The sequence below is a fragment of the Aeribacillus sp. FSL K6-8210 genome (assembly GCF_037963925.1).
Taxonomy (GTDB): domain Bacteria; phylum Bacillota; class Bacilli; order Bacillales; family Aeribacillaceae; genus Aeribacillus; species Aeribacillus composti.
Map to the genome: position 1 here is coordinate 395,001 of NZ_CP150172.1, position 230,686 is coordinate 625,686.

Annotated in this window: 221 protein-coding genes, 1 tRNA gene and 8 pseudogenes (2 of these 230 only partly in view); 166 read left to right on the plus strand and 64 right to left on the minus strand. The window is 37.8% G+C overall.

Annotated features, from left to right (window positions below; all coding sequences use genetic code 11):
• The 5 genes in view from thiL to tsaD are tightly spaced (each overlapping or abutting the next) and all read left to right on the plus strand, a layout consistent with a single transcriptional unit that may run on beyond the window.
• A protein-coding gene (thiL, locus tag NSQ41_RS02025; protein WP_144598519.1) for a thiamine-phosphate kinase crosses the window boundary here: on the plus strand, positions 1-940 show its 3' portion. 68 nt of this gene lie to the left of the window's left edge; 940 of the gene's 1,008 nt are visible here — the last part of the coding sequence; its start codon lies off the left edge, out of view; its stop codon occupies positions 938-940.
• Positions 927-1,403, plus strand: a complete 477-nt coding sequence (gene tsaE, locus NSQ41_RS02030; protein WP_130158243.1) for a tRNA (adenosine(37)-N6)-threonylcarbamoyltransferase complex ATPase subunit type 1 TsaE — start codon at positions 927-929, stop codon at positions 1,401-1,403. Before thiL ends, tsaE begins: the two co-directional genes overlap by 14 nt.
• On the plus strand, positions 1,384-2,079 hold the full coding sequence (tsaB, locus tag NSQ41_RS02035) for a tRNA (adenosine(37)-N6)-threonylcarbamoyltransferase complex dimerization subunit type 1 TsaB (protein ID WP_066248096.1): 696 nt from the start codon (positions 1,384-1,386) through the stop codon (positions 2,077-2,079). Before tsaE ends, tsaB begins: the two co-directional genes overlap by 20 nt.
• Positions 2,049-2,528 (plus strand): ribosomal protein S18-alanine N-acetyltransferase, encoded by a 480-nt coding sequence (gene rimI / locus NSQ41_RS02040; protein WP_063388681.1) that lies wholly within the window; start codon positions 2,049-2,051, stop codon positions 2,526-2,528. The genes tsaB and rimI overlap by 31 nt, the downstream gene beginning before the upstream one ends.
• Positions 2,528-3,547 carry a tRNA (adenosine(37)-N6)-threonylcarbamoyltransferase complex transferase subunit TsaD gene (gene tsaD / locus NSQ41_RS02045; RefSeq protein WP_130158245.1) on the plus strand — a complete coding sequence of 340 codons (1,020 nt, stop codon included), beginning with the start codon at positions 2,528-2,530 and terminating at the stop codon, positions 3,545-3,547. Before rimI ends, tsaD begins: the two co-directional genes overlap by 1 nt.
• Before the next feature lie 274 nt (positions 3,548-3,821).
• On the opposite strand, the gene NSQ41_RS02050 is transcribed toward tsaD, so the two are convergent.
• Entirely contained in the window at positions 3,822-5,744 is a 1,923-nt protein-coding gene (locus NSQ41_RS02050; RefSeq protein ID WP_144598516.1) for an ABC-F family ATP-binding cassette domain-containing protein, read from the minus strand.
• Positions 5,745-6,055: 311 nt separating this feature from the next.
• Here NSQ41_RS02050 and NSQ41_RS02055 point away from each other — a divergent pair, with 311 nt between their 5' ends.
• From NSQ41_RS02055 to tatC, 3 genes are read left to right on the plus strand one after another with little or no spacing between them, the layout of a single operon-like run.
• Complete coding sequence (locus NSQ41_RS02055) at positions 6,056-6,697, plus strand: redox-sensing transcriptional repressor Rex (protein WP_063388684.1); 642 nt, start codon at positions 6,056-6,058, stop codon at positions 6,695-6,697.
• 14 nt (positions 6,698-6,711) lie between these two features.
• Positions 6,712-6,885: a twin-arginine translocase TatA/TatE family subunit gene (locus tag NSQ41_RS02060; protein WP_063388685.1), complete on the plus strand. Its 174-nt coding sequence runs from the start codon at positions 6,712-6,714 to the stop codon at positions 6,883-6,885.
• 22 nt (positions 6,886-6,907) lie between these two features.
• Positions 6,908-7,654 (plus strand): twin-arginine translocase subunit TatC, encoded by a 747-nt coding sequence (gene tatC / locus NSQ41_RS02065; RefSeq protein WP_130158248.1) that lies wholly within the window; start codon positions 6,908-6,910, stop codon positions 7,652-7,654.
• A gap of 92 nt (positions 7,655-7,746) precedes the next feature.
• Here tatC and NSQ41_RS02070 read toward each other — a convergent pair whose 3' ends face one another.
• Both NSQ41_RS02070 and NSQ41_RS02075 read right to left on the minus strand, forming a co-directional pair.
• Entirely contained in the window at positions 7,747-7,950 is a 204-nt protein-coding gene (locus NSQ41_RS02070; RefSeq protein ID WP_063388687.1) for a YdiK family protein, read from the minus strand.
• A 4-nt stretch (positions 7,951-7,954) separates the two neighbouring features.
• On the minus strand, positions 7,955-8,686 hold the full coding sequence (locus NSQ41_RS02075) for a type II CAAX endopeptidase family protein (RefSeq protein ID WP_339198474.1): 732 nt from the start codon (positions 8,684-8,686) through the stop codon (positions 7,955-7,957).
• A gap of 248 nt (positions 8,687-8,934) precedes the next feature.
• Between NSQ41_RS02075 and groES the strand changes: the two genes are divergently transcribed.
• The 8 genes from groES (at position 8,935) to NSQ41_RS02115 (ending at position 13,592) form a co-directional block, all read left to right on the plus strand.
• Positions 8,935-9,219 (plus strand): co-chaperone GroES, encoded by a 285-nt coding sequence (groES, locus tag NSQ41_RS02080; protein ID WP_063388689.1) that lies wholly within the window; start codon positions 8,935-8,937, stop codon positions 9,217-9,219.
• A 53-nt stretch (positions 9,220-9,272) separates the two neighbouring features.
• The gene (gene groL, locus NSQ41_RS02085) at positions 9,273-10,895 is read left to right on the plus strand and encodes a chaperonin GroEL (RefSeq protein ID WP_063388690.1); all 1,623 of its coding nucleotides are present in this window, start codon (positions 9,273-9,275) and stop codon (positions 10,893-10,895) included.
• Positions 10,896-11,084: 189 nt separating this feature from the next.
• Positions 11,085-11,384 carry a hypothetical protein gene (locus NSQ41_RS02090; RefSeq protein WP_339194060.1) on the plus strand — a complete coding sequence of 100 codons (300 nt, stop codon included), beginning with the start codon at positions 11,085-11,087 and terminating at the stop codon, positions 11,382-11,384.
• Positions 11,385-11,405: 21 nt separating this feature from the next.
• Positions 11,406-11,693, plus strand: coding sequence for a hypothetical protein (locus NSQ41_RS02095; RefSeq protein WP_339198477.1), 288 nt, complete (start codon positions 11,406-11,408; stop codon positions 11,691-11,693).
• Positions 11,694-11,994: 301 nt separating this feature from the next.
• Positions 11,995-12,069, plus strand: a tRNA-OTHER gene (locus NSQ41_RS02100).
• 96 nt (positions 12,070-12,165) lie between these two features.
• Positions 12,166-12,333: a hypothetical protein gene (locus NSQ41_RS02105; protein WP_339194063.1), complete on the plus strand. Its 168-nt coding sequence runs from the start codon at positions 12,166-12,168 to the stop codon at positions 12,331-12,333.
• 40 nt (positions 12,334-12,373) lie between these two features.
• Positions 12,374-12,709, plus strand: a complete 336-nt coding sequence (locus NSQ41_RS02110; RefSeq protein ID WP_327864133.1) for a type II toxin-antitoxin system PemK/MazF family toxin — start codon at positions 12,374-12,376, stop codon at positions 12,707-12,709.
• A gap of 460 nt (positions 12,710-13,169) precedes the next feature.
• The gene (locus NSQ41_RS02115; protein ID WP_339198480.1) at positions 13,170-13,592 is read left to right on the plus strand and encodes a hypothetical protein; all 423 of its coding nucleotides are present in this window, start codon (positions 13,170-13,172) and stop codon (positions 13,590-13,592) included.
• Positions 13,593-13,636: 44 nt separating this feature from the next.
• Here the strand turns inward: NSQ41_RS02115 and NSQ41_RS02120 are convergent, their stop codons facing one another.
• The 4 genes from NSQ41_RS02120 to NSQ41_RS02135 form a co-directional block, all read right to left on the minus strand.
• Entirely contained in the window at positions 13,637-15,214 is a 1,578-nt protein-coding gene (locus NSQ41_RS02120) for an IS66 family transposase (protein ID WP_274856739.1), read from the minus strand.
• 61 nt (positions 15,215-15,275) lie between these two features.
• Positions 15,276-15,632 carry an IS66 family insertion sequence element accessory protein TnpB gene (tnpB, locus tag NSQ41_RS02125; protein ID WP_003352857.1) on the minus strand — a complete coding sequence of 119 codons (357 nt, stop codon included), beginning with the start codon at positions 15,630-15,632 and terminating at the stop codon, positions 15,276-15,278.
• Positions 15,626-15,946 carry a hypothetical protein gene (locus NSQ41_RS02130; RefSeq protein ID WP_003352856.1) on the minus strand — a complete coding sequence of 107 codons (321 nt, stop codon included), beginning with the start codon at positions 15,944-15,946 and terminating at the stop codon, positions 15,626-15,628. Before NSQ41_RS02130 ends, tnpB begins: the two co-directional genes overlap by 7 nt.
• 80 nt (positions 15,947-16,026) lie before the next feature.
• A complete protein-coding gene (locus tag NSQ41_RS02135) occupies positions 16,027-16,287 on the minus strand; it encodes a hypothetical protein (RefSeq protein ID WP_339198482.1) in 261 nt (86 codons plus the stop codon).
• 517 nt (positions 16,288-16,804) lie between these two features.
• On the opposite strand from NSQ41_RS02135, the gene NSQ41_RS02140 reads away from it, so the two are divergent.
• Together NSQ41_RS02140 and NSQ41_RS02145 are read left to right on the plus strand one after the other, a co-directional pair.
• Positions 16,805-17,116, plus strand: a complete 312-nt coding sequence (locus NSQ41_RS02140; protein WP_339194083.1) for a transposase — start codon at positions 16,805-16,807, stop codon at positions 17,114-17,116.
• A 95-nt stretch (positions 17,117-17,211) separates the two neighbouring features.
• On the plus strand, positions 17,212-17,343 hold the full coding sequence (locus tag NSQ41_RS02145) for a hypothetical protein (RefSeq protein WP_257790163.1): 132 nt from the start codon (positions 17,212-17,214) through the stop codon (positions 17,341-17,343).
• A gap of 1,038 nt (positions 17,344-18,381) precedes the next feature.
• Here NSQ41_RS02145 and NSQ41_RS02150 read toward each other — a convergent pair.
• Complete coding sequence (locus NSQ41_RS02150; RefSeq protein WP_094245009.1) at positions 18,382-19,209, minus strand: sugar phosphate isomerase/epimerase family protein; 828 nt, start codon at positions 19,207-19,209, stop codon at positions 18,382-18,384.
• Between the two features lie 791 nt (positions 19,210-20,000).
• Between NSQ41_RS02150 and NSQ41_RS02155 the strand changes: the two genes are divergently transcribed.
• The 8 genes from NSQ41_RS02155 to NSQ41_RS02190 all read left to right on the plus strand — a co-directional run bounded on the left by NSQ41_RS02155 (position 20,001) and on the right by NSQ41_RS02190 (position 28,746).
• A complete protein-coding gene (locus tag NSQ41_RS02155) occupies positions 20,001-21,098 on the plus strand; it encodes a hypothetical protein (RefSeq protein ID WP_339198485.1) in 1,098 nt (365 codons plus the stop codon).
• Positions 21,010-22,179: an ISL3 family transposase gene (locus NSQ41_RS02160; RefSeq protein ID WP_021292746.1), complete on the plus strand. Its 1,170-nt coding sequence runs from the start codon at positions 21,010-21,012 to the stop codon at positions 22,177-22,179. The genes NSQ41_RS02155 and NSQ41_RS02160 overlap by 89 nt, the downstream gene beginning before the upstream one ends.
• A gap of 40 nt (positions 22,180-22,219) precedes the next feature.
• Positions 22,220-22,930: a M48 family metallopeptidase gene (locus tag NSQ41_RS02165; RefSeq protein ID WP_339198488.1), complete on the plus strand. Its 711-nt coding sequence runs from the start codon at positions 22,220-22,222 to the stop codon at positions 22,928-22,930.
• 1,093 nt (positions 22,931-24,023) lie between these two features.
• A complete protein-coding gene (locus NSQ41_RS02170; RefSeq protein ID WP_232515647.1) occupies positions 24,024-24,155 on the plus strand; it encodes a hypothetical protein in 132 nt (43 codons plus the stop codon).
• 125 nt (positions 24,156-24,280) lie between these two features.
• Complete coding sequence (locus NSQ41_RS02175; RefSeq protein ID WP_339198491.1) at positions 24,281-25,957, plus strand: hypothetical protein; 1,677 nt, start codon at positions 24,281-24,283, stop codon at positions 25,955-25,957.
• A complete protein-coding gene (locus NSQ41_RS02180) occupies positions 25,950-26,675 on the plus strand; it encodes an ABC transporter ATP-binding protein (protein WP_339210892.1) in 726 nt (241 codons plus the stop codon). The genes NSQ41_RS02175 and NSQ41_RS02180 overlap by 8 nt, the downstream gene beginning before the upstream one ends.
• Positions 26,676-26,784: 109 nt before the next feature.
• Positions 26,785-27,225: a stage II sporulation protein M gene (locus NSQ41_RS02185; RefSeq protein WP_339210893.1), complete on the plus strand. Its 441-nt coding sequence runs from the start codon at positions 26,785-26,787 to the stop codon at positions 27,223-27,225.
• An 870-nt stretch (positions 27,226-28,095) separates the two neighbouring features.
• The gene (locus NSQ41_RS02190) at positions 28,096-28,746 is read left to right on the plus strand and encodes a cupin domain-containing protein (protein ID WP_063387638.1); all 651 of its coding nucleotides are present in this window, start codon (positions 28,096-28,098) and stop codon (positions 28,744-28,746) included.
• 445 nt (positions 28,747-29,191) lie between these two features.
• Here the strand turns inward: NSQ41_RS02190 and NSQ41_RS02195 are convergent, their stop codons facing one another.
• A complete protein-coding gene (locus NSQ41_RS02195; protein WP_339198498.1) occupies positions 29,192-29,332 on the minus strand; it encodes a hypothetical protein in 141 nt (46 codons plus the stop codon).
• A gap of 230 nt (positions 29,333-29,562) precedes the next feature.
• Entirely contained in the window at positions 29,563-30,327 is a 765-nt protein-coding gene (locus NSQ41_RS02200; protein ID WP_063387636.1) for a DeoR/GlpR family DNA-binding transcription regulator, read from the minus strand.
• A 311-nt stretch (positions 30,328-30,638) separates the two neighbouring features.
• On the opposite strand from NSQ41_RS02200, the gene iolA reads away from it, so the two are divergent.
• The 14 genes from iolA (at position 30,639) to NSQ41_RS02270 (ending at position 46,816) form a co-directional block, all read left to right on the plus strand.
• Positions 30,639-32,102, plus strand: a complete 1,464-nt coding sequence (iolA, locus tag NSQ41_RS02205; RefSeq protein WP_327856897.1) for a methylmalonate-semialdehyde dehydrogenase — start codon at positions 30,639-30,641, stop codon at positions 32,100-32,102.
• Positions 32,103-32,281: 179 nt separating this feature from the next.
• Positions 32,282-33,097: a 5-deoxy-glucuronate isomerase gene (iolB, locus tag NSQ41_RS02210; RefSeq protein ID WP_144598227.1), complete on the plus strand. Its 816-nt coding sequence runs from the start codon at positions 32,282-32,284 to the stop codon at positions 33,095-33,097.
• A 26-nt stretch (positions 33,098-33,123) separates the two neighbouring features.
• Positions 33,124-34,101: a 5-dehydro-2-deoxygluconokinase gene (iolC, locus tag NSQ41_RS02215; protein ID WP_063387633.1), complete on the plus strand. Its 978-nt coding sequence runs from the start codon at positions 33,124-33,126 to the stop codon at positions 34,099-34,101.
• 25 nt (positions 34,102-34,126) lie between these two features.
• Positions 34,127-36,037, plus strand: a complete 1,911-nt coding sequence (gene iolD / locus NSQ41_RS02220; protein WP_144598228.1) for a 3D-(3,5/4)-trihydroxycyclohexane-1,2-dione acylhydrolase (decyclizing) — start codon at positions 34,127-34,129, stop codon at positions 36,035-36,037.
• Between the two features lie 15 nt (positions 36,038-36,052).
• Positions 36,053-36,946 carry a myo-inosose-2 dehydratase gene (gene iolE / locus NSQ41_RS02225; protein ID WP_063387631.1) on the plus strand — a complete coding sequence of 298 codons (894 nt, stop codon included), beginning with the start codon at positions 36,053-36,055 and terminating at the stop codon, positions 36,944-36,946.
• Positions 36,947-37,103: 157 nt separating this feature from the next.
• On the plus strand, positions 37,104-38,102 hold the full coding sequence (locus tag NSQ41_RS02230) for a Gfo/Idh/MocA family oxidoreductase (RefSeq protein WP_339198506.1): 999 nt from the start codon (positions 37,104-37,106) through the stop codon (positions 38,100-38,102).
• A 13-nt stretch (positions 38,103-38,115) separates the two neighbouring features.
• Positions 38,116-39,135 (plus strand): inositol 2-dehydrogenase, encoded by a 1,020-nt coding sequence (gene iolG / locus NSQ41_RS02235; RefSeq protein WP_066248131.1) that lies wholly within the window; start codon positions 38,116-38,118, stop codon positions 39,133-39,135.
• 102 nt (positions 39,136-39,237) lie between these two features.
• Positions 39,238-40,722 carry a sugar ABC transporter ATP-binding protein gene (locus NSQ41_RS02240; protein WP_063387651.1) on the plus strand — a complete coding sequence of 495 codons (1,485 nt, stop codon included), beginning with the start codon at positions 39,238-39,240 and terminating at the stop codon, positions 40,720-40,722.
• Positions 40,722-41,714 carry an ABC transporter permease gene (locus NSQ41_RS02245; protein ID WP_063387628.1) on the plus strand — a complete coding sequence of 331 codons (993 nt, stop codon included), beginning with the start codon at positions 40,722-40,724 and terminating at the stop codon, positions 41,712-41,714. Before NSQ41_RS02240 ends, NSQ41_RS02245 begins: the two co-directional genes overlap by 1 nt.
• Before the next feature lie 60 nt (positions 41,715-41,774).
• Complete coding sequence (locus NSQ41_RS02250) at positions 41,775-42,761, plus strand: sugar ABC transporter substrate-binding protein (RefSeq protein ID WP_063387627.1); 987 nt, start codon at positions 41,775-41,777, stop codon at positions 42,759-42,761.
• 210 nt (positions 42,762-42,971) lie between these two features.
• Complete coding sequence (gene iolG, locus NSQ41_RS02255; RefSeq protein WP_063387650.1) at positions 42,972-43,970, plus strand: inositol 2-dehydrogenase; 999 nt, start codon at positions 42,972-42,974, stop codon at positions 43,968-43,970.
• A 117-nt stretch (positions 43,971-44,087) separates the two neighbouring features.
• Positions 44,088-44,954, plus strand: a complete 867-nt coding sequence (locus NSQ41_RS02260) for a class II fructose-bisphosphate aldolase (RefSeq protein WP_063387626.1) — start codon at positions 44,088-44,090, stop codon at positions 44,952-44,954.
• Positions 44,955-45,731: 777 nt separating this feature from the next.
• A complete protein-coding gene (locus NSQ41_RS02265) occupies positions 45,732-46,244 on the plus strand; it encodes a DUF3231 family protein (RefSeq protein WP_311066814.1) in 513 nt (170 codons plus the stop codon).
• Between the two features lie 329 nt (positions 46,245-46,573).
• Positions 46,574-46,816, plus strand: a complete 243-nt coding sequence (locus NSQ41_RS02270; RefSeq protein WP_339210894.1) for a WGxxGxxG family protein — start codon at positions 46,574-46,576, stop codon at positions 46,814-46,816.
• A gap of 18 nt (positions 46,817-46,834) precedes the next feature.
• Here NSQ41_RS02270 and NSQ41_RS02275 read toward each other — a convergent pair whose 3' ends face one another.
• Positions 46,835-48,196: a transposase gene (locus tag NSQ41_RS02275; RefSeq protein WP_087960047.1), complete on the minus strand. Its 1,362-nt coding sequence runs from the start codon at positions 48,194-48,196 to the stop codon at positions 46,835-46,837.
• A 1,176-nt stretch (positions 48,197-49,372) separates the two neighbouring features.
• Here NSQ41_RS02275 and NSQ41_RS02280 point away from each other — a divergent pair.
• Positions 49,373-49,534 (plus strand): annotated as a pseudogene (locus tag NSQ41_RS02280) (ATP-binding protein); the annotation flags it as partial.
• Positions 49,535-49,714: 180 nt separating this feature from the next.
• Here NSQ41_RS02280 and NSQ41_RS02285 read toward each other — a convergent pair.
• From NSQ41_RS02285 to NSQ41_RS02295, 3 genes are all read right to left on the minus strand, one after another.
• Positions 49,715-50,113 (minus strand): DUF4064 domain-containing protein, encoded by a 399-nt coding sequence (locus NSQ41_RS02285; RefSeq protein ID WP_339198518.1) that lies wholly within the window; start codon positions 50,111-50,113, stop codon positions 49,715-49,717.
• A 159-nt stretch (positions 50,114-50,272) separates the two neighbouring features.
• Positions 50,273-51,220 carry an ABC transporter permease subunit gene (locus tag NSQ41_RS02290; RefSeq protein ID WP_339198521.1) on the minus strand — a complete coding sequence of 316 codons (948 nt, stop codon included), beginning with the start codon at positions 51,218-51,220 and terminating at the stop codon, positions 50,273-50,275.
• Positions 51,221-51,234: 14 nt separating this feature from the next.
• Entirely contained in the window at positions 51,235-52,158 is a 924-nt protein-coding gene (locus NSQ41_RS02295; protein ID WP_339198525.1) for an ABC transporter ATP-binding protein, read from the minus strand.
• A 1,556-nt stretch (positions 52,159-53,714) separates the two neighbouring features.
• Here NSQ41_RS02295 and NSQ41_RS02300 point away from each other — a divergent pair.
• On the plus strand, positions 53,715-53,849 hold the full coding sequence (locus NSQ41_RS02300) for an aureocin A53 family class IId bacteriocin (protein ID WP_339210895.1): 135 nt from the start codon (positions 53,715-53,717) through the stop codon (positions 53,847-53,849).
• A gap of 287 nt (positions 53,850-54,136) precedes the next feature.
• On the opposite strand, the gene NSQ41_RS02305 is transcribed toward NSQ41_RS02300, so the two are convergent.
• The 3 genes from NSQ41_RS02305 to NSQ41_RS02315 all read right to left on the minus strand — a co-directional run bounded on the left by NSQ41_RS02305 (position 54,137) and on the right by NSQ41_RS02315 (position 55,136).
• Positions 54,137-54,421 carry a hypothetical protein gene (locus NSQ41_RS02305; RefSeq protein WP_339198529.1) on the minus strand — a complete coding sequence of 95 codons (285 nt, stop codon included), beginning with the start codon at positions 54,419-54,421 and terminating at the stop codon, positions 54,137-54,139.
• 2 nt (positions 54,422-54,423) lie between these two features.
• Complete coding sequence (locus NSQ41_RS02310; protein WP_339210897.1) at positions 54,424-54,726, minus strand: DUF2089 family protein; 303 nt, start codon at positions 54,724-54,726, stop codon at positions 54,424-54,426.
• Positions 54,727-54,956: 230 nt separating this feature from the next.
• Complete coding sequence (locus tag NSQ41_RS02315; protein ID WP_339198533.1) at positions 54,957-55,136, minus strand: zinc ribbon domain-containing protein; 180 nt, start codon at positions 55,134-55,136, stop codon at positions 54,957-54,959.
• A gap of 155 nt (positions 55,137-55,291) precedes the next feature.
• Between NSQ41_RS02315 and NSQ41_RS02320 the strand changes: the two genes are divergently transcribed.
• The gene (locus NSQ41_RS02320; protein WP_339210898.1) at positions 55,292-56,653 is read left to right on the plus strand and encodes a transposase; all 1,362 of its coding nucleotides are present in this window, start codon (positions 55,292-55,294) and stop codon (positions 56,651-56,653) included.
• Between the two features lie 680 nt (positions 56,654-57,333).
• On the opposite strand, the gene NSQ41_RS02325 is transcribed toward NSQ41_RS02320, so the two are convergent.
• The 3 genes from NSQ41_RS02325 to NSQ41_RS02335 are packed head-to-tail and all read right to left on the minus strand — an operon-like array spanning position 57,334 to position 60,781.
• Positions 57,334-58,638, minus strand: a complete 1,305-nt coding sequence (locus tag NSQ41_RS02325) for a (Fe-S)-binding protein (protein WP_066248135.1) — start codon at positions 58,636-58,638, stop codon at positions 57,334-57,336.
• 1 nt (position 58,639) lies between these two features.
• Complete coding sequence (locus NSQ41_RS02330; RefSeq protein WP_327856899.1) at positions 58,640-60,049, minus strand: FAD-linked oxidase C-terminal domain-containing protein; 1,410 nt, start codon at positions 60,047-60,049, stop codon at positions 58,640-58,642.
• A 24-nt stretch (positions 60,050-60,073) separates the two neighbouring features.
• Positions 60,074-60,781 (minus strand): FadR/GntR family transcriptional regulator, encoded by a 708-nt coding sequence (locus tag NSQ41_RS02335; protein ID WP_063387623.1) that lies wholly within the window; start codon positions 60,779-60,781, stop codon positions 60,074-60,076.
• Between the two features lie 464 nt (positions 60,782-61,245).
• Between NSQ41_RS02335 and NSQ41_RS02340 the strand changes: the two genes are divergently transcribed.
• Entirely contained in the window at positions 61,246-62,568 is a 1,323-nt protein-coding gene (locus NSQ41_RS02340) for an MFS transporter (protein ID WP_339210900.1), read from the plus strand.
• Positions 62,569-62,887: 319 nt separating this feature from the next.
• Positions 62,888-63,067, plus strand: a pseudogene (locus NSQ41_RS02345) (aldehyde dehydrogenase family protein); the annotation flags it as partial.
• Between the two features lie 370 nt (positions 63,068-63,437).
• Here NSQ41_RS02345 and hypF read toward each other — a convergent pair.
• The 17 genes from hypF to NSQ41_RS02430 all read right to left on the minus strand — a co-directional run bounded on the left by hypF (position 63,438) and on the right by NSQ41_RS02430 (position 79,001).
• Positions 63,438-65,699 carry a carbamoyltransferase HypF gene (gene hypF / locus NSQ41_RS02350; protein ID WP_339210902.1) on the minus strand — a complete coding sequence of 754 codons (2,262 nt, stop codon included), beginning with the start codon at positions 65,697-65,699 and terminating at the stop codon, positions 63,438-63,440.
• Between the two features lie 260 nt (positions 65,700-65,959).
• Positions 65,960-66,217 carry a Uxx-star family glutaredoxin-like (seleno)protein gene (locus tag NSQ41_RS02355; RefSeq protein WP_242513756.1) on the minus strand — a complete coding sequence of 86 codons (258 nt, stop codon included), beginning with the start codon at positions 66,215-66,217 and terminating at the stop codon, positions 65,960-65,962.
• Positions 66,218-66,266: 49 nt separating this feature from the next.
• Entirely contained in the window at positions 66,267-67,301 is a 1,035-nt protein-coding gene (gene hypE, locus NSQ41_RS02360) for a hydrogenase expression/formation protein HypE (protein ID WP_339210903.1), read from the minus strand.
• A 170-nt stretch (positions 67,302-67,471) separates the two neighbouring features.
• Positions 67,472-68,593, minus strand: coding sequence for a hydrogenase formation protein HypD (gene hypD / locus NSQ41_RS02365; protein WP_327856903.1), 1,122 nt, complete (start codon positions 68,591-68,593; stop codon positions 67,472-67,474).
• A gap of 131 nt (positions 68,594-68,724) precedes the next feature.
• Entirely contained in the window at positions 68,725-69,006 is a 282-nt protein-coding gene (locus NSQ41_RS02370; RefSeq protein WP_063387617.1) for a HypC/HybG/HupF family hydrogenase formation chaperone, read from the minus strand.
• A gap of 127 nt (positions 69,007-69,133) precedes the next feature.
• Positions 69,134-69,376: a hypothetical protein gene (locus NSQ41_RS02375; RefSeq protein WP_339210905.1), complete on the minus strand. Its 243-nt coding sequence runs from the start codon at positions 69,374-69,376 to the stop codon at positions 69,134-69,136.
• Between the two features lie 239 nt (positions 69,377-69,615).
• A complete protein-coding gene (locus NSQ41_RS02380; protein ID WP_339210906.1) occupies positions 69,616-70,233 on the minus strand; it encodes a hypothetical protein in 618 nt (205 codons plus the stop codon).
• A complete protein-coding gene (locus NSQ41_RS02385; RefSeq protein WP_063387615.1) occupies positions 70,215-71,066 on the minus strand; it encodes a NifU family protein in 852 nt (283 codons plus the stop codon). The genes NSQ41_RS02380 and NSQ41_RS02385 overlap by 19 nt, the downstream gene beginning before the upstream one ends.
• A 2-nt stretch (positions 71,067-71,068) precedes the next feature.
• Complete coding sequence (locus NSQ41_RS02390) at positions 71,069-71,446, minus strand: hypothetical protein (RefSeq protein WP_063387614.1); 378 nt, start codon at positions 71,444-71,446, stop codon at positions 71,069-71,071.
• Positions 71,447-71,472: 26 nt separating this feature from the next.
• Positions 71,473-72,828, minus strand: a complete 1,356-nt coding sequence (locus NSQ41_RS02395; protein WP_339210908.1) for a tetratricopeptide repeat protein — start codon at positions 72,826-72,828, stop codon at positions 71,473-71,475.
• Positions 72,829-72,910: 82 nt separating this feature from the next.
• Positions 72,911-73,213, minus strand: coding sequence for a hydrogenase maturation protease (locus tag NSQ41_RS02400; protein ID WP_327856906.1), 303 nt, complete (start codon positions 73,211-73,213; stop codon positions 72,911-72,913).
• Entirely contained in the window at positions 73,203-73,673 is a 471-nt protein-coding gene (locus NSQ41_RS02405) for a hydrogenase maturation protease (protein ID WP_339210911.1), read from the minus strand. The genes NSQ41_RS02400 and NSQ41_RS02405 overlap by 11 nt, the downstream gene beginning before the upstream one ends.
• A gap of 150 nt (positions 73,674-73,823) precedes the next feature.
• The gene (locus tag NSQ41_RS02410; RefSeq protein ID WP_130156518.1) at positions 73,824-75,458 is read right to left on the minus strand and encodes a nickel-dependent hydrogenase large subunit; all 1,635 of its coding nucleotides are present in this window, start codon (positions 75,456-75,458) and stop codon (positions 73,824-73,826) included.
• Between the two features lie 776 nt (positions 75,459-76,234).
• Positions 76,235-77,206, minus strand: a complete 972-nt coding sequence (locus tag NSQ41_RS02415) for a hydrogenase (RefSeq protein WP_117017259.1) — start codon at positions 77,204-77,206, stop codon at positions 76,235-76,237.
• A gap of 230 nt (positions 77,207-77,436) precedes the next feature.
• Positions 77,437-78,132, minus strand: a complete 696-nt coding sequence (gene hypB / locus NSQ41_RS02420; protein ID WP_063387610.1) for a hydrogenase nickel incorporation protein HypB — start codon at positions 78,130-78,132, stop codon at positions 77,437-77,439.
• The gene (gene hypA / locus NSQ41_RS02425) at positions 78,125-78,481 is read right to left on the minus strand and encodes a hydrogenase maturation nickel metallochaperone HypA (protein WP_063387609.1); all 357 of its coding nucleotides are present in this window, start codon (positions 78,479-78,481) and stop codon (positions 78,125-78,127) included. The genes hypB and hypA overlap by 8 nt, the downstream gene beginning before the upstream one ends.
• Positions 78,474-79,001: a DUF1641 domain-containing protein gene (locus NSQ41_RS02430; RefSeq protein ID WP_063387608.1), complete on the minus strand. Its 528-nt coding sequence runs from the start codon at positions 78,999-79,001 to the stop codon at positions 78,474-78,476. Before NSQ41_RS02430 ends, hypA begins: the two co-directional genes overlap by 8 nt.
• A 497-nt stretch (positions 79,002-79,498) precedes the next feature.
• Here NSQ41_RS02430 and NSQ41_RS02435 point away from each other — a divergent pair.
• The 23 genes and pseudogenes from NSQ41_RS02435 to NSQ41_RS02545 all read left to right on the plus strand — a co-directional run.
• Positions 79,499-79,559 (plus strand): annotated as a pseudogene (locus NSQ41_RS02435) (ArsR family transcriptional regulator); the annotation flags it as partial.
• A 213-nt stretch (positions 79,560-79,772) separates the two neighbouring features.
• Positions 79,773-80,492 (plus strand): GntR family transcriptional regulator, encoded by a 720-nt coding sequence (locus tag NSQ41_RS02440; RefSeq protein ID WP_339210912.1) that lies wholly within the window; start codon positions 79,773-79,775, stop codon positions 80,490-80,492.
• Positions 80,493-80,590: 98 nt separating this feature from the next.
• The gene (locus NSQ41_RS02445) at positions 80,591-81,772 is read left to right on the plus strand and encodes an IS701 family transposase (RefSeq protein ID WP_339197155.1); all 1,182 of its coding nucleotides are present in this window, start codon (positions 80,591-80,593) and stop codon (positions 81,770-81,772) included.
• Positions 81,773-82,129: 357 nt separating this feature from the next.
• Positions 82,130-82,552: a phosphonate C-P lyase system protein PhnG gene (phnG, locus tag NSQ41_RS02450; protein ID WP_144598232.1), complete on the plus strand. Its 423-nt coding sequence runs from the start codon at positions 82,130-82,132 to the stop codon at positions 82,550-82,552.
• Between the two features lie 16 nt (positions 82,553-82,568).
• On the plus strand, positions 82,569-83,168 hold the full coding sequence (gene phnH / locus NSQ41_RS02455) for a phosphonate C-P lyase system protein PhnH (RefSeq protein ID WP_327847871.1): 600 nt from the start codon (positions 82,569-82,571) through the stop codon (positions 83,166-83,168).
• Positions 83,168-84,274, plus strand: coding sequence for a carbon-phosphorus lyase complex subunit PhnI (locus NSQ41_RS02460; RefSeq protein WP_063387916.1), 1,107 nt, complete (start codon positions 83,168-83,170; stop codon positions 84,272-84,274). The genes phnH and NSQ41_RS02460 overlap by 1 nt, the downstream gene beginning before the upstream one ends.
• Positions 84,275-84,289: 15 nt before the next feature.
• The gene (locus NSQ41_RS02465) at positions 84,290-85,153 is read left to right on the plus strand and encodes an alpha-D-ribose 1-methylphosphonate 5-phosphate C-P-lyase PhnJ (protein WP_339210914.1); all 864 of its coding nucleotides are present in this window, start codon (positions 84,290-84,292) and stop codon (positions 85,151-85,153) included.
• Positions 85,146-85,991 carry an ATP-binding cassette domain-containing protein gene (locus NSQ41_RS02470; RefSeq protein WP_327847870.1) on the plus strand — a complete coding sequence of 282 codons (846 nt, stop codon included), beginning with the start codon at positions 85,146-85,148 and terminating at the stop codon, positions 85,989-85,991. The genes NSQ41_RS02465 and NSQ41_RS02470 overlap by 8 nt, the downstream gene beginning before the upstream one ends.
• A gap of 36 nt (positions 85,992-86,027) precedes the next feature.
• Positions 86,028-87,206 carry a phosphonate metabolism protein PhnM gene (phnM, locus tag NSQ41_RS02475; RefSeq protein ID WP_339210916.1) on the plus strand — a complete coding sequence of 393 codons (1,179 nt, stop codon included), beginning with the start codon at positions 86,028-86,030 and terminating at the stop codon, positions 87,204-87,206.
• 22 nt (positions 87,207-87,228) lie between these two features.
• Positions 87,229-87,879 (plus strand): DapH/DapD/GlmU-related protein, encoded by a 651-nt coding sequence (locus NSQ41_RS02480; protein ID WP_339210918.1) that lies wholly within the window; start codon positions 87,229-87,231, stop codon positions 87,877-87,879.
• Positions 87,857-88,585 carry an ATP-binding cassette domain-containing protein gene (locus tag NSQ41_RS02485; protein ID WP_130156530.1) on the plus strand — a complete coding sequence of 243 codons (729 nt, stop codon included), beginning with the start codon at positions 87,857-87,859 and terminating at the stop codon, positions 88,583-88,585. The genes NSQ41_RS02480 and NSQ41_RS02485 overlap by 23 nt, the downstream gene beginning before the upstream one ends.
• A gap of 111 nt (positions 88,586-88,696) precedes the next feature.
• Positions 88,697-89,752, plus strand: a complete 1,056-nt coding sequence (gene phnD, locus NSQ41_RS02490; RefSeq protein WP_339210919.1) for a phosphate/phosphite/phosphonate ABC transporter substrate-binding protein — start codon at positions 88,697-88,699, stop codon at positions 89,750-89,752.
• Positions 89,753-89,773: 21 nt separating this feature from the next.
• The gene (gene phnC / locus NSQ41_RS02495; protein WP_339210920.1) at positions 89,774-90,538 is read left to right on the plus strand and encodes a phosphonate ABC transporter ATP-binding protein; all 765 of its coding nucleotides are present in this window, start codon (positions 89,774-89,776) and stop codon (positions 90,536-90,538) included.
• 14 nt (positions 90,539-90,552) lie between these two features.
• The gene (locus NSQ41_RS02500) at positions 90,553-91,338 is read left to right on the plus strand and encodes a phosphate/phosphonate ABC transporter permease (protein ID WP_339210921.1); all 786 of its coding nucleotides are present in this window, start codon (positions 90,553-90,555) and stop codon (positions 91,336-91,338) included.
• A 54-nt stretch (positions 91,339-91,392) separates the two neighbouring features.
• Positions 91,393-92,244 carry an ABC transporter permease subunit gene (locus NSQ41_RS02505; protein ID WP_117017264.1) on the plus strand — a complete coding sequence of 284 codons (852 nt, stop codon included), beginning with the start codon at positions 91,393-91,395 and terminating at the stop codon, positions 92,242-92,244.
• Positions 92,245-92,282: 38 nt separating this feature from the next.
• Entirely contained in the window at positions 92,283-93,149 is an 867-nt protein-coding gene (locus tag NSQ41_RS02510; protein ID WP_327873431.1) for a PHP domain-containing protein, read from the plus strand.
• A 903-nt stretch (positions 93,150-94,052) separates the two neighbouring features.
• Positions 94,053-95,678, plus strand: coding sequence for a hypothetical protein (locus NSQ41_RS02515; RefSeq protein WP_339210924.1), 1,626 nt, complete (start codon positions 94,053-94,055; stop codon positions 95,676-95,678).
• The gene (locus tag NSQ41_RS02520) at positions 95,675-96,379 is read left to right on the plus strand and encodes an ABC transporter ATP-binding protein (protein WP_063387905.1); all 705 of its coding nucleotides are present in this window, start codon (positions 95,675-95,677) and stop codon (positions 96,377-96,379) included. The genes NSQ41_RS02515 and NSQ41_RS02520 overlap by 4 nt, the downstream gene beginning before the upstream one ends.
• The gene (locus tag NSQ41_RS02525; protein WP_117017242.1) at positions 96,380-96,904 is read left to right on the plus strand and encodes a stage II sporulation protein M; all 525 of its coding nucleotides are present in this window, start codon (positions 96,380-96,382) and stop codon (positions 96,902-96,904) included.
• A 15-nt stretch (positions 96,905-96,919) separates the two neighbouring features.
• Positions 96,920-97,216 carry a hypothetical protein gene (locus tag NSQ41_RS02530; protein WP_063387903.1) on the plus strand — a complete coding sequence of 99 codons (297 nt, stop codon included), beginning with the start codon at positions 96,920-96,922 and terminating at the stop codon, positions 97,214-97,216.
• Positions 97,217-97,658: 442 nt separating this feature from the next.
• On the plus strand, positions 97,659-98,033 hold the full coding sequence (locus NSQ41_RS02535; RefSeq protein WP_339210927.1) for an ATP-binding cassette domain-containing protein: 375 nt from the start codon (positions 97,659-97,661) through the stop codon (positions 98,031-98,033).
• A gap of 52 nt (positions 98,034-98,085) precedes the next feature.
• Positions 98,086-98,247, plus strand: a complete 162-nt coding sequence (locus tag NSQ41_RS02540) for a hypothetical protein (protein ID WP_201108600.1) — start codon at positions 98,086-98,088, stop codon at positions 98,245-98,247.
• Between the two features lie 243 nt (positions 98,248-98,490).
• The gene (locus tag NSQ41_RS02545) at positions 98,491-98,799 is read left to right on the plus strand and encodes a hypothetical protein (protein WP_339210928.1); all 309 of its coding nucleotides are present in this window, start codon (positions 98,491-98,493) and stop codon (positions 98,797-98,799) included.
• A 496-nt stretch (positions 98,800-99,295) separates the two neighbouring features.
• Here the strand turns inward: NSQ41_RS02545 and NSQ41_RS02550 are convergent, their stop codons facing one another.
• Positions 99,296-100,231: an EamA family transporter gene (locus NSQ41_RS02550; RefSeq protein WP_066246979.1), complete on the minus strand. Its 936-nt coding sequence runs from the start codon at positions 100,229-100,231 to the stop codon at positions 99,296-99,298.
• A gap of 125 nt (positions 100,232-100,356) precedes the next feature.
• Here NSQ41_RS02550 and NSQ41_RS02555 point away from each other — a divergent pair, with 125 nt between their 5' ends.
• Positions 100,357-101,811 (plus strand): PLP-dependent aminotransferase family protein, encoded by a 1,455-nt coding sequence (locus NSQ41_RS02555; protein WP_063387890.1) that lies wholly within the window; start codon positions 100,357-100,359, stop codon positions 101,809-101,811.
• 55 nt (positions 101,812-101,866) lie between these two features.
• Here NSQ41_RS02555 and NSQ41_RS02560 read toward each other — a convergent pair whose 3' ends face one another.
• Positions 101,867-102,769 carry an AEC family transporter gene (locus NSQ41_RS02560; protein WP_063387889.1) on the minus strand — a complete coding sequence of 301 codons (903 nt, stop codon included), beginning with the start codon at positions 102,767-102,769 and terminating at the stop codon, positions 101,867-101,869.
• A gap of 639 nt (positions 102,770-103,408) precedes the next feature.
• Here NSQ41_RS02560 and NSQ41_RS02565 point away from each other — a divergent pair.
• Positions 103,409-103,891 (plus strand): XdhC family protein, encoded by a 483-nt coding sequence (locus NSQ41_RS02565; RefSeq protein WP_339211592.1) that lies wholly within the window; start codon positions 103,409-103,411, stop codon positions 103,889-103,891.
• A 156-nt stretch (positions 103,892-104,047) separates the two neighbouring features.
• Positions 104,048-105,094 carry a molybdopterin cofactor-binding domain-containing protein gene (locus tag NSQ41_RS02570; protein WP_339198617.1) on the plus strand — a complete coding sequence of 349 codons (1,047 nt, stop codon included), beginning with the start codon at positions 104,048-104,050 and terminating at the stop codon, positions 105,092-105,094.
• On the opposite strand, the gene NSQ41_RS02575 is transcribed toward NSQ41_RS02570, so the two are convergent.
• The 8 genes and pseudogenes from NSQ41_RS02575 to NSQ41_RS02610 form a co-directional block, all read right to left on the minus strand.
• Positions 105,082-105,222 (minus strand): hypothetical protein, encoded by a 141-nt coding sequence (locus NSQ41_RS02575; protein WP_212967284.1) that lies wholly within the window; start codon positions 105,220-105,222, stop codon positions 105,082-105,084. The genes NSQ41_RS02570 and NSQ41_RS02575 overlap by 13 nt on opposite strands.
• 38 nt (positions 105,223-105,260) lie before the next feature.
• Positions 105,261-105,741, minus strand: a pseudogene (locus NSQ41_RS02580) (ISL3 family transposase); the annotation flags it as partial.
• Positions 105,742-105,763: 22 nt separating this feature from the next.
• Positions 105,764-106,633 carry a VanY-A/VanY-F/VanY-M family D-Ala-D-Ala carboxypeptidase gene (vanY, locus tag NSQ41_RS02585; RefSeq protein WP_339198620.1) on the minus strand — a complete coding sequence of 290 codons (870 nt, stop codon included), beginning with the start codon at positions 106,631-106,633 and terminating at the stop codon, positions 105,764-105,766.
• A gap of 89 nt (positions 106,634-106,722) precedes the next feature.
• Positions 106,723-107,859: a HAMP domain-containing sensor histidine kinase gene (locus NSQ41_RS02590; protein ID WP_306068156.1), complete on the minus strand. Its 1,137-nt coding sequence runs from the start codon at positions 107,857-107,859 to the stop codon at positions 106,723-106,725.
• Complete coding sequence (gene vanR, locus NSQ41_RS02595) at positions 107,852-108,547, minus strand: vancomycin resistance response regulator transcription factor, VanR-F/VanR-M family (RefSeq protein WP_212967287.1); 696 nt, start codon at positions 108,545-108,547, stop codon at positions 107,852-107,854. Before vanR ends, NSQ41_RS02590 begins: the two co-directional genes overlap by 8 nt.
• Positions 108,548-108,801: 254 nt before the next feature.
• The gene (locus NSQ41_RS02600) at positions 108,802-109,563 is read right to left on the minus strand and encodes a metallophosphoesterase (protein ID WP_339198627.1); all 762 of its coding nucleotides are present in this window, start codon (positions 109,561-109,563) and stop codon (positions 108,802-108,804) included.
• A gap of 266 nt (positions 109,564-109,829) precedes the next feature.
• Entirely contained in the window at positions 109,830-110,993 is a 1,164-nt protein-coding gene (locus tag NSQ41_RS02605; RefSeq protein ID WP_339198630.1) for an MFS transporter, read from the minus strand.
• 94 nt (positions 110,994-111,087) lie between these two features.
• On the minus strand, positions 111,088-111,390 hold the full coding sequence (locus NSQ41_RS02610; RefSeq protein WP_339199948.1) for a metalloregulator ArsR/SmtB family transcription factor: 303 nt from the start codon (positions 111,388-111,390) through the stop codon (positions 111,088-111,090).
• A gap of 241 nt (positions 111,391-111,631) precedes the next feature.
• Between NSQ41_RS02610 and NSQ41_RS02615 the strand changes: the two genes are divergently transcribed.
• From NSQ41_RS02615 to NSQ41_RS02705, 19 genes are all read left to right on the plus strand, one after another.
• Entirely contained in the window at positions 111,632-113,101 is a 1,470-nt protein-coding gene (locus NSQ41_RS02615) for a molybdopterin cofactor-binding domain-containing protein (RefSeq protein WP_339210931.1), read from the plus strand.
• Positions 113,088-113,900 (plus strand): N-acyl homoserine lactonase family protein, encoded by an 813-nt coding sequence (locus NSQ41_RS02620; protein ID WP_339210933.1) that lies wholly within the window; start codon positions 113,088-113,090, stop codon positions 113,898-113,900. The genes NSQ41_RS02615 and NSQ41_RS02620 overlap by 14 nt, the downstream gene beginning before the upstream one ends.
• The gene (locus NSQ41_RS02625) at positions 113,890-114,276 is read left to right on the plus strand and encodes a VOC family protein (RefSeq protein ID WP_339198640.1); all 387 of its coding nucleotides are present in this window, start codon (positions 113,890-113,892) and stop codon (positions 114,274-114,276) included. Before NSQ41_RS02620 ends, NSQ41_RS02625 begins: the two co-directional genes overlap by 11 nt.
• 20 nt (positions 114,277-114,296) lie before the next feature.
• Positions 114,297-115,238 carry a xanthine dehydrogenase family protein subunit M gene (locus NSQ41_RS02630; RefSeq protein WP_327873641.1) on the plus strand — a complete coding sequence of 314 codons (942 nt, stop codon included), beginning with the start codon at positions 114,297-114,299 and terminating at the stop codon, positions 115,236-115,238.
• A gap of 608 nt (positions 115,239-115,846) precedes the next feature.
• On the plus strand, positions 115,847-116,347 hold the full coding sequence (locus NSQ41_RS02635) for a (2Fe-2S)-binding protein (protein WP_063386354.1): 501 nt from the start codon (positions 115,847-115,849) through the stop codon (positions 116,345-116,347).
• A gap of 480 nt (positions 116,348-116,827) precedes the next feature.
• Positions 116,828-117,826, plus strand: a complete 999-nt coding sequence (locus NSQ41_RS02640) for a thiamine pyrophosphate-dependent dehydrogenase E1 component subunit alpha (RefSeq protein WP_339210935.1) — start codon at positions 116,828-116,830, stop codon at positions 117,824-117,826.
• Positions 117,816-118,817 carry an alpha-ketoacid dehydrogenase subunit beta gene (locus NSQ41_RS02645; protein WP_339210936.1) on the plus strand — a complete coding sequence of 334 codons (1,002 nt, stop codon included), beginning with the start codon at positions 117,816-117,818 and terminating at the stop codon, positions 118,815-118,817. Before NSQ41_RS02640 ends, NSQ41_RS02645 begins: the two co-directional genes overlap by 11 nt.
• A gap of 191 nt (positions 118,818-119,008) precedes the next feature.
• Positions 119,009-120,124, plus strand: a complete 1,116-nt coding sequence (locus NSQ41_RS02650) for an IS4 family transposase (protein ID WP_339210938.1) — start codon at positions 119,009-119,011, stop codon at positions 120,122-120,124.
• Between the two features lie 205 nt (positions 120,125-120,329).
• On the plus strand, positions 120,330-121,541 hold the full coding sequence (locus NSQ41_RS02655; RefSeq protein ID WP_339210939.1) for a dihydrolipoamide acetyltransferase family protein: 1,212 nt from the start codon (positions 120,330-120,332) through the stop codon (positions 121,539-121,541).
• Positions 121,542-122,084: 543 nt separating this feature from the next.
• Positions 122,085-123,098 carry a GTP 3',8-cyclase MoaA gene (moaA, locus tag NSQ41_RS02660; RefSeq protein ID WP_094246421.1) on the plus strand — a complete coding sequence of 338 codons (1,014 nt, stop codon included), beginning with the start codon at positions 122,085-122,087 and terminating at the stop codon, positions 123,096-123,098.
• A gap of 146 nt (positions 123,099-123,244) precedes the next feature.
• Positions 123,245-124,510, plus strand: coding sequence for a gephyrin-like molybdotransferase Glp (gene glp / locus NSQ41_RS02665; protein WP_339210940.1), 1,266 nt, complete (start codon positions 123,245-123,247; stop codon positions 124,508-124,510).
• A gap of 24 nt (positions 124,511-124,534) precedes the next feature.
• Positions 124,535-125,158, plus strand: a complete 624-nt coding sequence (locus NSQ41_RS02670; protein WP_339210941.1) for a nucleotidyltransferase family protein — start codon at positions 124,535-124,537, stop codon at positions 125,156-125,158.
• Positions 125,159-126,080: 922 nt separating this feature from the next.
• On the plus strand, positions 126,081-127,025 hold the full coding sequence (locus NSQ41_RS02675) for a zinc ABC transporter substrate-binding protein (protein WP_339198650.1): 945 nt from the start codon (positions 126,081-126,083) through the stop codon (positions 127,023-127,025).
• A gap of 1 nt (position 127,026) precedes the next feature.
• Complete coding sequence (locus tag NSQ41_RS02680; RefSeq protein ID WP_063386349.1) at positions 127,027-127,788, plus strand: metal ABC transporter ATP-binding protein; 762 nt, start codon at positions 127,027-127,029, stop codon at positions 127,786-127,788.
• Positions 127,766-128,686: an iron chelate uptake ABC transporter family permease subunit gene (locus NSQ41_RS02685; protein ID WP_066246943.1), complete on the plus strand. Its 921-nt coding sequence runs from the start codon at positions 127,766-127,768 to the stop codon at positions 128,684-128,686. Before NSQ41_RS02680 ends, NSQ41_RS02685 begins: the two co-directional genes overlap by 23 nt.
• A 2-nt stretch (positions 128,687-128,688) precedes the next feature.
• Positions 128,689-129,576: a metal ABC transporter permease gene (locus tag NSQ41_RS02690; protein WP_066246941.1), complete on the plus strand. Its 888-nt coding sequence runs from the start codon at positions 128,689-128,691 to the stop codon at positions 129,574-129,576.
• A gap of 112 nt (positions 129,577-129,688) precedes the next feature.
• Positions 129,689-130,126 (plus strand): transcriptional regulator MntR, encoded by a 438-nt coding sequence (mntR, locus tag NSQ41_RS02695; protein WP_063386346.1) that lies wholly within the window; start codon positions 129,689-129,691, stop codon positions 130,124-130,126.
• Positions 130,127-130,358: 232 nt separating this feature from the next.
• The gene (locus tag NSQ41_RS02700; protein WP_339198653.1) at positions 130,359-131,768 is read left to right on the plus strand and encodes a processed acidic surface protein; all 1,410 of its coding nucleotides are present in this window, start codon (positions 130,359-130,361) and stop codon (positions 131,766-131,768) included.
• Between the two features lies 1 nt (position 131,769).
• Complete coding sequence (locus tag NSQ41_RS02705; protein ID WP_063386345.1) at positions 131,770-132,411, plus strand: class D sortase; 642 nt, start codon at positions 131,770-131,772, stop codon at positions 132,409-132,411.
• Between the two features lie 338 nt (positions 132,412-132,749).
• Here NSQ41_RS02705 and NSQ41_RS02710 read toward each other — a convergent pair whose 3' ends face one another.
• Positions 132,750-134,126: an amino acid permease gene (locus NSQ41_RS02710; RefSeq protein ID WP_339211593.1), complete on the minus strand. Its 1,377-nt coding sequence runs from the start codon at positions 134,124-134,126 to the stop codon at positions 132,750-132,752.
• A 536-nt stretch (positions 134,127-134,662) separates the two neighbouring features.
• Here NSQ41_RS02710 and NSQ41_RS02715 point away from each other — a divergent pair.
• The 5 genes from NSQ41_RS02715 to NSQ41_RS02735 all read left to right on the plus strand — a co-directional run bounded on the left by NSQ41_RS02715 (position 134,663) and on the right by NSQ41_RS02735 (position 140,335).
• A complete protein-coding gene (locus NSQ41_RS02715; RefSeq protein ID WP_339198656.1) occupies positions 134,663-137,092 on the plus strand; it encodes a PBP1A family penicillin-binding protein in 2,430 nt (809 codons plus the stop codon).
• A gap of 426 nt (positions 137,093-137,518) precedes the next feature.
• Positions 137,519-138,103 carry a CalY family protein gene (locus NSQ41_RS02720; protein ID WP_339210942.1) on the plus strand — a complete coding sequence of 195 codons (585 nt, stop codon included), beginning with the start codon at positions 137,519-137,521 and terminating at the stop codon, positions 138,101-138,103.
• Positions 138,104-138,169: 66 nt separating this feature from the next.
• Positions 138,170-139,039, plus strand: a complete 870-nt coding sequence (gene tapA / locus NSQ41_RS02725) for an amyloid fiber anchoring/assembly protein TapA (RefSeq protein WP_144597196.1) — start codon at positions 138,170-138,172, stop codon at positions 139,037-139,039.
• A 63-nt stretch (positions 139,040-139,102) separates the two neighbouring features.
• On the plus strand, positions 139,103-139,690 hold the full coding sequence (locus tag NSQ41_RS02730) for a signal peptidase I (RefSeq protein WP_094245061.1): 588 nt from the start codon (positions 139,103-139,105) through the stop codon (positions 139,688-139,690).
• Positions 139,691-139,702: 12 nt separating this feature from the next.
• On the plus strand, positions 139,703-140,335 hold the full coding sequence (locus NSQ41_RS02735) for an LPXTG cell wall anchor domain-containing protein (protein WP_094245062.1): 633 nt from the start codon (positions 139,703-139,705) through the stop codon (positions 140,333-140,335).
• A gap of 229 nt (positions 140,336-140,564) precedes the next feature.
• Here NSQ41_RS02735 and NSQ41_RS02740 read toward each other — a convergent pair whose 3' ends face one another.
• The 4 genes and pseudogenes from NSQ41_RS02740 to NSQ41_RS02755 all read right to left on the minus strand — a co-directional run bounded on the left by NSQ41_RS02740 (position 140,565) and on the right by NSQ41_RS02755 (position 143,052).
• On the minus strand, positions 140,565-140,912 hold the full coding sequence (locus NSQ41_RS02740; RefSeq protein ID WP_094246424.1) for a helix-turn-helix domain-containing protein: 348 nt from the start codon (positions 140,910-140,912) through the stop codon (positions 140,565-140,567).
• Between the two features lie 87 nt (positions 140,913-140,999).
• Positions 141,000-141,113 (minus strand): annotated as a pseudogene (locus tag NSQ41_RS02745) (transposase); the annotation flags it as partial.
• Between the two features lie 244 nt (positions 141,114-141,357).
• Entirely contained in the window at positions 141,358-141,597 is a 240-nt protein-coding gene (locus NSQ41_RS02750; protein WP_158640164.1) for a transposase, read from the minus strand.
• Between the two features lie 1,107 nt (positions 141,598-142,704).
• Complete coding sequence (locus NSQ41_RS02755; RefSeq protein WP_063386339.1) at positions 142,705-143,052, minus strand: hypothetical protein; 348 nt, start codon at positions 143,050-143,052, stop codon at positions 142,705-142,707.
• 335 nt (positions 143,053-143,387) lie between these two features.
• On the opposite strand from NSQ41_RS02755, the gene NSQ41_RS02760 reads away from it, so the two are divergent.
• The 18 genes from NSQ41_RS02760 (at position 143,388) to NSQ41_RS02845 (ending at position 160,425) form a co-directional block, all read left to right on the plus strand.
• Positions 143,388-144,635, plus strand: coding sequence for an SAF domain-containing protein (locus NSQ41_RS02760; RefSeq protein ID WP_144597202.1), 1,248 nt, complete (start codon positions 143,388-143,390; stop codon positions 144,633-144,635).
• Between the two features lie 37 nt (positions 144,636-144,672).
• A complete protein-coding gene (locus NSQ41_RS02765; RefSeq protein WP_339198660.1) occupies positions 144,673-145,098 on the plus strand; it encodes a transcriptional regulator GutM in 426 nt (141 codons plus the stop codon).
• A gap of 25 nt (positions 145,099-145,123) precedes the next feature.
• Positions 145,124-145,651: a PTS glucitol/sorbitol transporter subunit IIC gene (locus NSQ41_RS02770; RefSeq protein WP_066246929.1), complete on the plus strand. Its 528-nt coding sequence runs from the start codon at positions 145,124-145,126 to the stop codon at positions 145,649-145,651.
• Between the two features lie 51 nt (positions 145,652-145,702).
• Positions 145,703-146,737 (plus strand): PTS glucitol/sorbitol transporter subunit IIB, encoded by a 1,035-nt coding sequence (locus tag NSQ41_RS02775; RefSeq protein WP_327848374.1) that lies wholly within the window; start codon positions 145,703-145,705, stop codon positions 146,735-146,737.
• Positions 146,738-146,765: 28 nt separating this feature from the next.
• Positions 146,766-147,125: a PTS glucitol/sorbitol transporter subunit IIA gene (locus tag NSQ41_RS02780; RefSeq protein ID WP_063386335.1), complete on the plus strand. Its 360-nt coding sequence runs from the start codon at positions 146,766-146,768 to the stop codon at positions 147,123-147,125.
• Between the two features lie 89 nt (positions 147,126-147,214).
• On the plus strand, positions 147,215-148,117 hold the full coding sequence (locus NSQ41_RS02785) for a sugar-binding transcriptional regulator (protein WP_339210943.1): 903 nt from the start codon (positions 147,215-147,217) through the stop codon (positions 148,115-148,117).
• Between the two features lie 355 nt (positions 148,118-148,472).
• Positions 148,473-149,453 carry a pyruvate dehydrogenase (acetyl-transferring) E1 component subunit alpha gene (gene pdhA / locus NSQ41_RS02790; RefSeq protein ID WP_339210944.1) on the plus strand — a complete coding sequence of 327 codons (981 nt, stop codon included), beginning with the start codon at positions 148,473-148,475 and terminating at the stop codon, positions 149,451-149,453.
• 20 nt (positions 149,454-149,473) lie between these two features.
• Entirely contained in the window at positions 149,474-150,457 is a 984-nt protein-coding gene (locus NSQ41_RS02795; protein ID WP_063386333.1) for an alpha-ketoacid dehydrogenase subunit beta, read from the plus strand.
• A 16-nt stretch (positions 150,458-150,473) separates the two neighbouring features.
• Entirely contained in the window at positions 150,474-151,805 is a 1,332-nt protein-coding gene (locus NSQ41_RS02800; RefSeq protein ID WP_339210946.1) for a dihydrolipoamide acetyltransferase family protein, read from the plus strand.
• 14 nt (positions 151,806-151,819) lie between these two features.
• A complete protein-coding gene (lpdA, locus tag NSQ41_RS02805; RefSeq protein WP_339210948.1) occupies positions 151,820-153,202 on the plus strand; it encodes a dihydrolipoyl dehydrogenase in 1,383 nt (460 codons plus the stop codon).
• A gap of 230 nt (positions 153,203-153,432) precedes the next feature.
• Entirely contained in the window at positions 153,433-153,900 is a 468-nt protein-coding gene (locus NSQ41_RS02810) for a PTS sugar transporter subunit IIA (RefSeq protein WP_066246921.1), read from the plus strand.
• A gap of 54 nt (positions 153,901-153,954) precedes the next feature.
• The gene (locus NSQ41_RS02815; protein WP_339210951.1) at positions 153,955-155,340 is read left to right on the plus strand and encodes a PTS transporter subunit IIC; all 1,386 of its coding nucleotides are present in this window, start codon (positions 153,955-153,957) and stop codon (positions 155,338-155,340) included.
• Positions 155,341-155,365: 25 nt separating this feature from the next.
• Positions 155,366-155,650: a PTS sugar transporter subunit IIB gene (locus NSQ41_RS02820; protein ID WP_066246917.1), complete on the plus strand. Its 285-nt coding sequence runs from the start codon at positions 155,366-155,368 to the stop codon at positions 155,648-155,650.
• A gap of 76 nt (positions 155,651-155,726) precedes the next feature.
• Positions 155,727-156,155 carry a hypothetical protein gene (locus NSQ41_RS02825; protein ID WP_130157757.1) on the plus strand — a complete coding sequence of 143 codons (429 nt, stop codon included), beginning with the start codon at positions 155,727-155,729 and terminating at the stop codon, positions 156,153-156,155.
• 14 nt (positions 156,156-156,169) lie between these two features.
• Positions 156,170-157,195, plus strand: coding sequence for a zinc-dependent dehydrogenase (locus tag NSQ41_RS02830; RefSeq protein WP_130157758.1), 1,026 nt, complete (start codon positions 156,170-156,172; stop codon positions 157,193-157,195).
• Positions 157,196-157,216: 21 nt separating this feature from the next.
• Positions 157,217-157,912, plus strand: a complete 696-nt coding sequence (locus tag NSQ41_RS02835) for an SDR family oxidoreductase (protein WP_165381940.1) — start codon at positions 157,217-157,219, stop codon at positions 157,910-157,912.
• Entirely contained in the window at positions 157,909-158,661 is a 753-nt protein-coding gene (locus NSQ41_RS02840) for an SDR family oxidoreductase (protein WP_066246911.1), read from the plus strand. Before NSQ41_RS02835 ends, NSQ41_RS02840 begins: the two co-directional genes overlap by 4 nt.
• 816 nt (positions 158,662-159,477) lie before the next feature.
• Positions 159,478-160,425, plus strand: a complete 948-nt coding sequence (locus NSQ41_RS02845) for a sugar-binding transcriptional regulator (RefSeq protein WP_066246910.1) — start codon at positions 159,478-159,480, stop codon at positions 160,423-160,425.
• 612 nt (positions 160,426-161,037) lie between these two features.
• On the opposite strand, the gene NSQ41_RS02850 is transcribed toward NSQ41_RS02845, so the two are convergent.
• Entirely contained in the window at positions 161,038-161,688 is a 651-nt protein-coding gene (locus NSQ41_RS02850) for a response regulator (protein WP_339211594.1), read from the minus strand.
• Positions 161,689-161,751: 63 nt separating this feature from the next.
• A complete protein-coding gene (locus NSQ41_RS02855) occupies positions 161,752-163,329 on the minus strand; it encodes a sensor histidine kinase (protein WP_063386326.1) in 1,578 nt (525 codons plus the stop codon).
• 133 nt (positions 163,330-163,462) lie between these two features.
• Here NSQ41_RS02855 and NSQ41_RS02860 point away from each other — a divergent pair, with 133 nt between their 5' ends.
• The 3 genes from NSQ41_RS02860 to manA all read left to right on the plus strand — a co-directional run bounded on the left by NSQ41_RS02860 (position 163,463) and on the right by manA (position 167,639).
• The gene (locus NSQ41_RS02860; protein WP_339198676.1) at positions 163,463-164,512 is read left to right on the plus strand and encodes a DctP family TRAP transporter solute-binding subunit; all 1,050 of its coding nucleotides are present in this window, start codon (positions 163,463-163,465) and stop codon (positions 164,510-164,512) included.
• A 704-nt stretch (positions 164,513-165,216) separates the two neighbouring features.
• On the plus strand, positions 165,217-166,503 hold the full coding sequence (locus tag NSQ41_RS02865; protein WP_063386324.1) for a dicarboxylate/amino acid:cation symporter: 1,287 nt from the start codon (positions 165,217-165,219) through the stop codon (positions 166,501-166,503).
• A gap of 185 nt (positions 166,504-166,688) precedes the next feature.
• Positions 166,689-167,639: a mannose-6-phosphate isomerase, class I gene (gene manA / locus NSQ41_RS02870; RefSeq protein ID WP_066247027.1), complete on the plus strand. Its 951-nt coding sequence runs from the start codon at positions 166,689-166,691 to the stop codon at positions 167,637-167,639.
• 101 nt (positions 167,640-167,740) lie between these two features.
• On the opposite strand, the gene NSQ41_RS02875 is transcribed toward manA, so the two are convergent.
• Positions 167,741-168,601 (minus strand): alpha/beta hydrolase, encoded by an 861-nt coding sequence (locus tag NSQ41_RS02875; RefSeq protein WP_339198678.1) that lies wholly within the window; start codon positions 168,599-168,601, stop codon positions 167,741-167,743.
• A 197-nt stretch (positions 168,602-168,798) separates the two neighbouring features.
• On the opposite strand from NSQ41_RS02875, the gene NSQ41_RS02880 reads away from it, so the two are divergent.
• Positions 168,799-169,329 carry a competence protein ComK gene (locus NSQ41_RS02880; RefSeq protein WP_339198680.1) on the plus strand — a complete coding sequence of 177 codons (531 nt, stop codon included), beginning with the start codon at positions 168,799-168,801 and terminating at the stop codon, positions 169,327-169,329.
• A gap of 95 nt (positions 169,330-169,424) precedes the next feature.
• On the opposite strand, the gene NSQ41_RS02885 is transcribed toward NSQ41_RS02880, so the two are convergent.
• Entirely contained in the window at positions 169,425-170,375 is a 951-nt protein-coding gene (locus tag NSQ41_RS02885; RefSeq protein ID WP_144597217.1) for a LytR family transcriptional regulator, read from the minus strand.
• Positions 170,376-170,568: 193 nt separating this feature from the next.
• Here NSQ41_RS02885 and NSQ41_RS02890 point away from each other — a divergent pair, with 193 nt between their 5' ends.
• The 15 genes from NSQ41_RS02890 to NSQ41_RS02960 all read left to right on the plus strand — a co-directional run bounded on the left by NSQ41_RS02890 (position 170,569) and on the right by NSQ41_RS02960 (position 189,655).
• The gene (locus NSQ41_RS02890) at positions 170,569-171,360 is read left to right on the plus strand and encodes an SGNH/GDSL hydrolase family protein (RefSeq protein WP_339198682.1); all 792 of its coding nucleotides are present in this window, start codon (positions 170,569-170,571) and stop codon (positions 171,358-171,360) included.
• A gap of 721 nt (positions 171,361-172,081) precedes the next feature.
• Complete coding sequence (wecB, locus tag NSQ41_RS02895) at positions 172,082-173,236, plus strand: UDP-N-acetylglucosamine 2-epimerase (non-hydrolyzing) (protein ID WP_339198684.1); 1,155 nt, start codon at positions 172,082-172,084, stop codon at positions 173,234-173,236.
• A 172-nt stretch (positions 173,237-173,408) separates the two neighbouring features.
• Positions 173,409-174,692: a nucleotide sugar dehydrogenase gene (locus NSQ41_RS02900; RefSeq protein ID WP_094245076.1), complete on the plus strand. Its 1,284-nt coding sequence runs from the start codon at positions 173,409-173,411 to the stop codon at positions 174,690-174,692.
• A 10-nt stretch (positions 174,693-174,702) separates the two neighbouring features.
• On the plus strand, positions 174,703-175,410 hold the full coding sequence (locus tag NSQ41_RS02905; protein WP_094245077.1) for a WecB/TagA/CpsF family glycosyltransferase: 708 nt from the start codon (positions 174,703-174,705) through the stop codon (positions 175,408-175,410).
• A gap of 149 nt (positions 175,411-175,559) precedes the next feature.
• Positions 175,560-176,936 (plus strand): O-antigen ligase family protein, encoded by a 1,377-nt coding sequence (locus NSQ41_RS02910; RefSeq protein ID WP_339198687.1) that lies wholly within the window; start codon positions 175,560-175,562, stop codon positions 176,934-176,936.
• A gap of 171 nt (positions 176,937-177,107) precedes the next feature.
• Entirely contained in the window at positions 177,108-177,794 is a 687-nt protein-coding gene (locus tag NSQ41_RS02915) for a glycosyltransferase family 2 protein (protein WP_094245079.1), read from the plus strand.
• An 11-nt stretch (positions 177,795-177,805) separates the two neighbouring features.
• Positions 177,806-178,168 carry a DUF2304 domain-containing protein gene (locus tag NSQ41_RS02920; protein WP_094245080.1) on the plus strand — a complete coding sequence of 121 codons (363 nt, stop codon included), beginning with the start codon at positions 177,806-177,808 and terminating at the stop codon, positions 178,166-178,168.
• Positions 178,165-178,536 (plus strand): EamA family transporter, encoded by a 372-nt coding sequence (locus NSQ41_RS02925; protein WP_094245081.1) that lies wholly within the window; start codon positions 178,165-178,167, stop codon positions 178,534-178,536. Before NSQ41_RS02920 ends, NSQ41_RS02925 begins: the two co-directional genes overlap by 4 nt.
• 18 nt (positions 178,537-178,554) lie before the next feature.
• Entirely contained in the window at positions 178,555-179,829 is a 1,275-nt protein-coding gene (locus tag NSQ41_RS02930; protein ID WP_339198690.1) for a glycosyltransferase family 39 protein, read from the plus strand.
• A gap of 87 nt (positions 179,830-179,916) precedes the next feature.
• Positions 179,917-183,186 (plus strand): N-acetylglucosaminidase, encoded by a 3,270-nt coding sequence (locus tag NSQ41_RS02935; protein WP_339198692.1) that lies wholly within the window; start codon positions 179,917-179,919, stop codon positions 183,184-183,186.
• A gap of 475 nt (positions 183,187-183,661) precedes the next feature.
• Positions 183,662-185,173 carry a murein biosynthesis integral membrane protein MurJ gene (gene murJ, locus NSQ41_RS02940; protein WP_339198695.1) on the plus strand — a complete coding sequence of 504 codons (1,512 nt, stop codon included), beginning with the start codon at positions 183,662-183,664 and terminating at the stop codon, positions 185,171-185,173.
• A 132-nt stretch (positions 185,174-185,305) separates the two neighbouring features.
• Positions 185,306-186,391, plus strand: coding sequence for an MraY family glycosyltransferase (locus NSQ41_RS02945; protein WP_339198698.1), 1,086 nt, complete (start codon positions 185,306-185,308; stop codon positions 186,389-186,391).
• A gap of 56 nt (positions 186,392-186,447) precedes the next feature.
• Positions 186,448-187,575, plus strand: a complete 1,128-nt coding sequence (locus tag NSQ41_RS02950; RefSeq protein ID WP_339198701.1) for a glycosyltransferase family 4 protein — start codon at positions 186,448-186,450, stop codon at positions 187,573-187,575.
• Positions 187,562-188,446 (plus strand): UTP--glucose-1-phosphate uridylyltransferase GalU, encoded by an 885-nt coding sequence (galU, locus tag NSQ41_RS02955; protein WP_339198703.1) that lies wholly within the window; start codon positions 187,562-187,564, stop codon positions 188,444-188,446. Before NSQ41_RS02950 ends, galU begins: the two co-directional genes overlap by 14 nt.
• 96 nt (positions 188,447-188,542) lie before the next feature.
• A complete protein-coding gene (locus tag NSQ41_RS02960) occupies positions 188,543-189,655 on the plus strand; it encodes an MraY family glycosyltransferase (RefSeq protein ID WP_339198706.1) in 1,113 nt (370 codons plus the stop codon).
• A gap of 122 nt (positions 189,656-189,777) precedes the next feature.
• Here the strand turns inward: NSQ41_RS02960 and NSQ41_RS02965 are convergent, their stop codons facing one another.
• Positions 189,778-190,761 (minus strand): LCP family protein, encoded by a 984-nt coding sequence (locus NSQ41_RS02965; RefSeq protein ID WP_339198709.1) that lies wholly within the window; start codon positions 190,759-190,761, stop codon positions 189,778-189,780.
• Positions 190,762-190,784: 23 nt separating this feature from the next.
• Complete coding sequence (locus NSQ41_RS02970; RefSeq protein WP_339198711.1) at positions 190,785-191,423, minus strand: YigZ family protein; 639 nt, start codon at positions 191,421-191,423, stop codon at positions 190,785-190,787.
• Positions 191,424-191,592: 169 nt separating this feature from the next.
• Here NSQ41_RS02970 and NSQ41_RS02975 point away from each other — a divergent pair, with 169 nt between their 5' ends.
• The 27 genes and pseudogenes from NSQ41_RS02975 to pseC all read left to right on the plus strand — a co-directional run bounded on the left by NSQ41_RS02975 (position 191,593) and on the right by pseC (position 217,102).
• Positions 191,593-192,750 carry a histidine kinase gene (locus NSQ41_RS02975; RefSeq protein ID WP_339210953.1) on the plus strand — a complete coding sequence of 386 codons (1,158 nt, stop codon included), beginning with the start codon at positions 191,593-191,595 and terminating at the stop codon, positions 192,748-192,750.
• A gap of 68 nt (positions 192,751-192,818) precedes the next feature.
• Positions 192,819-193,496: a response regulator transcription factor gene (locus NSQ41_RS02980; protein ID WP_063386301.1), complete on the plus strand. Its 678-nt coding sequence runs from the start codon at positions 192,819-192,821 to the stop codon at positions 193,494-193,496.
• A gap of 695 nt (positions 193,497-194,191) precedes the next feature.
• A complete protein-coding gene (locus tag NSQ41_RS02985) occupies positions 194,192-195,031 on the plus strand; it encodes a DegV family protein (RefSeq protein ID WP_066247016.1) in 840 nt (279 codons plus the stop codon).
• A 301-nt stretch (positions 195,032-195,332) separates the two neighbouring features.
• Positions 195,333-196,709, plus strand: coding sequence for a DEAD/DEAH box helicase (locus NSQ41_RS02990; RefSeq protein ID WP_339210955.1), 1,377 nt, complete (start codon positions 195,333-195,335; stop codon positions 196,707-196,709).
• Positions 196,710-196,847: 138 nt separating this feature from the next.
• Entirely contained in the window at positions 196,848-197,123 is a 276-nt protein-coding gene (locus NSQ41_RS02995; protein ID WP_063386299.1) for a competence protein ComFB, read from the plus strand.
• Between the two features lie 8 nt (positions 197,124-197,131).
• Complete coding sequence (locus tag NSQ41_RS03000) at positions 197,132-197,821, plus strand: ComF family protein (protein WP_339211596.1); 690 nt, start codon at positions 197,132-197,134, stop codon at positions 197,819-197,821.
• Positions 197,822-197,892: 71 nt separating this feature from the next.
• Positions 197,893-198,315 carry a TIGR03826 family flagellar region protein gene (locus NSQ41_RS03005; protein WP_063386298.1) on the plus strand — a complete coding sequence of 141 codons (423 nt, stop codon included), beginning with the start codon at positions 197,893-197,895 and terminating at the stop codon, positions 198,313-198,315.
• Between the two features lie 90 nt (positions 198,316-198,405).
• Entirely contained in the window at positions 198,406-198,675 is a 270-nt protein-coding gene (flgM, locus tag NSQ41_RS03010; protein ID WP_339210956.1) for a flagellar biosynthesis anti-sigma factor FlgM, read from the plus strand.
• A 240-nt stretch (positions 198,676-198,915) separates the two neighbouring features.
• Positions 198,916-199,395 carry a flagellar protein FlgN gene (locus NSQ41_RS03015; protein WP_339210957.1) on the plus strand — a complete coding sequence of 160 codons (480 nt, stop codon included), beginning with the start codon at positions 198,916-198,918 and terminating at the stop codon, positions 199,393-199,395.
• 14 nt (positions 199,396-199,409) lie between these two features.
• Positions 199,410-200,915, plus strand: a complete 1,506-nt coding sequence (gene flgK, locus NSQ41_RS03020) for a flagellar hook-associated protein FlgK (RefSeq protein ID WP_339210959.1) — start codon at positions 199,410-199,412, stop codon at positions 200,913-200,915.
• Positions 200,916-201,085: 170 nt separating this feature from the next.
• Positions 201,086-201,958, plus strand: a complete 873-nt coding sequence (gene flgL, locus NSQ41_RS03025; RefSeq protein WP_339210960.1) for a flagellar hook-associated protein FlgL — start codon at positions 201,086-201,088, stop codon at positions 201,956-201,958.
• 297 nt (positions 201,959-202,255) lie between these two features.
• The gene (locus tag NSQ41_RS03030; RefSeq protein ID WP_339210963.1) at positions 202,256-202,846 is read left to right on the plus strand and encodes a DUF6470 family protein; all 591 of its coding nucleotides are present in this window, start codon (positions 202,256-202,258) and stop codon (positions 202,844-202,846) included.
• 13 nt (positions 202,847-202,859) lie between these two features.
• On the plus strand, positions 202,860-203,294 hold the full coding sequence (gene fliW, locus NSQ41_RS03035) for a flagellar assembly protein FliW (RefSeq protein ID WP_339210965.1): 435 nt from the start codon (positions 202,860-202,862) through the stop codon (positions 203,292-203,294).
• Positions 203,295-203,298: 4 nt separating this feature from the next.
• On the plus strand, positions 203,299-203,541 hold the full coding sequence (gene csrA / locus NSQ41_RS03040) for a carbon storage regulator CsrA (RefSeq protein WP_339198730.1): 243 nt from the start codon (positions 203,299-203,301) through the stop codon (positions 203,539-203,541).
• Positions 203,542-203,736: 195 nt separating this feature from the next.
• A complete protein-coding gene (locus NSQ41_RS03045) occupies positions 203,737-204,453 on the plus strand; it encodes a flagellin (protein ID WP_339210966.1) in 717 nt (238 codons plus the stop codon).
• 354 nt (positions 204,454-204,807) lie between these two features.
• Positions 204,808-204,921 (plus strand): annotated as a pseudogene (locus NSQ41_RS03050) (flagellin); the annotation flags it as partial.
• Between the two features lie 83 nt (positions 204,922-205,004).
• Positions 205,005-205,523: a hypothetical protein gene (locus tag NSQ41_RS03055; RefSeq protein WP_339210968.1), complete on the plus strand. Its 519-nt coding sequence runs from the start codon at positions 205,005-205,007 to the stop codon at positions 205,521-205,523.
• 2 nt (positions 205,524-205,525) lie between these two features.
• Complete coding sequence (locus NSQ41_RS03060) at positions 205,526-207,214, plus strand: 6-hydroxymethylpterin diphosphokinase MptE-like protein (protein ID WP_339210969.1); 1,689 nt, start codon at positions 205,526-205,528, stop codon at positions 207,212-207,214.
• A gap of 617 nt (positions 207,215-207,831) precedes the next feature.
• Positions 207,832-208,800 carry a UDP-N-acetylglucosamine 4,6-dehydratase (inverting) gene (gene pseB, locus NSQ41_RS03065; RefSeq protein WP_339210971.1) on the plus strand — a complete coding sequence of 323 codons (969 nt, stop codon included), beginning with the start codon at positions 207,832-207,834 and terminating at the stop codon, positions 208,798-208,800.
• Between the two features lie 11 nt (positions 208,801-208,811).
• Positions 208,812-209,570 carry a TylF/MycF/NovP-related O-methyltransferase gene (locus NSQ41_RS03070; RefSeq protein ID WP_339210973.1) on the plus strand — a complete coding sequence of 253 codons (759 nt, stop codon included), beginning with the start codon at positions 208,812-208,814 and terminating at the stop codon, positions 209,568-209,570.
• A gap of 107 nt (positions 209,571-209,677) precedes the next feature.
• Entirely contained in the window at positions 209,678-210,775 is a 1,098-nt protein-coding gene (locus tag NSQ41_RS03075; protein ID WP_339210975.1) for an ATP-grasp domain-containing protein, read from the plus strand.
• A gap of 12 nt (positions 210,776-210,787) precedes the next feature.
• Complete coding sequence (locus NSQ41_RS03080) at positions 210,788-211,669, plus strand: class I SAM-dependent methyltransferase (protein WP_339210976.1); 882 nt, start codon at positions 210,788-210,790, stop codon at positions 211,667-211,669.
• 12 nt (positions 211,670-211,681) lie between these two features.
• Entirely contained in the window at positions 211,682-212,356 is a 675-nt protein-coding gene (locus NSQ41_RS03085) for an HAD family hydrolase (RefSeq protein ID WP_339210977.1), read from the plus strand.
• Between the two features lie 763 nt (positions 212,357-213,119).
• Positions 213,120-213,842: a glycosyltransferase family protein gene (locus tag NSQ41_RS03090; RefSeq protein ID WP_339210978.1), complete on the plus strand. Its 723-nt coding sequence runs from the start codon at positions 213,120-213,122 to the stop codon at positions 213,840-213,842.
• Between the two features lie 8 nt (positions 213,843-213,850).
• Positions 213,851-214,891, plus strand: a complete 1,041-nt coding sequence (pseG, locus tag NSQ41_RS03095) for a UDP-2,4-diacetamido-2,4,6-trideoxy-beta-L-altropyranose hydrolase (protein ID WP_339210980.1) — start codon at positions 213,851-213,853, stop codon at positions 214,889-214,891.
• 4 nt (positions 214,892-214,895) lie between these two features.
• Complete coding sequence (gene pseI, locus NSQ41_RS03100) at positions 214,896-215,942, plus strand: pseudaminic acid synthase (protein ID WP_339210981.1); 1,047 nt, start codon at positions 214,896-214,898, stop codon at positions 215,940-215,942.
• Between the two features lie 14 nt (positions 215,943-215,956).
• Positions 215,957-217,102 carry a UDP-4-amino-4,6-dideoxy-N-acetyl-beta-L-altrosamine transaminase gene (gene pseC / locus NSQ41_RS03105; RefSeq protein ID WP_339210983.1) on the plus strand — a complete coding sequence of 382 codons (1,146 nt, stop codon included), beginning with the start codon at positions 215,957-215,959 and terminating at the stop codon, positions 217,100-217,102.
• 358 nt (positions 217,103-217,460) lie between these two features.
• On the opposite strand, the pseudogene NSQ41_RS03110 reads toward pseC, so the two are convergent.
• Positions 217,461-218,616, minus strand: a pseudogene (locus NSQ41_RS03110) (IS256 family transposase).
• A 183-nt stretch (positions 218,617-218,799) separates the two neighbouring features.
• Here NSQ41_RS03110 and NSQ41_RS03115 point away from each other — a divergent pair.
• The gene (locus NSQ41_RS03115) at positions 218,800-219,651 is read left to right on the plus strand and encodes a DUF2920 family protein (protein ID WP_339210985.1); all 852 of its coding nucleotides are present in this window, start codon (positions 218,800-218,802) and stop codon (positions 219,649-219,651) included.
• Positions 219,652-219,988: 337 nt separating this feature from the next.
• Here NSQ41_RS03115 and NSQ41_RS03120 read toward each other — a convergent pair whose 3' ends face one another.
• Complete coding sequence (locus NSQ41_RS03120) at positions 219,989-220,240, minus strand: hypothetical protein (protein WP_311066867.1); 252 nt, start codon at positions 220,238-220,240, stop codon at positions 219,989-219,991.
• A 141-nt stretch (positions 220,241-220,381) separates the two neighbouring features.
• On the opposite strand from NSQ41_RS03120, the gene NSQ41_RS03125 reads away from it, so the two are divergent.
• Positions 220,382-220,573: a YjfB family protein gene (locus tag NSQ41_RS03125; protein WP_311066868.1), complete on the plus strand. Its 192-nt coding sequence runs from the start codon at positions 220,382-220,384 to the stop codon at positions 220,571-220,573.
• Positions 220,574-221,377: 804 nt separating this feature from the next.
• Positions 221,378-222,469: an NAD(P)-dependent alcohol dehydrogenase gene (locus NSQ41_RS03130; RefSeq protein ID WP_027725901.1), complete on the plus strand. Its 1,092-nt coding sequence runs from the start codon at positions 221,378-221,380 to the stop codon at positions 222,467-222,469.
• A gap of 260 nt (positions 222,470-222,729) precedes the next feature.
• On the opposite strand, the pseudogene NSQ41_RS03135 reads toward NSQ41_RS03130, so the two are convergent.
• Positions 222,730-223,930 (minus strand): annotated as a pseudogene (locus NSQ41_RS03135) (transposase).
• Positions 223,931-224,244: 314 nt separating this feature from the next.
• On the minus strand, positions 224,245-225,237 hold the full coding sequence (locus tag NSQ41_RS03140; RefSeq protein ID WP_339210987.1) for an acryloyl-CoA reductase: 993 nt from the start codon (positions 225,235-225,237) through the stop codon (positions 224,245-224,247).
• 131 nt (positions 225,238-225,368) lie between these two features.
• Between NSQ41_RS03140 and NSQ41_RS03145 the strand changes: the two genes are divergently transcribed.
• From NSQ41_RS03145 to NSQ41_RS03160, 4 genes are all read left to right on the plus strand, one after another.
• Positions 225,369-225,956, plus strand: a complete 588-nt coding sequence (locus NSQ41_RS03145) for a TetR/AcrR family transcriptional regulator (RefSeq protein WP_063389282.1) — start codon at positions 225,369-225,371, stop codon at positions 225,954-225,956.
• Between the two features lie 255 nt (positions 225,957-226,211).
• Positions 226,212-226,958 carry a YkgJ family cysteine cluster protein gene (locus NSQ41_RS03150; protein WP_339210989.1) on the plus strand — a complete coding sequence of 249 codons (747 nt, stop codon included), beginning with the start codon at positions 226,212-226,214 and terminating at the stop codon, positions 226,956-226,958.
• Between the two features lie 314 nt (positions 226,959-227,272).
• On the plus strand, positions 227,273-227,878 hold the full coding sequence (locus NSQ41_RS03155) for a TetR family transcriptional regulator (RefSeq protein WP_082830392.1): 606 nt from the start codon (positions 227,273-227,275) through the stop codon (positions 227,876-227,878).
• A 627-nt stretch (positions 227,879-228,505) separates the two neighbouring features.
• A complete protein-coding gene (locus NSQ41_RS03160; RefSeq protein ID WP_066246834.1) occupies positions 228,506-229,387 on the plus strand; it encodes a LysM peptidoglycan-binding domain-containing protein in 882 nt (293 codons plus the stop codon).
• A 150-nt stretch (positions 229,388-229,537) separates the two neighbouring features.
• On the opposite strand, the gene NSQ41_RS03165 is transcribed toward NSQ41_RS03160, so the two are convergent.
• Positions 229,538-229,885 (minus strand): hypothetical protein, encoded by a 348-nt coding sequence (locus tag NSQ41_RS03165; protein ID WP_327856578.1) that lies wholly within the window; start codon positions 229,883-229,885, stop codon positions 229,538-229,540.
• Positions 229,886-230,303: 418 nt separating this feature from the next.
• A protein-coding gene (locus NSQ41_RS03170) for a Bax inhibitor-1/YccA family protein (protein ID WP_063389276.1) crosses the window boundary here: on the minus strand, positions 230,304-230,686 show its 3' portion. 256 nt of this gene lie beyond the right edge of the window; 383 of the gene's 639 nt are visible here — the last part of the coding sequence; its start codon lies beyond the right edge, outside the window — the gene reads right to left on this strand; its stop codon occupies positions 230,304-230,306.

The window sequence follows — 230,686 nt, forward strand, 5'->3', positions numbered from 1 at the left end:
TGTTGTCGGAATAGGTGACGATGCCGCAGTTTACACACCGAATAAAGGTTTTCAGCAAATAGTCTGCACAGACACAATGGTCGAAGGGGTTCATTTTTTACGTAAAACAATGGAGCCTTTTGATATCGGCTTTAAATGTTTGGCAGTGAACATTAGTGATATTGCCGCAATGGGCGGGATTCCAAAGTATTTTTTAGTTTCCATTGCGATTCCCTCTCGATGGCACGAGAAAGACTTACAATCTATATACAAAGGAATGGCAGATGCCGCAGAAAAATATAAAGTGGATTTAATCGGTGGAGATACTGTTTCTATTGCTGATCACCTCGTCATCACCGTCACCTTGATTGGAGAAGTTGAACGCGGGAAAGCCCAATTGAGAAGCTCAGCAAGACCGGGGGATGTGGTTTTTGTTACGGGTACTCTGGGGGATTCAGCTGCTGGATTGCACCTTCTATTAAACGATGAGTTCAATTTGCCGGAGGAAGATTATCAATATTTAGTATCTCGCCATAGACGTCCGAAGCCGCAAGTAAAAGCGGGCAGGATTATTTCTGAAGTGGATCGGGCGAGCCTTAATGATATTAGTGACGGTATTGCAAGCGAATTGAATGAGATAGCTGACATGAGCAACGTACAAATCGTCGTACATAAAGATCTTCTTCCATTAAGTGATTCAATACAATTATTGCCGTTAGAAAAGCAATTTGAGTGGGCTATCACTGGAGGAGAAGATTTTGAACTGGTAGGAACGACTTCTAAACATTCCTTTGAAGTATTGAAAAAAAAATGCGAGCAAGAAGGAATACGCATAACGAAGATCGGAGAAGTATTTGAAGGCAGCCCATCGGTTTATTTGCAAGAAAAAAATATTCGCAAACGGCTATTAAGCAAAGGCTACAATCATTTTAAAAAAGGTGATTCATTTGGATCAATTTGAAATAAAAACAACAAATCCTGAAGAGACAGGGAATATGGCGATGAAGCTGGCTCAGCACTTACAAGCGGGCGATGTGATTACGCTTGAAGGAGATCTTGGAGCAGGCAAAACTACATTTGTGAAAGGACTGGCAAAAGGTTTGGGCATTGGCAGAACAGTGAGCAGTCCTACTTTTACAATCATGAAGGAGTATACAGACGGCAGACTGCCGCTTTATCATATGGACGTTTATCGGATTGAAAATAGCGATGAGGATTTAGGGTTTGATGAGTTTTTTGATGGAGACGGTGTAACAGTTGTAGAGTGGGCGCATTATATAGAAGATCAACTGCCGGAGGAAAGACTGGATGTATTCATCCGTTACATTCAGGACAATACAAGATCTCTAATTTTTAGGCCGAAGGGAAAAAGATATATTAAGCTGTGTAAGGAGTTTTTTACTGATGACGGTATTAGCGATTGATACATCAAACGACTGTTTAGGCATTGCGTTAGTAGACGAAACTAAAATTATTGGCGAATATATGACGAACTTGAAAAAAAACCATTCTGTTCGTGCAATGCCGGCAGTTGATTATCTTTTGAAAGAGTGCCACGTTCAGCCCAGCGACTTAACAAAGATTGTGGTTGCCCAAGGTCCTGGCTCTTATACTGGTGTGCGAATCGGTGTAACAATTGCTAAGACGCTTGCATGGGCTAGAAACATTCCTTTAACGGGCGTTTCCAGTCTTGAAGTGCTTGCGCTGAACGGGCGTTTTTTTGACGGATTGATTTGCCCTTTATTTGATGCAAGAAGAGGACGAGTTTATACCGGGCTGTATGAATTTAAAGAAAACATACTTTGTGTGAAAGAAGACAGAAATATTCTGCTAGAAGATTGGTTGAATGAAATAAAACAGCTCAAAAAGCGGGTGCTCTTTTTAGGGAATGATGTTTCTCTTCATTTAGATCTGATCAAAGAAATAATGGGTGAGTTGGCAGTCATCGGGGATCCGTCATTGCACCAGCCGCGTCCGGGATTGCTAGGTTTGCTGGGAATGACTAGAGAAGCAGTCAATGTTCATCAGTTTGTGCCAAATTATTTAAGGTTAGCAGAGGCGGAAGCGAAATGGATCGAGCAGCAAAAAACGTCAACATGATTAATAATCAAGTAAATGTTCGAAAAATGACAGTTGAAGATATACATCGTGTTTATGAAATCGAACAGCTGTCATTTTCGGTTCCTTGGACAAAGGAATCATTTTATCGGGAATTGGTCCATAACCATTTTGCTACTTATTTAGTAATAGAATATGAAGGAAAAGTTGTAGGTTATTGCGGTTTATGGGTGATTGTTGATGATGGGCAGATTACCAATATTGCTATTTCTCCAGCGTATCGGGGAAAAAAGCTGGGAGAGACCCTGCTTAGAAGCGTTTTAAACGTAGCAAAAGAAAAAGGAGCCAAAACCGTTACATTAGAAGTCCGAGTTTCGAATACTGTTGCGCAATCATTATATAAGAAATTGAATTTTGAACCAATCGGAATCCGGGAAAACTATTATACGGATAACCAAGAAGATGCGATATTAATGCAGGTGAATTTATAATGAAAGATCGATTAATTTTAGGAATTGAAACAAGCTGTGATGAAACAGCAGCTGCCATTGTGAAAAACGGAAAAGAAATTGTTGCACAAGTCGTTGCTTCCCAAATTGAAAGCCATAAACGTTTTGGCGGAGTCGTTCCAGAAATCGCTTCACGCCATCATGTCGAGCAAATTACTCTCGTATTAGAAGAAACGTTAAAACAGGCGAATCTTTCGTATCACGATTTGAACGCCATAGCCGTGACAGAAGGACCGGGGCTGGTTGGTGCATTATTGATTGGAGTCAATGCCGCAAAGGCTTTAGCTTTTGCGTATGATCTTCCACTAATCGGAGTACATCATATTGCAGGACACATTTATGCGAACCGTCTTGTGAAAGAATTTTCTTTCCCGCTGATTGCATTAGTTGTTTCCGGCGGCCATACAGAGCTTGTCTATATGAAGGAGCACGGTTGTTTTGAGGTGATTGGGGAAACACTTGATGATGCAGCAGGAGAGGCTTATGATAAAGTAGCGCGAACATTAAACCTGCCTTATCCGGGCGGGCCTCATATCGACAGGCTAGCACATGAAGGAACTGCTTCCATTGATTTGCCGCGAGCATGGCTTGAAGAAGGCTCGTTTCATTTTAGTTTCAGCGGGCTGAAGTCAGCGGTGATTAACACTCTTCATAACGCGGCGCAAAGAGGGATCACGATAGATCCGAAAGATATGGCTGCAAGTTTTCAGCAAAGTGTTGTAGAAGTTTTAGTGGAAAAAACTGTTCGTGCCAGTGAGAAGTATCAAGCTAAGCAAGTTCTTTTATCAGGCGGAGTAGCGGCGAATAAAGGATTAAGAACTGCTATGGAGGAAGCATTCAAAAAGAAAAAAGGGATCGACCTCGTCATTCCACCATTGTCCTTATGCACAGATAATGCGGCCATGATTGCAGCTTTCGCTGATGTACTTTATGAAAAAGGAATTTTCGGTGATTATCGTATGAATGCTCATCCTGGATTGGAATTAACGTCATATATATAGAGGCAAAATAGGGTCGAATGAACAGCGGCCCTATTTTTTTGTTTTAACCACAGGTTATCCACAAAGAAAAGCTTCATTTTGGATAAATAAGACGAAACATTGAAATAGAAGAAGAAAAAACAAGGTGAAACATGTGGATAACTAAAGGGGTTTGTTGTGGATAATGTGAACAAATAAGAAAAATATTATAAGGTAAGGAACTAATGATGTGGATAACTGTTTGAGAGAAACATGCTGAAGGAAACAAAATAAATAAAAAACCGGCATGAGCCGGTTATTCAGAAAGAAGTGATTCCCATTCCTCCATCAGTTGATCTAGTTGTTCCGTTAACATGACATTTTGATCATGAAGTTTTTGAGCTTTTTCATGATCTTGGTATATATTTGGATCGCAAAGCATTTCATTGTTTTCAGCGATCGCTTCTTCAATTTCTGCTATTTTGTTTTCAAGTTCTTCAATGCGGCGCTGTCTTTGCCGTTCCTTTTTTTTCAATATTTTTTCTTGTTCATAAGATAATTTTCCTTGTTTTTGCTCTTTGGTTTCGATAGTTGGTTCTTTCAACTGTTCAAGCTCGATCATCTCCGCTTTTTTTGCAATGTAATAATCATAGTCCCCGATATATTCGGCAATGCCTTCTGTGGATAATTCAAAAATTTTGGTCGCGATTTTGTTGATAAAATAACGATCATGCGAAACAAACAAGATTGTTCCAGGAAAATTTATCAGAGCGTTTTCCAATACTTCTTTGCTGTCGAGATCCAGATGATTCGTAGGTTCATCCATGATGAGAAAGTTAGCTTTTTTTAGCATTAATTTCGCTAAAGCGAGCCGAGCTTTTTCTCCTCCGCTTAAAGACGAGACGGTTTTCAGCACTTCATCTCCGGAAAAAAGAAAATTCCCTAAAACCGTTCGGATTTCTTTTTCTGTTTTTTCGGGATAGTCATCCCACAATTCATCTAAAACCCGTTTAGATGAAGACAAATCCGCTTGTTCCTGGTCATAATATCCGATTTGGACATTAGATCCAAACTGAATTTTTCCGCTCAGCGGCTTTAAGCGGTTGATGATCGTTTTTAATAAGGTAGATTTTCCAACTCCGTTTGGCCCTATTAAGGCAATTGAGTCCTTCCTGTTGATCGAAAAGTTAATATTTTTCACGATCGGAGTTTTTTGATCGTAGGAAAGGGACAAATCAATGGCTTTTAACACGTCATTGCCGCTTTGCTTTTCGATTTCGAAGGAAAAGCTGGCTGACTTCTCGTCCCCAGCGGGTCTGTCCAGTATTTCCATTTTCTCAAGCATTTTCCTTCTGCTTTGCGCACGTTTCGTTGTCGATGCTCTTGCTAAGTTTCGTTGAATAAAATCTTTCATCCGCGCGATTTCTTCTTGCTGTTTTTCAAATTGTTTTAATTCCCTTTCGTACGCTTCCGCTTTTTGTTTTAAATAAGCGCTGTAATTCCCAACATACTTCGTACAAACTGTTCGTGATATTTCATAAACAGTGTTGACAACGCGATCTAAAAAGTACCGGTCGTGGGAAACAATTAGAACCGCTCCATTATAATGCTGTAAATATTGTTCGAGCCAGTTTAATGTTTCCATGTCAAGATGGTTTGTCGGCTCGTCGAGTATGAGCAGATCCGGTTTTTTCAACAGGAGCTTTCCGAGTGCTAACCGGGTTTTTTGTCCTCCGCTCAAAACCGAAATTTTAGTTGAATAGTCGTAATCAGCAAACCCTAATCCATGCAGCACAGAACGGATATCCGCCTCATATTGATATCCGCCATTTTCTTTATATAAATGTTGGAGTGAATCATATTCCTTCATTAAGCTTTGCAAAGCATGAGAATCTCCAGCTGAGGAGATAGCTGCCATTTTTTGTTCAATATTTCGCAGCTCAGCTTCGATGTTCCGCAGCTCTTCAAAAACGGTTAGCATTTCATCCCATATCGACTTAGTTGATTCTAATCCTGTGTTTTGTGCCAGATAGCCGATTGTTAAATCTTTTGGCTTCACAATTTCACCAGAATCAAAGGGCATTTCACCGGCAATGATTTTCAATAATGTTGATTTTCCGGCTCCATTGCGGCCTACAACGGCGATTTTATCTCCTGTTTGGATTTCCAGCTTAATATTCGATAAAATAAGGTCAGCACCATAATATTTTGTGATTTTGTTTAACTGCAATAAAATCATCCATAGTTCACCTCAATCTTTGCTAGAATAAGTGTAGCCTATATATTTGACTGCAGGCAACTGACCTGATGAACAAAAGGACAAGAAATTGTAACAATCGTTCAAAAGACACGAATAAAAAAATAGTGTATAGTTTTTATATAAGGAGAGTTTGGAGAAAAAACAAATAAAAAGAAATGTAGACGGAGAAGAAGATCAGGATGGAAGCGTTATCAGTCTGATATTGTTTCATACAGGCGAGCAGCCGCTTGCTAGAAAACATAGCTAAAAACAAAATTAGTCAGGTTGTTTTGGATTGCGAGGGATGAGCATTGAATCAAGATCAATCTAAGATACCGCAAGCAACTGCAAAAAGATTACCTCTATATTATCGGTTTTTGCAAAATTTACATGCCTCGGGAAAACAACGTGTTTCCTCTCAAGAACTGAGTGAAGCAGTCAAAGTAGATTCTGCGACAATTAGAAGGGACTTTTCATATTTCGGAGCGCTGGGCAAAAAAGGTTATGGATATAATGTCAATTATTTGTTATCATTTTTTAGAAAGACGCTTGACCAAGATGAGTTGACCAAAGTTGCCCTCATTGGCGTCGGAAATTTGGGAACAGCTTTTTTAAATTACAATTTTACAAAAAATAACAACACGCAAATTGTTATTGCATTTGACATTAATAAACGAAAAGTAGGAATGAAAATTGGTGGAGTTCCAATTTATCATTTGGATCAGCTAGAAAGTGAATTGCCTGATGATGTGCCTGTTGCGATATTAACGGTCCCGGCAACCGCCGCTCAAGGAATAACGGATCGGTTAGTGGAAAAAGGCATAAAAGGCATTTTAAATTTTACGCCGGCTCGCTTAAATGTTCCGGATAAAATTCGGATTCATCATATCGATCTATCTGTTGAACTTCAGGCTCTTGCATATTTTTTAAAACATTATTCGAATGAAGATTGAAGGAGCGATATTAAATGCCAACAATTGGAATTGGAAGCTTGCTGTTGATTGTATTTGCAGCTCTGCTTGTTTTCGGGCCGAAAAAACTTCCTGAGCTTGGAAAAGCTATAGGAGAATCATTAAAGGAGTTTAAAAGTGCCACGAAGGGCTTAGCAGACGATGATGAAGAAAACAAGAAAAATGAATAGCAAGAAGAATGGATGAATAATGATGAGCGAAAAAAAAATGTCCGTGTTGGAGCATATAGCGGAGCTTAGAAAACGGCTGATTATTGTAGTCGTTTTCTTTTTCGTTGCTATGATTACTGGCTTTTTCATAGCGAAGCCAATTATTGTTTTTTTACAGCAAACTGATGAAGCAAAGCAATTCGCCTTAAATGCTTTTCGTCCTGCAGATCCATTGATCGTTTATATGCAGTTTACATTTATTATTGCTTTAATTCTAACTTTCCCTGTTTTATTGTACCAGCTTTGGGCGTTTATCAGCCCAGGACTGTATGAAAAAGAAAGGCGGGTCACATTAAGCTATATACCGTTGTCGGTTGCTTTATTTCTTTTAGGTATAAGCTTCTCTTATTTTATTTTGTTTCCTTTTGTCATCGATTTTATGGGGCGGCTTTCCAATGATTTAAACATTCAACAAATGATAGGAATAAATGAATACTTTCGTTTCCTGCTGCAGTTAACATTGCCTTTCGGACTGTTGTTTCAGCTTCCCGTTGTCATTATGTTTTTAACAAGACTCGGGATCATCAATCCGGCGTTTTTGGTAAAGGTTAGAAAATATGCGTATTTTGTATTGCTTGTTATCGCAGCGATCATTACGCCGCCTGAAATTGTGTCGCATTTAATGGTCACGATTCCGCTATTCATTTTGTATGAAATAAGTATCATTGTTTCAAGATTTGCTTACAAAAAAGCACAGTCTTCTCAAATAAAAGAATCAGATCAAAAGTAAAACCGATGGGCTGTTATAAACATATCCCTGTCAAGTAGACAGTATAGGCTTTTTTCCTACTGTCTACACAAGAGGGATAATATCATTACACCTCATCGGTTGTTTTTTGCTTTCCGAATTTTATATGAGAAAGTGAACATGCGGATGGAAACAGCAAAATCAAACGTGGCTAAAATCATTAAAATCATATTTGTAGCTGTCCACATACCATTTTCAGCATGATGAATTGCTAAATATGTAAATAGAACTCCCATGATAAAATAGAAGAGTCCCATGGAAACGGGATGAAAATTCATAATCTTAGCTGCCTCCAATAATGATTTGTATTTGTTCCATTTGCTTCATCATGTTTTCAATCTCATCATGATAAATTGTTTGAATGATGACTACGATTGTATTCATCATTGTATGGGCAAAAATAGGGACTAATATGCGTTTTGTTTTATAATATAAAAAAGCGAACGTAAATCCCATTGCTGTATAACGCAATAAAAGTTCAGGCTCCCCATGCACGATGCCGAATAATAGCGAACTGACAAGCGCGCCGATCCAAAAATTCGTTTTTTGATAAATCACCCCGAAAATAATTTTTCGGAAGATAATTTCTTCAAGAATCGGTCCTATTATTGATGTGACAATAATCAAATAAGGCGTTGCTTCAATTAAATCCATAATAACTTGAGTATTTTCCGACATCGGATTAACTTTAAGTACATATATTTCAATATTGCCAACGATTGTTTGAATGAAAAAAGCTAAAAAAACTCCGAAAACAGCCCATATGGCAGATTCGCCGAAAGAAGCTTTTTCAATCCGGACATTATTTTTTCGTTCATGACGAAGGAGAAATAAAATAATGACAAACGCAGCAGTAAAACTTGTAATCGACCAATATGCTTGCGCTTGAAAAAGTCCTGCATTGAGATTTCCATCGACGCCAACACCCAGTTCATAAAAAAGGGGAACTCCAATATAGGATGAGAGCTGCATAATGATGTACGTAATGATGATCCACCAATATTGCTTTTTCACGAATAGTTCTCCTTTATAAAAGATTCATATGACTATTTTAACACACAATGGTTTTAAGAAAGAAAAACAATTTTGACAAGGTAAGCACTTAATGGAGGATGTTAAAATTTTTTTAAAAGAGACTTGAAAAATAGAGGAGGTTTCTTTAATATAATAATTGGTGTTAGCACTCGATAGCAATGAGTGCTAATAATGAATAAGGAATAAATTTTGAAAATCTCAAAAGATATTTGAGGAGGTTGTTTCCCTTGTTAAAGCCATTAGGTGATCGCGTTGTAATTGAACTTGTTGAAACAGAAGAAAAAACAGCAAGCGGCATCGTATTGCCTGACACAGCTAAAGAAAAACCTCAAGAAGGTAAAGTAGTAGCAGTTGGTACTGGTCGTGTATTAGACAGCGGTGAACGTGTTGCAGTTGAAGTTGCTGTTGGCGATCGCATTATCTTCTCAAAATACGCCGGCACAGAAGTAAAATATGACGGCAAAGAATACTTAATTTTGCGTGAAAGCGACATTTTGGCTGTGATCGGCTAATAGAGACAGCCCAATATCATAGACAATTTAAATTTTGAGGAGGTTTTCGCAACATGGCAAAAGAAATTAAATTCAGTGAAGAAGCACGTCGTGCAATGCTGCGTGGTGTGGATAAATTAGCAGATGCGGTTAAAGTTACTTTAGGACCAAAAGGCCGTAACGTTGTTCTTGAGAAAAAATTCGGTTCTCCGTTAATTACAAACGATGGCGTTACGATTGCAAAAGAAATTGAATTAGAAGATCCATTTGAAAACATGGGTGCAAAATTAGTTGCAGAAGTTGCTAGCAAAACAAACGATGTTGCTGGGGACGGTACAACTACTGCAACAGTTTTAGCTCAAGCAATGATCCGCGAAGGACTTAAAAACGTAACAGCTGGCGCAAACCCAATGGGTGTGCGTAAAGGAATTGAAAAAGCAGTTGCTACAGCTGTTGAAGAATTAAAAGCAATTTCTAAACCAATTGAAGGAAAAGAATCAATTGCTCAAGTTGCTGCTATTTCTGCTGCGGATGATGAAGTAGGTAAATTAATTGCTGAAGCAATGGAACGTGTTGGTAACGATGGCGTTATCACTATTGAAGAATCTAAAGGTTTCACTACTGAGCTTGACGTTGTAGAAGGAATGCAGTTTGACCGCGGATATGCTTCTCCATACATGGTAACAGATTCTGATAAAATGGAAGCTGTTCTTGAAAATCCATACATTTTAATTACTGACAAGAAAATCTCTAACATCCAAGAAATCTTGCCAGTTCTTGAGCAAGTTGTACAACAAGGCAAACCTTTATTAATCATTGCTGAAGATGTTGAAGGCGAAGCTTTAGCAACATTAGTTGTGAACAAACTTCGCGGTACATTTAATGCTGTAGCTGTAAAAGCTCCTGGATTCGGTGACCGCCGCAAAGCAATGTTAGAAGATATCGCCATTTTAACAGATGGTGAAGTTATTACAGAAGATTTAGGTTTAGATCTTAAGAGCGCTACTATTTCTCAATTAGGCCGCGCTGCAAAAGTTGTTGTAACGAAAGAAACAACTACAATTGTTGAAGGCGCAGGCGCAAGCGACAAAATTGCAGCTCGCGTAAATCAAATTAAAGCTCAATTGGAAGAAACAACTTCTGAATTTGATAAAGAAAAACTTCAAGAGCGCTTAGCAAAATTAGCTGGCGGCGTAGCAGTTATCAAAGTTGGTGCCGCTACTGAAACAGAATTGAAAGAACGTAAACTTCGCATCGAAGACGCTCTTAACTCCACTCGTGCAGCAGTGGAAGAAGGAATTGTCTCCGGTGGTGGTACAGCTCTAGTTAACGTTTACAAAAAAGTTGCTGAAATTGAAGCAGAAGGCGACGTTCAAACTGGTGTAAACATCGTTCTTCGCGCTTTAGAAGAGCCAGTTCGCCAAATCGCTCACAACGCTGGTTTAGAAGGCTCTGTTATCGTTGAACGCTTGAAAAAAGAAGAAGTTGGAATCGGCTTTAACGCTGCTACAGGCGAATGGGTGAACATGATCGAAGCTGGTATCGTTGACCCAACAAAAGTAACTCGTTCTGCTCTTCAAAACGCAGCATCCGTTGCCGCTATGTTCTTAACAACTGAAGCAGTTGTTGCTGACAAACCAGAAGAAAACAAAGGTAACGGCAACCCAGGCATGCCTGACATGGGCGGAATGATGTAATAATTGCAGTGAACTAGTCACAGAAACAAATATATTCAATCGTAAGGACTACTTCCTATAAAAAGGAGGTAGTCCTTTTTTGTTGCTCAAATTTGCATATCAAGATTTTTTAGAAGATCGGAAATTCAAAAACACAACAAAAGCGAACATAAGAAATTATGAAACGCTTCTAGGTGAATTTATCAACTATTGATTGATGGTCAATATGCTTATAAGGAAGAAGAACTTTTTAAGCCGAATGAGGATATTTTAAAGAAATTTAATTATGATGAAAAAGCTGCACATGCCTACATAGACGAACAATGGAAAAAGAATGTGATTGAGTTTTTTAATGATAAACCTGAATATGCGGAAATGTATATGCATTACATAATTAATTTTAGGCAGTATAAAGAAGTTCCTTTTGATGATGATTTTTACCGTTATTGTACTTTGAAGTTGTTGCAGCAAGGCGATTGGATAGAGTTTGAGATTAAGAAGGTAATATAATCAATTAGAAAGGTGAATTGAATGAAAAAAATTGAAATTCCTAGTTTATTTAAATGTACTAAATGTGGTTTAAAAATCCCGTATGAGAAAGCTGGAGAAATGGAATGTGGACAGTGTTCGTTTGAGGATTGGGAGAATGGCTTTAAGGATAAACATGCTGTTTTTAGTGATTATTGTGATGCCGGGCAAGAAATATTTGATACATACGAGGAAGCAAAGGCAGAATTTGAACGAAGAAAAAATGATGAAAACGAAAATGGTGTAGATGTTTGCTTATGCAAGGTAATTGAAGAATATCATGCTAAGTGAAAGGGAATAAATCAAATGTTTAAAATGATAGATCACAAAAAGTTATCACAGCTATTATTTCTTTGATGTGGTGTACTGTATTTGCGGCTTTAGCGTGTGGAATTGCTTGGTTGATTGAAACGCTATTTAAAGTAAATGTTAATTATTATGTAGCTGGTGGAATTGGCGTGTTTATTTATGTGTTATTGTTTTTGATTGCGTTGAACCAATATTTGTTTATGAAGAAATTTAGTAATGAGATTGAAAAGAATTGGTGATGAAAACTACATTCTGGGAATGTGGTTTTTTATTTTTTCTTTTTGGACTCGTAGCTCAACGGTTAGAGCAGCCAGTTTGAATACTGTGCGGTTTGCAGGTTCGAATCCTGCCGAGTTCACCGTAAAATGTGTTTTCTCTTGTCGAAGTTACTAGGAAATTCCTCCTATCATTCTCGAAATATGGTAAAATATAGAGAAGATTGGAGGATGATAGAATGAGTATTGAAGAAAAAATGTCAAAACTTGTTAAGGAAGTTCAAGATCTAAAACCAAAAATGAAAGAAGAATACTTTCCTAAAGCAGAGGGGATTATAAAAAATATACCTATTGAATGCTCATTACATGAATTAGCAATTCAAAATCAAAAAAAAAAGAAATGCTAATCCTAATAAAATTCATCCTATTCAAGTTAAACGAGGTCAAATTTACAATGCTCTAATTGGAGAGAATATAGGTAGCGAACTCTGTGAAAATCATTTGGTCTTAATATTACAAAACGACACCGGAAATATGTTTGCTGATACCGTTAATGTATTAACGATTAAAGGTGATGGAAATAATATTAACGAAACGTTTCATGTCAAACTCACTAATAATGATATGTATTATGGCAAACTAGATAAAGATCCATCTAGAATAAATGTTACAGAAATACTAACAATTGATAAAGCTCGATTAGATAAAAGAGTAGGTAAGATAAAAAATGAATTATTCAAAGAAATAAATAAAAAAGTAAAAAATCAATTAGGTTTAAAATAAATCTATTGACAAACCCTTATATAATACTTTAAAATGGACTCATAAAATTTATTTAGCCTTAAACAAGGCAAATGGCTCAATCTTTTGAGTTTTGTTAGGGGGAGAAATTGTCTTCCCCAATTTCATTTAATAATCATATTTTTGTCAACAGTGCATAAAATATTTACACCATTTCAAAAAATTATTTAGTCACTTTAGTGACAATAGGCTTCCAAATGGAAGTTTTGTGTATCTTTGAAATGGGGCAGGAGTTTTGTCTCCTGCTTTTATCAGTCATTAAAGACCTCCTCAATAACCATATGGAGGTCTTTTTCGTTGTAAATTTTTTAAAAAAGAAGGAATTTTGTAATGCCCTATTGAATTATGCTAACGTATAATTCAATAGTTAATCAAAAAATTAATAAAAATTGTGTATAAGCATCCTTTTTTCAGGGTGCTTTTTTTATTTGGAGGGAAGAAGATGATAAAAGCCAGTGATTTGTTTGAAATAAAGACGGAAACAGTAAGTGAATCTGATTATAGTGTAACATTTGCTCATTATATAAAGCTAAAAGGAACAGATGAATGGCAGTACATTGGAGCAGTACAGTATTTTGCCAATGGCGATATTGATTTAGTGGTGATGCAATTTATCAGGAGGGAAGAAAATGAACGAAATAAAAATAAAGTAAGAAAATGTTACTTGAAATACTTTCTTAAATTAAATGAGAATCATTTGTTAATATTAAGAGTTCTTCGTGATATTTGTATTGCTAATGATTATAACCTTCGTCAAATTGTATCAGTACATGAAGATTATCGAAATAATAAAAAAGAATATGATTACCTTCATAAGAAGGGTTATATCGACCTTTATTGTGATACTGTGAATGAATCAAAGTAAGCGTAAAATAATCCCCACCTTTTAATGATAGGGATTAAATACTATTATTGTGATAAGTTATTAAAAACCCGACAATTCAAAGGAATTGTTTTGGACCAAGGAAGTAGTTGATCAAGCTCATCCATATTGCTTATATCCATATTGGGAAGCCTTTCAAATAAGTAGCGAAGATAATAAAATGGATTTAATTTATTCTCTTTTGCTGTCTCCACAATACTGTAAATGATTGAGCTGGCCTTAGCTCCTTTCGGAGTATTGCTAAAAATCCAGTTCTTCCTTCCGATCACAAATGGTTTAATGGATCGTTCACTTCGATTATTATCGATTTCTAATCGTCCATCCTCTAAAAATGCCACGAGTTTTTCCCATTGGTTGAGGCAGTATGTAATGGCTTGACCTAATAGACTCTTTGGTAAAACATTGCTTTTCTCTGTTTTTAGCCATGCTGAAAAAGCCTCCAACAATGGTTGGCTGTGTTTAAGTCGTTTTTTATATCGTTCTTCTGGTGTACATTCTTTCAAATCACGCTCGATGGCAAATAGCTGATTACAGAAATTGAGTCCTTCCCGAGCTGTGACTGCTGAATGACGTTTGGATTCAGGAAGTACGTTTAAAGCCTCATCGAACTTTCTGCGGGCATGAGCCCAACATCCAACTAATGTTACGCCGGATACCTTATGGTATCCTGCATATCCATCGACATGCAGGTATCCTTTAAACCCTTTTAGGAATTCTTTGGCATGTTCTCCTGCTCTAGTTTCCTGATAGTCATAAAGGACAAGTGGTGGATCCTCTCTTCCAGTCCGATAAAGCCACATGTAAGATTTCGATGTGCTTGACCTTCCAGGTTCATGTAAAACCTGAACAGTTGTTTCATCCGCATGTAGAATGTCTTTAGAGAGGAGATGCTCTTTCATTCGTTGATAAATTGGCGCAAGCCATTTTTCGGCACCATAAAGCATCCAATTGGCCATGGTTTGCCTGGATAAGATCACACCTAATCGTTTGAACTGTTGTTCTTGGCGATATAGAGGTAGCCCCTCTACATATTTTTGATTCATAATATATGCCATGCTTGACGGTGAAGCTAAACTTTTTGGATACACAGATTTTGGGGCAGGTGCTGTAACGATTGGTGTCTCTATTTCATTACGCTCACAATGACGGCATCCATAGACATATCGAACGTGTTTTAAAACTTTGACTTGAGCCGGAATAATCACTAATTCTTGTCGTACTTCTGTGCTCATTTCGTGTGTTTTTTCACCGCAACACGAACAGACCTGCTCTTCTTCGGGTAAACGATATTCAATCGTTTCCATAGGCAGGTTTTCAAACGTAGCTTGACGTTGACCACGTTTCTTTTTACGACGATATGTAATTGTTTCAACAGTTGGCTCTTCGGCTTTTACATTAGACTCTACCTCTGCTTCATTGAATAAAGGTAGTTCTAATTGATTAGGATTTGTTTTTTCGCTTGAAGAGCCAAATTTTCGTTTTTGACTAAGACGATACTGTTCTTCATACCATTGTAATTTCGCCGTCAATTCAACGATTTGCTGTTGAAGTTTTTCAATTAATTCAAATGGGTTTTGGGTAGGATTCTTTAAATTTTTCATCATGTAGTAATAATTCGACGGTTTTAGCTATTTTCCTCCAAGGTTTTTGTTAAAAGTAAAAAATTCATATAACTGTTCTAGCCTTTACTTCTGGGTGTGCTTTCTTTTGCTCCATTGCAAGACCATCCAATAACCAGCGTAATTGCCGATAACTAATTTGTATCGTTCCAGTGTCATTTTCATTTGGCCATTGAAATTTTCCTTTTTCCAATCGACGATAATAAAGCCAAAAACCATTATAGTCCCAGTGAAGAATTTTTAATTTATCTCGCTTTCGATTACAGAACACAAAATAGCTTGATGAAAAGGGATCTAAATCAAATCCCTCTTTCACCAAAGCAGCTAATCCATCAATGGATTTTCTCAAATCAGTACTTCCTTTTGCCAAGTAAACTCGTTCAGCTCTTGTACCAACTAACATGTTGATTTCAACGTCCTAACCACTTCTGAAAGAAAGGCCGGATCGAAACCAGGTTTTACTTCAATTGAAATCCCACTAATTTCAATCCGTAATGAATTTTCAACTGTTTGTGAATGATCTTCTAGGGTAACGGATGCCCATTTTGTAGACTTTCCTTGATTTTTTATTGGATTTTCAATTTTTCTTAACCAGTATTTAAACTGGTGAATACTCCATTGATTTTCCTTGCACCAGTTTACTTGAGTTTGACCGCTTTTACGATAGTCAGCGATTCGTTGTTCCCAAACCTTTCGTAATTCAGGATTCTTAGGCATAAAAAAACCTCCTTCAATTTCATCTTGAGGAGATTATCTCATGAAATTAGCACATCAAGAAGGTGTGCAAGATTTGACGCTTACTTTTCTGCAAACTTTTCTATAAGTTTGAAAAGCTTTGCTTTGTTTTTTAGTACAGCTCTAATAGCATCTTTGACAGGATTTTCAATGAGTAATTGAATCTTTGATGGTTGATTATCTATAGTATAAACAACAGATGAAGCTATTCCAGTGGGATTGGTATCATTTTCTTTAGTTTGAGGTGACTGGACAAAAGAAGTAGAGGCAGGGGCTAAAGAAGCAGTTACTATGAATCCTTTAGCTAGTCTATTGATGCTCATTTCCTCCCCTAATTAGTCGTATAATTAGTAGCAAACCAATGACCATGTATTTAGGTTACAACCTGTAATTGTTTGCTTTAGTATAAATTCCCACCTCCTCCTTGTTATCATTCTATCAACAGGAAAAATATAGGTGAATAGGAAAAAGGAACAATATTTATTTACATAATTTACACTCTTAAAAAAGTTCAAAAAGTGTAATTGCGGATAATAATGTATTTGTCATATCGGAGAAGTTTTAAGTATTAATAACAGAAACCATGTAAAAAACATAAAGATAACTTTTTAGAAAAAGTTTTCTAAGTGAAAAAACAATTACAGTAGAGGGAAAGATGGTAAAAGCCTTTTGCATCAATAAAATTATCTTTTTAAGGGTAAAACAGATAACAAAAAGGTAGCTAAATCCTTCTCTTAGCAGATAAGGAGAATTTACAATACCTATTTAGCCCCTAAATGAACTTGGACAATAAGAGTAAAAAATAATATACTGCTTAATGTACCAAGGAGGCTAAACAACATGACACGAACCAAACACTCCAAGGAGTTTAAATTACAAGTCATCAAAGAGGCACAGGAGACAGGCAATAACAGCCTTGTTGCCCGCCGTTATGAACTGAATTCCAACATGGTATCCCGTTGGGTGCGGGAATATAAAGATGGCAAATATGGTGATGTTGATGTCACTGTTTTGCCGGGCCTTGACCCGAAAGAAATATCCAAGGAAAATGAAAAGCTCAAAATATTGCTTGGTGAAAAAGACCTTGAAATCGCGATCTTACGCGACATGATAAAAAAGAAAAACCCTCACTTGCTGAAAAAATTGAAGTAGCCGACAACTGGATCCAAAAAGGCTATTCCATTTCCAAGGTGCTAAAGATTATAGGGATTGCTCGTTCCACCTACTATTATCAAAAGAGCTACCGCGTGGAAGAGAAAAAAGTGAGTGAGGGGCGTCCGGCACCAGGTTATTCCTTCACAGAAGACGGGCGAAAAGTATCAGACGAACAAATCAAAGAATTCCTGCTGGAGGAAATTGCAGGCGATGGCTTCAACTAGCAGGCATAATGCTTCTTTTTCGCGATATCCATGCCAACGACGAGCGTTTGATCGGTGACTTGATTAATCTTCTTGTTTGAGATAGAATTCATGTATAGTCCTCCTTGGTATCCAAATTAGGGGTCAATTCATCCGATTGACACCCCCGAATCATACCAAGAGGGCTTTTTTTATTCAAGTCCCCGAAAAAACTTCTAACAGGAATGCTCCTTTTATAGATTTATAAATAATCTTTACTTCGCTATTTCTTACTAATACGCAATAAATATGCATTAACTATTGTCATTATATGCCTTTATCGTAATCATCACAATATCTGTGCCAGAATACCTTAACCGTTTGACTTCTTCCTCTAACTCTTATATATGCTTGTTTTTAGCAACGATAAGGACATCTTTGCTTGCATCTGTCATTTCCCGTTTTAACTTGCATTCAGTATTGATATTTACTTATGTAAAAAAATAATAGATAGAGCATACACAAAATACCATGTAGCCTATCTATTATCATAGTTTAGATAAGAAATTCTGGATCGTTTTTTGATAATTTAGTTTTTTCAGAAGAAAGTTTGTTTAATAGTGATATGGAAGATTACAAAATACTTAAAAATACAGAAATTTGAATCAAATTTCAAAACGTATTGATTTATGTGGCTGCTTAAGCGGAGTGAATAACCAAATGGCGCTTTCGACGAAATCCATTGCTTTTAGTTAGCCCGCAAACGCTGTTCATTTGATTCCTATAAACTTGGTATGGAGTCCGTTTGAAAAACAAAAACATCCCCTTCCTGTATAACATTCATTTCTATATTCAGGCATGAGCTTTTGCAAAGAGGGGCAGGTGATAGGACTTTGCACGGCATACAGACCAGTCTATCACCACACCCGCCCCACAGGTTGAATATGATGCCACTGTACAAGGCTTTGATTGTATAAAAACTCAATGATTCACAAGTGATTTCAAAAGGTCTAAACAGGGATTAAAATGTTTTTGAAATCATATCAATCGAAATAAAACGACTTCTGTCAGGAGATTTCTTTATACTTGAACTTTCATTTCATCCCATTGTTTTAGTTGTCTTAAAGATTCTTTATAGTAATTGACCACCACATCTAAATAGTTTCCATGCTTAATCGGCGTAAATGGATTGGGTCCTTCTGCGACCATTTCCATTATAATCGGTCCTTTGAAACCAATTTCATCTAAAGCTTTTATTTGACCTCTAATATCAGAGTGTCCGTTACCTATAGCTTGCCTATTGGAATCAGCGACATGATAAACACCCAGCTTATTCCCTGCGTCCTTGATTGCCTGAATTGGACAAGCCTCCTCAATATTCATATGATATGCATCTAATAATATATAAAGGTTGTCGCTTTTTACTTCATTAATTAATGAAATCGCTTCCTTTGCTGTTAAGATTTGATGGTTCTCATACCGATTGAGTACTTCAAATACAACTTGAAGGCCAACTTCCTCCGCTTTATTTACAATCTCCTTCGTACTAGCTACAAGCAAATCCCAGTCTTTTGTTAAATCTCCGCATCCATGTATTTTCCCAACATCACCATGTAAGCAGATTCTGTTGGCGCCTAAATTTTTCGCCCAACTGATTAGGTCTAAAAAATATTGTACGGCACTAGCTCGAATATTTTCATCAGAACTGGAAATGTCTACATTTTCAGGTGTTACGGACAATACCTTCAAGTCATATTTTTTTAAAATCGCTGCTAACTCTTCCGGAGATTGTGACAAATCCCCTTGGACCTCCACTCCGTCAACACCAATCTCCTTGGATATTTTACATTTCTCTTCAAAATCTATATCTCCAAACGTCCATAAACAAAGACCATAATCTCTTTTCATATTATTTTCCCTCCGGCAAGTAGTAATTTATACAATTCTATTATTTATAGATTGTATCAAAATCTGAAATATTCTGAATACTATAAGTTGTAAGATTTTGAATCTGTTAAGCTTTCACAGATTCAATACTAGTTATTGCAATTTTGTTGAAACGGATCTAGTCCTATTATCTTAATTTTTCTTAGTTTTACAGTTGGCGGATCAAATATAATAGTAATTTCCGATTCAGAATCTATAACTTTAATTCCTTCTTCCATTCATTGTTTTGCAGCTTCAAACAGGTAAGTCCTCAGCTTGTTCTTTCTTCATTTACAAGATAGTCTAATTCTTCTTATATCAGATTTTCTGCTTCTTCCGGCCTATTATTTCATCTTTCTTTCCAATAGTTCATATTTCCTGTTTTACATGTAATAAAATTTACAATTAACCCTATATATGGTAATTGATAAATAAAGGGCATGTAAAAAAATTGTCGTCTCTTCATCATTTTCTGTAAACAATATCTTTTGCCACACTTGTTTTAATTACAGGAGAAGTATTTGAACCGGTAGGACTGCGGGTTCTGGTTCCAAATCTAGATCATGATGTGGCTGTTGCTCTTCTTAATCAAGTTGAGCCTTTTTTAATATGGCAGTTTGTTTTATTGTATTTTGGTGTTAAAGCATTATTGAAATCTGAAAGACGGGTTGCTCCTTTACTTATTGTAAGTATTATCTTTGTAGCAAACTTGACATTAAAAACAATTCCATCGATTATGACAAGTTTCCTATAAATTAAGGAGAGTAGTTATTATGAAAAAAAGAATGCTCATATTTTTATTGGTCACGGCGTTTTTTACAGTTTCGGTTATTATGGTTGAGTTAAGTATCCGTTCAGCTGTTTTATCGCCATTTATTCTTCTCGATTCAAAAAAAAATGTAGGAGTCCAGAAGCTTTTAACTGGCTATTCCATATACCAAGGGGACTATCTTTTAAATATTGAAAATACTGAAGAAGACTCTACCAATCGTCCGCTCGCTTTTCATATTGGACCTATTGATTATCAATTTATCAAAGTCAATACAGAAAACATTATCTTACCTGCTGGAGAAGAGCTGACTGTTATGACGAGAAGAGGGGTTGAACCGTCTTTTAGTAAGGAAGTGACGATTCAGTCTAGTAAGAGGAAATTTTTTTTTAATGAATATACAATACGTGCTGCAAAAAATGATGGATCATTCTCCATCCAATTGAAGACGGAGTTTAGTAAAACTCTTACTTTTTTGATATATGGTTGTTCATTTTTATTGCCTTTTCTTTTGGCATTGTTTATTAACAAGGTTCTTCCATGGCGCAATCTTTTTACATTGTTTGTTCCGTTTATCTTAGCTGGAATCCTTCCATTGATATTAAACTATCATTTTTCGATGGGTTACGCACTACTTTTAACAAAATCATACATTTGGAGCATTTTGTTATGTATCTTTCTCCCGACGTTTTTATCAGTTTCATTGACAACTGCTATATACCAATGGACGATAAAAAGTGATGAGGATATTGAAGGAGAGTCTGAAATGGAGGAATCAGATTTCCTTGAATTTTCAAAAAGGGAAAAAGTTATAATTTTTGTACTCACCATAGGAAGTCTTGCTTACTTTTTCTCATTTTTCCTTTTTCCACTATCCCTATATGTAAAAATTGTGGCTCTTCACCACAAAATGTACTTGACAATCAGGTTGTTTTCTGATCAAGGGTACAAAAAATGCGAAATTTCCTGTATGGTAAAGGTGACCAAACCATCAACCATGGAGGAAATTTCGCATGCAATCTCAGTTTATCAAAGATTTGATCACTTTACCAGGCTTTCTTATTCATGGAGAACGAAAAGAGGGAGAACGATGGATTTTTGAACTTTCCCTCCCTCCTCATTGTCCGATCTGCCCGACTTGCTTCGGACGGACAACCAAAATATCATCGAAACGAAAACAATGGATTCATGGCTATACCAATACGGTCGGTTTATTTTGGATTGAACTTCCCATAGAAAGACGGCGTTGCCAAGCCTGTTTTCTGACGTTCACCGTTTCTTATCCGGGACTTCCGTCTCACAGTATCGCGACGGAATCGTTTCAACATTGGGTCGCCCAGTTATGCATCGGAAAAACGATTCAAGAAGTCGCTCGCTTGTTACAACTCGCCTATACGACAGTAGAACGCTGGTTTTATCAATATGCCCCGGCTCTTTTACCAACATCGAATCCTACAGTAGTATGTGTGGATGAATTCGCTTTCCGAAAGGGACATGATTACGGAGTAGCGGTGATGGATACACAGACTCGGAATGTCCTTTCCATTGCTTCTGGAAAAAATGAAGAAGCCATTGTGGAGGCGCTTCAACCCGTCGCCTCCAAAGTGAAGTATGTTGTCAGCGACTTGGCTCCTGCCATGAGAAAAGCCATTGAAAAGGTATGTCCAAAAGCCATCCATGTTCTTGACCACTTCCATGTGATTCAGTTATTCACCGATGCACTGGAACGTTGTCGCAAATACCTTGCCAAAGGCGGAACCAAACATGGAAGCGTTCGCCGCGTGTGCCGATTGTTAAGCCAACGTCCAGAAAAATTAACAGAAGAAGAGAGACAGGAAGTTCGACAATGGTGCCAAGAAAGTGCTTATTTACGTGATGTCTATCAAGCACTTCAACATTTCCGTTACGTATCCAAAAGCCAAACAAGAAAGCAAGCCGAAACTCGTTTGACCCAATGGTTTGACCGGTACCTTTTTAGCGACTGTGCCGCCGTACGCAGTATTGCCAAGGCACTCATCACCCGAAGAGACGCAGTGCTTTCTTGCATCGTTTTTTCTTACTCAAATGGTCCAATGGAAGGAATCAACAACAAAATAAAATTGATCAAAAGGCGAGGATATGGGTATCGAAATATCCAGCGTTTTACTTTGCGTGTCCGTCTAGAGACCTCTATCACATTTTAACGTAAAAATCAAGTACATCTTTTGGTGATGAACCAAAATTGTGGACAAATGGTATTTATTTGCTGCTTGGTATTTATCGTTAACCCTTATTATAATGCTAGTTTATACTGTAATACATCGTTTCATGGGGAACTATGAAAATGTGGGATTCACCGAGCAATTTTACTCTTTGAAAAAAACGATAGAAGCTGCATGTAGTATAAACGTTAACCTATTTACGAAGAAAGAGTCCGAGAATGAGACGAATGCTTGGGTGTATAGTACTCCTTTTGCATCTAAAAAAAGCATTAACATTTACATGACAGAAGGTTTGATAAAAAAATTTACTTTAGATGAGGTAAAGGCAGTGTTATTTCACGAAATTGGACATATCAAACGAAAGCATGGTCGTTGGATACTGTTTATTACTTTTGGAGTAGCGACGCTTATTAGTTTGCTGATGTTCTTTACTAGAAAAATTATGCTAGGATTTGGATGGGGACAGTATATCCTTATTTTTCCAGTTGGTATAATCGCTTTAATAGGGCTCACAGAATGGCTTCCGAATAAAATTAGTAAAATGTTTGAACACCAAGCAGATGAATTTGCTGTAAGGCAATTGGGGAATAAGGAGTTATATATTCAAACATTAATGAAGTTAGAGCGAATCAGTGAAAAAGAGAATGACGAGTTTGACTTCAAAAGGAAAGAGTGGAAAGAAACTCATCCATCCTTCCAAAAAAGAATTAACTTTATCAAGGACTTGGTATGAACGTGAAAAATATATTTCGACTTAAGGCGTTTGGTATGGCATTTTTGGAAAGAAATCGAGATGTTTTTTTACTTTCACTTTTAATTGTTTTAATAAGTTTTTTGGACCAATGATTTATTTGCAGTTAACTGATGTAAGAGAAGCAACAGACATGGAACAGGAGGCTGTAGTAATAGTTTCAGAAAACCTCGATGATGAGGAGCTTACGTGGCAGTCTATATTTTTTCATAATTTCATGATTTTATTGCCAGCATGTATTGGTGTGTTTTCATTTGGTTTCGTTTCTTTTTGGTATATCCTTTTACAAGGATATTTATTAAGTACTAGTAGGGGCTGTCTTTGAAAGTCAAATCGCCATTGAAAACAAAAAATCATAAACACCGATATATTAACGTTTCTAAAGCATTAATGGGGGCGTCATAAGCCGTAAAAACGACTTATTAAACACCCCCATTCTCTTTTTGGTTTGTATTTAAATATACAATTTTTCATGGTGTTTTTGAAATCCTAGCAATTATACTTGTTGGGGCATTCGCACTAAAGCCTGCAGTAGTGACTTTTAAGTGCATTATATTAAAAAAGCCCTTTTTCCAAAAAAGAGATTTTAAAGATATGTCTATACTGTTTGTGCTCTATGTATTTTTTCTTTTCTTGGCAGCGTTAAATTGAAGGTCTTATAACAACAAGGCTTTGAGATGGGGACTTATATGAAAAAAATTTGGCTTATATGGAACAATCGGACACGGTTAACTATTAATAAAATTGTGTACCAGGATGAAAGCATGATAATAGTTAGTAGTTCCTATTTTACAAGTGTTATATGGAATTTAATTTACAATCAACCCTATATATGGTAATCTAGGGGGTTGAAGGGATTTGTATAAAATTGCTAATTTAGGAGATAGTAACAATGAAGCAATGTGTAGACCTGAAAAAAATTGTGATTTTAGGATTACTTGCTAGTCTTTTAACTTTTGCATTAGGTTAAATGGCAGCTCAAGTTACTACTGAAATAGGAACTGTAAATTCATCTTTCGCATGATTAGCTACTAAACTCGGAATTAAACAGGCTACAGCAGGGCTTATTATTGATTTGGTTTCTGGAGGTTCAACTCTTTGGTCGATTGTTGCGGCAGTAGCTGGACTTAGCGGCGCAATTGGAGGTATTACTGCAATTAAAGCCGTTATTCAAAATTCAGGAAGAAAATATGCTATTGCTTGGTAATTAAAGCTGAAAGAGTACAAGCACAAGCTGCGGAAATCCGGCAAAACTTGTATTCGCAGCTAATACTAAAATTAACAAGCCCCCTCTTTTTTCTGTTTACCTAGTCAGGAGGTGCCAGTTAAATAATGTTTACTAGTAATTCTGTCTTTTCTTTTTTAGATAAAATGATCAATATAATAAAATATAACAGAAAATCTGCTCTGCGAAAATTTTTAGCAGACTGGCAGCTGGATAAAATTGATCTTAGAAAGATATATAGATGGATTACACTCATTATGATTTTTATTATGAGTGCTTTGTTTTTTTTCACAGTATTTTTAACTGGTTATATCATCAAAGATCTAGATGCAAATACATGGTTAAATGTCTTTTTGAGCTTTGTAATATTTCTTGCTTTCTTCAACTCATTAAGTTTCTTTAATAAAAAATCTTCTGTTTTTTATTATGACACGACAAAAATGTTGTCTCAATTAAAAAGTTATAGAGTGTTGCAAGTCATTGCTTCTATTTATGGTGACTCATTGAAAAATACAGTGATAATGTGGTTCGTTTTGTTAATGCCTGTAGTTTTAGGGATACATATAAATTACCCAAGTTTTGAGCTGAAATTTTTGATTTACTATTTTCCGCTATTTAGTCTATTAAGTTTAATAATGACTATGTTTTTTTCATACTTCCGCTTTTTGTTTGCCCATTTTTTTTATATACAATCACTGCGTTTATTAAATCGCTTTTTTCTATTTATAGTCGTTGGGCTCTTATTTTTTTTATTACCCTTCACGATCGCTTCACTGTTATTCAATTCACAAAAATTTGGAATTAAATTAGCAAATATTGTGATAAAATATCAGTCTTTTTTAATGGAACTCGGTCTGCCTAAGGACATATATAATCTCGAGTTTCATAAACTTTTCATCGTTTTTCTTTTCATGCTATTCATAGCTGGTGTATTCACTTTGATATGGATCAAAACATTAAATCATTTAGATTTAATACCTTATTACCAAATTCGTACCCGTAAAAGCTCTATATCTGATAAAGATAAGTTCATAAATACGAATAAATATTTTTTTGTAAAAGACATACTTCATATTAAGCGTGTTAGTTCATGGTTTATTGGGCATATAGGAAAAACTATATTAGGCTTGCTAGTATTTATCGGAATCGCCTTGCCAGTCGTACAACATTTTATTGATTCAACATCACCGTTGTTTTTTTTATCCATTATAACAGTATTTGCTTTTGCCATATTTCAAATTGTTGGCGACTCACTAAAAATGATATTAGCGATTGATACAGAGGCCAAGAATATACACTTGCTTGTTTATACCAAATATACAATGTGGGATATTGTCAAAGAAAAATGGTATATATATTTTATTTTTACATTTCTAGTCACTTTTTTCGTCGTCTTATTATCTTCTGTTTTTATAAATGTAAATATTTTTCTGTATGCTTTATCAATCACTATTATGCTCACCTATGGTGGACTGAGTGGTTTATTTCAAATATTCTCAACAGCGTTATACCCACGGATAAATTGGGAGCATCCCTATGAAATTGGTGAATCCCATAAAGCTAATTTTATAGAAAGCATTTTAAATAATGGTCTAACTTATCTATACACGGTTTTCATAGGAGGATTACTGATCGCAGATCAATTTTTCGGATTAAAATTAAACACTGTGGTTGCATGTATTCTTATATTAATTCTCGTTGCTTTTTTCTTTTGCGCTTATGCCATCGTTGCTGCGTATACTAAACAAATTTCAGTCAGGGAGGTTTTCTTAAAAAATGATTAAGGTGAAAAATTTATCTAAAAGATATGATGAAAATATCGTTTTAGATAACCTTAATTTCCAAGTGGATACGGGTTGTATCTATGGGATTGTTGGTACGAATGGTGTTGGGAAAACTACCTTTCTACGTATCCTTGCAGGTTTATCCAAACCAGATCATGGTGAAATATACATTGATAACATAAAACGTGTTGGTAATAATAGTAATAAAAAAATAAGTTTTGTTCCTGATTCCGCTTCTTTATATGAATATTTAAGCGGGGAAGAATATCTTTTGTTCTTTGCATCTATTTTAGATGTTCCGAAAGAGTTGCGAAAAGATAAAGTTTCTTATTTACTTGACCTCTTCAATTTAACATCAGCAAAAGATGAATTGATTAAGACATATAGCCACGGAATGAAACAAAAGGTATCTATTGCATCAGCATTATTGAACGATCCAGATATATTATTATTAGATGAACCTTTGACAGGAATCGATTTAATCAATTCACATATTATAAGACAGTATATAAAAAAGTTTGTAAAAGCAGATAAAACAGTCATTCTAACGACACATTTACTTGAATTGGCACATTCTCTATGCGATAAAATAGGGATTTTACATAAAGGTAAAATTGTCGAGGAATTTTCAACCAATAAATTAAGTCTCGATTCAATAGAAAAGCGTATTACATCAGTTTACTTAGGTAAAAATTCTGGAGAAATGATGAGCAAATGAATTTTCAGGGAAGGGGTATAAAAGATGTTGTTCGTAAGCTTGTATCGAATAACAAAATATTGTTTGTCATTTCTTTACTTTTATTTTTTGGGGGATGGCAGGGGGGTATTTGTTTAGAATAGATGCAGTAAGAGGAGACTTAAACTATATACAGGCTTCTGATGTAGAAAACTTACTTTTTAATAATATAAAGGCATCACTAGTTATTGCTTCAGGATTACTTTCTCTTGGTATTTCTACTGTTATATTTTTGATAACCAATGGGTTAATAGTCGGTTCCTCTATTCAGCAGCAATTGGAGCTTGGATTGTCTATTTCAAGTATTTTTGTAAAGCTAATCCCGCATGGAATATTTGAGATACCTGCGATATTAATAAGTGGAATCATTGGATTAAAAGGCGTATCAATTATTATTGAATATTTCCGTACTTCTTTAAGTGCAAAACAGCTAATAAAACAGACGTTATTTGAAATAGCCCTATTAACCAGTATAATATTAATTTTCCTTACATTGGCAGCAATAATAGAATGGTATATAACCCCATTATAATATTGGAGGTCATGTCATGAGTGCAAAATTTGCAAATTTTCTATCAACTGCCCTTTTTTTCTTAGCATTGATCGTTATAGTACTAACTAAAAATCTATATTTAGGTTTATTCCCCTTAATTTTGTCTATGTTTATTCTTACTTGGCAATTAGAAGGAAAGATAAACAATAAAATGTTAAAATTCCTTTTTTTGGGCTTTGAATTACTGTTTCTTTTTATACTCTCATTTTTTTTAATTTATCATCTTCTTACGAGGGGGATATAAATGAATATTATTCATAAACCAAGTATCAAGTTGGTATGGTTTGGAATATTGGTAAATTAGTTATTGTTTAACATTTTATTTTTTACAATTAGGAAGTACTCTTCTTTCAAACAGAATGCTGAATTTATAACCATTGACCAAGGAAGGCTTAGGCAGTATGTGATTTGCTTATCCCAAAAAGTATAGTCTTACATTGGTCAGTTGTGCAACTATTTTCGAATTAAAACAAAGTCATTATTGTTTTCAAAAATGATTTTGACTGAAAAATAACTGGCCAAATCACAAAATAGAGATGACGTTGATATTGAGCTGCCTGATGTTTTTGCAACGATAAAAGTTCAACTATTTCGCTCCGATTAATGTGTACGTCTTCATGATCCTGCATAGATAGCGAATCGGTCAGGGGGAAAATTGCCTTTGGCTGCGAGAAAGCTCAAGGAAGTTTCGGCATATTACCCTTTCTGGAAAAGATTATCCCTAATTTTTTATATCGCCCATATTTTAGGTACAGGGAGATCTTTGGCTTTTTTATTTAGGTACTTGCACTACTAATACGTGTCTGCATAGATTATGGTGAAATATTTAAACACAAAGGATGAGTGCACATGGTTGCATATTTGGATTACACATCACCTAAAACGCAATTCACCTTCGATGTCAACAAGAGTAGATCGTTCACAAAGGATAAACACAACTTTATAAATATCTTGGGAATTAAACAGTTAAACACATTAGAAAACATATCTTTATTGGATATTTTTTTAAGCAAAAATAATGTTATAGAACCTCACTATCATCAAAATGCAGCTGAGCTGGTCTATTGTATTTCCGGTGCTGCCACTGTCTCGATGTTGAACCCATTTACAAAACAAATTCATAACTATCCAATTAAGCCGGGGCAGGTGGTAAATATTCCGCAAGCATGGTGGCATTACGAAGTAGCAACCAAGGATAATACACACCTTCTGGCAATATTTGATGCCCCGACTCCTGAGGTGATTTTAGGTTCAGATATCTTAAAGCTTACTCCGTCAAATATCATGGCGCATACTTATTGCCTGAATGAACAGGAATGGAAGAAAACTATAGCTCCTATTCAACCGAACACATTTATCGGCCCACATAAAAACTGTAAACGTAAGAAATATGAAAATGATCAAACTAGATCGACCCGCCAAAATCCAAATTATATCCATCATTATCATCATTACCCTTATAATTACCCATTCGCATCTTATAGTCCCAGCCTTTCCTAAGGCAGAACCTTTAAAGGAGGTATTTTTCCTTTGATAGGTTTTGTTTTGAGAATTTACTGAAAATTCCAGTCGTATGATACAGTTCCTGATTATAGAAATCTTATGGCAATTCTCTTTTTTTGTTGAAACCATCTCTTAGATAAGGAAAAGGTGGTTGGAAACATTGCTTCGTAAGCTGTTAGGGTATAATCACTGGAAGAATGTTTCAGGAAGAACTATGCTAAGCAAATATGCGGCGGTGAGCGACATGTGGTGTAACTCCTCAACTCATGAATTCGTTTCGCAAATATTCTTAAACCCTTGGGCAATCCAGTAAAGTAAAAGGATTTGTCCAAGGGTTTTATGTTTGCCGAAGGAGGTTTTCATGATTTGCCTTAAAAATCTTTATACATACTTTGCAACAGTTAGTTCCCAAAACGAAAAAAAGGCGGGGGTTTTTGCATAACTAAGTTGATTTTTGATCAAGCGGTGTTGAAGGGAGGGCTTCTCTGTTTGCAAATTGTCCAATTGTAACCGCAGGTTTAAATCCTTTTTGCCAATTGGTTCGACCAGCAGCTTGAAAATAGAATAATCGAATGGCTTTCACTCTGTTGTGTCCGTTAAAATAAAAACATTTACACTTATCTACTGAATGAATCAATTACTTCCTGTTCCATAGAACAGCAGGAACGATTTCGAAAATCTATTAAAATATGTCTCCATCGTTAAAAGGTGAACAAGCTTGAGGAAGTCATGATGAGAACAAGGATTCAGTCACCTCAAAAACAATTTGACAAAAGAAAAAGCTGCTAGCCGCTTGTCAACGATGTTTTATGTTTAATTTTCATTATCAGCAATGACAAGCTGGATATTGTGTTTTTTGGCAAATTCCTGGTATTGCTCGCTCGGAGCAGTGTCCGTAATAATATAATCAACCTCATCAAGACGGCAATAAGTCATTAAAGCGTATTTATCAAATTTATCATGATCTACCAATAAATAAACTTGTTCACTTCTTTTTACAATTGTTTGTTTTATTTCGCTTTCAAGCGGGGAAGAGTTCGTTACGCCATTTGAAATGGAGATGCCGGTTGATGCCATGAAAGCTTTATTAATATTGTAGCTTTGTAATATATCCATATTTTTGAGACTGACGAACGATTTCGTTTTACGTTCAAATACTCCACCTGTTGTCAGAACGTTTAAGTTTGGATAAGGGTACGAATTTATAATAAAGTCCAAATTGTTTGTGATGATCGTAACCTGTTTTGTTTGCAAATATTCCACCATTTCCAATGTTGTTGTTCCCGAATCAATATAAATAATATCGCCGTCCTCAACATATTTTGCGGCTGCTTTGGCAACGGCTTTTTTCTGCTTTTGATTGCGGGTTTGTCTGACCGTAAATGATTCTAATGTTGTATGATTAACAGCAACTCCTCCGTACACCTTTTTGATCGTTCCCCGTTCAACTAATTGTTGAACATCGCGCCGGATGGTGTTTTTCGACACATTGAATTCCTTAACAAGTTCGTCCAACGAAACGGTTTGATGTTCAAAAACATATTTTTCTATTTGTTCTATTCGTTTAGATTTTAACATGTGGATCCCTCTTGCTTTCTTTAGTTTTCACTGGCTAATATTTGAAACAAATTATAAAGTTAACCAAAACTTAACCATCAACGTTAATTATATCTATATTACCCTATAAGTTCAATAATAATGAAGATTTAGCCGATTAGTAGCAGAAATATTTTAAAATTTTTGTTGACTGAAAACGCTTTTAATATTATCATAAAAATCGAGATATAACCAAAATATAACTAATATATAACAATAATATCATCAATTTTTTAAAAAACATACCAACTATTTATGATCAACTAGTGTTGATGAATTAAGGGGGACAGAAAATGTCTAACGCATTAAAATTAAAAAATTACATTAATGGCGAATGGGTTGAAAGTAAAGCAACAAAATATGAAGATGTTTACAATCCTGCTACTAAAGAAGTAATTGGCCAAGTTCCTCTTTCTACAAAAGAGGAAGTGGATGAAGCTGTAGAAGTTGCCAAAAAAGCTTTTGAGGAATGGAAAAACGTCCCTGTTCCTCGCCGTGCAAGAATTCTATTTAATTTTCAGCAGCTGTTAATAAAGCATAGGGAAGAATTAGCGCGGATCATTACGATTGAAAATGGAAAAAGTTATTCTGAAGCATTAGGAGAAGTTCAGCGCGGAATAGAAAATGTAGAGTTTGCGGCAGGAGCGCCTACTTTAATGATGGGGGATTCCTTATCAACGATTGCGACTGATATTGAGGCGACCAATTACCGCTATCCGATCGGCGTGGTCGGCGGGATTACTCCGTTTAACTTCCCGATGATGGTGCCTTGCTGGATGTTCCCAATGGCAATAGCGCTTGGCAATACTTTTATATTAAAACCATCTGAAAGAACACCGCTCTTAATCGAAAAATTAGTCAACTTGTTTACAGAAGCGGGTCTTCCAAAAGGTGTATTAAATGTGGTAAATGGAGCGCATGATGTTGTCAACGGAATTTTGGATCATCCGGATATCAAAGCGATTTCGTTCGTTGGCTCCAAGCCGGTTGGCGAATACGTTTATAAACGGGCTAGTGAAAATTTAAAACGTGTTCAGGCGTTGACTGGAGCGAAAAACCATACGATTGTGTTAAAGGATGCCAACTTGGATGATGCTGTTACCAATATTATTTCTTCAGCATTCGGATCAGCAGGAGAACGATGCATGGCATGTTCAGTTGTGACGGTGGAAGAAGAAATTGCTGATCAATTTATCGCCAAGTTAAAAGAAGAAACAGAAAATATTAAAATGGGCAACGGCCTTGATGACGGTGTCTTGCTAGGACCGGTCATCCGAGAAGAAAATAAAAAACGCACGATCCGTTATATTGAAAAGGGTGTAGAAGAAGGCGCGACCTTGGTATGTGACGGACGCAATCGTGCAACAGACGACGGGTTTTTTATCGGACCAACGATTTTTGACCATGTTACAACTGATATGACCATTTGGAAGGACGAAATTTTTGCACCTGTCTTATCGATCATTCGGGTGAAACATTTAAAAGAAGCGATCGAAATTGCAAATAGATCTGAGTTTGCCAACGGCGCATGTATTTTTACAACGAACGCCCAAGCCATTCGCTATTTCCGCGAAAATATTGATGCAGGTATGCTAGGCGTTAACTTAGGAGTGCCGGCTCCAATGGCGTTCTTCCCGTTCTCCGGATGGAAGTCTTCGTTCTTTGGAACATTGCACGCCAACGGAAAAGACAGCGTTGATTTTTATACGCGCAAAAAGGTTGTCACAGCGCGCTATAAAACGCCAAGTTTTGAATAATAGATTGGTAATGTGATAGAAGATTCATCCTTCAGGCTCATTATTCAGCTTCATGAGCCTGAAAATGAATCGGAAAAGAGAGCGCGACGGCTTTGTCAAAAGCTTTAAGAAAACAATTGTTTTTTCGGTTTTCTTTCCTTTAAGAAAAAGAAAACCGCCGCCATGTGAGGGAGGTATATATGAGTCATTTGCTGCGAAAACCGAACAATAAAGAAATCGAAAAGGGAGTAATAGTTGTTCATGAAGTAACATCAGAAAACTCTCCTTTGGAATATGTGGGATTTAAAGTCATTGATTTAGATCCGAACGCAAAATATTCGGAATTATTAGGAAACCAAGAATGCTGCATCGTCGCCTTAACGGGAAAAATTAATGTTTCAGTCGGTGATGAAAATTTCAAAAATTTAGGCACGCGGGAAAGTGTTTTTGAAAAGATCCCGACGGACAGCGTATATGTTTCCAATCAGCGCCATTTTGAGGTTGAAGGAGTAACAAAAGCGCGCGTTGCCTTATGCTATTCCCCGTCTGAACGTCAGCTGCCTACGAAATGGATTAAAGCAGAAAATGTAGGAATCGAGCATAGGGGGATACTTAACAATAAACGTTTTGTCCACAATATTTTGCCTGATTCAGATCCAAGTGCGAATAGTCTTTTAGTGGTGGAAGTGTTTACGGAAAGCGGCAATTGGTCAAGCTATCCTCCGCATAAGCATGACCGTGATAACTTACCAAATGAGTCGCTATTGGAAGAGACCTATTATCATGAAATGGATCCGCCTCAAGGATTCGTTTTTCAGCGAGTTTATACGGACGATCGTTCACTAGATGAAACGATGACAGTTGAAAACGGTGATGTTGTCATCGTGCCGAAAGGATATCATCCGGTCGGCGTACCAGACGGTTATACCTCTTATTATTTAAATGTTATGGCAGGCCCGAAACGGATTTGGAAATTTTACAATGACCCTGATCATGAATGGATATTGAAACGTTAAAAAATACAAGGAGCTGTTTATCAAAGATGAGATATGATTTCAATACCGACAGAGAATTTGACATCATTGCAATTGGCCGTGCATGCATTGATTTAAACGCTGTGGAATACAACCGTCCGATGGAAGAAACGATGACTTTTACAAAATATGTTGGAGGCTCTCCGGCTAATATTGCCATTGGCTGTTCAAAATTAGGGCTGAAGGCTGGATTCATCGGAAAAATTTCAGACGATCAGCATGGCCGTTTTATTGAGCAGTATATGCGCAATGTTGGGGTTGACACATCCCATATGGTCGTTGATCAGGAGGGGCATAAAACCGGATTGGCTTTTACAGAAATTAAAAGTCCGGAAGACTGCAGCATCTTAATGTATCGTGAAAATGTAGCAGACCTCTATTTGAAACCGTCCGAGGTAGATGAGGAATATATCAAAAGATCCAAAATTTTGCTTGTTTCCGGTACGGCGCTATCTAAAAGCCCTTCGAGAGAAGCTGTTTTGAAAGCGATCTCTCTGGCGAAAAAACATGATGTGAAAGTCATATTTGAATTGGATTATCGCCCGTACACTTGGATATCTACTGATGAAACTTCTGTTTATTATTCATTGGTGGCGGAAAAGGCAGACGTTGTGATCGGCACCCGCGACGAATACGATATCATGGAAGGAACAAAAGACGGGAAAAACGAAGAGACCGTTCGCTATTTGTTTCAGCATTCGCCGGACCTGATTATCATTAAGCATGGCGTTGAAGGCTCTTATGCGTATGCGAAATCAGGTGAAACATTTCAAGCGAATGCTTATCGGACAAAAGTATTAAAAACGTTCGGTGCAGGGGATGCATACGCTTCAGCCTTCTTGTATGCGCTAATTACAGGCAAGGACATTGAGACGGCTTTAAAATACGGGAGCGCCTCAGCAGCTATTGTCGTCAGCAGACACAGCTCTTCTGATGCAATGCCGAAAGCAGAAGAAATCGAACAACTCATTGCCGAAAGATCTTAATTGAATACGATCAGGGGTGAAAAAGATGGGAACTATCCGGCTGACAACAGCTCAAGCTTTAATCAAATTTTTAAACCAACAATACATTCACGTTGACGGTAAAGAATTTCCCTTTGTGGAAGGAATCTTCAATGTGTTCGGACATGGCAATGTTTTAGGAATTGGTCAGGCGCTTGAGCAAGATCCCGGCCATTTAAAAGTAATTCAAGGGAAAAATGAACAAGGAATGGCGCATGCAGCCATTGCTTACAGCAAACAAATGCTTCGGCAAAAAATATTTGCCGTCACCACGTCGGTTGGACCGGGGTCGGCCAACTTGGTCGCGGCAGCGGGTACAGCTCTTTCCAATAATATTCCCGTCCTTCTGCTCCCTGCAGATACCTTTGCAACCCGCCAGCCTGATCCTGTTTTGCAGCAAGTGGAACATGAATATAGTACGGCGGTGACAACCAATGATGCGCTCAAGCCCGTATCAAGATATTGGGATCGGATCACACGCCCTGAACAGTTGATGTCAAGTTTAATCAGAGCATTTGAAGTGATGACAGATCCGGCCAAAGCGGGTCCTGCGACCATCTGCATTTCGCAAGATGCCGAAGGGGAAGCGTTTGATTTTGATGAGAAATTTTTTGAAAAACGGGTGCACTATCTTGACCGCAAATTGCCGACCGATCGAGAGCTAAAGGGAGCTGCAGAATTAATAAAATCAAGCAAAAAACCACTTATCATTGTGGGCGGCGGTGCAAAATATTCCCAAGCGAGGGATATTTTAATCAAGCTTTCCGAGAAGCATGATATTCCGCTTGTCGAAACGCAAGCCGGAAAATCGACAGTCGAATCAACATTTAAAAATAATTTGGGCGGAATCGGAGTAACCGGAACATTAGCTGCCAATAAAGCGGCTAAAGAAGCGGATTTGATTATTGGAGTGGGAACAAGATATACAGATTTTACGACTTCGTCGAAAACAGCGTTCAATTTTGAACAGGCAAAGTTTTTGAACATTAATGTCAGCCGTTTGCAGGCCTATAAAATGGATGGTTTTCAAGTAGTCGCAGATGCCAAAACAACTTTGGAGCTGTTATTCCCGCTGTTGGACGGGTATAAAAGCGAATTCGGAGATCAAATTGTCGAATTAAAAGAGGAGTGGCTGAGAGAGCGCGACCGTTTAAGCAAGATAGTGTTTGACAGGGAAAACTTTACACCGGAAATAAAAGATCAGTTTTCCCAAGAAGTGCTGAATGAATATGCAGATGCGTTAAATACAGAATTGGCGCAGACCACCGCATTATTGGCGATTAATGAAGCGGTTTCGCCTGACAGTATCATCATCGGTTCAGCTGGTTCATTGCCTGGAGATCTTCAACGCTTATGGCATTCAACAGAACCTAACACATACCATATGGAATACGGGTATTCGTGTATGGGATATGAAGTGTCGGGTGCTTTAGGAATCAAGCTTGCGCAGCCTAACAAAGAAGTTTATGCCATGGTCGGCGACGGCAGCTTCCTCATGCTGCATTCTGAATTGGTTACAGCCATTCAATATAATCATAAAATTAATATTTTGCTGTTTGACAACTCAGGATTTGGCTGTATTAGCAACCTGCAAATGGGCAATGGAATGGGAAGCTATTATTGCGAATTCCGAACACATGACAATCAAATCATGAACATTGATTATGCAAAAGTGGCTGAAGGCTACGGAGCCAAAACTTACCGTGCCAATACAGTCGAAGAATTGAAAGCAGCATTAGAAGATGCCAAGAAACAAAATGTATCTACTTTAATAGAAATGAAAGTGCTTCCAAAGACCATGACAAATGGCTATGAAAGCTGGTGGCATGTCGGGGTTGCGGAAGTCTCTGAAAAGGAAAGTGTGCAAAAAGCATTTAAAGAAAAACAAGAAAATTTAAAAACTGCCAAACAATATTAAAGAAGGAGACAAACAATGGGAGAGCAAGACATCTTATGGGGAATTTCGCCGATTGGCTGGAGAAATGATGATATACCGGAAATCGGAGCTGAAAATACGTTGCAGCACCTTTTAAGCGACATTGTTGTCGCAGGTTTTGAAGGCACCGAAGTCGGCGGCTTTTTCCCTGAGCCGAAAGTGTTAAACAAGGAATTGAAGCTGCGAAACTTAAAAATAGCAGGACGGTGGTTTAGCAGTTTTATTATCCGCGACGGCATAGAAGAAGCTAAACGGGCTTTCCATCAGCATTGTCAATACTTGTATGAAGTTCATGCAGATGTGGCAGTAGTTTCTGAGCAGACTTACAGCATTCAAGGTACCGATAAAAATGTTTTTTCCGAAAAGCCGCACTTTACAGATGCCGAGTGGACCCAATTATGCGAAGGCCTGAACGAACTGGGAAAAATCGCTGTGCAGTACGGTTTGAAATTAGTTTATCACCATCATATGGGAACGGGGGTTCAAACCCTTCCGGAGATTGATCGGTTAATGGAAAACACTGATGCAAACTACGTGCACCTGCTCTATGACACAGGCCACATCTATGTTTCCGATGAAGATTGCCAGCAGCTATTAAACAAGCATATTGACCGCATAAAACACGTGCACTTTAAAGATGTAAGAAAAAAGATAATGGAGGAGTGCAAAAAAGAAGGAAAATCATTCATGAATTCCTTCTTAAGCGGAATCTTTACGGTACCAGGGGACGGCTGCATTGATTTTACCGTACTTTATCAAAAACTATTGGACCATCAATACAAAGGATGGATTATCGTTGAAGCCGAACAAGATCCGTCAATAGCCCATCCATTGGAATACGCTTTAATTGCTCGTAAGTATATAAATGAAAAATTATTAAACAACTCTTAAGCAGGGCATGGGGGATGAAACAAACAACAGTTTCGCTCTTTAAAAAAATGTCACCCGTTAATCGAAACAATCGATTCGTAACTTTGATTGTAATGGGATGCTGGGCGGTCATGATTTTACCTTTGCCGTTCAGAAAATTTTGTGAAAGGTGATCAAAATGGAAAAAGTAAAGTGGGGAATTATGAGTGCAGCTAATATTGCTTACGAGCAGCTTCTTCCTGCCCTGAGACAATCCTCTCGTTCCGAAGTTGTAGCGATTGCGAGCAGAAGCAAAGAAAAAGTCGCCCGATTCAATATTCCAAAGGTTTATAGTGATTACGATCAATTGTTAGAAGATGAATCGATAGATGTAGTTTATATTCCTCTTCCAAATGCCCTGCACGCCGAATGGGCAATAAAAGCTGCACAGAAGGGAAAGCATATTTTAGTAGAAAAGCCTGCAGCTGTTAGTACGAAAGAATTATTGAAGGTAAAGGAAGCTGTAGAGCAAAACAACGTAATTTTTATGGAAGCCTTTATGTATCAATTCCATAAACAACATGCACGTGTAAAGGATTTATTGGCTTCGGGGATGATCGGAAGCATATTGCATGTAAAATCACATTTTTCTTGGAGTTTGCAAGACCGGGATGATATTCGTTTAAACCCCGCATTAGGCGGAGGAGCTATGTGGGATGTCGGGTGTTACGGAGTTCATGCGATGAGCCAGATCATCGGAATAAAACCAGAGAAAGTTGTTATGTTGGGGGAAGTTGACCCTGAACATAAAGTGGATATGTTATCAACTTGTATCTTTGTAGATGAGTTTGGAAGAACAGCCGAAATTACCGCCAGCATGAAGCTGCCATTTATTAATCGGTATGAAATTATAGGAGAGCGCGGAACCATTTTAGTAGATTCCTCTTTTCGGCCTGATGTGTCATCAGATCAAAAGGGCAAAGTAATTGTAAAAGATGACAATAACGAAATAATACTGTTTGAAACATATAAAGATAATCAGTATTTCAATCAAGTGGAGCATGTAAATGATTGCATTATCAACGGAAAACAACCAGTTTATGGAATCCGAAATTCTATTCAAGTTATTCATTATATAGAAAAAGGTTATGAATCTTTGCGCAATCAATCCGTAGTAGCAAGTCTAAATAAATTTTAGGAAGGTAATGAAAATGAACAGAAAAATTCGCTGTGCAGTGATCGGGCTAGGACGTCTTGGATATTGGCATGCCGTAAACGTTAAGACAAAAATCCAATCCGCCGAACTAGTATACATTTGTGATAGAAATGAAGAGCTTGCCAAAAAAGTTTCCATAGAATTAGATGTTCCTAACTTCACTACAAATCCAAGTGATATTTTTTCCAATGATCGGATTGAGGCTGTTATCATTGCTTCTCCTACGAGTACGCATTTTGAACTGTTGAAGGAAGCAGCTTTTAGCAATAAAGCAGTTTTTGTTGAAAAACCGCTTGTCAGCAATTTAGACGAAGCGAAAGAAATTTTTGAAATAATGAAGCGGCATAACACAATTTGTCAGGTCGGCTTTATGAGACGGTTCGATCCAGCGTACGCTGAAGCCAAAAAAAGAATTTTAAGAGGAGATATCGGAAAACCAATTTATTTTCGGGGAATTTCCCGCGATCCAGCATCGCCTCCTGAAGAATTTATAAAAAATAGCGGCGGTATATTTATTGATATGGCCATTCATGATTTTGACATTGCAAGGTATTTAATGGAATCAGACGTTGAAGCAGTATCAGCTCACGGCAAAGTTTTAAAATATCCGTTTATGTCCAAATATCAAGATGTGGATCAATCTCTCTGTTATTTAGAATTTGAATCGGGAGCCGTTGGTGACGTTGAATCCAGCAGAAATGCCCATTATGGCTATGATATACGTGCGGAAGTAATAGGTACGGAAGGAACTATTTTTATTGGCGGCTTGCGTCAACATAACATTCAAGTTTTGACCAGTTCTGGCGCAGTTCATGATATTGTTCAAGATTTTCCGACTAGATTTAAAGACGCCTATTATCTCGAGCTGGAAGACTTTTTCAATGCTTTACTAGAGGGGTATCAACCTAAAGTAACTGTTGAAGATGGAGTAAAAGCTCAAGAAATTGCTGTTGCGGCACAAGAATCGTTTTTTAAGCAAGAAAAAGTTTCCTTGAAAACATCTAAAATATTATGATTTTGTCTTCAGAATAGCTGTTGATTCTCTTAATAGATTAGTTCCTATACGCAGAGAAAGGAGGAAAAAACATTGGCTAGTGCTGAAGGAAGCTTACTGGTGATGAAGGGCATTAAAAAAAGCTTTTCAAATAATCATGTTTTGAAGGGCATTGATTTTGAAGTGAAACCTGGGGAAGTTCATGTGCTGTTAGGTGAAAATGGGGCTGGTAAATCAACGTTGATTAAAATTTTGACGGGAGCCTATCAAAAAGATGAAGGAGAAATTTATTGGGAAGGCCAGCCGGTTCAAATCAGCTCACCTTTGGATGCCATGCAGCTTGGAATAGCAACGATATACCAAGAACTAAACGTGATTCCAGAGCTGAAAGTCTATGAAAATATATTTTTAGGCCGGGAAATTAAAGGGAATGGAAAATTTTCATTTATCAACCACAAACAAATGAAAGAAAGCGCGAAGCAATTTTTGCAGATGCTTGGACAAGATCCAGCTATTGCAGAGCAGCCGCTCGGTTACTTAGGAATAGGTCAGCAGCAGCTAGTCGAAATTGCGAAAGCTCTTACTTTAGATGCGAAATTAATTATCATGGACGAACCAACAGCGAGTTTGAGCCAGTCGGAGGTAGAACAGTTATATAAAACGGTCGAACAATTAAAAGAAAAAGGAATTGCTATCATATTTATTTCTCATAGACTTGAAGAAATTAAACGAATTGGCGATCGAATCACTATTTTAAGAGACGGCTTTAAAATCGATACACTTCCAGTAAAGACAACGAGCACGGATCATTGGATTGAACTGATGGTAGGTAGAACTCTTGAAGAAAAATATCCAAAACAAACCTTTACGTTAGGGGAAGAAGGCTTTAGAGTCGAAGATTTAAAAGTTAGCGGCTTTAAAGAACCTGTCAGCTTTAGTATTCGCCGCGGCGAAATTGTCGGTATTTCCGGACTTGTTGGTGCCGGCAGAACGGAGCTGGCAAGAGCCATTTTTGGTGCAGATAAAAAGGAAAAAGGGAAGATCTATGTTGACGGAAAATTAGTCGACATTAAATCACCTAGGGACGCCATCTCTGCCGGAATAGCCTTTATTACAGAGGATAGAAAAAGTGAAGGTTTGCTGCTGGATCAGCCGTTATACATGAACATTGTCCTTGCTAATATGGATAACTTTAGAAAAAAGAGCAAATTAATAGATTTGAAAAAAATCAAGCAGGGAGCCATGGACTATGTAAAAGAATTGAAAATCCGCCCGGGAAATATTGAACTGAATGCAAGAAAGCTGAGCGGAGGAAACCAGCAAAAAGTCGTTATAGCCAAATGGCTTTGTACAAAAGCGAAAGTCTTTATATTTGATGAACCGACACGTGGTATCGACGTTGGCGCTAAAGTGGAAGTATATCGGTTGATGAATCAATTAGTTGAAAATGGAGCCATCGTTTTAATGATTTCATCTGATTTGCCAGAAATTTTAGGAATGTGCGATCGCGTACTGGTGATGTCTGAAGGAAAAATAACAGCAGACTTTCCTATAAATGAAGCTTCGCAAGAGAAGATTATGAAAGCGGCTACAGGAGGGAGTAATTGATGAGAGAGTTAGCGGTGAACAGCTCGGAAACGAATGTTGAAAAGAAATCTGTCAAGCATTACCTTAGTAAGTTTGGCGCTCTGATCGGGCTTATCATTTTATGTACAGTTCTCACGATTCTATCGGATAAGTTTTTAACCATCAATAACATCATGAATATCGCCAGACAGTCATCCATTAATGCATTGTTGGCTTTAGGAATGCTCTTGCCGATTTTGACTGCAGGTATCGACTTATCGGTCGGATCCATTTTAGCTATTTCAATCATGTTAATGGGGATTGTTTCCGTTAATATGGGCATGCATCCCATTTTAGGAATTCTTGTTTGCTTATTAGTAGGATGTTTTTTTGGGTGGCTAAACGGAATATTGCTGACAAAGCTTAAATTGCCTCATCCGTTTATTTCTACTCTTGGAACAATGAACATAGCACGTGGTTTAGCGTTGATTGTAACAGCAGCTGCACCTATTGCCGGCTTCCCATATTTAATTCAATTTTTGGGGAGAGAATTTGTCGGTCCAATTCCTGTGAGTTTTTTGCTAGTTATCGTGATGTATATCATTTTCCATATATTTTTAACTAGAACAAAAACCGGAAGATATATTTATGCAATTGGAGGAAATAAAGAAGCAGCTCATTTATCCGGAATCAATGTTGATCGTGTTCTTGTCATTGTTTATACGATCAGTGGTTTTATGGCATCGCTGGCAGGATTAGTTATGGTAGGAAGAGTAAATTCTGCCTTCCCGCTAGCAGGTTTATCATATGAATTGGATGCTATTGCAGCGGTAATTATTGGCGGAGCAAGCTTTTTTGGTGGAGTTGGAACAGTTTGGGGAACTCTGATAGGAGCTTTAATTATTGCTGTGTTGAGAAATGGCCTTAACTTATTGAATGTTTCAGCCGATTTTCAAATGGCAGTCATAGGATTTGTTATTATAGCGGCTGTTTATGTAGATGTGATTAGACAGAGAAAAAGCAAGAAAGACTAACTTTTTCAAAAATAGTGTTAATATTTAAAATTTATTTATAAATTCAAGGGGGATGATTTTATGAAAAAATGGGTGAAATCTTTAGGTGTTGTAGCAATGGCTGCTAGCATGATTATTGCATCCGGATGTGGGGGTGAAAAATCTTCAGGGGGAAGTAGTGAGAAAGAAGGCAACGATTTAGAAGGAAAAACAATATCAGTCGTTTTAAAAACGTTAAGCAGCCCATATTGGAAATATGTAGAGGCTGGTGCGAAAGCAGCTGGAAAAGAATTGGGTGTTGAAGTAAATGTTGTAGGACCAGCTTCAGAGTCTCAAGTGATCGAACAAGTAAATATGATTGAGGACCAAATCAATCAATCGCCGGGGGCATTAGTTGTTTCGCCAACTCAGCCTTCAACTGTTGTTCCTTCACTAGAACAGGCTACACAACAGGGCATTCCTGTATTGCTCATTGATACAGACGCAGAACTGAAAGATAAAACAACATTTATTGGAACAGAAAACTTCACAGCTGGTCAGGAAGCTGGAAAATTGCTTGCATCAATGTTGAATAAAGGGGATGAAGTAGCTCTTATTAGCGGTGCTCTTGGGAACACTGCAACAGATGAGCGTATAAAAGGAGCCAAAAAAGCTTTAGAAGATGCTGGGATGAAAGTAGTAGCTGAACAACCGGCAGATAGTGATAAATCAAAAGCGATGTCAGTAATGGAGAATATATTACAGAACAATAAAAATATTAAAGGTGTATTTGCTGCAAACGATGATATGGCACTTGGAGTGCTCCGGGCAGTTGAAGCTAAAGGAATGAAAATCCCGGTCATTGGCACAGACGGTACAGTTGAAGCTGTTGAATCGATTATAGCCGGAAAATTAGCCGGAACAATTGCTCAAAGCCCTTATGACATGGGATATTTAGGAGTTGAAAATGCAATTAAAGCTATAAAAGGTGAAAAAGTTGAAAAAAGAATTGACAGCGGCATTGATGTCATCACAAAAGAAAATGCGCAAGAAAAATTAGAATTCTTGAAAAGCATTACGAAAGAATAAATTTTTGTTAACTGATGAAAAGATGGTTGTTCGCAACAACAAGTCTGTCGGACACGTAAAAGCATTAAATAGCTCGAGCTTCTTTAGCTCGAGCTCATTAATATAATGATCCTTTATTTACTTAAATAAAAAACTTTTAATGATGAGCAAGCAGATTTCATCATGCCAAATGATGGTCATTTTCTTGGTGAAAATGGAGGAGATCGGAACATGATAAACATTGGAATTATTGGAGCAGGGAGAATCGGGCGGCTGCATGCAGAAAACATGCAGCATATACCAAATGTAAAGATTAAAGGAATATCGGATGTAATGATTGCTCAAATGGAAGATTGGGCAAAAGAAAAGAACATTTCAATAGTTACGGATAATTATGAGGATCTTTTACGTGATCCGGAAATCCATGCCATTTTTGTTTGCTCTCCAACTACTACGCATGCCGAAATTATTAAAAAGGCTGCGGCGGCCGGTAAGCATATCTTTTGTGAAAAACCGGTTAGTTTTTCAGTTGAAGAAACAGTAGAGGTAATTAATGAAGTTGAAAAGGCTGGCGTCAAATTTCAAGTAGGATTTAACAGACGCTTTGATCCGAATTTTAAAAGGCTACACGATCTTGTTCAACAAGGACAAATTGGAACACCTCATATTTTAAAAATTACTTCAAGGGATCCAAAACCGCCAACCATTGATTACGTGCGGACTTCAGGCGGTTTATTTATGGATATGATGATCCACGATTTCGATATGGCTCGTTATATTGTAAACAGTGAAGTAGTTGAAGTTTTTGCTCAAGGAGCCGTTTTAATAGATTCAGAAATTGGCAAAGCCGGTGATATCGACACGGCAGTTGTAACACTAAAATTTGAAAATGGTGCATTAGGTGTCATTGATAATAGCAGACAGGCCGTTTATGGATATGATCAGAGAGTAGAAATTTTTGGAGATAAAGGGGCGGCAACTGCTGATAATTGCCGGCCGACAACAGTTGAATTATCAACATCTGACCATGTTGTGAAGGATAAACCGCTCTATTTCTTTCTTGAACGTTATTCTGAAGCCTATATTGAAGAAGTTAAGCAATTTGTTCATGCTTGCATGGATAATGAATCTGTTTTGTGCAGTGGATTTGATGGTTTGCAAGCACAAAGAATTGCCAAAGCTGCGCAAGAGTCATTTGAAAAAGGAGTACCGGTGAAAGTCGAGTTTTAACAAACCATTTAAGAAAAAAATTCGTTGTTTTTCATTGAAGATCTTGTATAGAAAACGTAATAGCAAGTACAGATTTTCCCCAGAAAATAGTCGGTATAGGAAAAGGATGATGAATAAATGCCTTTAGTGACAATGCGAGAGATATTCGCAAGTGCGGAAGAGGACAATTTTGGAATCGGCGCATTTAGTGTTGCAAATATGGAAATGGTTATGGGGGCGATCCAAGCGGCAGAGGAATTACGATCGCCCATTATATTGCAAATTGCCGAAGTTCGTTTGAAGCATTCTCCGCTTCATTTAATCGGCCCATTAATGGTTGAAGCTGCGAAACAATCTGTTGTCCCAGTAGCAGTTCATTTTGATCACGGTTTAACTTATGAAAAAATCAAGCAGGCACTTGATATCGGCTTTACATCTGTCATGTATGATGGATCACATTTACCTTTAAAAGAAAATATAGAAAAGACAAAAGAAATTGTTAAACTGGCGAACTTCTACGGTGCAACCGTTGAAGCTGAGATTGGAAGAGTCGGAGGAAGCGAAGATGGGTCAGAAGATATCGAAATAACTATTACAGGGGTTGAAGAAGCTGAGAAATTTGCGGAAGAAACAAAAGTAGATGCATTAGCAATTGCAATCGGGAACGCCCACGGCGTATATAAAGGTGAACCAAATTTGCGGTTTGACCGTTTGAAGGAAATTGATGAGCGAGTTGAAATACCGCTTGTATTGCACGGTGGATCGGGAATCGAAGAGAATGATTTTAAAGAATGCATTAAGTTAGGAATTAGAAAAATTAATGTTGCTACTTCAACCTTCAACAATGTTATCAATCATATAAATAAAAATGTCCAATCTTCTTGCTATACAGATTATTTTGTGTTTCATCAAGATGTTATCCGTGCCGCATATGAAAATGTCAAATACCATATTGAGATTTTCGGAAGCTCCAATCGAATAGAAAAATTGATGCAAAAAATATAGTTTTCTGTACGCTTATTCCCAAAAGATTTATTCCTGCCGGGGAATCGAAAAGCTCATCCAAGAAAATATGGAGAAACTGGCAAATTTTCTTTACCCATGCTGAAAACAGTCACAGGATATGGCGGTGAAGAAAACTATATGCAGTTGGTGTTGAGAAAGAGCCTCGATTTGATTTTCTGATTTCTTATGGCACCTACGTACAAGAACAACACACAAATACAAAAAGACATCAAAATTGCGAAAAACTGGACGTATTGTGAGCAAGATAATTGTTTTATCTGCCCAAATGGAAGAAGAGTTGCGTTTAAAAAATACCAAAACAAAAAGGACCCGTCTGGTTATGAGCAAAGCTTCAAAATCTTGAATGTGAAGACTGTAGTCATTGCCCTCTAAAATCAAAATGCACGAAAGTGAAAGGGAACTGTAAAATTATTACAATAAAAGGATATGTAGGGTGCATGTAATAAAATTTGACCACTTTTTTGAGAACTGGTCTATAGAATAAGTGAGGACTACTTCCTTACTAAGAAGAAAGGAGGTAGTCCTTTTTTGTAGTCAAATTTCCTATCGAGAAGTACTGTTAGAAGGATTGAAAATTTAACTAAATTTGATGATCTAATCAATGCATTACACAAACTTCTTTGTTCATCCTTCGTACAAAATTCCAATAACATAATAAGTTTTTTTAAAACTTCACTTTCCTTTGCATAATTGTATTTCAATCAATCCATATTATCTAAAGAATGGTGATATATGAATTTTGTTAGGAGGTTTATTATGGGAATTTTAAGCGGTAATCCAAAAGAAGAGCCAATGCACTACGGAGAAATATTTGGCGTATGGTCGTATTTACAAACGGCTAAAGGATTTGTTGCAGGATATCAAACATTGCTCAACCACACAGGCGATAAGGATTTAAAACGTTTTATAGAGGATAGCATCGAAAACGTTTTAAAACCGGAAATACAAGAAATAGAAAACTTGTTAAAAGAAAATGGAATAGCACTTCCGCCATCACCCCCAGAACGGCCAAAAGCATGTTTGGAAGATATTCCAGTTGGTGCGAGATTTGCCGACCCGGAAATAGCTGCAATGCTTAGCAAAGATATTTCTGCTGGTTTAGTGGCATGCAGTACAATTATAGGAGAGTGCATCAGGGAAGATATTGCTTTAATGTTTGGTCAATTTCACGTAAAAAAAGCGCAATATGGTGCTAAATTGCTTAGAATAAACAAAGAAAAAGGCTGGCTAGTTCCACCGCCGCTCAACGTGAAAAGTTCGGATTGCTAAATATGGAAAAGCTTGCGATGCCGCAAGCTTTTACTTTTTAAAAATCGTCTTTTGTATGCCAACCATTCATCACGTTTGTGGAATAACAGTAAATCCCCAATCCCTGCCTTAAAACATTTGATAATAGCTCCCCTTCTTTTATAGAAGATATATACCTTGTAATTGCATTCATTTCTCTTTTTTTACCATCTATTTTTTCTTTAACGCACTCGTTTATTGAATTGAATAGGTTTAAAAATGACGCCCTAAACGGCTTCTATATCTAAAGAATAATTGTTCTTTTGATGGACATATTAAATGTTAACAATTATTAAAAGGAGGTGAAAACCATGTTAAAAAAAATTCTCCATTCATTTTGCGCTCTATCAGTTGCGTTGATGCTTTTTGGGATAGTTGTCTACGCTGAAAATGACAGCATAGACGTCAATAACAACACAAACAAAATTACTCAAATGGCTCAAAATACAGATGTTGATAATAGTGATGATAATGAAGATACAGATTGGGGATGGATTGGTTTAGTTGGTCTTGCAGGACTGTTAGGGTTAAGAAGAAATGACAGAAGAGATTAGACCCAATATATTTATTACTCAACTTTCGCACACAGAAATATTTAAGCATTGCTTGATATAATTAGGTATAGTGGCCAACCATTTATTCATTTGATTTTTAAAGATGTCCATGTTCAAAGAAACCTCGGCTTCCGCCAAAGTTTGGAAAAGGTCAATAAGTGATTGAAGGGCAGTAATAAAATCTATGTCTTTTACATCTTCGCAAAGGATGTAAAAAAGGTTGCCAATCGTCTTAGGATCCTCCTCTTTTCGCATTTGCCAAGCAATGAGAATATATCGTGTAAAAACAATGGTTGTATGGCTAATTAACATGTCGTAGGAACGTCCCTGGAATTCTTTCTCTAAATTTAAAAGGGATTTATTGCATTTGAAGAAGACTTCAATGTCCCAACGCATGCCGTAAATACGAATGATCTCTTCATTTTCTAATGTTGTATCTGTGCTGAGAATGGCAAGCCATTCGCTCCGTTTATTACGGTTTCGTACAAATAGAATTTTTACTGGAATTCCATTGTCTAAAGTAGCATAAACGGATCCGCGAATGTCTTTTTTACCCATGTGAGGTTTTGCCAATTTGTAAAGTTGATTCAGTGTGAAACGTTCACCATTGTAAACGTATCGCTGCTTTAATTGCTTCACCAAGCCAATGACAAATAACCCTTTGTTCGTAATCTTCTCAATTAAAGGCGCTTGTGTAAACCAGGAATCCATGAGAACATAGTCAGCTATAATCCCTTTTTCAAGCGCATGATCAAGTAAAGCTGAAGCCACGTCCGGTTTTGATTTCAGAGCTTCCTGGCGACGCTTATAGCCAGATGTTCGTTTATCAATATTGGTATTGATTTCTTGCAGGCGATTTTCCTTTTTCGGTGAACTTAGAAGAGCAAAATCAACGGGAATAAAAGTAAAACTATCGGTCCAGCCAAGGGTAAGCATTTGAAACCCTTTCAAGTACTGATGGGTAGAGTGATCAAAAACCTTAGCCAACAGTTCAACCGACTTACTACGGTTTCTTGAAAAGACAGAATCATCAATCACAAAAGCTGTGACACGATCTTTTGAAGTTAATGGTTGAAGCAGACGGATCATTTCACTGCTTAATGAAAGCAGAAACTTTCTCCAATGATAGGTTGGTGTATTTAAAAAGCGATAGACTGTATCCTTTCCGGGCAGATCCTGAGATCGTTTACTCATAAAAGCACGAAACCAGTTCTTATATTGGAAGACTAAAAGAAAAATCAGTTTGAAAACAGTAAGACAAGAATACCCGGAAAGTTTCGTAATATTCGCTTTTCTTAAATGATATCCAATATTTAATTCGGAAAATCCTTGTTTAATTTCTTTTGGTAATTGCGCAAAGTAGTCTTTATTCGTTATCATAGTGGTGACACCTTTCTTTTGGATTTGGTTTCGTCACCAATATTTTACCAAAAGAATAGGTGTCTTTCTTTATGTTTTAAAAAATGTCAAATGATAATTTTGTACTTCCCAAAACCATTTACATCAAGCATTTAAACAAGATTTTGGACTGCGAAAGCTGAGTATTTAATAAATGTTATTTCATTTCTTATTTTTTTGATTTTTTTTATATTTCTTGATAGTAACCATTACTTATTCTTCTATGTATGGATTTTTTTCGGGCAATGAATTTAATATTTTCGTTAATAAATTTTTACTAAATTCCAATTACGAGGAATATAACATTCCCTTAAAAAATAAGAAAAGACCAAATAGCTAAAAAAACCAATTGATCTTTTGTGTATAAATTTTACAAAACAAAGAAGAAGTAAACACAAGAAAGCGCAAAAGACATAGGGGAACAATGTCAGAAGGATCTAAGGTGTTATGATTTATCCTGACACTATTTATCAGTAAATCCCTTCTTTTTAAAAAGAAATTTGTTAACTATTTCTAGTCAATCTGGTTTTCTTTGATTCATATATGAATCCATTATACTTATAATTAATAATCGTTATTAATTATTTTTACAAGTGCATTATCATTAGTAGATACAAGACCTATAATTTGAAATAGATCCGTTTATTTCCATTCTCGTCTATGAAGACAATATTAAAATTCCTTTCCCTTCTTTCCTTAAGTTCCTTCCTTATAAAATTTAGAGGTATAAACCAACTCACAGAGCCGTAGAAATAAATAAAACTGTAGTTCCCCCATAAATCAGGTTGTCGGTGAACAAATAAATTAACAATCCAGCGAATGGACCAGTTATGTTAAACAAAGTAAGAGCTATCATATTCCAAATTCTATCGTTTTGATTTTTTGCCAAGATTACAACATGATCGTATAGAAATAAGTAGAATCGGTGAAATAAAACGCCACTGCTAATAAACACTGCAGCAAATGATAAAAAATAGGAAGCTGGGGTAAATTTTAAGGTAATATAATTGATTGGATAAAACATTACGGAACAAATAAAACAAAAAATAATTGACCACACCACATAAACAGTACAGAAATAAAGCGTTTATTTGAATTAATTTTTTCTTGTACATTTACTGAATTGTATTCTTCTGCATTTTGCAATTTGAATCACCTCTCTTTATTACATCTAACTTAGAATTTAGTCAATGGAACCGGATCTTTACAGATTCTCGATTAACAGCAGCGTTAGTGGACAGGCTAATTCATCACGCCCATATCATCTCTTTTCATGGCGAGAGCTATAGACTGTCCCACGCATTGTCGAAAAGGAATTAAATGGGTGGCAAACCTCTGCATTTTTAATTGCATTTCTCTGCACTTTTCTATTGCAAAATACATTATATGACTCTAAATTATTAATATTTTTATTATAATTTTGTCATTTCTTCAATAACAAAGAGTAGAAATAGTCAGTATAATGAAATTAGAGAGGGGAATATGTATGTTTAAAGCTACTCATCCTGTCACTTGAGGAGGCTTTCGAACAAAACACATAAGTCCAGCAATGAAATAAAAGATACCAGGAATAATACCAATCCCCGCTGTAATAATTGCAACCAAGACAGCTGTCACAATGAAGATAGTACCAGCTCCTTTTGGGCGTTTATTCCCTTTAATCGTGAAAATTGCTATAATACCTAATATGATCGCAAGAATGGATGCGATTATAAACATTGTTCCCCCTGTGCTCATTATCTTAACCACTGTTTCCAAATCATCCGCCCCATTGCTTGAAAATTCTTTAAGAAATTCTTCGTTATTTCGTAGAAAGAACATAAGCCCACCTAAAGCTATCACTAGTCCGTACGACAAAATCCCTAAAATAGCCAATATTACCTCTACTATTCTTTTCATTGATACTTTATCTCCCTTACTATTTACAAAATGTTATCCAACAAGTTACTAAAAATGCTACTCAACACTACAATAGAATATGTTATATAAAATACGTGAAGATCATGAATACAAGCATTGACATCATATCAAGGTTTACCGATTTGAACCTAAATTATTTTATATGCTAATATCCCTTTTTTGAAAAAAGGTAAATGTTATCAACAAGAATATAGTGTAGTACACCGCCAAAATGATTAAGGACATTGGCAATGTTACGTCTTGGAGTATTTTTTCTTGTAGAGCATAAACTGTTAGATCCAAGTGTGGAAAGATTAAAAATTTTGCCCAGGTATATTTTTCTGCTAATAACACAATCATACCGCCAATAGTTGAGGATAGGAACAAAACAAATATTCCGATACCCACGGCCAATGCTTGGCTTTTAAACAAGGTAGATAACATGAAAGCAATCGTTATGATAATCAATAGACTTGGAATATAATACATGACCTTTAAAAAGAATTGTGTCCCCACAACAGCTAACTTTTGTTGGCCATCAAGAGTGGTTTCAAAGATTTTTGCGTTAAAATCCCCGCTCCCGAAAAGAATCAAGCCTACAATATATCCTGATATAATAAGAACAATCAATAACACTATAGAATAGAGTAATACTGAGATATACTTAGACAGAAGGATGACCCATCTTTGATGGGGTCTAATTAATAGCTGTTTGATTGTCCCTTCGGCAAATTCTGATGATACACTTGCACTGCCTACAATAACTGCAAACAGAGTGACCAACATTGTCATGCCTATCACAGTTCCATTCATAAAATGCCAATTACTTACTGCATTTGGATTTATATTTTCATCAAGATAGCGTTGCTTTTGCTCTATTTGCTCCATAATCCATTCCTTATCTTCATTTGGAGCAGCTTCCAAATCCTTTTTTAATTGGTTCAATTCGGTTTGAGTTTCCTCGCGCCAATTATCGCTCGGTTCCCCATATATTTTTTGTTGAATGATGCCTCCAATGACTACAGCTAAAATCAGAATCAAGATGTATATCCAACTAGCCTTTTTCGCAAAAATCTTCACCATCTCATTTTTAATTAGAGAAAACACTAGTCTTTACCCTCCTACTTACCTTTGCCGGTTAATTCTAAGAAACGATCCTCAAGCGTTGTAGTTACTAGATTGATTCTATATACATTGACATTATTCTTCACTAATAGCTGATTAACTACTGCAATTGTCTCTTTGTCTATGTTAATTGAAAACTGTTGGTCACCTACTATTTTTAATTCATCGGTCAACTTATTTTCTTGGAGAAGCTGAACTGCTGTTTCTACATCACTAACCTCAAACACCACATTTTGTAATGATTGATCTTGTTCATTATGTAAGTCCATAGAAGAAACATGAATTAGTTTTCCTTGTTTAATAATGGCAAATCGGTCACACATTAATTGCATTTCTGATAATAAATGAGAGGATACGATAACAGAGATTCCCTCTTTCGTTAAAGAGCGCAAATAATCCCTGAATTCTCTAATCCCCTGAGGATCAAGTCCATTTGTTGGTTCATCCAGTATTAATAAAGATGGATTATGCAATAAAGCTTGTGCTAATCCTAATCGTTGCCGCATTCCAAGTGAATATGTCTTTACCTTTTGGTGAATAACTTGTTCAAGACCTACTACCCTTATTACTTCTTGAATACGTTCCTCAGTGACTTTGTGTCTTGCCATGTTTGCATAGTGCTTTAGATTTTTATATCCGTTCATATATTTATAGAATTCTGGATTCTCTACAATCGCTCCAATTTCACTCATTGCTTCTTTAAATTGCTCATCTAAATTGTAGCCATTCACATACACACTGCCCTTCGTGCGCCCTATCAAGCCCACGATCATCCGTATAATCGTCGTTTTTCCGGCACCATTAGGGCCAAGCAACCCAAATATTTCACCTTTTTCAACGGCGAAACTAACATCATCGACAATCACTTTATTTTTTACTTTTTTCGTTAAAGATCGAACTTCTAGGGCTTTTACTGCCATGTACTCTCTCCCTCTTTCTGCAAATTCCATACTATCAGTCACGATTTTTGACTCTAAAAGGTTACTTACTATTAAATTCTGAAGCATTCATGTTTCACATATCTTCCAATAATTTAAAAGAAGGTTTTAACAAAAGGAGCTACTTTAGATGTTTAAATAGCCTAGAGAAGCAAGCTCATTCCTTTTCTTTAGCTTCACGCATCTTACTAAGTAATAAAAGTAATAAAGGTAATAAAGGTACAACGATAAGTCTAATCATAAACACTTGCGTTTCTCCATGTCTCAAATCGGAGAAATACCCCCACACAATGGATATAATTAGTCCAAAATTATCGGCGGTAGTGCCGATTTCAAAAATACCCTCTCCTTTCCTAATGATTTACCAGTTCTCTAACTAGAGGTAGTACCCATAACGGAGTGACATCTCTTTCCATATCCCCCTTACTAAATTATATTAAACTAAAATTTAATTTTATTCAATTTTTTTTGAACAAAAATAAAATTTATATACCGAATTCATCCTTAGTTTTATTACTTTCTGTACCTTATATCCATTTAAATAAAGACACCTATAAAGCTATTAAGTGTCAGTTATCAACCGGCTTTAATTATGAAGTTAACAAGGCAGTTGTCTGAGATTACTTTATAAAACCTCATATGATTTCAATGGTTGTCCTTATTTGCATACCATTGATAATAACGAATTGCTATATCATTAGGAATATCTGAAATTTTCAATACTTGAATTGATTTAGAACGTGTTGAAATTTCGAGACATTCGCTGTAATAGTGATTCCGTCACTTTTAACTCTTAAATTTCATTCGGGTTGTTATAAATAATTTTGTAGAAAAAGATCCAGTTTGAATTTGGATAAAGGAACAACATAGATTGTAGCAACTATACAAACCATTTAATAGTTGTGAAGTATTAATAAGAACAAACAAAGCCACTTATATATACCAGAAATTTGGCCAGAAGTAGAAATTAATCGCTGCAGCTATGATCCAAATATAGCTAGTAATACCGGACGATTTAAAAAAATTTGACAAATTTAATCCAAACACAAGTATACAAATTTCTACAAATCGATTTTATTAACAATAAGGTCGTTTAAAAATGAAGTGTACTACGGATATTTTTCTGGAAGCTTCGTTCCTTCTATAAAGTTGTATCATTTTGTTTATTCTGCACACCATAAACAGGTAATAATAGGAAAATAAAGTTGTTAAAAATATGATTTATCCAGCTTGATCTTCGTTTTTTCTGTTTGTTAAAGACGTTGGTGTTTAATAGATATTAATTAAAAAATAGGGCGCCCTTGTTCAAAACACATTAATATTGAATTTACACTTAACATTATAGAAAAAGTATATTTTTTATTAAATTATTTTACAAATTCAGATAATTTTTGTAAAAAATAAAATAAATGTAAAAACAATATAAAAACAGTAAAAAATCAGAACATTCTATAGACATTTTTTGTAATATATGTTATACCTAATTTCAACAATATTATATAAAATTGGAAATAAAGAGTAAAAATGGATACTTTTTTTTGAAAATCGTTGCTCAATTAAGTTCTAAAGCTGCGAAATGGGCTTGGGATAACAAAGATAAAGTGTTAAAGTGGATCAGAGGTGGTATGGCAATTGACTGGATCATTGATAAAATTAATAACATTGTTGGTTAATACTTAATGTATCATTTTATTACTACATCATATAGATTTTGTTCTAGTCCAATTGTTAGGTTGGGATAGGATAGGATAGGATAGGAGAATATTTCAGAATATTTCCTACTCTGTAAGAACCTGAAAGAAAGGGCTACTGCCCTTTCTTTCTTTAATAAGTAATATGCCTTAATTCCTCTTTTTGTTTAACACTAATTGCTCATTCTATTCTGCTCTACCCTAGTAATGTTTTGATCTCATTAAATCATCCTTTAAAAATATACAAGTTTTTGTTACTATCTTTATTTTTATAGATCCCTTGCTTTTATTTTATCTAGTTCTTTCTTTCTTTTCCTAGATAAAGATTCTCTCCCACTAACCCATCCTGATACAAGAAGCACTGTTCCTCCTAATAATGCAAGTATCGCTTCCCCAGATCTTACAGGAAATATATTATTCAGATATCCGTATACAAAAAATCCAATATAAAGCAAGGGTAATATTGCACCTAAGAGCACATGCCCTCTTTTAGAAATTAAATATTGAAAAACTAAAACTAAAACAGCTATCGAGAATTGTAAAATATGTTCCATTTTTATTCTCCCTTTTCCTTTTCCCTTTTGTATTTATCAATAATAATTTTTGCAACATCTAAACTTATACGCTCATCAATGACGAGATTTTTAATCATGTTTACAAATTCGACGTCTTCTTCCTTGCTATGCAATTCGATTTTTTTCATCAATCTGTCTAACATCGTACGTACAGTAGGATAAGATACTTTATAATCGCGCGCCATAGCTTTCAATGATCCAGAATTCAAAATAAACTTTCTTATAAACTCTAATGATTCTTTATCTAGAGATAGTACCCATGATGGAATTTCATCTCTTTCCATATAACCACCCCTTTTAATTATATTAATTCATTTTTTAATTTTATTCAATAATTTTTAAATAAAAATAAATTATATACCAATTTTTTAAACGATTAACATTCGGTATTTTTATATTCAGTGAACTATCCTCCACCTACGCTTCGTTTAGAAGGAAGACTTCTCGGATAATCTTATCTAACGATACGATATGGAGACAGAACTATCAAGCCGGTACCATGCTCTATATAGGATTATGCTAATAACCGCAATCTTTCCTTTTTGATGTTGAGTGCATTATCCCAATCTCTATCAGCTACAAAACCGCATTTGCATTGGAATGTACGTTCAAATGGGCAACGAATCTTTGACGCTACCACAACAAGAGGTTTGACAAAAATATAGCAAATTACTTTAAAACTCAACTTTCTCACAGTAAATTGGATTTCTAAGCCTTACGGTTAATGGGTTTGTTGGTTGTTTCGAATACTTCTTGACATAAAAATTTGCAAAAAAAACACCTCAACTTTTGGTATAGTTTAATTGTCCAGAAAAAACATTACCAAAAGCAGGTGAGGTGTCTCTTATTATGATAACGAATAACAGACTGAACAATCAACTACCAAAAGAAGTAAAAGCTATATTTGATGAACTTGAAATCTTAAAATATTTAAGGAAAGTGGGAATTAACAAGGGTTTCGGTTATTCCTGCGCCTATTTATTCCAGCTAGTTTTTAGTTTAGTTTTTGAAGGCAAAAATTTGTTTCGACTTCTTCAAAGTAAAAAAGCTAAAGATTTGCCGGAAAAAAACGCTATTTATCGCTTCTTAAATAACCCTCAATACAATTGGCGCAGGTTTTTACTTGTTTTGAGTACTTTCACCATTATGAAGGTAAGTAGTTTAACGAGACACGACCGTCCGAAAGTGCTGATCGTGGACGACTCATCTTATGAACGAAATCGCAGTAAAAAGGTTGAACTGCTTGCTCGCTGTTTCGATCATTCTTCTCAAAAAATGCGTTATTACAAAGGATTTCGTATGCTTACACTCGGCTGGTCAGATGGTGCTACATTTTTGCCTATTGATTTTGCTTTATTAAGCTCTACGAATTCCCAAATCAATGGGATTGATAACCGAATCGATAAGCGTACATCCGGTTATAAGCGGCGTGTCGAAGCTTTACAAAAAGCGCCGGAAGTTATTCCCAATATGATTAAACGGGCACTTTCTCAAGGAATCGATGCCTCATACGTTTTAATGGATACATGGTTTACCCAACAGCCTTTGATCAAGTCCATTGTGGATCAAGGGTTGGATGTTATTGGAATGGTGAAGGATACAAAACAAAGATATCAAGTGAACGGTGAATGGGTGAGCCTAAAAAAACTATACCAAACAGCTAAACCATCACAACATCAAAAGGGTATTTTGCGCTCTATTCACACAACGATGGCAAATGGCGTACCTGTTAAAGTGGTATTTGTCCGTAATCGTAATAAAAAGAGACAGTGGCTAGCTATTTTGAGTACAGACTGTACTTTATCGGATCAAGAAATCATTCGTATTTATGGGATACGTTGGGATATTGAAGTATTCTTCAAAACAGTCAAATCCTTATTGAAACTCCAAAAAGAGTTCCAAGGAAGATCTTATGATTCCATGATCAGCCATACCACTATTGTGTTTACAAGGTACATTGTTTTGTCTTGGCAAAACCGAGTAAGTACAGATTATCGAACATTAGGCGGCATTTTTTATGAACTTTGTGATGAAATCGATGAACTAGATTGGGCCTTTGCATTTCAACTACTCATTGAAATTCTTGAAGATGCACTTCAAAATGTAAATCAAAAGATTAAAAAATTCATCGAAAGTCAATTACGTAAATGGATTGTAGTTTTGCCTAATTATATCAAGGCTTATTTACCAAAATTGAGCTGCGAAAGTTGAGTTTATTAAAAATCAATAAATGTTTTTTTTTTTTTTTTTGATCTTTTTTAAATATTTTGAGAAATAAAAATTGGTCCGGTTTAGTTTGTTACCAAACTAGGGATTCTTTGGCTGAGAATGGCAATATCAAGGTGTTTATGACTTCGAATTAATCGTACTTGGCTGTTCTCGGATATGCGGAATTTACAAACCTATATGAATAAACAGAAACATTAATAAAACGTCATATAAAGCTTCATTTTCTTACTTTTACAGACAGATTCTCTATGCCAATACGAAAAACGTTGCTCTGAAACATCGTCCAATTCAATTTAACTGGACACATTTTGGAGATTTTCAGCGTGAAGAAAATCCGATTGTATTAGCGGATCGAATTCTTTTCCGGCTGACTTGATTACACCGGCTAACAATCAAAAGGGTTATTTGAACTTGAGACTGGCTATAATCTTTCCTTTCCATCCGTGTGTCGGAGCAGGTAAAATAGATGATCGATGGAAATTATCGAAAAAAGAATGAAGGTGGAAGAAGTTGATTAAAAAGGAATTAAATGATAAGTGAAAACTTTTAAAAAACGCACCTGAAAAAAAGATGGAAGTTTTCCTTTCAGGTGCGGAATGTCATTTTTAATGCTTCTATCAAATGTACAATAAACACGTATCCATCATAAGTGTAAGCAAAATTTATGAAATTCCGGCAGCTTCGGCCAAATATTCGACTAGATGCAATGCCCGCACAGAATCAGACAGTTTTTCGCGTTCGATACCAAGCTTCATCTGTATGAGACATCCTGGGTTGGTCGTAATCACGACTGATGCTCCGGTCGCTTTCGTATGCTTCATTTTCTCATCAAGGATGTCCATTGAGGCATCATAGTTAATAATATTATAGATTCCTGCTGAACCGCAGCACATGTTTGCTTGCTCCATCTCAACAAAATTAATTCCTGAAATACTTTTTAGAAGGTTTAAAGGCTCCTCAGTCACTTTTTGAACATTGGTCATATGACACGAAGGCTGATATGTGACTCGTTCTTCCGGATTTGACCGAAGATTAGGCAGTCCGCCGCAAGCGACTAGCACTTGGCTGATATCTCTTGATTTTGCAGTGAACGCAGCCGCTCTATCAGCCCATTCTGGATCATCTGCGAGCAGGTGGTCATATTCATGCAGCATAGCTCCGCATCCTCCGGCATTATTCACAATAAAATCAACGTTCTCTTGTTCAAATGCGGCGATGTTTTGTTTTGCGAGACGCTTGGCTTCCTCTATTTCACCAGAGTGCGCATGCAGTGCGCCGCAGCATGTCTGATTAGGAATGACAATGACATCACAACCCGCTTCTGCAAGCAGCTGTACAGACAACCGGTTGATGCGATGGAACATAGCATCCATGATACATCCGGTGAAAAATGCAACTGTATATTTTTTTTCACCTTTTGCTTTCGCTTTGGAAGGAGCTTGTTTACGCTCTGCTGGTGAAACTGCCTGAGACATTGTCGCTTCGAATTCACCTAAATGATAAGGCAGCTTTTTCATAATACCAGTTTTGCGCATCGCTTTTTGCAATCCGCTTTTCTCATAAAGCCAAAACGTATTGCCGATCACATTCATGGCTGTTTTACTAGGGAATACGTTCTGAAACATTGTCTTTCTCAGCAGACGAACAGGAGCTTTAAATTTCTTGCGTTTCACAAGTGCAGCCCTTGCTGATTCAAGGATGGAACCATATTCCACTCCAGTCGGACAAGCCGTTTCACAAGCCCGGCATCCAAGGCATAAATCCAACGGCTCTTCAAGCACTGATAGATCCGTGATTTTTCCTTCGCCAACCATTTTGACTAAATTAATACGTCCGCGCGGTGAATGTGTTTCTATTCGCGTAGTTACATATGTCGGGCAGACGGGCAGACAATAACCGCACTGTACACAGCTGTTCGTTTTATTATATTGAAATTCTTCCCTTAGTTCTTCAAGAGATTCTTTCATGTTAACTCAACTCCAATTTCTGCCCCTTTTCGGGGAAAATTTTTCCTGGATTCATGATGTTATTTGGATCCCAAACTTTTTTAATCCGCTTCATCATATCCAGACCGACTGGTCCTAATTCCATTTCCATAAAAGGAGCCTTCATAGTTCCGATGCCGTGTTCGCCTGAAAGCGTTCCGCCAAGTTCAACTGCTGCTGTGAAAATTTCAGCGACAGCTTGTTCTACGCGGCGCATTTCTTCTTTGTCGTTTTTGTCGCAAATAATGTTTGGATGCAGGTTGCCATCACCTGCGTGACCGAATACGACGAGGTGAATATTATATTTATCTCGAATTTCCTGCAATCTTGCGCACATTTGAGGTATTTTGCTTCGTGGTACGGTGGCATCTTCTGAAATTTTGGTCGGTTTTATACGTACGATAGCCGGAGATACCAGCTTTCGAGCTTTCCAGATCTCCGCTTTTTCCGCTTCATTTTTTGGAATGCGAACAGCTCTTGCTCCGACAAGATAACATAGTTCCGCTGCTTGTTTGATCTCATCCTTTAAAGCTAAAGGATGGCCGTCGAGCTCAATGAGAATAATCGCTTCTGCATCTACAGGTAGCCCTAAAGGCTCGTAATTTTCGACCGCCACAATCGAAGCTTGATCCATTAACTCCATTTTGGCAGGCAAAATACCTGACGATAAAATTTTTGAAATGGCGCTTCCCGCATCAACAAGGCTGTCAAATACCGCCATAATGGTTTCGGAAGCGGGCGGCTTTGGAAGAAGGCGCAAAATTGCTTTTGTAATGATGCCTAAGGTTCCTTCTGATCCGACAATGAGTTTTGTTAAATCATAACCGGTTACATTTTTTACAGTGCGTCCGCCAGTATGAATGATTTCACCCTCAGGAGTGATAACCTCCAAACCAATCACATAATCTTTCGTTACTCCGTATTTTAATCCTCTTGGACCTCCAGAGTTCTCAGCTAAATTTCCACCAATAGTAGACACATGTGAACTGCTTGGATCTGGAGGATACATTAATCCTTTTTTCTCGGCTGCTTTGTGAATATCCGCTGTTAATACTCCCGGGGATACAACGGCGATTAAGTCTTCTTCATGAATTTCAAGTACATCATCTAATACCGATAAATCCAATACCATACCGCCTTTGACAGGCAGCGGGCCGCCGCTTAATGATGTGGCCTGACCGCGAGGATAAACTGGGATTTTCTCGCGATTGGCAAGCTTCACAAGGGATGCTAATTCTTCCACGCTCTTTGTTTGAATGACCACATCCGGCAGAAATGTTCCGAAAGAGCCGTCAAATGAATAGCTGAAACGGTCGCTCTCTTCAGTGAGTACTTTACCGGTTTTAACTATTGATTTAATCTCTTCAATATGACTCGGTGTAACTACCTTCATATGAATCTCTCACTTTCCAATTTTCTATATCGTATAATCTCTTAAAAGCAGACTTAATTTTTTCTCAGCATTTTTTAAATGGATGAGACATTGGATTTTGGCGAGGTCCGGTTCTTCTGCTTCGATTGCTTGTAAAATATTGTAATGTTCTTGATATACAGCTTTTCGTTTTTGTTTTAACTCCACGTTAGGTCGCAACGTAATCTTTAATGTTTTTTCATAAAGAGAGGATAGATTTTCAAGTGTTTGAATTAAAACTGGATTATGTGTAGCCAAAATAATCGAACGATGGAATTCGATATCGGCCTCTGTTGAAATGTCTCCTTCTTCTAATGATTCATTTTCCATTGTTTTTAAAATTCGTTTCATTTGCTCTAGCTGTTCAGGTGTACGTCGGAGTGCTGCTAAATATGCTGCTTCCGGCTCCAAAATTTTTCTCATTTCAAATAAATATTTAATGCTGTCCACATCATCGCTCTCAATTCGAATACGCTGTAATAATGATGAATTTGTTGATTCTTCTACATAACTCCCGCCGCCTTGACGCGAGGAAATGACACCTGCTGCACGCAGCATACTTAAAGCCTCGCGAATAGGTACTCTACTTACACCGAATTGAGCAGCCAACTCCATTTCTGTCGGCAGCTTAGAGCCTGGTGGAAATTTTCCGATTTCAATTTGTTTCAATAATTCACGAGATATCATTTGCGAAACTTTTTCTTTTTTGGCCATGACTCCCTCTCCTTTCGTAGTTCTAAAAATAGGGAATGAACTATATTTGTATAACAAATTTATTGATTTATATAACAAATTTATAATAATTTTTCAGTAATTTTTTTTGAAATTTTAATTTACAACACGCTATTTTATGATTATAATAATCAAAAAAAATAAAAAACACAAGATATACAGTAAAATTTGTATTACTAATTTGTATTACAAATAACAAATTATTAGAATATGTTATTTACATTAGGATCCAACACAAGATATGGGGAACCTTTATATTAGCCTGAAAATGTAAACACTTACATTTTTATAAGATTTTTTGGCCTTCAGCCTGTGTATTTCAAGGTGTGTTGATTCCTAATTGTAAATAAAGTGAAGTAATTTCGTTTCAATAATTTTCGGAACATTTACTTCATTCAATCTATACAGTTTTTTCTATATTCATTTTAAATTTAGGGGGAGTGGGTATGATGAATGACGCAGTATCTTTGGAAAAGCAAACAGTGCGAAAAGTAACAAGGAGGATTATTCCATTTGTATTTTTCCTTTATATTATTTCGTATTTGGATCGGGCTAACATTGGTTATGCCGCTTTGGAGATGAATGATGCCCTTGGTTTGACCAGCCAGGTTTTCGGTCTGGCAACTGGTATATTCTTTATCGGCTATTTTCTTTTTGAAGTACCAAGTAATATTTTGATGGAGAAGTTTGGCGCCCGTGTCTGGATTGCGCGAATCCTCATTACATGGGGAATTATATCGATGGCGACTGGGTTTGTACAGGAAGCAAGTCATCTTTACATTATTAGATTTTTGCTCGGTGTTGCAGAAGCTGGCTTTTTCCCGGGAATTGTTTTGTACTTAACATATTGGTTTAGGGCAAAAGATCACGCAAAAACCATTGCCATGTTAATGAGTGCGATTCCTGTATCATATATTATCGGTGCTCCACTTTCGACATGGATTATGGACAACATTCATTGGTTCAATGTTGAAGGCTGGCGCTGGATGTTTTTAATTGAAGGTGCTCCGGCTGTGATTTTTGGGATCGTGACTCTATTTTATTTAGCGGATAAACCAGAGGATGCAAAATGGCTCACCGAAGAAGAAAAGAATTGGCTAATTGCTGAATTGGAAAAGGAAAGAGTAAAAGAAGCAGATGGCAAAAAGGGTTCTGCAAAGCATAGCGGACATATAGAAGCTCTTCGTGATGCAAAAGTGTGGTACTTTGCCATTATTTATTTTGTTTATATTGCCGGTACTCTTGGTGTCAGTTACTGGATGCCGCAGATTATTGATGGAATGTCAGCGTCTTTATCTAATACACAAATTGGTCTAATTGCTACCATTCCTTATATTGTTGCTACTATTGCCATGAACTGGTGGTCAGCCCGCTCTGACCGCAAAGGAGAAAGATGGCTTCATGCTGCCTTGCCGCTCTTGGTAGGGGCAATAACATTGATAGGCGCTGGAGTAACACTCCAACCTGTATTGGGCATGTTATTCATCACTTTATCACTTACAGGCATGTATTGTTATAAAGGTCCTTTTTGGGCGCTGCCTACAACAATGCTTAATCCAGCACAAGCAGCTGTTGGGATAGCTGTAGTAAATTCGATTGGCAATCTTGGCGGTTTTATCGGTCCATATGCAGTAGGAGCATTGAAAGATTTGACGGGAGGAACAAGTGCCGGGTTGTATTTCTTAAGCGGCTTACTTGTGTTTGCTTTCTTTATGTTACTTGTCAAACGAGAAAAACCTAGAGCTGACATCCAAAAACAAGCAGTATAAGTGATGTCTGGCACTGCTCGAAGAGGAAAAGGACAAGGGAGAAAATTCCTTATCCTCAGGCTGTCGAGAAACTTCGACAGCCATTATTTTTATTTATAATCTTTATCAGTTTACCGTGTTAATTTATTATAATATTAGTTAGGAGGATAATAACCATATGAACTACAAATAAAGAGAGTTAAAATGAATATAAATTTGTTGTATTGAGGAACTTGTACCGGAAGATCACCTTTTACGAAAAATAGATCAATACATATATCACTGAAAAGGTTAAGGATTTGTATTGCCCGGATAACGGAAGACCTTCTATTGAGTCTGTTCTCGGTCCGTTAGAGTTTCGGAAGCATTGGAATTTGGCATCGTCGGTTTGAACGATTCGATTCCTGCTGTCGCCCAAGCGCCATTTGGAGGCGTGAAAGAGAGCGGAATAGGCCGAGAAGGGGGACACCATGGAATAGACGAATATTTAGAAGTTAAGTATATTTCGATGGGTGTTTAAACGGTTCTAATGCAAAAGGAAGACAAATAGATAAGAAGCAGATTCATCCGTTTAGGGCAGCAGCCTGAACAGCTTTCCTGCACATTTTTGGCATAGCAGACCTTGATGAATCTGCTTTTTTATTCATTTTTACAAATTGGACGGAAAAGGAATTTTCCTTCTTTAAGTGCAGCCGCCGAAAGATGTCTTGTAAAAAATTTTTAATAGACGATGCGAAGAATGAAACATAAATTGATGTGGGGTCATACTTGGGCTTCCTCGAATTCGAGTCAGCGGTCTACAATACATTGAATTGGAAAAAATGAATGTACAACAATTAAAACATAGCAAGTGATAGACAAATATTTACAGCTTTTGAAGCAATAACGACTCATAAATTCGAATGCGCTGCAGCTGCAAGCGCTGCCTGCCCGAGACTAATGCCGCCGTCGTTAGGTGGAATTTCTTCACCGATCCAGATATGCATATCGCTTTCATAAAATAACTCTTTCAAATCAGCTAACAAAAGCGAATTTTGAAATACACCGCCGGACAACACAACAGTGTCAATTTCATAGGCCGCTCCTAAAGAACGAACACTTCTAAATATGCCTTCTGCGACGCTTCGATGAAATGCGCGAGCAATCACCGCTGCATCTTTTCCTTTTAGACGGTCTTCTGCCATTTCCTTTAAAAAAGGACGGTAGTCTAGCTCTTTTCCATTCCACGGGAAAGAATATACCTTCTCTAATGGAGCTGTACGTGCTAAATGCTCCAGCCAAATGGCTGCTTGTCCTTCAAATGAGATAGGACCGGTAAATCCTAAAAGGGCCGCTGCTGCATCAAACAAACGGCCGACGGACGTTGTTGGAAAGGTGCGCAATTGTTTCTCTACCATCTTCACTGCCGTGAAAAATCGTTCAGGAAACGAAAGCTGCTTGCCGACATTTATTGCCCATTTCGGATCATCCACAAAGAAACCAGCTAGCGCTTGAAGCGGCATGCGTGCCGCCGCATCTCCGCCGGGAAGCATGGCGTAACGAAGATGTCCGCGCCGTTTTAGACCTTCCGCAGCGCTTCCGACAAACAGCTCGCCGCCCCAGATCGCTCCATCGTCGCCAAAACCTGTTCCATCAAACGCCACTCCGATCACCCGTTTGTCCAATGCATTTCGCTCCGCCAGCACGGACGCCACATGAGCGCGGTGGTGCTGGATGCCAATATGTTGATAAGCTTCTAGATTGTGGGCAAAGGCGGCAGATTGGTAGTCGGGATGAAGATCGTACGCCACAATCGTTTCTTGCAATCGAACATCATACATCGACAAAAGATCATGGACCGTTTGCTCAAATGACATATATGCTTCGTATTTCATCAAATCTCCTAAATGCTGGCTCATGATCGCCTGTCCGTTGACCACTAATGTAATGGTATTTTTTAGGTCAGCTCCAACCGCAAGAACAGGCCGATCACTGGGCAATTGGGCAGCAGGAAGCGGCGCATACCCCCGCGCCCGCCGAAGTACAGTAGGGCCAAATGGGCTGACGCGAACGACGGAATCATCAACGCGGCGGGCAATAGGGCGCTCCCCAATAAGCCATGCGTCCGCGATGCCTTCAAGTGCCTTGATCGCTTCTTCATCATCATAGATGATCGGTTCACTGGAACGGTTAGCACTTGTCATTACAAGCACTTCTGGTGCGTCGAAATGAAACAGCAAATGGTGGAGAGGGGTGTATGGAAGCATTACTCCTAAATCGGAATTATCAGGAGCTACTCCCGGCAGCAATCGGCGAGCCCGTGCCAACACGATGGGTCGGGCGGAAGATGTAAGGAGATTTTCTTCTTCCGCACATATATCGATAAACGACCTTGCTGTCTCGAGATCTTTTACCATTAAGGCAAACGGCTTTTCCCCGCGTCGCTTCCGCCTTCTAAGCTCCCATACCGCTTCTTCGTTTTCAGCATCACACGCCAAAAGATAGCCGCCAAGCCCCTTGATCGCAACGATGCGCCCAGAACGAAGGAGCTCGGCCGTTTTTTTGATCGCTTTTTCATCACCATGTATTTCTCCATCCTGTCCCTGCACATGATAATGAGGACCGCAATCGGGGCAAGCAGTTGGCTGCGCATGAAACCGTCGATCCGCCGGATCATAATATTCCGCTGAACAAGCCGGACACATAGACCACATATGCATTGTCGTATAAGGCCGGTCATACGGCAGCTGCTCAATGACCGTATATCGTGGACCGCAATCCGTGCAATTGATGTATGGATAAAGGAATCGTCGGTTAGCTGGATCAAACAATTCTGACAAGCATTTCGGACAAACCGCAAGATCAGCAGGAATTTGCACTGTCGGCCGATTATGGAGCGTGCTGGCTAAAATTTTGAAATCAGCTGCTTCTTGTAAAGGCGCATCTTTAATTTCCAAATTGGTTATTTTAGCTGAGGAAGGGTATCGATCTGTAATTTCTTGAACAAATTGTTGAATGGCATCTGCGTCCCCTTCCACATGAATCTCCACGCCGCTTTCTCCATTGCGCACCCATCCGCTGAGCTTCCACCGCTTTGCTTTACGAAAGACAAAAGGACGAAAACCGACCCCTTGCACAACACCATATATTAGAATACGCTGCGCTATTTTCATGATGAATCACCTGCTTTCGTTATAAAACGGGAGATTTTCGAGCTTTCGAACAGATAAATAGAGCTTAGTGGACCGTCCGAACTTTGAATAAGAAAACATTGTCCGTTGAACTTGATGCGCTGGCATTTAGCTTTGTTCTCGCATTCTGAACTGAAGGCGTATACATAACAGAACCTTTCATGCCGACATATTCCACTTTCCTAGAGATGTATCCGTTTATTTTGCACGTATCTTCCCTAAAGAGAAGAGGGGGCGCCCGTTTAAGATAACGGCTTCTCCTCCTTTGCGGACGGCAATGCAACCATGCATCCGCGGCCGGAAACTCCTATTTGAATGACCTGCCCGTCTTCTACTAATACTGGAACAGTACCTCCTCCCGTCAAAACAACAAGCTGCTTTAATGCCGCTTTGTCTTCTTCGACATCATACTCGACAAATTCTTTTCCGTCCCATAATAAACTTTCCCGCAATTCCTTCGTGTAAGGACATCCTTTCGCACCATAAAGCTCCAGCATCATTTCTCATCCTCCAAAGAGATGATTTATTATTAAGCATTTTCATGATTGATTAACAGATGCGAGGCAACGGATCGCCAATCAGCATATCGATCAAGCGTGTACCTCCATATTGAGAACGTGCTAAAACTGCTTTTTTTGGCTCTGCTTGTATTTCACCAATGCGCTTCGCATTCTCCCCGCCCGGCATGCTTCTTAGTGTTTTTAATGCGATATCGGCGTATTCAGGCGAAATGACGGCAAGAAACTGCCCTTCATTGGCAATATGAAGGGGATCCAATCCTAAAATTTCGCAGGCACCGCGCACTGCCGGGCGAACTGGAATTGCCTCTTCATCGAGTATAACAGCTACTTGAGCGTCTCTTGCCAATTCGTTTAATGCCGTAGCTACGCCGCCTCGGGTTGGATCGCGCAGCCATCTAAGCCCCGGCGCCGCCGCCTCAATAAGTGCCGATACGAACGGCCAAACCGCCCGAGTATCGGAAGTAAGATCAGCTTCTAAATCCAACTCCCCTCTAGCCAATAGAACGGTAATCCCATGATCACCAATTGCACCAGACAAAATGACATGATCACCCGGTTGAACGTTTCTGGACGAAAGAGAAACGCGCGGATCGGTAAGGCCGATACCGGCTGTCGTGATGTACAGACCGTCCGCTTTTCCGTGCTCCACTACTTTCGTATCTCCCCCGACCACAGGCACTCCGGCACGTTGAGCTGCCTTGGCGATAGCCGCCACTTCCCGTTCCAACTCCGACGTTGCCAATCCCGCTTCGATAATAAGTGTTGTCACCAAAGCCAACGGCTTTGCTCCCCCCATCGCCAAGTCGTTTATTGTCCCGTTGACGGCAAGTTCGCCGATAGATCCCCCTGGGAAGACGAGTGGATTGACAACAAAGCTGTCAGCAGTAAACGCCAATCGGCTCCCATTTGCCTCAACATATGCCGCATCATTTAATTCTGCTGGCTTGTCTCCCATCATATAGGGAACCAACAGTCCTTCGATCAGTCTTCTGCTAGCTTTCCCGCCAGCGCCATGTGCCAATTCGATATAAGAATCAGTAAAATTCACTTTGGCTGTCTTCATGCTTGTTCCTTCCTTTCTTCCTGATGCAACGATTAATTAAGAAGTTCAGTGAGCGTCTCCCAAATCATATAACGTCTGAAAGTAAGCTGATGAACCCTGCCACTGCCCGAAATCGAAACGCATTGTATTTCACCTAACAGGGAAAACCAATCTATATAATTTCCTCCTTTTTATTCACCCACTGCTTCTTGCAAATGAACGTAATGATAATAGGCGGCGCATGCCCCTTCTGACGACACCATAAGAGCTCCCACCGGATGTTCCGGAGTGCATTCTTTGCCAAACAGCTGACATTGATGCGGTTTCAATATACCTTTTAATACTTGTCCGCAAGGCGCCATTTGCGGATCACTCACACGAGCTCCCTCGACTTGGAAACGAACTTCCGCATCCCACTTGGCGAATTCAGGCCGCAATTTGAGCGCAGACTGCTGAATAGCCCCAAGTCCCCTCCATTCAAAAAGAGAGCGGACTTCAAAAACTTCTTTCATTACATCAAGTGCAGACATATTTCCCTCGTAAGGAACGACGCGGCTATATTGATTTTCTACTTCAAACCGCCCCTCGCGCATTTGTTTTACAAGCATGAGGATCGATTGCAGTAAATCGAGCGGTTCAAAACCGGAGATAATTATCGGTTTTTGGTATTTTTTTGCGATGCTTTCATAAGGACGGGCGCCGATTACAGATGAAACATGACCAGGTCCGATAAACCCATCAATGCGCATATCCGGAGAATCCAATATTGCCTGCATTGCCGGTATAATTAGGACGTGATTGGAAAATACAGAGAAATTGGGCACATCCAATTCACGTGCGCGCATGAGCGTCAATGCTGTTGATGGGGCGGTAGTTTCAAAGCCAATCGCGAACAGCACAACTTGCCGGTCAGGATTCTTCATCGCTATGTTTAAAGCATCTAAAGGGGAGTACACCATACGTATATCAGCCCCTTTAGCTTTTAGTTCGAGAGGCGTTCCATGTTTCCCGGGAACGCGCATTACATCACCGAATGCGGTAAAAATGACGTCCTGCTGTTTGGCAATCGAAAGTCCATTGTCCATCCGTCCCATTGGAAGAATACAGACAGGGCATCCCGGTCCATGGACAAGCTCAATGTTTTCAGGCAGCAGATTCTGCAATCCAAATCGAAAAATCGAAAAGGTATGTCCTCCGCAAACCTCCATAAAACGATAGTGATAATCTGGATCGACGAGACGGTGGATTTCTTCCGATATTTTGCGGATTAATTCCGGATTGCGAAACTCGTCAACATATTTCATCGTCGTCATTAAACTGCACCTCCTAAAATTAGATCAACAACGACTGCCTGCATGCATATCGTCTTTTTCGGAACGGGTTTTGATTGACCAATCATATGCCTTTTGTTGCCTTAAGTCTCCAGCGCTGTGTATTAACATGTTTAAACTTTTTCGTTATCAAATTGGTAACCTTGTACTTCCTCGATCGCTTCATCCGATTCATTTAACATGCTTAGCAAATTCAATTGTTCATTTGCTTGTTCTTCACTGATTTTGCTCATCGCAAATCCCACATGAATAAGCACCCAATCTCCAAGAAGGAGATGTTCATTTTTTAATAAGTCAATGTTAATTTTGCGGCGCACACCGCAAACATTCACCACAGCATAATGGCGGTCACCATCTAACATTTCTACAATTTGGCCTGGAATAGCTAAACACATAAATGAATCGCTCCCCCCGATTTGCAATAAATATGAAAATTTAGATATTTTATTGTCCGTAAAGAAAACTAGAAGTTCATTCGAACACTAAAACACTGAAACTTTTGTTAGAGATTCTTTAGAACAATCATGTAAATTCAAGGCGCCAAATGATGATGCGGTTATTTCCTGAATCAGCAATTGCCAGACGATTTTGATGACACCAAATCCCGTACGGCCAGCAAAGTGAATCCCTTGTTACGGCTTTCCAGCGATTTTCTCCCATTCCTTCGAAATCTGCTTGGCCAATAACATACGAAGCAGGATGATACGCTCCTTTTCGCGGCGACTCAGTAAAAAGAAGGATGCGGTTGTTTGCCGTGTCAGCCACCGCTAGCAAATTGTCGTATTGTGCGATTCCGTAAGGAAACCGGAAGCGCCGAGGTCCTTGCGGTACATGGGGAAGTTCAAATGACTGAGTAAAATCTTGTTGACCGAGAACTAACTCAGCTGGGCGGTCCGTCTCTGGAGGCGGCGTATAGCCAAGAATGCGGTGATTGCCCGCATCGGCAACGTATAACGTATTTCCGTCGCCGGCAAGAGCGTGCGGCCAGCGATACGTATCCGTTCCTACGCCTTTTCCCTATTCTCACTGTTTACATAACCATTCGGTTGACCAAGAATGACATCAGGAACACGCCCATCTTCCGGTAAACCTTTCCATCCCAAAACTCGGCGATTCCCCGTATCCGCTACGTAAAACCATTCATCAATGTATGCAAAATTATATGGCCAATAAAATCCAGTCGGACTAACTTTTCCTCCTCGATTAGGGGATGTCCCTGACAGATCCTCTTGTCCCAAGACATAATCGGGAGGCTGGTTATTTATTTTTGGAAATGTTTCCCAAATGAGCAGACGATGGTGCCAAGCATCTGCGACAAATAGCTTTCCTTCAATGACCGCAACGCCAGTCGGGAGATGAAACAGCTTTGGTCCTTCTGTTTCAAAATCAGGCTGACCTAAAACGATGTCAGCTGGCGCATGATCATTTTCCGGCCAGCTGTACCAAATGAGTACGCGATGGTTGCCGCTGTCGGCCGCCACTACAATATCATCGTCTATATACACTCCCCTTGGTGCATAAAGATGAATCCTGTTTGGATGGGCAGGGGGCAGCACAAGACCGCCTGGGGCCGGTCCCCCTAACCACCGTTCGGGATATGCGGTTAACTTAATCGTATCCATATTTTTTCATCCTCTACCCGAACTGGAAATGGTTCTAGCTGCACGTGAGGTGCCGTCATGCATTCCCCGGTGGATAAATCAAAACGGAAGCCGTGCCATGGACAAGTAATAATAGAGTTGTCCACCAGTCCTCCGTCAAGAGACATCCCCATATGAGGGCATTGATTGCGAAATGCCATTACTTTTCCTTCTAAGCGAACCAGCAAAACATCGAGCTTCTCATGCGAAAAGCGAACAGGACTCCCTTCTTCCAGTTCCGAAGCGGATGGACCTTGCACCCATCCGTTTTGTTCTAAATTTCCAGTATCATTCATAGCGTGAAATGGCATGTAGCCGGAGGTCACTTCCTCTTCGACCATGACAACATGTTCAATTTCTGGAACGCGGGCTTTAATTGCTTCCTCAATCCCATTTTTCAACGTCATAGCGGATAGCGAGCAACCGGAACAAGCTCCTTGAAGGCGGACATAAACTGTATTTCCTTCCACTTTAACTAGCTCCACGCCACCTCCGTGGGAACGCATATAAGGACGCACTTCTTCTAACGCGGCGGCGGTACGGGTAAATAAATCTTGTTTAATGATTCCGTGCATCAAAAACATCGCATAAATAGAAGGGTCTTCTGCAGCTTTCAGCAGCAATTCTTTTCCCGCCTCCGTTTCACGAAACGTGCGAACGAGTTTTCTAAGAGCATGTTCGTGAAAGGCTTCAATGGCTTTTTTCAATTCCATTGCTTTCATCCGAGCGTCTTCTGGCAGACCCTTTATCGAGTCCAGCACGCGATCCACCCGTCCAGCCAAAGCTTGAAAATCCTCTTCCTGCTGAACTTTCATGATCACTCACCTCCAAAAGCCAATGTTTGCTCCAGAGCTTCTTCGGTTTTCCGATATAATAAAGCGGCAAATGTTTGTTTGGCCATCTCCTGCAGCATTTCTTCAACCGTATTACGGTCAACAATGTTAGTAAAATCATTGACGCGATGATTGGCTAAAGCCTGCAAAATGAGGCAAGAGCCCGCTGGATTATCAAGAAGGGCATCGCGAAAGAAAGCGTCCACAAATTCGTTCAGCCAAATTCCCTCACTTTGAGGATTTGCGCGAAGCCGTTCCAGAGCTTTTTGAGCTCCTTCATTGCGCTGGATGATACGTTCACAAAAGCGGTCAACCGCCATACCCAACAAAAGATTAAAGTATTGCTGTTCGTGGGGATTCATGCAATCCTTCCTCTCTTTCGCACATTTTACTGTTCCATTTTTTCATTGACTGCTGCTTGTTTCCGCTTAAGGGCAATTTCCGCTAATACGTCTTCGATGGCACTCGCTGCCTCATGCTCTCCATATTTACGAAACAATTGACTGGCCTCTTCCAACCGAGGTACCGCTCGGGAAAACGCACCTAGATGTGCCAACGCATTCCCTTGATTAGCTAAAACGCGGGCATATGCTATTGGATCGTCTTTAGAGCGGCGTACTTCGAGCACATCTTCATAAAGAGCTACTGCTTCCCAAAGGTTATCTTCAAGATGAGAGGATTTTACATGTTGCAGCGCATTGGCTAGATTGACCGTGGCGCTTGCCCAAAGCTCAGGGTGTTTATCTTTTTTAAAAATGCGTAAAGACTCTCTTAATGACTGGATCGCTGTTGCTGTGCGCAAATAGGCGCTGCGGTCTAAAGACGGAATGGCTAAATACGCTAAAGCAAGATTCATATGAACGGTAGCATACTCTTCTGGATAAGTGTCTTTCCGATATACTTTTAGTGCTTCATGATAACATCTGACTGCTTCTAGAAGAGAACCTTTCCGTCCATCGGCGCCAGTTTGATGTACTGTGCCTAATTGAAACCACAGTTCAGCCCTTGCTTCCTGAAAGGAAGACGTTTCTAAAAGAGAGAGGGCTTTCCGGTATCCTTCTACTGCCTCCTTCCTGCAATCACCAAGCATTTGTTTTGTCGCCGCATATTCCGCGTAAAGGCGAGCGGAAAAAACAGGTGACACGTTTTCTACTGTAGCGGCGGCTTCGGAAAGAAGCGAAAGCCCAGTCGGCCAATCCTTTTGTTGAAACGCGTCGTACGCTTGAGTCGCCAATAAAAACGCCCGTATTTCTCCTGACGCATCGCCAAGCGGTGGGGGAGTTTCAAACAGTTTCAGGCGCCACGCCGCTGCATCCAAAAGCAAGGAGAAATCGTCTGGGAGCACTTCTTTGGCTAAAGTGTATGTATATGTTTGTGGATCTAAAATAAAACGGTTATAAGCAGCTTCTGGTCCTTCCGGCAATAATGTTAGCACCTCGTCTTCACTTTTTCCCTCAATCGCCGCAGCGAAAAAACGCCAGTTCTCCGGCCAACGATCAGGAAAATGTCCGCGGAGAAGAAGGGATATGAATTGATCTGCATTTGGAACAGGTGGTAGAAGAAAAAAACCTGCCGCTCCAGGAAAAACACCGATTGGCTGTGGCTGCAGCACTGTTATTCCCCCTTTTAAAAACTGTAATTGGAAAGACAACGAAACCTCTAAATAACTAAGATCGGCATGTTCTAACGTACTAACGATTTTTGTGCAATTACTCACTCTCGTTTCATTTAGTATGGATATCATCTTATCGTCCTGTCGGCCAGGTCCAAAACTTTTTCTTCATCATGACCATTCAAGTCAAGGGATGAAGCGGCTTATATACTTTTTACTTCTCCGACATCGCACAGGAACAAAAAAGTGGTATGCGAAGCGCTCCATATTGTTCATCCCATACAGCATCGCGAATTCCCGGCTGCACACCTTCGGGCAAAATTTCTTGGACAAACATGCTTCGATCTCCACGAGAATTGCGCAGTTTTAACAGTAATCCGCCCGCTCCCAAATGACTTACCGGCATCACCCACAGTTCTTCGTCACGTATTAAAACGATGGCTGTTCCTGTAGGGAACCGCACCGTTTCTTCGGCGGGAATATGAAGATAGCCAGTTGGTGTCAGTTCAAGCTTCACTTTTTTTCCCTCCTAAGCGATGAAGCAGCTCATCCGCTAAACGATCTAAGGCATTGTCCACCGTTGGAGACAATCCAAATCCGTACGATATGTTTTCGGCTTCGATCAGGAAAACGGTCACTTTCTTCGGGAAGCGGCTTTTTAAAAGCCATCGGCCTAAGGAAATCGCATGATCCCAGCGGAAATCGTGAAGATTAACATCTTTTAGCGGAGGAGTTTCCACCTCTTCACCTGGAATTTCAAAAATCGTGCCCGGTTCATCTCCTGATTTACAGGCATCTACTAGAATCAGTTCCTCTGCATCCCCGATTTGAAAAGCTACATCCATGCCAGCAGTTCCGCCATCAGCCAAACGGACTCCCGGTGGGACCCCATGTTCCCACAATTTGCGGATCAACATGGGTCCCGCCCCATCATCACTTCGCAGCAAATTGCCACATCCAATAATCATAACGTTCATACAAAATTCCTCCTTCTGCAGGCGTACCGTTCCCATTACCATTCTTTGTCTGTTTTACTCGACTATTAGTTTTACAGTTGTATATGAAACGTCTGCTGATATGCTTGCACTGCAGAAAAACACGTCACTTAAAGTTGCATATTAGAGATATCAGCATATATTTATCACTTTATATTTGGCTAACTCTTTATGCGACTTGGCATCATAAGCATGAACGGTGCAAACAAGGCATGAATCATAGCTTTGGGCAATATGAGCCAATTCGACCGGATCTTCAGGATTCTTAATAGGTACGCCGATCATCGCTGTTTCGATAGGTCCGCGCTGACCGTGACGATCACGCGGTCCAATGTTCCATGCTGTCGGAGTGACGACTTGATAATTTTCAATTTTTCCATCTTTAATTTGAATCCAGTCAGCCAAAGCGCCGCGGGCTGCTTCTGTAGCTCCGAATCCGCGTCCTTCAGGCAATTCTTTCGGCTTGATGTAAAATTTTTCGTTTAAATCGATTTGCTTCAACCACTTCTTCATGCGTAAATAATATTTCGCGGCTTCGTGAAGGCGAGCCAACACACGCACCATCGAACTTGGCCCGATTTCTTTAATCAAGTTCAAAAAGAGAGGATCATAATCTTGCCACTCCTCAGCACCAGAGCGGCCAGCAATTACTTGGCGGGCCAACGGACCTACCTCCAGAGGAGTTTCTCCGATGCCTGGAATATCATACCGCGGTGCTTTAGCAAACGTATATTTTCCTTCTTTTTGCCCTTCGATCGGATCCACCGGATCGGTTACTCCTTCAAATGGGTGGTAAGAACCGCTGCCGCGATAGAAAGAATGGGTATGATCCTCGCGTATCCGTGCTTGATCAAAATCATGGAAATTTTCCCCATCAAATATTCCCGAACGGGAAATCAGCGCTGCGTTGCGTCCTTCAATCGTCGGATAGCGGTATTGCTGCGGGTTAAAAAAGCTTCCAGTGGCTAAATAGCGGCCCGGCCCCGCTCCGTATTTGTCCAATCCGATTTCCATGCTATAGCGAATGAATAAGCCAAGATCAGAATTGCGATGCTCTGGCTTCTCATCCAGCCATGCAAGAACATCGTCCCAAGTCTTGTTTTCCAGCCAGCGTTCAGCGGAACAGCCAAGAAGAACTTTCTCCAGCCAGTTTTCCCGATAATATTCCAAAATCGAGATAGAGCGAGTAATATCGGACAATGTCGGCGAGCTGACAACGCCTCCCGGAACCATGAAGCTGGAATGCGGCCATTGTCCGCCAAAGATCGCGTAAATTTCCACCGGCTTAGCTGAAACAGTGACGCCAATCTCATAATGCTCTCCCTCAAAAGGAGCCCAACGGCGAACCACTTCATCGTACAGCTTAGAAGAAGCGTAATGTCGATGTGTTAAACCAATTGCGAACAAAGCATAAAACCAACGCGGAATGCTTTGAATCGTTTCCGCCGCTTGAGCAATATTGCGGATGAGCGTAGCATTCGGCGGTACTTCCGTCCCCCAAGCCGTATCGAGCGCATAAACTGCTTTCGTTAGATGGCTGCCGCCGCAAATGCCGCAAATCCGAGGAGTAACAATCAAACCGGCCTGCGGATCTTTTCCTTTTAAAATCATCTCGAAACCGCGGAACATCGTTGCTTCCGTCCAAGCATCTACAACAACGCCATCATCAATGGCTACTTTTACATCCAAATCTCCTTCTACACGACCGAGGGAATGTACTTTAATTTCCAGTTTGTTTGTTTTTACAATAGCCTCTTGCTTTTTCATGTTCTTTAGGCACCTCGTTTCTAAAATGGTTTCCATTAAAAGATATCTGAATCACAGTAAATGGAAATCGTCGATTTCAAACATACAAAATAACTTTCTTCATGCCTTTGTGTAGACGAGGCGGTCACTTTTTCCGTTAAGCAACATCAACAAACGGCTTATTGGTGCTTCACCTATGTTCGGTTCCCACTAGATGCTGATGACAAAAGTCGTGATTTTCATTAATGATCATGATCATGGAACAAGCTTCACGTCTTTGTGTAGATAGTCACTTTTTCCGTTAAGTAAGATCACAAACGGTTTATTGGTGCTTCGCTCATATCCGGTTCCACTTCATCCTGATGACAAAAGTTGCGAATTTTGTTAATGATCACGGAACAAGCTTCACGTCTTTGTGTAGATAGTCACTTTTTCCGTTAAGTAAGATCACAAACGGCTTATTGGTGCTTCACTCATATCCGGTTCCTACTAGATCCTGATGACAAAAGTCGTGATTTTCGTTAATGATCACGGAACAAGCTTCACGTCTTTGTGTAGATAGTCACTTTTTCCGTTAAGTAAGATCACAAACGGCTTATTGGTGCTTCACTCATATCCGGTTCCACTTCATCCTGATGACAAAAGTTGCGAATTTTGTTAATGATCACGGAACAAGCTTCACGTCTTTGTGGAGATGTCACTTTTTCCGTTAAGTAACATCACAAACGGTTTATTGGTGCTTCACTCATATCTGATTCCACTTCATCTTGATGACAAAAATCCGAATTTCGTTAATATCACGGAACAAACATATCTTCTTTCGCCCATTTCGGCGCCACAGCCCGTGCCAATGCCGCATTCACAGAGTAGCTGAGCGGATCGGTGCCTTGTGGTACTTCTTTTGGAATTGAGCCGAGAACTTTTTGCGTTTTAAAAACTGTTCCAGGTGCTAGGTCAAAGAACGGGAACTGAGGCTCCGTACAGCCAATACAAGGCATTCCTGCCCGAGTTTTGGAAGATTGACGGTTCCAAAGAATGCGGTTGCATGGCGAATGAGTCATTGGACCTCGACAGCCTTGCTCATAAAAGAGACATCCTTTTCGCGTACCTTGTCCGAACTCTTCCACCGGCTCTTTCCACTCGAAATACTGCACACGCGTACAGCCCGTTTGGGTAAACGTTTTAAAGAACGTTTGCGGACGTTGAAGATCGTCTAAAACAACATCTTCCAAACGGCCAGTAGCAATGGCTACAAGAATTTGCGTCACCCAGTCGGGATGAGCCGGACAACCAGGAATGTTAATGACTGGGAGTCCACCTTTCGAACGGAACTGTGTACCAAGAAATCCCCCGCGTTCTTCTTTCATATATTGAAGACCAATCGATTCAGACGGATTCGGTTTTGTCGCCGGAATTCCACCCCAGCACGCACAATCACCGATTGCGACAACGTATTGCGCTTTATGGGCGAAATCCCAAATCCAGTTTTTTTTCGGACGGTCCATAAGCATATCATAGTGCCCTGTACCGTCAGGTCCCTGAATAATTGTCCCTTCTACCACCAAGATATCCAGCGGGATTTCGTCATTGAGAATTTGCTCATAAAGGCGGCGAACTTGCTCACCGAACTCCATCGACAAAGAATGGTGATACAAAATGTTAATGCCAAAATCGGTTACTAAATCAATGACCGTTGGCTCTTCCGCATTTAAAAATGATTGAGTGTTTCCATTGCACGCACCGCCGTGCATCCAAAGGAGATTCACCATTTTCTCCACCTCCAAAAAGTTTTGGGCAAGATTTTTCAATTTCAATACCTTGAGTGATTTAAGTCAGAAGGTTCTGATATTTTAAAATACATCTTCGTATAGACGCTCTCCTGTTTAGATGTCTCACTGGTGTTTGGCGACTTGTCGGCTTGATTCAAATCGTTTTCTATTTCAACCAAACAACTCAAAATCATAGTCTTTCGCAGCGTTCTATTCATCTAAAATTTTGCTTATAGAGAGCCGGACGAATGAATAAATGCTGATTTATCCGCTTCCAGCTGTGAAATCCATTCGTCAATTCCTTCTCCTGTGCGAGCAGAAACTTCGTGAATGCGAATGCCTGGGCGCACCTCATTCAATGCTTCATAAAATCGTTTTCGCTGAAAATCTACCGCTTCCGCTAAATCAATTTTTGTGATAATCGCCGTATCAGCACTGTTGACAATAGTCGGATATTTTACCGGTTTATCCTCGCCCTCTGTCACGGAAAAAAGAACTACACGCTGGTTTTCTCCCAAGTCATAACTTGCGGGACAGACGAGATTTCCAACATTTTCGATAAAAAGGAAATCAAATGTTTCCAACTCCCAATCTTGCAACGTTCGCTCAATCATTTCCGCTTCCAGATGGCAAACTGTGCCAGTAGTAATTTGGCGCACTTTTGCTCCACTTTGCCGCAAGCGGTCCGCGTCGTTTTCAGTTGCTAAATCGCCAACTAAAGCGGCTGTTCGATAGCGTTTGCCAAGGCGGGTAAGCACTTCTGTAAGCAGCGTCGTTTTTCCCGCTCCAGGACTGGAAACGAGATTGACGACATAAACACCCACGTTTTGAAACCGCTTTCTTAATTCTCTAGCAAGGAGATCATTTTTCTTCAAAACATTCTGGCGAATTTCAACAATTCGAGGATTCAAGGTCAAATCATGCATTTTCTTCTCCACCTTCCAAAGCGTACAATTCCATCTCTCGTCCCGCAAGGACTTGGCCAGTTTTTGTGCCGCACGTAGGACAGCGCATAGGAAGCGGTTCAGGCAAAATCCGTTCTTCTTGGCAGTTGGGACAGAAAATGGTCACGGGGACATCTTCAATAATGAGTTTAGCCCCTTCCAAAGAAGTTCCCTGAACAACCACATCAAAAGAAAATTCTAAGGCTTCTTTTACGACACCTGATAATACTCCAAGCTTTAAAAACAGCGCTTTAACTTTCTTTATTCCCGAATTTTCCGCCGCTTCTGCCGCCAATTCAACTAAGCTTTGGGCAATAGACAACTCATGCATCGCTGATCTCCTTCGATAAGTTTCGTGCAAAATTAAGGACGAAATTAAGTGCAGGCTGTACTTCCGGATCGCTTAATGTCCGCATCAGACCAATAATTCCCACACGTTTTGTTCCCGTTTCCGCTGCTTCTTTAGAGGCTTGATACAATGAACGCGACACCTTTCCAATTACTTGCACCGAGCGCACGTCTAAAACATCGGACTTGATCAGCTCTTGAACTTGCGGAGAATCGAGGAATTCTTGCATTTTATGCAACGCGGTTAAAGCATTCTCAAAACGCGTAACATATTCTGGTCTAGATATGCTTTGTCGCAAAAGAACGACAAGTTCATTGATTGAATCAGCAAATTCCGGTCCGCGTTGAAGAAAATTTTCCAGCATATCCAAAAGGAACGTTACATTCTCCAGCTTATCAAGCAAGTGGATTAGCTGCTCCATCGTTCGCGGATCTGAAAGCTTTTCAACCAACAAGTGATCAATGGACGTCTCCATAACCGCTCCTTTCCCGGCCTCCCCCATTTCGATTCCTCCTTCTTGGTTTTTACAGAAAAAAAGTGCGTCATTTTGGAAACATTGTTGTCTTTTTTTGCTAGCTGTTAAAATAATAATACAACAATTCAGAATATTTTAACACCATATTTTATAAAAACTATTTCAAGTTTTTGCTTCTTTGCTAATAGAATCATTCGTTGACTATACTGGATATGAAAATATGCAAAGAGGTGAACGAAATAAAAAACTATCAAGTAAAGTTGTTTCAAGAATAGTGGTAAGTTGTGGAATAAAATGATGAAAACTGATCAATACCTTTACCGATAAGGGTTAAATAGAATAGGTTTAGCAAAGAGCTTGAAAATTTTAGTATTTTTTGATTCATATTTTCCAAAACCTTATTCGGCTCTACACAAGAAACAGAAAGGAATTTTATGGAACATGGATGGAAGGAACGTATTTCAACTCGATTGAAACGTTCTTAATGCTTTCCAGGAGGGTTTTACACATTGCGTTTGCAAGCTTCTTGAAGTGTTTGACATAAGTCAGCCGTCGATTAGCAAGCATCTTCGCAAATTAGATTAATATAATGCAGCAAAACTTTATTTATCAGCCTCTAAAGCAAATTAGCAGATGGATCCTATATAGACTATAAAATGGGCTTGGACAGTTCTAGTTACTTAAACTATACTGAATGTAACCAATAGAAAGTGTAGCAAAAAATATTTTTCAAAGCGCAGTTTTTGAGCTGCCGTGTGAAAAAATAGCAGGTCAATTTCAAAGCGGGGTAGAATGCAGATGGCAGAAGAAATGGAGATCATTGATAAAATCATATCAGATATTCATTCTGGCAGGTATGAAGCCAATGATAAATTACCATCCGAAAATGAGCTTGCTGACTATTTTAACGTTCCGCGAATGACAATCCGCAAAATATACGAAAGGCTTCAGGAGATGGGATATATTTATTCAAGACAAGGAAAGGGCAGCTATGTAAAAGATCGGCAAATGCAGATTCCGCTTGTTCTTTCCGGGGATGAAAGCTTCAGCAGGAAAATGATTAGACTTGGGCACCATTTCCGATCGAAAAACATTTTTTGCGAAGAAATCGGCTATAATAAAGCAATCTTTCATTCTCTCGGTGTTGAGGAAACGGATCGAGTATTTAAAATAGGCAGGCTGCGCATTGTCAATAATCGACCAATTGCCTTGCATATTTCCTACGTGGCGAAATCCGTATTTGATGATATTGATTTGTACGGCAAGGAAATCACGTCCATGTTTGATTATTATCAAAAGAAAGGCTTCACTGAATTTGAATCGAAGTCAAGCGTGTTAAAGGTTTTATTTCCGACTAAATTCCTATGGGAAATTCTTGAATGCACGAGCTTAATTCCGCTTTTAGTGTTGGAGACAGGATGTATCGATAAAAAAACCGGAACGGTGCTTGAACATACAGAAATTTTTTATCGGAGTGATTGCTTTAACTTTGTTACAGTAGATGAGCAAAATCACTAACATAAATTTACATCGAAACAAAAAAGGAGACATGAACCCGATTCCTTGGTTAGAATAGATGTGCCAACAAACCATTCACACAAGGAGGTTCATGTCTCATGAATAGATTAGCACATCATCAAGGAATCCACAAGTTTTTCACGATGTTGGGGTTGGCACTTTATTTTTCAAAACCTGTCATGAAGCATCTCGTTCATATCGTGGATGCGATGATCACGAAAGGCTTTTCTGGAACGTTGACCGATCTTCATCATTGGAGCTTTCACCCCAATCATCGAACGACACTCAGCCATTTTTTCACGAAAAGCCCTTGGGATGAAGAGACGCTGCTTGGCAAACTCCAGCAATGGATGCTTCATCGTGTCGAACGGATCGCCAAACAGAAAAATCAACCCCTTTTTGTTTCGATCGATGATACGATTTGCCAAAAAATCAAGCCTTCGTCACGGGCAACGCACGCCATTCAAGGGTGTGATTGGCACTATTCTCACACAGAGAAAAAGTCGATCTGGGGACATTCTCTTGTTTGGCTCATGGTTCATACGATGACCCAGGCTTTTCCCTTTGCGTTCCGCCTCTACGACAAGGCGGCTGGGAAAAGCAAGGGGGAACTCGCGATCGAGATGCTTTCTTCTTTGGATGTACGCCGTCCCGTTTATGTGCTGATGGATTCGTGGTATCCATCGCAAGCGCTCGTGGAAGCCTGTCTGAAAAAAGGATTTCACGTCATCGCGATGCTCAAAACGAACCGGATTCTCTATCCGAAAGGCATCGCCATCCAAGCCAAACAGTTTGCCCGCTATATCGAACCGAACGACACCCATCTCGTCACGGTGGGAGAAGAGCGTTATCGCGTGTATCGCTACGAGGGATCGCTGAAAGGTCTCGATGATGCCGTTGTGTTGTTGGCTTGGAAAGCCGATCAGCCGATGACACCCGAACATCTTCACTGCGTCTTGAGCACCGACCGGGAGCTAAGCGATGAAGAGATCTTGCGCTACTATGCCCAACGTTGGTCGATCGAATGCTTTTTTCGACAAGCGAAAGACCAGCTGAAGCTCGATGGGTACCGTGTTCGTCATCGTCGGGCGGTGAAACGGTATTGGATCTTGGTGCAACTCGCTTATGTGTACAGTATGGTCGAGTCCAACCGGGATTTCTCTACTGGGCTTGATCTTCTCCGAACGAAGAAAGGGCATAGTCTCGTCGAGTTCATTTACCATGCAGCGAAGCAAGATATTCCCATTGATGTTGTCAAAAAACAGCTCCATGTGGCATAAGGGGTACCCTGTTTGTCTCTTTTGGTATGGTAATTATTGTTATGAAAATTGCTCATCTACAGTTTGTTATATAAAAAACTTTTGCTTTCGGGTATGTCCGATAAGTCCCTAAAATCCAACAAGTAGAGGAAAACATGCGTTTTTCTCTGCTTGTTTTTATATGCTTTCGATTTTGGATTGAAAGCAGCAGAGAGATTCATTCAAGGAATCTCTCTTTTTTTTTTGTGCTCATTAACATTTTCTTAAAAATGCGTTTGCAAAAAATTAATAGAATTTACTTTTTTTTAAATTTTTTCCACTTGGCAACAAGATATGCTTAAATCAACGGAAGCAAAAAATCATGATGGAGGGGCGGAAATGGAAAGAAGGCGAAGAACAGAAATTTTAATCAACGGAAATAAGAACGTTGCCGCCACATTGGCACAACAAATTTTAGCTAAGTATGAGGTAAAAACGATTGAAAAGCCGAACAACGGTTTAGTAATGGTAAAAGTTCGGGAAACGGCAAAGAACAGTTTGTTCTACTTAGGAGAAGTTTTTGTAACAGAATGTAAAGTGGAAATTAGCGGGTATATCGGCTTCGGCATATTAAAAGGACATGAGCCGGAATTAGCATACCATTTGGCTGTGGTCGATGCAGCTTACAATGCACAATTGCCAGAAACGGAACGATGGAATGAAGTTTTGTTGAAGGAGGAAGCAGCAATTCATGAGCAAAGAAAGAACTCCTTTATGAAAATTTTGAAGACAAAAGTAAATTTTGAAACGATGGATGTTTAAAAGGAGCAGAGGTTGAATGAAATTAGATTTTATTCACGATATTCAACGTGCATATCGAAAAGTTGTTGATTCCATGTCTAGGCCCGGATTGATAACAAATTTAAAAGATGAGGCGGCCAAAGTAGATCTTGAGGCTGGCTGTTTTCCCTCGACACTTGTTCTGGCTGCAATGCTTCTAGATACTGAAGTGACCTTTAAGGTAGTTTCCGAGAAGGAAGAAGAGACAACTCGCTGGATAAACCAACTAACCTATGCAAAAGCTGATGCAGCAGAACGCGCTGATTTCGTTTTTGTACTTTATGACAAAGCTGAAGATGAACTTGGGCAAATATTACAGCGAGTAAAAACCGGCAGTCTCATCGATCCCCATGATTCAGCAACCATTATTGTTGAGGCAGATGCTGTTACGGATGAATGCGATTTCAAATTAACAGGTCCGGGCATTGAAGAAGCAAATTATGTAAATGTTTCAGTAAATGGGAATTGGATGGAAGTTCGACAGCAACAAAACGCTGAATTTCCAATGGGGGTTGATTTAATTTTTGTGGACAAAAATCATCATCTCTTATGTCTGCCAAGGACGACGCAAATTTTATCAGAAGGGAGGAAGCTTTGATGGGATATGTGGCAGTGAAAGGCGGAACAATTGCCATTGAGGAGTCGATTAAACGGCTGAAATATGAGCGGTTAAAAAAAGGAGTTGTTCTTGACATTGGCAGAATTGAAGCTGGCCTGCGGGGATTGATTGATCAGGTGATGTCAGAGAGCAGTCTATATGACGAAACCCTTGCGGCGCTAGCGATCAAACATGCTGAAGGCAATCTTGAAGAAGCGGTTTTTCTGCTTCGTGCATATCGATCCACTTTACCGCGCAAGCATTATTCGCAAATAGTTAATACAAAGGACATGAGTATCGAAAGAAGGATTTCAGCTAGTTTTAAAGATATACCAGGCGGCCAAATTTTAGGAGCTACAACTGACTACACTCATCGTTTGCTCGACTTTGACCTCATGGAGGAAACAGATGAAGATGCAGTAAATTGGCTTTCGGCCTATGAGAAGGAAATGCTCGATGAAGTGGATGAAAAACATTTTGGCAAACTGCCAAAAGTAAGTGATTACTTAAGAAAAGAAGGTTTGTTCTCGGAGTGTGTAATGGACAATACAGAGCCTGATGATGTAACGAGAAAAAGCTTGACGTTTCCTTCCACCCGCAGTCAGCGTCTCCAAGTTTTAACAAGAGGCCAGACAGGGGCGGTGACTTCATTAGCTTATGCCGTCATTCGCGGATATGGAAGTCTTCATCCAACAGTAGGTGAACTGCGTGTCGGCTATTTGCCGGTTTACATCGATAGCCCTTTTCATTCATTTAATAGAGAAGACGATGCTTATTATATTGGGGAAATTAAAGCAACCGAAGTCGAAATGTTAATTCCGGAAACAGTTGAGATCGGGGACGGGAAAAAGGAAATTAAGTTTGAAATCGGATATGGTCTTTGCTTTGGTCAAAATGAAACGAAAGCAATCGCAATGGGAATTTTAGACAATAGTTTGGAGAAAGGAAATAGGGACTATCCGACAGGAGACGAGGAATTTGTCCTTTATCATATTGATTCGGTTGAATCCACCGGGTTTATTTCACATTTGAAGCTGCCTCACTATGTCACTTTCCAATCGAAGCTTGATATTGTACGCAAATCAAAAAGCAAGCAAGAAATGTAAAAAGGAGAGGAATTCATGCAAATCCATTATAATTTTGCTTTTTTCGATGAAGGTTCCAAACGGGAAATTCGAAGAGCCACATTAAAAGCAATTGCCATTCCGGGCTATCAAGTTCCATTTGCATCAAGAGAAATGCCGATTGCACGCGGCTGGGGAACAGGTGGACTGCAATTAACCCTTTCTCTCATTGGCAAAGATGATGTTTTAAAAGTAATCGACCAAGGCTCTGATGAATCCGTTAATGCGGTAAACATTAAAAAATTGGTGATGAAAACGGCGGGCATTAAAACGACGGAGGAGACGCAAGAAGCAACGATCATTCAATCAAGACATCGAATTCCAGAAATTCCTCTTACAGAAGGCCAGATACTTGTATTACAAGTACCACTGCCTGAACCGCTGCGCGATTATGAACCGAGCGAATATAATACGAAAAGGCTTCATGCGGAGAAAGAATACAGCGGCGCATGGCTGATGCTTTTTGAACAAATCATGAAATACGGGCATATGGCTTCGGATTTTGATCATCCTGTGATGGTGGAAAATCGGTATGTCATGGCGCCGAGTCCTATACCAAGGTTTGATAATCCGAAAATGCACTATTTAAAGGCATTAATTTTGCTTGGAGCCGGTCGTGAAAAGAAGATATACGCTGTACCACCATACACGAAAGTCGTTTCACTTGCGTTTGACGATTATCCGTTTGAAGTGGAGAGCTTTGAAGATAAACATTGCAGACTGTGCGGCGCTACGGGAGTATATTTGGATGAATTGTTTAATGAGGAAACAGGTGAAACCTATTACCAATGCAATGATACAAGCTATTGTTTATCAAGATTAAATGAGCAATCAGAATCAAGAGGTGTTCAACATGGATGATTTAAGCAATCCAGTATTATCGGTCAAAAAGTTAAACAAACAATTCGGACCTGGATGCAGCCAATGCGGAAAGGCGGATTCCGCCGTTTTGGTGAAAAACTTTTGCCCTGTCTGCGGTACGGTATATGTTTGCCGTGATATTTCGTTTGATCTCTATCCCGGTGAAGTATTAGGCATTGTAGGTGAAAGCGGCAGCGGTAAATCAACATTAATGAGACAGCTATATTTTGATCAAGAGGCCACAAGCGGTGAAGTGTATATCCGATTTTATCATGATGGAAAAAAAAACGTATTAAACGAGTCCTCCCAACAAAAACGGTACATTCGCAACCATCTGATGGGGAAAGTTTACCAAAATCCGCTTCTCGGCTTGCGCATGAACTTTTCCTCCATCGGCAATATTGCTGAAAAATTAATTGCGGCAGGGAACAGGAATGTTGGACAGATGGTGTTAAGAGGACAAGTGCTGCTTGAGGAGGTAAACATTCCGCTATTTAGGATGAAGGAGGAGCCCCAAAAATTTTCGGGGGGCATGCAGCAAAGAGTTCAAATCGCCAAAGCATTGTCGAATAATCCGCCGATTCTTCTTCTCGATGAAGTAACGACCGGTCTTGATTTGTCCGTTCAAGCAAATGTTTTAGATTTGATACGGAATTTACAGAGGGAACTGAAGATAAGCATGATCGTTGTTTCCCATGATTTAGGCGTTATCAGAATGCTTGCAGACAGAACGTTCGTCATGCTGGAAGGAAAAATTATCGAGCAAGGGTTGACCGATCAAATTTTGGAAGATCCACAGCATCCTTATACACAGCAGCTCGTCCATTCATTATTATGATCAATTTTTTGGACTTGTGAGAATGGAGGAAAAAACGTGTATCTCATAACAAACGGAAGAATTATAACGGAAGAAACCATTCTCGATGGTTACGATCTTCTTATTGAAGGAGATAAAATTAGCAAAATTGATGGCAAAGGGAAAATCGCTTGGAAGGAAGGAATGGAAGTACTCGATGCGGCGGGCGGATATGTCGCTCCTGGGTTTATCGATCTTCATTCTGACTATATTGAACATATGGCAGCACCAAGACCGACATCGTTAATGAATTTTCATTTAAGTCTTCGCGAAGCGGAAAAAGAATTAATCACCCATGGGATTACAACAATGTTTCACTCACTTTCTATTTATAAAAGCTCGGAATTTTCACATAAACCGATCCGTGAGCCGGAAAATGTCCGAAAATTTATTGAAATGATCCACCAAACTCATCATACAAAGCATTTAATACGACATCGGTTCCATGCACGGTTTGAAATTGACAGCATCGAAGAAGTTGAAAACTTAAAATCGTACATTGCTGAGAGCAAGGTGCACTTAATTTCGTTTATGGATCATACCCCTGGTCAAGGACAATATAGAGATTTAGAAATTTACAGAAAAACGATAAAAGGCTACCAAAAGCTCAGTGATGAAGAGATTGATAGAGTCATTACAAAACATCAGCATAAGGAAAAATTAACACTTGAGGGAATAAAGGAAATTGCAACGCTGGCACAACAAAAAGGTATTGCTATCGCTTCTCATGACGATGACACGTTGGAAAAACTTGAGCTTGTGCAAAGCTTTGGGGCTTCGATCAGTGAATTTCCAATCACCTTGGAAATTGCTAAAAATGCGAAAAAGAAAGGAATGCTGACGGTAGCCGGGGCTCCGAACGTTCTTTTGGGAGGGTCCCACAGCGGAAATTTATCTGCACAAGAAGCCATTCAACACGGGTGTATCGATATTTTATGTAGTGACTATTATCCTCCATCGCTGCTTCATGCTGTTTTTAAAATGAGCGAAAAAAGCGATATCGACCTAGTTGAAATGTTTAAGCTTGTGACGATTAACCCGGCCAAAGCTGTCAAACTGGATGATCAAATTGGATCAATTAAGGAAGGAAAAAAAGCGGATATAGTCATCATCGAAAAAATAGACTTAGATTTTCCGGTTATCACGTCTTGTTTTGTGGATGGCCGTTTAATCTTGAAAACAAATTATAGAATTTAAAGATGATGGAAAGGGAGTTTCTATGATCGAGAAAAAGCTGTCAAAAAAACCTTATATCCATGAACATTGCCAGTTGTTTCATACAGAATTAGGTGAATACACAGAAATAGGGGCTCACAATTATTTAGAAAATGTAAAAATGGGGGATTTTTCTTATACAGGGCAGTTTTGCATCCTGCAAAATGTTGAAATTGGAAAATTTTCCAATATTGCTGCGATGGTGCGAATCGGTCCAACCGCTCACCCGATGAATCGCCCTACTTTGCACCATATTACGTATCGGAGAAAAATGTATGGAGTTGATACTCATGACGATGAAGCGTTTTTATCATGGCGTAAAGCACAAATCACCTATATCGGCCATGACACATGGATTGGCCATGGGGCCATCATCATGCCTGGTGTAAAAATCGGCAATGGTGCAGTAGTCGGCAGCGGAGCTATTGTGACAAAGGATGTAGAGCCTTATACAATCGTTGCTGGAATACCAGCCAAACCGTTAAGGCGCCGATTTGATGAGCAAACGGTTAAACGATTGGAACAAATCAAGTGGTGGGATTGGTCGTATGAAACGTTGAAAGAACGAATCGACGACTTGTCTCAACATATTGAAACATTTCTAGATAAGTATGAGGGAAGAAGGGAATTCAGTGGAAAACATTTTAACGGTTGAGAGCCTGTCCAAAACATTTCGATTGCACAGTGTAAACAAGGAAATCCGCGCAATTAACAAGATTAGCTTTGTTGTAAAAGAAGGAGAATTTGTCGGTATTACCGGTAAAAGCGGCAGCGGCAAATCAACCATTTTAAAATGCATCTACCGCACATATTTGCCTGAAAGTGGAGACATCTGGTACAACTCAAAAAAGTTTGGCCTAATCAATTTGCGAGAAGCGACGGAAAGAGAAATGATTTATTTACGAAAGCATGAGATCGGATACGTATCACAGTTTTTAAATGCTTTGCCTCGTATAACGGCCAGGGAAATAGTCAAACAAGCGATATTAGAAATGGGGCATAACGATAAGTATGCGGAGGAAGAGACAGAAAAAATATTGACGCATTTTGAACTGGATCCTCAGCTTTGGGATAGTTATGTTGCTACTTTTTCCGGAGGTGAAAAACTGCGGTTGAACATCGCTAGAGCAATGGTAAAGCGTCCGAGACTACTTTTATTGGATGAACCGACGGCAAGTTTAGATGATGAATCGAAGGAAAAAGTAAGAGTATTGATGGAGCAGCTCGTTCGCGAAGGGACAACAATGCTGGGAATTTTTCATGATTTGTTGTTCATGCAAAACTTATGTGATGTAGAATACCGAATGTTGGACGGGGAAATCATCAAGTATTCTGAAAAAAATCCCTTTACAAAACATTAAAAATTCTTTAGTAATTCAACGATATGAATTAACAGTTCCTTTACATTCATCCTTTATATTCAATTATAAATGGAAAAATAATCTATTTTGAAAGGAAAAGGGGTAATGAATATGAAAAAAATGTTGAGGTTTATGAGCATCGCTTTCATCTTGGTCATCTTTTTATCAGGTTGTTCATCATCAGCAGGAACAGAAAGCGATTCCGCTCAAAAAAGCGGCGACGATACGCTTACAATTGCATGGTACCCGAATGAATCCGGCGAAGATTTGAAAGCGGCACGTGACGAAATCGCTAAGTTGATTGAAGAAGCAACTGGAAAGAAAGTCGAGCATAAGACGACAACTGATTACATTATTGCCATTGAGGCGATTGCAAACGGAAATGCTGATTTAGCGTTTATGGGTGCACAGGGATACATAGAGGCTCATGACAAAAATGAAAAAGTGCTTCCTCTCGTTGTTCCGAGCGGTGAATCCGGCACACTTGATGATGCCATGTACTACAGCTGGCTCGCTGTAAATAAAGGGGATGAAGACGAGTACAAAAGCGGCTCCGGGTTTTCCATTGATAATATAGCTGGAAAGAAATTTTCATTTGTGTCTAACAGCTCCACATCAGGCTTTAAAGTTCCATCGACCGAAATCGTTTCGTACTTTAGCCAAAAAGAAGAGTACAAAGATTTAACTGCTGAAGATTTATTAGAAGGCGGCGAGGGCAAGTTTTTCAGCGAAGTGCAATATGGAGGCTCTCATCAAGGGTCTGCGGTTAACTTACTGTCTGGAAAAGTAGATGTAGCAGCATTTTGCGACACATGTGTGAACAACTATATTGAATTAGTTGACGGTGAGCAAAATAAACCGGGAGCGGTATATAAAGTCAAAAAAGATGCTGCTGAGCCGTTTCATACTGTGCCTGGAAAGGAATTTGTCTTAATTTCAGTCACACCGGTATTGAATGCTCCGTTTGTTGTCAATACGGAAACCGTATCTGAAGAAGATCGCAAAAAGCTTGTGGAAGCTTTTGTTTCTGATGAAGTAGCCAACAATACGAAGATTTTCGTGCCGGAGGATTCTGATTTTAGCGGTTTGTTTACGAAAAAAGCTAATGAGCGTTTCGTTGAAGTAGAGGATTCTTGGTTTGATCCGATCAGAGAATTGTCTAAATAAGGATTTGGTGAGGGATAAACGATGACAGCCATTTTAACATTAAATAACGTGTCAAAACGTTATGGAACCAATACAATGGCGCTTCAAGACATGAACTTTTCTGTAAAAGAAGGGGAATTCGTTTCGATCATTGGTCCATCGGGGGCGGGGAAATCAACCCTCCTCCGGTGTATTAACCGCATGATCGAAGCGTCTAGCGGTGAAATCATATTTGATGGTGTCGACATTTTAAAGCTTGGCAAAAAAAGCTTAAGAAAAGTGAGGGCAACCATTGGAATGGTCTTTCAGCATTACAATCTTGTCACTAGATTAAGCGTAATTGAAAACGTGCTCCACGGCAGGCTCGGCTATAAGTCAACTATGGCAGGAGCATTCGGTTTATACAGCGAGGAGGAGAAAAAGCAGGCGGTTCATATTCTCGGATTGTTGGGGCTGGAGGATCAAGTGTATAAACGGTGTGATCAGCTAAGCGGCGGACAAAAACAAAGAGTCGGAATTGCCAGAGCCTTAATTCAAAATCCGAGAATGCTATTGTGTGATGAGCCGATTGCCTCCTTAGATCCAAACTCAGCCAAAATCATTATGGATCATTTAAAAAATATTTCTTCTACACTCGGAATTACTTGTATTGTCAACCTGCACCAAGTCGATGTCGCTTTGAAGTACTCTGATCGAATTATCGGTATTAATAATGGAAAGAAAGTGTACGATGGCTCGCCGAAACAAATAACAGAAGATATTGTTCGCAATATTTATGGGTCTGAAGTAAAGAATCTGATTCTTTAATGTAGGTGAAGATCATGCAAGCAGATATCTTTGTAAAAAGAAGAAGAAGCTTCTCCTTATTTTTTTTATTGTTGATTGTGTTAACGTATCTTTCTATGTTTATAACCGATTTTCAGCTTGTGAAAGGACTCGCCTCTGTTGCAAAGGCAGTAGAGTGGGGAGTGACAAATTTTTTTCCTGATGCAAAAGCGATGGAAAAGCTTCCGGATATTTTAAGTAAATTACAAGAAACAGTTTTAATATCAGTCGCTTCCACGACAACAGCAGCTATTTTTGCAACTTTTTTCGCAATATGCGGTTCGAAGACGACGAAAGTGAATGGTTTATTAAGTGCAATAAGCAGAGGAATTGCAACTGTTTCTCGTAATATTCCGGTAGCTGCATGGGCATTGATTCTGCTCTTTTCTTTTGGACAAAGCTCCATTACCGGATTTTTTGCTTTGTTCTTCGCCTCCTTTGGTTTTTTAACGCGAGCATTTATAGAAACGATCGATGAAGTTAGCAATAGTTCCGTTGAAGCATTGCGTGCAACCGGCGCCCAATTTTTTTCGATCATCTTCCAGTCGGTCATTCCATCCAGCCTTCCCCAGATGATCAGTTGGGTATTATTTGAAATTGAAACGAATATTCGCAGCGCGACTTTAGTTGGAATTTTAACCGGTACTGGAATTGGTTTTTCTTTTGACTTGTATTATAAAAGCTCCAATTATAGTGCAGCGAGTTTGGTTGTCATGACTATCGTACTGACGGTATTTGTCATTGAATATCTTTCGAATTTGATAAGAAGGGTCATTTTATAACGATGAATGAAAATTTAAGGAAGAAAGGGTGATGATATGAATAATGAATGGTTGATGAAAACTGGAAGCACTCTGAAAGACAGCGGAAAATTAACGCATTCTTCGAAAATAAAAGTGAAACCGTTGACGAAGCAGGCAATTGCCATCCGGCTGACATTGACAGCATTATTCGTTATTACTGTTTATGGCTTTACCGTGTTTGATTATGGCGATACAAATTTCATGTCTGGATTAAAAGAAACGTTTGCGAATTTTAAAACAATGTTTTTCGAAGCAAGCTTTTCGCGTTTAACTATAACAGAAGCAATCTATCAAGTGTTGATAACCTTGGGGCTTGCTTTTTTGACGACAGTGTTCGGAGCTGTTATTGCACTTTTTCTAGGGCTGTTGGCAGCGCAAAATTTATCAAATAAAGTTGTTTCCAATACCATTAAAGCCTTTGTTGCATTTATTCGCGCCGTTCCTACTGTTTTGTGGGTGCTGATTTTTTCCGTCGCTGCTGGTCTAGGAAGTGTTGCAGCTGTTATTGGCATGACGTTTCACTCCATTGGCTATTTGATTAAAGCATATTCTGAATCGTTCGAAGAGTTGGATGAAGGTGTGATCGAAGCATTAAAGGGCTGCGGGGCCAATTGGTGGCAAATTGTGTTTCAGACGGTAATCCCCTCATCAATGACGTATTTAATTTCTTGGACGTTTATGAGATTTGAGATTAACTTTTCCGTTGCCGTTGCGATGGGGGCTGCCGCAGGAGCAGGCGGGATCGGATTTGATTTGTTTATGGCGAGCGGATTTTATTTTGATTTAAGGGAAATCGGAATGATTACTTACTTCATTCTTGTTTTAGCGATCATTTTCGAATTTGTTTCGACAAGAATGAAGGTAAATTTGCGTGAAACTCATTAATTATTTTATAAAAACAGTGAAAGCAGGTGTTGACCGTAATGATTGATTTACATTGTCATTCAAATATATCAGATGGCTCAATGAGTCTATTTGAATTAATTTCTCTTGCGAAAGAAAAAGGAATCACCCATTTGGCAATTACCGACCATGATACGACAAAAGGATTAAAGGAAGCGAAATATATAGGAGAGCAGCTCGGAGTAACCATTATTCCAGGGATCGAGATTTCGGCCTATGACTATAAAAGACAACGGAGAGCCCATATTTTAGGCTTTTTTGTGGAACCGCATCACGAAGCGATTGAAAACCTGTGCAGCCCGCTGTTAAAGATGAGACACCTAGCATCATATGAAATGACGAAAAGAATTATGAAAGCAGGTTTTAACATTTCATGGGAAGAAGTAGAACAATTCGCCAAAGACGGCACAGGGGTATACAAACAGCATATTATGCATGCTTTAATAAACAAAGGATACGCTGACAAAATCTATGGCGATCTATATAATAAGCTTTTTTCAAAAGGCGGGGAAGGAAAGCCGCAAGGATTAGCGCACATACCTATACAGTATGTCGATGTTGAAGATGCGATTGTTGCCATCCGCGAGGCGGGCGGTTTGCCGGTACTTGCCCATCCAAAACAATTCAACAATTTTGATGCAATCCCCGAGTGGGTTGAGATTGGCTTAGAAGGCATCGAAGCAGTTCACCCTTTGCATGGACCTAAGGACGAAGAACTTGTCAAATATTATGCGGACCAATTCGAGCTGATCGAAACAGGAGGATCTGATTTTCACGGCTTTTATGGAAATTTTGAACTAGGCAGCAAAGATGCCGGAATGGTTCGATATGAAAAACTTCTCGAACGCTATCAAAAGCTATGTGAAAGCAAGAAAACATTATCGTAAATGTAAGAAGCTCTCAACTTTCATTTTTTTGGAGCCAAGTTAGGAATATAATTCGGGCAAAAAACGCTTCTCTTTTCAATAATAATATGTTCCGTCATTAACAGTGGGAAACAGATGAATATTAAATTGATTCTTTACTTCGGCGATTATTTTAACAACAATTTACAGCCTTTTGCCTTCCGATTATTATCGTTTTGAACGGATAAAGGACTTACATATAAAAAAAGTCCTTTATTCAATTTCTTTTCTCCCTTTTCATTTTTCCTGCCAAATTGCAGCGTGCAAGAGCTCCCTCAGCAATGAGAACAATAACTGCGGCTTTTTTGACAATTTTTACTCTTTTCCCTATCAGTAGGCTTTCGTCTTTTCGGTTTGGAAGATAGAATACAGAAACTGACAACTTATTAAACATTCCGTTTTGCGTTCATCCTTCAATTATGATTTTCTGTAAGGGCTTCAACAAAATTACTGGTAAAAGAATCTCATGTTAAAGAGAAGCTCTGTCAATCTTTTCCCCCTCATCTTTCAGCGCTTGAAGCTACTTCAACGGCAAAAGGCAACCTGCTCAAGTTCACTTTTTGTAACTCTCTCATGTAATCGTCAAATCATCTCTGTAAAATGGACGCTTATTAAAAAAGAGCGAGCATTTCCCCTAAAATAAAATTTATCAAAATATGGAATTTTTTCTATTATTTATGATATATTCAATCTAGATAAAGAATGGACTCGAAATGGTAAATTAAAAAAATCGAGTGATGGCGAAATAAGTTTTTGCCATCGCCCTAGATTTTAAATTCAGGGGGCAGTATGTTAAAGTCTAATCTATTTTATTCGAATTTCAAGTTAAATTTTAGACGCTATGTCAATAGATTTCTTTTTTTCTTTCCGTTTGGGGAAAATTTATTGAATCAAAAAATATTACTAGTTTTATTTGTTTTCATTTTTGGAGTATACAATTTTATCCTATATCATTTAGTAGAACTAATCATTCCTTATTTTTCTCAAGCAGCTGTTTTGTTAGTCAATTTGCTAGTATTATGGAATTTAATCAGCAATCTTCGTTCTTCTCATGATTTTTTGCAAAGGTTTGTCTATCCGGAAGATTTTCTCTTACTATACTCCGTGAAAACAGATCCAAATGATATATTATTGGTAAGATTTTTTACGCAAATCATTTTCAAGTCACTGTTTTCGACTCTTTTCTTTTTATATCCAATCCTGTTCTACGTTTTAAATTTTGCAGAAGAATCAATAACTTCTAGGCTATTGTTATTTGTATCTTTTCCATTTTATGTTCTTTTTTTAATTGGGGTCATCAGTTTTTATTCTTCAGGATTATACATAATATATTCAAAGTTTTTGCATGTTGTTTTTCAGTCAGCTGTGAAAAGTGTACTTTCTTTTGTTTTTGTTATGCTGCTATCATTTCTGTCTACGACTGTATTTGGCTGGTTAGGCTTTAGCTACTTTTATGAGGAAAACTTTATAGAATCAATCATTCATTCTATTTCTAGATTCAATCTTGATGTGATTTTGACTGGTTATGTGCTGCCTACTAATTGGTTATTTAATACACTAATGGAAGTAGATTACTTTCTCTATTATCAACCGTTGTTGTTAATTATTGGAATCATTCTAATTTATATTTCGTTTCTTATTGTAAATAAATATTTAGACGTAAAAGATATGTCGCAGCTTTCCAATGAAAAAACAAATGTCAAAATAATAAAAAACAGATCTTTTCATAACTTTATTGATAGAAAACTAAAAAAGCTTTTATCAAGGAAAGTTTTGGCGGTTATGAAAAAAGATTTCATCGCTTTCACTCGAGCGAATTTTTTAATAAAAAAGAGGTTTTATTTATCTATCTATATGCTGGCTTCCGAAATCGGAATATTGTTCGGGTTAGGAATGATGCAAAATTGGTTTGAATTCCCGGCTCTTTTCGTAATATATCCGATCATCTTTGCAGTTTCATTAAATGTCTCGTTTTTAGGAGACGGATTATTAGGGATTACATCAGCTGATGCTGAAAGGGAGAACTTGTTTTTATATAAAGGGTCAGGCTCTTCTTTGAAGCAGTTAATCGTAAGCAAGGCGATTTTACATGTTATTCCTATTTTGATCGTCATGAACGTTTTATTTATATGTGTTGTATCGTTTTTTCATCTGAAACTAAGTACTGTCATTATGATATTTGTCCTTGTAAATACTACCGCTATTATCATCAGCAGTGCTCAAATTATTGGAACGTTTTTGTATCCGCGTCTGGATTGGGAACATATTGAAGATGTTGGCTCTTCCGTTAAAGCTTCTGTTTTTGAACACACGATTCTTGGAATTGTTTTAATATTAAATTTAGAAATATATGGACTGTTAGGGGTTCTTTACTGGAAAAACTACATCAGCAGCATTCTTTTTAATGTGTTGGCAATCTTAGGTTCTTTCTTGCTATTCATAAGCTTTTTTATATTCTTTTACTTTTGGATTAAACGAGTCGGTACTTCTCATTGGGAGATGAGCAGATGATTATAAAAGATGTTTCGAAAAGGTATAAGGAGTATGATGTATTAAAATCAATTAATATTACATTAAAAAGAGGAGAAATATATGGATTATTAGGGCCAAACGGTGCTGGGAAGTCCACTTTGCTTAAATGTATAATCGGATTGGTCACTCCAGACTCTGGAAAAATATTTATTGATGGTAAGACAATTGATGATGATCGATCCGAATTTTTACAATATATTGGTTATGTGCCGGACACACCTTTTATTTACAATTATCTTACTCCAAAGGAATATTTAGATTTTATAGCTGATCTGCAGCAAGTACCCGATTCGCAAAAAACTGACCGTATTCAAATGTTGTTAAAAAATTTTTCACTAAAAGATAAGGAAAATGAAATGATTTCAACTCTTTCCTTTGGTATGAAGCATAAGCTGTCTGTTGCCGGTGCTATCATTCATGAACCGGATGTGCTTTTACTAGATGAGCCGCTAAGCTCATTTGATCCTCCGACAACAATGTTTATGAAAAAGTTTTTAAGGGAATACGCAGATAGTGGAAAAATTATTTTCATGTCTACTCATTTAGTGCATGTTGCTCAAAATCTATGCGATCGTGTAGGAGTTTTAATCAATGGGGAAATATTAAAGGAATACACGAACATGAAAAACATAATAAATTTCGAAAATATGATTATTAACGATATGGAAGAGATTGGTTAAATGAAAAACGTTCTACTGCGAAATAAGCGGGTTTTATCAGTAGCGTTTATAATATACGTGATTGGAATTATCATGGGTACTTTTTTTAGCAATATCTTACCTGTAGAAAGACAGGAACCAAATGTTGGGCGTACTATATTTGATTATTTTATACATAACGTACTTGCGGATGTTTTCATAAGCTTTACTATATTTACGTTTGGAATTTTTACTGCTGCTTTATTACTAGTCAATGGTTTTTTAGTTGGTGTATCTATCATGCACAGTCTTCAACATGGGAACGATCTAATTTATATTGTAACAGCCCTAGTTCCACATGGTATATTTGAGATTCCTGCTATGATTATTGCGGGTTCTATTGGGTTTAAACTGATTGATGCGGTCATTGCCAAAATTAGGGGAGAATCAAATTCCGTTTTTTTAAAGGACATCTTTACATTCTTTTTTCTAATGATCATTTTGACATTTATCGCTGCCGTTGTAGAGGCTAAGATCACTCCATATTTAATGGCCCAACTTTCATGAGGAGGTGTAAAGCATATGCTATGGGAAAAACTAAACTTAGAAAAATTACTGAATGATTCGAATAATGGGTCAGATGATGAAGAAAATGAAAAAAGCACATGGTTTATACCCGTTTTTTACGTTTCCATATTATTAGCTTTATGTATAGCATTTATTGAGATAAAACTCATTTTAATCACGCTGTTTGCTCCTGCCATTATCGTCATAATGTGGAAGCCGCCGTTTAAAAATAAAAAAAGGCTCTTTCGAATTATATCATTCATATATCTTTTATTTCTAACTATAGTTACGATATGGTGGTTCCAAGGTTGAATTTCTAACGAAAGTTGTAAAGACTGTATCTTTTGACGCTTACGAATTTTCATTTCATCTAATATATTGAAGTCTAATTCGCGATTTTGCTAGAAACATTTCTGACAGATTTCGCTGCAGTCATAAAAGAAACTAAAGTCCGCCCGTAGGACAAACAGCACCGTTTATGAGATTGGAATAACAGAAGAAGAGGAAAGCATAGTAAATAACGGCCAAGCTTTTATGAGGCGCTTGAAAAGGGGAGATTCTGTTATATGAATTTATTATTACAGCCCAAGCAATATTTCTGAAAACAAAAGCCAGCCAAATCAATAGTAGGCCTGATTATCCTAATTTTATTTGTATCTACTGTTTTTTTGAGCCTATTCATCTTAGATATACTATCGGATGAAGTATACGATCTTGACAAACAACTGGAAACTTTTGTTTTTATTAAGAAGCAATGGCCTATATTCCTGATAAACCACTTGTTTATGATGCATTAACTGGATTTGAAAATAAGGAGCTTATTCTTTCACTTTGGAGGATCAAAAAAGAAAAAAGAGCTGCATATGAAGAAAGATTCCAAGAGCTTTGTGAACAGTTTGATCTGACACATGCTTTGCAAAAGCCGGTCAAACATTACTCTCTAGGCATGAAATATAAACTATTCCTTATTAGTATGTTAGCAAGATCACCTGAGTTGATTATTTTGGATGAACCTTTTACTTCATTAGACGAGAACTCACAAAAGCAGTCAATCATGATGCTGAAAGAAGCGTTAAGGAACAATGCATTTTATTTACAAGTCACCAGCGATATATTTATGCCGAATTAGGCAGCCGATTTTTTCTGCTTGAAAACAGACAGCTAAAGGAGATGAACCTCATATGAAAACTTATTCTCTCATTATGATCGCAATCAGTTTAGTCATGGTTTTGGCAGTATTCGTGCTGAAAATAACAGCATTGCTTGTCGGAAAAATTCTTTTAGCTGTTGCTGCTGCTTTTTTGGTCTCCTCACTGATCCGTTTAATAAGTCTCAAAAAATAAAACCTGCCGACAGACAGCATTTCGGAATTTTGTACAGAAACAGGTGAAGATTTTTGAAGGCACTGCGGATTGCCTCCCGGATTCAACAGTGAAATCTTACAGAACTAAAGCAGATGGCAGAATCGAGGAAAAGAAATTGTTCGTTAAATAATCAAACAGAGGGGAGGAGAGAAAAACATTTTTGTTTTAAAATATTAAAACCAAGTATATAATGAAGAAAAGATGTTAAAGGGGCGTGAATACATGAAAAAAATCGTTGCCCTGACAATTTTTATTTTTATAAGTATTACCTGTTTATACATTTCTAGTGATCGTTCCAGTCAAACTATAAATGCTGTACACGAAATTAGCACCATCGATCATTTGGCAGAAAATTTTGCTCCGATTGATGGACCAGATATAGGAAAAGACTCTTGGGTTGATATTGCCAGTTACATTTTTATAGCGTTAAGCACCACTTATTTCTGCTATTGCTTTGTGCAATCTGTCAAAAGACGGTTTTTGCTGAATCCCGTCTTTTACGAATCGAATTATGTGGTCTCGCCTGCTTGAATGAATCATAAACAAATCATTCAAAGGAGGATGAGTACCATGATTTGGTTACGTATGTTATTGACAGCATTTTTTTCAATTACAGCTCTCTCTTTATTGTCTTATCAAGGATTGGAAATTTTCAACGCGTTTACTGACTTTTTTAGAAAAAATTAATGGATTGAAGAGGGTTAAAAAGAACTCTCCTTTCCTATCAGCTTGCGGAGAAAGAAGTATTTTTTCTCTGCAAGCTTTTTTATTGTTGAAAATAGTCCACTTTACACATAGATAAGTCGTCGTTCTTTCATTTGCCGCAACGTGGCCGATCTGAAAAAAATCAAGTAATGGGTAAATTTAAAACATATTAAGAGAGCTGTGCAAAAGAATCCGGCCAGCTTGTCCTCTGAATGAGAGAGGCAAGCTGGCCTCATTTTTTTAAATCGCTATGGATGAAATGGCACACTGAAAATTTTTGTCGCAGGGATTTAACGGCTTTTTTTGAAATATTCCAGAGTTTTCAATCAAAATTTTTTGAAGCGGTCCTGTGAAACAGCGCTCCCTTTTTCCAATACTCATAAAAAGTTGATCGATTAGTTAAAAATACACCAAATAAAATCAAGAAGGCGCCGATCAGCGTAATGGGTTTCATGATTTCATTTAATATTATGTAGCCGGCGATTAGCGCGACAAGAGGCGAAATGTAAAGCCAAGTTGACGGAAAAACCGGATTTGTTTTTGAAACAAGCCAATAATACAGCCCGTGGCCGACGATGGAGCCGATGATGATTAAATAGAGCAGTGATAACACCGTTTCATAGCTTGCCAGCAGCAGCCATTTGCCTTGTTCGCCCGTTAAAAAGGATACAGCCAATAAGAAAATGCCGCCGTAAAACATTTGTACGGCATTTGAAAGAAACGGCGAGATATCCGGATGTTTGCTTGTAAACATTTTTGCCCGAACTGTCCCAAGTCCATAAAACCACTCGCTTAATATAATCATAAAGCAAGCCAAAACCCACATGCCGGAGACAGACAAAGAGAATCCCGGTGAAGAGATCAAAAAGACGCCTATTAAAGCAGCTGCCATCCCTGCTAATTGTTCTTTTTTGATCGGTTGTTTATTCTCTCTTGCCTGATGGAGCAGCACCATCATCGGGCCTGTTGCAGATAATACAGCAGCTAGTCCGGACGGGATGAATTGCTCAGCCCAATATAATGAAGCAAAAGTGATAAAAGTTAAGCAAAAACCGTTAAACACGAGCGAAGAGGAAAATAAAACGGTTTTCAATCGATAGTTCCGCATTTTAAAGACGGCCATCATAATCACCCCAGCGGCAAAAAAACGCATTCCCGCTGAAAAAAACGGCGGTGCCCCTGCTTCAATTCCGATTTTGATAGCTAAAAAAGTTGTTCCAAAAATTAAGCATATAAAACAGTAATTCAAAATAACCACGAAGAATAACTCCTTTTTGTTAAGTTTTTTGATATTATAACGACAACGGTATATAACAGTACAATGCACTGTATAACAGTTATGCGCTTTTATCTTTTGTCTTTTATGTAATGGGAGGGGAGACAATGCAATTATCGGTTAATAAAAAATTAGGCACCCCATATTATGAACAAATTAGCAGGCAAATCGAAGAACGGATTCAATCGGGCATGCTTCTTCACGGTGAAAGGCTTCCTTCTTTAAGATCGTTAGCAAATGAACTTAATGTAAGCTTTCTGACGGTGCAAAAAGCCTACAAACTGCTGGAATTGAAAGGATATATACAGATTCAGCAAGGTAAAGGTGTTTTTGTTGCAGCGGGAAAGAAAAAATCATATGAAAAGCACTCTGAATCTTTCGGCTGGCAGCATCAGATGAAGATGAATGGAACAAGATCACAATATCTCGCCTATCGTGAAAAAGAGATTTATGACTTTTCCCAAGCAGTCGTTTATCCAAGGCTGCTTCCATCTCACTTCCTTGTTCAAGAAATGAAAAAAATATTGGAGCAGCATCCCCTTGTGTTGTCGACATATGGTCCTATTGAAGGAGATGAAGAATTAAGGTATGAAATTGCCAATTACTTATTTAACTTCCATCACTTATCTGTTAAACACGACAAAATGATCATTACAAGCGGTGCACAGCAAGGAATTGACTTAGTGGCGCAAACTTTGTTAAGTCCAGGGGATGTTGTGATGGTTGAAAGCCCTTGTTATGGTGCGGCCATTGATGTGTTTGTCAATAAAGGATTTCAAGTCGTATCGATTGGAGTAGATGAAGAGGGACTGAAAGTAGATGAATTGGAGGATAAATTGCAGGTGCATCAACCAAAACTATTATATGTAAACCCAACCTTTCAAAATCCTACTGGAACATGCATGCCGGAAAAGAGCCGCAAGCAATTGGTAGAACTAGCAGAAATGTACCATTTTTTAATTTTAGAAGACGATTCATTCAGCGAAGTTTCATTTGACAATATTACGGTGCCAAAGCCAATAAAATTCTTTGATAAAAACGGTCACGTCATTTACCTTAAAGGATTTAGCAAAACAACTGCGCCAGGCATTCGCATTGCGGCTGTCATTGTGGATGGGGTTTTATTCGACTGGCTGTACGGCACGAAAGCGACGATGGATATCGGAAGCCCGCTCTTACCGCAAAAAGCGCTGCTTCCCATTTTGCGGACGGAGCGGATGAAAAATCATATGGAAAAACTAAAAATTGCGCTTGAATTAAGAAGGAATACGGTTCTTGACGCATTCAAAAATTTAGAGGAAGTAATGATTTATAAACCAAAAGGCGGATTGAATGCCTGGATTAAACTTCCATCCGTGATTCAGCCAATAAAATTGCAAGAAGCAGCTCGGAAAAATAAGATTTCTTATTTGCCCGGAAGCGCCTGTTTTCTTCATGAACCGAAACAACATTATATTCGCATCAGCTATTCTTATTTGAGCGAGCATGATTTGCAAGTCGGTATCGAAAAGCTGGTGGACATTTTGCAAAATATGATGGCAAATTATAAAAAAGAGATGTGACACATTTGACGCATTTGAGCTGCCGTTCATGTAATGCTGCTCGCTCGTTTCTTTTTTAAGAGAGCAGCGCAAGCAAGAGCGGCACTGTAGCAATGCTGGCCAGCGTCGTGGTTAATGTGCTGAATGAAACTAAATCTGGTTCTGTTTGAAATTGAACAGCAAACATTGTCGTGTTGGCTGCAGTAGGCATAGATGCTAGAATGATTAAAATTTTTGCAAGCAAGTCTTCAAGCGGAAGACAAAGAATAATACCAATTGAAATAATAGGCGATATGATCATGCGAATGATAAAGATGGAAGCGACGTCGCCAGCTTTCACACTTTTTAGCTGGATGTTGGCGAGCTGCATTCCGAGAATGACCATAATGGTTGGAATCGTTGCATCGGCAATCAAACCGACAGGCTGCATGATGAAATCAGGCACCGGAACATGCAGGATTTGAAGCAAAATGCCGGCAGCTGAACCATATAAAACGGGCATTTTCACTATTTTCATAAGGGCGCTTTTTATGCTGCTGTCTTCTTTGCTGCCAATGGCAGCGTAGTAAAGACCGATCGTATTCATTAAAAAGGACTGGATAACCATCATGATGACTGCATAATCAAAAGCAGTTTGACCAAAAACAAACAATATAATTGGGGCCCCATAGTTGCCGCTATTCATGAAAACAGCTGATAACATCATGGCAGACTCTATCGATTGCGGCAATTTTTTTAATTTACTTACAATTTTCACGATAACCATTAATATGAAACATAAAAGCAAGCAAAATATAAGAATATAAAAATAATCAAGTGTAATTTTGTTTGTATAAAATGTCCGGAAGACAAGAAACGGATACATTAAGTATGTCGTCATGACCGAAATAGATTTAATGTCAAAGCCAATTGTTTTTTGCCCTACATATCCGACTGCAAAAATGATAAAAGCCGGCAATACAATCAGTACAAATTCCATAACCTTTTCACCACTCTGCGTAAAATGAACAAACAATAGAGCATTGAGCAGATGCCCAATGCTTTATCACGTAAAGTTAAAGCTGAAATATGAAAGCACGCCAATTCTTTTTTAGATAGTTGCAAAGTTCAAATCGGCTGCCACCTTGCCTGTTCCGTCCATATTCTTCTTACACAAAAGGATAAAATACCATTATTCCAAAAATACCCAAAACATTAGAAAGCCCAATTGTTGAGACCACTGTATTAAATTGGTATAAGCAACATCTATTTCAAATAATAAAGCAAAAGCCCAGTTATTAGCAACAAATTTAATAAATTTAAAGATTCACAGAAGAAATCCGAATAAAATGTAAAAGTTATATTGTTAAGGAAAATGAGAAAACAACTTTATTTTTTTGTCTCATCACCATATTCTGTGATGTTCACACAATTCCGGCAATAAGTTAGCGAGATTGATACTCAATCTAGAGTAGCTCCTTCGCTGGACAATAATGAATTACATCAATTCGTCTGCGATTTTTCGAAAAATCTATTACAAAATACAAATCCAAAATCGGAAACAAAAACATTCACCTTATCAAACGGAGAAAAAGTCGATGTATTTTTTGATGTAAATATTCCTCCGATTGAATTAATCATTTTTGGTGCGGGTCATGATGCCATTCCTTTAGCAGAGTTTAGTGTTAGATTAGGATTTAATACAACCGTAGTCGATCCAAGATCAGCCTATCTAACAGAAGCTCGTTTTCCAGGTGCGAAAAGAATTTTAGCAGATGCAAGCTCAATTCCCGAAAAGGTAAAAGTCAGTTCCAAATCGTATGTGGTCATTATGAACCATCATCTTGAACGAGATATAAATGTTCTGAAACATATACTTCATACGGATGCAAGGTATATTGGGATTTTAGGTCCGCGTTCTAGATGCCAAAAAATATTTAAAGCTCTTCAAATAGACGACATTGACCAATATGATCACATATTTAATCCTGTTGGATTAGATATTGGTTCGGAGTCTCCTCAGGAAATAGCGTTAAGTATTCTTGCTGAGATCATTGCTTTTCGAAACAAGCGTGCGGGCGGATTTTTGCGTGAGAAAAAAGACCGTCAGTTAGTATCATGAGCAGCTCATAAACAAAATATCATTTTAATATTCCTAATATTCCCAATATTCAAAATATAGTTATCCCTCTTTAAGGAGGTGATTACAAGGATTACAAGGACAAATGATCCTAATCAAAAAATAATTAAGAAATAAAAAAACAGAGGAGGCGACAAAATGGTTACTGTAAAAAAAGGTTTAGGTGTAAGTTTGAAGCGTAAAGAAGACATAAGACTTTTGACTGGTAATGGACAATTTACCGATGATATTGAAAAACCAGGCATGTTACATTTGGCCATTGTACGGAGTCCTCATGCTCATGCACGTATTGTAAATATTGATGCAAGCAAAGCGAAAAAACTGCCTGGAGTAGTAGCTGTTCTAACGGGAGAAGAGGCACTTCAATATTCAGGACCACTTGTACCGACGATCAATATATTTAACAAAGTACCAGAAGTGTATGCGATTGCCTATAAAAAGGTTCGCTATGTCGGTGAGCCAGTGGCCGTTATTGCTGCCGAAGACCGATATATTGCTGAAGATGCAGTCGATCTTATTGAAGTAGAATATGAGGTTTTACCAGCTGTTGTGACGATTGAAGATGCACTGGAGCCAAAGGCGCTTCTTTATGAAGAATGGGGCGATAATAAACAATTAGAATCGAGAACCACTATCGGTGATATAGACGATGCATTTGCCAATTCGGAATATGTCCTTGAAGAAACCATTACACATAACCGCTACACCGGAACTCCGATGGAGTCTCGTGTATGTATTGCCGAATATAATCCTGGATCTAAAAAGATGACAGTTACATGCTCGACACAGGCACCTTCTCAAGTACGTACGCTGATTGCCCAGACATTGCAAATGCCTGAGCATAATATACGAGTTATTGCCCCGGATGTTGGCGGCGGTTATGGCACAAAGTTGCAGGCAAATGCAGAAATCATTGCTTGTATCATGGCGCGCATGCTTGGCAAGCCGGTTAAATGGACGGAAGACAGAGTAGAGAATATTCTAACTGGAGTTCATTCTAGAGACTATACTTGCACGGTGAAAATTGGGTTCGACAAAGATTTTCGCATCACAGGACTTCAAGCGAAGCTGATTGGAAATATTGGGCCTGAACCCAATCGTCTCAAAACACGAACAAATCAATATTTGCGGGGGCATTTGATGTTTTTGACTACGTGTTTGACTACGTTTAATTATAATTCTTGAACACTTAAACCTTTAAACGCTCGTCCTAATGCTATTTCACCGATTTGTTTAATTGTGTTCCTTCCATCATTCATCGTATAGAATTTAACCCCTTTAATTTTTACATCTTCTGTTTCATCCTCAAACATGATTTCAGCTTCATGTTCATTTCGGCTTTCAGAGCCTACCTAACGCTATCCAAGGCTTGATTAGCCATACGGACAACGTGAAATTTATATACAACCACTTTAGCTTGTGGAAGAACGGTATATACTGCATCTTTATAAGGTTTCCACATATCCATTGTGACGTATTCAATGTAAAGTCTGTCTCCTATCTCTGTAAGGCGTTGAATGACTGTTTCCTTGTTACGATTAGGCTTAATATCGAAAATGGTTCTACGCTCTACGTTGGTCAATACAAGACGAGGTTTACGGATGATATATATTTCATCAATCCCAAGCCATTTAGGAGTCTCAAATTGGTATTGTCGTGGGCAAATCCATGATTAGTTGCTTTCGTGAGTCATGTTTGTAAAGTTTGTCAAATCCACATTCTGGACAACGTTCGGGTGGATCTATTGCTTCCACTTTAAACATCATATCGGTTTCATTTTCCTGCGATGGTTCAATTGCTTTAAGGTCTGGTAGAAATAATAGATCCGTCATTTTGTTTGTCCTTTTCTGTCCTTTAGTCGTACATAGTCACAATTATTCCATCCATATTGTCACCTGAAATCTTATACTCTTGATTTTTCGGTATATGAATAGTCATGTTTTCGGAAAACGAATGATAAGAAACGGTATATTTTTTACCATCAAATTCAGCAGTAACTTTCTTTTTCTCTTTGAGATAATCCAAATACTCTTCTAAAACAAAATTCTTTTCCTTCATAATCACGCTATGAGGTAAACCAACATAGCGAATATGCCAAGGTTCGTATTGAATTCCCGTAATGTCCGTTTTATCCTCTGGATAACGTAAAATGAATCCGTATTTCCAAGCATTTTTTTCTATCCATTCTCCTTCAGGTGCTTTATCCATCGTCGTTTGAGTAGTTCCTACATCAAGCGCTAACCCCATATTATGTTCGCTATATCCGGCAGGCAAAGCAACATCAGGGCCCAATTCTTCATAAAGTTTCCTTTGCTCATCTAAGGTTCGATAGCCACTAGTAATCCAAAAATTATCAACTCCCTCTTTTTCTGCGGCAGCAATCATTTCCGAAAATTCATGTGCTATATCCTCTGACAAATAAATATTGTTATATAACAATCCATATCCCTTCACCAATTCATTGTGTGTAAAAAGGTTCACGACATCTGTTTTAATACCTTCTTGGCGAACAGGATATTCACTATTGACCAAAAGCAGATTACCTTGATAGATTTGTTCTTCTGTAATCTTTATTGTTTGGATATTATCAAAATCCTCTCCTTTATCATTTTCCTGTTGAATATCTTCTCGTACTTCTACTTTTGGTTCAAAAAAAGAGCCATTAATTATGAAAACAAAACACAAGCCCACTATAAATAAAATTAAAAATCCCCACTTCTTCATTTTTAGCTTCCTCCTAATTCTTCCTTGTTTAAAAGAATAGCTAAAACTTTTTAAAAAAAGAGTGGGGTAAATCTTAAATTTTTCTTAAATCAAGTATTTGAATTTATTCCATCTCCATTATTTCTTAATGTTTGACTTCCCTTTGGTAAACGGACTTCAAAAACTGTCTGAGTTACACTACTTTCAACAGTAATTGAACCGTTGTGTTGCTCCACAATATTCTTCGCAATAAACAATCCAAGACCAGCGCTATTTTTGTTTTGAGTTCTTGCTTTGTCTCCAGTATAGAGCATATCAAATAGATGCGGGAGGTCCTCCGGAGGAATACGATCACCATAATTCACAACTTGTACAACAACTTCCTCCGACTCAATAAAGCCGTTAATGTCTACAAACTGACCGTCGTAACCATACCGAGTCGCATTCATCAAAAGATTTTCAAACACACGTGCTAAAAGCTCTCCGTCACCGATAATAGGTAAGTAGGGAGGCAAGTTCATTCGAGCGGTCAAATTATTTTTCGTGAAGACAGGATATAATTCTTCTTTCAATTGATGAAGGAGGTCACTTAAATTAATGTACTTTTGTTCAATTGGCAACATGCCATAGTTCATTCTCGTTATTTCGAATAATTCATCAATTAGACTTTCTAAACGTTGAGATTTAGTAAAAGCAATTGTCAAAAAATGTTTGACTTGTTCCTCCGTCAAATTCTCATCATTAAGGATTAAATCTAAATAACCTAATACGGAAGTGAGCGGTGTACGCAGATCATGAGCTAAATTTACGACTAACTGATTTTTACTGCTTTCCGAAAATTCCCCTTTTTCAATGGCCTGTTTCAATATTTCACTAGCCAAATTAATATCTTGCGCAATATCCCTAAATTCGTCATTTGAATGAATTTCAACACGGTGACTAAAGTTGCCATTAGCGAGATGATGAATACCGTTTGAAATCTTATTAAAGTAGGTCAAATAGCGCCTAGTGAGTAAAAAGAAGAACAATATCGAAAGTGGGATAAAAATTAGTAAAAAAAAGTTAATGTCCCCAATTTGTCTAATGATTTGGCGAAAATGGGCTAACGGACTTTCATAATCAACTACAGTGTAATAAAAAAATTGAAGGACTTTATAAATGATATACGTGATTGTACCCGAGAGAAACATACTTAAGCCAAATGTTATAATCATTTTTGCACGAAAACTTCTTGAGAATTTAGCCATTGAATGTATACCCAACGCCCCACACAGTTTTAATCCATTTGTTTGTTCGTTTATTTTCTCTAAGCTTTTTCCTTATTGTACGAACATGGACCATAACGGTATTACCGCCCTCAAAGTATGCTTCGCCCCACACCTGCTGAAAAATATCTTCTACACTGTAAACCTTCTTTGGATGACTAGCCAGTAAATACAAAATATCAAACTCCTTTGGTGTCAGCTCAATGTTTTCACCATATAGAGTAACCGTGCGTTGATCAAGGGAAATCACTAGTCCACCAAATTCCAAGTTCGTATTATTATCATTTTGGGGATGATTCAGCTTTATAAAGCGTCGTAACTGAGCATTTACCCGAGCAACCAATTCAATAGGGGTGAAAGGTTTTGTTATATAATCATCAGCTCCAATTACAAGCCCTTGTACTTTATCAAAATCAGAAGTTTTGGCACTTACAAAAATGATAGGCATATTATATTGTTCGCGAATACGACGAGTTACCTCATATCCATCCATTTTCGGCATCATAATATCCAAAATCAGCAACTCAAATGCCTGATTCTCCACAACACGAACTGCCTCTTGTCCATCTGATACTTTAACAACATGGTACCCTTCTTTTTCTAAATGGAACGCAATAAGATCAGCAATTTCCTCATCATCTTCAGCAATTAATATCGAAATATCTCTCATCTTCCCACTCCCTCTATATACTTCGTTTTTCTTCAAAATGCTCCTGTTTTCTTAGAATTGCTCAAACTTCGTTTTTTGAATGTATTTGTGGACAGAGCTTATGCAAAGAGTGCAGAATATTCAAACGGGGTTTAATCCATCCTAACAGCCAAATTGTGAACATTTGGTTGAAAAAAGATATGACCTTGCCCTATTCTCCACACAACTTATGGTCGCTCACCCTCCCATGTATCACGGGATGCGGTGAGACGCCGTTACACGTGATGCACCGTTATTTCGCTTCGGATTAAAAACCGGAAGTTAAAACCCGTTTGCCCGATGCCTTTAGAGATGTAGTACGTTCCGTACGCATTATGGTGCAAGCCTTTGTAAATCCCCATCGCCGGAAGCGGACCCATCGGCTTCAGTTTAAACAGAAACGGAATGTTAAACTGTTTTCCGTGAAAGTGGCCGGCCATTAAGTAATCAAACCGTCGGTTGATTGTCAACACGACATTCGGATCGTGGGTGATGACAACATTCGGTAAATCGCTGTCAACATTCCGAAACGATTGGTCCACATCACTGTGGCCGCTCACGAAATCGTCAATGCCGATCAAGGTGAACTCGTCAAGTCGAACCGATTCGTTTCGAAGCACTTGAATGCCGTATCTTTCAATTTGCTTTACTAAATTTCCCACGGAAGGCTGCTTATAGTCGTGGTTACCCAGTACCGCGTACGTCGGCCGTCCGCTTCCCTGAAACACCTCCAAGTATTTTTTCAATCGCGGCATCTGTTTTGCTTTTTTAGTAAAGTCACCGGTTAAAAAAATGAAGTCGGGATCTTCCCTTTGAATGATGTGCCTCAGTTTCTCCTGGCTGATTCTTAACCGTTCAACGTGAAAATCGCTAATTTGCAACACCTTTTTATTTAACCCGATCGGATGGCGCACGCGCTCAATTTTTAGCCACTGCGTCGGGAGAATGAACAAACAGTAAAATAACAGAATGACGATAACAAGTAAAAGGTATGACATGAGGGCTTCTTATCTCCCAACAGGATTAGGATGAGGTTCTCTAGTTAAATTATACCCACCCTAGCCTTTCGTCAAGACGGCCGAGCACGAATATCGTATGTACCAAGATATTTCCGGGCCGTATGCCGCCTTCATCCCGAACCGGGTTTACTGTTATAATACGCCGACAAAATATTTTTTCCTTCTCTTTTTGTTACGACGACGAAAAAGGCCATCCTGGACGGACAGCCCTTCCTGTGTCAATTATCGGAATACTCCCCGACAACTTACCGGCCGGCACTCAATCGCAGCTTCAACAACCACACGACCACGATCGCAATAACGACGCCAACCATCCCGACCCATGTAATGGATGACAGAGACACCCGGTCGACCACAACACCTCCGATTGCGGCGCCCGCAGCCATGGACAACTGCATCATGGATTGGTTCAGGCTCAGCATGATGCCGGAATAATTCGGTTCAATCCTAACGAGATTGGCTTGCTGCGTCGGGCCGGAGGACCATGCCGCGAACGACCACAAGATCAGGAGGATCACGACCGACAGCCACGATTGCATGTTGGCCGCGGTCAGCGAGAGGAGAATCAGCGCGATGACGTGCAGGAGCATCCCCCATGACAGCGTCGGGAATACCCCCCATTTATCCGTGCTGAAACCACCGAATTTGGATCCGATCAAGCTGGCGATGCCGAATGCGAGCAGCACGCCGCTCAGCATCTCTTCTCCCAACCCGGCAACCTCCAGCAAATACGGCGAAATGTAGGTGTAGGCGATTGAGTATCCGCCAAGCCAGAAAAAGGTGATCGCAAGCCCCAACGCCACATTTTCGTTTTTCAAGAAGGCAAGTTGCCGGGACAACGGCATCGGTTTATCCCCCTGAACCCGAGGGATGCTGGCGTACAGAACGATCATGGCCGCCAGACCGGCCAGTGCCAGCAGACCGAAAACAGCTCGCCACCCGAATTGGGCTGCAACGACGCGTCCGAGAGGCACGCCGATAATCAGGGAAGCCGTAAAGCCCATCACTACAGTGGCAATCGCGCTGCCTTGTTTGCCAGGGGCGGCAATTTTCGCGGCAATGTCCAAAGCGGTGACGACAGTCATTCCCGCGCCCAGCGCCATGATGACCCGAGCTGCGAGAAACGATGTATAGCCGGGCAAAGCGTAGGAAAGCACATTTCCCAATACGAAGACGCCAAGTGCCCACACCAGCAGTTTCTGTCGTTCCGACTTGGCCGTGAGCGCCATTAGGATCGGGGTGCCGATGGCGTACACAAAAGAAAAAATCGTGATGAGCTGCCCTGCTGAAGTAACGGAAATTTTCATGGTATCCGAGATCATATCCAGGATACCGGAAATAATGTACTCGGATGTCCCCACTAAAAATGAAACCAGTGCCAATAAATAAACTCTCCACGTGCTGGACAATGCATTCCACTCCTTTTTATATATACATATCCCGATATGTCGATTTAATGGGTCAAATAAATACTGAATACGTGTGAGGTATTCAGTCCGCTATTCAAAGATTCTGATTCAAGAAATTTGCCAATTCCTTTATTTTCTCTTCATTCCGTTTGTAGTACGTGTATTTGCCGATCCGGTTGGTTTGAATCAGTCCGGCCCGCTGCAGAATGGACAAATACTGCGAAACCGTCGACTGTGTCATATTCAACTTATCCGTCACCTGACTGACACACACCCCGATTTCCCGCATATCCACTCCTTCTTGGGGCACAAAATGTGTCTCAGGCTCCTTCAGCCATTGCAAAATCTGCAGCCTCGACTCGTTAGACAACGCCTTGAACACTTCAATCAGATCCATACCATTTATTATATCTACATTTCTCGATATGTCAAGTATGTTAGATCCAGCAATGTTAAATGTTTCAGCCCATTCTTTTCTAAACTCGCCATTAGCAACTTTCAAGCTATGTAAATCTGTAGAAACGACAACATTTTGACTACGTTTAAATGAAATGTATTGACATTCCATGAAAAAGAAAAAGTGCCAAATTCCTTTCATATCAAGGATTTTGACACTTGATGAAAATCAGTGAAACGATATGGTGGAGCATATTGGGGTTGATGGAACTTGCCATGCACCGGGAACCCCTGCTCTATCGGTTGCAGGTGCTTATTTTCCAGGTCCATATAAAGTGCCTGTTTATGACGTAGAAATCATTGGGGTCGTTTCAAATAAAGCGCCTTATGGTGCGCACCGCGGATATGGAAAGGATATTGCCAATTATCCTATTGAGCGGATGATGGATATAGCAGCTCGAAAACTTGGTATATCACCAGAAGAATTAAGACGTCGCAACTTTATAAAGAAAGACGAATTTCCTTATCAACAAATTTCTGGACCGCTTTATGATAGCGGAGATTTTGATAAACTTATGGATCTCGTAATGGATAAAATCGATTATCAAAACTTTAAAAAGAAACAATTAGAGCTTCGTAAACAAGGCAAGTACATTGGACTTGGAATCGCCGCTATGCTTGAGCCGTCTGGCGCTGCTGTCTTTAATGGCATATTTAATGGTTATCAGGCAGCAACTGTACGAATGACGCCTGAAGGACATTTCCAAGTATTAACCAGCCATCAGAACATAGGTCAAGGGGTTGAAACAACGATTCCACAAGTTGTTTCACAAGTTATGGATGTAGATATAGACGATATTCGATTTGTTTATGGAGATACGGATATTACGCCGTACGGATTAGGTCCATTTTCTTCCAGAGGTGCAATGTATACTGTTTCTGCCGTATATGAAGCTGCCAAGATGTTAAAGGAGAAGCTTTTAAAAATTGCCGTTTATCTGCTTAAGGAAGATCCGGAAAATCTTGAAATGGCAAATGGAACAGTAAGGGTTAAAGGGACGACAAATCCGGAAGCAGCCATCAGTTTAAAAGAAATCGGCAATAAAGTTTATCTATGGCCGGGACCTTATGCGACAGTGCCGGAAGGAATAGATTGCAATTTAGAAGCAACCTATACATGGACGAGTAAAGTAGTGAAGTGGGAGCCTGATGAACACGGGCGAGTCAATCTTTATACGACACATCCGACAGGAGTCTTTGTTGCTCTAGTAGAGGTTGACATTAAAACCGGGCTTGTGAAAGTAGACAAATTCGTTGTTTCCCATGATTGCGGCACAATTATCAATCCTATGATTGCAGATGGACAAATTGCCGGCGGCATCGCACATGGAATTGGCGGCGTGCTGTTAGAAGACCTTGCATATGACAGCAACGGATTCATGACAAACCCTGATTTTCAGCATTACTTATGTCCAACTGCAATGGATGTATCAGACATCGAAACCATTCACATGCAATCCCCATCACCTTTTACACCGCTTGGTACAAAAGGAATGGGAGAAGGCGGAACGATTCCGTCTCCAGCAGCAGTAGCGAATGCGGTAGAAGACGCTTTATCACCTTTTGGTGTAATTGTAAAAGATTTACCAATTACTCCTGAACGAGTTTTAGAATGGATTAAGCAAGGGGAAATGCAAAATGTCAAATCATAATTGGGAAATATACCCATTGGTGCTTGGAGAAGCAGATGTATCAAAGGTATTAGATACATTTTGGTCGCTGAGCGGTGACAAATCGATGGTAACGGTGCCGATTTTAGCCTGGCTTTTAGTTCCGACATTTAAGGAAGAGCCAATTTTAGTTGACACCGGTTTTCGAGATGCTGAACGCTGCCAGACCGTCCATGGCTTAGGTCCTCATCGGACAAAACCTGAATGGAGCCTTCGCACCCAATTGAAGAACCATGGCTTTACAGCTGAAGAGATAAAAAAAGTAATCCTAACTCACCTTCATTATGATCATGCAGGAGGATGCGCCGAATTTCCGAATGCAAAATTCATCGTCCAACGCACTGAATTGCAGGCTGCTGCGGCACCGATGGTTTCTTCACAGCTGGAAATAGGGGGAGGAGCGTTATTTTACGATAGAAAAGACATTGCAGAATTAATCGACCCTTTATGGCCTCAAGTTCATTTGATCGAAGGGGATACAGAAATTGCTCCTGGAGTGAAATGTGTCTTATTCCAAAACACTCATACGCCAGGCAGCCAAGCAGTTTATGTCCAAACGGAATTCGGCACCGCCGTTATTCTTGGAGACATTGCCAGAAATGTTGAATTAAATATTAATCAAGAAATTCCACCTGGATTATTTTACGATTTAGAGGCTACCTATCGAGCGATGATTCGAATTAAGAATGAGGCTGATATTGTTCTTCCTAGTCATGATTATGAAGTAGTAAAAAAATATAGGAACGGACTAAAAGAAGGGACGTCAGTTCATGAAAATTAAAGGAATTGAACGAGTGGCATTGCAGGTAAAAGACATCGATCAATCGATCACATTTTTTTCGAAGCTCTTCGGAACAACTTTTCAGCGGCAAAATGTGCAAATAAACGATTCCGTGATAAAAGTGGCTTTTTCTCCGCTAGGAATTGAACTTTTAGAAGAGACAGATTTAGAGAAAGAATCATTGAGAAGCTTTCACCTTCGTGTGGAGAACATACAAGACGTTCATCCTGCTGTTTTGGAAGCTGGAGGTGAGATTCTCGCGCACTTTACAGTGGGAGAAATGGAACATATGATTGTGAAAATTGGAGATTTTCGAATTGTATTTGTATCTTACGAAGGTAATGATTCTTTGAAAGCGTTATCTTCCGGAAAATGATAGGTTAGGGGGAAGAATGAATGAAACCAGTTCCATTTGAATATGTGGCTGTTAAAAGTGTAAATGAAGCGATAACCGCACTCGAAAAGTACGGAGACAATACAGTCATCATCGCTGGAGGACAAAGTCTGATGCAGGAAATGAATTTAAGGCAGGCTCGTCCTTCATGTTTGGTTGATATAAATGGGATCACAGATCTTGATTATATTGAAGAAACGGGTGATGCCATTAAAATCGGGGCATTAACAAGGCACCGCACCGTTGAAAAGTCTGAAATTGTAAAACGAAATTGTCCTTTGCTTCAGGAAGCCGTTACCCATATTGCGCATTTCCAGATCCGCAATCGAGGTACGATAGGAGGAAGCCTGAGACAAAATCCGCCAGGCGCTGAATACGGAGTCGTTGCTCGTGTGTTAAATGCTCAGTTTGTCATTGCCGGTCCTGATGGCAAACGCGTACTTTCCGGAGAAGAGTTTTTCGTCAGCCACTTTAAAACAGCAGTGAAACAAAATGAAATCATTGTCGAAATCATATTCCCAAAATTAACAAAAGAGACGGGATATGGATTTTTGGAAGTAACAAGAAGACATGGACATATTCCCATTGTTTCAGCAGCGGCGACTCTTCAGTTAAATGAAGATGACACGGTGAAAGATGCTCAGGTAGCTTTAGGGAATGTCAGCCCTCAAGGTGTCCCTTACAAAGTGCAATCTGTTTCACAATTGATTGGGAAACCATTTACTCAGGAAATTCTTGATCAATTAGCAAACGATATAAAGAATGAAGTCAATCCAGATCCTGAAGCAGATGCAAAAGCTGGCTATACATTGCAGCTTTCGAGAATCATGGGACGCCGTGTTTCTGAAATTTCCAGTGCTGAGTATCGAAAAGAAGCGTCATCCGTATTGAGTATTCGGGCTTTACAAAAGGCATACCAACAAATTAAAGGAACATTTCAGTAATGAAGAAAAATAAAAAGTCCCCTTGGTTTTGATAAGGGTTTGAGGCCGTTTCCCTAACGAAAAAACCAAAGAGGACTCACTTGTATTATAACCAGATGAAAAAATTAAGCAAATGACACTAGTAACAGTCATTACCTGCATTCATCTTTTCCGAAAAGAGCTCGAGATGATCGCTGCTCGTTTCATTTTCGAAAATTCAATCATTGACTTTGAACCATTGAAGAAAGGTCATTTGTAGGTGTTGAATCAGACAAAATGACCGCTATAAAAGGCTTGATCATACCGAGAGCCGGCGGTCTTCTTTTTACGAATGCTGTCACCACCGATCGCTGCGGCTTTAATTCGGAATACAGACGAATTTTTGTAAGTGTACGGAGAACATGTTCGCCTTCACTCGCGGTTACACCGAATGGTCCCAATAGAAGCGACCATGAGACAAATGTAAATTCAAGGGGGTTATAACGGGATGTTTCACTTCCTCATAGATAAGAAAACATCCCTTTACCCATATTTCTTCAATATATAGCATTTGTGCGGGGTTTGAAAAGTTTTAAAGAAAATGTGAGGAAACAACAAATAAATAATGAAAAGTAGGGGGAGGAATTTACATGATAGATAAAACTACTCGCAAAAAAATCACGGTCACTGTCAATGGAACGGTATATGAGCGTGAAGTGAATGTTCGGACATTACTAAGTGACTTTCTCCGAAGAGAATTAGGTTTAACGGGAACACATGTTGGTTGTGAACAGGGGGTGTGCGGCGCTTGTACGATATTGGTGGACGGTCAGGCAGTCCGTTCCTGTTTGCTGTTAGCAGTTCAAGCAGATAATCGCTCTATTACCACCATTGAAGGAATAGGAACGCCTGATCACCTTCATCCGATTCAGGAGGCTTTTTGGGAAAATCATGGTTTGCAGTGCGGGTTCTGTACTCCAGGATTTGTGATATCTGTTTACGAATTTTTAAAAGAAAATCCAGATCCATCCGATGAAGAAATTCGTGAAGCGTTGTCCGGTAATTTGTGCCGTTGTACAGGATATCAAGGAATTATTAAATCGGTAAAAGCAGCTGCAGAAAAATTAAAACAATCGGAATTGGCTGGTTAAATAAATAATCAGGGGCTGCCTGATAAGTTCCTAAAATGAAGGATTTGGGAGAAATACTACTGTGAAGGACAAAAATAATGGAATCAAATTTGTAAATGTCCTTCATAGAGGCAATGAAGTCCAATAAGAAGCAATTGTATGTGCTGAATGTCCGTCATAAAACTTTTGAAGAACCTAATTCAGAAAGAGAGCATAAGAAAAGTCCTTCATAAGTCTTCTGAAGGATATAAACAAGATAGGAAAAATGGTCTGTCCGATAAGTTCCTAAAATGAAGGGGCTCCAAAAAGTCAGTTGACCCTGACTTTTTTGGACAGCCCCATAGTTTTTCAAACGACTAGGAAAATCGTTTCTGCTTTAGATGAGATTGTGACTCATTCTTAAAGACTATCTATGTTCGTATTTGACTTTAATCATAATAAAATCAAGATTCTAGCAAAAGCATATCTGTATGGTGTTGGAATAAAGGGAGGTTTATGGAAATGGAAGAACTGCTTCAAACGTACCACTTAAATGAAAACAATTTCAATTGGGATAAAAACCGGTTCATACAAGCATGGCGCATTATGAACACGATACGTGTATTTGAAGAAAAAAGCATTCAAATTTACAAAAAAGGACTCATGGGTGGATCACTTCACTCATCTATTGGCCAAGAAGCTGTAGCAGCTGGAGTTTGTATGAATTTGAAAAAAGACGATTATATTTCCATTACGTATCGGGGGCGTGGTCAAGCATTAGCAAAAGGGGCCGATCCTTTTCAATTATTTTCCGAAATTTTAGGGAAGAAGACAGGCTATTGCAAAGGAAAAGGGGGCCCTATGCATATTACATCTCAAGAGCTTGGAATATTAGTAGCGAATGGCATCGTCGGTGCAGGTATTCCAATTGCTGTCGGAGCAGGTTTATCCATCAAAACGTTGAAAAAGAATCAAGTTTCTGTTGCGTTTTTCGGAGATGGGGCGACAAACCAGGGAGCATTTCATGAAGCTCTAAATTTGGCTGCGATCTATAAACTGCCGGTCGTTTTCGTTTGCGAAAACAATCTATATTCAGAAATGACGCCAATTAAAAATGCTGTATTAAATGAGCATTTAGCAGAAAGAGGACTGGCCTATCGCATTCCGTCGATCATCGTGAATGGAAATGATGTGCGAGCTGTATATGAGGTTGCAAAACAAGCTGTGGAACGGGCGCGTTCAGGTGAAGGGCCTACCTTTATAGAAGCCAAAACTTATAGATTGTTAGGACATATGATCGGTGATGCGGAGACGTACCGAACAAAAGAAGAAGTGGAGGAATGGAGACAAAAAGAACCGATCAGATATTTTCGGGATGTATGCTTAAAACAAAATGTATTGAACGAAAAAGAATTAGATGAAATACAACAACAAGTCATACAAGAAATTGACATTGCATATGAACGTGCGATGAAATCTGAAGAACCTGAAATGGAGGAGATCTTTAATGATGTCTACTAATAGAATCATCAGTTATGCCCAAGCAATCAATGAAGCTCTTAAAGAAGAAATGGCATTAGATGATAGAGTAATCCTTTTAGGGGAAGATATTGGTTCATATGGCGGCGTTTTTAAGGTGACAAAAGGTTTGTTTGATGAATTCGGAAAAGAACGAGTCATCGATACACCTATCTCTGAAACCGGATTTATCGGAGCAGGAGTTGGGGCAGCGATGACGGGGTTAAAGCCGGTCATTGAGATTATGTGGATTGATTTTTCGCTAGTAGCGATGGATCAAATTATTAATCAGGCAGCGAAAATGGCCTATATGTCTGGAGGACAAACGAGCGTTCCGATGGTAATACGTACACAAGGCGGCGGGGGAAGAGGAAATGGCGCCCAGCATTCGCAAAGCCTTGAAACATTATTTGCACATATTCCGGGGCTCAAAGTCGTTGCTCCTTCTACCCCTTATGATGCGAAAGGATTATTGAAATCATCCATCCGGGAAGGAAGTCCGGTCATATTTATTGAACATAAAATGCTTTACTCTCAAAAAGGAGAAGTTCCGGAAGAGGAATATACGATTCCTTTAGGAAAAGCAGATATTAAAAGGTCTGGAAAGGATGTTACGATTGTTACGCTGTCAAGAATGGTACAGTTTTCGCTTGAAGCTGCAAAAGAATTAGAAAAAGAAGGAATCGATGCTGAAGTAATTGATTTGCGTACTCTTGTTCCTCTAGATATAGAAACAGTTAAGGAGTCAGTAAAAAAGACGAACCGAGTAGTTGTTGTGCATGAAGCGACTCGTTCTTACGGCTGGGGAGCTGAAATTGCTGCCAGAATTCAAGAGGAGGCTTTTGATGATCTGGATGCACCGGTACAACGAGTGGGGGCGGAAGATGTTCCTGTTCCATATAACTTAAATTTAGAAAAAGAAATGCTCCCGCAAACGAAAGATATCATTCAAGGAGTAAAAAAATCTTTGTATTTACAATTGGAAACAGTGTAATGGCACAGTACAACAATTATTTGAAAGCATTTTGATAAATAATTGCAATTTCACTAGCATTGCAGTAATTAAATCTGATGATTCAAAATGCTAAGAATGTTCAATTTTTTATTGATTTCGAAACAAAAAAATCCTTTACAATGGAAGTACAGGTGGTTCCTGCCCAAATCCAATCGTAAAGGATAACCATTATGGACAAGAATACACTAATTTCATCATTTGGTAAATGGGTTTCACCCATAAATATTCAAAAACTTAGCGAACAAGTCAAAGAATTGAAACAGGACTATTACACAAAAAAGCTGACAACAGAAGCCTATATTAAACTTTTATTGGTAGCCCAGCTGCTCGAATTTAAGAGCTTAGAGGAAATGAGTGATGCACTTGTAGACGAAGATCTTCAAAAAGCACTCGGATTTGAATCGATAAGTGCCTCTCAGCTATCCCGAAAAAACAATCAGATCCACCCACTAATTCTTGCAAATTTGTTCTTGGATCTTGTTTGGAAAATTCAACGGTACCATTGTCAAAACGGAAAGAATATGCCACTGAAAATCATTGATTCAAGTACACTCCCGTTGAATTTGACCCATTATAAATGGGCAAAATTCCGGAAAACAAAAGCTGGTGTAAAGCTACACTTACGGCTCGTTTTCATGGATAAAGACACCGTCTATCCTGAAAAAGCAGTGATTACGACAGCAAAAGAACATGACCGAAATCAACTCGAAGTCCTAGTGGATGATCAAGAAGCCATGTATGTGTTTGACCGCGGTTATGTGGACTATGAACGTTTTGATCGGATGACAGATGATGGCTATTTCTTCGTTTCAAGACTGAAGAAAAACGCAGTCATTCGTGAAGTCTATACATTTTCACTTCCTGATGATTGTCACGTTCTATCCGATAAAATGGTCTACATTGGTACCACACAAAATCGTACTGAAAATGTCTTTCGTCTACTAGAAGTTATGGACACAAAAGGGAACTTACTTCGTTTCATCACCAACCGATTTGATTTAAAACCAGAAGAGATAAGTGATATTTACCGATCTCGCTGGGCTATTGAACTCTTTTTCAAATGGCTCAAGCAACACGTAGAAATTAAGCACTTTTATGGAATGAGTGAAACAGCTATTCAAAATCAAATTTTCTTAGCCCTGATCACGTATTGCTTACATGTTCTCATTCAATTGGAGATGAAAAGTAAGAAATCCCTACTTCGAATTACTCGTTGGTTAAAGAGAGCTCTGTGGAAACCAGCTTATGTTTGGTTGCGAAAATTTGATGGGCGAGCCAGTCCATAATCTCCCTTTTGTCGTTGTCGCTCTGGTTTAACTGTATATATTTACCAAATGGACAGTGCCACCTTTCTTTAGGCTTTGTCTTTTTGGCACAAATTCACAAAAATTGATTAACAGAAAATTCTGACTATATTTATGCAATGCTAATGTTGCAATTTATAAACACAAAAAGATGCTATCTATGTGTTATGACGAAGGAGGAAAAAAGGTGCGGCAGGAAATTGTACTTCCTAAATTGGATTCATCAATGGAAGAGGCTCGTATAGTTTCATGGGAGGTCAAAATTGGTGATACCATTAAAATAGATGACCCAATTTTAATTGTAGAAACTGAAAAATCCAGTCTTGAGGTTGAATCGGAAGTAGAGGGAACGTTAGAAGAAATTGTTGTGGATGAGGGTGAAACTGTACCAGTAGGAACTGTTCTTGCATATGTATCGAGTGGTAAGCATTCCACCGATCAAAAAGGCAGTTCCGATCATAATCCTGTAAAAGAAGAGAACATCTCACTAGGAAAGACTGAAAGAATCCGAGTTTCTCCAGCAGCTAGAAGACTTGCAAAGCAGCGCGGAGTAGATCTAACCAAAATTAAAGGTTCGGGACCAAGGGGAAGAGTGATTCTGAAAGATGTGGCGGAAGCTGCTGCAAATGTAGTGAATCAAAGTGTTAAAATAGAAAATAAAGTCATAGCATCGATACATGCTAAAGGAAAAAGGGTTAACCTTACAAGTATGAGAAAAACGATTGCGCAGCGAATGACCGCAAGCTTTATGAATGTTCCTCAATTCCAAATCAAGAAAAGAGTCGATGTATCATCCATTGTACAATTGCGGCAGGCAGTAGTTTCAAGCATTGAACATTCGGCAGGCGTTCGTTTATCATTTAATGATTTTCTCATACAGGCGGTGGCTTTAACATTGAAGAAATTCCCGAGGGTAAATGCCTCATTCATAGATTCTGAAGGAGATCCTTATATTTTGGAGCATGAAGATATTAATATTGGTCTAGCGGTTGCTATTGATGACGGTTTAGTTGTTCCCGTCATCCATCAGGCAGATCAATTGTCCTTAATCGAGATTGCAGAAAAAAGAACAGAATTGGTTGAAAAAGCGAGAAAAGGCTTATTGAAGCCTGAAGAAATGCGTGGAGGAACTTTCACAATCTCCAATCTTGGCTCAGTTGGAGTTGACGAGTTTGTGGCAATCGTAAATCCTCCTGAAACCGGCATCTTAGCAGTTGGAAATATAATAGAACAGCCTGTTTTAACGAATCGTCATGAAACTTTGATAAAGCCGATGATCACATTAAATGCTTCATATGATCATCGTACAATTGATGGCGCCTACGGTGGAAGATTTCTCGCTCAATTATGTGATCAGCTGCAATCAGGTCAATGGAATATCTTTTCAACAGTAAAATAATGAAATCATTAGGAAGAAAAGGACTTATTTTTATCATGCTTATAACGTTGCCATGATGAGCATTCGAACATTAAAACAATTTTTTCGGAGAAGGACATAAAGCAAAGCTTTTAATCATGCTATCTTTGACACTGATCTGAGGAGCAGGAGATGGTGCACATCGAAAATATTGTCTGAAGATTTAGAATGACTAGACATAATTTTCAACTTGATAGAAACATATAATAGGATTTCCGGCCATCTCCTTTTTATAAACCAAGGTCAGCAGGTTTTATAAGCAGTACCGGAGGCAGTACCAGAGTATCACTCGTTTTTGAAAATAAGCTTGCTTGAAAAATTGAAACAAATGACGGAGTTTTAGATGGAGTCTTCTCCATCCTCCGCCATTTATATTTTTAGGCGGTAACTAAAAAACAAGTGAGAACTGATTCATCATCGCCTATATCAAAAAGTTTCGAAAATTCAGAACAACTTGAAATTTTCATGAGAAGCTTTTTCTCCAAAATAATGTTAGCATGATAGGAGAGTGTAAAAATGGGCAATATGAACAAAATAACCGATACCCTTCAGCGTCCTCTCCGTGATTTGCGCATTTCAGTTACTGATCGGTGTAATTTTCGCTGCCGCTATTGTATGCCAGCGGAGATTTTTGGTCCTTATTTTCAATTTCTCAAAAATGATCAGTTGCTCAGTTTTGAGGAAATAACTCGACTGGCTCGCATTTTTGCCTCACTTGGCGTCGAGAAAATTCGCCTATCAGGGGGAGAGCCGTTGCTGCGCAAAGAGCTGCCGAAGTTAATTGAAATGCTCGGTTCTATAGAGGGTATTTCTGACATTGCTTTGACTACGAACGGTTCTCTTCTTGCCAAACATGCGAAAGCGTTAAAGGACGCTGGTCTTCACCGTGTCAACGTTAGTTTGGACAGCTTAGATGATAAAGTTTTTCGCCAAATGAACGGCGGCCGCTGTGACGTCAAAACAGTTCTTGAAGGGATTGAAGCGGCCGCAAAGGCAGGTATGAAGGTGAAAGTGAATATGGTTGTACAAAAGGGGATCAATGATCAGGACATTGTGCCCATGGCGCGTCACTTCCGCGGGACCGGACATGTTTTACGCTTTATTGAATTTATGGATGTAGGAAATAGCAACGGCTGGAATCTTACACAAGTGGTATCTAAGCAAGAAATTTTCGAACGTGTGAACGCTGAAATGCCGTTAGAACCAATCCCGTCCAATTATTTTGGAGAAGTAGCCTCTCGTTATCGCTATCGCGGCACAAATGAGGAAATAGGCATTATTTCTTCCGTAACGGACTCTTTTTGTTCCACGTGCACAAGAGCTCGACTCTCAGCGGACGGCAATCTTTACACCTGTCTATTTGCTTCGCAAGGGACAGATTTGCGGGCGCAGCTCCGCAGCGGGGCAAAGGATGAAGAAATTAGGAATCTCATTCAGGATGTTTGGAGCCGTCGAGCTGATCGTTACTCTGAAGAAAGATTTAACAATACAACGATGCCGAACAAAAAGAAGATAGAGATGTACTATATTGGAGGATAAAACAGAGCGGGGGGAGAAAAGAACATATATTTCAGCTAATCGCTATGATAACAACGAAATTGTCGGTCGATTGAAGGGACAAAAGAACGTATTTTTCAACTAATGAAAGGCGCAGGATCATTTCAAAATATACAGGTGGTGATTGCATGTTATATATCCCGAATTCTTCCCCTATCCCATTTGAAGAAGCACAACGTCTTATTCTTTCTACGATACGTCCCCTTCCGGTTATGACCATACCTCTGTCTAAAGCTCTTGGGTACTATCTAGCGGAAACGGTAAGGGCAGATCACGATGTCCCTATGTTTGACCGTTCCACTGTAGACGGTTACGCTCTGCGTGCGGAGGATGTGATCAATGCCAGCGCTTCTGACCCGGTAAAGCTGAAGGTTTTGGAAGAGATTCCCGCTGGATATTTACCTCAACAAAAAATTACCCAAGGTACGGCCAGCCGCATTATGACGGGAGCACCTATCCCCGAAGGTGCAAACGCAGTCGTTATGGTAGAGAAAACTGAGAATGCAATGGAAGATAGCGAAAGCGTTTTGGTTTATCAATCGGTTAAAATTGGCGACGCTATTGCCAAAAAGGGACAAGATGTTGAAGAAGGGAAGGACGTCCTCACACAAGGGACGCTTTTAGGACCAATTGAACTGGGTCTGCTCGCTACATTCGGGATTGCATCTGTTCCGGTTTATGCGAAGCCTAAGGTTGGTATTCTTTCAACGGGAAGTGAATTATTAAACGTAGACGAGCCGATCGTCCCTGGAAAGCTTCGTGACAGTAACGGCGTAATGCTGGCCGGTCAAGTGAGTCAAGCAGGAGGTGAACCGGTTTATTTCGGGATTGCCCCGGACAAAGTAGAAGAGCTAGAAAAAAAGATGCTAGAGATTCTACAGCAGGTGGACATTTTAGTAACAAGCGGGGGCGTGTCCATGGGCGAATATGACTTCCTTGGAAAGGTATTTGAAAAAATTAATGCGAAAGTGATATTCTGGAAAACATTAGCTCGCCCTGGAATGCCAGTTTTGTGCGGAGTATGGCAGGATAAGCCGATTTTTGCTTTGGCAGGAAATCCAGCTTCGTCTTACGTCAATGCACATCTTTATGTGCTGCCTGCTATACGCTATATGAGCGGTTCTAAGGATCCGCTGCCGAAACGGGTAACGGTTGTATGTGACGAGGCAATTGAAGGGAAGCAAATGCTTCACACCCGGTTTTTACGAGGATTAACGTACGTTTCCCCAACCGGTGAACTAAGAGTGAAAATATCAAAGAAACAAGCTTCTAATGTTCTGTCCAGCTTTCTGGAAAGCAATTGTCTCGTTAAAGTGCCTGGGGGAAAAGGATTTAATGCAGGTGAGAAAGCGGAAGTGTATTTGCTGGGTGCGGTTGAGGAATTGAGACAGTGACAATGAGTCTGGGGGAGAGATGGTTTGAAAAAGGTTGGAGCAATTATTTTAGCAGCCGGAATGTCAAAACGGATGGGAAAACCAAAGCTGTTATTATCTCTAGGTGGGAAGCCATTATTTCGCTACTCTGTGAACACCGCTACCGCAGCTGGCTTAAAACCAATTGTATTGGTCGGCGGCAAACATATCGAAGAGCTGCGCAAACACACATCTGATTTAACAGAAATAGAAATCATTGAGAATTGGGATTATGAATCCGGCATGGCTTCCTCTCTTAAAGCAGGGATTCAGGCTTTAAAGGGACGAACGGATGCAGTCTTCGTATTTTTGGCAGACCAGCCCTTTGTACCTCCAATAGTTATAACTAAATTACTAGAATCTTATGATCAATATCGAAAAGAAGGTGTCCGCATTTTCCGCCCTAAGTATAATAATGTGCTTGGACACCCTGTATTGTTTGATGCTGAATTATTTGATGAATTTGAGCAAATTCAAGGTGATGAGGGAGGAAAATCAATTGTCCAAAAACATTATTCCAGCTTAATGGCTGTACCGTTTGAAAATTCAGAATGGGGATTTGATATTGACACCACAGAGGATCTGCTCAAACTAAAAAGGATTGCGCCAAAATATATTAAACAAAAATAGGGATAACAATAGATTCATTGTTGTCCCTTTTTAAATTTGTGTAACGGTCGTTGTACTTGAAGAAGTGCGTGGTCTTTTTCAATCAAGAATTTCCCGGTTCAACAAGATCGACCGAGACTTTAGAAAATTTATTGCAGGAGTCCCATATTGAAATCGATAAACAAACATCTCTGATGGGGTCTATATATAATTCGTATCTTAATAAGGCTCTTTATGATTGTTGAGAAAATTGTATCTTAGTTATCCGGTATTTGAAATTGCAAGCAAATCCTTCCTTGATCATCATTCATTAGGACACTTGTGCGAGTGGTCCTCATCTCTTTGCACCGCTGAGTACGAATGCGGTTCTTCCATTTCGTTTTAATTTCTCCCGTTCATTCAGATGGTTTATACTTGACAGTTTCTCAAAAATGGTATTAAATTTGCATTAAGGAAAAATATATGGTATAACAACAAAATTTAAACTCAATAAAATAAATATGTGTGAAGGAATTTTTTTTAACATAAAGTTTGCCCTTAGGCAATATTTATAACTATGGTAAAAAAGAAGGTGAAGGAATGAAAAAATTTCCTATTTGTACAACATGAAGCCGGCAACTTTCTGTAAAGTATTAAGCCAAACGGTAAGCTGAATGGCGAAGCTGAAACAAATCAACTAGCGAAATGAAATTCATGTCTGTAAGTGTTTTGGCATTTATTCATTGATTGCGTTTTTTCAGTTTTGTTTCTTCTCAGGAATAAAAACAAATTGAGGTTACATATAGGAGTTTTCTATAAAAAACGGACAATGTTTGATTCCTGAATTCACAATTTGCCAGAATGGTTGTCGATATTTAATAGAAATCGTTCGCCAATAAACTAGAGAGATGGGCTGACTTAAAAATCAAATCAATTCATAAAAATAAAAGGAGAGTGCGAAAAAATGAAAAATGTTATGAAAAAAATGGGGTGCTTATTCTTAATTAGTGCCTTGCTGGTGTTAAGCGCGTGTAGTTCTGGACAAGAAGCATCCAAACGATCAAAAGATGGAAAAATTAATGTCGTCACAACGATTGCACAAATTGGCGAGCCGTTGTCTGTAATCGGCGGCGATCGTTTAAATGTCAAAAGTTTAATGGGGCCGTCTGTAGACCCTCATTTGTATAAGGCTACTCAAAGTGATATGGAAACTCTTGAAGAAGCAGATATCATTTTTTACAACGGATTGCATTTGGAAGCGAACATGGTTGAAATATTTGAAAAGATCTCTGAATCAAAACCTGTTCTTGCAGTCGGTGAAACCATTCCTGAAGAATCTCTTTTAAAGGATGAAAAAGGGGTAGTTGATCCTCATATTTGGTTTGATCTGAACCTTTGGCAGCAGGCATTGGATGCTGCGGTTGAACAATTAAAAGAATTCTCTCCGGAAGACGCAGATTATTTTGAAGAAAATAAAAAGAAATATTTTGCTAGATTAGCTGATTTGAAAAAAGAAGCCGAAAAGCTTGCGGACATTCCAGAAAGTCAAAGAGTTCTTGTCACAGCGCATGATGCTTTCGGATATTTCGGACGAATGCACGGCATTAAAGTAGTTGGTCTTCAAGGACTTAGCACTGATTCCGAAATCGGTATTACAGATATTCAAGATACGATTGACATTATTAAAAAGTACAAAGTTCCTGCCGTATTTATCGAATCAAGTATTAATGAAAAATCGATCAAGGCTGTCATAGAAGGAGCGAAAAGTGAAGGAATTAACGTTACATTAGGCGGGGAGCTTTACTCTGATGCAATGGGTGAGGAAGGAACAGAAGAAGGAACTTATATAGGAATGTATCGCCATAATATCAATACGATTTATGAAGCATTAAGCGAAGGAGGAAAATAGCATGGCTGAAGCAGTGCTTCAAGTAGAGAATCTGTCCGCTTCCTATCGAAAAAATACAGTGCTCTTCGATGTGAATTTTGTAGTGCAGGCTGGTTCGCTAGTGGGAATCGTCGGTCCGAACGGTGCTGGAAAGTCGACGCTTTTAAAAACAATATTAAATCTTCACCCTTCCTTAACGGGATCAGTGAAATTTTTTGGATTGCCATTCAACAAGGTCCAAAAAAGGATCGGTTATGTACCACAGCGAGGTTCGGTCGATTGGGACTTTCCAACAAACGCATTGGATGTTGTCACTATGGGACTATATGGGCAAATCGGATGGCTGAAGCGGCCATCCCGATTGCATAAACAAAAAGCATTCGAGGCCTTGGAAAAATTAGGGATGGCTGATTACGCTGACCGTCAGATAAGCCAGCTTTCTGGCGGTCAACAGCAGCGTGTGTTTTTAGCACGCGCATTAGTGCAAAATGCCGACTTGTATTTTATGGACGAACCGCTGGCTGGTGTTGATGCAGCAACAGAACGCGCTATTATGACATTGCTGAAAGAATTAAAAGCTTTAGGAAAAACGGTCATGGTCGTGCACCATGATTTGCAAACAGTAGAAGATTATTTTGACCATGTTCTTTTATTAAATCGCACCGTCATTCAGTACGGAAAAACGAAGCAAATTTTTACTAGAGAAAATATTTCGCGAACTTATGGAGGAGACTTGCGCTGGTTGAGAGAGGAGAGTCTTCATGTTCACAATCCTATTAAATAGCAACACACAATGGGTGTTATTTAGCACGATGATTTTTGGGATTGCTGCTGGAACAATGGGCTGTTTAGCCTATTGGAAGCGGCAAAGCTTAATGAGCGATGCCTTAGCTCATGCAGCATTGCCCGGTGTTGTGATCGCCTTTCTTCTACTTGGAGAAAAAAACTTATTTGTCATGATCATTGGAGCATCCATCAGCGCTTTGATTGGAGCATCATTTATCCAATGGATACGTTCATCAACTAGAATTTCGGCAGATACGGCGATGGGAATGGTGCTGTCTATTTTTTTTGGCTTAGGAATCATGCTCCTGACAGTTGTGAATCGGACGTCAGGCGGAAATCAGAGCGGTTTGGACAGTTTTATTTTCGGTCAGGCCGCCTCGATGGTCAGATCAGATGTCACTACAATGTTAATCCTAGCTTTGGCGGTTATTTTGATTGTATTCATTGCATTTAAAGAATGGAAAATATATCTTTTCGATCCGGAATTTGCAAAAGGATTAGGACTGTCACTTAAATGGATGAACGGATTATATACAACGATTCTTGTCACAACGATTGTCATCGGGATTCAAGCTGTAGGAGTTATTTTAATTGCCGCCCTGCTGATTATCCCGTCAGTAAGTGCCCGCTATTGGACACAGTCTTTTCAACGGATGATTATCATATCAGCACTGTTTGGGGGAGCGGCTGGAGCATTAGGAACATTCATCAGTGCATTGGGAAGAGGATGGCCTACAGGACCTTTTATCGTCATTGTGGCGTCCGCACTGTTTTTCTTATCGCTTTTCTTTGGCAAAGAGAAAGGGATTCTGGTCAAGTATTTACAATTGAAAATGCAAAAAAGATTAGTGAATATTCATACCAGTAAGGCCTTAAGAACAAAAGGGGTAGAATGACCATGACTTATCATGCTATGTGGATTATCGTAACTGCTTCTTTAGTAGGGCTGTCCTGCGGCTTAATAGGTGTATTTCTGATACTCAGGAAAATGGCGATGATGGCTGATGCAATTAGTCATACGGTTCTGTTAGGAATTGTCATCGCTTTTATTATTACACGTGAATTAAGCGGAACTCATATGCTCATTGGTGCTATATTTGCAGGACTATTGACAGCTTTTTTAGTGCAGTGGCTTCATTCTTTAGACGTTCAGCAAGATGCAGCAATAGGAATTGTGTTTACGACGATGTTTGCTATTGGCGTTATTTTAATAGCGACTTCTGTAGGAAATGCACATTTAGATGTTCAACATGCTTTAATGGGGGAAATCACCTTTATACCTTGGAATAAAATTTCACTTCCTCTAATTGGCGAGGTTCCGAAGGCTACAGCATTGCTGGCTCTCGTTTTGTTTGTTGTTTTATTTGTTCTTGTCGCTTTTTATAAAGAATGGAAAATCACTTCATTTGATCCTGCGCTTGCTGCCAGCTTAGGGATTCCTGTTTTACTCATGCATTATGTATTCTTATGCTTAGTATCGATCACGACAGTTGCTTCTTTTGATGCGGTCGGAGCAATTATGGTCGTTGCGATGTTAATTACTCCAGCTGCCTCGGCTTATCTTTGGACAGATAGACTTTCTATTATGCTAGTATTAAGCGGATTATTTGGCGTAATATCTGCTGTAGCGGGCTATTATATAGCAGCTTGGGTCGACACTTCTATTTCTGGCTCAATGGCATTTGCCACAGGATTAGTGTTTTTCATAAGCTTTTTGTTTTCTCCGAAACATGGATGGATTGCGAGATATTTGCGATTGCATAAAACTGTAAAAAAGACAGGATGAAAATCGGCTATTAAATTGTCTTTCATAACGGTTGATCTCCTCCATACGCTTGTCTTATGGTGCTTTTATATAGTAAACTTTGTATGATGAAGATATTAATGGAGGATAACCAATGCCAACCCCGAGTATGGAAGACTATATTGAACAAATATATTTGCTAATTGAAAATAAAGGCTATGCGAGAGTGTCGGATATAGCAGAAGCGTTATCTGTACACCCTTCTTCCGTTACAAAAATGGTGCAGAAGCTCGACAAGGATGACTACTTAGTTTACGAAAAATATAGAGGGTTCGTCTTAACGCCGAAAGGAAAAAAAATCGGAAAACGCCTCGTCTACCGGCATGATCTGTTAGAGCAATTTTTGCGGATTATTGGCGTCAAAGAAGAAAACATCTATCGCGACGTGGAAGGAATTGAGCACCATTTGAGCTGGGATGCTATTGACCGAATAGGGGATCTGATTCAATTTTTTGAAAAAGATAAAAGTCGAATCATAGAATTGCAGCAATTGCAAAATTTGAATGAAGAAAATGAAGAAAACGACTTCTAACATTAAACGGGGCTGTCCAGAAAGTCAAATCCCTATTGAAAACCAAAAATCATTAACATCGATATTTCATAAAAGGGGGCCGTCAATAAGCCGAAAAAACGACTTATTAGACAGCCCCACTTTTTTTGTGCATGTAAAAATTTTTGTAAAAATTGTAAAAATTTTGTTGATTGATTCGTTATTCCTATTTATAATTTTCTCAAGAGATATAAAAAAAGAGGAAAAGAGGATTATGATGAAAAAATGGGGATTCATATTACTAGCTTTTATTTTGTGGATAGGAGTGATGCCAAAGCCGTCATCAGCTGCACAACAAGCATCTTTTGAGAAAGAACTGAATCAATATTTAGAGGAAGTAAGTAAACAAAGAGGTTTCAAAGTTACAAGAGAACATATCGAATTTTCGTTAGCTCAATATGAAGAAAAGATCGAAAATTTTGATTCTGTTGAAGAACTTCGTGATTTTTTAGGAGAGGTCATTCAAAAAGATTTAAGCAATTTAACCGAAATATATGACGAATTTAATTTAAATGAAGCCAGTTTGCGCCAGCTGCTTCAAGAACACGGTGAAGATCTAGATGAGTATGTGTTTGTAGAAAATTTGTATGATGCCGTCATGCTTTACATAGAGCGTGATCCAAATTTTGATAAAAATTTGCAAGACTATTTGGCGAAAATTAGTAGTATTAGAGGATTTCCTGTGACGATTGACTATATTAATAGATCTTTGAGTTTATATGAGAGAAAACTGGAAGACTTTAAAACCGTTAAAAGTTTAGAAAGATTTTTAGGAGAAGTTATTAAAAAGGATTTAAGCAATTTATCCTATATTTATGATGAATATGATTTAAATGAAAAGGAGTTGCGCCAGCTGCTTCAAGAACACGGAAAAAAATTGGAGGATTACGTTTTTCTAGATGATTTGGAAGAGGATGTTATAACATTTTTAAGTGAAGAATGGGATGCTGGTGTAGAAGACGAGCTCCTTTACGATTTATTAACGGTTTTTGAGCAGGAATACGGATTGACAAAAGAAGAAATCGAGCGGTTAAAGAACCATTTGCGATCAATTGAAGAGCATCTTATGAAAGAAGAGACAATTATAGCTTTGTTGGACTTGGCGGATCGGATGATGGCTTTTGAAGGGTTTGATGAAGCGACAGAGCTTACAAAGAGCCAAATCGAGGAGTTAATTTCGATTTTTAAAGATTTTCAACGTATTTTTAAAATTAAAGTTACATTTTCCCTTGTAAAAGATGGGTCTGAAAAGGAGCTTTCGCTGTTTGATCTATTTAACTTGAAAGAATTGATCAATGCAAAATTGAAAATCAACATATACAGTGAAAGTGGAGAATTTTTGGCTGATCTCCTCATTACCGGAGAAATCGTTGATTCAGATACGTTACATCGAACTGGGCAAACGATTCGTCACGGCGCTCAAGAAGCCAAAAGTGTGAAACAAGAGAAAAACGTTTCGCAAAAAATAGAAAAAAAGCTAAAAGCTGTAAAGGACAATGAGCATAAAACAGTAAAAGGTGCAAAATTGCCGAAAACAGATTCCGGCTATGGCGTGAATGCTATTGTAGGATTGTTCATTGTTTTAGCGGGATTTTTAATTTTTAGGCAAGCAAGGAAGGTTTAATATGCTGGAAACTACAAAAAGAAGCAGCCGAAACAAGCGGTTGTTTCTTCTTTTCTTTGCATCAATGATTATATTAGCCGGCCTATGGTTTTCAGCCGCAAACAGCTATAAACTTTTCAAAGGAATGCTACTGCCTGAGACCCATTCTGAAATGAAACAGAAGGCGGAAGCTGCACAGCCGGCCCCAGAAAAAAATACGAAGGCAGAAAAGGTTTTATATCCGACACGACCTAAAATTGGGGAGCAAATAGGAGAGCTGTTTATTCCAAAACTAAATGCAGTACTTCCGATATACCATGGAACGAACGAAGAAGAGCTTGAAAAAGGGGTCGGTCATTTTGCAGGAAGCGTATTGCCAGGAGAGGCAGACAATTCGGTTCTTTCCGGTCATCGCGACACCGTGTTTCGTAGGCTAGGGGAAGTAGGAAAAGGAGACGAGTTAATCGTCACAACTTCAGCTGGAGAATTTACTTATAAAATCTATAAGGTTCGGATCGTTGATAAAGACGACCGGACCGTGATCGTTCCGAAACCGAGGGCTACGTTAACTGTCAGTACATGTTATCCGTTTCATTTTATCGGCTCCGCGCCGGAACGATACGTGCTCGTAGCATATCTTGTTTCCGAGAAGTTGAAAAAATAATCTGTTATCTTGACCTATCATAATGTTTCCTATTCCCGTCTTCCGGTGGGAAAACTATCATAAAAAACATACTAAGATTAGTAGGGGCTGTCTTAGAAAGTCAAAATCCACTGAAAACAAAACATCATAAGCATTGATATATCAGCGTTTCTAAAACATTAATGGGGGCGTCTATAAGCCGTAAAAACGACTTATTAGACACCCCCGTTTATAATCAACTGTCTGACAGGGGAAGGTTTACCTTTGGACAGCCCCCCTAGAATTTGTTATCATGTGCATCTTTCAAGACACTGCATTTTTTTGACAGAGTTACGAATGAGTCTTTTAATGTCCTTATTTTACGGACTTTCTACCATATCCTTGTTATTTTTATCACTTTGTTCTTTTCTGTTTTTATTCATAAAAGAAAATATGGTGAGCAGTGCTAAGATGACAAGGCAAACAGTAGAACCGATCATATTTTTCTTATTAAAGATAAAAGAGAAAAAGATGACCAATAATGAAACGGTGGCTACTATCGTTGTGTATGGGAACCATTTTACTTGGAAATATGGTTTCTCCTTATACTGAGAACGAAGCTTTAGCTGAGCCAGACAAATGCTTGTCCATAATAAAATAATCGTAAAACCAGGTATCGTCATTAAATAGCTGATGACTCGGTCTGGAGTCATATAAGCTAAAAATACCCCGAATAAAATACAGATAGCCGTAACGGTAATACAGTTGATCGGTATTCCTTGTTTGGAAATCTTTAAAAATCTTTTTGGCGCTTCACCGCTTTGAGCCATGGAATATAATGTTCTGGAAGTTGCGTAAATCCCTGAGTTCGCCGCTGATAAAACAGCAGTAATAAGGACAAAATTCATAATATGAGCGGCTCCAGGAAGACCTGTGATGCTCAATACTTGGACAAATGGACTGTCTTCCCCTGTCACTTGATTCCACGGCATTAAACCACAAATAATAAGAATAGGAAGCATATAAAAGAGAATAACTCTCCACATCGTTCCTTTAATGACTTTTGGCAAAACCTTTTCTGCATCTTTTGTTTCTGTGACCGCAACACCGATTAACTCAGCCCCGCCGTATGAAAACATGACGACTAAAAAGGCGCTTAACATTCCTCCAATTCCATAAGGAAAGAACCCGCCGTGTGCCGTGTAGTTAGAAAAAGGATCATCAATATTGCTCGGAATAATTCCAAACAAAATGCCAAAGCCTAATAAAATGAAAGCGATTAATGCGAAAATTTTAATTCCTGCAAACCAAAACTCAATTTCACCATAGTACTTTACTTGAAACAAATTCATTCCAACGATTAAAACCATACAAAGGAGACTTAAAAGCCATAACGGTACGGTTGGAAACCAATATTTCAGAAAGCTTCCTGCTGCTAAAATTTCAACAACGGTGACAACAATCCAATTGATCCAATAAAGCCATCCTACAATAAAGGATATATGGAAGCCAAAAGCTTTATAAACAAGATGCTGAACGTTTAAGTTAGGATAAACAATCGCCATCTCAGCCAGTGCCGTCATGACAATAAATAATAAAAGGCCTCCTAATAAGTAAGCTATTACAACACTTGGGCCGGCAATATTTAATGTATCTGAGCTCCCTTTAAAAATTCCTGTTCCAATCATGCCTGCTAGCGCAATAAACTGAACATGTCGAGGTAATAACCCTTTTTTTAATGTTTGATCTTTTTCCATGGTGTTCATGCCTTTCTGTCCATTATGAAAAATATACTAGAATAACTGGCAGCATACTTTTTTACTTAATCGCTTTTCAGGTTTTACGCTTTTCTGCGTTTAAGTAAAAAAATAAATATGTTTCTAGTATATAATATTCTTTCGATTCATCAAAGAATAATGAAAAAACTCATTGCTATAAAACTGTTACAATTTATGGTAAATAGCAATACTCTTGAACTTCGAAGATATTTACGGAGCAAAGATAAGGTCGATTTTTCCTCTATTTAGTAGGAACTTATTACGATCTGTTCGATAAAACACTTCCTAAATGAAGAGGAATGTTATGAAGGTTCGCAAATCTTTTTCAAAACAGGGGTACTATTCTAAAAAGTGTTTTATTTTAAGAGTAGTTCAAATAAGTGTTATAATTTTTTTTGTAAAAAAAATTGTCTGTTGCCGACAAATTCCACCACAAAAATCTTCTCGTCATCCGTATAATCTTAATCGTGTATTATTTATAGATTACCTTCTATACAGGTTAGGAGGAGACGGAAATGGGAGATCAATATCAGACGCGTATGGAGAAACGTCAAAAAAAGAAATCAGCTTCTAAAAAATCTCCGCTCATAAAAATCATGACAGCCTTTATTCTTGCGATTATCGTAATGATGACTGCGGGCGGTATCGTGGTATTGTCTTACATTATAAGCGCCCCTGCACTAGACCCGAAATTACTGAAAGATCCGTTATCCTCAACCGTTTATGATATGTATAATGAAAAAGTGCGAGATATTTCAGGAAGCGAACATCGGAAAATCATCAAAATCGAAAATATACCGAAAAATGTACAAAATGCGTTTATCGCAACAGAAGATGTGCGGTTTTTTGAGCATAATGGAATCGATTTTAAACGAATCGCAGGTGCAACCGTTGCGAATGTAAAAGAAGGATTCGGCGCTGAAGGCGGAAGTACGATTACCCAGCAGGTAGTCAAAAATTCATTCTTAACGCCTGAAAAAACGCTCAAGCGAAAAATACAAGAAGCTTACTTGGCTGTTCAGTTGGAACGACGCTACTCAAAAGAAGACATTCTTGAAATGTATTTAAATAAAGTGTATTTCGGTCAAGGAGCATACGGGGTTGCGACAGCGGCAGAAACATATTTTAACAAATCCGTGAAAAAGCTGACGATTAGTGAAGCGGCGCTGTTGGCGGGGCTGCCGCAAAGACCGAGCGAATACGATCCATTTAAAAATCCGGATTTAGCTGAAAAAAGAAGAAATATAGTATTGTCGTTAATGAGGAAGCATGGCTTTATTACCGAAAAAGAAGAGCAAGATGCGAAAGCGATCCCGGTTGAGAAATTATTAAAGAAGAAAAAAGAAGGGCCGAAATATCAAGCGTTTATCGATCAAGTCATCAAAGATATTGTTGATGCCGGAATATCGGAAAAGGATATCTATACGGGCGGTTTAAAAATTTATACAACCCTTGATCCGGATGCTCAAAAATTTACAGAAAAAGTGCTGACAACTGATCAATACATTTATTATCCAGACGATCAGTTCCGGGCAGGAGTCGTGCTACTTGATACACAGACTGGCGCTGTCAGGGCAATTGGCGGAAACCGCAACTCAGATCAAGAAGTACAAAGAGGTTTTAACTACGCAACACAAACGAAAAGACAGCCAGGTTCGACGATTAAGCCGATCTTGGATTACGGCCCGGGAATCGAACATTTCAAATGGTCTACATATAAACAGTTCATTGACGAGCCGCTCACCATCCATGGCAAAGAAATCAAAAACTGGGACGGTCAATATCGCGGCAGTATATCGATGCGAAAAGCGTTACAATGGTCTTACAATATACCGGCTGTAAAAGCATTTTTGGAGGTAGGGGAAGACCGGGCAAAAGAATTTGCGGAAAAACTCGGAATCCCGCTCGATCAGATCTATCCTTCATATGCGATCGGAGGCTTTAATAAAGGTGTGTCCCCGCTTCAATTGGCTGGGGCGTATGCCGCTTTTGGAAATGAGGGCGTTTATCATAAGCCTTTTACGGTAAGGAAAGTCGTCTATCCAAACGGTAAAGAAATCGATCTTTCTTCCAAACCGGTGAAGGCGATGAGCGACTATACCGCCTACATGATGACCGATATGTTGAAAACCGTCGTGAAAGAAGGAACAGGGCGACTGGCGAACATCCCAGGACTTCCACTAGCAGGAAAAACAGGAACAACCAACTTGCCGGAAAATATACGAGGAGATGGAACATCTGATGCCTGGTTTGTCGGCTACACGACTCGTTATGCGGCTGCGGTTTGGACGGGATACGACCAGACGACTCAGGAAACGTATGTGACAAACGAGAAGGCGAAGATTTCAAGACTTATTTTTAAAGAAATCATGTCTCACGTTTCTGAAAAAATAGAAACACCTGATTTTGAAAAACCGGACAGCGTCGTCGAAAGAGTGGTTGGCGGCCGAACTGAATTATTTGTAAGGGGAACTCCAATCCCAGCAATTCCAAAACAAAAAGAAAAGGATAAAAAAGAGGATCAAAAACAGGATCAAGTAAAAGATAATGAACAGGAGCAAAAACAAGAAGAGGAAAATCAGGAGCCAAAAGAAGAGAACAATCAAAATGACATGGATAAAGAGCAGCAAGAAAATTCTGAGGACAACAAAGAGCAGCCTGAAGATAATAAAGAAATAGAGCAGCCAAATCAGCCTCCTGCCAATGAACAGCCGCAGCCACAACCGCCAGCTAACAACGGCAGCGACCAAGGAAACGGCCAAAAACCATCAGGAGGAAATAACGGAACTGACGGATCAAATAATAGTGGAAACGGCGGCTCGAATAGCAACGGGAATGGCAGCGGATCAAGCAGTAATAATGGTCCAGGAAAAGGAGCCGGCACAACCAATCCGAACGGAAAATCACAATCTGAAAAGCAATCAACGGATAACGGCAGTCCATAAACAAAAGGGCTGAAAAAACATACTAACAATAGTAGTGCAGACCACGGCCATGGTTTGTGCTGCTATTTTTTTTTATAGATTCTACGTGAATTATTGAGGTGCCCTTGCAGCGCGCCTCGTATGAAAGTTAGATCGCAAGCTGCGTTTATAATCCTTTTCTTGAATTGTTTGATTATCAGAATGGGAAATGAGCCTTAAAAATTAGTAAATAACCTTTTACTGATATACTTCTAATTTAATAGTTTTATTCAAGAGATAACTGCATTATTCTAACAATTCATTATAAAGAACGATTTATTTGTAAAAAAAAATAAAAATATTTTTAAAAAAGGGGTTTACAACATGATAGAGTTCAATTATATTTAAGTTGTGTTCGTTATAAAGAACGAAGTCTTAATTATATTTCTTATGAGGAGGATTTAAAAAATGGGTATTAAACAAAAGTTGGGAATGGGTGTAGCAACTGCGGCTTTAGGTTTATCTTTAATCGGGGGAGGTACATATGCCTACTTTAATGATGTTGAAACCTCCAATAACACATTTGCAGCAGGTACATTAGATTTAACTCTTGATCCGCAAACAATTATTAATGTCAACAACTTAAAGCCTGGGGATTGGATGGAGCGTGAATTCACATTAAAGAACAGCGGAAGTTTGGGTATTTCTAAAGTTCTTCTTGAGACAGATTATACTGTAACGGATGCGAAAAATGACAATAACGGCGATGATTTCGGCAATCATATTAAGGTGCAAATTTTAAAGAATGTGAGCAATAAGGAAGTTATTGTTTATGAAAAAACGTTGGCACAGCTTAAAAATCTAAAGCCGGATTTAGTGCAGGATAAATGGCTCTGGTGGAATATTGGCGGTTTAGATCCAAATGAAACGGATAAGTTCAAAGTTAAATTCGTCTTTGTAGACAACAATCAAGATCAAAATCGTTTCCAAGGCGATTCTTTAAAACTAACTTGGAAATTTGACGCGAAGCAAGAAGCAGGTGAAGCAAGATAGCTATCAATATAGGGGAGAAGGCGGGGAACTGCCAACTTCCCTTGATTGCTAAAAGTTGAAACGGTGGTGAGAGAAATTCGGTACTCACGAGTAAAAAAATTTGGGCAAAAGAAAATGCATTTGATAATAATGTTCAAAATCGTCGCAATTTGTTACTTTCTTTTCATAACATTCAACTTTGCTAGTTCCTACACCGGGGCCAGTTTTAATAAAACAGTAGCCATAACCGGTTTTCTTGCTGCAACAATTCCTGAAGAGGACAAATCCATTCTGCTGCGCTTTGTGGACGATAAAGACAAGGTCATTCAATCGTGCGGGAAAGTTCGAATATCTTCTGTTGCTCAAAATGAAGGGGATGATTTAGCGGAAGCATTGCATTATGAAATATATTTCATTGCTCAAGGAGATCCAATGAATGGAGAAAAAATAAGTCAAGGAAAGATTCCAGCATTAAAAAGTAAGAGTCAATTCCAATTAGCATACAATGCCGAAAAACCTGGAAATTATAAATTTAACGTTTTAATGAATACAAATGATGATGTTTGGAGCAAAAACATTCAAGTAATTTGCAAAAAGAACGAACAACTTGATCAACCTGCGAATGACTCAGATCAAAACCTTAATGAAGATAAGGCAGCTCAACCATCCGAACATTCGAAACAAGAACAAAAACAACTTCCAGTGGAAGAACCTATACGGGAAAATAATGGGAAAGAAAACGAAGTAAAGAAAGAGCAATCCAACGAAACGTTAATGAAAGAAAATGAGAATCAAGAAAATCATTCAAAAGATGAAATGAAAGAAAATGGAGCGCAACAAATAGAACAGAATAAAACCGAAACAAAATCAAATGACATTCACCTGAAAGAACAGCAATCAGCAAAACAAGAACAAGTTTCAAATGCTTTAGAGCAAAACGAACCACCTTTACAGTAAAGTGATTACAATTATTTCATTACGTTTTGTGTCTTGAGCAAAGCGAAAGGAATGGGTAAAAAAATGAAAAAAGTTGTTAAATGGATCAGCAACACGATATCGGTCATGCTGCTGGCTTCATTAATCATCATGTTATTCACAGTCATTTCGTCAAAAGCTTCAGGCGGGGAGCCTAAATTTTTCGGACATCAATTAAAAATTGTTCTTTCAGGATCAATGGAACCTAGTATACAGACTGGTTCCGTGATCGTTGTAAAACCTGAAAAAGAAACGGAAAAATACAAAGAAGGCGACATCATTACATTTCAAGCAGATGAAAACGTGTTTGTAACACATAGAATTATAAAGGTTGTCAAAAATGGCAATGAAGTTATGTACCAGACAAAAGGGGATAATAATGAGGAAGCAGATTCCGAACTTGTGTTAAGTAAAAATGTTGTTGCTAAATATACAGGCATTACCATCCCATATATTGGCTATTTTATGAATTTCGCCAATTCTAAACAAGGAAGCGTTATTCTTTTAATCATACCAGGCATTATTCTGTTCAGCTACTCATTAATCAGCATTTTTCGGGCACTTGCAGAAATTGATAAAAATTTGAAGCAATCAACTGCAAAAGAAGACTTCAACCATTCTCAAAATCAATAATGGAGGAAATACATGGTCAAATCAATTGGACGATGTTTCATATGTTTTTTATTTGTCTGGCTCATAATGCAAGTTCAAAATTTCAGCGCTGAAACACAAATAGGTATCGCTTTAAAAAATCTTCATTCAAACCATATGCTATTTCAAGTAGAAAACATGAAACCAGGCGATTGGGCTGAAAGAACGGTCATTATCGAGAATGTTGAAAATGCTGATATACAATATAATACTTTAATTGAAAATATAAAAGGATCAAAAAAATTATTTGATGCTTTAACTTTAGAGGTTAAAGATGGTCAAAAAAATCTTTTGTTTAAAGGATTGTTAAAAGATTTTAAAGGTTTTACACCGCGAAATATCCAAAGTTCCAAAGAAGACCAGTTGACATTTTTAATCACATTTCCTGAACAGTTAGGAAATGAATATCAAGGGTTAGAAACTTCTTTTAAAATTGTTTTTCAGGCAAATTCTTCTTTAGGCAGTATTCAAACGTATGGCAGCGGGAATAATGAAGGTTTACTTTTGCCAAATACTGCGACAAACTTTTATGCATTTATTCTTGTTGGGATAATGTTTTTCGCGATGGGAGCCATTTTTTTCTTTCAAAAACGAAATAAACATAAAGATCAGCTTCATGAGTTATGAAGCGCTTGGAGGAAGCGGTGTACAAAAAATATTGTCCTAATTGTCTGCGTTTTTCATATAGCAGCTGCTCTGAAAGAAAATGGTTGTGCCCATCATGTCGTTCTGATCTTACTTCCATGGAAGGAATATTCTGTCGCAATGTATTAAAATATTCTGCCGCCCTTGCGGAATATAAGCAAAAAAATCATAACCGAAGAGAGGTTCATTTTTCTAAACAAATATAAAAATTTTAGTTAACATTTAGATCTTTCTTTTCCTGTAATTTCCATTTTTTTGTAAATTCTAAAAACTGACGGAATTCTTCTTTCGATACTCCGGAATTCATTGCTTCCTGTACTAATAACATCCATTCAGGATCAAGAACATTCGTATTTTCTTCATTTTCCCCATTTATTAATGTATTAACAGGAACATCTAAAACGGATGATATTTTTTCCAAGAAATGGACAGAGGGGTTTGATTGAAGATTCCGTTCGATAGAACTTAAATAAGATTTTGCCACCCCTGCTTGTTCAGCCAGTTCAGATAGCGTAAGACCTTTGTTTTTTCTAAGCTGCTTTATGCGATCACCAATCATCATGATCATTTCACCTTCCTTTAACGGTTCTATGTCAATTATTGGGTGTACTTGATGTGAAGAGCACCTCTTTTATATGTATGAAAGTTAGATAAGTGAGCATAATATCTTATTTCTGAGTCGATCAAAGTTGCGAATACCATAAGAAATTCGTTTCATCACTTTAATTTTATTGTCAATCCCTTCTAAATAACCGTTGGTGTAGGGATAAATAAATGAATGGATAATTTCTTTTTCCCAGCTTTTAAAGATTCGTTTCTCATTCAGTCCCGATTTATCAATAGCTTAATACAGCAGTTCTAAGTTTGACCTTGCATTTCGCTCATTATTTTGTGTCATCTATTTTTTAAAGACTTCTATCACTTGGTAAGCTTTCCTTAAATCGGGGGCAACTCTAAATAATATTGAGAGTTCCTGTTTACGTGTGATGAGCTTTTTTTTCGATTTATGGAAGAGAAACCGCAACTTTTTCATCGAGTTTCGATCTTTGTCTTGGTTCGAGTGCCCAAAAGTTTTGGCGCGCATAATGGAATTGATCCACGATGATAATCGAATTTTGAAAGAGTTGTTGGGCCAAAATTTTATACGGCTGCCACATATCCATGACTACCATTTGAATACGATAAATCGGTAAAGAGCGAAAATAATCTTTTAACTTGGACCAACTTTCAGTCTTGAATGACATCCAATACCTTGTAGCCTTGAGGGTCACCAATGACACATTGATATGTTCCTTTTTCGGTTGTCCACTTGATCTCATCAAGGGCTAAAATTCGTGGTAATGAGTGGCTTTCATAAGTATCATAACGGTCAAAATATCGAATAACCGTTGAGTATCATCATCCAATATCTTTAGACACTTCCTTAAAATTGGCCGTTCTCCTTTTGATAAGAAGAGCTTGAAGGACAAATTTCGTATGACGCTGATAACGCCCTAAAAGGCATATAATTCAAAGAAACGTTTTCCGCAAGATGTACATTTATAACGACGCTTTTTCAGAATGAGGTACGCATACATTCCACGAAACTTGATATCTCGAATCTTCTGCAGACATAATCATGAATGGATCTTGCCTCTTCCAGCATTGAGGGCCATGTTGATAACAAGGTTTGGTTTCGAGAAAAATTCAAGGTGCGTATCTGTCTCCACAATCTTTGACGCCATTACATTTTCCAATCCAATCAGCTCTGGGATGCAAATAGTCTTGCATTTACGAAGTCTCCTTTTTAATGAGGTTTTGCCACTTTCATTATAAAAGAGAGCATTTCGTAAATGCTTTTTTATTTTTTAAGAAATTTCTTCTACCTCAACATTTGGTATAGAACCCTTTTAACCCAAATGTTTGTTTTTATTTAGAAACAACATAATCGCAATTAAAAAAAGTAAACGTAAAAGTCCAATTTTAAATCAAATTCATTTGCAAATGCATGAAAATACAAAATATTAATAAGGGAAAGCTCCATTCCGAAGAAATGACTAGAAAACATGTTTCCCCTATTCAGAATCATTTTACATCACTAAGTCGAACCATGTCTACTTATGCCGAATAAATCTTTGGCTATTCATACTTATTATATTCTCTTCTAAAAGCTGCTACCCCTTTTTTATTAATTCAAAATTAACGTTTTCTGCTCGTCAAGCTAAATGGGGGAAAATGGAGAAAAATTTCGTTGAAATTGCCGTATTGCTTTTTTATTAACTACCGGCAATTAATCGGCATAAATCCAGGTAAAGAGGCTGTAAACATTTAAGGGATTCGGAGATTTAAACTGCATGGAAAGCCGAAAAAAGCTACTTTTTCCGTTTTTGCTTCTCTTTAAATGTTTTAAAAACATCTCGTGTCTGCTTCATATATTTATAAATGCTGTAAGGCTTTTTTATGATCCGGATCGGAAGGGAAAGCAAAAATTTACTGAGGTCATTCCGGTATTCCTCTGTAATCTCAGCCGGTTTATGAACAATTTTTTCATACACCTCATGGTAAAATTCGTTTAATAAATCAATTTTTATTTCAACTGTGTGATGGCAGTTTGCACATTCTATCCTTGAAATTTTATCGTTAATGTAAGTAATGATATGATCTTGCTCCTCATTGCAATGAATGCAAAACAACGTTGCTTCCATTTCTTTTATTTCCATGTTTCTTCACCTCTTTTTATGAAGGATGAAATTCCCAAGATCTTTCTCTACACTAAGTATATTATTCAAACCTGCATTCATTTCCTTCTATAAAAATGTTTCCAACGCCAACAATTGATAAAACATCTTCGACGATTTAAATCATTATAACCAAATTTTAATATGTATTTCAAAGTATAAAAAGTTTGAAAAATACTTTCAAGAATTTATTGACTTTTTAAACATCTGGAATATAATAATGATTACAAACGATTAACAAATGTTATAAGTCGTAACAAATGTTACAGGAAACGTGCACATACGACGAAAAAAATTGCCTAGAAGGAGCTGGAAACATGTCTATTTATCAAGAATTGCTTTCACGGGAACGTGACGGCCAGCCAATTAAAGTAGGTGTTGTTGGTGCAGGTCAAATGGGATTCGGTCTGATTTCCCAAATCTCACGCATACCTGGCATGGAAGTCAGAGGGATTTGTGATGTCAATATTGAAGCGGCAGAAAGAGCTAGCAGCTATTATCAATCGAAATTAACGAAAAAACATCCTGTTCTTGTCAGCAGTGATTACCGAAAAGTGATTCAATCTGATGAAGTAGAAGTCATTGTAGATGCTACAGGGGTTCCTGAAGTTGGTGCAAACATTTCACTGGAAGCATTAAGATCTAGAAAACATTTAGTACTGCTTAACGTTGAAGTAGATATTACAATTGGATCAATTATGCACAATTTGTTTACATCAGCCGGATTAGTTTATACAGGATCTGCGGGAGATGAACCGGCAGCAACGCTTGAACTGTATGAGTTTGCGAAGACAATGGGTCTTGAAGTGCTTGTTGCTGGGAAAGGGAAAAACAACCCGTTCATACCAAACGCCAATCCGGATACATGCAAGGAAGAAGCTGCTCAAAAACATATGAGCGCCCATATGCTTGCAGCGTTCCAAGACGGCACAAAAACAATGGCTGAAATGAATTTATTAAGCAACGCTACAGGCCTCATTCCAGATAAAATTGGTATGCACGGCGTGGAAGCAAATTTGGAAACGGTTGCCGACAAGTTGAATTTACAAGAAAACGGCGGTGTTTTAAGTCAATTCGGAGTAGTTGAATATGTAAACGGATTAGCACCGGGCGTGTTTGTCATTGTGAAAAGCGAATTAGAACCTGTAGATGCAGAATTAAGATATTTGAAAGTTGGCAAAGGTCCTCATTACGTTCTTTACCGGCCTTATCATCTAGCAAGTTTAGAAACTCCTATTACGATTGCAAAAGCAGTATTGCATCACGATACATCGATTCATCCATTAGGGGCGCCAGTTTCAGAAACAGTCGCTGTTGCCAAGCGCGATATTCAAGCAGGAGAAGCCATTGATGGCATCGGCGGCTACTCTGTAAGAGGCGTGCTTGAAACTCATCAAGAGATGAAGAAAAATTCACACATCCCGATCGGTTTAATCAGTGGAAACATTGTTGCAAAACGTTCCATTAAACAAGGTCAATTTTTAACATTAGATGATGTTGAGCTAGATCCAACCACAACCGTTTGGAAATTAAGATCTCTTCAGGATCATCTATTTTCTAACTAAAAAATGCATTTGTGCAGCGCAAAGGGGGTGATTCTTTTTGAAGCTTGCAATCATTTTATCCATGATTTTGCTCATTCAATATGTGGCGACAATTATACAAGTCAGACATTATAAAAAATATGTCGACAAAATTGTAAGCCATTACAAAGGCAAAGAAGGGTATTTTTTGTACTCAGGCATGAATCGGCGAAAATTTAGTCCCGGCGCTATGGCAATGATTGTAGTGAACAAAGATTATGTTATAGAAGATTGCTATATTCTAAAAGGTATTTCAGTTTTCTCAAAGTTTAAAAAATATGAAAAATACATTGGCCATCATGTAGCTGAAATTTTGGATGATCACCATGAATTCACAGAAAATGCTGCAGGAAGGAAGAGGAAAATCCCTTCATTTTTGGCGGCTTTATCAATGGCGGCCGAAAATGCTATCGTTTCCATTTCAAAGAAAAAGCTTTCAATATAAAATGTGCTGAAAGGAGAAGTGAAAGATGGAATGGTTGAAATGGATTGGTGAACATTTTATCGGAATGTTCCAGGCTGGCGGAGAAACGTTTATGGGTATGTTTACAGGCATTATCCCGACTTTGGTTGTTTTGCTTACATTTACTTATGCAGTTATTAAATTTATTGGTGAAGAGCGGGTTAATAGAGCGATACAATTTGCTTCGAAGTATATGCTGTTACGATATACTGTCATGCCGATATTATCAGTATTGCTGTTAACAAACCCGATGTGTTATACGTTCGGACGCTTTTTGCCAGAAAAGCAAAAACCGGCGTTTTATGATTCAGCTGTATCGTTTGTTCATCCGGTGACGGCGTTGTTCCCGTATGCAAACGCAGGAGAATTATTTGTCTATTTAGGAATAGCCAACGGAATAAAAGAAGCCGGCTATTCTATGTCAGAGCTTGCTGTCCGTTATTTTCTCGTAGGGATCGTAGTTATTTTATTGCGCGGAATTATTACGGAATATATAACAAAATTTTTGGCGCGCAGAATGGAAGCGAAATCTTAAATTTTGGACAAAGATGAAAGCGAGTTCAAATTTTAAAGAGGAGGAGAACATATGTCAAAACGAGCTGTTTTTGTTGCAAAAGGTTCTGGCGGCTGGGGAAAAGGTTTGCGCATTGAGCCAAAAGGAAAGAAACAAAAAGTTGTATCTATTACAGGCGGCGGCATCCATCCTGTGGCAGCGAGAATAGCCGAATTAACTGGTACAGAGGCTGTAGATGGTTTTAAAAATTCAGTTCCGGAAGATGAAATGATGTGTGTCGTGATTGACTGCGGCGGAACAGCCAGAATTGGTTTGTATCCTATGAAAAGGATCCCAACCGTTGATATTCTCCCGTCTTCACCTTCTGGTCCTTTGGCAAAACATATTACTGAAGATATTTTTGTGTCGGGTGTTACTGTGAAGGATATTTATCTTGCGGACGAAGCAGAAGAACAAAACATTCAGACGGATGCTTCGGAAACGGAGCAGCAAGAAGACAGTCCAAAATTCAATGTGAAGGATAAGGAAGCATTTAAAGCTCAATACGAACAAGTAAAAAAGGAACACCGTGAAAACAATGAAAATATATTAATGAAGTTTTCAAGAGGAATAGGAAAAGTAACTGGTACTTTTTATCAGGCGGGACGCGATTCTGTTGATATGCTGATTAAAAATATTATTCCATTTATGGCTTTTGTCAGTATGTTAATAGGTATAATTAATTATACGGGAATCGGTGATTTGATCGCTAATACTCTTTCTCCTCTTGCCAGTTCTTTATGGGGATTGATCGTCATCGTTATCGTATGTACAATCCCGATTCTGTCACCGGTGTTAGGTCCTGGAGCTGTTATTGCGCAAGTCATTGGGGTATTAATTGGAAGCCAAATTGCAGCGGGCAACATTCCGCCTCAATTTGCTTTGCCGGCTCTATTTGCCATTAATGGCCAAGTGGGTGCGGATTTTGTCCCTGTCGGTTTGTCTCTTGGAGAAGCGAAGCCAGAAACGATTCAATACGGTGTGCCAGCTGTATTGTATAGCCGTTTAATCACAGGAGTTCTTGCAGTTTTAATCGCATATGCCGCAAGCATCGGCATGTATCAATAATGAATAGGATTTCAAGGAGGATCATAAGATGTCGAAAACGATTATTCGTGAAATCGGTACTCTAGTCCCATCATTTGAAGAAGAAAAAGTTTTAATTCTCTTTGGGCCTAATGCTCCTCAAGAGCTTAGAGAAGTATCTGTTATTCATGAATTTGAAGGCGATGTGTCGGATGAGCCGCTTGTTGAGGGCGGAAAAATTATATGGGGCGATCAAGAATATTTCATCACAGCAGTCGGCTCGGCAGCAAACAAAAATTTAAAGGAATTAGGCCATATTTCGATCTATTTTTCCAAACCAAATGAACATGTGCTTCCAGGAGCTGTTTTTGTCGAGCCTTTTACTTTCCCACATATCGAAGTTGGAAAAGAAATTCGCTTTGAAAAATAACAATTTTCTTTCTGTTACCATTATAATTTAATACGAACCTAGATTTTATAGAAAGAAGTGGGGAATTATTGGAAGATAGAAGGCTGCTTGTGAAAATTTCTCATATGTATTATGCGGAAGGAGCTACACAATCAGAAATCGCAAAAGTGTTCGGTGTAAGCCGGTCGCTGATCTCAAAATATTTATCAAAAGCAAGAGAATTGGGAATTGTTGAAATTAAAATTCATGACGGCTCAAATCATCCTCTCATGAATATAGAAGCAAGAATTGAAAAAAAATATGGACTTCGGGAAGTCATTTGCGTTCCGAATCTGGGAAACGGACCGGATTTGGAAAATATCGGGGAATATGCGAGCAAATATTTATTAAGGATATTGAAAGACGGACAAATTGTCGGGGTTTCTTCTGGCACGACATTGCTTTCTGTTGCGAAGCAGATGCCAGCTAACCTTAATTATTCCTCCACGACCTTTGTTCCGATTGTAGGAGGAATGGGGGATGAACGGGTAGATATACATGCCAATGTTCTTGTTTCGATGTTTGCTGAAAAATTGAAGGCAAATTATAAGCTTCTCCATGCCCCTGTGATGGCTGACAGCAAAAAAGATAAGGAATTGTTTATGACTCAAACATCTATACAAAGCATTTTTAACCTTGCCGAAAAAGCGGATATCATCCTTGTAGGAATCGGCGGTTCACCTAAACACTCAACCATTACGAGATCAGAGCTGGGAAAAAAGTATAGACAATATTTTAATGAACTCGATGCTGTTGGCGATATTTGCTATAAGTTTATCGATGAAAACGGAAGCGCCCCTTCAAATATTTGGAATGATAAAATCATTTCTTTTAATATTGAAAAATTAAAAGAAATTCCGTTTGTGATTGGAGTGGCAGCAGGACTGGAAAAAGTCGATGCGATTAAAGCCGTTTTAAAAGGGAAGTTAATAAATGTGTTAATTACAGATGAAAAAACAGCGGAAATGCTTTGACCTAAAAAAATTAATCATATGTGTAAGATGTTGTTCGATAAGTCCCCAAATAAATCAAGTAAAAAACAATAAACCGTTTTTCTCTGCTTGATTTCATATGTTTTCTATTTTGTCTAAAAGAGCTGAGCTGCCTTAACTACAAATTGGCAGCCATTTTTTTTGCATAAAACATGGTTGCAGCCCCTCGATTATCTTTAGTTTACCAAACAAAAGAAAGAAGCTTGAGTACTTCCACTATTTTGAAAGGCTCCGATAAATAAGCTTATATAGATATTCCTTGACTATTTTCGGAAAAAACTCTATATTTATTACAAAAGTAACTATAAAGAACAAATGTAAAGGAGAGGTGGAAGAAATGAGCAATCATGAATTTCCAGCATTTATAACGGATGAAAAATTAGTTGAATTGTATAAACAAATGTGGCTGATACGATATTTTGATGAAAAAGTCGACCAATTTTTTGCAAAAGGAATGATTCATGGAACGACGCACCTTTGTGTAGGACAAGAAGCAACAGCAGCCGGAGCTATTGCTGTTTTACAAGAGAAAGATAAAATTACTAGTACGCACCGGGGCCACGGTCATTGCATTGCTAAAGGCGCCACAGTTGATAAAATGATGGCCGAACTGTTTGGCAAAGTGACCGGCTACTGCAAAGGGAAAGGCGGTTCCATGCACATTGCAGATGTAGAGAAAGGAAACCTAGGGGCAAATGGAATTGTCGGCGGCGGCATACCACTGGCAGTCGGTGCGGCATTAACTTCAAAGATGAAAAATGAGGGGTATGTTGTATTGTGCTTCTTCGGAGATGGTGCAGCAAATGAAGGAAGCTTCCATGAATCATTAAACCTTGCTTCCATTTGGGATCTTCCAGTTGTGTTCATTTGCGAGAACAATCAATACGGAATGAGCGGGTCTGTAAAAGAGATGTTCAATATTGAAAATATAGCAGATCGTGCACAGGCTTACGGTATTCCAGGCAAAGTAATCGATGGGAACGACATGCTTGAAGTGATGAATACAGTTTATGAAGCGGTTGAACATGCCAGATCAGGGAAGGGCCCTGTGCTGATTGAAGCAAAAACATATCGATGGAAAGGCCACTCAAAAAGCGATGCAAAAAAATACCGCACTCGTGAAGAAGAGCAAGAGTGGAGAAAAAAAGATCCGATCAAACGGTTTAAAGAGTACTTGATTGACAAAGGAGTATTAACAGAAGAAAAGGCTGAACAGCTGAGAGAAGAAGCATTCCAGGAAATTGAAGACGCTGTTAAATTTGCGGAAAACAGTCCAGAACCGTCTGTTGATACATTGCTTGAAGACGTTTATGCGTAAATTTAAGGAGGGGAAAAGCGATGAGAGAGATCACTTATTTAGAAGCAGTTCGAGAAGCAATGAGTCAAGAAATGAGAAAAAATGAAGATGTTTATATATTAGGCGAGGATATCGGGGTTTACGGCGGTGCATTTGGTGTCACGCGGGGGATGATCGAGGAATTTGGTCCGGAACGCGTGAGAAATACGCCAATTTCTGAAGCGGCCATTGCAGGTGCGGCTGTCGGATCAGCGCTGACAGGCATGCGGCCGATTTTGGAGCTTCAATTTTCAGATTTCATCACAATCGCTATGGATCAGCTTGTGAACCAAGCTGCAAAGCTCCGGTACATGTTTGGAGGTAAGGGGAAAGTTCCAATGGTTGTAAGAACTCCTGCCGGATCAGGTACAGGCGCAGCTGCCCAGCATTCTCAAAGTTTAGAAGCTTGGATGGCGCACATTCCGGGGCTGAAAGTCGTACAGCCGTCAACAGCTTACGATGCAAAAGGATTATTAAAAGCAGCGATTGACGATGATAATCCAGTTATTTTCTACGAACACAAACTCCTTTACAAAACAAAAAGCCACGTTCCAGAAGAACAATACTCGATTCCATTAGGAAAAGCGGATATTAAACGGGAAGGTAAAGATGTGACGATTGTTGCAACAGCGATTATGGTGCATAAAGCATTAGAAGCGGCAAAAGAGCTTGAAAAAGAAGGAATTGACGTCGAAATTGTCGATCCAAGAACACTTGTCCCGCTGGATGAAGAAACGATCGTCGAATCTGTGAAAAAGACAGGTAGAGTTGTAGTCGTCCATGAAGCTGTAAAACGCGGAGGATATGGCGGTGAAATCGCTAGTGTCATTGCAGAGAGCGAGGCCTTCGATTATCTCGATGCCCCAATCAAACGTCTTGGCGGGCTGCCTGTCCCTATTCCTTATAATCCGAATCTAGAAAAAGCAGCTGTCCCGCAAGTACCGGATATTATAAAAGCAGTAAAAGAAACGGTTCAATTTAAATAAAAAGGGGGGAGAACCGATGGCAAAAGAAATTTTTATGCCGAAGCTGAGCAGTACGATGGAAGTCGGCACACTCCTTCAATGGTTTAAAGAAGAGGGAGAATCCGTTGAGATCGGCGAACCGTTATTTGAAATAATGACCGATAAAATCAATATCGAAGTTGAGGCATATGACAGAGGAACATTGTTGAAAAAATATTTCCAACCGGATGATCAAATCCCAGTCAATCAAGTGATCGGATATATCGGCGAACCGGGGGAAAAGGTTCCTGACGTACCGCCGGCTTTATCAGAGGAATCAACCGAACAGTCCGGTGAAAAAACTGAACAGTCTGAAACAAACGAAGGCGCTGTCGAAGTAAAAAGCAATGAGAATGGTAAGGTAAGAGCCACACCTGCCGCAAGACGTTTAGCAAAAGAAGCGCAAGTGGATCTTCGAAACATTGTAGGAAGCGGGCCAAAAGGACGCATACACCTTAAAGATGTGAAACAATATTTAGAAACAGAAAAGGCACAACCGAAAGTATCGCCGCTGGCAAGAAAAATTGCAGAGCATGAGAATATAGACTTGAAGGCGCTTCAAGGCTCAGGTGCAGGAGGCAAGGTGATGAAACAGGATGTTATCAACGCCATTCAAGCATCAAGTCAGAAAGCTCAGCAGCCTGAAGTCCGGAAGAAACTATCCGGATTGCGGAAAGTGGTTGCCGACAGAATGGTGCAAAGCGCATTTACTGCTCCACATGTTACATTGGCCAGCGATATTGATATGACAAAAGCAATCGAAATGAGAACAGCGCTTCTTCCGGTTGTCGAAAAACAAACTGGATTCCGTTTAACTTATACAGACATTATTATCAAAGCAGTCGGTACAGCTTTATCACGATTCCCTGAAGTGAACGTTCATTTGGAGCATGATGAAATCATTTATAAAAATGAAGTTAATGTTGGAGTGGCAGTTGCGGTAAAAGACGGTTTAATGGTGCCGGTAATTAAACAAGTTGAGCAGAAAGGATTGGCCGCTATTTGTGCAGAAGCAAAAGATTTAAGCAAACGTGCAAGGGAACAAAAACTCCGGGCTGACGAGCTTAAAGGCTCTACCTTTACGATCAGCAATCTCGGCATGTATCCGATAGATGTATTTACACCGATTATTAATCAGCCGGAAATAGCCATTTTAGGTGTTGGTAGAACCCAAGAAAAACCTGTAGTAGTCAACGGGGAAATCGTCATTCGGCCGATGATGACAGTCAGCCTGTCTTTTGATCACCGTGTAATAGATGGAGCACCTGCTGCAGAATTTTTGGCTGAAGTAAAACGCATTCTTGAAAACCCGTATGAAATGATCTTATAAGGAGGGGGCTCAATTTGACAAAATCGTATGATATTGCAGTAATTGGCGGTGGACCAGGAGGCTACATGGCAGCACTTCATGCAGCTCGGTTTGGAAAAAAAGTAATGCTAGTCGAAAAAGATTTTTTGGGCGGCACATGTTTAAATAGAGGCTGCATCCCTTCCAAAACATGGTTGAAAAACGCTGAAATTATTGAGGCAATTGAATTATCAAGAGAATGGGGAATTCAAACGGACAACATCACGATTTCATTAGACAAAATGAAAAAGCGCAAAGACGAAGTCATCTCCCGTCTCAGAAACGGTGTTATGTTTTTGTTAAAGCAAGGAAAAATTGATGTATATGAGGCAGAAGGCTTTGTAGAAGAAGGAAATATTGTAAAAGTAGTTTCGGATAAAAAAGAGGAACGTGTTCAAGCAGACAAAATTATTGTGGCAACCGGTTCATCCCCTTCCGTTCCCCCAATAGATGGACTGGACTCTGCGTCTTTTTATACAAGCGATACCATTTTTGATATTGAAAAAATACCAAGCTCCCTAACCATAATTGGCGGCGGAGTCATTGGGGTGGAGTTAGCGACTATTTTTTCCAGTCTAAAAACAAATGTAACGATCATTGAAATGGCCGGACGGATTATCCCAACTGAAGATGCTGACGCCTCCAAAGCGCTTGCTAAATCGCTGCAGAAAAAAGGAGTCCAAATTTTAACAGATGCGAAAGTAACAAGCGTGAAACAAAACGGAGACAAAACCATTGTCGAATGTCTAAATGAAAAAGGCGAATCGGTATCGGTAGAAGGGGAGGCGCTTTTAGTAAGCGTTGGAAGAAAACCTAATTTATCTGCCGTTCAGGCAGTAAAGCTAGAACAAAACGGGTCTTTTATTAAAGTGAACGAAAAAATGGAAACGAGCTATCCGAATATTTATGCTGTCGGCGATGTCATAGGAGGATATCAGCTGGCGCATGCGGCATATATGGAAGGAATTGTTGCCGCATCGAACGCAGCAGGCTGTGAACGGAAAATGGATGAAAAAGTTGTTCCCAGGTGCATTTTTACGCTTCCAGAAGTAGCTAGTGTTGGCTTGACAGAAGAGGAGGCCGAGCGCAAAGGGCTGCAAGTAAAGGCTGAAAGATTTGATCTTGCCGGAAATGGAAAAGCGCTTGTTTCTGGCGACACATCAGGATTTATAAAAATAGTGTATGATGAAAAATATGGAGAAATAATTGGAGTCACAATGGTTGGCCCACACGTGACCGAAATGATTTCAGAAGCTTCCTCTTTCATATCCCTGGAAGGCACTGTAGAAGAACTGGCCAATATGATTCATCCTCACCCAACCATATCTGAATCGTTTTTTGACGTCGCAAGAAACATTATAGACAAAAGTAAAAAATAATAGCGTGATGTAAAAAGGGCTTATTTACAATTGTTATACTAATTAACATTTAGTAAAACAAATTTGTAAATAAGCTCTTATTTTTTCTAATTTAATTAAAAAGTATTGACTCGATAATTCTAACAATTTAAAATATTATTAACAAATGTAATATTAAAGAACTTTTGGAAAGGGGATGAGAATGTTCCAAATGATTGTCTTTCCTTATAAAGCAATAGGGAGATGGTTTTATGGAGAAGTTTGTACATCTAGATGAAGATATCATTTGCTTGGATGTCGATAAAAAAACGAATGAAGATGTAATTACTTATATGTTTGAAAAAATGAAAAAAAAGAATTATGTGAAGGAATCGTTTCTTAAAGCTGTTTTAAGTAGGGAAAAAGTATATTCTACTGGTTTACCTCTTGAAAATATGGGGGTAGCGATTCCACATACGGATCCCGAACATGTTAACATTCCAACTGTTGGTGTTGCAGTTCTTCGTGAACCTGTGACTTTTCAAATGATGGGAAATCCATCTCAATCTGTAGAAGTAGAAATAGTTTTTATACTAGCAATTAAAGATCCTAATAAGCAGCTAACAATGTTAGAAAAATTGATGGAAATGTTTCAAAATAATGATGAAATGTTTAAATTAAAAAATGCTAGGGAAAAAGCTGAAATATACAAAATATTAGATAATAAATTCAATTTTTAATATTTTAAAATGTAAGCGTTTTAAATACCTTATTTATTACAGGGGGTGGGTGAAATGATTAAACAAGCTGTTGATTTTATTCTTGATTTAGGACCATCCATCATGTTGCCTATCATAATGACAATTTTCGGATTGATTTTAAAACAAGGATTTAAAAAATCATTTCGGGCTGCTTTGACAATTGGAATTGGTTTTGTTGGAGTAAACCTTGTCATTACTCTTTTAACTAATTCATTAGGTCCAGCTACAGAGGCAATGGTCAAAAAACTTGGTTTGGAGTTGGGAATTTTAGATGTTGGCTGGCCGATTGGTGCAGCTATTTCATTTGGTACTCCAGTCGCTCCACTTATGAGTCCTTTAGTACTAATTTTAAATGTTATTTTATTGTCGATTAATTTTACTAAAACTTTAAATGTTGATATTTGGAACTTTTGGCATTTAATTTTTGCAGCTTCTGTTACTTATTATGCTTATGACAATATGATACTTGCATTGTTTGTAGGTTTAGTGGTTTCTGCGATTACATTAAAACTAGCCGACTGGACAGCACCAGCTGTTGAACACCATTTTGGCTTAAAAGGCGTGTCTTTAGCGCACTCGGAAACGGTCAATTTTGCCCCAATCACTTACGCAACAAATAGAATATTGGACAAAATACCGGGAATTAACAAAATTCATGCAGATCCTGAAACTTTAAGTAAAAGATTTGGAATATTTGGGGAACCGTTGATGATGGGGCTAATTTTAGGAATGCTAATTAGTATCCTTGGAGGCTACGATTTAAAGGGAATTTTAACACTTGGCGTACAAATGGCAGCTGTGTTAGTTCTTTTGCCTCGGATGGTATCCCTCCTTATGGAAGGGCTGATCCCTATCTCTGAAGGCGCAAGAGATTACATTAATAAAAAATTTCCTGGAAAAAACGTATATATTGGATTAGATGCTGCTATTGTAATTGGTAATCCAGCAAATATGGCAGTAGCTTTAATTATGGTTCCTATAACGATTCTTTTGGCCGTGATTCTTCCATACAATCAAATGTTACCATTTACAGATTTAGCGGTTCTGCCTTTTACCGTCATTTGGGCTGTAGCAGCAGCTAGAGGAAATATTGTTAGGGGATTAATTAATGCTATCATTACGATCATGATTGTTCTTTTTATAGCAACGAATTTAGCGGAATTGGCAACAACAATGGGAAGAGCAGTAGGTTTTGATTTTCCTGAGGGAGCTTCGTTGATTTCTGGTATTGATTTAGGATCTCATGTTATTCCTTGGATCATCGTTCGTTTACTGGACCCAACAAATCCTTATTTTATTGCTGCAATTATATGCGCAATACTATATGGGTTGATTTGGTATTGGGTGAGAAATGATATCAAAAAGCAATTCGCAAAGGAAATGGGAATCTTGGAAGAGAATAATAAAAATATAGAATAGCAAAAAATATGAGGGAGGAATAAATTTGGCACAGAAAAAAATTTTAGTATGTTGCGGAACAGCTGTTGCCACTTCTACTGTAGTAGCCAAAAAGATTGAAGAAGTTTTAAAAAATAAAGGATTCAATGTAGCTGTTGAACAATGCAAGGCTGCAGAAGTGCCTGTAAAAGCTGAAAATGCTGATGTAATCGTTACGACAACACCAGTAAGTAATGTTGGGGATGTGCCAGTTATTCAGACTGTCTCTTTTTTAACGGGTGTTGGGATTGATGATGATATTAACAAAATTATTGAATATTTAAACAAGTAACATGTATCTGGAAAAAGAGTTAGATTTCAAATTCCTTAAAAAGAAATCTAACTCTTCTTTCAATTCGGAGGTTGTTATGAAAAAGTATAGGTATAGTAAATGGATGGTTTGCAGTAAAAATTTTGTTCCTTTGATTTTAATGGTTGGTTTGTTTGGTTATGGGATATATGGCTATCTTATTGATGAACATAATGAATTATATAAACTATTAATCATTGTTATGCCTTTTTTAATATTATCCTCCGTTATTGGTTTACAATTTCCTTCTTCTATCACGGTAACGAAAGAAGGAATTTTATTTGAAGGATTTGGCAGACAGCATAAATATGATTGGAGTGAAGTTAAAAATGAAATGAAAATAAAAAAATATGATTTTGCTGGCCAAATATACATTCGCATAGGTAACCCGCGAATATTTGGCGGAAGATATTGGATTTCATATAAAATGGACGGTTACTCTGAATTATTAAGTGAATTAATAAATAGAGGTGCTCGCGTACTTTAGTGGAGGAGATCAATATGAAAGCTGCTGTCTTTTATGATAGGGAGGATATAAGGTATGAAGAAAGACCAATTCCTCAAATAGGTGAAAATGAAGTTCTATTAAAAATGAAGGTATGTGGTGTATGTGGAACTGATATTCATAAAGTAGTCGATGGAACTGTACCGCCTAATACAGTATTAGGGCATGAAGTAGCAGGGGAAATTGTACAAGTTGGTAAAAATGTTACACAATTTGAAGAAGGAGATCGTGTTTTTGTTGCCCATCATGTACCATGCTTCACCTGTCATTATTGTAATAGAGGAAATTACAGTTTATGTACTCAGTTTAAAGCAACAAATCTAGATCCTGGTGGTTTTTCAGAATATATTCGAGTCTCTGCTGTTCATGTAAAACATACAATGGGAAAATTGCCATCTGCTATGAGCTTTGAAACAGGAGCTTTTGTAGAACCAGTTGCTTGTTGTTTGCATGGATTTGAGTCCATTGCATTAAATCCTGGAGATACAGTTTTTATAATGGGGGCAGGTCAAATAGGGTGCATTCAAATTCAGTTGGCAAAATATTTCTTAGCTGACAGAGTAATCGTAAGTGATATTAACCCATTTCGGTTAAACAAATCATTAGAATTTGGTGCGGACTATATCATAAATAGCAAGAATGAACATGTGAGGGACAGAATAATGGAAATAACAGATGGTCAAGGGGCAGATGTAGTTATTATTTCAGCTGGTGTTAATCATCTGTTGACGGAAGCAATGGAATGTGTAGGCAAAGGTGGGACAATATTAGTATTTGCTCCGTTTAAGAGGGACCTTGTCCCATTACGGGCGGATAGGTTTTTTCAAGACGAAATTAAACTTGTTGGCTCCTATTCATCCAATCCATATAATTACGATAAAGCATTACAACTACTTAAGATGGGTGTTGTAGAAGCGGATAAGATGATCACACATCGTTTCCATTTATCACAGCTGAATGAAGCCATTCAATGTGCACACAGTACTAAAGAGAATGTCCTAAAAGTATTGATTAAATCGTAATAAATGGTGGTGAAAAATCCTTTGGAAATAAAGTTAAAAAATAAAGTTGCGATCGTGGTTGGAAGTAATTTTATTTTTGGGAAAGAGATATGTTTAGCACTTGCTTTATCTGGCGCTGAGGTATGGATTCATCATTTTAACGAGGAGGACAAAATTGAGCAAATTTCTAAAGAAATCTCCTCACTCGGCGGAACAGCAAAGGTCATCTCAGGCGACTTAAGGAAACTAGAAGAGGTTCAAAAAGTTATTTCAAAAATTGCAAAGAATAGTGGAAAAATTGACATTTTAATCAATAATATTCATGTTTTGTCAAAAGAAACAATTGAGGATTTAGATCCTAATGATTGGATTGAAACGTTGGAGTTCAACCTTGATATTCCGTTCTTATGCAGCAAGGAAGTGATTCCACACATGCTAAGAATTGGGGAGGGAAACATTATTAACATTTCAGCAACCGCGGCAGTCACCGGTGAAATCGGCCCCCATTATGCAGCGTCGAAAAGCGCATTAAATTCAATGACTAAAGGATTGTCTAGGGAATTCCGTGAATTTGGAATACGTGTAAATAGCATTTCTCCTGATATCGTTCAAACATCAACATCATTGTCTTCTCTCAGTAAAGCAGTTGCAAACACAGTTTTGTTTTTATGCTCTCCATATGCGACACATTTAAAAGGCGAAATAATTTTCCTTGGAGAGGAGGAAAATATTCATTGAATAGAGAGAATGTATTGGTAATTGGAGGAGCGGCGGGCATTGGAAAACAGATTGTTTTAGACTTTGCCGGAAGGGGAAAAAAAGTAGCAGTAGCTGATATTAATAAAAAAGCACTTGATCAACTAATCAATGAAAGCGGAAGACCAAATGACATTTTTAGTTTTGAAGTAGATGTATCGAACTGGGAAAGCGTTCAAAATATGATGACAAAAGTTAAAGAAACTTTAAATTCGATTGATATTTTTGTTTATTCTGCAGGGATTACGAAACAAGTTTCTTTTTTGAATATTGATTGGGCATCGTGGAAAAAAACAATAGCTGTAAATTTACATGGACTTTTTTTCAGTACAAAAGCAGTGTTGCCATTAATGAAAAATAAAAATGGAGGTAGTATTATAATCATTGGATCTGGTTCTGCCATAACCGGTTCAGGCGGAGGTATCCATTATGCTGCTTCAAAAGGTGGTGCTTTTGGATTTATGAGATCTTTAGTAGGAGAGCTAGGTAAAGAAGGAATTAACATAAATGTGATTGCTCCTCGTGTAATTGAATCGGACATGCTTGACCGCTTGTATCCTTCAGAGGGATCCAAAAATACTCTAAAAAAAGAAATTCCGATAGGCCGACTAGGTAAACCTTCTGATATTTCAAATCTCACTAATTTTTTGTCTAATGAAGAATCAGCATATATTCATGGGCAAATCATTATTGCAGATGGCGGGAGAACATTTAGACCAAAAAGCGGTTAAGTTCACTTGATTAGTTTTGAACTTGATCATCTATTTCTTAAGCTTTACAAGAACCGTTTTTTCATCTTAAAAATAATGGTCAATATTGTATTGGGGCAACTTTATGTTCAAAAAACAATAGCTATATGTGTTTTTCGTTCATAATTGTTTTTGCTCACATAAAATTGAGCCACTTCGCTCATGAAAACGTGAACCACTCCATTTCCATCGAAAAACACCATCTTGATATGGAGTGAGAGGCATGATAGGCTTGTTGCCTATCAAAACACTTTGATGTGTCGCGTTTCGAGTGAAATCATGCCTCTGGAGGCTCCATGTCAAGCCTTTTATAACTGAATCGTTGAGTTATATTATTGCAAATTTTTAATGTTGACTCCACACTCTGCTTTTTTTCTTGCAGAAATAGTCCTTCTCAGCTCTGGCAACAACTTTCACCATTCCCCATTTTAGATCTTTCGTATGCTTTTCATTTAGGCTATCTTACTCAAGTGTTGAAACTTAAGGCCGTTAGTTTCTTGACGTGTTTGATGAATCAAATTGAACAACTCAGAAAATTCTTGCTTATTCATTGTACTTATTAGTTCATTTGTTGTGTTTTTTGTGTTATCCTTATCCATGGGAATTATCCTTATAATTAGAAATTCTAATTATAAGGATTTTTTATACTGATTAAAGACCATGTATTTTCCATATATTTAAAAATATTACAAAATTTTTTGAATATAACAACTTGAGGAATAAGATTAATTTAAGTCAAAGGTTAGTTAATATAAGTTATTTTTAACAATGCTGATGGTTAAATAAAGAGGTGAAGAAATGTTAACGTGGGAAGAAAGGAGACAACTTGTCAAGATAGCGACTTTATATTACACAGAAGGATGGACACAAGAGCAAATTGCCAAAAAGATTGGCGTGTCTAGACCGATTGTTTCGAAAATGATACAAAAGGCAAAAGAAGCAGGAATTATTGAAATATATATAAAAGATGAGAGTATCCATACAGTTGAATTGGAACAGAAGCTGGAAAAATATTTTAATTTAAAGGATGCAGTTGTTGTTCCTTCTGTAGGTTTAACTCCTGATTTGGTAAAGAGTGCGGTAGGACGAGCAGGTGCTTATTATCTTTCTAAAAATTTAAAAAACGTAAAACGTCTCGGAATTTCCTGGGGAACTACACTTGCCGAACTTGTAAAGGAATTTCCATATGTACGTAATGAAGATATACATATAGTTCCGCTCGAAGGTGGTATGGGAAGAAAATACGTTGAAATTCATGCAAATCAACTGGCATATGAACTGGCAAAAAAGTTAAATTGTACATGCTCTTATTTATACGCTCCTGCGATTGTAGAGACAGAAGAATTAAAAGAAAGATTATTAGCAATGCAGGATATAGAAGCAGTGCTTGAAGAAGGACGAAATGTCGATATAGCAGTCATCGGAATTGGTAACCCGCATAGGTCATCTACATTGCGGAAGTTAGGTTATTTGAGTGATGAAGATTTAAATTATTTACGCAAGCTCGGTGTAGTCGGAGATATCGGATTTCGTTTTTTTGATGATTTTGGAAATGTTATTATCGACTCTTTTACGAACAAAGTAATTGGCGTTACTTTAACAGAACTGAAAAAAATTAATCAAGTAATTGCTGTTGTTGAAGGGATACACAAACTTGAAAGTATAAAAGCTGCATTAAACGGTGGATTTATAAATGTTTTAATTATCGATGAACAGACTGCTGCAGCAATTGTTGAAAACTGGTAATACCCTGTTAATTCAATCCCATGGGCCGATTTATAGAAAAATTAAATAAAAATACTATGCTCCAACTCTCAAATCATTAAGTTTTGAAGTTGGAGTTTTTTTGATTTTGCTGAAATATTTTGCCGATTTAAAACGTCGACGCTTACTTAAAAAAATCACGCGTCTTTGTTTAGCATGGGGCATTTTGTAACGGATCATTACAAGGCAGTTATTCCACTAAAAAAGTGGGGTAAAAAATTTAAAAGCAAAGTTGAAAATGGTAATGGCGAAGGAACAGATAAAGAGCGGACAATAGGTTGAAGGAAAGCAAGGGAGGAGGGAAAAAGTTGAAAATTCAACGCATTGAAAGGCAAAGTCGGCGAAAAATTCTGAACTCGTTTTTAGAATAATCGTTGTTTATTGAGAACTCATAATGTAGGTTCGAAAGCCTTTCTATGTCCCGATTAAAAAAGAAAATGTCCGTAAGAGAAAATTGACACCATTAGTATTCAACGTGCGATGACTGTTCCCCTGATAAAGCCAACATAGCATTTATTTGTCCTAGCAATTTAAAAATGAGAAAAGTGGTCCAGCTCAATGATTTTTTCGTTTGTTTTTCGCCTCTAGCCAAGCTTAATCAGAATGAAACATATATCGATTGACAGGTCTTCCGATGCTGCCGTACTGAACATGGATTGAGACTTTTTTGATTTTCGCCAGGTAGTCTAAATATCTTCGTGCAGTAACGCGTGCAATACCGATTCCTTCCGCAACTTCTTCAGCGGAAATCGGTTCTTTTTGATTTTGAAGGAAACGGATAATCTTATCAAGTGTTACTTGGTTCAACCCTTTAGGCAGTTCTGGATCCTCTGGCTTTTTCTTGAATTTATTGTTTAACAACATAGTGTCTACATCTTTTTGCGTTAATTTTTCTTTTTCCTTCAGCTGGCTATGATAAAGCAAATAGTTTTTTAATGATTGTTGGAGCCGTTCAAATTTAAACGGTTTCATAATGTAGTCAAAAGCGCCGTTTTGCAGGACACGGCGAACAGTTTCCATATCTCTCGCAGCGGTAATCGCAATGACATCTACGGAATGACCCTCTGACCGGATTTGCTTAAGCGTTTCTAATCCATCCTGATTAGGCATGTAAATATCTATAATAACTAGTTCAGGTTTCAATTCCCGAACAAGCTCTATGCCTTCTTTTCCGTTCCCTGCGATTCCAATCACAGTAAAGCCGTCGACTTTTTGGATAAATTGTTTATTCACCTCTTGAACCATGGGATCATCTTCAATCAACAATACACTAATTTTTTTGTTCAAATTTTTTGCCCCCTTTGTTTTTTACATATCAAATGTGATGATAAATGTAGTTCCCATACCTTTTTGCGACTCAACCTGAATGTGACCGTTTGCTCGGTCAACAATTTGTTTGACCAGATATAAGCCTATTCCATGATTTTGCTTGTTTTTTGTGGAAAAACCCTTTTCAAAAATGTTCGGTAATACAGAATCGTCTATGCCAGGACCGTTATCTTCAACTAATATCGTGCAAATTTCTTTATTTTGATCGATGCTGACGAATATTTCTTTGTCAGGATCAGTCGACTCTTGAAAGGCATCAAAAGCATTTTCAATTAAATTCCCAATGATGATCACCAAGTCGTTATGATCGATATTTTTTGGAAATCGCTCCAAATGGCTGTTTCTGTCAATGACTACTTTAATTCCGAGCTCTTTGCCCCGGCTGATTTTGCTGAGTAAAAGGCCCGATATGCTTTCATCTTTAATATGTTCAGTTAAAAAGTTTGTCAGCTCTTCTTGCTCTTCCGTTATTTTGAATACATATTCTAACGCTTTTTCTTTATGTCCAAGCTGAATGAGACCTGCTATCGTGTGCAATTTGTTCATATGTTCATGATTTTGAACACGAAGCGCGTGGACAAAAGCTTTCACTCCGGTTAATTCTTCCGCAAGCTTTTTGATTTCAGTTCGATCCTGGAAAATGGCGACAGCTCCGACCGTTTCGTTATTCACTCTGATCGGGATGCGATTGCTTAAAATGCTTAGATTCCTTACCTGCAATTCTTTGTTATAAATAGGACGGTCAATTACTAATATTTCCGGGAGTCGGGTGTCGGAAATAACGTCGCGAATCGGCTTTCCGATCACATCTCCTTCAATGCCCATCATTTGTTTGGCACGGTCATTAAAAATAGTTATACGTTCATTTTTATCAATGGCAATGACTCCTTCGTGCATAGCATTAAATGTTTCAGTCCGTTCAACTAGCATTTTAGCTATTTCAAAAGGCTCCAAGTGAAACATCTGCTTTTTTATATGTCTTGCCAGGAGCCAGGCCCCCAAACCGCCTAATAGTAAGACAAGAAAAGAAATCGAAAAAATTTGCGATTTTAAATTTGCAAGCAGCTCATATAAGCTTGGAAGCTTATAGGCTGCGATGACGACTCCAACTTGTTTATGTTCTTTATTCATGACAGGTACAAAGGCGCGGATAACAGTGCCGATTTCTCCATTTGCTTTTGACGTATATGTGTGTTCGGCAAAGGCAGGACCTTCATCTTCTCCTTCCGATTTTGTTCCGATTAAAGATTTGACCGGATGGGAAAGGCGGGTACGATCCATATCGAGCACAACAATATATTCTGTTCCGTTAATGATTTGAAGACGTTCAATCATCGAAGGAATCAGCTGGCGATCTTTCAAGCTTCCATTGAGCCCGTTTCTGACTTCAGGCAGCGCCGCAACCGTCCTCGCAGCTAATATAGATTGCTGTTTAAGCTCTTCTTCTTTTTGGTTTAAATATTCGTTTACAATAAATAATCCTCCGAAAAAAAGCGATAAAAAGACAATAATAAAAATTAAACCTGTTATTTTCCATATAATTGGTAATCGCTTCATAAGGCAACCTCTTTTAGCTAAACGTTCATACTTGCTTTATTTTATCACAGATTTGCTTTCCTTTACTTTAGAGAAAGAGCATGCTTGGTATAATTTATGTTAAAATGATCAAAAACAAATGGTGTGATGAATCATGAAGAAAAAAATCGTGAGGTATTTGGCTATAGTATGTGCCGGGTTAGCCTTTGCGTTATTTTCCTATAATATCATTATACAATCTCAAAATGATCCACCGGTTTACGATGATGAGCAAGAGGGGCTAAAAGAGCAAATTAAAATCTATTTCAGCCATGTAGTGGCGGAGGATACGCCAAAAGGCTTGGCTGCACAAAGGTTTGCAGATTTGGTCGAGGAAAAGACGAAGGGCCGAGTAAAAGTGATTGTGTTTCCAAACGGTTCATTATATTCAGATAAAGATGAAATAGAAGCTTTAAGAAAAGGCAAAGTGCAAATGATTGCTCCTTCCTATTCAAACGTGGCAAAATTGGTTCCGGAATGGGAAGTGTTAGATTTACCGTTTATTTTTCAAAACGATGATAATGTTGAAAGGGTTTTAACAGGAAAAATTGGCGAAGAGCTGCTCAGTATGTTAGAACCGAAAGGATTTAAAGGACTGGCTTTTTGGGGAAATGGATTCAAACAAATGGTAAATAGTCAAATGTTTATGAAAAATCCGGATGATTTCAAAGACCAAAGATTTCGGATCATGCCTAATAAAGTCATAAAAAAACAATTTAACATGTTAGGAGCGGAACCGATTGCCCTCTCATTTGATCAAGTTTATGAATCATTAGAAGAGGAAGCATTTGACGGACAAGAAAACACAATTTCGAATATTTATTCAAAAAGATTTTATCAATTTCATCCGTATGTAACAATTAGCAATCACGGTTATTTAGGATATGTCGTAATGGTCAATGAAACATTTTGGAATCAGCTACCTAAAGACGTTCAAAAACAAATTATGAAAGCAATAGAAGAAACGACAGCTTGGAATATGAAGCAATCGAAACAGCAAAATATAAGACAGCTTGAAGAAATGAGGCAAAATCCAAATATACATATTCATACGTTAACGGAAAAAGAGCGAAAGAAATGGCAGGAACGATTTGTGCCGCTTTACCAAGAATATGAAGCGAAATATGGAAAGCTATTAAAAGAAATAAGAAATGCAGCAAGCTGAACTAGCCATTGTTTCAGCAAAAAATGGACTGTCCGCGAGGCGGCAGTCTTTTTTTATGGAATTTGAGAGAAAAAAAAGAGGTGTTATATTCGCCGCTCTCATCCATTTTTACGCATGATACACCACAAGAAATAGTCCAACGAGCATTCGGTGGAAAGATGTAAGATAAAGTACATGGACATCACAGCGGCTGAACTTTCTTTACAGGAATGGCTGAAATAAAACCTTTCAGCTTATCGGCAGTAACTATTTGAAACGAATGAATGATTCTAAGAAACTCGATCTCATGGTTTATCGCCCGTTGTGTTTTGATTTTTTTTTGGGTTACAAATGGACAATCGGTTATGAAAATGGTCATCGTTGGAGTTACGACTGAAGCATGAGAGTCGTTGGGCAGTAGTTAACCAGCTCTGTTAAGGAAGGAGAACAAGCCGTTTACGTTTCTTTGGAGTGACAAGCTCGTTAGACTTTAAGCGGGAGTAGTTGAAAAGCAAAAATGAATCTATTAAGAGTTTCTGCTTCTGTTTCCCAGAATGACTAGGGAGGTGCTGATCCTTTCTCATTTTTGGCCATTCAAATTAATTTTGAGACCAAAAAGAACAAAAAGATTAATAAAACCATAATATTAAAACTTTTTGAACATTCTATTAACATAAATGTACGGACGTTTGAAAACGTTATCAAAGGGGAAAGGAGAGAGATAGATGCGAATAAACTTTAAAAACCTGACTGTACAAGTTATTATCGGTATCATTTTAGGGATTACAGTTGGATTTTTATTCCCTGAGTTCGGGGCGAAATTAAAGATTTTGGCAGATATTTTTATTAAACTAGTGAAAATGGTGATTGCACCAATTGTATTTTTCACCGTTGTCATCGGCATCGGATCGATGGGTGATCTGAAAAAAGTAGGCAGGATCGGCGGGAAAGCTCTGATCTATTTTGAAATTGTTACGACGATTGCTCTTGCTATCGGGATCTTTGTTGTAAACATTATGAAGCCAGGTGAGGGCTTTAACACCGATAGTGTGCAAGGAAGCGATATTTCTCAATATACGAAACAAGCAGAGGAAACAAGTCACGGTGCTTTAGACTTTATCATGAGCATTGTGCCAGAAAATGCAGTGGGAGCGCTCGCAAACGGAGAACTCTTGCCGATTTTATTCTTCGCAGTCCTTTTCGGATTAGCAGCGGCAAGACTAGGGGAAAAAGCAAAACCTGTTATGAATTTGTTTGAACAATTGACAAATATCTTTTTTGGCATCGTAAATATGGTTATGAAAATTTCACCGATTGCAGCTTTTGGTGCAATGGCCTATACAATCGGAAATTTCGGTCTGGGATCGCTTGTGTCTTTAGGAAAATTAATGGCCTCTGTCTACATGACGATGTTCTTATTTATCGTGATCGTGTTGGGACTGATCACAAAATTTTACGGGTTCAGCATTTTAAAATTTATCGCATATATAAAGGAAGAAATATTGCTTGTGTTAGGAACTTCCTCCTCTGAATCCGCATTGCCAAAATTGATGGAAAAGCTTGAGAAGTACGGATGTTCTAAGTCTGTTGTTGGTCTTGTTGTTCCGACTGGGTATTCTTTTAACCTAGATGGAACGTCGATTTATTTGTCAATGGCGGCTATCTTTATTGCACAGGCATATGGGATCGATTTAACCATTTGGCAAGAACTGACTCTACTTGGAATTTTAATGCTGACTTCAAAGGGCGCTGCAGGTGTGACTGGTTCCGGATTTATTACATTAGCCGCTACTTTGGCTGCATTTCCAATGGTTCCGGTTGAAGGAATTGCACTTCTCATCGGTGTTGACCGATTTATGTCAGAAGCCCGTGCGATTACGAATTTAATTGGAAACGGTGTCGCAACAGTTGTTGTGTCAAAAATGGAAGGAGAGTTTCATCCGGAAAAAGCTTCTCAAGAAGAGCAGGTTTCCAGTCAGGCGACTGGCACTGTATATGCTAACGAACAGTGATTCGAAAATTTGATAACAAATCAAAAAGAAAAGGATGTTGATAGAATTCGGCATCCTTTTCTGTTTTGATATTGAAGGTTTCTCTTCAGCGAGCTCTGTATAAAAAATGAAAAAAGGTGAAAAAATTTCAAGAACTGCTTAATATAAATAATGGGGAAATTATTGCAGAAAGGGAGTGGAACAAGGTGGTGCAGTCTCCAATTTTTTTAAAGCCTGTTTTTAAAGATCGAATTTGGGGTGGAACAAACCTTCGCACTCATTTTCATTACAAAATTCCAACGGAGACAACAGGAGAATGCTGGGCGATTTCTGCCCATCCGCATGGTCAAAGCATTGTAGCAGAAGGAAAGTTTAAAGGAAAAACATTGGGTGAATTATGGGACAACCATCGAGAATTGTTCGGCGGAATAAAAGGGGATCGATTTCCTCTCTTAACGAAAATTCTTGATGCAAACAACGATTTGTCCGTGCAAGTGCATCCAGATGATGAATATGCAAAAAAGCACGAAAATGGTGAATTAGGAAAAACGGAGTGCTGGTATATCATTGACTGCTCAGAAAATGCGGAAATCATTTACGGTCATCATGCCAAAACGAAAGAAGAGCTCGTATCCATGATTCAAAGCGGAAAATGGGATCAATTGCTGAGAAGAGTAAAAATAAAACCGGGCGACTTCTTTTATGTTCCGAGCGGCACCATCCACGCCATCTGCAAAGGAACGCTCATCCTTGAAACGCAGCAAAGTTCTGATACGACTTACAGAGTGTATGATTACGACCGTGTAGATGCAAACGGAAATAAAAGAGAATTGCATTTGAAACAAGCGATAGAGGTGGCGACTGTTCCTCATAAAGATTACACGATTGAACGTTCTGTGGAAGTAAAGGAAGGAGCAACGATTACCACATTTATCAAAAACGAATTTTTTTCAGTTTACAAATGGGAGATTGACGGCGAAGGGAAGTTTGTTCAAAATCATCCGTTCCTTCTTGCAAGCGTGATTGAGGGAGACGGGGAGCTTACTCATGATGGCCGTTCATACACATTAAAAAAAGGGGCTCATTTTATTTTGCCGAACCAAACAGGCGATTTCGCAATAAAAGGAAAATGTGTTCTCATTGTATCTCATGTATAAAACATTTATCCCGACTCTTCTTCCTCCTTTTAAAGGGGAAAGAAGAGTCGGGGTTTTTTATTTGAAAAAGGTCATTCGGTTGAAGAAATACTTTCCCCAACTCAATTGTACCCCCATAGAAATTCGCCGATATACTTGTCCACTTTCGGATGCTCATGAAGACCGCTGTGTGTGGCAAGTTTATCTTTAACAATGATTTCATGATAATTTTCTAACGGAACAATATTTCTAGCGCTGAGAGCGCTCTGGATGGAGACAACTCCATCACTGTCTTTATACTCGGGATTGATCCCTGCGATATTGAGAACTTTCGTTTTTTTAGAAAATTGATCCCGGTTGTTCAATATTTCTAGTAAAGCATGAGAATCTGGTTTTAAATCAATGATTGCTTTACCTGTATTTAGCTTATGGTAAGATTCCTGTTCTATTCCTTGAAACGGGCTGCCTATGACCACCATTTTGCGGACAATCGGGTAATCCTTCAAGTTGTTCGTGTCCTCGACATATTTTGTCGAAACGAGTCCTCCCATCGAATGAGCCACAATGTATAGCTCGTCTACCGAATAGTTTTCTTTTAATAAGCGCATTGCCTTTTTCAGAGAATTTGCCGTTTCCTCAATACTTGTGCGGTTTTCCTCAAAAACAATTTGTATAAAAGGATTTTTTAAGTTTTGTGGGATTGTTCCGGAAATATGGACAATGCCCATGCGATCAACTCGAATGACCATTGATTTTGTTCCCCAGCGGTAATCATATTCAAAACGATGCAGCATATGTTGGAACGAGCGCATTGTTCCTTTATAGCCATGGACAAAGATGGTCGGAATTTGAGGTTCAATGCTTGCAAAAGAGTCGTTTGAATCGACATGCTTCGAGCGCCACGTAATAAAAAAAACGCTTAAAAGAAAAAATGTAAATAAAAAAATTGATGCCATTCGCCCCATCATCGATTTTTTTCTCACGATAAGTTCACCTCGTAATGATAATATTATACTAATTTTTTGGTTTTATCATGGAATTTTTTTCTTTTTTTACAAAAAAAGTTTAGAAATTTACCAAATTTTCTTGAAATTCGTGTATAATATACATCGAAAGAACTAGTAAAAAAGTCTAATGTCATGCAAGGATTGTCAAATAGTGAAGAAAAAGGGGTGAAAGAGTGGAGCAGGTCAAAAATTATATTTTAACTTGTGACACGCTAGCATTGCTTCCTTATTTTAATACGTATGGAGAATGTTGGACAATTGTTATTGAGAAGTATGAAAAGTATCTTGTGAAAGAGAGGCCGAAAGACCTTTTGGCAGAGAGCTGCAACTATTATGGTGTGTCTCTTAAAGGCATCATAGACGCAGCTAAGAAAATCCTGCCGCGCCAGCGCATGCTTCCTGTATGCATTCCTGCCCTTGATCTTTGTTTTTTCCCTACTAAATCAATGGAGCATTTAGACTGCCAATGGATTGCGCATTCGGCTATTCGACATGTCGTTTCAAAAGGAAAGCATTCAACAATCGTTTTAATCAATCATGAGAAAGTCGTTGTGGAGAAGCATATGAGTATCATTTACAACAAAATGAAAAGTGCGTCTCATATCAATGATACATATAAGAGAAGGATCAATGAGGGGAAGGAATACCATTCCTTTATTTTATATGAGAAGCCATCTTGTTATGATTGTAAACGAAAATCATAATGCTGCTGAATGATTCTCGGTTTGCGGGGATTTTTATTATAAGTGCGGCAGTTCTTATAAAAATGCGGTCGAATGGTGAACTGCCGCACTATTTTTTATTTTTCAGCGGTTTCCTTTTTTAATTCCAAATGTTTTTTCAGCTCGTTGGAAAGGGAAAGACGTTCATCTTCAGGCACAATATAGTAGTAAATGCCGTTAATTTTTTTTCCGCTCCCTTTTATTTGATGCTGAATGACATTTTTTCGGGCATCTTTGTAATTTTCTTGAATTGCCCACATTTCATCAAATGTAAGATTTGTTTTTACATTGTTTTCAATGACTTTAAACATTTCTCCAAATTTTGTAATGGATGTAATGCTTGCTCCCTTTTCAATAACCGCCTCAATAATTTGCCGCTGCCTTTCCTGGCGTCCGAAATCGCCCCTTGGATCATCATATCGCATTCTTGAATACGCAAGAGCTTTTTTGCCATCCAAGTGAATGGTTCCTTTTTCAAAATGGTAGCCCTCGTAAGTGAAATCTAAATCATTTTCAACCGTCACACCGCCGACTGCATCGACAATATCGCGAAAGCTTTCCATATTCACTTTGACAAAATAATCAACCGGCACATCTAAGAAATTTTCAACCGTTTTAATAGCCATTTCTGTTCCGCCGAAAGCGTAGGCGTGGTTAATTTTGTCTTGAATGCCTTTTCCGACAATTTCTGTTCTTGTATCGCGGGGAATGCTGACCATTTCCATTGACTGTTCTTTTGGATTGACTGTCATCAAAATGAGCGAATCAGACCGTCCTCGGTCTCCTTTTCTTTCATCAACACCCATCAGCAATATGGAAATAGGATCGCGATTTTTAAAGTTGACTTGCTGATCGCGTTTGTCTGATTTATCCCGCCCGATGTTTTCTTGAATGTTGGCAATGGTCGATTGTGCTTTGTTCCAAATGTAAAAGGCATAGGATCCCGTGGCAATAATGAAAACTCCAATGACTGATAACAAAATCCAGAGCCATTTTTTTCTCTTTTTTCTCTGTCTATCTGATCTCATAATTTCATCCCTCATTACTAATATTATCTAATCTGATTATAAGTTTCCAATTCTATTAAGACAATATATTTGTGAGGAAAATATTTTCGTATACACTTGTCAACACCGCTTGAAAAAATGAATTGACAGCATGGAACGGCAGGTCATTTTCCGCTATAATAAAGTGAGAAATTTGTCGTTTGGAGGATTATCTGTGAAAAAAAGGATTATTGTTAGTAATGTTGTCGTTTTATGTATAGCATCAATTATTGTCGGCCATTTTTACTGGAAACAAAAAATTTCAAAACCGACAGCTGCTTCTGTGGAATCGTCTGCAGAAAATATAAAGGAAGACAATAGTAAACAAAATGATACGCGAGAGGACTACGTCAAAAATTTACCGGAGGATGTTCAGGAAAAAATCAAAACAGCTTTAAAAGAAGAGAAACAATTGAACTTTGTAATTTGGGGATCTGAATCAGTTCCTTCCGATCAAAATGGGTGGCCGGAAAAACTGAAAAAGGAGCTTCTTTCTGCATATGGAGATGAGCTCTTTAACATCTCGATTGTTTCCGATGCCGAGGAGACAACGCATAGTGTATTGAATAAAAAATTATATAAAAAAATTGCAGACAAAAAGCCTGACATCCTCCTTTTCGAGCCGTTTATTTTGAATGATAACGGCGTTGTCGGCATTGACAATACTCTAAGCAACATTACGGACATCTTGCGGAAAATTCAAGAAGCAAATCCTGACGTATCGATTATGCTGCAGCCTGCACACCCGCTCTTTGGTGCAAAATTTTATCCTAAGGAAGTAGATGCGCTCAAACAATATGCCGAAGAAAACCATTTTGCATATTTAAACCATTGGGAAAATTGGCCGGATAAGGAAGACGAGCAATTGAAGCAATACGTTACAGAAGACCGATCCAAACCGAGCGAAAAAGGAAATCAGGTATGGGGAGAGTATTTAATCAACTATTTTGTTGCCGCGGATGAATGATAAATTTTTTTGGAAGGAAGTATATAATATAACATATTCCGGGAAATAGTGATTTTGTCGATTTTTTTGTTGAGAATGGTAGCTTAGACAAAGATCAACGTCAAGGCAAAATGTTGTCATTTTTTGGCTATTGTTTCCATAGTGTTGCTAGCTGTCGGTTCATAATATATGAAACAATAGTGAGGATTGTGCTAAATAAAAAAAGCTTCATCCCTGTCTACTGTCGATTTAGGCACATTTTTTTTGCGGCAACTAAGACATAGTCAAAAGAAATACTGCCAATTGCGATTGTTGAAAAGCATTCCATAGAAGCTGGCTGCCTTTGAATTCTTATCGCCATATGCAGAGAAAAACGAGAGGTTGGAGAACGTTTTTAAATTTGTATAGAAAAATATAGGATTTGCTCCAAATTGTGCGACAGATCCTAAGCTTCGCCAATGAGTCGAAAGGGTCGACTTTATGAATCAAATTTATGAATCAAAACATTTATCGGCAGCGAGATGTTCGCTATTCTGCTAGAGCATCACCGACTAACTTGGTTACCCTGAGGCAATTGTATCCTTTATTCTAAGCCGAGATGAACTAAAGGAGGACTTTTTGGAATATTCGATTAGAAAACGGAAATATTAGGTAAAAAATAAGGGGAATCTCAAGAAATTTACAAATCAGTTTTATTAAAAATGTTAAGATATATTATGTTCGAAAAAAATTTGTGAAGGTGATGTTCTTGAAAAAAATTAAAGTAATGACGATTTTTGGAACTAGACCTGAAGCAATAAAAATGTCTCCGTTAGTGCTGGAACTCAAAAAACATACAGACAAAATCGAGTCATTTGTAACCGTTACGGCACAACATCGCCAAATGCTTGATCAAGTATTGGATGTTTTCGGTATCGTTCCGGATTATGATTTGAATATTATGAGGGATCGGCAAACGTTAGTTGATATTACGACAAGAGGATTAGAAGGCTTAGATGGCATAATGAAAAAAGTAAAGCCTGACATTGTTCTTGTTCATGGAGATACCACGACAACATTTATTGCTAGTTTAGCTGCGTTTTATAACCAGATTGCCGTTGGCCATGTGGAGGCGGGGCTTCGCACTAATAATAAATTTTCTCCATTTCCAGAGGAAATGAACCGCCAATTAACAGGAATTTTGGCGGATTTGCATTTTGCTCCCACTAAGAAAGCATTTGAAAATTTAATAAAAGAGAATAAGCCGAAAGATTCGATTTTTATAACAGGCAATACGGCAATAGATGCTTTAAAAACAACAGTAACAGATGATTATCACCACGAAATTTTTGATAAAATTGGAAATGACCGAATGATACTGCTTACTGCACACCGACGCGAAAATTTAGGGCATCCGATGAGAAGTATGTTCCGGGCCATTAAAAGATTAGTAAAAGAATTTGCTGATATCCAGGTTGTTTACCCTGTTCACCTTAATCCGGCTGTTCGCGAGGTAGCAGATGAAATTCTCGGAAATGACAGCAGGATTCATTTAATTGAACCACTGGGAGTTTTGGACTTTCACAATTTTGCCGCCCGTTCTCACATTATCTTGACAGATTCCGGTGGCGTACAAGAAGAAGCTCCTTCTTTAGGCGTGCCTGTTTTGGTTCTCCGCGATACGACTGAACGACCTGAAGGAATTGAAGCAGGCACATTGAAACTAGCAGGCACTGATGAAGAGCAAATCTATCAATTAGCCAAACAGCTCCTAACAGACGAGAAGGTATACCGACAAATGTCACAAGCATCCAATCCTTACGGAGACGGCAAAGCATCAGAACGGATTGTGCAGGGGATTTTGTATCATTTTGGGGTAAGTTCAGTAAAACCAGTGTTGTTTAACCATAATACTTGAGCTGTTGAATTTTGACAGCTCTTGTTGACTTTTAATGGCTTTTGTCATATAAAAAGGTTGTATTTTTTAAAATCCTTTTACAAAAAAAATTTAGCCTATCTTCTTTAAGCAATATTCGATATAATAACTGATAGTGTGAATTCTGTCTGATTACAAAGGAGTTTTTAAGATTATGGAGAAAAAAATATGCGTTATTGGATTGGGTTATATTGGATTACCAACAGCTGTTATGTTTGCCAACCATGGATTAAGGGTTCATGGGGTGGATATAAATGAACATGCTGTCAAATCAATAAAAAATAAACAACTTCATATAGAAGAAAATGGATTACAGGAACGTCTAAACAAAGCAATCGATGATGGCAATTTTACAGTATCTACAAAACCTGAACAAGCTGACATTTTTATTATTGCTGTCCCTTCTCCGATCAACCAAGATAAGACTGCGAATCTTTCTTACGTCAGCCAAGCAACAGATTCAATCGTTCCGTACTTACAAAAAGGAAATTTAGTTATTTTAGAATCCACTGTTCCACCAAGGACTGTTGAAGACGTTATGTTGCCGATATTGCAAAAAAGCGGCTTGAAAATTGGTGAAGAATTATTTGTATCTCACTCTCCGGAACGTGTCATACCAGGTAAAGTATTCGAGGAATTAGTTCAAAATGATCGTATTGTAGGAGGAATTAATGAAAAATCTAGTCAATTGACAAAGGAATTATATCAAGTTTTTGTAAAAGGAACGATTCATACGACAGATGCAACAACTGCCGAAATGGTAAAAGTGATTGAAAATACGTATCGAGATGTAAATATTGCTTTTGCAAACGAATTGGCTAAAATTAGTGAAAATATTGGAGTCAATGTATGGGAGGCAATTAAGTTAGCAAATTTCCATCCTCGAGTCAATATTCATTTTCCTGGTCCCGGTGTTGGGGGACATTGTATAGCAGTTGATCCATGGTTTCTTGTTGAACTTCAGCCTGATGTTGCGAAAATGATTCATCTTGCTAGAACGATCAACGATGGTATGCCAGCATATACGGCAAATAAAGTTAAGAGATTATTCGAAGAAAAAGGAATTTCTCATGGTCGTGTTGCAGTGCTAGGTCTTGCGTTTAAAGGAAATATAGATGATATGAGAGAAAGTCCTTCTATTGAAGTGATCAATCACTTAGAAAAACTAAGTATTGATTACACAGCATATGACCCGCATATTAAAGAAAACAAGATTGAACGTCAAACACAAAGTCTATCTGAAGCTTTGGATCATTCCGATCTCATTTTGATTTTGACTGATCATAATGAATTCAAAGAATTAGATCCAAATAATATTGAGAGAATCCGATCTAAAATCATTTTCGATACAAAAAACTGCATAAATCGTTTAACATGGGAAAAGGCCGGTTTTACAGTGGTAACATTAGGGGATTCTAAAAACTTTCCTCGTATTTAAAGGTGATATTATGAAGGAAAAGATACTCGGGATTGATGTTTCTTCGTTAAATTATGAAGAATTAACATCATCATTAATACGAGATATCGAGGAAAAAAGAAAAGCTTTTATTGTTGCGATTAATCCAGAGAAAATTATGAAAGCACAAGTTGACGACCAATTAAAAGAATTGTTGAATAAGGCGACATACCAAATCCCCGATGGAATAGGTGTGATTATAGCGTCTAAAATAAGGGGAGGAAACATTCGCTCTCGTGTTACTGGGATTGATTTAATGTTAAAGATTTGTGAGGCAGCGGCAAAGCATAATAAAAAAATCTTTCTATATGGAGCAAAACCAGGAATTGCTGAAAAAGCAAAAGAAGAGCTTATCAAACAATTTCCAGGGTTGAACATTGTTGGTGTACTGCATGGCTATGAAAAAGATACCGACATTATTCGCAGGACAATTAACGAAGCTAAACCAGATATAATATTTGTCGCTTTAGGAAGCCCACGGCAGGAATATTGGATCATTGAAAATATGAACTCCCTTCACCCTTTTGTTTTTCAAGGAGTTGGAGGTTCTTTTGATGTCATTTCCGGAAATCTTAAAAGAGCTCCAGAAATTTTTCAAAAATTAGGGTTGGAATGGTTTTACAGATTAATAAAAGAACCTTGGAGATGGAAAAGGCAATTAATATTACCGAAGTTTTTGATTAAAGCACTAAAAAAATAACTGTTGTTTTATTTCAGTTTTTAGCAGATGCCTTTTCTCCAACAAAATATATTATTGTTGGGAAAAGGCATTTCTCATGAACTTATTCCATTTCAGTTAATTAAGATAGAAATAACTTTTGAACGGATCAAGCAACAGGAGGATGTGTAGTGAATAAGCGTTTATATTCATTTTCGTCAAAGTTTGAGTGGTTTTTGATATTTTTTATAATTTTACAGCCAGTTATCGATTTAATGACATCTTTTTCAATATTTATTTTTCATATCGATTTAACTTTCGGGGTATTCATTCGTTTTGGTGTGATGTTTCTCATTTTGTTATATATCTTGTGGGTTCCCCTGGATAAATCTAAGAAAAAAATATTATTTTATTTATTTCTGTTCGGGTTTGTTTTAATAATTGGTTTAATAAATAATATGTTGGTTAAAGACCCTTTTCATTTGTTCTCAGAGTTAAGAAATATTGCAAAAATTGCATATGTTCCCATTATTTTATTTGGTTACTTAATTGTTATAAAAAAGTTAAAAGAGCAAGAGAATATTCAAAAAACAATTCAAAGGAATATTTTTATTTCCATGAATATTGTATCTTTGGTAATGATAATAGCATCCATTACAAGTACTGGTATAAAAAGTTATGAGAGCGAAAAACTTGGACACCAAGGATGGTTTTTTGCAGGCAACGAAATTGGTGCTATTATGGCGATATGCTTTGCAGTGGTGGTGTATTACGCTGTTCAAAACACAAAATCGTGGAAAACTATTTATTACTGGATTCCTGTATGTATGTTGATATTTTCTCAGTTAGCAGTCGGAACAAAAGTTGGGTATGGTTCCGTCTTCATCATTTTAGTGATTGCATTTTTCATTTATTTGATTGAACGGATTAGATTTAGACATGATTCGGTTTTGGCAAAAAAATTTAGTGTAAATTTAGTGGTGAATTCTGTAGTATTAGTGTTATTTCTACTATTGACCCCATACACACCTGTTGCACATAATATGAATATCCACTTATCATGGGTTGGATTGGATCAACAACAAGCTGATTTTAATAATGATAATAAAACAGAAGAATCCAAAAACGAAATAGAAAAAGAAAGGGAAAAAGCAGTAGAAAATGTTTTATTAAGCGGGAGAGAGCACTTTTTAGCACAACATAAAAAATATTTTGCTGAAGCTCCATTATCTCAAAAGCTTTTCGGAATGGGATATGGTGGGAATTATCAAAAAGAAGGAAAAACAGTTGAAATGGACTTTTTTGATATATTTTTTTCTATAGGAATTATTGGATTTGCTTTGTACATTGCTCCATTTTTATATCTTGCTTATAAAATCGTTACATACTTTTTTAAAAATGTTAAAGAAAACTTTAATCATGAAGTGGTTTTATTTGGTTCTGCCGTTATTTTAGGTCTTGGCATCGCCTATACTGCGGGTCATGTTTTAACAGCACCGGCGGTGAGTATTTATTTAGGTGTGCTTATTGTATACTTATATTGTACTTTAGTTTTTAAAACTACATAATTACAGTTAACGGCCTCTTAAAAATTTTTACCTATCCCAAGTGGATAGGTTTTTTAAAAGAAGTATGAAATATTTTAGAATACATTGGAGAGGGTATTAAAAATAAGATATAATATCTTGGAATAATAGGTATTTGTCTTATCCTATTTATTTTGAAAGGAGTTTATTAAAATGAGCAAAGTCCTCATAATTATTCCTGCATATAATGAGGAAGACTCAATATATAATACAGTAAAAAAACTGGTTGAAACTTGTAAGTATGATTATGTGGTAATAAATGATGGATCAACTGATGGAACAAGGAGAATTTTAGAGGAAAATAATTTAAATTATATTGATTTGCCGATTAATCTTGGAATTGGTGGAGCGATGCAAACGGGTTATAAATATGCTCTTAAACACGGTTATGAATATGCAATCCAATTAGATGCAGATGGACAACATGATCCTGACGATCTTGAAAAATTAGTAGCGGAGATAGAACGATCGCAATATGATATGGTAATTGGTTCAAGATTTATTGAGAAAACTAACTATAAAGGATCTTTAATGAGAAGAATAGGGATATTGTATTTTTATTACTTATTACTTTTTATATCAAGAATAAAAATTACAGATCCAACATCAGGGTATAGAATTGTAAATAGGAAGATTATAAAAGAATTTTCAAAATATTATCCTGTTGACTATCCTGAAGTAGAGGTACTTGTAAAGTTGGCACAAAAAAAATATCGAATAAAAGAAATAAAAGTAGAAATGAAAAACCGCCAAGGAGGAAGATCATCGATCACACCCTTAAAATCATTATATTACATGACAAAAGTTACGTTTATTTCATTAATTCGTTCAGTTTTTTAGGGAGGGTAGTCATGGATATTGTCCAAGTTATAGCATTAATATTTGCTTTGCTTTTTTTTATGCAAGTTATATTCTTTACTAGCAGAAATAAACTTCAAGATAAACAAGCATTTTTGTGGATCGTTTTTGGTATTATTTCATTATTGATTGCGTTATTCCTTCCAAGTATTAATAAGTTTGCCCATTATATTGGAATATCTTATATGCCAGCATTGATTTTTATGGTTGCTTTTTTAGTAATTTTAAATTTACTTATTTATCAGACGACTGTCATTTCAAGTCAACAAGAAAAGTTAAAAAATGTTATTCAAGAACTAGCTTTTCTTAAAAAGCAAATAAAAGATTATATTAAAGATAAGGAAGATAAGAAATGACTTTGGTAAACTTCATATTGATATTAGGAAATACATTGATTTTAGTTACTGGTCAATTTTTATGGAAATACGGCATGGAAAATCAAACACTTAGCTTTTCTCTACTTTCCATTTTAAAGGTAATATTTTCCCCTTTTGTATTTTCTGGACTTGCAATGTATGGTATTGCAACAATATTATGGCTATATATATTATCGAAAGTTCCGCTCAGCGTTGCATATCCCTTTCAAAGTATCGCATATATACTTGCTGTTTTTGGTGCCCACTTTGTTTTTAATGAAACAATCACCTTCCAAAAAGTTTTAGGTTGTTTGTTAATTATGGCGGGAGTTTCGATAATAGGTTTGTCTCCCAACAGTAATACTTAAAATTAGGAGGATATTCTCTTGAGTATAAATAATCAATTACTTCAATTAGTTAGGAAACATTATTCAATAATTATTATATTGCTTTTGGCCTTAGTTTTAAGATTGTTTGCTCTTTATGAATATGGATTGAATCTAACATTAAATAGCGATGATGTAGGGTATACAAAAAGTGCAAGAGTTCTTATACAGACAGGGATGCTAACATACCATCAAATTGGAGAACCCACTGTTCATATTATGCCTGGTCAATCTTTTTTATTAGCATTAGTATTTTTAATTTTTGGATTTGAAGAGGTAGGTTTATATGCAGCGAGGGTTGTAATATCTTTGTTCGGCATAACCAGTATTTTATTTGTATATCTAATTGGTAAATATGTTTTTAATAAATGTACAGGACTTATAGCCGCTTTTTTACTTGCGATATTCGTTCCTCAAATTTTGACAGATAACCTTTTGTTAACCGAATCACCTTTTATGGCAGGAATGTATGTTTTATTATATTGTTCTCTTAAACTGGCTAATGAACGCAAATGGTCTTACTTCTTTGGAGTTATCTTTTCTTATTTATTTTGTCTCATGTTTAGACCAACAATTGCACTGTATCCCTTAGTTTTATTAATATACCTATTATTAAAAAAATACCCTTTAAAAATGATGTTAAAACAATTTCTTATTGCTTTAGTTTTGCTTCTCATTGTATTAGGACCTTGGTGGATTAGAAATTATATTCATTACCATGAATTTATACCACTTAGTGGTGGAACAGGAAATCCTCTCTTACTGGGAACTTATCAAGGGTCGGGATATAGATATGGCGAACCCTATGATGACGTAATTAAAAAAATTAACAAAGAACACCCAAACATTTCTGCATATGAAAACATGAACTTACAAAAAGAAGCAGCCATTGATAGAATTAAATTATGGTGGAAAAGTGATCCAAAATCATTTCTTAGAAGCTATACAATTGATAAAACAATTAAACAATGGAATACATCATTTTATTGGAAAGAAATTTTTGGGGTTAAAATTGAGTTAATGCAGAAAATTCATAAACTAACGATGGTACTTGCAACAATATCTATGACTTTATCCATATTTTTATACAAAAGATCTCTATCAGAAAATGTTCTTCTATTTGGAATACTCGCTTATTTTACTGTTCTTAATAATATATTTTTTGCATTTGATCGGTATAACCAACCGTTAATGTCAATCTGGTTTTTATTTATTGGATCTATTATCTCCTATTTTTCACAAAAAACTAAAAGTATATTCAGGCTTAGAAGTTAAAATAAAATATAGATATTCTATTAGCAGTTTACTAGCTAGGTATATTATTTTTGTAGTAAATAATTTAGTTGAAGGAGGAACAAATATATGTATAAAAGGTTAGGAGCACTTTTCTGCAGTTTAATAATCCTTCTTAGCGTTTTGCCAATAAATATCGGAAAAGCTGTAACGAAAGAATTTTATAGAGTAAGTATAACATCTGAAAAAGCCCCAGTATATTCATTAGATGATGAAAAAATTGTAGGATACTTATATGGAGGTTTTGAATTTTACTCAAATAAAATTGTGGACGATAAAATTATATTCAATATGAATAATAAACAGTTTTATATTAAATTAGAATCTGTAAATTATCAATTGGAAGAAAATGAAAATGTGTCAACGGTACCAGAAAATTTGGATTTACCTCAATACAAAGTACTAACTGATCAAACACCTGTTTTCTTAACAGAATCCTCTGGCAAACAAGTTGGTATTTTATCTAATGGTTTTATCATTCAACCCATTCAAGAAAATGATACACAAGTTATTTTTTCTATAGGAAATCAATTGGTACAGATTTCTAAAAATAATCTAGAGATTTTAGCAAATAATGTGGAGAGTCCACAAATAAACGAAAAAGAAAATTTAAACTCTGGTGAAAGTAGTGATATTCAAAAGGAAATAACCTCAGATGTTCAGATTAATTCTGAAAACAATCAACAAACCGCAATACAAAATTCTAACGAAAATTTACAAGTTGAAAATAACCCAATAATGGAAAAAAAATTATTAATGAATAGCAACTCACATAAATTTTTTAAAGTAAAATATGATAACACACCTGTTTATCAAAATAATAAAATAATTACATATTTAAAGAAAGATCAAGAATATCAAAGAGTGGCTGATTCGGGTAATTGGTACAAAGTAAAAATAGGATCAGGTTATGGATATGTTTGGAAAGAAGCTACTTTGCCAAGTACGGGGTCAACAATACAAAATCTTAATAAGTTGAAAATATCAAACAATTATATTATCACTTTAGATAATACAATTGTTTATGACACTTCTAGTGGAAAAAGGGTTCCTTTTGCTGAAATTTCTGCGAACACAAAATATCCGATAATAGGAGGGTATAATAAATATGCAAATTGGTATGAGGTAGACATACTCGGTAGAATTGGGTATATTATGAAGACCTCTGCTCGAGTAGATTTCTCTAATGATATGGAATATTTTAGAGTTAAATATGGGGGCACACCTATTTTTGTGAATCACGAAAATGGTTCTCAGGAAGTTGTACATTTGTATCAAGGTCAAGTTTTCAAAAGAGTCTCAGACTATGGAAATTGGCATATGGTAAAAGTGGCAGATGGATATGGATATGTTTGGGAGGCAGCAACTGAACCTGCGGACGACAGTTCCATTAAAAATAAAAATAATGGGTTAAAAATAAGTGAGAATAAATTTAAAGCTCTTGATGATTTAGTTGTTTACGATACATCTTCAGGAAAAAGAGTACCGTTTGCTACAATTAAGAAGGGTGCTATATATCCGATATTGGGTGACTATAAAAAATATGCCAATTGGTATCAAGTAGATATAGATGGAAGAATTGGCTTTGTTAATAAATCAAATACTGAACTTCAATTTAGTAATTCAACAAAATATTTTGAGGTCATTGCAGATAATTTGCCTGTATATGCACCGGGAACATCTAATGTGTTTGTTTATCTAAAAAAAGGTGAAAAATTTGAACGAGTTCAGGACTCTGGTAATTGGCATTTAGTCAAAGTAGGGGATAAATATGGTTATGTGTGGAAGCAATCCACAAAACCAACGACATCAACAAATATTACAAATTTGAATAATGGGCAAGTTTCAAACAGTAGAGCTTTTAAGGCGTTACAAGATGTTAAAGTTATAGATACCTCTACGAGCTCTCGGAAGACTTTTGCTGTCTTAAACAAAGGCGTAGTATATCCGGTTATACAAGAGTATGAAAATTGGTATAAAGTCGATGTTATGGGTAGAATAGGGTATGTAAATAAGAGTGGTACGCAAAGAACCTTTGCTAACTCAGACCGTTATTTTCAGGTAATAAGAGATAATGTTTATGCAGTAAGTTCAAATGGCACGGAAATTATTAAGCTCTCAAAAAATGAAATTTACCCACGAGTAAAAGATGATGGTAATTGGCACAAGGTAAAGATTAATAATGAGTATGCCTATGTTTGGAAAGATAGCACACAATCAATAATGAATCCAAATGTAAAAGATTTAAATAGTGTTTATAAAATTCCAAATAGAAAGTTTACTACAAATAATACTACACAAATCTTTGATAGCAACCGAAATGTAATTGGTGAACTAAAGGGCAATCAGGCGTACAATTTTATTGATATTGTTGGAAGATGGTTTAAGGTAGATGTTTTAGGTCGAATAGGTTATGTCTATATGCCAGCAACATCAAGCATTCTGTCGTACTATGACATGAGTTTAGATGAGATGTTGAATATACAAATGAGAGTTAGCCCGCAAACTCAAATTGTAAATCATGGATATGTACATGAAAATTATATTCATTTAATGAATAATGGAAATACAGGAATCGTAATCGCAAATGCATTGAATGTTCGAACAACACCATCCATCAATGGACAAAGCAATAGTTGCGGGCAACTGCAAAAAGGTGACACAATTGAAATCATTGGTAAAGTTGGGGAATGGTACAAAATTAAATATTCAAAATCCTGTGGAGGATGGAAAGATGCAGACAGAGAAGATGTATTGTATTTCTTAAATCCTGATAACTTTTTAAACTATAATGGATCCGAAATATTTCAGTTTTTAAAATTATCTCAATACACTGGGCTTACAGCTGATGAAATCAATAACAAAATTTTAAAAGGTAAAGGAATTTTAGAAGGTAAAGGACAGGCATTTGTTACTGCTGCACAAAAATACAATATAAATGAAATTTATTTAGTTGCTCATGCTTTACATGAGACTGGAAATGGAACATCCAGATTGGCAAATGGAGTACAAATTAATGGAAAAACAGTTTATAACATGTATGGAATAGGAGCAAAGGATTCCTGTCCAATAACGTGTGGTGCTGAATATGCTTTTCAAAAAGGTTGGACAGATCCTGAGAAAGCTATTATTGGTGGTGCTGCTTTTATTGGGGAAGGTTATATTCATAATGGCCAAGATACGTTATATAAAATGAGATGGAATCCAGACAATCCTGGAACTCATCAATATGCAACAGATATCCGTTGGGCTATATTGCAAGCAAATAGTTATATAGGAAAATATTATAGTTTACTTGACAAGTATATCTTGTATTTAGATATTCCAGTATTCAAATGAGTTTTAGATTAACCACCCTCCTTTTAAATAGAATAATACTTTACTTTTTATTGAAGTTTATTAGGATTTAGCGTTTGTGTTTGTAAATGTAATTGCTATAATTCTTTTAAAAAATGTCAGGTTAATATTATAAAATATTTGGATATGGTTGATATATTTATAAGCTTACAACAATTAAAATAATATTTTCATGGAAATCTCTTGACTTAAAATTGCGTAAAGAGTAATTTTAATCAAGAGATTTTTTCTTTTTTAAAAAAAGAACAGTCAAAAAGAAGATAATGTAGGCTGTCTGAATTGATAGGAGCCACTAGAAATAAATTTGAATTTATATTTGACGTGTTACAAATAGTTATACACAATGTCATGATTTATTTTTATTCTTTTTAGCGAAATATATCTGGAAGTTTAAGATCCTTTTGGGACAAAACCTTTAAGGATAATTTACTGATGAATAACTAAAGGAAGTGAAATAATGTCTAAATTTAAACTTGCTAGCATATTATTTTTTATTTCTACACTTTTTCTTAAATTTTCAAGTATGTTTCGCGATATCGTCATTGCCCATCAATTTGGGGCAGGCGATATTGTTGGAGCTTATAATGCAGCTATGACCATTCCTAATACATTTATTTTATTTATGCTATCTGGCATGAAGGATGCGTTTGTCCCTTCGTATTTGAAATATGATAAGCAAAATCAGGGGTTTTCACATTTAACGAATATCGTAAAAGGGACATTTTATATAGGATTATTGATTTCACTTGCAGGTGCGGCATTTTCGCCGTGGCTTATCCATTTATTGTTTCCCACATTTAGAGATGATATTGAACAATTGGCTATTTGGACATCCATTATGTATTTTTTTTCTATTTTTTTAGTTGGAATTAATGCAGTTTTTGAAGGATATTTTGATGCAAAGGGGAAATACTCGTTTTCAACTTTTTCGCAGACTGTCGTTGTTTTAAGCACCATTGGAAGTACGCTTTTTTTAAGCAAACTGATAGGCGGCTATTCGATTGCTTTAGGGTATTTAGTCGGTACAATTATTTCGTTTTTAATTAAGTTTTTTTACTTTGGTCCGCGAAAATTTATAAATTGGCGTCAAAAATTGAATATAAAAGAAGTGAACACTTTTTATCTTATCTTCATCCCAGTAGGAATAACAATAATGGTTGGACAAATAAATTTAAATATTAGCAACTTTTATGCAGGAATGTTTGGGGCGGATGCTATTTCATATTTAAATTATGCTTTTCGTTTAGTAAGTATTCCTCAAGCAATTTTTGGAGTAACGGTAGCGACGATTATTTATCCAATTATTGCAAAGGCACGCACGAATAATGATATGGAATTATTTAAGACTGGAATGGAAAAAGGCTTGTCTATCATGTTCCTTTTTTTGGCTCCTACTGTTTCGGGAATGATGTTAATGATGGAAGAGATCATACAGATTGTTTATCAACGAGGGGCATTTGATGGTGCAGCAACGGTAGCAACATCAGAGGTTGCTTACTATTATGTGGGTTCGGTTCTTTTTTACAGCATTCAGGTTATTATTGCAAAGGGGTTTTATACCCTTGATAAAGGGAATTTAATAATGAGGATTGGAATTTTGTCTATTTTGCTAAATATAGTGTTTAATTTTGTTTTTTCAAGTTGGATAGGCTATAAAGGATTAGCATTATCAACTTCAGTCGTTGGCTTTATTTATACCTTTATTGCATTTTTTATTTTAAATAAACACATTGGTTGGCTTTCCGTTAGAAAAATTGGTAAGGAATACGTTAAAATCATTTTTTCCTGCATTGTCATGATAGTTGTTTTATGGATAATTAAACATCTTTTTGAACAATTTCATGTATTTTTATATGTAACGACTTTAACAATTATTGGAGCGGGCATTTATTTTATTATGCTATGGGCATTAAAAACAACATCCTTATATGATATCGTTGCAATGAGGTCAAGTAATAAAAAACAATAATCTATAAAATGAAAATCAAAAGAATACTTTTCTTTTTATCAATAAAACGATATAATGATAAGGGTTTAAAAATTTCATACAGTTAGGAAATAGCTAATGTACTTTATTATTTCCCTTGTGAGGTGTAACTTGATGTCTCCTTACATGACAACATTCTTAATAACATTTATAGTTAGTACGATTTCGGTACCGTTTGTAATTAAATTTGCACGTAATATTGGAGCTGTAGATATACCTGATAATAGAAAAGTCCATAAGAAAGCTGTCCCAAGAATTGGCGGGATTTCAATTTATATTGCTTTTTTAACAGGTTTTATCTATATTTCGACTTTAATAGATTTGAACATTAGTATTATCGTTGCCGCAACAATAATCATGATAACTGGGTTTATTGATGATAAATTACAAATAAAACCTTGGCAAAAATTGGTTGGCCAAACATTGGCAGCAGTAATTGTTTTAGCAGACGGCCTTTCTATAAAATATCTAACTGTTCCTTTTTTAGATCAGAGTATACCAGTTAATATATGGGTAGCTCTAATTGTATCATTTATTTGGATGATTGGTGTTACAAATGCGGTTAACCTGATTGATGGTTTAGATGGTTTGGCTTCAGGTGTTTCAATTATTGCAGCTAGTGCCATTTTCGTTATGGCATTAATTATGAATGAAACAAATGTTGCTTTCTTATCAATTGCTCTAATCGGGTCAACCTTAGGATTCTTAATATTTAATTTTCATCCAGCCAAAATTTTTATGGGAGACACAGGGTCATTATTACTCGGTTTTTTATTATCGGTTCTTTCTATTATTGGGTTTAAGCAAGTGACGTTTGTTACTTTCATTATTCCGATGGTAATACTTGCTGTTCCTTTAACAGATACAACAATAGCCATAATTCGTAGGAAACTTCAAAATAAAAAAATTATGGATGCCGACAAAAATCATTTGCACCATCGATTGTTAGATGCTGGTTTTACTCATCGAAAGGCTGTTCTTTTTATATACTCTATTTCACTTTTTTTCGGAGTTTCAGCAATTCTTTTATATAAGGCAAATTTATTTGCTTCCATTATTATTTTTATTTTAATATTACTTATTATTGAATTATTAATTGAAGGTTTTGAATTAATAAGTAAAAATTATAAACCTTTACTAAGTTTATATAAAAAGTTAAATAGTAAGAAAATAGGCATTGAAAATGACAAAAACGCTTGATGAGAATTAAGCGTTTTTGTTTTATAACTCTATTATAAGTTTGTGAGGTCTGTTTTATGAGAATACATTTAATTGCCAATATGTATCCTAGTAAAATTGCTCCAAATTACGGTGTGTTTGTAAAAAATACTGAGGAAATTTTGGTGGGAGCAGGTTTTAATGTTGACAAAACAGTTTTATTAAAAGAAAAAAATAGACTAATAAAGCTAGTTAAGTATTTTTTTTATTTTTCAAAAATTATTTTAAAAGGTTTAACAAAAAAGTATGATATTACATATGTGCATTATGCTTCACATAATGCACTTCCAATTTTATTTCTAAAGCTATTTAAAAAAGACCTTGTTATTTTCACAAATGTTCATGGCAGTGACGTAGTACCTGAAGTGCCGTCTCAAAAAAAATACCAACCTTATGTAGATAAGCTGTTGAATATATCTAATATAGTGATAACACCAAGTAAGTACTATCAGGATTTAGTGAGAAGCAAATATAACTTGCGGAACCGGATTGAAGTGTTTCCCTCCGGAGGGGTGAACAGTAAAACTTTTTATAAGCGAGAGGATAAACAAACAGCACTAAAAGAACTTATGCTGGATATAGACACTCATTATATTGGATATGTTAGCAGATTAGATGTGGGAAAAGGTTGGGACATTTTATTAACATCGTTAAAGAAATTGAAAGATGAAAATTTTTTGTTAAAAAATAAAATTAAGGTCATTATGGTGGGGGATGGGAAGGATAAGGAACGGTTTGTAAAGATGGTGTCTGATTATGAATTAAATGATGTCATTATCCATTACCCTTTACTGCCTCAAGAGAAACTAAATGCAATATATAATGCGATAGATGTTTTCTGTTTTCCGACTACAAGAAAAGGAGAAAGCTTGGGACTTGTCGGTTTGGAAGCAATGGCTTGCGGAGCTCCTGTCATTGGTAGTGCCATTGGAGGATTGTTGGATTATATTATAGACGGTGAAAACGGCCTACTGTTTCAAGCTGGTTCGTCTGAAGATCTATATAAAAAGATTAAATTTTTTTATTCAATGCCAGAAAATGAAAGAAGAACGATGAGTTATAAAGCCATATTTAAAGCGAATGAATATAAGGTAGAAAATATTAAACATAAATTAATTAATATTTTTCTTTCTTTTAGAGGAGGCACCTTATATGAAGAAGGTTAAGAAAGCTGTAATCCCAGCAGCAGGTTTTGGTACGCGTTTTTTACCAGCTACAAAAGCCCAGCCAAAAGAAATGCTGCCAATTGTAGATAAACCGACTATTCAATATATAATTGAGGAAGCGATTGAGTCTGGAATTGAAGACATCATTATTGTTACAGGAAGAAATAAAAGGGCAATTGAAGACCACTTTGACTATTCAATTGAACTTGAAATGGAGCTGAAAGAAAAAGGAAAATTTGAACTATTAGAACAAGTGCAGAAGATTTCCAATATGGTTAACATTCATTATATTAGACAAAAGAAACCGTTAGGATTAGGTCATGCAGTAAATTGCGCAAGAAGTTTTATTGTAAATGAACCTTTTGCAGTCCTTCTAGGGGATGACATTGTTAAGAATGGAGTCCCTTGTTTGAAGCAGCTTTTAGATGTATATAATGAATTCCAATGTTCAGTCATTGGTACAAAAAAAGTGCCTGAGGAAGATTTGCACAAATACGGAGTAATTAAACCTAAAGATGTATATATAAGCGAAACCTTAGTGGAAGTGGAAGATATGGTAGAAAAACCAAGGGAAAATGCACCTTCTAATATTGCTGTAATGGGGAGATATGTATTTGAACCTGAGATTTTTGATTATCTTGAAAATTTAGATATTGGCTACGGAGGGGAAATTCAACTTACAGACGCGATAAAGAAATTGGCTCAGGAGAAAAAAGTTTTGGCATATGCATTTGAGGGAAAAAGATATGATGTTGGCGATAAATTTGGTTTTATAAAAGCCACAATAGATTTTGCACTTGAAAGAGAAGATTTAAGTGAACAGCTAAAACAATATTTAAGAATGCTTTACAACGAAGGAAAGTTGAACTAACGCGAAAGGAGCTGTCCCAAAGTCAGGAGAACTGACTTATGAGGCAGCTCTTTTTTTATAGTAATTATTTAATGAAATGGTCGACATGTTCTTTGAATGGCAAGTATTACTTTTGGAAAAAATAAAAACAAACTAATATTAGAGGTATTCACAATGGTATTGCTAATGAAGTTAATCTTAATATTTTTAATTTCAGTAATTTTGACTCCCTTTGTCATAAAATTTGCTTTTGCTATTGGGGCTGTGGACATTCCTAAATCAAGAAAAGTACATTCAAAAATTATGCCTCGATTGGGTGGATTGTCGATCGCTATTTCGGTTTATATCGGGATTTTTCTATTTACACCTGAAAGTGTTTATCTAAAGGGATTTTTAATTGGCTCTTTTTTTATAATGATTACAGGTGTTTTTGATGATCTTTTTGAATTAAATTGGAAGTGGAAGCTTTCAGGTCAAGTGGTGGCTGCATTATGTGTGGTCTTGAGCGGACTGCATTTAAAATTTATTCACATACCTTTTATTGGACAAGTAAATATAGGTTGGTGGGGGATTCCAATTTCTTTTTTGTGGATTTTAATTGTTACGAACTCAATAAATCTGATAGACGGATTGGACGGTTTAGCTGCGGGAGTTTCAATAATTGTATTATCAACAATTGTTTATTTAAGCATGCCCGGATTATCTTTTGTTGTTCAAATTGCTTTAATAACCATTTTTGCTACTTTAGGTTTTCTTGTTTTCAATTTTTATCCAGCGAAAATATTCATGGGAGATACTGGAGCTCTTTTTCTTGGTTTTGTGATTTCTTTATTGTCATTATTGGAATTTAAAAACGTCACTGTTTTTTCATTGCTAATTCCCGCCTTAATCCTTGGGGTGCCGTTATCTGACACTTTTTTCGCCATTGTGAGAAGAATAATGAACAAAAAATCAATTTCTATGGCAGATAAATCCCATTTGCATCATAGTATTTTAAAGTTTGGTTTCTCGCATCTTCAGACTGTTCTAATAATTTACTTAATCAGTTTCCTGTTTAGTCTGGCAGCAATAGTTTTTTCTAGAAGTGCCATGTGGCTGTCAATTTTTATTATTTTTCTTATGTTGTTTTTTATTGAAATTCTCGGAGAAATACTTGAACTACATGGAAGAAATTTTAAACCGCTAACAAATTTAATGAAAAAGATCACATATGCATTTAAACAGAAATAACCAGACTATATAGCTCATTAAAATGAGGATTATTGTGTAAAGCCTATTAGAGCCATGTAGTTTTCAAATTTTAAATGTTTTTCATTCGGTCATAAAGAAAACCCATGGCTCGTTTTTAGAAACTAACGCAATTTACTGCTGTTAATGGAAAAATCTCTTTTATATTCCAAATGATTTCTCAACTCCGTTGAAACTTCTTCCAAAGAATCCTCTTCCAGTTGGTAATAGTAAGTCCCATTGATTGGATTGTCATACCCGTCAATCGTTAAGGATTCAATGCTGCTGATGGAACCGGCGTATTTTTGCAACGCCAAGATATTGCCAATGCTGAAATTGGTTGTTAAGTTTTTCCCTAAAGAATCGATGATGTCGTCATATTTCGTTATGGCTGATAAAGAGGAGCTCTTTTCAATGATTGCTTTTATTACCTCTTGCTGCCGCTTGCCTCTTCCGATATCGCCTAATGGATCTTTTTTGCGCATTCGGACATATGCTAAAGCTTCTTCGCCATTTAACGTTTGTACACCTTTCTTAATATGAATGGCGTTCTTTCGCCCTTTGCTATCTTGCTCAGTAAATTCTCTGTCGCTGTTCACTTCAACTCCGCCAAGAGCATCTACAATATCAATAAAAGCGTTAAAATTTAATTCAACATAATAATCGACGGGAATATCAAGCAAATTTTCCACAGTCTCAACAGTTAAGTCTTTTCCGCCGAAGGCATGTGCATGTGTGATTTTGTCTCGGTTGTGACCGGGAATTTTCACTCTTGAATCTCTAGGGATGCTGACCATTTTGATTGATTTTTCATCTTTATTAAATGATGCCAGGATCAAGGCGTCAGAGCGGCTTTTCTTTTCCCCGGGACGCGCATCGACTCCGATGAACAATACCGAAAAATTATCTTTTTTCGGATCAACTGGTTGTTCTCTTAATTCAGATTTTCTTCCTCTCTCTAGATCTTCCTGTGCTAGAAAAGAAACATTAGCTAATTTGATCGATAGATAAACGGCGTAACCGCCAGCAATTAAAAACAGGATTAAAAATAAACAGCCAAAGGCTCTTAATTTTTTTTTCTTTTTCTTTTTTCTCGTTCTTCTATTCATGTCTAACTCCTTATTTTTTAAATTTAGTTTTGAACCTTCTCCTCCAAATATACTAAGTCGCCTTCTTTGATCACACATTTCCCATTGGTGAGATCGGTCATCCAGTCTTTGAAGCTTTGAACCTGGCCTTCTTCAACATATGTTTCAACTTCCACATGATCGGAATAATAGATGTCCTTCAGCTTATAGACAGACGAGCGCAATTCGTTTTCGATTTTGCCGAGAAAGCTGTAATCAAACGTAGTGCGAATAATTTTCATTAGCTTGCGTTCGATGATGCCAACGTGGTCAATGGCTTCTGAAACAGCTTTTCCGTATGCACGGATCAGCCCGCCGGCGCCGAGTTTAATCCCGCCGAAGTAACGGGTGACAACAACGACAGTGTCTTTTAGTTGTTTCTTTTTCAACACTTCAAGCATCGGCACTCCTGCTGTTCCGCTTGGCTCTCCGTCGTCGTTCGCTTTTTGAATTTGGTCATGCTCTCCAATTAAATATGCGGAGCAGTTATGTGTGGCATCCCAATGTTTTTTTTTGATTGTATCAATAAACTCTTGAGCTTCTTTCTCAGTTTTGGCACGATTAATATAGCAGATAAAACGTGATTTTTGAATCACGATTTCATGCTCTCCAAAGCCAGCTACGGTATAATAGGAGGAAAGCAATTGTGTATCACCTCCGAAGAAACAAAACGGCATAACTTTTTTTGACAAAAATCGACTTTTTTTATAAAAAAACACTCACATTAGAATATTATAAAACGACAAAATTTTTACTTCAATTATGAACTGATAAAGTTTTTGTAACAACTTTTTTATAATGGAGGAAAAGGCTGTGAACTCCAAAAAAATAGATTCTGCTGTAATAGACGATATTTTAAATAAAATGATCGAAACCGTCCAAGCAAGCAAAGATCAAATCTTTGAAATCGGTGAAAAATCCCGCACAGAGTATGAGAAAATAGTAGAAGAATTGGAAGAAGTGAAAGAGCAAGTAAGTGAGGTGATAGAGCAAACCGATAAGCTGACGATTCAATCGAAAATCGCACGGCAGCGCCTCGTGGAAGTCAGCCGCAACTTCAACAAGTTTTCAGAACAAGATATTTTGAATGCCTATGAAAAAGCGCAAAATATTCAAATTGAACTGGCCATGCTCCAAGAAAAAGAAAAACAATTAAGAAAACGGCGGGATGAATTGGACCGCCGGCTTTTATCATTAAAAGAAATGATTGAACGAGCAGAGGTCATAGTAGGTCAAATTACTGTTGTGCTGCAATATTTAAACCAAGATTTGCGGCAGGTTGGCGATTTGCTGGAAGATGCAAAGAAAAAACAAGCCTTTGGCTTAAGAATTATAGAAGCGCAGGAAGAAGAGCGAAAACGGGTGTCACGTGAAATACATGACGGACCAGCCCAAATGCTTGCAAATGTTCTGATGCGCTCTGATCTGATTGAACGGGTTTTTCGGGAAAAAGGGACTGCAGAAGGGTTTCAAGAAGTTCAAAATTTAAAAAAAATGGTGAGAAATGCGTTATCTGAGGTTCGCCGCATTATCTATGACTTAAGACCTATGGCATTGGATGATTTAGGACTCGTTCCAACACTTAGAAAGTACCTTTCGACTATTCAAGAATATGAAAAAGATATAAAAATCAATTTTCAAAACATCAGTGATGTGGAAGAAAAACGGCTCCCGCCGAAATTTGAAGTGGCCTTGTTCCGGTTAGTTCAAGAATCTGTAACGAACGCTTTGAAGCATGCGGAAGCAAAGCAAATTGACGTTAAATTTGAAGTCCGTCCAAACCAAGTAAATGTTGCAATAAAAGACGACGGCAAAGGCTTTGATATAAAGAAAGTGTTTAAAGAAAAAAAGGAGTCATTCGGTTTAATGGGAATGAAAGAACGAGTGGAGCTGTTGAATGGGAAAATGGCAGTCCATTCTGCACCCGGAAAAGGAACGTTCATTATTATTCAATTGCCTACTAATCTATGAAATAGAGAAATGGTCTGATTGACTTCATGCATACATCACTGAAAAAATAATAATGGGGAGGATTGTAAATGAATAATCAAGTTAAAATTGTCATAATAGATGACCATGCTCTGTTTCGGGAAGGTATAAAACGTATTCTTGATTTTGAGCCTAATTTTGAAGTGGTTGCGGAAGCTTATGACGGCAGTGAAGCTTTAACAGTTGTTGAAAGCTATATGCCGGATGTTGTCATTATGGATATTAATATGCCTGGTGTAAATGGCGTTGAAGCTACTAAGCAGCTGGTTAATTCATATCCGGATACGAAGGTTATTATATTATCGATCCACGATGATGAAAATTATGTGATACATGCTTTGAAGACCGGAGCGAGAGGATATTTATTGAAGGAAATGGATGCTGACACTTTAGTAGAAGCAGTTAAAATCGTGGCAGAGGGAGGAAGCTATTTACATCCAAAAGTAACTCACAATCTAGTCAATGAGTTCCGCCGTCTGTCATCAGCCAATAATGGACAAATTCCAGCTACAGTCCGGCGCCCTCTTCATATTTTAACCCGACGTGAGTGTGAAGTTTTGCAAATGCTTGCTGATGGAAAAAGCAATAGAAGAATCGGTGAAACGCTGTTCATTAGCGAAAAAACGGTGAAAAACCATGTCAGCAACATTTTGCAAAAATTAAATTGCAACGATCGAACACAAGCTGTAGTTCTTGCCATTAAAAACGGCTGGGTGGAAGTTAAGTAAAGTTACATATTTTCCATGGCGATTAATTTTGAACGATTTGAATCGTCAAACCGTGAAAGTGAGATTGATTTCTAAATACCAATTTTGCTCGGTGTATCTATATTGTTTTTTCCGACTTGGCTGATTGTCCAGCGATGATAAATGAATTCAATTGCATTTCTTCATTACGGCTGGAAACATAATATCATTTGGCAACTTGTCAATCTATTCGGATCCTGACCAGAGAAATGTTTTGATCAGAAGCTACGAGAATGAATCATAGGAAGCATTACATTCAACGTTCCGGTTTTGCAGAATCAACTTAGGTGAAAATGTATCAACAGGAAGCATAACGGCCTCTTCAAATAACTACAGGCGCTGGGAAGAGGCCGGTTTGCTCAGAAACAAGAAAAAATGCAGCAAAATTGGTAACCGCAATTGGAATCCACATAAAAGCTCCGTTTAAGCTGCTCAAAAATCCTTTAAAAAGGTGTAGACCTCATAAGAATAACCTCAACGAAAATCGTAATGAGCCGATCGACAAAACGAAATCCGCATAAATGGCAGTATAAAGACTTTGAAACAGCTAAAAAATATTTTTCATCCTCTTGCAGTTTCATGGAAATCCGGCAAAGTTAATGATAAAAGCTTGCATTTTTTATAAAATAGTCTTATAAAGGAGAGAATGAAATTATTAAAAGGAAAGGAAAAACATGATGCAAATTGCGATTGTAACAGATAGTACTGCTTACATTCCTGAAGAAGTTCGAAAGAGGCATGGCATACATATGATTCCTCTTAGCGTTATTTTTGGAGACGAGTCTTATCGTGAAGAGATAGATATGACAGCAGAGAGTTTTTGGGAAGAAATAAAGCGCCAGAAAGAGCTGCCTACAACTTCTCAGCCGCCAGTTGGTGAATTTGTCGAGTTGTTTGAAAGCTTATCGAAAGAATATGATGCAGTCATCAGCATTCATCTTTCAAGCGGTATCAGCGGCACTTACAATGGTGCTGTCACTGCAGGTCAAATGGTAGACAGCATTAAGGTATATCCTTACGATTCGGAAATAAGCTGTATGGCTCAGGGATTCTATGCAATTGAAGCAGCGAAAATGGCAAAGGAAGGGAAAAAACCGGAAGAGATCATCGCTCGCCTTGATGAAATTAAAAAATCAATGGATGCTTATTTTATGGTGGACGATCTTTCTCATCTTCAGCGCGGCGGACGATTAACCGGTGCTCAAGCTTTAATAGGGAACCTGCTGCAACTGAAGCCTCTTCTTCATTTTGTTGATAAAGTGATCGTGCCGTATGAAAAAATTCGTACGCGCAAAAAAGCAATCCAACGTATCTATCAATTATTTGACGAAGCTGCAAGCAAACATCCGGTGCGGGCGGCTGTCATTCATGCCAACAGACCGGAGGATGCCAAAAAAATGAAAGAGGAGCTCGAAAGTAAATATCCAAATTCTGAATTTATTATCAGCTATTTTGGCGCTGTCATTGGAACTCATCTAGGAGAGGGAGCTATGGGTCTCTGCTGGTATAAAAAGTAATTGCAAGAAAACGTTAAACCCATTGTGAAAAATGGCTGTATCCATCCTCTTAAAAGAACTTCCCCTTCAAAACGAGAAAAGGTGCGATTCACCAAAAAATGGAATGGTGTCTGACCATCTGAAGGTGCAAAAAGCACCTTTTATTTTTTACAGAAATGAAGGATATAAATGATTCATCTAGCATCTTTCATTCGGACGAAAAGCAATAAGATCAATCGATTAAATATATTGATTTTTCAGAAAATATAAGGTAAAAAATAATAGTAAGGAACAATATGGTATGTACAAGCGGAGGTTTTATATGCATGATCATGATCTTCAAAAACATCTTCTCGGAAGACATCTCCTTTCAAATGAGCTCCCGTTTTCAATGGATGCCGTTCAAAATGCCCCCTTCGTTGAAATAGAACAAGGTGTTGTGAAAAAATCCGGTTTTTTTTATTGCAATCGATGTGGAAATGATCAGCCCTTTTTATTTGCAGGCTTTGACTGTGCAAGGTGTAAAAAGTTTTGTCATTATTGCCGGAACTGTATCATGATGGGGCGAGTAAGTGAATGCTCAAAGCTTGTTAGTTTTCCAAGACGAGAGAAGGAGGAAAAACATTCGATCCAATCGGATCAAACAAACTTTTTGCAATGGGATGGCGAGCTGTCCCCGGCGCAAAAAAGAGCATCTGACCGGGTCACGGAGTCCGTTTTGCAGCGTACAGACTGTCTCATTTGGGCAGTTTGCGGAGCAGGAAAAACAGAGGTGCTGTTTGCCGGCATAAACACAGCTTTGCAGAAAGGGCTATTTGTTTGCATTGCTGCACCGCGTACGGATGTTGTTTTGGAGCTTGGACCGCGTTTGAAAAACGTTTTTCCGAGCATCGATGTGGCAGTGCTTTACGGAGGAAGCGAAGATCGTTTGAAGCTGAGCCCAATTACCATTTCAACGACTCATCAGCTTCTTCGGTATAAAGAAGCCTTTGACGTGGTGATTCTTGACGAAGTGGATGCTTTTCCATATTCTGTAGATTCTGCTTTGCAATTTGCGGTTGAAAAAGCACGCAAACGAAACAGCTCCCTTATTTATTTAACTGCGACTCCCTCCTCATCAATTAAGCGGCTTTTTAAGCCTTCCGAAATTGTGAAAATCCCTGCTCGATACCATGGTTATCCCCTACCTGTTCCTGAATTCAAATGGTGCGGCAATTGGAAAAAAAGATTGGAGAAAGGAAAGCTGCCGAAAAATATCATCACATGGGCAGCCGAACAAATGCAAAAGGAAAGACAAGCTTTTCTATTTGTACCGGAAATCAAAGTGCTTCATGATGTCGTTCCGTTACTAAAAAAATTGAATTCAGCGGTTGAAGGAGTACATGCCGAAGATCCCCAAAGGAAAGAAAAGGTTCGGGCATTTCGAAATGGCCGGATTCCGATCATTGTCACAACTACCATTTTGGAAAGGGGTGTAACAGTTCCTGGAACTGATGCAGCTGTTTTAGGAGCAGAAGAAACCATTTTTACAGAAAGTGCCCTTGTTCAAATATCCGGCCGTGTTGGACGGAGCATAAACAATCCAACAGGCTCCATTATCTTTTTCCATTATGGCAAAACAAATGAAATGATTGCAGCGAAACACCATATTCTTGCTATGAATCGGGAAGCGGCAAAGGAAGATTTGTTAAAGTGTTAGTATTTAGAAAATAAAGGAAACGATACAGAATGTGTAAAGTTGGAAAAATCTTTTCAATTTTGGCTGAAAAAAGAAATTCCTTTTTCCAGTATGATCCAATATAATACAGATTAGAGATCATATATTTGGGGTGAGGACATGATAGTAAACGCTCTGGAAAAAATTATGGAAGAATTGCTAGATGAATATATTGACCAATTTCATATGGAATGCACGTGCCCAACTTGCCGCAATGATGTTTTAGCTCTAGTGTTAAATAGAGTTCAGCCCCGTTATGTAACGAGTGAAGATAAAATTACATATGTAAGAGCGGAATTTTTTGATCGGCAGCAAATGACATCTCTTCTTGTCAGCCTGGCAGAATGCGCAAGAATTGTTTCAGAAAACCCACGATGTGATAATAGGAAGGCTTGATGCGAAATATGGGAAGATGTCTTTATTGTTTTAAAAGTATAGATGTCCACTTGACTTGGAGACGGCTTTTTTTCCTCGAAAAAGACCCTGTTTTATGCGAAGAATGCTCCAGCAAGCTAAACGTTATATCAGGCCCCATTTGTCCAATGTGCGGGAGGCAAAGCGAAAAAGCCGAGTATTGCACTGATTGCGCGGCTTGGGAAAAGCATCCTGACTATCATGGAGTGATAAAGAAAAACCGCTCTGTTTTTCAATATAATGAATTCATGAAAGAAGTGCTAGCTAGGTTTAAATTCCGCGGGGATGCGATATTGGCGCAGATGTTTTCCGAACCTTTTGTGAAAGCATTTCACCATCACTTCGACAAATCGATGATTCTCGTTCCCATCCCATTAGGTGAAGAAAGGCTTTTGGAACGCGGGTTTAATCAAGCAAAATTATTGGCCCAGCTCCTTCAGCTTCCGATTATTGAGCCTTTGCGCAAAACAGATGCAGCAAAACAATCAAAAAAATCACGGATCGACCGAATGAAGACGAAAAATATGTTTACTGTAACAGATCCAAAACAAGTACATGGTCAACATATTGTTATCATCGATGACATTTACACAACAGGCGCAACGGTACGCCAAGCTGCAAAGCAGCTGATGAACGCTGGTGCGAAAAGTGTCGAATCATTTACGCTTGTCCGCAGCTAAATGACAAATCCGTTTTTCCGATATAAAATAATAATAATAATAATAGGAAGATTTTTGAAAGGTGGATTTTTATGGGGGAATTAGCAAACTGCCCAAAATGTGGTTCCTTGTTTGTCAAAACGCGGCTTCGTTCAATATGTGATGCTTGCTACCAAGAGGAAGAAAAGGCATTTGAAACAGTATATAACTTTTTGAGAAAAAAGGAAAACCGCAGATCGACCATTACTGAAGTTGTGGAAAAAACAGGAGTGGAAGAGGACTTAATACTGAAGTTTATTCATCAAGGACGCATTCAACTGGCGAACTTCCCGAACCTTGGTTATCCTTGTTCACGGTGCGGCAAATTTATTCGCGAGGGAAAACTTTGTGTTTCTTGCAAAAAGGAAATACAGTCTCAAATTGAGCAAATGGAAAGAGAAGAGCAGTTTCAGGAGGAGAAAGAGAAGATGCAAACATACTACGCTATCCAACCGAAAAATAATGAAAAACGTTAACAAATCCCTCTATCGATCCGATAATGAATATAGAGATAGATTTCCAGCTGAAACAATCGTTCCATTAGAGCAGGAAAGGAGGCGGTGTCCATGAAGATTCACAGCTATCGGTCATCAAACGTTAATCCTTATCAAAAGCAAATGGATGCCAGCAAGCAGATGAAAGTGGAAGTCCAAAAAGATAGAGTGGAAATATCCAAGCAGGCAAAACAGCTTCAGCAGACGAGCGGTTTTGATCTTCAGCGCCAAGAAAAAGTGCAGGAGATAAAAAAAGAAATTGAAAGCGGGACTTACAAAATCGCCCCAGACCTGATCGCGAAAAGCATGATCCAATTTTATAAGAAAAAAAATGAAGAATAAATTGCGTCAATCCGTTTCGGTTTTTGATTTGGTTGCGTACGAAGCAGCCTGTTTCGATTTTTGATTTGGAACAGAATGAAAATGTGCTGGGCAACTATATTGTACATTTCTGCATTTTTAGCATCTTCATCTTTACAACAATAAATTATTTTTCATTTCCGGCTTTGGATCATCTTGTCAATGTTTTGAACGAAGCCCGGTAAATATGATTGTATTGAATTTTGCGGGGAGGACGTTTTCGTGTCTCTTGCCAATTTAATTAACGTTTTAGAAAAGCAGTTAATCATTCATGAACAATTGTATAACTTGGCAGTAAAAAAAATGGATTTGCTGAAAAAAGATGATGTTTATCAATTAATGCAGCTTTTAAAGGAAGAGCAGAAATATGTAATGCAGCTTGAAAATGCTGAAAAGGAACGGATCAAAGCAGCGGCTTGCTTTTTAGAAAGAGAAGACGATTTAACGATTTCCGCCTGTATTGAAAAAGCGGAAAATGAGGATAAAGAACGGTTGATAAATCTAAAAGAAAAATTGACAAACGTATTGGCTAATTTGAAAAACGCGAATTTTGTCAATCAGCAACTGGCATTGCAAGCATTGCAGGTTGTGAATTTAACGCTTGATCTTTTCATGCCGGAGGAAGCATCGCCGAATTACACAAATCCGAATCAAGAATCGAAGCAATCGAAACGGCGTTCATGGTTTGATTCAAAAATTTAACGGGGGAATTCGCAATGGTATCAACATTTTTTGGACTGGAAGCGGCTAGAAGCGGATTGTATGCCGCACAAAGCGCTTTATATACAATTGGACATAATGTGGCAAATGCCGAGACACCTGGTTATTCGCGGCAGAGAGTAAACCTTGTGCAAAAGCAAGCGTATCCGACACCAGGCCGTTTTCGAGCTGATATCCCTGGGCAGTTTGGAACAGGGGTGGATACACAAACAGTGCAGCGGATCCGCGACCGCTATCTTGATGTACAATATCGCGGCGAAAATTCTAAGCTTGGCTACTGGAGCTCTAGATTCAACGCATTATCAAGAATGGAAGATGTGATGAACGAGCTGAACGAGACAGGCTTGAACGAAACGATGGATAGCTTTTGGCAATCGCTGCAAGATTTGGCGGCCAACCCTTCCAACCTAGGTGCCCGCTCTGTTGTCCTTGAGCGCGGAAGAGCTGTTACAGAAACGTTCAATTATTTGGCGGAATCATTAAAGCATAATCAGAAAGATTTACGCAACGAACTCGATGTCGCAACAACGAAGATCAACTCTTTGCTTGAGCAAATCAATCAAATTAACAAACAAATCGGCGAAGTAGAACCGAATGGTTATTTGCCAAACGATTTGTATGATGAGCGCGATCGATTATTGGATGAGCTTTCTTCGTATATTGATATTAAAGTGACGCCGGTTGAAAGCGGAGGCAACGCTTTGAAAGTAGCCGAAGGAAAAGTAACTGTCGAGCTCGCTGGCTTCGAACCGCCAATCACCCTTGTCGACGGAAATAGATACAAAGTAAGACAATTTAGCCTCAATGAATCCAAGACGAACGGTCTTATCGAATCTATTTCTGTTGGTGGAAGAATGATAGGGGCAGACGATTTTGTTGAAAATTTAAACATCAATGGAAGTTTAAAAGGCTTAATCGAGGCGCACGGCTATACGAACATAGGCAGCACGATTGAACGCGGCATCTATCCTAGCATGATGTCAGATTTAGATCAAATGGCATATGATTTTGCGAACGCATTTAACACTGTCCACAGAAACGGATGGAGCCTTGAGGACATAAAAAACGGCGTTCAAACACAGCGCGATTTCTTTGATCTCGGAGGTTTAAGCTCTCCTAAAGGCGCTGCGGCTGCCATTAAAGTATCGGATGATATGAATCGCGATCGAATTGCAGCTTCTGCTACAGGAGAAATCGGCAACGGCCAAAATGCGCTGAAGCTTGCTGAAGTAAAAAATACTTCGTTTCAAAGTTATTTTGAAGCTGTTATCGGCGAAATGGCTGTTATGACGCAAGAAGCGGAGCGGATGAAGGAAAATTCAGAAACCTTAGTTTCATCTGTTGAACAACGCCGCAAATCCGTCAGCTCCGTTTCATTAGACGAAGAAATGACAAACATGATCCAATTCCAGCATATGTACAACGCCGCAGCAAGAATGATCACTTTGCAGGATGAAATTTTAGACCGAATTATAAACGGCATGGGACTGGTCGGGAGATAAAGTAAAATTGACTGTTGAATAACCATAGTGGAAAATGAAAGCAAAAATTGTCGGGTTCAGAATGTATGAAATGAAATAAGGCGATGAAGTGCAAATCATATAAGGAATGTACTATTTGCACGTTATGAATTCATACAAAAAATTTATTTAATGAAAGAGAGGTGCAGCATATGCGTGTCACTCAATCGATGCTTGCGCAAAACTCGCTCCGCCATTTAAGTAAAAGCTATGAACTGCTGGGAAAATATCAAGATCAGATGTTGACAAGAAAAAAAATCACCCGCCCGTCCCAAGATCCCGTTGTAGCAATGAAAGGATTGTACTATCGGACAAACTTAAAGGAAGTTGAACAATATAAACGAAATTTATCAGAGGCTTACCTTTGGATCGAAAATTCTGAAGCGGGACTAGAACAGGCCAACCAAGGGCTGCAACGAATACGCGAGCTTTTGATTCGGGCAAAAAACGGTACAAATTCAGAAGACGAACGTGATGCGGTTGCCCGCGAAGTGAAACAAATTAAAGACGACCTTGTTGCTGTCGCCAACACACAAGTGGCAGGCCGCTATATTTTTAATGGAACGAAAACAGACTCAGCGCCTGTCAGCGGCGACCCGCCTGTCGTTAATAATAACAATGAACCGTTTAAAATCGAGCTTTCAAAAAACATTCAAATCCAAGTGAATATAACGCCTGACAATGTCTTTAACCAAGCAATGTTCAATACTATTCAGGACATCCAAAATGCTTTGGAAAACAACGACACAACGAACTTGGACAGCCTGCTCGGCCAGCTTGATGACCATATTGATGCTCTTAACGCTGAACGGGCTGAGCTTGGCGCCCGTTACAACCGGATTGAGCAGATGGAAAACCGTATCGGTCAACAGGAAGTAATCTCTACAAAAATTTTGTCAGACAATGAAGATGCCGACATTGAACGGGTCATCATCGACTTGAAAGAGCAAGAAAGCGCGCACAGAGCAGCGCTTGCTGTCAGCGCCCGCATCATTCAGCCAAACTTAGTTGATTTTTTGCGATAATGTGAGAGCGAAAGGACCTGCATAAAGGTCCTTTTTGTTCATCGTTATGACTTTGTTTTTGCCCCATGTTTTCCTGCTTCTAAAGGGTTCACAGTTTTTATCGAAGAAATTTCAATTCCCGGCTAATTAGATTTTGCATTGTTCTTAGTATATAGTTTGTTCCTATCATTGAGGAATTTTAATTGTATCGTAATAGTTGAAACCCAATAAAAATTGTTTGTTGGTTTGCACCAACGGAGTTAAGATGAGAATTTCTTTTCTGCTTTAAAACTTTTGTTGTCAGTCGAGGTGAGAGAAATGCTCCTGCCGCAAATTAGAATGGAAAGCCAAATGGCGAAAATTGCGATTAGCACCACTCCTGGAAAGCAGTCAATCAAACAGCCGAAAGCGGATATCGATTTACAGCCGGCGAAAGTAGCGATGGAAATCAACCGCACTCCTGGAAAATTGACAATCGATCAAACGAAAGCGTGGGAAGATCGAAATTTAGCTGATACGTTCCGTTTCATTGAAAAAATAGCTGAGGAAGGCTATCAAGCTTGGCTTGAAGGTATTGCCCGCCGCGCCGAGCAAGGAGATGAACTGATGAAAATTGAAAACGGCGGCAGCCCGCTGGCTGATCAAGCGAAAGAAAACAGCGAATCCCCGATGTATGAAGTGAATGTCGGCTGGATTCCATCATTGTTCAGTGTGAAATTTGATTACGAACCAAGCAAGCTTGATATTAATTGGCATCTGAAAAAAGCCGAATTTCGTGCCATTCCCAATAAGCCGGTCATTCATTACGACCGTGGCAGAGTCGATATAAAAATCGCCCAATACCAAAAGTTAAAAATCGACTTTGCCAACCTCACCTTTAAAGGACCAAACTTTGAAATGAACATATAAAGGTTGTGAGAACATGAGACTAAAGACAAAATATCATGGTGAAATAGAAGCCGCAAGCGACAGCATCATCCAATTTCCATCGGGAATTCCGGGGTTTTTAGATGAAAAGCAATTTGTGCTTTTGCCATTTGGCGCCGAATCGCCATTTTTTATTTTGCAATCGGTCAACACAAAGGAACTTGCTTTTGTCATGACAATTCCTTTTTTATTTTTCAAAGACTATGCTATCGACTTAGACGATGCGACGATTGAGCAGCTGGAAATCGAGTCGGAACAAGATGTCGCTGTCTATGTGATTTTGACGGTAGAAGACCCGTTCGAAAACACAACCGCCAATCTGCTTGCACCAATCATCATCAACCAGAAAAACAAACGGGCCAAGCAAGTGATTTTAACAGGCACTACTTATAAAACGAAGCATCCACTTATGGAACAGAAGGAGGTGTGAAGCCGTGCTCATTTTAACAAGAAAGCTGAACGAATCCATCATTATCGGCGACAACATCGAAATCACCATCACCGCCATCGAAGGCGACCAAGTCAAACTCGGCATTAAAGCTCCAAAACAAATCGACATCCACCGAAAGGAAATATACGACACCATTCAAACAGAAAACAGCGCGGCTTCCCGCACCGACCTTGACCTGTTAAAACATTTTCAAGAAAAGCTCAACAAAAATAAACCTGAGGTTTGAGCTGGAAAACTGTAACCAAACAAGAATTTTTAACAATTTTATTTTTCTATTAAAAAAGTCCCATTTTTTCTTTAAACCCTATTAAACATCAACAAAACAATCCGATATAAAACATGTAAAGAGCAGCGGCGGCCGACGCGGCTCTTTACATACCACATGGAAGTGGAAAAACGACAATTCAAGGAGGAAAAAATCATGAGAATTAACCACAACATCTCGGCGTTAAACACTTACCGCCAACTTTCATTTAACAACACACAAACTGCGAAAAACCTTGAAAAACTTTCTTCCGGCTACCGCATCAACCGCGCTGGCGACGATGCAGCAGGTCTTGCGATCTCTGAAAAAATGCGCGGCCAAATCCGCGGGTTGGAAATGGCACAAAAAAATGCTCAAGACGGCATTTCTTTAATTCAAACTGCTGAAGGAGCTCTAACAGAAACTCATGCCATCCTTCAACGTCTACGTGAGCTTGCTGTACAAGCTTCGAATGATACAAATGTTGAAGCTGATAGAAAGGCTATAAAAGATGAAATTGACCAATTGGTGGAGGAAATCGATCGAATTGCTGAAACGACTGAGTTTAACACACAAAAGTTATTAAGCGGGAATTTTTCTAGTAAATATTTACAGATAGGTGCTAATAAAGGTCAAACAATCACAGTCTCTATTAACAATATGAATGCAAACGCACTTGGTGTAGATAGTTTGGAAGTTGACGATGTTACAAAGGCAAACGCTGCAATTTCTGCTATTGATACAGCGATTAGCAAAGTTTCATCTGAACGTTCTAAACTTGGTGCAATTCAAAACCGTTTAGAACACACAATCAACAATTTAGGTGCTTCTGCTGAAAACTTAACTGCTGCTGAATCACGTATTCGCGACGTAGATTATGCTTTAGCCGCTTAACTAATCGGCGACAAGCACAGTCGTCCTAACTGGAAACGGTTAGGAGTATGACCGGGTGAATTGCTGGAAACCCCTTAGAGCCTTTGGCGCCACAACGAAGCTGGAAACGGCAAGCGTGATGGCTTGAAAAGCCAAAGGATTGGGCAACCGAGCAGCCAAGCTCCTGTCTCGAAAGAGTGGAGAAGGTTCAACGACTAGGACATACCGCCTAAGGCGAATGCTATGGTGATGAAGTCCGTAGGATGAACAGGATTCTTCCATCGTCCTGCTTCAATCCGAAGTGCCCGGCCCCTAACAGGTAAAGCTGAGGGTGAAGATATAGTCTAGTCATTTGTGAAAGCAAATGTTCGCACGATGGCGAAAGAAATGATGGAATTCACGAAGAACAACATTCTTTCTCAAGCTGCTCAAGCGATGCTGGCTCAAGCAAATCAGCTGCCTCAAGGAGTTTTGCAATTACTTAGATAAGAAATGGAATAGATATTATTATAATAATAAAAGAATAGATAGCCATGGGGCTATCTATTCTTTTATTCAGGGAGGAACGTAAAATGATATTTGTAAACGATCAGTTAGTTGTACAAGATACAACTTTAGAAGAGGCATTAACAAAAATAAAAGAATATTTGTGGAAGCATCATTTAATTATTATAAACAATGAAAATGTTCCTTTAACAGATTCGCAATTGGAAGAAGTGATTAAACAAAACGAGAACCAGCAAGTTTTTTTTAAAGCGATTAAGATAAAAGAATTATTATTCGAAATTTATTCAGAATTAAACGATTACGTAGACAAAATTGAACAATATATTGATAATATTAGGGATGAAGAAAACTATTCTTCTGTTCAAGAAGCTTTTGCGAATGTTGTAGAAGCATTAATTGAGTTTTCAAATACACAAAAATACCTGGATATAAACGTGATTGATCCAAAAAGATTGGAGGAATTTTCTTTAAAGGCATTGCGACAGACCCAATTAGGTAATGTAGAATATGTGCTTGATTTAATGGAATACGAACTTGTTCCATTGTTTAAAAGGCTATTAAAGCAATTGGAAGAAAGGATGTAAAGATGAAGTATCAAATTGTATCTCAAATAGCTGATGATGGTTCTAAAATATTCCTTTTTTCAGACGGATATAAACAAATACCTTTGAATTCTATATATTCACCAGAAAAAGAAGCACAGCGTTTTATTAAAAAAATGGGAGTCGTAAAAAATCATTTAGTAATTATTATTGGTGTTGGAAATGGAGCGTTGATCGACTGTTTGGTTAATAGCCATGTATATAAGGAATCCGCTCATTTTATCTTTGTTGAACCATTTAAAGAAATTGCTCTTTCTGAAAATACATTGAATTTAATTAAAAATGAAAAAAAGCTCAGTTTTTACTATGTGGATGAGTTGACTTCTCTTGTATTTTCTCAATATTTATCTGCCTTTATTTCATTACCGACAAGTATATTAATTCATCCAAACTATCAAAAAATTGACCCTTCAATATTGAAAAAATGTTTACAAATTATTAATGATGGTATTAAAACAAGAAAAATTATGAACAATACTGAATTGAAATTCGCCGTTGATTGGATTATTGAGCCTTTATTAAATTACCCTTATATTGACAAAGCTATAAATTTGAAAGATTTAAAAAATAAATATGCTGGTGAGAGAGCTGTTCTCATTGCTTCTGGTCCTTCTTTGAAACAAAATATGGGCACAATCAAAAAGATTCAATCATCTGCTTACACGTTTTCAGTAGGTTCTGCTTTACGGGCTGTTTTAACAAACGGAATAACACCTGATTTTGTTTTAAGTATAGATGCTGGTGATATCAACTATGAAACGCATTTTAAAGATTTATATTATGATGGGACATTAATTTTCGAAACATTGTCAAATTCTAATATACAAAGAAATCATAAAGGAACTCTTGTCGTATCACGTTCGCTAAATGATAATATATCCTCATTAACTTTTCCTGATTTGCATACATTTCAATTTAATTCGCCTTCTGTTGCAATTTTTACTTTGCAAGTAATCGCTTATTTAGGTTTTTCAGAAGTATACTTAATTGGACAAGACTTGGCTTTAGTCGATGGAAGATATTATGCAGATGGTATTCGTGAGCACGGAGGCGCAAAGTCAGTAAAAATTGAAACAGAAGTGGAAAATAATCGAGGGGAAATGGTCGGAACTACGCATGCTTTAAAAATCTTTTTAGAATCTTTTGAAAATGTTATTAAAACATTTTCTAATATTAAAATTTATAATTTATCCGAATTTGGAGCGAAAATAAAAGGAACTGAGTTTATTCATCCAAATTCAATAAAAGAGTTACCAGAAAGAAAAGCAATTCAGTTAGAACGTCTTCATGCTATCAATGCAGGTATTGGCCTAGACAACATTAAAGAAGTAATACATAAATTTGAACAGGTTTTGGAGCAAATGAAAAAAGCTAAAAAATCAATTGAAAGGCTGCTTAAGATTGGGAGCATTTCAAATGATGATATGAAAAAAATTTTGAAATCCTTCAGGAAAATTAGCAAAGAACCTCTTATTGAAAAAGTAATTATGTCAAATTTAACTTTTATGTTTAATAAAATAGTTAATAAATTTGAATATTTTGAGGACAAAGCGAAATATTCAAATGACGATTTATTGGCTTTGACAGAAGAACTAAAGAATTTTTATCTGTTAGTTATAAATTACATAGAGGATGTCGTTTCAGATAAAAGGATTACAAAACTGATTAAATAGTTGTAAGAATAATTTTGGATTTGTGTCAAGAGCGGTTGTGTTAAACGGTAAATACTTACGGCTCATATCAAGTCAGTTAACAAACCGTGTGGACAAAATCACCAATGGATAGGTTGAAAATGGCGAATTGTCAGTAGAAGTAAATAGGGGCTGTCCAGAAAGTCAAAATCCACTGAAATCGAAACATCATAAGCATTGATATATCAGCGTTTCTAAAACATTAAAGGGGCGTCTATAAGCCGGAAAATCGACTTATTAGACAGCCCCAAATAGAAGTTAATTCATGAAAATTTAATAACTTGCACCGTTATTTACGACAGTGAATGAAAAAGATGAAGTATTAATAAAATTATTTTACAAAGCATTTCTCCGACCAATGACACAATTTGAAAATGAATTTGCATCAAAGGAATTAATCGCTATCCCTAACAGCTCTGATCTGAGACCCACAAGGCAAAAGTAATTATGACATGATATAGACCCTAATTGCAGATGGGATTGTATCTGTATGAAAAAGGTTTAAACAATGTATACAAAAAGATATTAGAAATTGTCAATTGATATTTTTAAGCAGATAAAAATAATTGGTCAGAATAGAAGATGAGGAAGGATTCAAAATGATATTAGATAAAAAAGTTGTTTTAATTACAGGTGGAACAGGATCTTTTGGTAAGATGTTTGTAAAAAAAATATTAGAATATGATGTAAAAAAAGTCATCGTATTTAGCCGTGATGAATTAAAACAATATGAAATGGCACAGGAATATAAAGATCCAAGAATTCGCTTTTTTATTGGTGATGTCAGGGACAAAGAACGGTTATATCGCGCGTTTGATGGGGTTGACTATGTTGTCCATGCAGCGGCTATGAAGCAAGTACCGGCTTGTGAATACAATCCGTTTGAGGCGATTAAGACAAATATCCATGGTGCTCAAAATGTGATTGAAGCTGCTATTGATCGAGGAGTAAAACGAGTGATTGCACTAAGTACTGATAAAGCGTGCAGTCCAGTAAATCTTTACGGAGCCACGAAACTAGCATCAGACAAGCTATTTGTTGCGGCTAATTCTTATGTTGGTGATAAGGAAACGAGATTTTCCGTAGTTCGTTATGGAAATGTAGTTGGCAGCCGTGGAAGTGTTGTTCCTTTCTTTAAAAAAATTCGTCATACAGGTAAATTACCGATTACAGACGAACGGATGACTCGTTTCTGGATCACACTTGATCAAGGTGTTCAATTTGTGATTGACTCTCTTGCGAGAATGCAAGGTGGAGAAATCTTTGTTCCGAAAATTCCAAGTATGAGAGTCGTAGACTTAGCAAAAGCGATTGCTCCGGAATGCGAAATTGAGATTGTTGGAATTCGACCAGGAGAAAAATTACATGAGGCGATGATTACAGAGGATGACGCAAGACATACTGTTGAGTTTGATACATACTATGTTATCCAACCGGAATTTCCTTGGTGGTCACGAGAATCAGTGAAAGGTGGAAAGCCCCTTCCAGAAGGTTTTAAATATACAAGTGATACAAACACGCAATGGTTAACGGTAGAAGAGCTACGAGCGTTAGTAGAAGAAATGTAATCATAGGAGGTATGATTTTGGATACGAATGAGTACAGTATTATATTTAAATCTTCATCGGATGAAAGGAAAAAAAGGCTTGAATTTGTAGATATTTTAAAAAATACTCCAATACCAGACAACGAGCTTTTAATGAATTTAGGATTATATTTAAACCGACAGCTGTTTAGTCGGATACTTTTTATGCATGAACTCTATAAAAAAATAATAAATGTTCATGGTGTAATTATGGAATTTGGTGTAAGATGGGGACAAAATTTAGCTCTATTTGAAGTGTTTAGGGGGATATATGAACCTTATAATTATACAAGGAAAATAATAGGGTTTGATACGTTTTCTGGTTTTCCTTCAGTTAACAAAAAAGATGGAAAAAGTGTAAGAAAAGGTGATTATTCTGTTAGCGAAAATTATGAAGAGTATTTAAAAAAAGTTTTAGATTATCATGAAAGCGAAAATCCAATCCCACACATTAAGAAATCAGAAATTGTCAAAGGGGATGCTACAAAAACCATTTTTGAATATTTAGAAGCACACCCAGAAACAGTTATTGCACTTGCTTATTTTGATTTCGACTTATATGAACCAACTAAGGTTTGTTTGGAAGCAATTCGCGATCGATTGACAAAGGGGAGCATAATAGGATTTGATGAATTAAATCATCCTCAATTTCCTGGCGAAACATTGGCGGTGAAAGAGGTTTTAGGATTAGATAAGTATAAAATTCAAAGATCTCCTTTAAATCCTTATGTATCTTACATTGTTATTGAATAAGTTTTTACTTATGAGTGATTTTTTACTCCGAACTCAGGCATGAGAATAACAGTTTTGGTCAACGGTTATTTTCACAGAAAAAGCTTGAGAAAATGAGTAGGTGAATTATGTATTACAAATGTTTATCTGAACAAACATTTATACATGGAAATTTTTTATCTCATTCGACATTTTTGACTGAAAAAACCATTAACCAAATGGAAACCGTAGATTCTAAAATAAATAAGTTTGAGCAACAGAAAAAAAAGAAAGATTTCGATAAGAGCAATGTACTGATCACAAGTATATCTAAAAAAGTAGCTTTACTTAAACAAGTAAGGGAAGCGGCTGAAAAATTGGGTACGATCGATAAAATTTATGGTGGAGACGTCAACAATAAATGTATTGGTTTATATTTTGTTGATAAATTTTGGAAAATGCCAGAACTAGAAGATTTAAAAATTGATCAACTAATTAATTATTGTAAAGATAATAATATTAAATATATTATTCCATCACGTGATGGAGAACTTGCATATTTTGCTCAACACAAGGAATTATTATGTGCTAATGATATTTATGTAATGGTTTCTAGTCCACCATCCATTAATGTAACCTTGGATAAATATTTATTTGCTAAAGAGTTGAAGAGATTAGGGTATCCAGTCATTCCGACAGCATTAGATATGAAAGAAATAGATAGTCCATCCTTAGTTGTAAAAGAGCGTTATGGAGCAGGATCTAGAAATATAGGAATTAATTTGGACAGAGAAGAAGCTGTACAGCATGCTTTAAGTTTAAATAACCCTATTTATCAGCCTTATATTAAAGGAGAAGAATATAGTGTTGACTTATATGTAACTTCTAAGAAAAAAACAAAAGGTGTAATTGTAAGAAAGCGAGATGTTATTGTCAATGGTGAGTCGCAAATAACGACTACTATAAGAAATGAAGGACTTGAGGAAATATGTGCAGCATTAGCAGAGGATTTAAATTTATTTGGTCATATTGTTATGCAGGTGATTATTGATCAAAAAGAAAATTACCATATTATTGAGGTGAATGCACGTTTTGGTGGTGCATCTCATTTAAGTATTAAAGCTGGATTAGACAGTTTTTATTGGTTTTTTCTCGAGTCTTCGGGACATAACATAGACGTTTATCCTTTTATTAGAAATAAAGAAGAATTGAAATTGATTAGATATCCAGAAGATCTAATTATTTAGGAGAGGATTATTTTGTTTGATAAAGTAGTGCTAAATAAATATGGTTTTTATGAATTAAAGAATAAGCCCAATCCTTCAGAACTTGAGCAGTATTACTCAAAAATGTATTATCAAGAATCAAATTCTACGTATAGAAAAAGTTATTCTGACGAAGAAATTAAATATTTTTATAACAAAATTGAACAAAAGCATATAGTAGTCCAAAAGCTTTTAAATAAAAAAGAAGTCTTAAGATTTTTAGATGTTGGATGTGGAGAAGGATGGGCACTAAAGTATTTCAGTAATCATTCTTGGGAAGTAAAGGGGTTAGATTATAGCTCTTACGGTTGTGAAATGATGAATCCTGAATGTCTTCCTTATATTATCCAGGGAGATATATTTGAGAACCTCGACTTGTTAATAGACACAGGAGAAATCTATGATGTTATTTTGCTTGATAATGTATTAGAACATGTACTGAATCCAGAAGAACTATTAAATAAATTAAAAAAGATAGCAAATAAAGATACAATTTTAATTATTGAAGTACCGAATGATTTTTCCATCGTTCAAAAGAAATTGCTTGAACTTGGAAGTATTCAAGAACCATTTTGGATTGTTGTGCCAGATCACATTTCTTATTTCAATAACAAAGGATTAACTAATCTTTGTGAAGCAGTAGGGTGGAAGAAAGAATTATTATTAGCGGATTATCCAATTGATTTGAATTTATTAAATGAAGAAACAAACTATATCCTAAATCGAAAAGTAGGAAAAAGTGTTCATCAAAAAAGAATAATAATTGAAAATTTACTTCACGAAATCTCTATCGATGATACGATTCGTTTGTATAATGTTTTAGCTGAAATGGGACTAGGTCGAAATATCGTTGGATTCTTCCGTTTAGGAGGTTAGAGACGGATTTATATGATTGTTGTATTTGATTTAGATGATACTCTTTATGATGAGTTAACGTATGTAAAAAGTGGTTTTCAAGCTGTAGCCGCTTTTTTATCAAAAGAGTTGTCTGTTTCGGAACAAGAGCTTTTTGAGTGGATGTGGGAGCGACTTCAAACGAATGGGAGAGGCTCCATCTTTGATGATTTATTAATAAAGTATAATCATTTTTCAAAGAAATTGGTTAAACAAAGTATTTCTGTCTATCGGATGCATACGCCAAATATTACATTGCCACAAGAAACGTTAGAATGTTTGGAAACTATTTACAACTATCCTAAATATATTGTCACAGATGGGAATAAAATTGTTCAACATAAAAAGCTTCAAGCTTTAGGACTATATAAAAAGATGAAGTGTTGTTATATAACACATCGTTATGGTATTCGGAATGCTAAACCTTCGGCCTACTGTTTTTGGCATATAGCTAAACGTGAAAAGGTTCCTCCTGAAAAAATTGTTTATGTTGGTGATAATCCGCAAAAAGATTTTGTTGGTATTAAACCACTCGGGTTTCGAACGATTCGAGTGATGACAGGTCAGTATCGACATTTAGAAATGGCAAATGAGTTTGAAGCAGATATCCGCATTCCGTCTCTGAAACAATTGAAAGATGTTTTAGATAGAATAAAATTAGAAAAATGAAAATGTATATGCTAGAGATACGGAATATCTGATAAACATGATTTTCTACGACAGAAGAGAATAAAATGATCAAATGAGAATGTGAACTGTGGACATAAGTACGGGATAAATGACTGCAAGAATTAAACGAGATGTATAAAACAATAGGGGCGGTTAAAAGAGTCATAAGTGAAACAATTAGTTTCAATACTTGTCTGGAGCATACGATTGTATAGGAACATTTAGGAACTTATAAAGCTCTTGGACTAAAACTTTTCTTAAAGATGAAGCAAATTGAGTTTCTTCTTAATATATCGAGATACAAGGAAGAGTGAATATTTTTACAGATAAAGGGGGATTTATTGCTACTAAAGACTGCTGATGAATAGGAATGTATATTTAAAGAGAAAAAGCATAGTGAATTAAATGAAAAATGATTGAAATGATGAGATGGGCAGTTGCATAACATTTATTCGATCAAAGGAGAGCGATTTGTATGAAGCCTTATCAGAATTGCAGTTTCCAGTCAAAAATATATTGAAACAAGAAATTAAATTCTAATTAATTTATCACAGCAAGAAATTTTTGAGAAAACCAAGGAGATAAAAATAGGGTTTGGTGATCTAGCAATCATATCAATGTATATTTGTATTTGAATCGATTTTATCACAAATGATTAAGTTGCCAAAGAATGAAAACAATTAACTTTTGAGGAGAAAATGGTCAAAGTTTGTGAAAGACCAAACTGAAATAGGAATATTTAATAATATTTGGAAGTGATCGTATGAAAACTATTGTCGTCATCCAAGCCAGAATGGGTTCATCCCGTTTGCCGGGAAAAATTTTAAAACCGTTAGGCGAGCATGATGTTCTTACATATGTTGTAGAACGTTGTAAAAAAATAGATGGTGTGAGTGATGTCATTGTTGCAACTTCTACTTTAGCTCAAGATGATCAAGTAGAAGATTGGTGCAAGCGCCATGGATTTTCATTCTTTCGAGGGGCGGAAGAGGATGTGTTAGACCGCTACGTTCAATGTGCAAAAGTTTATGAGCCTGATTATGTGATGCGTGTTACAGCAGATTGTCCGTTTGTTGATTTTGAAATGGCAAATGAGATTGTGAAACTGATGGAACAGAAAAAAGTCGATATTATTGATTTAGCTGGAGAATTACCAAGAGGACTGGCTGTTGAATTAATCTCTTATCAGGCTTTGAAGTATATTCATCAACATGGTCATGAACCTCGCCATCGCGAACATGTCACTTATTATGCTTATGAATTTAGAGAAGAATTTGAACGGATTTCCTATTCAGTACCAGCTAATCGTCAGCACCCAGAGTTAAGAATTACTCTGGATACAGAGGAAGATTATGCCCTTTGCAAAGCAGTGGCGGATCATTTTAAAAATCCATTAGTTTCTAGTGTTGACGTTATTGATTTCTTATTAAAGCATCCTGAAATCGCAATTTTAAATAAACATATCCAACAAAAACCTGTTGTTTGAGGGAAAAGATGAATATTTTAATACGAACAGATGCGTCTGTGCAAATAGGTACGGGTCATGTGATGAGATGTTTGACGATTGCTCATGAAATGCGGAAGCGTGGACATCAAATTACTTTTGCCATGAGAAAGCTTCAAGGTCACTTAGCGGCCGTTGTTGAAAAACAAGGTTTTCATGTTGAAATGTTACAGTACGAAGGTGATTTTCAATTCGAGAAAGATGTAAAAGAAATTCAGCAATTGTTTTTAAGGCAAGATTACGATATTTGTATCATTGATCACTATAGGATTGATGAAAAATGGGAAAAAATGATTCGCCCTTTTATTAAAAAATTGATTGTCATTGATGATTTAGCAAACCGCTCTCATGATTGCGACATATTACTTGACCAAAATGTTGTGAATAATTATGAACATCGATACGATCACCTCGTGCCAAAGCATTGCAAAAAGCTGCTCGGACCTAAATATTTAATTTTACGAGAAGAGTTTACAAAAATTCGTGAAAAGATACGCCCTAGAAAAGCCGTTGTACAAAATTTGCTTATTTTTATGGGTGGAAGTGATCCGACCGGAGAAACGTTAAAAGTGATGAAGGCTTTCGAAAACTTTGCTGGTTCCTTTCATCATGTGGATATCGTTGTGGGGCAAGCAAATCCCGATAAAGAAACTGTGCGTACATATTGCGAAAAGTTCGGCTTTGCGTATCATTGTCAAATCGATTATTTGGCATCATTGATGGCGAAAGCGGATTTTTCTATTGGAGCTGGCGGCAGTACTACATGGGAACGTTGTTATGTGGGGTTACCTTCTTCAAGCACGATTGTTGCGGATAATCAAATTGAAGCAACAAAAAAGGCTGCACAGCTCGGAGTTGTTATCAATCTCGGTTGGCATGAAAAAGTAACAAGTAAAACATACGAAAAATTGCTTTACCAGATAATTGAACAAAAAGAAACCATTCAAAAAATGAGTATAAAAGGCTTGCAGTTGACAGAAAACCCAGATGGTCCGAATCCATGGGTGACTCCAATGTTAGAAATGTGGTGATAAAATGATTCAGATAGGTAATAGAAAAATTGGAAAAGGTGAAAAACCTTTTATCATTGCGGAAATGTCAGGGAATCATAATCAATCTTTAGAAAGAGCCTTAAAAATCGTTGATCTTGCGGCGGAAGCGGGTGTTGATGCGGTAAAACTGCAAACATACACCCCTGATACAATGACTTTAGATATTCATACAGGCGAATTTTTTATTGAGAGTGAGACAAATATTTGGAAAGGTCAATCATTATATAACCTGTATAAAGAAGCATACACGCCGTGGGAATGGCATGAAGCGATCTTTGAACGTTGCAAAAAGCACGGATTGCTTGCTTTCAGTTCCCCTTTTGATGAAACAGCAGTTGATTTTTTAGAAACATTAAATGTGCCAGCTTATAAAATTGCTTCATTTGAAAATATAGATATACCGTTAATTAAAAAAGTGGCTGCTACAGGAAAACCTGTTATTATTTCGACTGGAATGGCTACTGTTGCGGAATTGGATGAAGCAGTTCAAGCTGTTCGTTCAGAAGGCAATGACCAAATAATATTATTGAAATGTACAAGTACATATCCTGCAACACCAGAAAACTCAAATCTTGCAACGATCTCTCATATGCGAGAATTGTTTGGAGTTGAAGTCGGCTTGTCTGATCATACGATGGGCATTGGGGCAGCGGTGGCAGCCGTAGGTCTTGGTGCAACGGTAATTGAAAAACATTTCACCACTTCCCGTGCAGAAGGAGGAGTAGATGCTGCGTTTTCGCTAGAGCCCCATGAAATGAAAATGCTTGTTGAAGAAACGGAACGAGCTTGGCTTAGCTTAGGTGTTGTTCATTACGGCCCTACAAATGCGGAAAAGCCTTCGCTTGAACATCGACGTTCTCTTTATGTTACAGAGGATTTAAAGGCAGGGGATACCATCACCAAAGAGAATGTTCGTGCGATTCGGCCTGGACATGGATTGCCGCCAAAATATTATGATATAGTTCTTGGCAAAACAATTAAAAAAGACGTCAAAAAAGGAACCCCATTAAGTTGGGACATATTGTTGTAAATGAAGGTGGAACAATGAAAAAAAGGGAATCTTTCCTTTCCTACGGACAACAATGGATTACGGATGAAGATATCGAAGCGGTCGTAGCTGTGCTAAAATCGCCTTTTTTAACGCAAGGACCAAAAATTGAAGAGTTTGAACGAAAAGTAGCCGATTATGTTGGAGCGAAATATGCCGTTGCTTTTTCGAATGGAACAGCGGCTCTTCATGGAGCCTGTTTTGCTGCCGGGATCAGCGAGGGAGATGAAGTCATAACAACCCCGATAACGTTTGCAGCTACTTCAAACGCAGTTCTTTATTGTGGGGGAAAGCCTGTCTTCTCTGATATAGATGAACGGACATACAATATTGATCCTAAAGAAATACGAAAACAGATTACAGCGAATACGAAGGCAATTATCCCGGTTGATTTTACCGGCCAGCCGGCTGATATGGATGCCATTATGGAGATAGCTGATGAATTTGGGCTTGTGGTGATCGAGGATGGTGCTCATTCCCTCGGAGCAATGTATAAAGGTCGAAAAGTGGGCACACTTGCGGATATGACCATGTTTAGCTTTCATCCTGTAAAACCGGTTACGACTGCAGAGGGTGGAATCATTGTCACCGATTCCGAGGAATATTACGAAAAACTAAAACGTTTTCGTTCCCACGGCATCATTAATCAAAATTTATCAAGGGATGAAGGTCCATGGTATTATGAAATGATTGATTTAGGCTTCAACTATCGTATGACAGATATACAAGCCGCGTTAGGGATTTCACAAATGGACAAGTTGGATCGTTTTATTAAGCGTCGCCGGGAAATTGCCAACATGTACAATGAAGCTTTTAAAGATCTGGATTGTGTTGTCTTGCCAAAGCAGCTTGAAGGAACGAAATCAGGCTGGCATTTATATATGCTGCAATTAAAACTGGATAGGCTGGCAAGGAGCCGAAGGGAAATTTTTGAAAATATTCGCGCCGAAAATATTGGCGTCCATGTTCACTACATTCCTGTCTATTGGCATCCGTACTACCAGAAGTTAGGATATCAAAGAGGGATTTGCCCAAAAGCGGAACAATGGTATGAACAAGCGTTAACATTGCCGATTTTCCCTAGAATGACAGATGAGGATGTAAGGGATGTTATCGAAGCGGTGAGAAGAAATATTTATTAAACGAAGAAATTGGGTGAAAAAATGGCTAAGAACCACCAATTGAAAATTCCTGCTCATCCCAGTATTTATACAGGAAACAACAAAGGAAGACAACTTAATATATACTTCTCGGAACCTGAAACTGGCGTAAATGAAGATACAGGATTATTAATACTTATACCTGGATTTGGAGCAAATAGTCAATCTAATGTTTATAAAAGGTACTGTCAAGAATTTTGTGTAATGTAAGATAGATAGGGTATCTCTGAAATGGATTTAGATATAGAGAGGGATATTTCCTCCACACAGGAGACTGAATATTCAGTCTCCTGTGTGGAAAGAGAGAATCCCCCTTATCTCATTGATTTACATTATTTGGTTAATTGTAACGTTCTTCAAACATTCGTTGAAGGGCTTCATGTGCTTCGGCAAATCCTCGCAACTTTCGCCCTGCCCATTTCTCATTAAAATCTTGGATGGTCAAATACACGACTTTTTCAGCGGCTTCTAAACTACTCAAACTGTTCATCGGCTTTAGACGTTTCCGAATCTCTTTGATCGTTCGTTCAATGGCATTGGTCGTGTAAATCAAACTTCGAATACTGCTTGGATAATCCATAAATGTAAGGAGGACATCCAACTCATTGGCCCAAGATTGAACTTCTCTCGGATACTTGCTGGACCATTTCGACTCAAACTGTTGAAACATCTGTAACGCCATCTCCTTATTCGGTGCGCGATAAATCAGTTTGAGATCCTCTGCCACTTCAAATTGATCTTTTTTCCGAACACGATTTAAGGTATTACGTACTTTGTGAACGACACAGCGTTGCACATCGGCTTTCGGATAAACCGTCTTAAAGGCTTCCTCTAAACCCGGTAGTCCATCGAATACGCCTAGAAGTACTTCCTTGACGCCTCTTTTGTAGAGGTTTTGAAGAATTTCTTGCCATACATAAGCACTTTCTTGTCCTCCTACGAAGAAGTCGAGAATTTCACGATACCCTTCTTCGTTTACACCTAACACGACATAAATGACCTCTTTTTCTACCGTATCTCGACGAAGTTTCACGTACAACCCATCCAAATATAAGACCGAATATCGCTTTTGTAGAGGACGTGTGTGCCATTTCGCAATGTCTTCCTTTACCACATCCGTGATATGACTAATCGTTGTTGGTGAGTAGGCATTTCCTAAAATTCGTTCGATAAACTTGCCAATTTCACGCGTACTCATCCCACTTTGATACATTTTGATGATGGCTTCCTCGAGCCAGCCGGTATGGCGTTGGTAAGGGGTGAACAACTGCGTTTGAAATTCCCCGTTTCGGTCTCTTGGAACAGAAAGGACCATACTGCGTATCTAGGTTTCGCTGATAGTAGCCGTTTCTCATATTTGACGTTCCAGTCTGTTCCATTTCGAGGAAATGTTTTATTTCTTCACGCATGATGAGTTCTAATTTTTCCTTTACAAACTGGCGAATCGCACTTTCCAGTTGATTGACCCAGTCTACATTCGGTATACTTTTAGACATAGGTAGGGTTCTCCTTTCTCTAAGATTTTTGGCCAAATCAGAGAATACCCTACCTTTTTCTTTTGGTCTAGCAAAATGCTTTACACAAACTTTTATACATCATCTTATAAAAAAATGAGACAGCAATTTGCTGATCAATATAATTTGATTACGATACAATGCGATTATTTTGGAAGCGAGTTTATGCAGGATTCTAAGAGAGTGAAATTAAATTTTTCACTTACAGATTTTAAAGATGTTATTGAAGATATTGATTTAATGAAATTAAAATCCATTCAAAATTTTGAAGAATTTATTACAATTTTTGCCAAATATCCAATATCACTGCCTTTTCATGAATTGTTAGATGAAAATATTGAAAATTTTAATGATATGGGTTTCATGCAGGCATTGGATTTATTGACTGCATTATTTGCTGTAAAAATTATTTTAAATGACAATCAATTAAAATATAATGTCAATAAGGTCATTGCATATGGACATTCACACGGGGCTTATTTAGCTTATCTGTGTAATCGTATGGCGCCAAATGAATTTACTTTCATTATTGATAATTCTGCTTGGATGAAGCCTGAGTATTTATATACAAACCGTTTTCTTCATAAATATTATGGTAAATTGACTTTAAACATCGAATTCTCCTATTTAGCAAAAGAATTGGTCAAAGACAAAAATATCTTAACATTATCAAATTTATATAAAGGATTCATAAATAATGCGCAAATTTATTCTTTTTTAGGTACTGACGATAATTTAGTATCAATCAAAGAAAAAGAGAATTTTTGCAAAGGTTTGGGTCAAACAAATTTTTATTTGATTGACCAATCAAAGGTTGATCATAAAATATTTCATTCAACCACACATGGTTTAAATGCTGATTTTTTAGAAATGTTTAAATTTGTAATGGAACAAGTACAATGGGATAAAAAAGAAAAACATAAACGTAATCCTAATACTATTATTAATAGCCATCAATTTGAGTATCGAGTTGATTTTGATAAAGGATTGCCGGTAATGACTGTGAAAAAACTTTAAAAAGACATAAGCGAAACTAAGGGGGATAATGCTCTCTTGAAAGTAGTCATAAAAGTCAGCCTGCAATTTTCATGGTCAAAAATTTGACATGATTTATCGGTTAATACGAAAATCTAAGATTCTTTTTAAAAAACATTTCTGTAAAGATCGATAGGAAAGAAGAGTTGCTGGGAATTTTCGTGTGGCTGCAGCATGTGGAATTTTTTGGCAATAATGCTTTTGCTCTCTCAATGGGGAAAACAAACCTATAATTGCCTAAGTTTTTTGTCATGCTTTACGTTTTGGTGGAGACGAGTCGAGAGTTTCTTGTGCATCTGTTAAGTCAGTGCTATGCCTTCTACTTTTCTTCTTGTTGGCTAAAGCACTTCTCCATGTCTGTTCTTAAAAAATACATTTCTTTTTCCAAACCGTTCATTCTCGATTCTAAGTTGTCCATTCTCGATTCAAGACTATCCATTCTGGATTCCAAGTTGCCCATTCTTGATTCGAGGTCGTCCATTCTCGTTTCCAGCCGGTCGAACCGAGAGTCGATATGCTCTGAATGTTCTTTTAGAGCCTGTAAGATGGTTTTTAATGTTACCTCTTCCATTCTTTTTGCCGCCTCCTTCTTTTTTTAACAATATTATATAAAAAGAAACCTGAAAGATTAAACTTTTTCTCCTTAAAAATTCAGATTTGGTAAAAGCAGCCGATAATAAAAAGGAGTAAACTTTCAATTGGAGTTGATCATATGGATGTTGCTGCGCTCTCTGTTGCACTTAGTCAATCAAATGTTCAGCAGCAAGCAAGTCTATCGGTATTAAAGCTGGCCATGAACACCGCTGAACAAAATGGGAAAAACATTGCGGAAATGCTGAAGGGATCACAGCCTGCCGTCTCTCTTGAGCTGCATCTTGGAAACACTGTTGATTTGAAAGGATAAAAAGATTTGAAATCTTCTTCCTTTGAAAAAGCAGCTGCAACCTGATTTTCTTTCTGAGTTGCGGCTGTTTTTTCTTTTTAAGGAATTCCGAGTCGCTGATTGCGGGCAGCAGCTGTCTGAATGACATGACAACATCCAAAAAAAGATTCAATGGCTCAATCAGGAAAATGTTTAAGGCATTCCGCAGCTTTCATTGTGAAAGACAGAAAAAGGTTTAAAAAATACAGAACATTTGTTCCTGTTTTGTTATAATAGAAACAACAAAGATAAAGGTGTGGTGCAAAGGTGCAATGCAGCATTGTCCGAAGATGGAACAAATTTTACTACCGCTGATAAAAAGTTGATAAGAGCTTATGTCGAGTGCCTCCCTTTTTTCTGCCAGATGTATAGAAGGAGAATATTTTTATGTGGTTCGCGCAAGGCCTGAGGCTCATTGAAAGTATAAAGAGGAAATGCTCATATCAGGAAGAGTAAAAGAATCTTACAAGGGAAAAAGGAGAATAACAAGCAAAAAATGACTTTAAAGTTCATGAACAAATTTTCCGAACAACAGATTGAAGCCATCAGGCAGGCTGTTGAATTAGCACCTAAAAACAAATCATAAAAAAACACTTGCAATTATGGAATTGCCGCTCTTTTGTACGTTCAAGAGTGTTTTTCCGAAGCAGGGTCTCGCGTGAGATGTAAAAGTTAATTTTTCATGAGATCGATTATAAATGACAAGCATCTTGTCAATATTAAAGGCAAATCCTCATAAAATTTTTTTGATGGGCATACATACAAACGAACAGGAGGGATACTCTCATGAAAACAAAAGCGGCAGTGATTCATACCAAAGGGGAAGACTTTAAAATCGAAGATGTGGAGCTATCCGAATTAAAGGCGAATGAGGTATTAGTTAAAGTGGTGGCTTCCGGAGTTTGTCATACGGATGCAGTTGCGAGAGATATGGGGTTGACGCCGTTTCCCGTTGTTTTAGGACATGAAGGCAGCGGAATTGTAGAAAAAGTCGGATCAGGTGTAAAAACTGTGGAGCCGGGAGATAATGTTGTCATTTCTTATGCTTCCTGCGGCCATTGTGAAAACTGTTTAACCGGTCATCCTTCGACATGCGTCAATTTTAATGATTTGAATTTCGGCGGAACGGATGAAGACGGAAATCATCGGATTCATCAGGATAGCAAAGGAATATCAACGTTTTTCGGCCAATCTTCTTTTTCCGCATATGCGATTGCAAATGAGAGAAACGTTGTGAAAGTGGATCAAGAGGTCGACATCTCTCTATTAGGACCGTTGGGCTGCGGAATTCAAACGGGGGCTGGCACGGTTTTAAATAAATTGAAGCCGGAGTTCGGTTCTTCCATTGCCGTCTATGGCTGTGGGGCTGTAGGGTTAAGCGCGATTATGGCAGCCAAAATCGTCGGATGCAAACATATCATCGCTATTGATATTCATGCGAATCGTTTGGAGATGGCGAAAGAATTAGGAGCTACTGCTGCATTAAATAGCAAAGAAGTCGATATTGTGAAAAACATTAAAGAGATTACGAATGGCGGCACTCATTATGCCGTTGAAACGACCGGTGTACCTGTTGTTGTCCGCCAATCGCTTCAAGCATTGCGTCCGCTTGGACAAGTTGCCATTGTAGGTGTTACACCTGAAATGACCCTCGATGTCCACAATGATCTGATGGCAGAAGGGAAAACGATGATGGGTGTGATTGAGGGAGAGGCAGTGCCGCAAGTGTTCATCCCTGAATTGGTTGATTATTATAAAAAAGGCCTGTTCCCGTTTGATAAATTAGTCCGTTTTTACAATTTTGACGATATTAACAAAGCCTTTGAAGATTCCAAGAATGGGTTCACCATCAAACCAATTTTAAAAATCGCACAATAGTTGCTTCTAACGGTGCTGTTTCATTTCCCGACAAGCACTTCTTTGAAGTTTAAAGATTAAATCTAATATATAATCCCGCAGAAATACTTTAAGAATTCTGTGGGATTTTGGTATGTGAGCATTTTGCAAAATTAGATTTTTATTAAAAAGAGTTTTAAAAGAAACCCAAATAAATTGGGGTATTTTGTATCTTTGGTTTACAAATATTCTGTTTGTCCTTTTTTGGGCGTACTTGCAGAATTTTTCGCTTTAAAAATTTTTTAAGCGGTTTGTTGCTTTTTACTCTCTTTTGCCATTGCGAGAGCTGAAACCAGTAATACGATGGCGTTCAAGTAAATATGAGTTTTTACTTTATCGATTCCCCACACATGCAGGGAGTTCGCTGTAAGATAACTTTTCATTCTTGAATTGCACCGTTCTACACTGGTTCGCTCATTGTAAAGTTCTTTCCAACGTTTGGAATCGCGGTGTGGATTAGAGTACCGGCGAAGATCCTTATTCACGTTAATTTTTACTACCATTCCATAGTTGGAGGATGAACAGGCTGCCATTCCTAATGGGCAATCCACTTTTCCGGTTGCGTGTGGACATCTGAATTTGAGCTGGTCCTTATTGGCTCCCCAATAAGTCATTTCGTACCCCATAGAACAGCGTGGGGTTCCATTGGAGGCAATTCCTTCGGGAGTCATTTTCATTACGCAAATTGAGTGGAATAATAGCTTGAGCCCCGATGTTCTTGGCAGATTCGTAGTTTTTAAGCTGGTCGTACCCACCATCCATTATCAGGAAATCAATTTTAGAGTTTGTACAACTCTTTACTTGTTCAATTAATTGTGGTGCGACATCCCCATCGTTGATATGAGCAGGGGTTACTTCAATCGCCATTGGTAATTCACTTTTGGTGTCAACGGAAAGATGCATCTTATAGCCAAACCAAGTAATTTTATTACCGAAGGAATCAAACTTTGCCCCCCAATTGGCGTTGCCTGTTTGTTCACTTCGCTTCTTAGGCTGCTTCTTTTCGTAAGCATCAATGGCGGCACTGTCGATAGCCTGATGTTTTCCATCAATTACTCCTTCCTCTTGAGCTAACTGGACGAGATCTTGAAAGATTCTTTTCACGAGTCCAGTTTTGGTTAGTGAAGAAAATACTCGGCTAAGAGTAGAGATGGATGGTGCAGGCCTGCTAATATCTAAACCACATTGGTAACGAAAACGCAGGTCATTTTTAAATCGATTGTGAAGAGAAGTAAAAGTATCAATACCTTCTAATGGGGCAGCGATAAGAGCCCTTAATATCCCTTCTTTGGAATGTCCTTCAGCCCCTTGGGGTGAAGAACTTTTCAATTGTTTAGCATAAGGACGCAAATCTAGAGCACTAAAAAAGATCGGTAATTTCTCTTTTGACTCTAAAATTTGCAATTCTTCAAAGGAAAATAGACTTTCTTGTAGAATATACAAAGTGACTTCCTCCTTGTGGATTTTTGTGGTTTGGTTACTTCAAAATTCTACAAATAAGGGGTGAAGTCCTTTTTTATGATTTAGAAAACCTTATGGCTCTTGGGTTGAAAAATGTGCAAAATGCTCATCTAAAAAAGCAGCGGATTAGTTGCTGGTAATGAGTTACAAACTTTTTTAAGAACTGTTGACAGACAAAAAGCTCGGCATATGCTGAGCTTTTTGTCATCAATTCACTAAAAAATTTTTTTAAATACCGATTTCCCGTTTCAAAAAGGGAACTATTTTCAATCAAAACCCAGAAAGTGCTGCGAGTATTATGAGATCTTTACAACCGTTCTGCCGCGCAGTTTGCCTTTTAGAATGTTCGATAATGCGTCAGGAAGCTGATCGAGTGTGATTTCTTGCGCAATAGATTCTAGTAATTTATCAGGTTTTAAATCAGCGGCCATTCGCTCCCAAATTTGTTTTCGCAATTCCATTTGGCAATAGACCGAATCGATGCCAAGCAGGTTGACTCCTCGCAAAATAAATGGGAAGACAGTCGTTGGAACGTCGCTGCCTCCAGTTAGCCCACTGACTGCTACAGAGCCGTTGTATTGAATTCTGCTAAGGATTGCAGCAAGGGTTTTCCCGCCTACAGGGTCAACGGCTGCTGCCCAATATTGTTTATCTAACGGACGGATCTGTTCTGGACAAACTTCTTCGCGAGAAAGGATTTCTTTTGCGCCAAGCTCGCGTAAATATTCATGTTCTGTTTCTTTGCCTGTACTTGCGACAACATGATAGTTTCGTTTTGCCAACATGGAAACTGCGATGCTTCCGACTCCACCGGTTGCTCCTGTAACGAGTACTTTTCCTTTGTCAGGAGTTAATCCATTTTCTTCTAAACGATGGACAGACAATGCCGCCGTAAATCCAGCTGTTCCTAAAGCCATAGCTTCTTTTAGTGTCAATCCTTTTGGAAGAGGGACAATCCAATCTGCAGGAATGCGGGCGTATTCGCTGTAGCCGCCGTAATGTGTCACGCCGATTTCATAGCTTGTTGCAATAACTTCGTCTCCCTCTTTAAAGCGCGGATCTTTAGAAGAAACAACAGTGCCGGCTAGATCGATACCTGGTACGAACGGATACGATTTTACAATTTTCCCATTGGGAATGGAAGCTAATCCATCTTTATAATTGACACTGGAATAAGCAACTTTTATGACGACATCTCCTTCTGGAAGGTCATTCATGGAAATGGTTTGTACTTTCACTGAAAAATCTGTCTCCGTTTTGTTCACTACTAACGCTTTGAAGTGGTCCACTCGACATCCCCCTTATTGTTTTTCATATTCTTGCTTTTACGATAACAAAATTATTCTGACCGGTCAAAATATTTTTATCGTCAAAAATTCATGTATAATAGCGTTATGACCGAAGTTCGAGGGGTGTTTTTATGAAGAAAAAAGCAGAAGAAAGGCGAGAACAAATTTTAAGGGCTGCTTTTCAAGCTGTTTCAGATAAAGGGTACGAAACGGTAACATTGCAGGATATTGCTGATTATGCAGGTGTAAGCAAAGGGGTTACGAATTATTACTTTGAAAATAAAGAGGATGTTTTTTTTAGCTTGCTGGAATGGGTGACGGATCGCATTTATCAACATGAGTATAAAGCGGTTAGTAAGCAGACTGCAGCGATAAATAAATTAGAGGCTTATATCCATTCTGTTTTTATCGATCCAAAAAAGAATAAAAAATTTTACAAAGTGTACCTTGATTTTATGGCACAAGCGAGCCGAAATCCACAATATAGGCTAATAAATCTCAAGTTTTACGAAAACTGCTGGAAAATCGGCCGCGACATTGTTGCTCTTGGTCAAAAGGAAGGAACGTTTTCAGCTGACATTGATGTCGATACAGCTTCCAAAATGATTCGCTCGATCATCGATGGATGTCTCATTCAGTGGTTAATGCTTGATGAAGATCACCTTCATGAGTTTTATAAGAAAACTTGCTATGAGCTAATTTTAAAATATTTAAAATAAGGAAAGTCTTTTGGGTATGATCTCCTGAAACTAGACATATTCCAGCGCTCAGCACCTGAATGTACTTGAGACAAACTGGGACTGTAACGAATGTTAAAATTATCGAATCATTTGTAGAAAGCGGCTGATTGGAAGCGGTTTGACGGCTAAAGGTGCATTTTGGTGGCTGAAATTTTAAAAGATGTACCTGATGGATTTTTTGCAGGCGATGATTTACGATATTGAAAAGACATTGTTGCAAGGAGTCGAAGTCTTTTGGATAATCGCTTAACCTACGAAGACATGTTGAAAATCTGTGAAACAATTAATATACATTATATTCCGGATGAGCAGCTGTTTTATGACACGATTGATCATATTTTAGAAAACCCAGAAAACGAAAGTGCTTCCGAAATTATTCTAGAAACATTTACAGCACTTTTAAAATTAATAGATTCCCAAATTAAAGAAATTGAAACAAAAGTGAATATACAACCTTCCTGTTTTAAAGGCTGTGCTTATTGTTGTTATTTTCCGATTATCACTACCCGCTTGGAAGCCAAATTAATTTTGCAATATATTCAAAGCCTGCCAGAAGAACAAAAGCAAGATATTTTTGAACATTTATTGAATTATTTCGAATCGAACAAGGAGCAACTGGAAAAAGTATGCACCATCGATTTTCATGAAGATCCTCAATTTAAATTCAAGTACATTTCTGAACAAGTGAGCTGTCCATTTTTAGATCGGTCGTCCAATACTTGCAAAGTTTACGAGGTCAGACCGACTCCGTGCCGCACCTATTTAAATTATTGCCATCCGAATGTGTGTGCGCAATCTTTAATGCCTCGGGAAACCTTCAGCTACGAATTTTTGCATGAATTTTATATGACGGCATTAAATGAGGTGCTTCAAGAGTTTTTATATGAAGATGAAGACTTAGGAATCACCTTTCCAGATGATGTATTTCATATCGATTATTTACCGAAGCTGTTAAAAGAAGAGCTGTGCAATAAGTCTTGAAAAAAAGAAGTCAGATTTTGGACAAATTCGGGCTTAAGAGAATTTTCTGCATGCTTTGGTGAAAAAATGAAATAGAATTTAGTAAATACGGTAAAAAAACAGAAGGAGCTGTCTTAGAAAGTCAAATCCCTTTTGAAAACAAAAAATCATAAACATCGATGATATATCAACGTTTCTAAAACATAAAAGGGGGCCGTCAATAAGCCGAAAAAACGACTTATTAGACAGCCCCATTCTTGAAGAAATATTTTTCTTGATTTTTTTCACACTTTCTGTGAATATAAAATAAAAATATTCATATAAACATAAAGAAGGTGATTCGATGCCCACGTAAATTTCGTGAGGAAGAAAAGGAAACGATACGTCAAACATTATTAGAAACAGCCAAAGCAATGTTTCGTCAATACGGGATACAAAAAACAACTGTTGCGGCTTTGACTGAAGCTGCTGGCATTTCACAAGGAGCGTTTTATTTATTTTTCCCCTCCAAAGAAGCGTTGTTTTATGAAGTGTTTCAAATGGAGGAACGAAAATTAAGAGAAATACTTCTAGTTGAGTGGACAGAGAAGCCGTTAACGCAAGAACGATTGGCAGTTTTGTTAGTACAAGCTGTAAAGTTGATCGAACAAGAACCGATTTTGCGCTTGATGATTGATCGAAAAGAATATGAACTTTTAATGCGGAAGTTACCGCCGGAATATGCTGACCATCATACGACAGAGGATGAAGATGCACTTGTGCCTCTTATTGAAAAATGGCAAGACGAAGGAGTTATGGTAAAAGAAAACCCACGTACAATCGTCGCGGTCATACGCAGCTTCTTTTTACAGCTTTTGTACCGCGATGAGATAGGGGAGAAGTTTGCCGAAGCGTTAGTGCTTCAAGCGAAATGGCTGGCGAAAGGATTGGTGGAGGAATGATTGAGATCAAACAATTAACCTACACATACCCAAAACAAGCGAAAACGGCATTAAAGGGATTTAACTTTGAAGTCAAGGAAGGGGAAATCGGCCTTTTGAAATAGACATGAATCTCCTAGAAAAAATGGAGGTTCATGTCTTTCGTTATTTTACCAGAGATATCCATGATGATGGCACTGAGTCGGTTGGTCTGAGCACCGTCTCCTTGTTTTTCTAGAATGGTGTATAACGATTGGTTTTCGAGATTTTATGACATATAGATCGGTTTGGATAAAGATCGACTGTCCAATCAATGTAGATCAAGAATGATAAGCTATCAATTCATGTCTGAAAATCCCTCCATATATAACACGACCAATTTATTTGAGGACTGGATGAAATAGCAGTGAAGTGAGGTTTAAGCGAAAATATGGCAAGGCTTATATTTTGCCTGAGCAATCAGAAGAGAAGGAATTATGCACTGGTGTAACAGTAACTGAATTGAAAAATTCCTAAATATTAGTATGAAATTTTACATTTTTTTCTTCTTTGAAAAGCAACTGTTATCTATTTAATATCTTTTTGCAAAGCTATTGTTACATAAAATTGCTATGATGTCGTTGTAGGGAAAAGGAGGGATTTTTCATCATGAAAAAAACAATCATTGCTTTTACAGCTGCAGTAGCGACTTCGCTTCCATTTGTAGGTCAAGCTTCTGCTGAAACATATAAGGTAAAACAAGGTGATTCTCTTTGGGAAATCTCTAAAGAATATAATGTATCAGTGGCAGATATAAAAGAATGGAACGGCTTAACGACTGAAACGATTTATCCAAATCAAGAATTAGTCGTAAGTGAAAAAATAAAATATACAATCAAATCTGGAGATACGTTAAGCAGTATTGCCGATCAATTCGGTGTGACCGTTTCGTCACTAAAATCTGCGAATAACTTAACATCCGATTTAATTTTTGCTGGTGATGTTTTAATAATTGATCAAGCAGCGAAAGAGGAACGTACAGTAGAAAAGAAAGTGAACAAACCAGTCGTACAGCAAGAAACAACGACGAATGATAAAAACACAGCATCTGCAAATAAAACCAGTACATATGCTGCGAATGAAAAGAGTTTAAAAAAAGAAGAAGCAACGTCTTCTTCACCTAAAGAGGAAAACAGCTCTAATCAAACTGTCAGCAAGCAAGAAGTTCAAGCGAGAGAAACTGCAACGAAAGCTCAAGAAGATAACGGAGCGAAAGATGCTGGCGAAACGATTACAATGGAAGCCACCGCATATTCTTTAGTAGGAAATAAAACAGCAAATGGAACTGTATTAACAAAAGACTCAAAAGTTGTATCTGTAGATCCAAGTGTTATACCGTTAGGAAGCAAAGTATATATAGAAGGATACGGGACATATACTGCTGCTGATACGGGCAGTGCAATCCGCGGCAAAAAAATTGATATCCATATGCCTACTGAACAAGATGCGATCCAATTCGGACGTAAGCAAGTAAAAGTAACAATTAAATAACTAGATAATACGGGTGCCGAAAGCTTCTTTTTGGCGCCCTTTTTATTTTTTGATTATTACGTTTTGTCAAAAAGGCTAAAGATGCAGAAACTGAAGGTGAATAGGAAAGGAAAAAATATTGCAGCGATTTTTGGAAGATGAGAACTTAAGCTATAATTGTCTAAGCTTTTTTTCATGCTTCAATGTTTTGCTGGACACGAAGTCGAGGGTTTCTTGTGCGTCTGTTAATTCAGCGCGAATCCCTTCCAATTTTTTCTCTAAGCGTGTAAAGCGTTCATCCACGTTTTTTCTAAAAGATTGCAAATCGTTTTCCAGTTTATCCATTCTTGATTCCAGCTTGTCCATTCTAGATTCCATTTTATCCATTCTAGATTCCAGTTTGTCCATTCTTGCCTCTAAGCCATCCATTCTTTTTTCAAGATGATCAAATCTTGAGTCAATGTGCTCAGAATGCTCTTTCAGCGCCTGCAAAATTGTTTTTAATGCAACGTCTTCCATACTAAAAGGGCTGCCTCCTTTCTTTTAACTATATTTTTTATTATAAAAGATTATAGGTAAAAATGTAAGTTGGAATAATTCTGGAAAATAATCAAATCAGGTATTTGTCAAAAAGAGTTGATTACAGCAAAATTCAGCTGCACGTAACCGTCAGCCGTACAGGGCAAACGCGTTTGAAGATTGCAGTGAAACGCCGGGCAAAAAGAACAAACATGCTGAAATATTAGGCTTGTTGCAAGGACAAAAAAGGAGAGCAGCAAGCAAAAGTAAAATGAAAAAAAAGGAACCGCAAAAGCTTTCCTAACGAGTGAAAAGAAGAACCGGCACTAGATGATTCTGAAATAAAAATTGCGCCGGTTCTACAAATTTTTAAATACCCGAAATTTTTGCAAGCAGCTTTCTTTTTTTTAGCTCTCCTTCAATCTTTTGAAGAAAGAATGCCAAAGATTCGTAAAATTTGAATGAACAGGTTGATGAAGTCTAAATATAGATTTAGGGCTATTAACGGCACTTCTTCTGGATGAACACCGTAATGCTTCATTCGATTAAAGTCATATAATACGTAGCCGCTGAAAATTAATACTCCTATGAAGGAAAATGCGAGCATGCCGCCTGAGTTCAACGGCCAAAAAAGATTAAGAACATAAATGATCAGAAAAGCGAGCAGGGCAGAAAATAACATTCCGCCAAGAAATGAGAAATCTCGTTTTGTTGCAGTTGCATATACAGCTAATCCAGTAAAAACAGCGGTTGTGGCGGCTAGTGCCATAATGACCGCGTGCGCGCCGATTGTTGAAACAT

Excerpts from the sequence above, each read along its gene's own strand:
- tsaB (WP_066248096.1), top strand. The coding sequence starts at position 1,384 with ATGACGGTATTAGCGATTGATACATCAAACGACTGTTTAGGCATTGCG.
- rimI (WP_063388681.1), top strand. The coding sequence starts at position 2,049 with ATGGATCGAGCAGCAAAAAACGTCAACATGATTAATAATCAAGTAAAT.
- tsaD (WP_130158245.1), top strand. The coding sequence starts at position 2,528 with ATGAAAGATCGATTAATTTTAGGAATTGAAACAAGCTGTGATGAAACA.
- NSQ41_RS02050 (WP_144598516.1), bottom strand. The coding sequence starts at position 5,744 with ATGATTTTATTGCAGTTAAACAAAATCACAAAATATTATGGTGCTGAC.
- NSQ41_RS02060 (WP_063388685.1), top strand. The coding sequence starts at position 6,712 with ATGCCAACAATTGGAATTGGAAGCTTGCTGTTGATTGTATTTGCAGCT.
- tatC (WP_130158248.1), top strand. The coding sequence starts at position 6,908 with ATGAGCGAAAAAAAAATGTCCGTGTTGGAGCATATAGCGGAGCTTAGA.
- NSQ41_RS02070 (WP_063388687.1), bottom strand. The coding sequence starts at position 7,950 with ATGAATTTTCATCCCGTTTCCATGGGACTCTTCTATTTTATCATGGGA.
- groL (WP_063388690.1), top strand. The coding sequence starts at position 9,273 with ATGGCAAAAGAAATTAAATTCAGTGAAGAAGCACGTCGTGCAATGCTG.
- NSQ41_RS02095 (WP_339198477.1), top strand. The coding sequence starts at position 11,406 with ATGAAAAAAATTGAAATTCCTAGTTTATTTAAATGTACTAAATGTGGT.
- NSQ41_RS02105 (WP_339194063.1), top strand. The coding sequence starts at position 12,166 with ATGAGTATTGAAGAAAAAATGTCAAAACTTGTTAAGGAAGTTCAAGAT.
- NSQ41_RS02115 (WP_339198480.1), top strand. The coding sequence starts at position 13,170 with ATGATAAAAGCCAGTGATTTGTTTGAAATAAAGACGGAAACAGTAAGT.
- NSQ41_RS02120 (WP_274856739.1), bottom strand. The coding sequence starts at position 15,214 with ATGATGAAAAATTTAAAGAATCCTACCCAAAACCCATTTGAATTAATT.
- tnpB (WP_003352857.1), bottom strand. The coding sequence starts at position 15,632 with ATGTTAGTTGGTACAAGAGCTGAACGAGTTTACTTGGCAAAAGGAAGT.
- NSQ41_RS02130 (WP_003352856.1), bottom strand. The coding sequence starts at position 15,946 with ATGCCTAAGAATCCTGAATTACGAAAGGTTTGGGAACAACGAATCGCT.
- NSQ41_RS02135 (WP_339198482.1), bottom strand. The coding sequence starts at position 16,287 with ATGAGCATCAATAGACTAGCTAAAGGATTCATAGTAACTGCTTCTTTA.
- NSQ41_RS02140 (WP_339194083.1), top strand. The coding sequence starts at position 16,805 with ATGACACGAACCAAACACTCCAAGGAGTTTAAATTACAAGTCATCAAA.
- NSQ41_RS02150 (WP_094245009.1), bottom strand. The coding sequence starts at position 19,209 with ATGAAAAGAGATTATGGTCTTTGTTTATGGACGTTTGGAGATATAGAT.
- NSQ41_RS02155 (WP_339198485.1), top strand. The coding sequence starts at position 20,001 with ATGAAAAAAAGAATGCTCATATTTTTATTGGTCACGGCGTTTTTTACA.
- NSQ41_RS02160 (WP_021292746.1), top strand. The coding sequence starts at position 21,010 with ATGCAATCTCAGTTTATCAAAGATTTGATCACTTTACCAGGCTTTCTT.
- NSQ41_RS02175 (WP_339198491.1), top strand. The coding sequence starts at position 24,281 with ATGTTTACTAGTAATTCTGTCTTTTCTTTTTTAGATAAAATGATCAAT.
- NSQ41_RS02180 (WP_339210892.1), top strand. The coding sequence starts at position 25,950 with ATGATTAAGGTGAAAAATTTATCTAAAAGATATGATGAAAATATCGTT.
- NSQ41_RS02190 (WP_063387638.1), top strand. The coding sequence starts at position 28,096 with ATGGTTGCATATTTGGATTACACATCACCTAAAACGCAATTCACCTTC.
- NSQ41_RS02200 (WP_063387636.1), bottom strand. The coding sequence starts at position 30,327 with ATGTTAAAATCTAAACGAATAGAACAAATAGAAAAATATGTTTTTGAA.
- iolA (WP_327856897.1), top strand. The coding sequence starts at position 30,639 with ATGTCTAACGCATTAAAATTAAAAAATTACATTAATGGCGAATGGGTT.
- iolB (WP_144598227.1), top strand. The coding sequence starts at position 32,282 with ATGAGTCATTTGCTGCGAAAACCGAACAATAAAGAAATCGAAAAGGGA.
- iolC (WP_063387633.1), top strand. The coding sequence starts at position 33,124 with ATGAGATATGATTTCAATACCGACAGAGAATTTGACATCATTGCAATT.
- iolD (WP_144598228.1), top strand. The coding sequence starts at position 34,127 with ATGGGAACTATCCGGCTGACAACAGCTCAAGCTTTAATCAAATTTTTA.
- iolE (WP_063387631.1), top strand. The coding sequence starts at position 36,053 with ATGGGAGAGCAAGACATCTTATGGGGAATTTCGCCGATTGGCTGGAGA.
- NSQ41_RS02230 (WP_339198506.1), top strand. The coding sequence starts at position 37,104 with ATGGAAAAAGTAAAGTGGGGAATTATGAGTGCAGCTAATATTGCTTAC.
- iolG (WP_066248131.1), top strand. The coding sequence starts at position 38,116 with ATGAACAGAAAAATTCGCTGTGCAGTGATCGGGCTAGGACGTCTTGGA.
- NSQ41_RS02240 (WP_063387651.1), top strand. The coding sequence starts at position 39,238 with ATGAAGGGCATTAAAAAAAGCTTTTCAAATAATCATGTTTTGAAGGGC.
- NSQ41_RS02245 (WP_063387628.1), top strand. The coding sequence starts at position 40,722 with ATGAGAGAGTTAGCGGTGAACAGCTCGGAAACGAATGTTGAAAAGAAA.
- NSQ41_RS02250 (WP_063387627.1), top strand. The coding sequence starts at position 41,775 with ATGAAAAAATGGGTGAAATCTTTAGGTGTTGTAGCAATGGCTGCTAGC.
- iolG (WP_063387650.1), top strand. The coding sequence starts at position 42,972 with ATGATAAACATTGGAATTATTGGAGCAGGGAGAATCGGGCGGCTGCAT.
- NSQ41_RS02260 (WP_063387626.1), top strand. The coding sequence starts at position 44,088 with ATGCCTTTAGTGACAATGCGAGAGATATTCGCAAGTGCGGAAGAGGAC.
- NSQ41_RS02265 (WP_311066814.1), top strand. The coding sequence starts at position 45,732 with ATGGGAATTTTAAGCGGTAATCCAAAAGAAGAGCCAATGCACTACGGA.
- NSQ41_RS02270 (WP_339210894.1), top strand. The coding sequence starts at position 46,574 with ATGTTAAAAAAAATTCTCCATTCATTTTGCGCTCTATCAGTTGCGTTG.
- NSQ41_RS02275 (WP_087960047.1), bottom strand. The coding sequence starts at position 48,196 with ATGATAACGAATAAAGACTACTTTGCGCAATTACCAAAAGAAATTAAA.
- NSQ41_RS02285 (WP_339198518.1), bottom strand. The coding sequence starts at position 50,113 with ATGAAAAGAATAGTAGAGGTAATATTGGCTATTTTAGGGATTTTGTCG.
- NSQ41_RS02295 (WP_339198525.1), bottom strand. The coding sequence starts at position 52,158 with ATGGCAGTAAAAGCCCTAGAAGTTCGATCTTTAACGAAAAAAGTAAAA.
- NSQ41_RS02305 (WP_339198529.1), bottom strand. The coding sequence starts at position 54,421 with ATGGAACATATTTTACAATTCTCGATAGCTGTTTTAGTTTTAGTTTTT.
- NSQ41_RS02310 (WP_339210897.1), bottom strand. The coding sequence starts at position 54,726 with ATGGAAAGAGATGAAATTCCATCATGGGTACTATCTCTAGATAAAGAA.
- NSQ41_RS02320 (WP_339210898.1), top strand. The coding sequence starts at position 55,292 with ATGATAACGAATAACAGACTGAACAATCAACTACCAAAAGAAGTAAAA.
- NSQ41_RS02325 (WP_066248135.1), bottom strand. The coding sequence starts at position 58,638 with ATGAAAGAATCTCTTGAAGAACTAAGGGAAGAATTTCAATATAATAAA.
- NSQ41_RS02330 (WP_327856899.1), bottom strand. The coding sequence starts at position 60,049 with ATGAAGGTAGTTACACCGAGTCATATTGAAGAGATTAAATCAATAGTT.
- NSQ41_RS02335 (WP_063387623.1), bottom strand. The coding sequence starts at position 60,781 with ATGGCCAAAAAAGAAAAAGTTTCGCAAATGATATCTCGTGAATTATTG.
- NSQ41_RS02340 (WP_339210900.1), top strand. The coding sequence starts at position 61,246 with ATGATGAATGACGCAGTATCTTTGGAAAAGCAAACAGTGCGAAAAGTA.
- hypF (WP_339210902.1), bottom strand. The coding sequence starts at position 65,699 with ATGAAAATAGCGCAGCGTATTCTAATATATGGTGTTGTGCAAGGGGTC.
- NSQ41_RS02355 (WP_242513756.1), bottom strand. The coding sequence starts at position 66,217 with ATGATGCTGGAGCTTTATGGTGCGAAAGGATGTCCTTACACGAAGGAA.
- hypE (WP_339210903.1), bottom strand. The coding sequence starts at position 67,301 with ATGAAGACAGCCAAAGTGAATTTTACTGATTCTTATATCGAATTGGCA.
- hypD (WP_327856903.1), bottom strand. The coding sequence starts at position 68,593 with ATGACGACGATGAAATATGTTGACGAGTTTCGCAATCCGGAATTAATC.
- NSQ41_RS02370 (WP_063387617.1), bottom strand. The coding sequence starts at position 69,006 with ATGTGTTTAGCTATTCCAGGCCAAATTGTAGAAATGTTAGATGGTGAC.
- NSQ41_RS02380 (WP_339210906.1), bottom strand. The coding sequence starts at position 70,233 with ATGGATACGATTAAGTTAACCGCATATCCCGAACGGTGGTTAGGGGGA.
- NSQ41_RS02385 (WP_063387615.1), bottom strand. The coding sequence starts at position 71,066 with ATGAAAGTTCAGCAGGAAGAGGATTTTCAAGCTTTGGCTGGACGGGTG.
- NSQ41_RS02390 (WP_063387614.1), bottom strand. The coding sequence starts at position 71,446 with ATGAATCCCCACGAACAGCAATACTTTAATCTTTTGTTGGGTATGGCG.
- NSQ41_RS02395 (WP_339210908.1), bottom strand. The coding sequence starts at position 72,828 with ATGATATCCATACTAAATGAAACGAGAGTGAGTAATTGCACAAAAATC.
- NSQ41_RS02405 (WP_339210911.1), bottom strand. The coding sequence starts at position 73,673 with ATGAACGTTATGATTATTGGATGTGGCAATTTGCTGCGAAGTGATGAT.
- NSQ41_RS02410 (WP_130156518.1), bottom strand. The coding sequence starts at position 75,458 with ATGAAAAAGCAAGAGGCTATTGTAAAAACAAACAAACTGGAAATTAAA.
- NSQ41_RS02415 (WP_117017259.1), bottom strand. The coding sequence starts at position 77,206 with ATGGTGAATCTCCTTTGGATGCACGGCGGTGCGTGCAATGGAAACACT.
- hypB (WP_063387610.1), bottom strand. The coding sequence starts at position 78,132 with ATGCATGATTTGACCTTGAATCCTCGAATTGTTGAAATTCGCCAGAAT.
- hypA (WP_063387609.1), bottom strand. The coding sequence starts at position 78,481 with ATGCATGAGTTGTCTATTGCCCAAAGCTTAGTTGAATTGGCGGCAGAA.
- NSQ41_RS02430 (WP_063387608.1), bottom strand. The coding sequence starts at position 79,001 with ATGGGGGAGGCCGGGAAAGGAGCGGTTATGGAGACGTCCATTGATCAC.
- NSQ41_RS02440 (WP_339210912.1), top strand. The coding sequence starts at position 79,773 with ATGGCAGAAGAAATGGAGATCATTGATAAAATCATATCAGATATTCAT.
- NSQ41_RS02445 (WP_339197155.1), top strand. The coding sequence starts at position 80,591 with ATGAATAGATTAGCACATCATCAAGGAATCCACAAGTTTTTCACGATG.
- phnG (WP_144598232.1), top strand. The coding sequence starts at position 82,130 with ATGGAAAGAAGGCGAAGAACAGAAATTTTAATCAACGGAAATAAGAAC.
- phnH (WP_327847871.1), top strand. The coding sequence starts at position 82,569 with ATGAAATTAGATTTTATTCACGATATTCAACGTGCATATCGAAAAGTT.
- NSQ41_RS02460 (WP_063387916.1), top strand. The coding sequence starts at position 83,168 with ATGGGATATGTGGCAGTGAAAGGCGGAACAATTGCCATTGAGGAGTCG.
- NSQ41_RS02465 (WP_339210914.1), top strand. The coding sequence starts at position 84,290 with ATGCAAATCCATTATAATTTTGCTTTTTTCGATGAAGGTTCCAAACGG.
- NSQ41_RS02470 (WP_327847870.1), top strand. The coding sequence starts at position 85,146 with ATGGATGATTTAAGCAATCCAGTATTATCGGTCAAAAAGTTAAACAAA.
- NSQ41_RS02480 (WP_339210918.1), top strand. The coding sequence starts at position 87,229 with ATGATCGAGAAAAAGCTGTCAAAAAAACCTTATATCCATGAACATTGC.
- phnD (WP_339210919.1), top strand. The coding sequence starts at position 88,697 with ATGAAAAAAATGTTGAGGTTTATGAGCATCGCTTTCATCTTGGTCATC.
- phnC (WP_339210920.1), top strand. The coding sequence starts at position 89,774 with ATGACAGCCATTTTAACATTAAATAACGTGTCAAAACGTTATGGAACC.
- NSQ41_RS02500 (WP_339210921.1), top strand. The coding sequence starts at position 90,553 with ATGCAAGCAGATATCTTTGTAAAAAGAAGAAGAAGCTTCTCCTTATTT.
- NSQ41_RS02505 (WP_117017264.1), top strand. The coding sequence starts at position 91,393 with ATGAAAACTGGAAGCACTCTGAAAGACAGCGGAAAATTAACGCATTCT.
- NSQ41_RS02510 (WP_327873431.1), top strand. The coding sequence starts at position 92,283 with ATGATTGATTTACATTGTCATTCAAATATATCAGATGGCTCAATGAGT.
- NSQ41_RS02520 (WP_063387905.1), top strand. The coding sequence starts at position 95,675 with ATGATTATAAAAGATGTTTCGAAAAGGTATAAGGAGTATGATGTATTA.
- NSQ41_RS02525 (WP_117017242.1), top strand. The coding sequence starts at position 96,380 with ATGAAAAACGTTCTACTGCGAAATAAGCGGGTTTTATCAGTAGCGTTT.
- NSQ41_RS02530 (WP_063387903.1), top strand. The coding sequence starts at position 96,920 with ATGCTATGGGAAAAACTAAACTTAGAAAAATTACTGAATGATTCGAAT.
- NSQ41_RS02535 (WP_339210927.1), top strand. The coding sequence starts at position 97,659 with ATGGCCTATATTCCTGATAAACCACTTGTTTATGATGCATTAACTGGA.
- NSQ41_RS02540 (WP_201108600.1), top strand. The coding sequence starts at position 98,086 with ATGAAAACTTATTCTCTCATTATGATCGCAATCAGTTTAGTCATGGTT.
- NSQ41_RS02545 (WP_339210928.1), top strand. The coding sequence starts at position 98,491 with ATGAAAAAAATCGTTGCCCTGACAATTTTTATTTTTATAAGTATTACC.
- NSQ41_RS02555 (WP_063387890.1), top strand. The coding sequence starts at position 100,357 with ATGCAATTATCGGTTAATAAAAAATTAGGCACCCCATATTATGAACAA.
- NSQ41_RS02560 (WP_063387889.1), bottom strand. The coding sequence starts at position 102,769 with ATGGAATTTGTACTGATTGTATTGCCGGCTTTTATCATTTTTGCAGTC.
- NSQ41_RS02570 (WP_339198617.1), top strand. The coding sequence starts at position 104,048 with ATGGTTACTGTAAAAAAAGGTTTAGGTGTAAGTTTGAAGCGTAAAGAA.
- NSQ41_RS02575 (WP_212967284.1), bottom strand. The coding sequence starts at position 105,222 with ATGTTTGAGGATGAAACAGAAGATGTAAAAATTAAAGGGGTTAAATTC.
- vanY (WP_339198620.1), bottom strand. The coding sequence starts at position 106,633 with ATGAAGAAGTGGGGATTTTTAATTTTATTTATAGTGGGCTTGTGTTTT.
- NSQ41_RS02590 (WP_306068156.1), bottom strand. The coding sequence starts at position 107,859 with ATGGCTAAATTCTCAAGAAGTTTTCGTGCAAAAATGATTATAACATTT.
- vanR (WP_212967287.1), bottom strand. The coding sequence starts at position 108,547 with ATGAGAGATATTTCGATATTAATTGCTGAAGATGATGAGGAAATTGCT.
- NSQ41_RS02600 (WP_339198627.1), bottom strand. The coding sequence starts at position 109,563 with ATGTCATACCTTTTACTTGTTATCGTCATTCTGTTATTTTACTGTTTG.
- NSQ41_RS02610 (WP_339199948.1), bottom strand. The coding sequence starts at position 111,390 with ATGGATCTGATTGAAGTGTTCAAGGCGTTGTCTAACGAGTCGAGGCTG.
- NSQ41_RS02615 (WP_339210931.1), top strand. The coding sequence starts at position 111,632 with ATGGTGGAGCATATTGGGGTTGATGGAACTTGCCATGCACCGGGAACC.
- NSQ41_RS02620 (WP_339210933.1), top strand. The coding sequence starts at position 113,088 with ATGTCAAATCATAATTGGGAAATATACCCATTGGTGCTTGGAGAAGCA.
- NSQ41_RS02625 (WP_339198640.1), top strand. The coding sequence starts at position 113,890 with ATGAAAATTAAAGGAATTGAACGAGTGGCATTGCAGGTAAAAGACATC.
- NSQ41_RS02630 (WP_327873641.1), top strand. The coding sequence starts at position 114,297 with ATGAAACCAGTTCCATTTGAATATGTGGCTGTTAAAAGTGTAAATGAA.
- NSQ41_RS02635 (WP_063386354.1), top strand. The coding sequence starts at position 115,847 with ATGATAGATAAAACTACTCGCAAAAAAATCACGGTCACTGTCAATGGA.
- NSQ41_RS02640 (WP_339210935.1), top strand. The coding sequence starts at position 116,828 with ATGGAAGAACTGCTTCAAACGTACCACTTAAATGAAAACAATTTCAAT.
- NSQ41_RS02645 (WP_339210936.1), top strand. The coding sequence starts at position 117,816 with ATGTCTACTAATAGAATCATCAGTTATGCCCAAGCAATCAATGAAGCT.
- NSQ41_RS02650 (WP_339210938.1), top strand. The coding sequence starts at position 119,009 with ATGGACAAGAATACACTAATTTCATCATTTGGTAAATGGGTTTCACCC.
- moaA (WP_094246421.1), top strand. The coding sequence starts at position 122,085 with ATGAACAAAATAACCGATACCCTTCAGCGTCCTCTCCGTGATTTGCGC.
- glp (WP_339210940.1), top strand. The coding sequence starts at position 123,245 with ATGTTATATATCCCGAATTCTTCCCCTATCCCATTTGAAGAAGCACAA.
- NSQ41_RS02675 (WP_339198650.1), top strand. The coding sequence starts at position 126,081 with ATGAAAAATGTTATGAAAAAAATGGGGTGCTTATTCTTAATTAGTGCC.
- NSQ41_RS02680 (WP_063386349.1), top strand. The coding sequence starts at position 127,027 with ATGGCTGAAGCAGTGCTTCAAGTAGAGAATCTGTCCGCTTCCTATCGA.
- NSQ41_RS02685 (WP_066246943.1), top strand. The coding sequence starts at position 127,766 with ATGTTCACAATCCTATTAAATAGCAACACACAATGGGTGTTATTTAGC.
- NSQ41_RS02690 (WP_066246941.1), top strand. The coding sequence starts at position 128,689 with ATGACTTATCATGCTATGTGGATTATCGTAACTGCTTCTTTAGTAGGG.
- mntR (WP_063386346.1), top strand. The coding sequence starts at position 129,689 with ATGCCAACCCCGAGTATGGAAGACTATATTGAACAAATATATTTGCTA.
- NSQ41_RS02700 (WP_339198653.1), top strand. The coding sequence starts at position 130,359 with ATGATGAAAAAATGGGGATTCATATTACTAGCTTTTATTTTGTGGATA.
- NSQ41_RS02705 (WP_063386345.1), top strand. The coding sequence starts at position 131,770 with ATGCTGGAAACTACAAAAAGAAGCAGCCGAAACAAGCGGTTGTTTCTT.
- NSQ41_RS02710 (WP_339211593.1), bottom strand. The coding sequence starts at position 134,126 with ATGGAAAAAGATCAAACATTAAAAAAAGGGTTATTACCTCGACATGTT.
- NSQ41_RS02715 (WP_339198656.1), top strand. The coding sequence starts at position 134,663 with ATGGGAGATCAATATCAGACGCGTATGGAGAAACGTCAAAAAAAGAAA.
- NSQ41_RS02720 (WP_339210942.1), top strand. The coding sequence starts at position 137,519 with ATGGGTATTAAACAAAAGTTGGGAATGGGTGTAGCAACTGCGGCTTTA.
- NSQ41_RS02730 (WP_094245061.1), top strand. The coding sequence starts at position 139,103 with ATGAAAAAAGTTGTTAAATGGATCAGCAACACGATATCGGTCATGCTG.
- NSQ41_RS02735 (WP_094245062.1), top strand. The coding sequence starts at position 139,703 with ATGGTCAAATCAATTGGACGATGTTTCATATGTTTTTTATTTGTCTGG.
- NSQ41_RS02740 (WP_094246424.1), bottom strand. The coding sequence starts at position 140,912 with ATGATTGGTGATCGCATAAAGCAGCTTAGAAAAAACAAAGGTCTTACG.
- NSQ41_RS02750 (WP_158640164.1), bottom strand. The coding sequence starts at position 141,597 with ATGTCATTCAAGACTGAAAGTTGGTCCAAGTTAAAAGATTATTTTCGC.
- NSQ41_RS02755 (WP_063386339.1), bottom strand. The coding sequence starts at position 143,052 with ATGGAAATAAAAGAAATGGAAGCAACGTTGTTTTGCATTCATTGCAAT.
- NSQ41_RS02760 (WP_144597202.1), top strand. The coding sequence starts at position 143,388 with ATGTCTATTTATCAAGAATTGCTTTCACGGGAACGTGACGGCCAGCCA.
- NSQ41_RS02770 (WP_066246929.1), top strand. The coding sequence starts at position 145,124 with ATGGAATGGTTGAAATGGATTGGTGAACATTTTATCGGAATGTTCCAG.
- NSQ41_RS02775 (WP_327848374.1), top strand. The coding sequence starts at position 145,703 with ATGTCAAAACGAGCTGTTTTTGTTGCAAAAGGTTCTGGCGGCTGGGGA.
- NSQ41_RS02780 (WP_063386335.1), top strand. The coding sequence starts at position 146,766 with ATGTCGAAAACGATTATTCGTGAAATCGGTACTCTAGTCCCATCATTT.
- pdhA (WP_339210944.1), top strand. The coding sequence starts at position 148,473 with ATGAGCAATCATGAATTTCCAGCATTTATAACGGATGAAAAATTAGTT.
- NSQ41_RS02795 (WP_063386333.1), top strand. The coding sequence starts at position 149,474 with ATGAGAGAGATCACTTATTTAGAAGCAGTTCGAGAAGCAATGAGTCAA.
- NSQ41_RS02800 (WP_339210946.1), top strand. The coding sequence starts at position 150,474 with ATGGCAAAAGAAATTTTTATGCCGAAGCTGAGCAGTACGATGGAAGTC.
- NSQ41_RS02810 (WP_066246921.1), top strand. The coding sequence starts at position 153,433 with ATGGAGAAGTTTGTACATCTAGATGAAGATATCATTTGCTTGGATGTC.
- NSQ41_RS02815 (WP_339210951.1), top strand. The coding sequence starts at position 153,955 with ATGATTAAACAAGCTGTTGATTTTATTCTTGATTTAGGACCATCCATC.
- NSQ41_RS02825 (WP_130157757.1), top strand. The coding sequence starts at position 155,727 with ATGAAAAAGTATAGGTATAGTAAATGGATGGTTTGCAGTAAAAATTTT.
- NSQ41_RS02830 (WP_130157758.1), top strand. The coding sequence starts at position 156,170 with ATGAAAGCTGCTGTCTTTTATGATAGGGAGGATATAAGGTATGAAGAA.
- NSQ41_RS02845 (WP_066246910.1), top strand. The coding sequence starts at position 159,478 with ATGTTAACGTGGGAAGAAAGGAGACAACTTGTCAAGATAGCGACTTTA.
- NSQ41_RS02850 (WP_339211594.1), bottom strand. The coding sequence starts at position 161,688 with ATGGTTCAAGAGGTGAATAAACAATTTATCCAAAAAGTCGACGGCTTT.
- NSQ41_RS02855 (WP_063386326.1), bottom strand. The coding sequence starts at position 163,329 with ATGAAGCGATTACCAATTATATGGAAAATAACAGGTTTAATTTTTATT.
- NSQ41_RS02860 (WP_339198676.1), top strand. The coding sequence starts at position 163,463 with ATGAAGAAAAAAATCGTGAGGTATTTGGCTATAGTATGTGCCGGGTTA.
- NSQ41_RS02865 (WP_063386324.1), top strand. The coding sequence starts at position 165,217 with ATGCGAATAAACTTTAAAAACCTGACTGTACAAGTTATTATCGGTATC.
- NSQ41_RS02885 (WP_144597217.1), bottom strand. The coding sequence starts at position 170,375 with ATGAGATCAGATAGACAGAGAAAAAAGAGAAAAAAATGGCTCTGGATT.
- wecB (WP_339198684.1), top strand. The coding sequence starts at position 172,082 with ATGTTCTTGAAAAAAATTAAAGTAATGACGATTTTTGGAACTAGACCT.
- NSQ41_RS02900 (WP_094245076.1), top strand. The coding sequence starts at position 173,409 with ATGGAGAAAAAAATATGCGTTATTGGATTGGGTTATATTGGATTACCA.
- NSQ41_RS02905 (WP_094245077.1), top strand. The coding sequence starts at position 174,703 with ATGAAGGAAAAGATACTCGGGATTGATGTTTCTTCGTTAAATTATGAA.
- NSQ41_RS02915 (WP_094245079.1), top strand. The coding sequence starts at position 177,108 with ATGAGCAAAGTCCTCATAATTATTCCTGCATATAATGAGGAAGACTCA.
- NSQ41_RS02920 (WP_094245080.1), top strand. The coding sequence starts at position 177,806 with ATGGATATTGTCCAAGTTATAGCATTAATATTTGCTTTGCTTTTTTTT.
- NSQ41_RS02925 (WP_094245081.1), top strand. The coding sequence starts at position 178,165 with ATGACTTTGGTAAACTTCATATTGATATTAGGAAATACATTGATTTTA.
- NSQ41_RS02935 (WP_339198692.1), top strand. The coding sequence starts at position 179,917 with ATGTATAAAAGGTTAGGAGCACTTTTCTGCAGTTTAATAATCCTTCTT.
- murJ (WP_339198695.1), top strand. The coding sequence starts at position 183,662 with ATGTCTAAATTTAAACTTGCTAGCATATTATTTTTTATTTCTACACTT.
- NSQ41_RS02945 (WP_339198698.1), top strand. The coding sequence starts at position 185,306 with ATGTCTCCTTACATGACAACATTCTTAATAACATTTATAGTTAGTACG.
- NSQ41_RS02950 (WP_339198701.1), top strand. The coding sequence starts at position 186,448 with ATGAGAATACATTTAATTGCCAATATGTATCCTAGTAAAATTGCTCCA.
- galU (WP_339198703.1), top strand. The coding sequence starts at position 187,562 with ATGAAGAAGGTTAAGAAAGCTGTAATCCCAGCAGCAGGTTTTGGTACG.
- NSQ41_RS02960 (WP_339198706.1), top strand. The coding sequence starts at position 188,543 with ATGGCAAGTATTACTTTTGGAAAAAATAAAAACAAACTAATATTAGAG.
- NSQ41_RS02965 (WP_339198709.1), bottom strand. The coding sequence starts at position 190,761 with ATGAATAGAAGAACGAGAAAAAAGAAAAAGAAAAAAAAATTAAGAGCC.
- NSQ41_RS02980 (WP_063386301.1), top strand. The coding sequence starts at position 192,819 with ATGAATAATCAAGTTAAAATTGTCATAATAGATGACCATGCTCTGTTT.
- NSQ41_RS02985 (WP_066247016.1), top strand. The coding sequence starts at position 194,192 with ATGCAAATTGCGATTGTAACAGATAGTACTGCTTACATTCCTGAAGAA.
- NSQ41_RS02990 (WP_339210955.1), top strand. The coding sequence starts at position 195,333 with ATGCATGATCATGATCTTCAAAAACATCTTCTCGGAAGACATCTCCTT.
- NSQ41_RS02995 (WP_063386299.1), top strand. The coding sequence starts at position 196,848 with ATGATAGTAAACGCTCTGGAAAAAATTATGGAAGAATTGCTAGATGAA.
- NSQ41_RS03000 (WP_339211596.1), top strand. The coding sequence starts at position 197,132 with ATGGGAAGATGTCTTTATTGTTTTAAAAGTATAGATGTCCACTTGACT.
- NSQ41_RS03005 (WP_063386298.1), top strand. The coding sequence starts at position 197,893 with ATGGGGGAATTAGCAAACTGCCCAAAATGTGGTTCCTTGTTTGTCAAA.
- flgM (WP_339210956.1), top strand. The coding sequence starts at position 198,406 with ATGAAGATTCACAGCTATCGGTCATCAAACGTTAATCCTTATCAAAAG.
- flgK (WP_339210959.1), top strand. The coding sequence starts at position 199,410 with ATGGTATCAACATTTTTTGGACTGGAAGCGGCTAGAAGCGGATTGTAT.
- flgL (WP_339210960.1), top strand. The coding sequence starts at position 201,086 with ATGCGTGTCACTCAATCGATGCTTGCGCAAAACTCGCTCCGCCATTTA.
- NSQ41_RS03030 (WP_339210963.1), top strand. The coding sequence starts at position 202,256 with ATGCTCCTGCCGCAAATTAGAATGGAAAGCCAAATGGCGAAAATTGCG.
- fliW (WP_339210965.1), top strand. The coding sequence starts at position 202,860 with ATGAGACTAAAGACAAAATATCATGGTGAAATAGAAGCCGCAAGCGAC.
- NSQ41_RS03045 (WP_339210966.1), top strand. The coding sequence starts at position 203,737 with ATGAGAATTAACCACAACATCTCGGCGTTAAACACTTACCGCCAACTT.
- NSQ41_RS03055 (WP_339210968.1), top strand. The coding sequence starts at position 205,005 with ATGATATTTGTAAACGATCAGTTAGTTGTACAAGATACAACTTTAGAA.
- NSQ41_RS03060 (WP_339210969.1), top strand. The coding sequence starts at position 205,526 with ATGAAGTATCAAATTGTATCTCAAATAGCTGATGATGGTTCTAAAATA.
- pseB (WP_339210971.1), top strand. The coding sequence starts at position 207,832 with ATGATATTAGATAAAAAAGTTGTTTTAATTACAGGTGGAACAGGATCT.
- NSQ41_RS03070 (WP_339210973.1), top strand. The coding sequence starts at position 208,812 with ATGATTTTGGATACGAATGAGTACAGTATTATATTTAAATCTTCATCG.
- NSQ41_RS03075 (WP_339210975.1), top strand. The coding sequence starts at position 209,678 with ATGTATTACAAATGTTTATCTGAACAAACATTTATACATGGAAATTTT.
- NSQ41_RS03085 (WP_339210977.1), top strand. The coding sequence starts at position 211,682 with ATGATTGTTGTATTTGATTTAGATGATACTCTTTATGATGAGTTAACG.
- NSQ41_RS03090 (WP_339210978.1), top strand. The coding sequence starts at position 213,120 with ATGAAAACTATTGTCGTCATCCAAGCCAGAATGGGTTCATCCCGTTTG.
- pseG (WP_339210980.1), top strand. The coding sequence starts at position 213,851 with ATGAATATTTTAATACGAACAGATGCGTCTGTGCAAATAGGTACGGGT.
- pseI (WP_339210981.1), top strand. The coding sequence starts at position 214,896 with ATGATTCAGATAGGTAATAGAAAAATTGGAAAAGGTGAAAAACCTTTT.
- pseC (WP_339210983.1), top strand. The coding sequence starts at position 215,957 with ATGAAAAAAAGGGAATCTTTCCTTTCCTACGGACAACAATGGATTACG.
- NSQ41_RS03115 (WP_339210985.1), top strand. The coding sequence starts at position 218,800 with ATGCAGGATTCTAAGAGAGTGAAATTAAATTTTTCACTTACAGATTTT.
- NSQ41_RS03120 (WP_311066867.1), bottom strand. The coding sequence starts at position 220,240 with ATGGAAGAGGTAACATTAAAAACCATCTTACAGGCTCTAAAAGAACAT.
- NSQ41_RS03125 (WP_311066868.1), top strand. The coding sequence starts at position 220,382 with ATGGATGTTGCTGCGCTCTCTGTTGCACTTAGTCAATCAAATGTTCAG.
- NSQ41_RS03130 (WP_027725901.1), top strand. The coding sequence starts at position 221,378 with ATGAAAACAAAAGCGGCAGTGATTCATACCAAAGGGGAAGACTTTAAA.
- NSQ41_RS03145 (WP_063389282.1), top strand. The coding sequence starts at position 225,369 with ATGAAGAAAAAAGCAGAAGAAAGGCGAGAACAAATTTTAAGGGCTGCT.
- NSQ41_RS03160 (WP_066246834.1), top strand. The coding sequence starts at position 228,506 with ATGAAAAAAACAATCATTGCTTTTACAGCTGCAGTAGCGACTTCGCTT.
- NSQ41_RS03165 (WP_327856578.1), bottom strand. The coding sequence starts at position 229,885 with ATGGAAGACGTTGCATTAAAAACAATTTTGCAGGCGCTGAAAGAGCAT.